This is a genomic window from Brachybacterium sp. J153, from assembly GCF_036311905.1.
Classification (GTDB): domain Bacteria; phylum Actinomycetota; class Actinomycetes; order Actinomycetales; family Dermabacteraceae; genus Brachybacterium.
The window spans coordinates 57,672-225,789 of record NZ_JAZDCH010000010.1; the positions used below are offsets into that span (position 1 = coordinate 57,672).

The following is a 168,118-nucleotide window of genomic DNA, read 5'->3' on the forward strand; positions in this document are numbered from 1 at the left end:
GCCAGGTCGGGAACTTCTCCGTCGCGGGCCACCGCAACACCTACGGCCGCCCCTTCGAGGACATCGCCCGCCTCGAGGTCGGCGACCCGATCGTGGTGGAGACGGAGGAGGCGTTCTACGTCTACGAGGTCACCGAGACCCTGGTCGTGGATCCCTCGCAGGTCGAGGTGATCGCGCCCGTCCCGGGCAGCCCCGGCGAGGATCCCACGCAGGCGATGCTCACGCTCACCGCCTGCCACCCGATGTTCTCCGCGCGGGAGCGCTACATCGTGCACGCGGAGTTCGCGTACTGGACCGATCGCGCCGACGGGATCCCCGAGGCGCTCGCCGAGGAGGCCTGATGTACGCCGCCCTGTTCCGCCTGCTGCCCGGCCCGCTGTGGCTGCGCATCGTGCTCGCCGTGCTGATCCTGTTGGGGATCGTCGCGGTTCTCTTCACCTGGGTGTTCCCGGCGCTCGCCCCGTACCTGCCGTTCAACGACGGGCTGGTCGGGGCAGCGCCCGGACGCTGACCCCCCGGCTCAGCCGGCGGTCATCAGGGGCTTCAGCCCCGCGGAGCGCTCCACCGCGTCGCGGCCGTCGCACAGCTCGAGGAAGCGCCCCAGCATCAGGTGCCCATTCTCGGTGAGCACGGACTCGGGATGGAACTGCACCCCGTGCAGGGGCAGCTCGCGATGGGCGAGGCCCATGATCATCCCGTCGGCCGTGCGGGCCGTGACCTCGAGGACCTCCGGCACCGACTCCGGCACCACCGTGAGCGAGTGGTAGCGGGTCGCGGTCATCGGGGAGGGGGCGCCCGCGAAGACGCTGCGGCCCTCGTGGGTGAGCTCGCTCGTGCGGCCGTGCATCAGCTGCGGCGCATGGTCGACGGTGCCGCCGAAGAACTGGCCGAGCGCCTGATGGCCGAGGCACACCCCGAGCATCGGTACGGCCCCCTCGGCGCAGGCGCCGATCACGTCGAGGGCGCGCCCCGCGGTGCTGGGCGTGCCCGGGCCGGGGGAGACGAGCACCCCGTCGAAGCCCGTGAGGTCCACGGCGCCGTCCGGCCCCTCGGGCACCTCGTCGTTGCGGACCACCACGGTCTCGGCCCCCATCTGCTGCAGGTAGCCGACGATCGTGTAGACGAAGCTGTCGTAGTTGTCGATGACCAGCACGCGTGCGGCGCGCGCACCCTCAGCCGCCATTGCCGGCTCCGTTCCCGTTGCCGTTCCCGTTCCCGTTCCCGTTCCCGTTCCCGTTGCCGTTCCCGGCCGACGGCTCGGTGGTCGGATCCGCCGTGGGCGTCTCCGTCTCCGTCTCCGTCGGCGTCGGGGTCTCGGTCGGCGTCTCCGTCGGCGTGGGCGTCGGCTCCGGACCGGAGGAGACCACGATGACGATCGTCCCCTCCCGGTCGATCTCCTCGTTCGCGCCCGGATCGGTGCGGATCACCTGGCCCTCGGCGACCGAGTCCGAGGCCTCCTCGGTCCGCGAGGTGCCGAAGCCCTGCTCCTCGAGCAGCGCCTTCGCGTCCTCGTAGCTGCGGCCGGTCACGTTCGGGACGGTCGCCGGCCCGGGGGCCTCCGCGATCACGAGCGACACGGTCGAGCCGACGGGGGCCTTGCCGCCCGAGGGCGGGGTCTGCGAGACGACGGTGCCGGCCGTCGCCTCGGCATCGACACGGGTGGTGGAGTCCACCTCGAAGCCGCTGCTCTCGATCATGGTGGTGGCGGCGTCGAGCGTCAGCCCGCTCACGTCGGGCACGGTGAACTCCCCGGTCGCCACGGTCACCTCGATGGTGTCGCCACGCTGAGCGGTGGAGCCGGCCTGCGGGGAGCTGCGGGTGATCTGCCCGGCCTCCCGCTCGGCGTCGTCCTCCTCGCCGGCGACGGTGAGGGTCAGGCCGAGCGGCTCGAGCTCCGCCGTCGCCTGTTCCTCGGTCATGCCGGAGAGGTCGGGGACCTCGACCGCCTCGGGACCCGCGGAGATGTTCACGGTCACCGTCGAGCCGACCTCGACCTCCTGGCCGGCGGGCGGGTCGGTGTCGATGACCAGGCCCTCCTCGACGTCCTCGGACTCGGTCGGGGCGAACTCGGCCTCGAGGCCCAGGTCCGTGAGCTCACTGCGCGCCTCGTCCTCGGTGGAGCCGGCCACGTCGGGCACGGCCACCATCTCGGGACCCGCGGGCTCGCGGGGCATCAGGAACCAGGCGGCGGCGCCGATCACGGCGAGGGCCGCGACGATCAGCAGCGCGATCAGCCACCAGGGGCGGCGCCGGTGCTCGTCCTCGGCGACGGCCGTGCCCTGCCCCGTCGGCGGACCCTGCCGCAGCGGGGCGTGCTGGCCCGTGGACCAACTGGTCGCCCCGTGCACGCCGGTCATCGCCGCGGCCGGGATCGCCTCGGTCGCATCGTCGACCGGACTGAGCACGGTCGTCGTCTCGCCGTCCGCGCCCGTCGGCACCGCACCGCCCACCAGGGCGGGGGCGCGACCGGCGACGACCGCGGCGATGTCGCGGGAGAAGGCCACGGCGCTCGGGTAGCGCTGCTCGCGGTCCTTGGCCAGGCCCGTGAGGATCACCGCGTCCATCGCGGGAGTGATCGCCGGGTTCAGGGCCGACGGCGGCTGCGGCTGCTCGCGCACGTGCTGGTAGGCGATCGAGACGGGGGTGTCGCCGGTGAACGGCGGCCGCCCGGTCATCATCTCGAACATGACGCACGCGGCGGAGTAGATGTCGGAGCGGGCGTCGACCAGCTGGCCGCGCGCCTGCTCGGGGGAGAGGTACTGGGCGGTGCCCATGACGGCCTGGGTCGCGGTCATCGCGCTCGTGGCGTCGGCGATCGCACGGGCGATGCCGAAGTCCATGACCTTCACCTGACCGGAGTCGGTGATCATCACGTTGCCGGGCTTGATGTCGCGGTGCACGATCCCGGCGCGGTGCGAGTACTCGAGCGCGCTGAGCAGCGCGGCCATGATCTCCCCGGCCCGGTGCGCGTCCATCGGCTGCTCGGGGGAGATGTGCTCGCGCAGGGTCGTGCCGTGCACGTACTCCATGACGATGTACGGGATCGAGACCTCGGCCCCCGTCACGGTGGTCTGCTTCTCCTCGCCCGTGTCGTACACGGCGACGATCGAGGGATGGTTCAGCGAGGCGGCGCTGTGCGCCTCCCGCCGGAACCGCTCCTGGAAGCTCTCATCGCGCGCCAGGTCGGAGCGCAGCACCTTCACGGCGACCGTGCGGTGCAGTCGCGTGTCCTCCGCGAGGAACACCTCGGCCATGCCACCGGTCCCCAGGATCCTCCCCAGGGTGTAGCGGCCGCCCAGGACCACTTTCTCTTCGCTCACAGAACACCTGACCTCGTGCCGTGGTCCTCCACGGCTGATCCGACCATCGTAGATGCTGACAGCTGTCCGCTCGTCCCCTGTCCGACGCCGTCGAGGGCCCCGGACCCGGCCGCGCCGAGCTCCCCGAGGGGCAGCAGCCCGAGCCCCGCGGCGACCGCCCCGAGGATCACCACCACCAGCAGCACCAGCAGGACCAGCCCCGGCACGGAGAACGGGCCGAGCCGGCGACCGGTCGAGGTGCCGCGGGCGGTCCGCCCCGAGGCGGCGGTGTCCACCGTGTCGAAGGAGCCCGCCGTGAACGCCCGGTCCGCGCCGCGCAGCGCCGGATCCGCCGCGGGGCGGGGCTCCGACGGGACGGGGGAGGGGGACGCGGCGGAGCGGGCGGACGACACAGGGCCCGCCGGACGCGCGCGCGGGGCGCCGCCCGCGGAGCTCGCCGAGAGCCCCGAGGGGGCCGACCGGGCCGAGGGACCGGAGCGGTGCCGGATCCCGCGGCCGCGACCCGACATCGGCAGCGGCATCGCCGCGGTGCGCGTCGGCCCGCCGGAGGCGCCGCCGGATCCCTCGCCGTCCCGGCGCTGCAGGGCGTTCTCCCCGGTCCAGTCGTGGTCCTCGACCCGGGTGACGGGGATCGCGCCGGTCGTGAAGCGGGGCTCGACGCCGCGCTGGATCGCCTCGAGGATCCGGGCGACCGCGGCCGCGGAGCGGGGCCGGTTCGCGGGCGCCTTCGCGAGCGACATCATCACGAGCTTGCGCAGATCGGCGCCGACCGTGTCCGGAAGCTCCTTCGGCTGCTGCTTGACCTGCGCCATCGCGATCTCCACCTGGCTCGAGCCGGTGAAGGGACGGTGGCCGACCAGCATCTCGTAGGCCACGATCCCCAGCGCGTAGATGTCCGAGAGCGAGGTGGCCTGCTTGCCCATGGCCTGCTCGGGGGAGAGGTACTGGGCGGTGCCCATCACCAGCCCGGTCTTCGTCAGGCGGGCCTGGTCCTTGCTGCGGGCGATGCCGAAGTCGGTGATCTTCACGGCCCAGTCGCGCGTCTCGTCCACGAGCACGTTCTCGGGCTTCACGTCGCGGTGCACGACGCCCTTGGAGTGCGCGGCGTCCAGCGCCCGGGCGAGGTCGATCAGCACCGAGACGACCCGCTTCTCGGGCAGGCCCCCGGTGTTCTCCTCGATGATGTCCGAGAGCGGCCGGCCGGGGCAGAGCTCCATGACGATGTAGGCGCGACCGTCGAGCTCGCCGTAGTCGTAGAGCGCCGCGATCGCGTCGTGCGAGAGCGCGGCGGTGTGCCGGGCCTCGGCGCGGAAGCGCTTGAGGAAGCCCTCGTCGCCCGCGTACTCCTCGCGCAGCACCTTCACCGCGACCTCGCGGTCGAGCTCGCGGTCGAGGCCCTTCCACACCTGGCCCATGCCGCCGGTCGCGATCAGCGAGGTCAGCTCGTAGCGTCCCTCGAGCACCAGCCCCGGTTCGGTCCTCATCCTCGGATCACCGCCTCCATCACGTCCTGGGCGATCGGCGCCGCCGTGCGCGAGCCGTAACCGCCCTCCTCGACCACGACGGCCACCGCCACCTGGCGGCCGTCGACCTTCGCAAAGCCCACGAACCACGAGTGCGGATCGCGGCCCTCGCCCCACTGGGCGGTGCCCGTCTTGCCGCCCACCTCGACGCCCTCGATCGCGGCGGCCGTGCCGGTGCCGTCCTCGACCACGCCCACCATCATCTGGCGCATCTGCGCGGCGTTCGCGGCGGTCAGCGGCTGGCCCAGCTCCTGCGGAGTCAGCTCGGAGACCGTGGCGAGGTCGGCCGTGCGCACCGACTGCACCAGCTGCGGCTGCATGACCACGCCGTCGTTCGCGACGCCCGCGGCGACCATCGCCATCTGCAGCGGGGTCACCCGGGTCTCGAATTGGCCGATCGAGGTGGTGGCGAGCTGGGCGTCGTCGAGGTCCTCGCCGAGGGTCGACGGGGTCACCGCGAGCGGGATCTCGAGCCGCTGCCCGAAGCCGAACTCCTCGGCCGTGGACCGCAGCTGCTCCTCGCCGATCGCGATGCCGAGCTGCGCGAAGGACGTGTTGCACGACTGGCGCAGCGCCTCGGCGAGGCTCGAGGCGTCGCCGGGCCCGCACGGGTCCTGCCGGCCGCCGGAGAAGTTGTTCATCACCGAGGACGAGTTCGGGAGCGTGAACGTGCCGGGTCCCGGGATCTCCGTCTCCGCCGTGTAGTCCCCGGTCTCGAGCGCCGCCGCCGCGACGACGAGCTTGAAGGCGGAGCCCGGCGGGTAGAGGTCCCCGGCGATCGCGCGGTTGGTCAGAGGCCGGTCCGGGTCGTCGTTGAGCGCCGCCCAGGCCTCCTGCACCGAACCGCCGTCGTGAGAGGCCAGCTCGTTGGGGTCGAAGCTCGGGGAGGAGACGAGGGCGAGGACCGCACCGGTGGCCGGGTCGATCGCCGCGACCGCGCCGCGGCGGCCGTCCAGGGCGTCCCACGCGGCCTGCTGCGCACCGGCGTCGAGGGTCAGCTCGACGGTCGCGCCCTGGCCGTCGCGGCCCGAGAGGATGTCCGCGATGCGGTGGTAGAACAGCGAGTCGGCGGAGCCGGTCAGGGTGTCGTTGAGGCTGCGCTCGAGCCCCGTGTAGCCGTAGACCACCGAGTAATAGCCCGTGACCGGGGCGTACATGGCGCCCGGGTCGTAGGTGCGCAGGTAGCGGTACGAGTCGTCGGACTCGACGGAGGTCGCGATCGCGGTGCCGTCGACGACGATCGGCCCGCGATGGCGGCCGAACTCGCTGTACTGGGTGCGGCGGTTGTTCGCGTTGTCGTTCAGGCGGTCCTGGGCGATCACCTGGAAATAGGTCGTCGACGTGAACAGGAGCATGAACAGCACGCTCACGACGAGCCACACGTGGCGGAGGGGCTTGTTCATGCGCTCGCCCCCGCCTCGCGCCGCACGGGCGGCGCGGCGCCCGGCACCTGGCGGGCGGCGGGCCGACGGGCCGCGTCCGAGAGCCGCACCAGGATCCCCGCGATGATCCAGTTGCACACCAGCGAACTGCCGCCCGCGGCGAGGAAGGGCAGGGTCAGACCGGTCAGCGGGATCACCCGGGTGAGCCCGCCGACGACCACGAAGACCTGCAGCGCGAGGACGAAGCCGAGCCCTCCGGCGAGCAGGGTGCCGAAGCCGTCGGAGATGCCGACGGCGGCGCGCAGCGCCCGCTGCACGAGCAGCAGGTACAGCAGCAGCAGGGCGAAGGAGCCCACCATGCCCATCTCCTCCGCGAAGGAGGTGAAGACGAAGTCGGACTCCGCATGGGGGACCACGTCGGGCCTCCCCTCCCCGAGCCCGGTGCCGAACAGGCCGCCGTTGGCCAGGCCGAACAGGCCCTGGCCGATCTGCTCGCAGCTGGAGAAGTTCTCCCGCGAGAGCGGGTCGAGCCAGCAGGTGATGCGGGTCTGCACGTGCGACATCTGGGTCGCGGCGAAGACCGCGGGCGGGAGGAACATGACCGCGCCGATCACGAGCCAGCTGAGCCGGTCCGTGGCGACGTAGAGCATCGCCACGAACAGGCCGAAGAACATCAGCGAGGTGCCGAGGTCGGTCTGGAGCACGAGCACCGCCATGGCGAAGCCCCAGGCCACGAGGATCGGTCCGAAGTCCGACCAGCGGGGGAGCTGGATGCCGAGCACCTTCGGGCCCGCGAGGGCGAGGGTGTCGCGGCGGGAGACCAGGTAGCCGGCGAAGAAGATCGCGAAGGCGATCTTCGCGAGCTCGGCCGGCTGGAAGCTGTAGCCGGCGATGTTGATCCAGATCTTCGAGCCGTTGCGGGAGTCGCCGATCACGGGGGCCAGCGGCAGCAGCAGCAGGACCGCGCCGACGACGGCGCTGATCCAGGTGTACCGGCGCAGCGGGCGGTGGTCGCGCAGCAGCACGAGGACGCCGATGCACAGGGCCACGCCGATGATCGCCCAGAGCATCTGCCGGTCGGCGCTCGCCGAGGTGCGGATCCCGTAGATCTCGTTGGCCGCGTGGACGCTCTCGATCACGGTGATGCCCAGCAGGTTCAGCAGCACCACGATCGGCAGGATCACCGGATCCGCGTAGGGGGCCCGCCACATGACCGCGGCCTGGAGCAGCACGATCAGCACGCCCGTGCCGATCGCCACGGCCGGGAGCTGCTCGGGCAGCTGCTCGTAGCGACCCAGCGCCACGAGGGAGTAGGCGCCCAGACCGATCGCCGCCGCGAGCACCAGGAGCAGCGCCTGGGTGAGGCGACGCGGGTGCGCGGTGTACGAGACGATCGTGGCCACTACGACGTCCCGCCGTCGGAGGCCCCGCCCGCATCGCTCGCGCCGCCGCCGTCGGACGGCTGCGGGACCGGCAGTGGGGCGTCGGCCGCGGCGGCCGCCTCGAGCCGCTCGACGATGCGGTCGGCGTCCTCCCGATCGCCGGCGGAGATGGTGGCCTCGACCTGCTCCCGCGTGATCTGGGGCAGGTCCTCGAGGGCGATGTCGGTGACCTCGAGCGGCTCGGACAGCGAGATCGGCCCGAGGTCCTGGGCGATCCCCTGGTAGATCACCACATGGGTGCCGTTGGTGCCCACGTAGAACTGCCGCTGGCTCCAGGCGTAGCCGGCCGCGAGCGCCCCGCCGATCAGGGCGAGGAGCAGGATCACCGCGGCGAGGGCCGGCCAGGGGCTGCGCCGCGGCGGCTCCTCCTCGCTGAAGTCCTCGTCCTCGTAGGGGATCTCCGGGGACTCGCGGGTGAGGGCCGCGGCCTTCGCGGCGGGGCCGGAGGCGCTCGTCGGGGCGTGGCGGTTGCGCGCCGCCGAACCCACGATCTGCGGGGTCGTCGACGGGGCCTCGGCCCCGCGGGGCAGCTCGTCCAGGTCGACGACGTCCGCGATGATGCAGGTGATGTTGTCCGGTCCGCCGCCCTTGAGGGCCAGCTGCACGAGCTCGTCGGCGCACTCGCCCGGATCGTCGATCGCTTTGAGGGTCGCGTCGATGGTGTCGAGGGAGACGAGGCCCGAGAGCCCGTCCGAGCAGAGCATCCAGCGGTCCCCGGCATGGGCGGGGCGCAGGGAGAGGTCCAGCTCCGGCTCCGCGTCGACGTCGCCGAGCACGCGCATGAGCACCGAGCGCTGCGGATGGCGCTCCGCCTCGTCCTCGGTGAGGCGGCCCTCGTCGAGCAGGCGCTGGACGAAGGTGTGGTCCTTGGTGACCTGCACCGTCTCCTCGTCCCGCAGCAGATAGGCGCGGGAGTCGCCGATATGGGCCAGGGCGAACTTGCCCTCGGCCCGCAGCAGGGCGGTGATGGTGGTGCCGAGGCCGCGCAGCTGCGGCTCGTCCCGGGCGCGGCGCAGGATCTCCTGGTTCGCGTCGAGCACCGTCTCCTCGAGGGAGGCGACGATGTCGGAGGCGGGGGTTTCGGAGTCGAGGCGGGCGAGGCGGCCGATCGCGACCGAGGAGGCGACGTCGCCGCCGGCGTGACCCCCCATGCCGTCGGCCACCACCAGCAGGTGGCTGCCGGCGTACCCGGAGTCCTGGTTGTTGGAGCGGACGAGGCCCACGTCGGAGCGGGCGGCGTAGCGCAGGGCGATGCTCATCGCGGTCCTCGTCTCAGCTCGATCTCGGTCCGGCCGATCCGCACCTGGGCACCCGGGCGGAAGGGGACGGCGCCCTCTATGCGCCGGCCCGAGACCAGGGTGCCGTTGGTGGACCCGAGGTCCTCGACCATCCACTCGCCCTCCCGCTGGAACACGCGGGCGTGCCGGTTGGAGGCGTAGTCGTCGTCGAGCACGAGGGTGCACTCGGGGGCGCGGCCGATGAGGATCGGGGTCGAGCCCAGGGTCAGGGAGGTGCCGCGCAGCGGGCCGGCCGTGACCACCATGGCCGCCTGCGTCACCTCGGGATCGGTGCGCGCGGTGCCGTCGGCGCCGGTGCGGGCGGTCGGATCCGCGGGCAGGGAGCTCGCGGGGCGCTGGTCGCGGCGCGGGTCCTTGCTCGACCGGGTCACGACGGTGGTGCCGAAGAGGTCGCTGCGCAGCACCAGCACGACCGCCACGACGAACAGCCACAGCGCGAGGACCAGGCCCAGGCGCAGGGCGATCAGGGTCAGCTCGCTCATCGGCCGCTCACCACTGGGCCTGACCGGCCGCGGGGAGCAGCACGGTCAGCCGGGTGCGCCCGATCTTCAGCAGCGACCGGTCGTGGAGGGTGACGGGCGTGCGGATCCGCTCGCCGTCGACGAAGGTGCCGTTGGTCGAGCCGAGGTCCGTCGCCACGAGGGCGCCGTCGACGTCGGCGCGCAGCTCGAGGTGGTGCCGGGACACGCCGGTGTCCTCGAGGATGATGTCCGCGTCGCCGCCGCGCCCGATCACGGTGACCGGCCCGGTGAGCAGGTACTGCTGGCCGTCGATCTCGATGATCGGGTTGCCTCCCGCGGCGGACTGCGCGGCGCCGGTCGCGGGCGCGACGGAGCCCCGCTCGGTGCGGGACTCGGTCTCGAAGCGGCCCGCGCGGACCTCGTCATCGCGCTGGAGGTCCACGGAGACCGCGCCCACGAACATGTAGCGCTGCTTGTCGGCGTGCTCCATGACCACCCGCTGCAGCTCGTCGAGCAGGGTGTCCTGCCACGAGTCGAAGCGGTCGTAGTCCTGGGAGTGGAGGTAGACCGTGTAGACGTTGGGGGCGAGGGTCCGGGTGCGGTCGAGCACCTGGATCTGGTCGTCGCACTCGCGCTTGAGCCCCTGCGCGAGGTCGAGCGGCTTCAGCTGGCCGCCGCCGCGCGAGAACACGCTCGTCACGCCGCGGTCGAGGCCGCGCTCGATCCGATCCAAGATCCCCACGGTGGTCCTTCGCTGTCCAGTCGGTCGCCCCAGGAGGAGGGGCCGGTCGCCCTCCTGATCGTAGCGCGCGACCTGGTCACCGGACCGCCCTCGGCGCGGCGAGGCGGCGAGGGATTCGTGCAGGAGGCGTGAAAGAGGGGCCCGTCGCGCGCGACGGGCCCCTCGCTCGTGTCGTGGGCGTGCTCGGCGGGGCCGCTCAGTAGATGAGCACCCGTCGGCCCTCGCGGAACCACGAGACCGACCACAGCAGGTCCGAGGCGGCGGTCGAGATCCGGCAGCAGCCGTGCGAGGCGGGGTAGGGCGGGATCGCGGAGGAGCCGTGCACGGCCCAGCCGCGGTCGTAGTACCCGGGGCGGTAGAGGTCCCCGAGCGGGCCGCTCTGCCAGCCCTTCGAGTAGAGGCGGAACATCGAGAAGTCGCCCTTCGGGGTGGTCGCCGTCTTCCAGCGCCCGCCGGAGTAGTAGCGCTCCCCGCTGCCGGTCGAGGTGTTGAGGATGTAGCCGAGACGCCCCTGGGTGGTCAGGATCATCACCTGCCGGGAGAGGTTCACCTCGAAGCCGATGCCGCTGGTGATCCGGCGGGAGGGCTGCACCCCGTTGTTCAGCGCCGCCCAGGTCTTCGGCCCGACCACGCCGTCCTTCGAGAGCCCGGCGGACTTCTGCAGCGCCCAGACGGCCTGCTGGGTGAGATGTCCGAAAGAGCCGTCGGCCGTGCCGCACCAGTAGCGCAGTGCCCACAGCTTCTTCTGCAGCGTTGTCACCTCGGCGCCCTTGGATCCCTTGCGCAGGGTGCTCGCGGCGCTCGCGGGTCCGATGCCGGCGAGGAGCCCCGCGCCGAGCGTCCCCACGCCCAGCAGCAGGGTCCGACGGCCCGGCGTGAGCCGCTGCGGGTCCTCGGGCGCGGTCGGTCTCTCGGTAACATGGATGGTCATGACGGTCCCCCCTCTGGGATCGGCTGTGCGGCCGCCGACGGTGGCGGTGGACTCAGTATCGAGAGTCAAGAAAGAGTAAACAAGAAGGAAAAGGTGCTGGCCGGACGTGCGGATATGAGGGTTCTGTGACGGCGCAGGTCGGGCGCTGGTTTCTCGGCGGTAGGTTTTCTGGACGGATGTCGGGGCGTTCGCCGGGACCCGCACGGGCCCCGTTGCAGCGCCGTGCCATAGTGGCCCCGTGACGCCGCAGACCGCCCCGCCGCCCGATCCGACGCCGCTCGAGGTCGGGGTCGACTTCGCCCACGCGCTCGGGGTCGCGGACGCGAGAGGGGTGCTCCACATCCAGGGCGATGCGACGCGCGCCTGGCCGCTCGCGAGCGTCTCCAAGCCGATCGCCGCACTCGCCGTCCTCGTGGCGGTGGAACGGGGCCTGCTCGAGCTCGACGAGCCCGCGGGCCCCGCGGGGTCGACCGTGCGCCACCTCCTCGCCCACACCGCGGGCTATCCCTTCACGGGGGAGGAGCTGCTCGGCGCGCCCGGGGAGCGGCGCAACTACTCCAACACCGGCTTCGAGGTGCTCGCCGCCCACCTCGAGGACGCCACCGGCTACGACATGCCCGAGTGGGTCGAGCAGACCGTCGTGGCCGGGCTCGACCTCGTCGACCTCGACCCCACCGGCTCCCCGGCCGCGGGCTACCACGGCAGCGTGCGGGACCTGCTCGCCGTCGGCCGCGAGCTGCTCGCGCCCACCCTGATCTCCCCGGCGCTGTGGCGCGAGGCCACGAGCGTGCAGTTCCCGGGGCTCGGCGGGATCCTGCCCGGCTACGGGCGGCAGCGCGCGAACGACTGGGGCCTCGGCCTCGAGATCCGCGATCACAAGGACCCGCACTGGACCGGCTCCGCCTCCTCGCCGCGCACCGTCGGCCACTTCGGCCAGTCCGGCTCCTTCCTCTGGGCTGATCCGGAGGCGGGCCTGACCGCCTGCTTCCTGGGTGAGCGGCCCTTCGGCCCCGACCACGTGCGCGCCTGGCCCCCGCTGACCGACGCGATCCTCGCGCGCTTCGGGGCCCGGTCGTGAGTGCCCACGAGGAGCTCGGCGCGCTCGGCGCGCTCGATGACTTCGGTTTCGAGGCCGCGGCGATCGTGCTCGGCCCCGAGGGGGTGCGCGAGGCGCGAGGCGACCTCGAGCGGGTGCGGCCCTGGCGCTCGGTGACCAAGACCGTGACCGGCTTCGCCTGCGCGCTCGCCCTGCAGAAGGGCCTGATGAGCCTCGACGACGAGGTGGGGCCTCCCGGTTCGACCCTCCGTCATCTCCTCGCGCACGCCTCCGGGTACTTCTACGAGTCCGAGTCGACGCTGCAGGCGCCCGGGCTGCGCCGGCACTACTCCAACTTCGGGATCGACGAGGCCGGGCGGCATCTCGAGCGCGCGACCGGCCGCGACCTCGAGGACTGGGTGCGGGACGAGCTCGCCGAGCCGCTCGGCATGACCCGCCTCGAGTGGGAGGGGTCCGCCTCCGTCGGCGCCGCGGGGCCGCTCGCGGATCTCGCCCTGCTCGCCGCCGAGCTGCTCCGCCCCACCCTGCTCGAGCCTCGCTGGGACGCCGAGCTGACCACCCCCTCGTTCCCCGAGCTGGTGGGGATCATGCCCGGCTTCGGCAAGCAGAGCCCCAACCCCTTCGGGCTCGGGATCGAGGTGCGCGGGCACAAGAGCCCGCACTGGACCGGGTCGGGCAACAGCCCGGGGACCTTCGGCCACTTCGGGATGCGCGGCACCGCCTTCTGGGTGGACCGCGAGGCCGACCTGGCGCTCGTGGTCGGGACCTCCCACGACTTCTGCGACGCCCATCGCGAGGTCATGCCGCGCCTGGCCGACGCGGTGCTCGCCGCGCACTCCTGAGGGGAGACGCGGCCGGCGGCCCGTGGACCGGCCGATCAGACGTTGTGGACCAAGGGGCCGGCCGGTTCCCGCCACCCGGCGAGCACCTCGAGCATGCGCACCAGGCGCACGCTCTCGGCGACGTCGTGGACTCGCAGGATCCGCGCGCCCCGCGCGATCACCCAGGCGGCCGCCGCGAGCGAGCCCTCGAGCCGTTCCTCCTTGGGCAGCCCGAGCGTCTCGCCGATCACGTCCTTGCGGGACAGCGCCGCGAGCACGGGCAGGCCCATGCCCGTGTACTCGCGCCACTCGCGCAGGATTTCGAGGGTCTGCAGGGTGTTCTTGTTGAGATCCGGGCCGGGGTCGAGCAGGATCCGTTCCCGCGGCACGCCCGCCTCGAGGGCGCGCTCGAGCCGGGCGGCGAGGAAGTCCCGCACCTCCTCGACGACATCGTCGTACTGCGGATGCGGATAGGGCTGACGCGGCGCGGCGAGGGAGTGGGTGATCACGAGCGAGGCGCCGGTCCGCGCGACGACCTCGCACATCCGCGGATCGGAGAGCCCGGTGGTGTCGTTTATGAGGTCGGCACCGACGGCGATGGCCTCGCGGGCGACCTCGGCATGGAAGGTGTCGACCGAGAGCAGCACGTCGGCCGGGAGCTCGGCGCGGAGCGCCGCGACCACGGGGACCACCCGCTCGATCTCCTCGGCGACGGGCAGGGCCTCCCCGGGCGCGAACTTCACACCGCCCACGTCCACCAGGTCGGCGCCCGCGGCCGCGGCGGTCCGGCCCGCCTCCACCGCCTTCTCGAGCGCGAAGGTGCGGCCCTCGTCGAAGAAGGAGTCGGTGGTGCGGTTGACGATCCCCATGACCAGGACGCGGCGCGAGGTGTCCGGCAGCGGGCGGGGCCGCGGCGGGGCATGCTGCACGTGCGGGGTGTGCTGGGACGGGGCCGAGTAGCTCTCGGCGACCCCCAGGATCGCCCCTTCGGGCGCGGCTACAGTGTCCGGAGCGGGAGGAGCGGCCGTCTCGGAGCCGTCGTCGTACGCATTCGTCATGGCCTGTTCCTCCGCTGTTCACGCGGGCGTCCGTCGTCTTTGAGCGGCACCCGACCTGCACTACGTTAAGAGCGGACACGACGTTTCACAATCCGGCTGTGGTGTCCGTGAGCACGCCGGGACCTGGACCCTTTGGAGGACTCTCGCAATGAAGATCGTCGTCGCCGGTGGAGATGGATTCTGCGGCTGGCCCACTGCCCTGTACCTGTCGGAGAAGGGGCACGACGTCACGATCGTCGACAACCTGGTCCGCCGCGAGATCGACGTGGAGCTCGGGTCCAACTCGATGACCCCGATCCTCTCCCTCGAGGAGCGGGTCGCGGCGTGGAAGGAGGTCTCCGGCAAGGACATCGCCGTCCGCATCGCCGACCTGACCGACTACGAGGCCGTCGCCTCGATCTTCCGCGACCTGCAGCCCGAGTCGTTCGTGCACTTCGCCGAGCACCGCTCCGCCCCGTACTCGATGATCGACCGCGAGCACGCGATCGAGAACCACCGCAACAACGTCGAGGGCACCCTCAACGTCCTGTGGGCGATCAAGGACTTCGCGCCCGACTGCCACCTCGTCAAGCTCGGCACCATGGGCGAGTACGGCCAGCCGAACATCGACATCGAGGAGGGCTGGATCGAGATCGAGCACAAGGGCCGCAAGGACCGGCTGCCGTTCCCGAAGGCGCCCGGCTCCTTCTACCACCTCACCAAGGTGCACGACAGCGACAACATCATGTTCGCCTGCCGCATCTGGGGCATCCGCGCGACCGACCTCAACCAGGGCGTCGTCTACGGCCTCGAGACCGACGAGACCCGCCGCGACCCGCGCCTCGTCAACCGCTTCGACTACGACGCGGTGTTCGGCACGGCCCTGAACCGCTTCATCATCCAGGCCGCGATCGGCCACGACCTCACCGTCTACGGCAACGGCTCGCAGACCCGCGGCTACCTGGACATCCAGGACACCGTGCGCTGCATCGAGATCGCGTGCGAGAACCCTGCCGACCGCGGCGAGTTCCGCGTCTACAACCAGTTCACCGAGCAGTTCTCCGTCAAGGAGCTCGCCGAGAAGGTGCAGAAGGTCGCTCGCGGCATGGGCCTCGAGGCGAACATCGCCAACACCGAGAACCCCCGCGTGGAGAAGTACGACCACTACTACAACGCGGTCAACACCAACCTCCTGGACCTGGGCCTGCAGCCGCACCTGCTGACCGACGAGCACCTCGCCGAGGTCCTCGAGATCGCGAAGGCCAACACCGATCGCGTCAAGCGCGAGCTGGTCATGCCCACCGTCACCTGGAAGTGAGCCGGATTCCGTGAAGATCGCGATCGTCACGGAGACCTTCCTGCCCTCCGTCGACGGCGTGGTGACGCGTCTGCGCCACGCCGTCGAGCGGTTCACCGACCTCGGGCACGAGGTCATGGTGATCGCCCCCGATCTCGGGGTGACCGAGCATCACGGGGCACGGGTGGTGGGCATCCGCCCGGTGACGCTGCCGTTCTACAAGCATCGGCGCTTCACCCTCCCGAGCCCCACCGTGGACGGCATCATCCGCGGCTTCCACCCGGACGTCGTCCATGCCGCCCAGCCGCTGCTGCTGGCCTCCTCGGGGGCCTTCGCCGCGCGGCGCCAGCGGATCCCGCTGGTGGCCAGCTACCACACCCACATCCCCCGCTACCTGGACCTCTACCGGGCCTACCGCTGGGGCAAGCCCGCGGTGTGGTGGCAGATCAAGCGCAACCACGCGATGGCCGAGGTCAACATCGCCACCTCGGAGACGATGAAGGCGGAACTCGCCGAGCACGGCCTGCAGAACCTCCATGTGGTGCGGCGCGGCGTGGACACGCAGACCTTCCATCCCCGCTTCGCGAGCGAGAAGATGCGCGCGCGGCTCAGCGGCGGGCACCCCGAGAAGAAGCTGCTGGTGTTCGTCGGCCGCCTCGCCGCGGAGAAGGAGATCCACCGGCTGCGGCCGATGATGGACCGCCGGGACGACGTGGCCCTCGCGATCGTCGGCGACGGTCCGTTCCGCGGTGAGCTCGAGGAGATGTTCCGCGGCACCGCGACCACCTTCCCGGGCTTCATGGGCGGGGAGACGCTCGCGAGCGCCTTCGCGAGCGCCGACGCGTTCGTGTTCCCGTCGGTCACCGAGACCCTCGGCCTCGTGATCCTCGAGGGCATGGCCTCCGGCCTGCCGGTCGTCGCCGCCCGCTCGGGCCCGACGATGGAGCAGGTCACCGACGGGGTGGACGGGCTCCTTTTCGACCACGACGACGAGCCGAGCCTCGATGCGGCCCTCGACCGGCTCGGCGACGAGTCGCTGCGGGCGTCGATCCGCCAGGCCGCCCGCGCCGAGGCGGAGAAGTTCTCCTGGGAGAACGCCTCCGACGACCTGCTGCGCTACTACGAGATGGCGATCGAGCAGCACGCCCGGAGGTCGCATGTCTGAGCCCGCCCGCCTGGAGCCGGTGACCTTCGCCGGCCACGGAATCCGCCTCGAGCCCCTGGAGGCGCGGCACGTGCCCGGGCTCCGCGAGGTCGTGGCCGACGGGGACATCCACCGTCTGCCCTTCGCCCCGCACGTGCCGGCGCCGGAGGCGGTCGAGGGCTCCGTCCGCGGTCTCCTGGCCGATGTCGAGGCTGGCACCCGTCTCGCCTGGGCCGTCGTGCGCGAGGCCGACGGGGTGCACGGGGCCGACGAGCGCGTGGTGGGCCTGACCACCTTCATGAACCTGGCGCTCGCCGACCGGGGCCTCGAGATCGGGAACACCTACCTGGCCCGCTCCGTGCACCGCACCGGCGTGAACACGGCGATGAAGCGCCTGCTGCTCGGTCACGCCTTCGACACCCTCGACCTGCTCCGCGTCGAGTTGCGCGTCCACCACCTGAACCTCGCCTCGCGCCGCGCCGTCGAGGCCCTGGGTGCGCAACAGGACGGGATCCTGCGCGCCCACCGCGTCCTGCCTGACGGGTCGATCCGCCACACCGTCGTGTACTCGATCCTGTCGCTCGAGTGGCCCGGGATCCGGGCGATGCTCGACGCCCGCCTCGCCGCGCCGCGCCCGCCGCGCCTCCGCCCCTCGCCACCCTTCCCCCGGTGACCGCACGGTAGCGGCGCCTGTGGCGGAGACGCTGAGGGGGAGGGGTCAGCCCGCCGCGGAGGTCCGCCACAGCAGGCGGAACCACAGCTCGGAGCCGTCCTCGAGCGTGTGCACGTCGCACTCGCCCGCATCGGTGCGGTCGAGCCTCTGCGCGGTGGTGCGGCGGTCGGCGGCCTGCAGGTGGTCGTACTCGTCCTGGAGCCGGAGCACCTCGAGCGGGGAGTCCTCGGTGCCGGCGCCGGAGGCCGCGATCTCGCGGAGGGAGACGGCGCTCAGCGTCCGCTCGCGGCGGGCCGATGCCTCGTCGCCGAGGGCTTGATGCGCGCGCGCCAGCAGGCCGTGCCCCTGCGGCGAGAGCAGCAGCCCGGGCATCCGGGCGGTGATCGTGTCGACGACGGCCTGCGGGGTCGGCCCCGCGCCGAGCAGAGCACGCAGGGAGAGGTGCGGGTCGAAGGTCGGGTCGGCGAGGATCGCGGCGCGCAGCGGCCGCCGGGTCTCGGGGGTCGGGTCCAGGAGGAACGCCTCCACGATGTCGGGGAACTCCACGGTGCCTCTTTTCGGGTCGGTCTCGGGCGGACGGTGCGGGGTGGACAGATCAGCTGACGCGGGTCTCGGGGACGCCGGCCTTCCTCTGCAGGCGGTTCATATCCTCGAGCGTCATGCTCTTCGCGACGACGTCCTCCTGCTCTCGCGCGTCGAACTCGACGGGCTGGGCCTCGTAGGCCTCGGGGTCCTCCCGCCACCCGATGTACTCGCCGGGCCGACCGTTCTCGCGCCAGTCCTCGATCTCCTCGCGCGTGACGCCGTGCTCCTCCTCGATGCTCTCGTACTCCTCCGCCTTCGAGTCGACGAACGGAAGCCAGTCCCATCGCCCGGGCTCGGTCTGGTCCACGAAATCCCATTGCGCGGCATGGCGCACCTCATGGACGGGGACGAGCAGCATATGGGCGTTCGACAGCGACTGCTCGGAGTCGCTCAGCGCGATCACCCGCTCGTCCGGTCGCCACTCCCCGGCTGCCTGCAGGTCGGATTCGAAGACCAGCTCCACCGGCTCGAGGCCGTACTTCTCCATCTCCTCGTCGTACATGGCCTGGAGGACCTTCTTCTTCTCGTCCTCCTCCATCGTGTGCCACGCCGTCTGGACCTTGGAATCCAGGCGCTCGTCGCCGGCGACGCCGTCTCCGGGCTCGCCCTTGGCGACGACCATCTCGTCGTCGCCCTCCGAGCGCCCCTGGCCGCCGGGCGTCCCACCGCCTCCGCCGTCGGAGGCCGAGTCCTGCTCGTCGGCCTCGGTCTCGGCGGTGTCCGCGGCAGCGTCCAGGCGCGCGAGGGCTTGCTGCCACTGCGGGGACACCTCGGCGCTCCATCGGTCGCGGAACCGCTCCGCATCGGTGCCGCGCCAGATCTCCTCGCTCGAGAGGACGCGCGCCTCGAGCACGCCCCGCCGCTCCTCGAGCAGCCGCTGCGCGTCCCGCATCCGCTGCGCGTGCTCGCGCACCTCCTCCGGGGTCATCCCCAGGAACTCCATGCTCTTCCCCCTGCTCATCTCTGATCACACGTGCTCATCGACGGTCCCCCGACCGCCGGCATCCGATGTCGGCAGGCTATCAACCCGATCTTTGACCGGGGACAGCGCGCCATCGCCCACGACAGCGGCGCCGAGGCTGAGCCAGAGCCGATGCGGGGCGGCGGTCGTGGTCGAGGGGCTGATCAGGAGGGGTCGACGCCGGCCCGCTCCTGAAACTCTCGCAGCTCGTCGAGGTCCAGGCCCCGGGAGTACCCGTCGCCGACGGCGCGCGAGCCGGGCGAGCTCAGCCCTCGACGCGGATCCCCAGGTGGCTCGCGAAGGCGGGCGCGAGGGCCGCGACCTGCTCCGCGTCGAGGGTCGCCCCGGCCAGGGCCTCGAGGTTCGCGATGCCGCCGACCTCGAGGCCGCGCAGGTCCACGTCCTGCAGCCGCGCCCCGGCGAGCAACAGGCTGTCCACCCGGCAGTCGCGCAGCAGCACCCGGCTCGCCGTGGCCCCGGAGAGATCCAGCTCCTCGAGCGTGCAGTCCTCGAGCACCACGTCCTCGAGGGTGCTGCCGCGCAGGTTGAGCCAGCCGATCCGGCTGCCGACGATGCGGGTCGAGCGGATCTCCGCGTCGTAGAGGTCCAGGGCGCCGAGGCGCGATTCGAGCAGCTCCACCTCTCGCCAGGTGGAGCGGGAGGCGTCCAGCACCGGGGCGTCCCAGCGCTCGAGGCGGGTCTCGAGGATCCGGGCGTGCTGCAACCGCGCCGACGCCGCGGCCACGCCGACGAGCTCGCACTCGGTGAGGGTCGCCCCCTCGAGGTCGCGGCCGGAGAGATCGACGTCGTGCAGCGACAGGGCCTCGTGGAGCTGATGGGCGTCGAGGTCCTCGGCCGCGGCAGGCTCGAGATCGTGCAGGCGCAGCGGCGTGATCGCGGGCGGGCGGGTGGCGGTGCGGCGGGCCATGGCGTCCTGTGTGTCTGGGGGAGGGGCTGGGGCCGGGTCTGCGGGGATCCTACGGGGCGGGGGTGACGGTTCCCGATGGCCCCGCGTCCCCGCTAAGCCCCGCAGACTTGGGGGAATAGGGCTCGAATAACCCCAAGTCTGTGGGGGTTAGAGGTTGTCGACGAGATTCTCTCGGGATTCTCCGTCGTGGCACGAGGGATGCTTCCTCCCCAGTCCATGGTTCTCCACATTGTCTGGCCGCTCTGGTCGATGAACTGGCCTTATGGTACAGGGAGGGGTGCGTATCCGGCCTACTGCCCGCGGTGGCCCGGAGGCGCTCCGAGGGGGCGGACGACGTTATCCACAGTTCGAAAAAGGTCTCGATTTCTCGACTCGCAGCGCGTAGGTTCTAGGTATGAGTCGGATCGCGCAGATGATCGAGGGAGCGATGGGGGAGGCCCATCGCCCGCTCCTCGACGCCCTGCGCGCTGACGGCCCCGTCGGCCTCTCGATCCTCCTCGCCGACGTGCGCGAGCTGCTCGTCGAGTGCGCGACCGATCCCGCGGGGATGCTCGACGCCGCGCAGCGGGATCGGGGCGACTTCTCGGCGCTGCTCGGCGTGATCCACGAGTCGCTCAGCGCGCTCGAGGCCCTCGAGGCCCGAGCCGTCGTCGGTCTCGGGGACGCGATCTCCCGCGACCGTCGGGCGGAGGCGCGGGCGAAGGCCGCCCAGGAGGCAGCCGAGGTCCCGCCCGAGCAGGAGATCGAGGCGAGGGCGGACCGCCTCACCGCGAGGGAGCTGTCGATGATCACCCGGCGCTCGCCCGCCGCGGCCCGCGGCAGCCTGGCCACCTGCCGGCGGCTGGTGCGGGACATGCCGCACCTGCTCCGCGCCCTCGCCACCGGGCACGCCGCCCCGTCGGTCGTCCACGGTGCGGCGCGCTCCACCGCCCCGCTCACCTCCGCGCAGAGGCGCGAGGTCGACGAGCAGCTCGGCATCCGGATCGTCGAGCTCGACGGGGCGGGATGCACCCGCTGGGGCCGTGCCGTCGACGAGGCGGTGCAGCTGGCCGATCCGGGCGGGGAGGCCCGCCGCCACCAGCACGCTCGCACCCGGAGGCACGTCACGGTGCGGCCCGGGGACCACGGCATGGCCACCGTCTCCGCGCATCTGCCGGCGGTGGACGCAGCCCTCATCGGCAAGCGCCTCTCGCTGGAGGCGGAGCGTCTGCGGGCGCACGGCGACCGGCGCGGCCACCAGCAGATCCAGGCCGACGTCTTCGCGGACACGCTCCTGGGTCGCAGCGAGGAGATGGACCCGACCGTCCTCGACCTGGGCGTGATCATCACGGACCGGACCCTGTTCTCGCCCCGCGGCGGGGACGCCGCCCACCTCGAGGGATTCGGCGTCGTCCCGCCCGAGGCGATCCGAGAGGCGATGGTCGGGCCGCTCAGCGACCTCGCCCGGGGGCTCGACAGGTCGCTTGGCGACGACGCCGCCGAGGCGAGACTCCAGCTCCGCCGCCTCTACACGCATCCCACCAGCGGCGAGCTGGTCGGCGTCGAGTCGCGCGCCCGCGCCTTCCCGCGCGGTCTCGCCCGGTTCATCCGCTGGCGCGACCTGACCTGCCGCGGCCCGTTCTGCGACGCGCCGATCCGCCAGATCGACCACATCGACCCGGCCTCCGCGGGCGGGCCGACGACTCTCGAGAACGGACAGGGCCTGTGCGCCTGGTGCAACGACAAGGAGGGGCAGACCCTCGCCGTCGAGCAGGTCGCCGGCCTCGACGGCCACCGCATCCGCTGGACGAGCCTCGGCGGCACCACACGAGTCACCGCAGCGGAGCGGCTCACGCGCTCGGCGGGACCGAGGCCGAGACGGCCGCAACGGGCGAGACGGCCGAGACGGGTCTCGCGCCGGGCCGGGGATCAGGGGAGGTCGAAGGTCCGCCAGTCCGTACCGTCGAAGGCCAGGACGCCCTCGGAGACGGTCAGGCAGTAGAGCACGTCCCCGCTCGAGGACCAGACCATGCTCTGCACGCCCTCGGGGGCATCGAATCGAGACTCGGTCCCCGTCAGACGGTTCCAGATCAGCAGCTCGCTCCCGGGATCCATCACGGCGATGCGCGGTCCCGGCCCGGTGGCGAGGAGCATGAAGAAGGCCGAGGGGGGAACCGGCCCCGGCATCAGCACGCCGTCGGTCTCGACCGCCAGCAGCGCCGGAGGGTCGTCCGTGACGGCGATCAGCGCCCCGTCCGGCGTGTACCCCAGGGAGAAGACCTTTCCCGGGATTCTCGTCAGCTCGTCCTGGCGCCCGCCTGTCTCCGGGTCCCACAGCTCCGGCGGGTTGTCCGTCGTGTCCGCGCCGAGCCGGGAGAGTCCGCCGGTCGCGAGGACCGAGCCGTCGGGGGAGTAGCTCACCGCCTGGTTGCTCTCCACCCGGGGGCGCAGCAGATGCCCGTCGCCGCAGGACTCCGGGTCCATGTCCCACAGGCGCACCGTTCCGTCCGTCCCTGCCGAGGCGAGCTGACCGCCGTCCGGGCGGACGGCGAGAGACATGAGGTAGGCGGTGCGATCCTCCGGCAACTCGTGCCCGAGGAGCGTCCGCTCGAGCCGACCCTCCAGATCGACCAGCACGATCCGGCGGCCCTCGCCGATCGCGAGACGGGAGCCGTCCGGATGCCAGGCGATGACCCCTCGGGCCGGCGTGGAGATGCGGCGGATGACCTCCCCGGTCGCCGTATCCCAGAGGATGACGCCGGCATCCTCGGCGAGGTCGAGGGCGACGCGGTCGAATGACTCGGCGGCGGCGAGCATCGTGCCGTCGGGGGAGAGGGCGAGGGTATCCCCGAGGAAGCGGCGATGCTCCTCGGCGGGCGGGGGATGGCCGGTGTATCCCTTCGGCTCCGTCCTGAGCTCCTCGTCGGAGATCTCCTCCTCGGGTCCGCGGCAGGTGCCGGGCGGCTCCGACCCGAGGAGCGGTCGGGCGGCGGTGCACCCTCCGAGCGCGAGCACGCCGGGCAGAGCGGCCGCGCCGGCCAGCCAGCGACGTCGCGCGATGTGCGGCATGGACATCTCCTCCGTGGCGGGCGGGGCCGCGCCGATCGACATGACCCCGATGCTACGAGCGGCCGACGACGCGGGCCATGGGGAGCTCTCCCCAGGGGGGGCGCCAGGCAGGTCAGCCCCGCGCTGCCGCCTGCGCGGCCGCCGGCAGCACCGCGCCGATCCGGTCAAGGATCCGCTCGTCGTGCGCGGTCGAGACGAACCAGGCCTCGAACGCCGACGGCGGCAGATACACCCCGCCCTCCAGCATCGCGTGGAAGAAGCGGGTGAAGGCGGCGGTGTCCTGCGCCTTCGCGTCCTCATAGGTGCGCACCGGTTCGTCCCGGAAGAACACCGAGAAGAGCGTCCCCGCCGTCTGTATCACGTGCGGCACCCCGGCGGCGGTGAAGGCCTCGGCGACCATCTGCTGCAGCGCGAGGGAGGCTCGGCCCAGCGTCCGGTACGCCTCCTCGTCGAGGCCCGCGAAGGTCGCGAGACCCGCCGCGGTCGCGAGCGGGTTCCCGGAGAGCGTGCCCGCCTGGTACACCGGCCCCGCCGGGGCGAGCAGGTCCATCAGGTCCGCGCGTCCGCCGAAGGCGCCGACCGGCAGGCCCCCGCCGATCACCTTCCCGAAGGTCAGGAGATCCGGCGCCCAGCCGTCGCCGTCGATCCCAAAGTAGCCCTCGCGGCTCGCCCGGAAGCCGGTGAGCACCTCGTCGCTGATCAGCAGCGCCCCCGCGGCGTGCGCGGTCTCGGCGAGGAAGCGGTTGAAGCCGATCCCGTCCTCGTCCAGAGGCGGCACCACGCCCATGTTCGCAGGCGCCGCCTCCGTGATGACCGCTGCGATCTCCCCGCCCCGCCCGGCGAACAGGGCCTGCACCGCCGCGCGGTCCCCGTAGGGCAGCACCACGGTGTCGCGCGCGGTCGCGGCGGTGACGCCGGCCGAGCCGGGCATCGCGAAGGTCGCGACCCCGCTGCCCGCCTCGGCGAGCAGGGCGTCGACGTGCCCGTGATAGCAGCCCGCGAACTTCACCACCACGTCGCGGTCGGTCGCGGCGCGGGCCACCCGCAGCGCGCTCATCGTCGCCTCGGTGCCGGAGTTGACCAGGCGCAGCCGCTCCACCGGCGCGATCCGGGCCACCACCTCCTCCGCGAGCGAGACCTCGCCCGGCTGCGGGGCGCCGAAGGACAGGCCGCGTCCGGCCGCCTCGCGCACCGCCTCGACGACCCCCTCGTGGGCGTGGCCGAGGATCATCGGCCCCCACGAGCCGACGAGGTCCACGTACTCGGTGCCGTCGGCGTCGGTGAGCAGGGCGCCCTTCGCGCTGGTCAGGAACGGGGGCGTGCCGCCCACCGAGCCGAAGGCGCGCACGGGCGAGTTCACGCCCGAGGGGATCACGCGGCGGGCACGGGCGAACAGCTCCTCGGAGAGGGCGGTGGTCATGAGGGATCTCCCGGGGTCGTGGAGGGTCGGATCAGGGTCAGGTCGCCGCGACGAGCCGGGCTCAGTGGAACTCGCGCAGGTGCGGGGGCAGGCCGTCCGCGAACCAGCCCGCGACCTCGCTCGCGTAGTAGGTGAGCACGGTCGAGGCGCCCGCGCGGCGGAAGGCCAAGAGCGACTCGAGGACGGTCCGGTCGCGGTCCACCCAGCCGTTCGCGCTCGCGGCCTCGATCATCGCGTACTCGCCGGAGACCTGGTAGGCGCCCACCGGCACGGGCGAGGCGGCGGCGACGTCCCGCAGCACGTCGAGATAGGGCAGACCGGGCTTGACCATCACCAGGTCCGCGCCCTCGGCGACGTCGAGCTCCAGCTCGCGCAGCGCCTCGCGGCCGTTCGCGGGGTCCTGCTGATAGGTACGGCGGTCACCGGTGAGGGAGGAGTCCACCGCCTCTCGGAAGGGGCCGTAGAAGGCGGAGGCGTACTTCGCGGTGTAGGCGTAGAGCGCCACGTCGAGATGCCCGGCGGCGTCGAGGGCGTCGCGCACGGCGGCGATCTGGCCGTCCATCATCCCGGAGGGGCCCAGCAGGTGCGCGCCGGCCTCCGCCTGGGCCAGGGCCATCGCGCGGTACCGCTCGAGGGTCGCGTCGTTGTCGACCCGCCCGTCGTCGTCGAGCACCCCGCAGTGGCCGTGGTCGGTGAACTCGTCGAGGCACAGGTCCGCCATGATCACGGTCGAGTCGCCGAGCTCGGCCCGCAGCCGGGAAAGGCCCACGTTGAGGATCCCCTCGGGGTCGGTCGCGCCCGAGCCCACGGCGTCCTTCCGTGCGGGCACGCCGAAGAGCATCAGCCCGCCGACGCCGCGCTCGACCGCCTCGACGCCGGCGCGCACGAGCGAGTCCAGCGAGTGCTGCTGCACGCCGGGCATGGAGGAGATCGCGACCGGCTCGGTCGCGCCCTCGCGCACGAACATCGGCAGCACCAGGTCGGCGGGGCGCAGCGTGGTCTCCCGCACGAGGGAGCGCATTGCCGCGCTGGTGCGGAGCCGACGGGGTCGGTCCACGGGCAGCGGGCCGGGGGCGACGAGGTGGGTCATCGGGTCTCCTTCGAACGAGGGTGGGTGGGGTGGTCGGGGCGCGGGGAGACGGCCTCGCGGACCGCGAGGACGAGCGCCTCGTCGGACGGGGTGCGGGCCTGCCGCGCGGGGACGAGGCCCGACGCGCGCACGGCCTCGGTGGTCGGGTCCCCGATGGTGACCACCGCGGTCGTGGGGTGCACGCCGATCCCGGCGGCGCGCCGGGCGATCATCGGACTGGTCAGCACGATCGCCGCGTAGCGGCCCACGGGCAGGCCCCGGGCGACCGACGGGGGCGGGTCGACGTGCTCGGGCCGGTAGGCCTCGACCTCCACCACCGTGTAGCCGGCCTCGCGCAGGCCGTCCGGGACCGTGCGGGAGGCGGCGGCGGAGGCCGGGAACAGCACCCGGTCGCCGGGGGCCGCCGGCGGCATCGTGGCGGCGAGGGCCGCGCCGGAGCCGTCGGCCACGGAGGTGGGGGGGATCCCCGCGGACCGGAGCGCCGCGGCGGTCCCTTCGCCGACGGCGACGACGGCAGTCCCGGACTCGACCCGGATGCCCGCCAGGCGCTCGGCGGCGGTGCGGGAGGTGACCACCAGATGGGTGAACCCGCCCGCGGCCAGCTGGACCAGGGCGGCCCGCAGCTGCTCGCCGTCGCTGGGGACGAGGCGGGTCAACGGCGCGTGCTCGACCGCGAACCCCTCCGCCTCGAGCAGGGCGGCGAGACGTTCGCCCCGTCCGGCGGGCCGCGTGACCAGCACGGGTCGCGCGGTCGGGGCCGGCGCGGCCGGCGAGGCGGGCGTCCCGGGAGAGCGCATCAGGCGCGGGCCTCCGCGAGGATCTCGCCCGCGCCGCGCGAGAGCAGGTCCGCGGCGAGCTTCTCGCCGAGCGCCACCGGGACCGAGCCCGGCCCGGAGAGCGCATCGGCGGCGAGGTCCACGTCGATCCGGGCCTCGCCCTCGACGACCCGCGACCCGTCGGGACGGATCGCGAGGGCGCGCAGGCGCAGGACCTGCACGGCGGCGTCGATCGCGCCGGAGGTCTCGGCCTCGGCCGGAGCGGTACCGGCGGGCACGGGCTCGAGCTCGGCGAACGCGGCGACCGGGGCGGAGCAGCCCGCCTCGAGCGCCCGCAGCAGGGACCGCTCGGCCGTGACCGCGGCGCGGGTGGCCGGGTCGTCGATCGCCGTGAGCCGCGCGGCGAACCAGGGCGCCTGCGCGAGCGCGGCGGTGGTCGCCTCCACGGCGAGGGCGCCCTGGGCGGGCGCGGGCAGCATGACCTCGACGGGCAGGAGCTCGCTGATCGCGGCCTCGCGGCCCACCCGGAGCAGGCCCGCGGCGGCGAGCACGACGGCGTCGAGGTCCGCGTCCTCGCCGAGGGCCCGGTTCAGGCGCGTCTCGACGTTGCCGCGGATCCCCACGACCTGGAGATCGGGGCGGGCCCGCAGCAGCTGCGCACCGCGACGCGGCGACCCCGTGCCCACGCGCGCCCCGGCCGGGAGCTGCGCGAGGGCGAGCCCGTCGCGGGCGCACAGCGCATCGCGAGGATCCTCCCGCACCGGGGTGCAGGCCAGCGTGATCTCGTCCAGCGGGGCGGTGGGGAGGTCCTTCCAGGAATGGACGACCACGTCGACCGCACCGTCCAGCAGCGCCTGACGCACTGCGGTGACGAACACGCCGGTCCCGCCGATCTGCGCGAGCGGGCTGGTGCGGTCCCGGTCGCCCTGGGTGCTCACGTGCACCAGCTCGACCTCGCGCCCGGTGCCGGCCGTGAGCGCCGCGCCGACGTGCCCGGACTGGGTCAGCGCCAGTTCGGAGGCACGGGTGCCGATCCGCAGCGGGGCGGCGGTCATGAGAGCGATCCGGCGCCCGCCGTGCCGACGCCCGCGGCGGCGGCGTCTGCGGCGGCGAGACGCTCCGCCCGCGCCCGCTCGACGTCCGCCGCGGAGTCCACCGCGCTCGTGGTGGGCCGGCACATCCGTCCTGCGCAGCAGTTCGCCCCGCACACGTCCGGGGTGCCCCCGAAGTCGGTGACCACCCGGCGCGGGAAGGACGCGTCCAGCCGCTCCTGGACGAGATCCGCGAGGGCGGCGATGAAGCGGGGATCCTCGCCGGAGGTCGCGACGCGCCGGAAGGCCAGTCCCTTCTCCGCGGCGGTCTCCTTCGCCTCCGTGTCCAGGTCCCACACGACCTCGACATGGTCGGTGACGAAGCCGATGGGGACGACGACGACGGCGTCCGCGGCGTCCTCCTCGGCGAGCTGCGCGATGACGTCGTTCACGTCCGGCTCGAGCCACGGGATGTGCGGTGCCCCGGAGCGGGACTGGTAGACGAGCTGCCAGTCCGGGAGCTCGGGAGCGTCGTCGTGCAGCTGGTCCATCACCCACCGGCAGGCGGCGAGGTGCTGCTCGACGTACCAGCCGCCGGAGCCCTCGACCCGCGTCTCCTCCGGACCGGAGGCCTCGGCCATCGAGGTCGGCACGGAGTGGGTGGAGAACAGCACCGCGATCCGCTCGCTGTCGTGCCCCTCGGCGGCGAGGCTCGCCAGGGCGGCGCCGAGGCCGTCGACCACCGGGGCGAGGAAGCCGGGATGGTTGAAGTAGACGCGGACCTTGTCGATGGTGACCTCGCCGGCCAGACCGGTCTCCTCGAGCACCATGCCGAAGTCCTCCCGGTACTGCCGGCACGAGGAGTACGAGGAGTACGCGCTGGTGACGAGGCCGAGAGCATGGCGGTGGCCGTCGGCGTGCAGGGCGCGCACGGCCTCGGCGTTGTAGGGCGCCCAGTTGCGGTTGCCGAAGTAGATCGGCAGGTCCACGCCGCGGCGCGCCAGCTCCGCCTCGAGCGCGGCGATCATCGCCTCGTTCTGCGCGGTGATCGGGCTGCGTCCGCCGAGCGCGCGGTAGTGGCCCGCGACCTCCTCCAGACGCTCGTCAGGGATCCCGCGTCCGCGCGTGACGTTGCGCAGGAAGGGGATGACGTCCTCCTGCCCGTCGGGGCCGCCGAAGGAGGAGAACAGGATCGCGTCGAAGGGGCGGGCCTCGCCGCGTCGCGCATGGGTGGGGGAGTCGGGGGCCGCGGCGCGGGGCGCGGGCATCGGCGCGGTGGTGTCGGTCATGGTGATGTCCTCGTGGAGGGGGTCGGGCTCAGTGGTCGGTCTCGGGCGGGCGGGATCAGATCAGCAGCGCGGCGACGTCCTCGAGGGCGTCGAGGCGGCGGCCGGTGTGGAAGGGGAGCTCCTCGCGCACGTGCAGACGCGCATCGGAGTAGCGCAGGTGGCGCATCATGTCCACCAGATCATGCAGGTCGTCGGCCTCGAAGGACAGCAGCCACTCGTAGTCGCCGAGCGCGAAGGCCGCGACCGTGTTGGCGTTGACCTGCGGGAAGTCGCGGCCGAGGAGGCCGTGCTCGCGCAGCATGCGGTTGCGCTCGTCCTGCTCGAGCAGGTACCAGTCGTAGGAGCGCACGAAGGGGTAGACCGTGATCCACTGCTTCCGCTCGAAGCCCGGGACCATGAACGAGGGGACGTGGCCGCGGGAGAACTCCGCCATCCGGTGCACGCCCGCGGCCGCCCACTCGCGGTGCAGCCAGGAGCCGACCAGGGAGCGCTCGAGCTCGCGCAGCGCGGCCTGCAGGGTCTCGGGACGGTCCGCGGCGAGCCACAGCATCAGGTCGTCCTCGGCGCGGAAGCCGGAGACGTCGTACCAGCCGAGGATCTCGAGCGAGCCGTCCTCCGCGCTCGCCTCCATGAGGGACACGGTCTCGGCGAGGGCCGCGGTCGCCTCGGCGGCGCTGATCTCGCCCTCGTCGCCGAGACCCGCGAGGCGGCGGAACACGGTGTAGCTCGTGTACCGGGTGGTCTGCGCGATCTGCTCGGGATCCGCGGCGTCCGACGCCGCCGTGGCGGTGTCGGGTGCGGCGGGGGCGGTGGGCTGGGTCTCGGTCATGCGGGGGTCCCTTCTGCGGTGGGGTGCGAGCCATGGTGGTGCTCGGCGCGGACGATCGCGTCGATGCCGGTGCCGGCCCGCCAGGAGCCGGTCAGGTGCAGGGTCGGCTCCTCGGCGAGGAGCGCCGTGAGGTGGTCGAGGGCGGCGCGGTGGCCGGGCAGGGCCTGGCTCATGGCGCGGTCCCAGTCGATCACGACCGCGCCGAGGAGCTGCTCCCGGGTGAGCTCCGTCCCGAGGATGCGGGAGGCGTCGGCGAGGGCGAGCCCCTCGATCCCCTCGCGCTCGGGCAACGGCTCGCCGGGCCGCCCGTAGGAGAGCCGCACCAGGTGCGGGGAGGCGGCGTCCGGGAAGGCGGCGCGCACCTGCTCGCCGACGTGTTCCCACTTGGCGCTCGCGTGGGTCAGCGCCTTCGCGCGGATCCCCGGGGTGCCGGGGGCGACGAGCGCCCCGGTGCCCGAGGGGAAGGCGTCCAGCGCCTCCGCGTCGAGCGCGAGCGCGACGAGCCGCACGGCGGCCGACGGGGCCTGCGGGATCGCGGCGGCGATCTCCGGCGCCGCCTCGGCGAGGAGGGCGCGGGTCATGTCCGGCGGGCCGGCGAGCACCAGCTCCGACGCCTCGAGGGTCTCTCCGCTCGCGGTGCGCGCCCACCAGGTGTCCCCGGTGCGGCCGGCCTCGACGACCTCGACCCCCGTGCGCAGCAGGCCGCCGCGGGCGAGGAGGTCCGCGCGCAGCGCCGCGGGGAGGGCCGCCATGGTCGGGGCGAGGGAGCGCACCCGGGTGCCCGCGCTCGCCGTGCCGGCGCCGCGGATCTCCCGCACCGCCCGGACGAGGGAGCCGTGGCGCGCGAGGCCGGCGACGAGGGCGGGGGAGGCGGCCGCGAGCTCGAGGGTCGCGGGATCCGCGGAGTGCACCCCGCCGACGATCGGGGCGACCAGCCGCTCGAGCACCCGTCGGCCGAGCCGCCGGGAGACGGTCTCGGCGACCGTCGCCCCGGGACGCGCCCCGATCCGTGCCGGCAGCAGCGGCTCGAGCGCCGCGCGCAGGGCGCCGGCCGTGCCGAGGACCGCGCGGACGTCGGCGGCGAGGGGCCGGCCGGGGATGCCGAGCAGGCCTCCACCGGGCGCCCGGTGCACGCCCGCCGCGGAGACCAGCCGCGAGCCGAGTCCCTCGCGCGGGGAGACGGCTGCGCCGTCGATCCCGAGCTCGGCGAGCAGCGCGTCGACCGCCCCGCGGCCGATCGAGAACGCCTCGGCGCCCGCGTTCAGGGCGAGCGGACCGAGATGCGTCTCCGCGATCGCGCCGCCGACCACGGGGGCCGCCTCGAGCAGCACCACGCGTCGGCCGGCGCGGGCATGCTCGCGCGCGGCGAGCAGGCCTGCGAGCCCGCCGCCGACCACGAGGACCGAGGAGCTCATGCCCGCGCGCCGCCCTGGGCGTGGAGGAAGGCGACGAGGTCGGTGAGGACCTGGGGATCCGTCTCCGGCGGGACGCCGTGGCCGAGGTTCACCACGTGGCCGGGGGCCGCGGCGCCCGCGGCGAGCACCGCGCGGGCCTCGGCGAAGCGGGCCTCCTCGGCGGTGAACAGCACTGCCGGATCGATGTTGCCCTGCAGCGGGGTGCCCGCGGGGAGGAGCTCGAGCGCCCGGTCCAGGGGCAGCCGGTGGTCGACGCCCATCACGGTCGCTCCCGCGGCGTGCATCTCGGGCAGCAGGTGCGCGGCGCCGACGCCGAAGTGGATCCGCGGCACCGGCAGGTCGGCGACGTGCGCGAGCGCCGCGGCCGAGTGCTGCTGCACGTGCTCGAGGTACTGCGCGGCGCCGAGGGAGCCGACCCAGGAGTCGAAGAGCTGCACCGCGGAGGCGCCCGCGAGCACCTGGGCACGCAGGAAGCGGCCCGAGAGCTCGGCGACCCAGGCCGCGAGGCGCGCCCACAGCTCGGGGCGGTCGCGCATCAGGGCGCGGGTGCGCAGGTGGTCGCGGCTGGGCCCGCCCTCGACCAGGTAGCTGGCGACGGTGAAGGGGGCGCCGGCGAAGCCGATCAGCGGCGTGGTGCCGAGCTCGGCGACGGTGCGGCGCACCGCCTCGCGGATCGGCTCGAGGCCCGCCTCGTAGTCGTCCCCGAGGACGGGCAGGGCGTCGATGTCCGCCTCGGTGCGCAGCGGGTGCTCGACCACGGGCCCCACCCCGGACCGGATCTCCACGCCGAGGCCGGCCACGCGCACGGGCACGACGATGTCCGAGAAGAAGATCCCGGCGTCGACGCGGTGGCGGCGCACCGGCTGCACCGTGATCTCGGCGGCCATGTCGGGGCGCAGGCAGGAGTCGAGCATCGTCGTGCCCTCGCGCAGCGCCCGGTACTCGGGCAGCGAGCGGCCGGCCTGTCGCATGAACCACACGCTCGGCGCCGCCGCGGGATCCCGGTCACCTCGCAGCTCCCGCAGGAGAGAGGCGTCGGCCACACCGCCGCGAGCCTGCGGGCGGAGCGCCGGATGCTCGGCGGGGAGGGTCGAGGGGCCGTCCGACGGGGTCCCCGCCGGGGCCGGTCCCGGCTGCGCCGGGGCGCCCGCGAGGCTCTCGCCTGCACCGATCCGGGGATCTGACGACTGTCGCGATCGATCTGACGGGTTGTCCGCAAAAGTGCGCTCTGACGTGCTGTTCTGTTCCATGGCGCCCCCATTGTGCACACTCCCGCCGCCCGAGGCTCCCAGGTCGGGAGGGGCCTCGTCGGGCGGGCCTACACTGGCGATCATGCTCGCCGCTCTCCGCGCCACCCACGAGCACCTCGACCTCGACATGCTCGACGCCCTCACCCGGGACGCCGACTCCCTGCCGGCCGTGCTCGAGGAGCTCGCCCTCGAGCGCACCCGTCACGACGGCGGGGCGCCGCTGCTCGCCGGGCAGGTCGTGGTGAGCACCTGCAACCGCCTCGAGGTGTACCTCGACACCGAGCGCTTCCATGAGGGGATCGAGCTCGTCATCGACGCGGTCACCCGCACCAGCGGCCTCGACCGCGAGGTGGTCTCGCTGTGCTTCGACGCCGCGATGGACGCCCCCGTCCCCCAGCACCTCTACGAGATGACCTCGGGGCTGCGCTCCCTCGTCGTCGGCGAGGCGGAGATCGCCGGGCAGGTGCGCCAGGCCTATGAGGTCGCGCGCCGCGGCGGACGCACCACCTCGATGCTCCACGACCTCTTCCAGCACGGCTTCCGCTGCGCCAAGCAGGTCGCGACCCAGGCCCCCGTCGGCGCCGCCGGCCGCTCCGGGGCGGCCGTCGCCCTCGACCGCGCCGCCGCGGCCCTCGGCGGGCTCGAGGGACGCAGCGCCCTGATCGTCGGCACGGGCGCCTACGCCCGCCTGGGTCTCGCCGAGCTCACCCGCCGCGGCGCCCGCGACCTGCGCGTCTTCTCCCCGTCGGGCCGCGCCCTCGGCTTCGCCCAGCGCCACGGCGCCCGGGCCGTCGAGGCCGGGGAGCTGGACGAGGCGCTCGCCGCCGCTGACCTCGTGCTGGCCTGCTCCGGGCGCGGCACCTCCCTCTTCCCCGAGCAGTTCCTCGGCGCGGGTGCGAGCGCGGGCGGTGTCGTCGTGCTCGACCTCGCCCTGCACTCCGACCTGCACCCGCTGGTGCGGCACCTCAAGGGCGTGACCGTGATCGGGCTCGCCGACCTCGCGACCGAGGCGGACCGGGCCGACGACCCCGCCCTCGCCACCGCCCGCGCCATCGTCGCCGAGAACGTCGAGGCCTTCCGGGTGCAGCAGGAGGTGCGGCGCATCGACCCCGCGATGGCCGCGCTGCGCCGCGAGGTCGCCGAGGCCGCGGACCTCGAGGTGGACCGGCTGCGCCGCGAGGTCTCTCCCGAGACGGCCGACCAGCTCGACCGATCCGTGCGCCGGATCCTCGCGAAGGTCATGCACCAGCCGGCCGAACGCGCCCGGCACCTCGCCGAGACCGGTTTCGCCGACGACTACGTCGAGGCCTTCCACACCATCTTCGGCATCGACATCTCCGCCGGTCGGGAGGTGGCCCACGGCTCTGAGCAGGGCGGCGAGGGTGCCGTCCCCGCCGGATGGATGCGCGTGGACCGCACCGTGCCGCCCGCCGCGCTGTCCGGGGCGCTGCTCGCCCGCCTCTCCGGCCGCGCCGATGGCGGCGGGGTCAGCGGCGGCGCCTGAACCAGGTGCGCGGGCCGCGTCGCGCGGGCTCGCTCGCAGGCTCGTCTGCAGGTTCCGGCTCCGGATCGGAGTCCGGCTCGGCCTCCAGCTCCTCGGCCGGTTCCGGGGCGTCGACGGTGAGCCCCTCCTCGTCCACCCAGGTGTCGCTCCAGCCGACGTCGGACTCGTCGCGCGGCCGGAAGGCGCGCCGCGGACCGAGCGCCTCGGCGACGTCCTCGAGCTCGATCTCCGCGGGGGCGCGCACCTCCTCGCCCCGATGCGGGACGGGGCAGGTCCAGAAATAGGGGCAGCCGGGGCAGCCGGCGGTCTCCTCGTCGGGCGCGGCCTCCCGCTGCATCTGGACGCCGTCCATCTGCTGCAGCAGCCGCAGACGGGCCTCGTAGGGGTTGACCTCCATCAGCGTTCTCCCTCCGCCGCGCTCAGTCGTGCACGATCCGCGTGCCGAGCGCGGAGAGCACCGCCGTGGCGAGCTCCTCGGCCCCGGTCGAGCCCGCGACGGCGTGGACCACGAGGCCGCGGGCCTCGGCCGTCGCGGCCACCGCGTCGTCGGCCGCGACGACCCGGATGTCGCGATGGATGCCCAGGTGACCGGCGAGATCTGCGAGCAGGGTGCTGCGCAGCACGAGCGCGCCATAGGCGGGGCGCCGCAGATCCCGCACCAGCTGGGGGTCGAGGCCGACGGTGCGCACCCGCACGGCGAGCACGAGGGTGACGCGCGCCCCGGCCGCCTCGAGGGCGGGTCGCAGGGCGGGCGGGGTCGCGGTGGATCCCACGAGCAGGAGACGCTCCCCGGCGGTGGGGGAGAGGGCCGCAGCAAAGCCCGGGTCGGTCTCTTCCCGGTCGAGCACCCGGGCCTCCGGCACCCCGGCCGCGGCGAGCGCGGCGTCGGTCGCGGCGTCGGTGACGGCCACGGCGGTGCCCGCGGGGACGATCAGGTCCCCGCCCTCGCCGAGCACCTCGGCGGCACGGGGGCTCGTGACCACGAGGCGGTCGACCTCCCCGGCCGCGAGGGCGGCGAGGGCCGCGCGCAGGTCGCCGTCCCGCTGGGCGCGCAGCTCCACGAAGGGGGAGTGGTCGGTGGGGAGGCCCCGGGACCGCAGCGCGGCGAGCAGGTCGTCGGCGGCCCCGGCGGCGTCCGGCACCAGGACGGGGAGCGGGGCGACGGTCATGGGATCCTCCGGGAGCGGGGCGATGGCACCTGCTCATTCTGCCCGACACGGGCTGTGCGGTCGCCGCCCCGTAGGATCGGGAATCGCCTTCCAGTTCCCGATCCGTCACCGATCCGATCCCGACCGCCGAGGAGACCCGATGAGCACGCCCCAGGAGCGCCTCCACGAGGCCACCCGCCGCCTTCTCGAGCTGCTCAGGGCCGACGAGGCCACCACCGCGGAGACCCTCGCCGTGCGCGAGGAGCTCGCCCGGGCCACGGCCGACCTCGGCCACCTGCAGGACGCGTGGTACCAGGTCGACGAGCTGCGCAAGGACGCCCTGCGCACCCACGGCCCTGAGCATCCGGCGGCGGCCTCGGCGCGGGCGCTGCAGGCCGAGATCGAGGAGCGGGCACGGGCGGCGGGCGGCGGGGCCTGAGCCCTCACCAGCGGAAGCCGGCCTCCTCGAGGCGCGCCGCGACCGCGTCCTGCATCGAGGCGGCGTAGGTGCCGGTGAGGTGATCGCGGTCCAGGGAGACCCGCACGTTGCCGATCACCGGCGAGCAGACGCCCTCCGGACAGATCAGATCGTTGACGTCGAGCGGGGCGACCCCCTCCGGATGCTCCGCGAGCAGCGCCGCATCGGGCCGTTCGCGGGAGAGCGGCTCCGGCAGCGGGGAGGCGCACGAGGGGTCTTCGGCGCCCTTCTCCTCCGTGCAGGGCACCGGCTCGACCGCGAGGCGCGGCTGATCCCGCAGCGCGATCACCTCGATGCCGGCGGCGGTGAGGTCCCTCAGCGTGGTCTCCATCCCGGGCGTGACCGTCTCTTCGAGCTCCGCGGAGAGGAACGTGGAGTGGACCAGGACGGCGTCGGGCGAGACCCGCTCGATGTACTCGCGGGCCTGGGCGCTCCACGCATCGCAGTCGGGGGAGACCTCCGCGTCGGGGGCGTAGACGCATCCCCCCTTCCACAGCGTGATCAGGGTCCAGCCGTGCTCCCGGGCGAGCGGGATGAGGGCTCCGGTGAACTGCTCGATGCGGGAGTTGCCGACGCTGATCACGACCTTCCCGTCCGGGTCGCCCTCGACGATGCCGCACGAGGTCCGCTTCGGCTCCGCGTCAGGCCGGGGCTCCAGGTCACCGGAGCAGAGCGTGCCGCTCACCACCCAGTCGCCGGGGACCGTGGCCGCCGACGGCAGCGGCGCGGCATCGGGGTCCGCGTCGGGATGGACGGTGAAGCCCGGGTCCAGCACGCGGGCGCCGGGGTTGTCGGCGACCGCACGGGCCTCCGCCTCGCGCTGCTCGCCGAGCAGGTGCTCGCGCGCGCCGAGCATCGGGGCGAGCGCGAGGACGAGGCAGCTCGCGACCACGAGACCGCCGCGCCAGGCCCGGGCCCCCGCCCAGGGCCAGCGCCGGATCGGGGTGTCGACGAGTCGGGTGAGCAGCCCGGCGAGCACGAGCGAGGCGAGGATCAGAACCAGCCCGTCGAGCACTCCCGCGCGGGCCTTTCCCGCATGGGCCAGGTACAGGGTGAGCAGCGGCCAGTGCACGAGGTAGAGGCCGTAGGAGACATCGCCCAGGCGCGCCGCCGGACGGCTCGAGAGCAGCCGGTCCACGCCCAGTCGGCTCCCCGTCGCTCCCGCCCACAGCACGAGCGCCGCCGCGGTGAGGGGCCAGGCGGCGATCCAGCCGGGGAACGCGCCCTGCACGTCCACGAGCAGGCCGCAGGAGAGCAGCCCCAGGATCCCCGCCCAGCCGGCCGCGACGCGCACGGGGGAGACGCGGGGCCGGGCCCGTCGGCCGCGGGAGCGCTCGCGCCGCTCCTCGAGGGCGGGCAGCGCGAGCCCCAGCAGCGAGCCGGCCGCGAACTCCCACAGCCGCGCGGCGGTGTCGAAGTAGGCGATCTCCTGCTGAGTGGCGGTCGAGACCACCGACCAGGCGAAGGAGGCGACCAGCACGAGGGTGAAGACCACGGCGAGGACGGGGCGCACGGACCAGCGCCGCCAGCGAGCCACGAGCACCGCCGCGCCGATCAGCAGCGGCCACAGCAGGAACACCTGCCCCTGGATGGACAGAGACCAGAAGTGCTGGAAGGGCGAGGCGCCGACCTCCTCCGCCGCGTAGTAGTCCACGCCGCGCCGGATCAGCACCCAGTTCTGCACGTGCAGCACCGAGCCGATCGCGTCGGTGATCGCGGTCATCCAGCGCTCCGCGGGCAGCAGCAGGTACACCCCGGCGAGGGTCGCGAGCGCCACCACCGTCGTGGGCGGCAGCAGCCGTTTGAAGGTCCGCGCCCAGTAGGCGAGCGGGGCCGTCGGCCGCCCCGCCCCGACCCGGCGCATGAACGTGCCCACCAGCAGGAAGGAGGAGAGGAAGAGGAAGACGTCCACGCCGCCGGAGACCCGGTCGAACCACACGTGGTAGAGGACCACGAGGCCGATCGCGACGCCGCGGAGCCCGTGCAGCTCGGGCCGGAAGCGGCCCGCGTGCGAGGCGGGGTGAGCACCGACGCCGGCGGCTTCGGCGGGGGCGGGGGCGCGGGACGGGGAGGACATCGTGGGAGTGCGGGTCCGTTCAGCCGCGGAGGAAGGAGGCGCAGGCCTGCTGCAGCAGCAGCGGATCCGCGGTCGCGCACATCTCGCGGGCCGAATGCATCGACAGCAGGGTGATGCCCACGTCGATCGTGGTCATCCCCAGGCGCGTCGCGGTGATCGGGCCGATGGTCGAGCCGCAGGGCATGGCGTTGTTCGAGACGAAGCTCTGATGGGGCACGCCCGCCCGCTCGCACGCCGCGACGAAGGCGGCGATGCCGACGGCGTCCGTCGCGTAGCGCTGGTTGGCGTTGATCTTCAGCATCGGTCCCTCGCCGAGGCGGGGCCGGGTGACGGGGTCGTGCCGCTCGGGGTAGTTGGGGTGCGCGGCGTGCCCCGCATCCGCCGAGAGCACGAGCGAGGAGGCGAGGACCTGGCGGCGGCTCGCCTCGTCCCCGCCGAGCGCGGCGTGGACCCGCACCAGCACGTCCTCGAGGAAGGGCCCGGCCGCGCCCGAGCGGGTCGCGGAGCCCACCTCCTCGTGGTCGTTGGCGACCAGCAGCGCGAGCGGCGCGGGACCCGCGGCGGTCTCCGCGCGGTCCCCGGCGGCGACCGCGATCAGCGCCTCCACCTCGGCGTGCACCGAGCTGAGGTTGTCCAGCCGCCCGGAGGCGAGGAACTCGTCGGAGGCACCGAAGAGCGCGGGCGCCTGGGAGTCGGCGGTGACCACGTCGAAGCCCACGATCTCGTCCCGTGCGACCCCGGCGCGCTCGGCCAGGACCTCGAGCACGTCGCCGGGGGCGAAGCCGAGCAGCGGCTGCATGTGCCGCTGCGGATCCAGGGTGAGGCCGTCCTTGGTGACGCCGCGGTCCAGGTGCACCGCGAGCTGGGGGACGCGCAGCAGGCCCGGGGTCTCCACGAGCACGGTGCGGCCGTCGGCGAGGGCGAGGTGGCCGGCGAGGCGCAGCTCGCGGTCGAGCCACGAGTTCAGCAGCGGCCCCCCGTAGATCTCGACGCCCACCTGGGCGAGACCCTCGCCGCCGAGGCGCGGGTTCGGCTTCAGCTTGAGGGCCGGGGAATCGGTGTGGGAGCCGACGATCCGCAGCGGCGTCGCGGCGTCCGTGCCCTCCGGGGCGGACCAGGCGATGAGGGATCCGTCGCGGAGCACGTAGCGGTCCCCGGAGACGTCCTCGCGCTCCCAGCGGCGGGTCTCGACCAGCTCCGTGAAGCCCGCGGCCTCAAGCCGGCGCGCCGCCTCGCGGGCCGCATGGAAGCTCGAGGGGGAGGCGGTGACGAACGCCCCGAGGTCCAGGGCGACGGTGCGGGCACGGGGGGAGGGCGCGGCGGCCGAGAAGGGGCTCATCCGGTCATTGAACCATCGGACATGCGGCACGGGAGCAGACGGAGCAGCCGCGCGTCGCCCTCCTGGGCGATGACCTCCGCGGCGCCCGTCTCGGAGATCTCGTCGAGCCCGGTGTAGGTCGCGGAGCGGCCCAGCAGCTCCTGCGGGCCGAAGTCCAGTGCGTACTCGACGTCCAGCTCCTCGACCGCGTCGCACACCTCCGGGTTTCGCTGTGCCTCGTCGAGCTCGGCGTTGAGCAGGTGCACCTGGGGCTCCGCCTGGAAGCCCATGAAGGTGTTCAGCACCTGCCGGTCCGAGACCGCGTAGGCGAGGGAGGACCCGTTCCAGGCGTTGGTGGCGATCACGGCGTCCTCGGGCACCAGCTCGGGGAGGCGGCGCAGCAGCGTCAGCTCGTCCTCGGTGAGGAGCTGGTCGCCGTGCCAGTCCTGCTTCAGATACCACATGTTCACTGCGGCGGCGCGGGAGACCAGCGAGAAGGTCAGCACCATGGCGACGCTCGCGACGACGGCGACGGCGCCGATCAGCGGTCGGCGCGGGGAGCGGAGGTCGCGCAGGGCCGGGACGCGCGCGGCGACGACGCGCACGATCACGTCGAGCCCCACGGCCAGCACCGGCACCGCGATCACCGGGAGGATCGCGCTGGCCCGATAGTTGTCGCTGTACCAGACGCCCGTGAGCAGGTAGCGGAGGTCCCCCTCCGGGGTCGCGCGGGTCGCGATCCCGAACAGCGCAGCGACGGCGTAGGGGGCGAGCATCCAGCGGGAGCGGGCGCTGAGAGCGACCGCGAGGAGGCATCCGGCGACGACGATGCCGAGCGGCACGAAGGTCGGTGTCGCGTTCGGGGAGAGCGAGCCGACCTGCCCGATCGCCTCGACGAGGGAGGCGTTGGGCGTCCAGACGGCCGAGCTCTGCGGGGGCCGCACCAGGATGGAACCGACCACGCCGAGCACCGCGGTGGCCCCGCCGAGCAGGGCGAGCACCACGGCCGCGCGCCAGGACGACTCCCCGCGGCGCGCCCGCACGGTCGCGGCGACGGCTCCCGCGAGCAGGATCGGCACGCCGAGGGCGAGGCCCACGAACACCCCCTGGCCGTGCGCGGCGGCCGCGGCCCCGCAGCCCGCGACCAGCACCACGGAGAGCGGGAGCGGGCGCAGCCGCTCCGGTCCCGCGGGGGTGAGCCCGGCGAGCTGGGCGACGCCGAGCACCACCAGGGGCATCATGCCGATCGAGAGCAGGTACGGCAGCAGGATCCCCCAGGACATGAGGGAGAGGGGGAAGGCGGCGGTGACGCCCGCTAGGGCTCCCGCGGCGAACAGCCCCGTCGGCCCCACGGGCGTGCAGGCGCGCACCAGCGCCACCAGTCCCAGCGGCCACAGCACGCAGCCCACCAGGAGCATCAGCACGTTCGAGGCGAGGATGATCTCCTGCCCGGAGAGCTGGACCACGAGGCTCGTCGCCTGATGCCACAGCGCCGGGTAGTAGGACCCCTGCCCGGGCAGGGCCGTCATCCCGCCCACCGTGAAGGCGGAGGCGTCGTGCATCCGCAGGATGTGGCGGACGGCGTTGAGGTGGAAGACGTTGTCGTAGGTCTGGCTGAGCGCGTCGATCGAGCCCATCATGCGCAGCGACCGCGCGAGCAGCACGGTGATCCCGAGCGCGAGCCCACCGCCGACGGCGAGGCCGGTCAGCAGTCGGCGGGACGTCTCCGCGGGCTCCGCGCCGGCGGGCGCCACGGCCGGGCGGCGGCGGCCGAGGAGCCACAGCACCGCCCCCAGGACCAGGCCCAGCACGAGGGCCGACAGCGGGGTCCACGGCACGGAGAGGATCCGTCCGAGCTCCGCGGCGAGGGTGATCAGGAACAGCGAGAGCGGGGCGAGGAGCGCCGCGGCGGTGAGGGGCCGCAGGCGCAGGGCGAGCACGCCCGGCAGACCCGGCAGCACGAGCACCGCGAGGGCGGCCGGGACCGTCACGGCCACGGCGAAAGCGTCCACGCCGGGCACCCCTTTCTCCTCGGGGCCGCCTCTCGGCCCGGAACCGTCCGATCGTAGCGGCCCGGCGACGGCTCAGAACCCGGCTGCGGTGAGCCTCTCGGTGGCGGCGGGGGCGAGCGTCTCCTCGACGAACAGCCGGGTGAGGTGGTCGTCGTCCATGTAGACGTAGACGTCGCCGAGCACGGGCGAGCATCGTCCGTCGGGACAGATCTGGTCGCTGAGGTCCAGCAGGGTCACACTCGCGTCCGGCCCGGTGAGCGCCGCGAGCGGGGCGGCGGGGTTCTCGGCGGCGAACTTCGCGGAGGCTTCCGCGCCGCAGGCGGCGTCGGCGTCCGCCGGGGTGCCGCCGTCGTCGACCACGGACTCCGCGCACTGGAACTGGTCGGCGGACCAGCGGGGCGTGTCCCGGGTGACGATCACGTCGAGGCCGCGGTCGAGCAGGGCCTGCACGGCGGTGTCCGCGCCGGTGGGCAGCAGCTCCTCGCCGGAGTCCGCGGAGGTGAGCGTCATGGTGGCGAGCACCGTGTCCACGTCGACGGAGTCCAGGTAGGACAGCACCCACTCGTCGTAGCCCGCGCAGTAGGCGTCCCGTTCCGCCCCGGCGAGGAACGGGCAGCCGTCCATCGACAGGTTCACGATCTGGGCGTCCCGCTCCTCGGCGAGCGGGATCAGCGCGGGGATGTACTGGCGGGAGTGGGAGCTGCCCACCACCACGATGGTTTCGGCGGGCTCGGAGCCGGCGGGCAGCAGCTGCTCGCAGTGGACGTTGCGGAAGACGACCGACGGCGCCCATGCGCCGCTGCAGGACTCGGGCAGGGAGGGCCACTGCCCGCCCAGTTGCCAGCCGGCGGGGCGCAGCACGGCGGGGGCCTCGGTCGCGACCTCGTCCGTGGGCAGCTCCTGTCCCTGGGCCGCGGGGACCGGCTCGGGCTGGCGGTTCAGCCAGGTCCACCAGCCGCCGCTCGCGCCGAGCACGAGGGCGAGGCTCAGCGCGATCGCGGTCAGCGCTCGCCAGGGCCTCGCCTCGAGCCAGCGGGAGCGGCGCACGGGGGCGTCGATCGCCCGGGTCAGAATCCAGGCGAGCACCACCGAGCCCGCGAGGACCGCGGCGCCGTCGAGCAGGCCCGCCCGCTCCTGGCCGCTGTGGTGCAGCCACACCACCAGGATCGGCCAGTGCACGAGGTAGAGGGCGTAGGAGATGTCGCCCACGAAGGCCGCGGGCCGGGTCGACAGCAGCGCGTCCACGCCCCAGCGCCGCCCCGAGTGGCCCGCGACCACCACGGCGCCCGCCGCCGCGAGCGGCACCATCGCGATCCAGCCCGGGAACTGCGAGGACACGTCCAGCACGATGCCCGTGGCGAGCAGCAGGGCGATGCCCGCCCAGCCGGTCAGGGCGCGCAGGGCTCCGAGTCGCGGGGCCCGCTCCTCCTCGGGGCGCCGCGCCCCGGTCCAGCGGTCCAGGGCGGGCAGGGCCAGGGCCAGCATCGAGCCGGCCGCGAACTCCCACAGCCGGGCCGCGGTGTCGAAGTAGGCGACCTGCTGCTGCGACTGGGTCGAGAGTACCGACCAGGTGAGGGACGCCGCCCCGATCAGGGCCATGATCGCGAGCAGCGGTCGACGGATCGGCCGACCCCGCCGGGCCCGGCGGACGACGAGGGCGAACAGCAGCGGCCACACGACGAAGGCCTGCCCCTGCACGCTGAGGGACCAGAAGTGCTGCAGCGGGGAGGCGGCTCCCGCATCGCGCGCCTGGTAGTCGACCTGCAGCAGCACCAGCAGCGCGTTCTGCAGGTAGACCGCGGAGGCGACGGCCTGCTGCATCACCGTCGGCCACAGCGAGGCGGGCAGGAAGGCGGCCGTCGCCGCGAGGGCGAGCAGGATCGTCACCGCCGCGGGCGGCAGCAGCCGCTTGAAGGTGTGCAGCCAGTAGCGGGGGATCGCGAGGGGGCGCCCGCTCTCGAGGCGCCGCACGAAGGTGCCGGTGAGGAAGAAGGCGGAGAGGAAGAGGAAGACGTCCACACCGCCCGACACCCGGCCGAGCCAGATGTGGTAGACGGCCACCAGGCCGAGCGCCACGGCGCGCAGGCCGTGCAGCTCGGCGCGGAAGGCGGGGCGGTCCCGGCGCTGGGGGCCCGCGGGGACGGTGACGGCCGACGGGTCGGAGGGGATCGTCCCCGCGGCGTCCTCAGCGGGGGCGGGCGCCGCCTGATCCCGCTGCGGCCGCCACGTGCCCGCCACGGAGCCCGCGGTGGACCAGGCGTCCTCCGCCTCCCGCTCGGCGTAGGACTCGAGCGGTCCCTGGAGCCAGTCGTCGAGGGTCGAGGTCTGCGAGGGCAGGGCGGCGGCGAGCCAGGGCGTGGGATCCGCGATCGGTCCCGCGGGAGGTGCCTCGCCCGCGGGGGCGGGTTCGGGGGCGGGGTCGACGGGGGCCGACACCGGCTCGCCGTCCTGGGTCCAGTCCTCGAGCGAGTCTGCCGGAGCCGCGGCGCGGCGCGCGGCCTCCTGCTCCTCGGCGATGGCGCGGGCGAGGGCCACCTGGCGGGCGGTCTCCTCCTCGCTCAGCGCGCGCACCCGACGACCACCCCGGCGCGGCGCCGGGGGATCAGCGGGCGAGGTGATCGCGATCGCCTCCTCCCACGGGGCGAGGGGCCGAGGGCGTCGACATCGGAGGGACTCCTGGGATCGGGTCGAGCGGACCCCGCGATCCTACGGCGCGTCAGGGCCCGGGACCATCGGGTGCTCAGCGCCGCGCACGACCCCGGCGCCCCAGCTCGAGCACCAGGCCGACCACCAGCAGCACGGCGCAGATCCCGAGGCCGACGGGCTGGAGCAGCGCGACGATGCGGTTCACGAACAGCGCGAGGTCCGACGGCACCGCCGACCACGGCCCGCTCGAGGGTGCCAGCAGGAAGCGCTGGAAGAGCGTCTGCAGGGCCCCGATCAGGGGGAACAGCGCGATCAGGACGATGGCGGTCCAGCGCAGCAGGGACTCGGCACGTCCGGCCAGGAGCACGGCACCGAGGCCCACGAGCCCGGCGACCAGGGACCACACGGCGAGCATCGCCTGCACCGCGGCGAAGGTGTCCAGGCCCGCCCCCGACAGGACATCGATCGCGAACTCCAGGGTCAGCTGGATCAGGGCCGAGAGCACGACCACCACGAGCAGGGCACCCACGAGGGCGGGGACCCGCAGCGGAAGGCGGGCTCCCCGCGAGGCCGGACGAGACGCGGTCGCCGCGATGAGCAGGCACACCCCGGCGAGGACGAGGGTGATCAGGCCGGTGACCGCGCTCGTGGCGAGGTTCAGCCACCCGAGGACGGCGACGTCGCCCCGCGGGGAGGTGCCCAGGGCGAGCACGATCCGGGCGAGCGTCGAGAGCAGTGCGACCAGCTCGCGCCCGACGAGGAGGCCGAGCGCGACGAGCGGCAGCATCGCCACCCGGTCCGGGCCGAGGCGCCCGTGCCGCAGCATCTGCGCGACTTCGAGGGCGACGATCACCCCGGCGACGGTGCCGACGACGATGATCGGCGCGACGACGAGTCCGCCCGCCGCCTCGGAGACCCAGAGCGCGGGGACCTGGAGGAGCAGGAGCAGCGGAGCGTGGAGCAGCGCGGCGATCGCGGTGATGATCGCCCAGAGGCGCAGGCGCGCGCCCGGGGACGGGACGGGGGAGGGGGTCTCGGACATGGGTGCTCCTGCGGTCGCGACCGGTGCGGAGGAGGCAGGAGCTCCCCGTGCCGGCCCCCACCGGATGCTCCGCCCGCATCCTCCCACGGCGCCGCCCGCTGCCCCCGGTCATGGGAGCATGTGCCGGTGACCTCCGCCGACAGCAGCCCTGAGCCCGCCGCTCGCCCCGCCGCCCCCTCCGGCCCCCTTCTGGAGCCTTCCGCGCATCCCGGACGGGAGAGCACCGGCTTCGCGGTCACCGCCCGCCACGGCGAGAAGGCCCGCGCCGGGGTGATCACCACCCCGCACGGAGAGATCGCGACCCCCGCCTTCGTGCCGGTCGGCACCAAGGCCACGGTCAAGGCGGTGCTGCCCGAGTCGATGGCGGACCTCGGCGCCCAGGCGCTGCTCGCCAATGCCTACCACCTCTACCTCCAGCCCGGCCACGACCTCGTGGACGAGGCGGGCGGGCTCGGCGCCTTCATGAACTGGCCCGGCCCCACCTACACCGACTCCGGCGGCTTCCAGGTGATGAGCCTCGGCGCCGGCTTCCGCAAGGTGCTCTCCTCCGAGTTCTCCGGCGGGGAGAAGGCCCGTACCGCCTCCGGCGAGGACGACGCGGTCGCCGAGGGGAAGGAGCGCCTCGCCCACGTCGACGACGACGGGGTCACCTTCCGCTCCTTCATCAACGGCGACGAGCACCGCTTCACCCCCGAGGTCTCGATGCAGATCCAGCACGGCCTCGGCGCGGACATCATGTTCGCCTTCGACGAGCTCACCACCCTGATGAACTCCCGCGGCTACCAGGAGCGGGCGCTCGAGCGCACCCGGCTGTGGGCGCTGCGCTGCCTGGCCGAGCACGCCCGGCTCACGGCCGAGCGCACCCACCGCCCCTATCAGCAGCTGTGGGGCGTCATCCAGGGCGCCCAGTACGAGGACCTCCGCCGGCAGGCCGCCCGGGATCTCGGGGCGATGGACGTGGAGGGCTGGTCCTTCGACGGCTTCGGGATCGGCGGGGCGCTCGAGAAGGAGAACCTCGGCACGATCGTGGGCTGGGTGACCGACGAGCTGCCCGAGGACCGGCCCCGCCACCTGCTCGGCATCAGCGAGGTGGACGACCTGTTCACCGCGATCGCCGCGGGCGCGGACACCTTCGACTGCGTCTCGCCCTCGCGCGTGGCCCGCAACAGCGCCGTCTACACCCGCACCGGCCGCGTGAACCTCACCGGCGCCCGCTACCGGCGGCAGTTCTCCCCGATCGACGAGACGTGCGACTGCTACACCTGCACCCACTACACCGCGGCCTACGTCCACCACCTGTTCCGGGCCAAGGAGATGCTCTCCTCGACCCTGTGCACGATCCACAATGAGCGCTTCGTGGTGCGCCTGGTCGACGAGATCCGGGCCGCGCTCGGCACCGGCGACTTCGACGCGCTGCGCGAGGAGCGCACCGGCGCCTACTACGGCTCGCCGCGGTGACCCGGCGGTGAGCGAGGACGCCGCGGGGGATGACCGGGCAGGGACGAGGCGTGGTGACGGCCTCGACCCGGTCCTGGCGCTCGGCGTGGCGGTCGTGCTCGCGGCGTTCGCCGGGGTGGCCGCGCTGCTCGCCGGGCACCTGCTGCTGGGCTGGCTGCGCCTGCTCGCGGGAGTCCTCGCGGGCGGCGCGCTCGGCGCCGCGATCCTCGCCCTGCCGGGCGCCCGCCCCGGGCCCCGGGCCCGTCGGGTGATGGCCCTCGGCCTCGCGCTGGTGCTCGCCGCGGCGCTGACCCTCCCGGCCGTGCGCGCCGCCCGCCCCGACGACCTCGCGGAGCGGGCGAGCACGCGGATCGCGCCGCTCGCGGAGGGGGACGCGGTCGCCTCGGTCCCCGTCGCCGGCTCCCCGGTGCTGGTGCGCCGGGCCGACGGCTCCGCGCAGCTGCTCACCCCCGGTGCGGGCGCGGTTCAGCTCGAGACGGTCCCGGGGGACGTGCTCGCGCTCTCCGCCGACGGGACCCGCCTGGTGCAGGTCAGCGCGGGGGTCACCCGGGTGACGGAGATCGACCCCGCCTCCGACGGTCTCCTGCAGCGCTGGTCCGAGGTCGCCGGCGAGCCGCTCGCGCTCGCGGGGGACGTGCTCGTGGTGCGGGCCTGTGCGGAGGGAGTCTGCCGGATCAGCGGCGTCGACCTCGAGGCCCCCACCGAGCCGCTGTGGACCGTGACCGGTGGCGCGGCGGACGCTGCGGACGGGGCGGGCGGTGAGGCGTCGCGCGGCCCGGACCCCGTCGGGGTCAGCGTGCCCGCCCGGCCGGACGCCCCCGCCGGACTCCTCGACGCCGTGACCGCCACGGGTGTGCTCGGCGACGTGCCGCTGCACGCCGATCCGGTGCAGGGCTGGGTCCAGCTCGACCCCGCGACCGGCTTCCCCGTCGGCCAGGTGCTCGCCACCCCGGACCAGGACTGCCGGATCGCCGCGACCACCCCGGCGCCCGCCCCCGCCTCGCTGGAGGAGGACGCGCCGGTCGTGCTGACCGCCTGCTCCGCGGAGGACGGAGCGCTCACGGTCACCGCCTTCCGCCATGGCTCCGTGCTGTGGACCTCGGACCCCTCCCCGGCGGGCGACTGGGAGGTGCGGCTCGAGGACGGCCGGGTGCTCGCGACCGGCACCGAGGCGGGCACCGACGTGGCCGGCGAGATCGTCGCCTCCGCGGAGCGGGCCGCCTGGACCGCGCCCGGCGGCGAGGCGGCGGGAGAGATCCTCACCCCCGTCGCCCGGATCGGCCTCGACGGCTCCCGCATGGTGCTCGCCAACGACGCCTCGCAGCTCGTCGCCCACGACCTCGCGACCGGGGAGAACACCTGGACCGCCCCGCTCCTGGGGGATCCGCGCGCCCTGCGCGGCGGCCTCGGCGCCGGGAGCGTCGTCGTCCTCGAGCGACTGCCCCGCGAGCGGGCCCTCGACCCGCGCCCCCTGCAGCGCCTGCGCGTGCTCGACGCCGCGAGCGGCCAGGAGCTGCTCTCCCTGCGCACCGCCGCGGAGATCACTGACGTGCAGCCCGTGGGCGGCGGCCGGGCCATGGTGACGACCGACGGGAGCACCCTCCTGCTCGGCGGCTGAGGATGCTCCCGTCGGGGGCTGCGGTGCCGGCGGCACCGCGGGGGTGGGTTCTCAGGCGGTCTGCGCGGCCGCGCGGCGGATCATCATCAGGCCCACCACGAGCGCGACGACCACCAGCAGCCAGTGCAGCAGCTGCAGGATCAGGACGACCACGGAGCCGGCGACGGACTCGGTCACGGCGTTCTGCGCGAACACCAGGATCAGGTACGCGAACCAGGAGAGCACCAGGGTCCCCGCGATCACGAAGGCGCCGATCCGGGCCCGGCCGGAGGACTGCACCCCCACCATGATCGAGAGCACCAGGACGGCGAGGGTGACCAGGACGACCACGCCCAGGAGCAGGAACAGCAGGATCACCCCGATGCCCGCGACCGCCATGGTGCCGTCATAGCCCAGGCCCGCACCCGAGGAGAATCCGACAGCGAAGCCGAGGATGACGGCGCCGACGACGACCAGCGTGCGCAGCACGAGCAGCGTGATCACCGAGATGTTCAGCCACTTGCGCAGGCCCGGGCTCGCGCCGGAGGTCGCGGCGGGAGCGGTCCCCGGGTAGCCACCGGGAGCGGACGCGGAGCCCGCGTAGCCGCCCATCGGCGCGGCCGACTGCTGCGGCGCGGGCGGGGGCGAGGCCTGGCCCCAGGCGGGAGCCGGGCTCGCCGCCGGTGCGGAGGGCTGCCCCCAGGCCGGAGCCGGGCTCGCCTGCGGGGCGGGTGCCGGCTGCCCCCAGGCCGGCGCCTGCTGGGCTTGCTGGCCCGGCTGGTCCTGCTCGTGCGGCTGTCCCGATCCCTGCGGCGGGGGCGGCGGAGCGCCCCACTGCTGCTGTCCATCCCCTGCTCCGTACCCCTGCGACATGCTGCTCCCTCGAGACCGCGCCGATCGGGAGTGACCGGCGTCGGCCCCCAGGCTATCGGTCCCGAGGGAGCGGGCCTCAGCCGCGGCGGGGGGCGAGGTGGAAGGAGAAGGTCTCCTCCCGCGGCGAGAGCACGTACTGCGGCAGCGGGATCGGGCCGCACGCCGCGGAGCCGACGCCCTGCAGCGCCGCCGACAGCGTCACCCAGGTGCGGCCGTCGGCGCTCAGCGCGCCGTCGTGGTCCGTCGCATCGAGCTCGGCCGTGGACCACGGGCGGACCGCGAGTCCCAGGCCCTGCGGGGCGCGCAGCTCGAGACCGCCGTCCGCGCCGGTCAGCGCGGCCCGGACCACGCCCGCCCGGTTGCCGTTCTCCTGCGGGAAGACGTACGGCACCTGCAGGTCCGCGACGCTCGAGCGGTACGTGCCGAAAGTGGTGCCGCCGCCGGTGTCCGGATAGGACTCGTGCGGGCCGTAGCCGTCGTACTCGACCTCGCCCGGCGCGCCGGAGAGCGCGAGAGTCCAGCCGATCCGCGGCATCGGCAGGTCCTCGCGCCAGGTCGACGAGGGGGTGATCGTCACCGTGACCTCGACGGCGTCGGCATCCCCGCGCCAGCGCTCGAGGACGTCGGCGCCGATCGCGCTGCCGTCGAGGCCGAGGCGGGTGCGGATCACCAGCTCCTCGCCGTCGGCGGCGATGTCGACCAGCCGCCGACGCGCCACGTCCAGCCCGATCCGCTTCCAGCGCGCCTCGAGCGGGTAGCGGGTGCGGGCACGCTCGTTGTCGACCGGGGCCCGGTAGAGGTCCGCGTAGGAGTGCTCGACCGCGAGGTCCCCGAGGGCGACGAGGCGCCCCAGGTCGTCGAAGCGGGCGGGGCCCAGCGACCACGAGCCGTCCTCCGCCGGCACAGGGGCGACGGCCGGTGCGGGGGCCGGGGCGGACTCGGCGGCGAGTCGCTCGGCGTCCACGTGGTCCGCGGCGACGATGAGATGTCCGGCGGGCAGCGGGCCCTCCGGCTCCCGCTGCAGGACGCGCACCACGACGGCGGCCGACGCCTCGCCGGGCAGGGCCACGTCCGCCTCCGCGCCCGGGGCGATCGCGGGCAGCTCGAGCGGGGTCCAGCTGCGCTGGCCGTCGCGTGAGACCTCGGCCCGCAGGTGGGCGAGGTCGCGGAAGGCGTAGCGGTTGCGGATCCGCACCCGGTCCGGCGCGACCGAGAGGCCGACGGGGGAGTAGTGGTGCTTCGCGTCGAGCAGCGCGGGCGAGGGGGTGCGGTCGGGGAGCACGAGGCCGTCGGCCACGAAGTTGCCGTCGTGCAGGCGCTCGCCGAAGTCGCCGCCGTAGCCGTAGATCTCGTTCCCGTCGGCGTCGGTGGTGACGAGGCCGTGGTCGATCCACTCCCAGATGAAGCCGCCATGCAGCGCGGGATAGCGCTCAGTGAGCTCCATGTACTCCTTCAGCGAGCCCGCGCCGTTGCCCATGGCGTGCGCGAACTCGATCCACAGGAAGGGCTTCTTGAGCGCTGGCGGATCCGTGAAGTGGCCGTCGGGGACGTCGAGCGCGAAGCCGCGCAGCATGTCGGTGAGCTTCTGCTGGTACTCCTCGCTCAGCGCGCGGCGACCGATCTGCTCGGACTCGTCGACGGTCGAGTACATGAGCGAGAAGACGTCGACGTACTCGGCGGCGTAGTCCTGCTCGTAGATCACCGGGCGGGTCGGATCGGTCTCGCGCACCGCGGCCACCATCGCCTCGGTGACCGGACCGGAGGCCGCCTCGTTGCCGATCGACCACAGGACGATCGAGGCGTGGTTGCGGTCGCGGCGGACGAAGCGGCGGCTGCGCTCCTCGAGCGACTCCCGGAACAGCGGATTGCGGGCAGGACCCTCCGCGGCGCCCGAGCCGTCCTCCCCCCACGTCGAGTCGGCGTGGAAGCCGTGGGTCTCGAAGTCGCCCTCGCAGATCACGTACAGGCCCAGCTCGTCGCACACGTCGAGGAAGCGCTGGTGCGGCGGGTAGTGGGAGGTGCGTACGGCGTTCAGGTTGTGCTGCTTCATGAGCTGCACGTCGAGGTCCTGGTTCGCGAGGTGCTGGGTGCGGCCGACGACCGGGTCCGCCTCGTGGCGGTTCACGCCGCGGAAGACGATCCGCTCGCCGTTGACCCGGAAGATGTCGCCGTCGATCTCGACGCGGCGGAAGCCGAGGCGGAGGGTGACGGTCTCCGCGCCGTCGGCGGTGGTGACGGTCGCGTCGTAGAGCGTCGGCGTCTCGGCGCTCCACGGGTCGACGGCACCGACGGCGATCGCCGTGCCGTCGGCCGCGGCCTCGAGGCCGAGCGCGGGCACCCGGATCGTCGCGGGGACCAGCTCGCCGTCGGCCCCGTAGGCGGACGCGGTGAGGAGGCCCTCCCCGATCGCGGGGTCGAAGTCCGCGTGGGTGACGAGGTCGTGGATCCCGCCGGCGGGGCGCAGCAGCAGGTCGACGCTGCGGAAGATCCCCGAGGCCCACCACATGTCCTGGTCCTCGACATAGGTGTTGACCGACCACTGCACGACCCGTACGTCGAGGCGGTGGCCGCCCTCGGGGGCAGGCGCGGCGAGCGCGTCCGTGACGTCGAACTCCTGGGTGAGGCGGGAGCCGGCGGTCACGCCGATCTCCGCGCCGTCGATCCAGACCTTGGCCGCGGAGTCCACGCCCTGGAAGCGCAGCAGGATCCGGGCACCGGCGGCGAGCTGCTCCGCCCACTCGGCGGGGACGGGGAGCGTGCGCGAGTAGTGGCCGGTCGGGTTCTCGTCCGGCACGTGCGGCACGTCGCGCGGGATGGGGTAGATGACGTTGGTGTACTGCGGGGCGCCGTAGCCCTGCAGCTGCCACAGTCCCGGCACCTCGACCGGGGCGGGCTCGCCGAGGCCCGTGCCGTCGGCCCGCTGGCCGTAGCGGAAGTCCCAGGTGCCGTCGAGGGAGAGCACGGGCGCGTCGGTGCTCAGGTGGGCGCGTCCGGCCAGGCGGTTGCGACCGGCCGGCAGCTCCTCCCACCAGCGGTCGGTGCGGTCTGAGGTCGGGAGGGATGTGCTCATCGGTGAGTCTCCTGGCAGGCGCGAGGCGTGAACGTTCACGGATGAGTGTATCGGGGGATGGGGCGGCGCGCACCGGACCTGGCCGACGGTCCCGGTCCCGCGCCTCTCCTCAGGTCCCGCCGCTTCCGTCCCGCTCCGGTCCCGCGTCGCCCGGTCCCGCGCCGCCGAGTGCTGCATCTGGACCGCTTCGCCCCAGCCGCGCCGGTCTCGCGCTGCCGAGTGCTGCATTTGGACCGCCTCGGGGCCGTGGGGACGGTCCTAAGGCAGCACTCGGCGTGAGTGCGCGGCGGGGCCTGGCCACTTGGCGAGGGCCTGGGCGTGAGGCGAGGGCCTGAGCACGGGGCGGGGCGTGGCCACGAGGCCGGCCGGCACCTCGCCGCGGCGCCGTGCCACGACGCGCCGCCGCGCCTGGCTAGACTCGCTCCTCGTGACCACGACCGAGCCGAACCGGTGGACCGACCGCCGCAGCGACGCCGTGTCCGCGCGCAAGGAGGCCTACGAGCAGCTGCGTCGGGCCAGCACCTGGCGCTTGCTCGCCGCGACCAAGGCACCCGCCGTCCTCGCGATCCTGCAGGCCACCTTCCCCGCGGGCGACCGGCGCCTGCCGCGCAGCGAGCTCATCGCCCGCGTCGGCGCGCATCTCGCGCTGCTGCACGACGAGGACGAGCACCGGGCCGACGGCGCCGGCATCGAGGAGGACTCCGACCTCGGGGAGGGCCGCGCCGGGCGCAGCGCCGCCGAGTACGTCGACGGCTGGGTCCGCGAGGGCTACCTGACCCGTCGCGACGACCCGCAGCGCACCGAGACCACCTTCGAGCCGTCCCCGGCCACGATCGACGCGATCCAGTTCATCGCGTCCCTCGAGGAGCATCGGCCCACCACCACCGAGTCGCGCCTGCAGCTCGTCGTGCAGCAGTTCGAGCGGCTCGCCGAGGAGACCGAGACCGACCGGGATGTGCGCCTGGCCGACCTGCAGCGCCGCCGCGAGAGCATCGAGCGGGAGATTCGCGACCTCGCCGAGGGCGAGCTGATGCTGCCCAGCCCCGAGGCCTCCGTCGACCGCCTGCGGGACATCCTGCAGATCGCGGCCGAGCTCTCGGGGGACTTCCTCCAGTACCGCGAGGACCTGCGCGGCGTCGACCTGCACCTGCGCGAGCAGATCCTCTCCCCGGAGTCCTCGCGCGGCGAGATCCTCGAGCAGCTCCTCGCGGGCGACGACCTGCTGGGGCAGTCCACCGTGGGCCGCACCTTCACCGCGTTCTTCCGGATGCTCAACGACCCGGTGCAGACCCGCACCACCCAGGACCTCGTCGACCGGCTCCTCGAGCGTGACTTCGCCCGCTCCCTCGGCCGGGCCGAGCGGGAGAGGCTCGCGAACGTCTTCAGCGACCTCTACGAGCCGGCGCAGGAGGTGCTCGACGTCAAGACCGAGCTCTACCGCTCGCTGGCCCGCTTCGTGCGCTCCCAGGATTTCCGCCAGCACCGCGTGTTGCTCGAGGCGCTCCAGGAGGCGCAGGGCGTGGCCCTCGCGCAGAAGGACGAGGTGTCCACGCGGGCGCCCTTCGGCCTCGAGCTCGACCTCTCGCGGGTGCGGCTGTCCTCCGTCGCCCAGCACCGGCTCAAGGACCCCACCGATCCCGGCGCGCCCGCCGAGGCAGAGGTGCACGATGCGACCTCGCTCAGCGTCGAGGTGCTCGCCGACCTGGTCCGCACCAACGACATCGACCTCGTCGGCCTCACCTCCCATGTCAACGACGTCCGCGGCCGCGCGGGCCAGGCGTCGATCGGCGAGGTGCTGCGGGAGCGGCCGGCCGAGCAGGGCCTCGCGAGCGTGATCGGACTGATGTTCCTGGCCACCTCCCACGCCCAGGAGCGCGAGGGGTCCACCGAGATCGTCACCTGGCGCGAGCTGGACGGACGCGACTACGCGGCGCGGATCCCCGCCTACTACTTCTTGGACGACCTGCCCGTGGAGTGAGCGGGCGGGGTCGAGATCGACTCAGCCTCAGCCTCAGCCGCGGCCTCAGCCTCAGCCGCGGCCTCAGCCTCGGCCGTGGTCTCGAGTTCCGCGAGCGCGGGTGCGGCGTCGGCGCGCAGCTGCTCGAGATCCGCGCCGTAGCGGCTCATCCGGCATCCCAGCCCGTTGGGCTTCAGCTCGATGCCCTCCCGCTCCCAGTGGGGGAGCGCCCGGGCCAGCAGCGGATGGTCGCCGTAGCTGTTCGTCACCCTCCACCACGGCACCGAGGAGCCCCAGGTACCCATGATCCGGCCCACGAGCCGCGGCCCCACGCCGACGATCGCGCCCACCTCGCCGTAGGCGACCACGCGCCCGACGGGGATCGCCTCGACCACGCGCAGCACGCGCTCGACGGTGAGGTCGTCCATGCGGGTGCGCGGCCCGGGGGAGTGCGCGCGGGGAGCAGGGTCGGCGGGCATGCCGGTCAGTGTGGCACGGGCGCGCACGCGACGAGAGGCGCCGACGGCAGGTCGTCCCTGACCCCGGCGCCCCTCGTCGTCAGGTCGCTCCGCCGCGGTCAGCGACGGGGCTGCTCGCCGTCCTCCGGCGGGACGATGCCGTCCTCGGTCCCATCCGGGCCCTTGGGGGCGCGGAACTCGGGGTCGGCCGACGCGCGGTCGCGGGACGTGTGATCGCGGTCCGCGTAGCCCTCCTCCGCCTGGCGGACCTCCACGGGTTCGGCACCGTACTGGCCGTCGCCATAGGGCGAGGGACGCGTGCCCTCGTGTGCCGGCCGCATGTCCTGCCCCTCGGTCGACTCGAGGCGGTCGAACGCCGAGGTCCCGCCGTCCTGCTCCTCCGGGGGCATGCCGCGGTGCCGGGGGGCGGGGCGGTCCGTCTGCCCCTCCTCGCCGACGGCCGACGTGCCCGCCGCGGCGGGCGTCCCGGCACCGTGGTGCTCGGGGCCGTCGGGGCTCCCGACGTGCTCCTCGCGGGAGTCGGTGCGCTGCTCGTCGCGGACTCGGTCCTGGGCGTGCAGATCGCCCTGCGTGTCGCGAACGACATCGGGGTTGTCGGCCGCGGAGCCGACCCACGGGCCGTCGTCCCGGCGATCGACGGGGCGGTCCCCGGTCACGCCGTCGCGCGTCACGCCGTCGTCCTGTCGTGCATCGGGGCGACCGTCACGACGGTCTGCGGAGTCTGCGGCAGCGGCACCCCCGACGGCGCCCGCCCCGGCGGCCGATCCGGCGCCGTGACGCTGACGGTCGGCACGGTCGGCACGGTCGGCACGGTCGGCATGGTCGGTGCCGTCGTCGCCGCGTCCGAGGTCGTCCCGGCGTCCGAGGTCCTCGTCGCGGGCAGGAACCTCCTCGCGCGGATCGCCGCGGTGGCCTCCGGCGGGGTGCTCCTCGGCGTGCTGATCACCGCGGTGCGCGGCCTCTCGGTCGGCGCGGTCCTCGGACCGCTCCTCGTGCGTCGCCGCGGCGGCACCGCCTGCGATCGCGGCCCCGGCGCCCGCTCCGGCCGCGGTGCCCGCTCCGGAGGTGCCGGCGGTGCCGCGCTGCTCGGGATCGGGAGTACCGGGATCGGGAGTGTCGGGGTCGAGCCGGTCGGCCTCGGCGAGCCGCTCCTGCACCGAGGAGCGGTCCTTCTCCACGGCGGCGCGCTGCTCCTCGGCCTCGGCGCGGCGGCGCTCCGCCGCGATCTGCTCCTGCTCGGCCTCCTTGACCTTGCGCTCGGCCTCCAGACGGGCGCGATCGGCCTCGAGCTCGGTCTCGCGGGCGGCGAGATCACGATCCTGAACGGCCTTCTCCTGTGCTCGCGCCTCGTCGCGCAGCTCGGCGGCGCGTTGGCGGTCCGCCGCCTGCTGGGCCTCGCGCCGCTTCCGGGCACCGAGCAGGCCGAGCACGACGGCCAGGACGATCACGAGGATCACCACCACGACCAGGACGATGATGAGAAGAATGGGAATGTCGGACATGGTCGCTCCTTGCCGTCGGTCCCCGGCCCATCCGGGTCGGGGAGGCATCATGGGATGCCCCTGCATTCCACCAAACACCGTCGCCGTGGTCACGGCTTTCGGGGAAATCGACCGGGGGCGAGCCTCGGCGGGGCGGTGCGCGCCGGTAGGGTAGGGAGCCGTGACGAGCACCGGAATCCGCCCCGACAGCGATGCGCAGGACCAGCTGCAGCAGGTCGATGCCGCCCCCACCGCCCCCGGCTCGACCCTGGTCGACGAGTCGCGCCGCGTCCTGGTGCACCTCCTGCAGGGCCCCTATCTCGACGGACGCCGCGACCCCACCCGCTACGCGCAGCTGCTGCGCGACCGGGCCGCGCTCGAGCGTCGCCTCGAGGACCTCTTCCTCGAGCTCGTCGTCGACGACGACGCCCAGGTCGCCTTCGTGCGGCAGAGCGAGGACGATCCCGACGCCCCGAAGCTGCTGCGCCGCCTGACGGGCCTGAACCGGCTGGACTCGGTGCTGCTGCTGGTGCTGCGTCAGATGCTGCTGACCCAGTCCTCCCGCGGTCAGCGCACCGTCGTCTCCGAGGCAGAGCTGCAGCAGGCGCTCGCCGCCTACCGCCGCACCACCTCGACCGACGAGGCCGGTTTCGCCAAGGAGGTGCGGGCCGCGATCGCGAAGCTGCAGCGCGCGGGGCTGCTCGACGAGCAGGGCGACGACTACGAGGTCTCCCCGGTGCTGCGCCTGATGATCGGGCCCGACACGGCGCGCGAGTTCATCGAGCTGTACCGCCAGGCAGGCGTCGGCGGCCTCGAGGACCCGGCGGATGCCGACGCGGCCGACGAGGACGGCGCGCAGGACTGACGCGCCGTCGCTGCTGCCGTCGTGCCCCGGTGCCACCCGCCGCGGCGCGCCGTCGCCGACGTGATCCGCGCCGCATCGGCGCCCAGCAATTGAGCAACGTCGTTCGCGCGTAATAAGGTCAGGCTTGCCTCACCCCCGCTCCCGGGGGTCCGTCGACAAGGACAGCCATGACCCCGTCCCTCTCGCGCCGCTCCGTGGTGCTCACCGCTCTCGCCCTGCCCGCGCTCGCCGCCTGCAGCCCCGACGGCGGCTCCACGACCGGCTCCGCTGCGTCCGATGCAGGGTCCGATGCGGGCTCCGCCGCGAGCGGATCCTTCCCCGTGACGGTCGAGCACCTCTACGGGACCACCGAGATCGCCGCGGCGCCGACCCGCATCGCGACCGTCTCCTGGGTCAACGGCGACACCGTCCTGGCGCTGGGCGTCGTCCCCGTCGGCCTGCCGCTGGTCGAGTGGGGCGGCAACGCCAACTCCTCCACCGACTGGAACGACGCGAAGCTCGAGGAGCTCGGCGCCGCCTGGGGCGGCGAGAACGCTCCCACCACGTACTCCGAGGCCGACGGCGTCAACACCGACGAGATCGCCGCGCTCACCCCCGACCTCATCGTCGCCGCCTACTCGGGCCTCACCGAGGAGGAGTACGCGACCCTCTCCAAGATCGCCCCCACCATCGGCCCCCTCGCGGCGAACTACACCGCCTCCTGGGAGGACGTCCTCACCGCCGTCGGCGCCGCGACCGGCCGCAGCGAGGAGGCCAGCGCGCTCGTCGACCAGCTCACCGCTGATCTCGCGGCCGTCGGCGAGGAGAACCCGGAGGTCGCCGACTCGACCTTCATCGCCGGCAACCTCTCGCTGTCCGACCACCTGATCTCGATCTACTCGGGCGACGACACCCGCCCCCGCTTCTTCACGGCGCTGGGCATGACCCAGGCCGAGGTGGTCACCGAGAACACCGCCGACGAGAGCACCTTCTACTTCGAGTGGTCCGCCGAGCGCGCCGACGAGCTCGTCTCCGACGTCTTCTACACCTGGGCCGCCGCCGGCGACACCGTCGAGACCTTCCAGCAGGACTCGCTCTTCTCCACCATCCCCGCGGTCGCCTCCGGCGCGCTGGTGCTCACAGCCGACGACCACCAGACCCTGTCGGTCTCCGCGGCGAGCGCCCTGAGCATCCCGTGGGCGCTCGAGAACGTCGTCCCCTCGGTGGTCGAGGCCGCGAAGACCGCGCGGGCCTGAGCCTGTGCCCTCCCGCGCCACCGCACTCGCGATCGCCGGCTGCCTCGTGCTGCTGGCGATCGCGTGCGCGCTGTCGCTCCTGGTCGGGGCGCGGTCCATGCCGCCGGGCGCTGCCTGGCAGGCCCTCGTCGCCTTCGACGCGGACAGCGCCGACCACGCCGTGGTGCTCTCGCGCCTCCAGCGCACCCTCACCGGCCTCGCGGTCGGCGTCGCCCTGGCCCTCGCCGGGGCCGCCCTGCAGGGCATGACCCGCAACCCCCTCGCCGATCCCGGGATCCTGGGCCTGAACGCGGGGGCCGCCGCGGTGGTCGCCCTCAGCGTCTACGTGCTGTCGATCTCCCGGGTCGCCGAGTTCATGGTCGCCGGCTTCGTCGGGGCCGCGCTCGCCGCCGTCGTGGTCTACGCGATCGCTGCCGCGAGCCGCAGCGGGGCGACCCCCGTGACCCTCGCGATCGCGGGCGCCGCGGTCACCGCGGGCCTCGGCTCGGTGGTCCACGGCCTCGTGCTCCTGGACCAGGGGGCGCTGGACCGCATGCGCATCTGGCAGGTCGGCACGCTCGGTGCGCGGGACCTCGGGGACCTCGCTGCCGTCGCCCCGGCCCTGGTGCTCGGCGCGGCGATCGTGCTGCTCGGCGCCCGCGCCCTCAACGCCCTCGCGCTCGGGGACGACGCCGCGACCGGCCTCGGCGTCCATGTCGGCAGGGTGCGCGTGCTGCTCGGCATCGGGATCGTGCTGCTGGTCGGGGCGGCCGTCTCGCTCGCCGGCCCGATCGGTTTCCTCGGCCTCGTCGTCCCGCACGCGGTCCGTCTCGTGGTCGGTTCCGACCACCGCCGGCTGCTGCCGCTCAGCGCGGTCGCGGGGCCGACGGTGCTGCTGCTCGCCGATGTCGTCGGTCGCGTCATCGCCCCGCCCGCGGAGGTGCAGGTGGGCGTGATGACCGCGCTGCTGGGCGTGCCCGTCTTCCTGGTCCTGATCCGCACCCGGAAGCGGGTCTCGCTGTGACCGCCGCCGCCTCCGCCGCGCGGCCCCGGCGCCGCGCCCTGCTGCTGGGCGCGGGACTGTTCGCCGCCGTGCTCGCCCTGATCGTGGCCCGCGTGCTGCTGGGCACCCCCTTCGTCTACGCCGATCTCGCGGTGCGGGTGCTGCTCGGGGAGGACGTGCCCGGAGTGTCCTTCATCGTGCTCGACGACCGGCTCCCGGCCGCGCTGCTCGGCGTGCTCGCGGGCGCCTCCTTCGGGCTCTCCGGCACCGTCTTCCAGACCCTGCTGCGCAATCCGCTCGCGAGCCCCGACGTGATCGGGGTGAGCCTCGGCTCCTCCGCCGCCGCGGTGTTCGCCCTCGCCGTCCTCGACGCGCAGGGCCTGACCCTCTTCTGGTGGACCCTGCTCGGCGGGCTCGCCACCGCGCTGCTGGTGCTGTGGGTCGCACGCGCCCACCGGGCCGGCGGCGCGGGCGCCGGCGGGGCCGGGGCCGTCGACGACCGCTTCGTGCTCGTCGGCATCGGCGTGGCCGCCGCGCTCACCGCGCTCATCCAGTACCTGCTCAGCCGCCTGCCGACGCAGCGAGCGGGAGATGCGATGCACTGGCTCGTCGGCTCGCTCTCCGGGGCCACCTGGCCGCGCCTCGCGGTGCTCGCCGGGGCCCTCTGCGTGCTCGTGCCGCTGCTCGCCCTGCTGCTCGGCCGACTGCGGATCCTGCAGCTCGGCGACGACACCGCCACGAGCCTCGGCCTGCCGGTCCCCGCGACCCGCGTCGCCCTGGTCGTCGTCGGCGTGCTGCTCTCCGCCCTGCCGGTCGCGGTCGCCGGACCCCTCGCCTTCGTCGCGTTCCTCTCCGGGCCGATCGCCCGGATGCTCGCGGGGAGGCCCAGCGTGCCGCTCGCGGCGCTCGTCGGGGCGGTGCTCGTGCTCGCGGCCGACGTCGCCGGGCAGAACCTCGTCGGCCGTATCGACCTCGCGGCCGGCGTCATCACGGGAGCGCTCGGAGCGCCGTTCCTGCTCTGGATGCTCGTGCGCTCCGCCGCCGGATCGGGAAGGTGATCCCATGGCCCAGCTGACCGCCCGCTCCCTCCACCTCGCCTACGACCGCCGCGTCATCGTCGAGGACCTCGACCTCACCCTGCCCGAGGGGCGGGTGACGATGATCGTCGGCGCCAACGGGTCGGGGAAGTCGACCCTGCTGCGCGGGCTCTCGCGCCTGCTGCCGCCCCGCGGCGGACAGGTGCTGCTCGACGGCGCCGACATCCACGCCCTCCGCGGCAAGGACCTCGCCCGGCGGCTGGGCCTGCTGCCCCAGTCGCCGATCGCCCCCGACGGTGTGACCGTTCGCGAGCTCGTCACCCGCGGCCGCTACCCCCACCAGGGGCTGTTCCCGCAGTGGACGACGGAGGACGAGCAGGCCGTCGCCGAGGCCCTCGAGGTGACCCGCACCGCCGAGCTCTCCGGACGGCTGCTCGACGAGCTCTCCGGCGGCCAGCGCCAGCGCGTGTGGATCGCCATGGCCCTCGCCCAGCGCACCGACGTGCTCCTGCTCGACGAGCCGACCACCTTCCTCGACGTGACCCATCAGCTCGAGGTGCTCGACGTGGTCCGGGAACTGAACCGGACGCGCGGCACGACCGTGGGCATCGTCCTGCACGACCTCAACCTCGCCGCGCGCTACGCCGACCACCTGGTCGCCGTCGCGGGCGGCGCGATCCACTCCCAGGGCAGCCCGCGCGCGGTGATCACCGCGCCGATGGTGCGCGAAGTCTTCGCGCTCGACGCCCTGATCACGCCCGACCCCGTCACGGGCACCCCGATGGTGCTGCCGCTCGCCCGCGGCGCTGTCACCGCCCTCGACTCCGACCCCGAGGAGCGCACCATGACTACCACCGCCACCGCCACGCAGGACCGCGCCGACCAGGACGCCCCCGGTGCCGACGCCGCCCCGGAGGGCGGGGAGGAGCAGGGCGCGGAGGAGCAGAGCGGGCTGCTGCCCGCGATCGAGGCGAGTCCGCAGCTGGCCTTCCCGCTCACCGTCGGCGCCCGCCGCATGGTGGGCCGGAATCTCGTGCGGCTCACCCTCACCGGCCCGCACCTGCGCCACTTCGGGGTGAACGGGCCGCTGCTCGACCTGCGCGTGAAGCTGATCATCCCGGGGCCTGCGGCGCGCTCGGACCTCTTCGCGGCGCTGCGCCCCGAGGCGCTCGCCGATCCCGACCGCTTCGACGGCTGGTACCGCGACTGGTTGCAGGTCGACCCGGCCGAGCGCGGATGGATGCGCACCTACTCGATCCGCGAACTGCGCGGTGCGGGGCATCCGGGCAACCTCGGCCCCGATCCCGAGCTCGACCTCGACATGGTGCTGCACCTCGAGCAGCCCGAGGTCCCGGGCCGCGGGGTGGCGGCGCGCTGGGCCGCGTCCGCGCAGGTGGGCGACGAGATCACCCTGCTCGGCCCGAACCGCCACCTGCTCGGCCCGGACTACCCGGGCATCGAGTTCCGTCCCGGCACCGCGCGGCGCCTGCTGCTCGCCGGGGACGAGACGGCGCTCCCCGCGATCTGCGCGATCCTCGAGTCGCTGCCGGAGAGCTTCACCGGTCACGCGCTGATCGAGGTCCCGCACGAGGACGACGCGCAGCGGGTGCTCACCCGCTCGGGCGTCGAGATCTCGTGGCTCGCCCGGGGCGACGCCCCGCACGGCACGCTGCTGGACCCCGCGGTGCGGACCCTCCTCGAGGAGCGGCCGGAGCTGTGTCAGGACTGCTCGGTGGGCCCGGCCCGGGCCGGGGAGGCCTTCGAGGAGGTCGACCCCGACGCGGTGATCCTCTGGGAGACCACCGAGGGTGTGGGCCCGTTCTACGCCTGGCTCGCCGGGGAGGCGAAGGTTATCACCACGTTGCGGCGTCACCTCGTCAAGGAGCTCGGGGTGGACCGGAAGCAGGTCTCCTTCATGGGCTACTGGCGCGTGGGGCGTGCCGAAGGCTGATCGGGAACCACGCCCGACCCCCGAAGGCCGCCCACCCCACCCCACCCCCGAAGCCCACCGGTTACCGACGGGTCATGTGCAGTGGTGTTCCTGGAGGGGAACGGAGATGCACATGACTTCTCGGTCACCATGTGTGGCGCGCTCCGGCGGGAGCTCGCGTGCTCATAGGGCGGGGGCGGGCTCCAGCAGGGCGTCCATCGCCGCGCGCAGGGTGACCTCGAGCGGGGTGTGATCCTCACCGAGCAGAGTGCGGGCGTCGCGGTCGTCCATCAGCCACGGGCTTGTGAACTGGTAGGTCGCCTCCGCGAGGCGCCGGGTGTCGGCGCTGAGGAGGCCGAGGACTACGTCGGCTCGATCACGCACGACGAGGCATATCTCGTGCACATGGCTCGCGCGCAGGCGCGCGACCTCGGCCTCGCGCCGGGTCGAGCGGGCTGAAGGCCGCGCAGCGACTACCCTTGCCCGGGTGGAGACCGACGCGACGACCCTCGACCTGCCCGGTGTGACCGCCCCCGACGCCGGGGCCGCCGAGGTGCAGACCGACCCCGCCCACCCGCATCCCGGGCAGTGGCGGCTCACCCACGTGCAGGTCTCCAACTGGGGCACCTTCCACGGCACCCACGACCTCGTGATCTCCCCCAAGGGCTTCTTCCTCACCGGCGGCCCCGGCACCGGCAAGTCCACGTTGCTGGACGCGATCAGCGCGCTGCTCACCCCTCCGCGCACGCTGCAGTTCAACGCCGCCGCCTCCGACGCCGGCCCCGCTCGGTCGAAGTACCGCCGCACCGTGGCGAGCTATGTGCGCGGGGCCTGGGCGATGCACTACGACCAGGCCACCGGCGAGTTCAGTCAGGAGGTGCTGCGCGATAGCACGACCCTCAGCGTCGTCACCCTGCGTTACTCGGACGGGAAGGGCGGCACCGTCCAGCTCTCCCGCCTGCTGCTCCTCCACGCCGGACACAGCGCCGACAGCGACGTGAAGAGCCTCTACGTCGTCGCCCGCACCCCGCTGGATGTCGCCGACCTGCGCCAGTTCGTCTCCACCCAGATCGAGGGCAAGGCGCTCGAGGCCGCCCACCCCGGCACCCAGACCTTCCGCCAGTTCCGCGAGTACCGCGCCGCCTTCTCGCAGCTGCTCGGCATCCCCGACGAGAAGGCGCTCGGTCTGCTGCACAAGATCCAGTCCGCCAAGGAGCTCGGCGACGTCAACGCCCTGCTGCGCGACTACATGCTCGACGCGCCGCGCACCTTCGACCTCGCCGACCAGGCCCTCGCCAACTTCCAGAACCTCTCCGAGGTGCACGAGGCGCTGGTCACCGCGCGGGAGCAGCGTGACCTGCTGCGCGGCCTGCGTGCCTCCCACGAGGACTGGACCGCCATGCGCGAGCGCGGCGGGGAGCTCGTGGACCGCCGCGGGGACATCGACGTCTTCGCCGCCCACCACCTGGTGCGCCTGCTCGGGGAGGAGTCCGGGCGCCTCCAGCTCGAGCGCGACTCCCTCGGCGCCCAGCAGCGCCGGCTGACCCAGGACGTCGCCGAGGCCCGCGGCGACCTCGCCCAGCTCAAGGAGCAGCGCAAGCGCGCCGGCGGCGGCGAGATCGACGACTGGAAGCAGCAGATCGCCGGCCTCGAGGTCGAGCGGGAGCGACGCCGCGAGCGGGCCACCGAGTTCGCGGCGCAGCTCGCCACCGTCGAGCTGCGCACCCCCGCGGGAGAGGACATGTTCCTCGCCCTGCAGCGCGAGGTCGCCGCCCTGCGCGAGCAGCTCGACCAGGAGGAGAAGGGGGCCGACACGGCCCGCTGGGAGGCCGAGGCGCAGGTCCGCGAGCTGAGCACCGCCCTCGCCCGGACCAAGGAGGAGCTCGCCTCCCTCACCACGCGCGCCTCGAACCTCCACTCCGAGGACATCGCCCTGCGCGACCACATCGCCGCCGAGGTCGGGATCGCCCCGACCGAGCTGCCCTTCGCCGCCGAGCTGCTGCAGGTGCGCAGCGGCGAGGAGGAGTGGACCGCCGCCGCCGAGCAGGCGCTGCGGGGCCTCGCGCGTTCGATCCTCGTGCCCGACCGGGTCTACCGCGAGGTCGCCGCGGTCATCGACCGCACCAAGCTGCGCCGCCGCATCTCCTACAACCGGGTCAACACCGACCTGCGCCGGCCCGCCCGCAGCCTCGATCCGCGCACCCTCGCCGCGAAGCTCGACGTGAAGGACGGCGAGTTCCACACCTGGCTCACCGGGGAGATCGCCGCGCGGATGGACTACACCTGCGCGGACACGCTCGAGGAGTTCACCCGCCTGAACCGGGCCGTGCTCCGCTCGGGCCAGATCAAGCACTCCGCCTCCCGGCACGAGAAGAACGCCGACCGCCAGATCAACGACCGCTCCCAATGGGTGCTCGGCTTCGACAACCGCGCGAAGCGGGCGGTCTTCGAGCAGGAGCGCACCCGCGCCGAACAGGCCCTCTTCGAGGCGCAGGCCCGCCGCAAGGACGTCGAGGCCGAGCGCGAGCGGCGCCGGGAACGGCTCTTCGCCCTCCAGGCCATCGCGGCCGTCACCTGGGACGACATCGACGCCGCCTCCGTCGCCCGGCGTGTCGCGAACCTGCGCGACATGGTCCGAGCGGCCGAGGACGGCTCCGCCGCGCTGACCGAGCTGGCCCGCCAGATCGAGGAGGTCGAGCGCTCGATCGCCGAGAGCGACGAGGAACTGCTCGAGGTGGTGCGCTCGGCCGGCAAGCTCGGCGAGCAGGCCGATCGGGCCGCGGAGCGCCTCGCCGCCGCTCGCGAGCGGATCGCCGAGTCGAGCCTCGCCCCGGAGGTCGAGGAAGAACTCGCCGGACGCTTCGCCGCGATCGCGCCCACGCTCCTCATCTCGAACATCGACCAGGTCACCAAGGACGCCTCGGCGACCCTCGACGCCGAGCTGATGGCCCTGACCCGGCGCACCTCCCGGGCGGAGGAGGACATCCGCACCGCCATGCGCGAGTTCTCCCGCCGCTGGCCCGCGCAGGCCGGGGACACCGCACCGGGCCTCGAGTCCGCGGGGGACTATCTCGAGATCCTGCGCGGCATCGAGCAGGAGAAGCTGCCCGAGGTCGAGGACCGCTTCTTCGAGTTCTTCACCGGCAACACCCTCGGGGACGTGCAGGCCCTCGCGACCGCCATCGCGCGCGAGCCCGCCGAGATCCGCAAGCGCCTGCAGCGGATCAACGCGCTGCTCGCCCAGGTCGAGTTCCACGCCGGCCGCTACCTGCAGCTGTCGATGCGACCGGTGCACCTGGCGGCGCTCGACGAGTTCCGCAGCGCCCTCGAGGGCGCCGTCGCGGACACGGCGCTGAACGACATCAGCCGGGACCGCGAGCTGGCCGAGGAGCGCTTCGAGTCGCTGCGCCACCTGATGGACATGATCGGCGCGGCCCGGACCCGCGACGACCAGGTCTCCCGGGTGATCCTCGACGTGCGCCGTCACGTCCACTTCCACGCCGAGGAGGTCGACGCGGCGGGCACGGTGGTCCATGCCCACGAGTCCGGCGGCCCGCTCTCCGGCGGCCAGAACGAGCGCCTGACCACCTTCTGCCTCGCTGCGGCGCTGCGCTACCAGCTCGCCGGCACCGGCCAGGAGGTCCCGCGCTACGCCCCGATCATCATCGACGAGGCCTTCTCCAAGGGCGCGGGCAAGTTCATCACCGCCGCGATGGAGTCCTTCCGCCACTTCGGCTTCCAGGTGATCCTCGCCAACCCCGGCAAGAACCCGCAGGCCCTCGCCCCCTTCATCGGCGGCGTGGGCGTGGTCTCGATCCGGCAGGACCGCTACTCGCAGGTCGCCCCCGTGGAGTTCGTGCCCGTCGACGCATGAGTCGGGCGGGGAGCGCCATGGGGAGTTCTCCCCATCGGCACTCCCCGGCCCCTCCCGCTACCCTGGACGCCGATCGTCCTGCGGGGCGGTGACCAGCAGGAAGCACGTCCCCGCCGGGGACGTCGGGCGAGAGGTGGACGAGGATGTCAGCCCTGCGCGCCGCGAGCCAGGACACCGTCCCCACCCAGGACGAGACCCACGAGCGCATCCGCGACCTGCTCGGGGCCGTCACCACCGCCCTGCTCGAGGAGCAGCCGGAACTGATCGCCTTCGAGGACCGCCGCCCCCAGCGGGACCGCTCCTCGGGGGAGTCCTGGCACGGGGTGGGGACCCTCTGCCACGTCAGCCCCCTCCTCGCCTCCCACGGCGCCCCGCGGCCCGCGGACTCGCACACCGAGGACCTGGTCGAGGTGGTCCACTCCGTCGCGAGCCTGCGCGGGATGCGCCGGCACCGCGATCTGGACGGCGCGGCGAGCCGCGGCGCGAGCTGGATCGACGAGGCCGGCGATCGGCTGGACCTGGTGGTCGGGGTGCGCGTCGCCGTGCGCGCCATCAGCGCCCCGTTCCTGCCCGGCTCGCTCTCGCCGGTCACGACGAGCCCGCCCTCGCCGATCAGCCCGCTGACCCCTCCGCCGCGGCCGCTGCGCTGATCCGCGCGAGCGCGGAGAGCGGGATCGGCAGCCAGTCGGGACGGTTCCGCGCCTCGTAGAGCGCTTCGTAGACGGCCTTGTCGGCCTCGAGCGCGGCGAGCAGAACGCGGAATGACGGTGCGGACAGGTCCGTCCCCGACTGCTGCGAGTAGCCCGCGAGGAAGGCCTCCCTCGCCCGCAGCGCCCAGGCCTCGGCCGACGCCGCCTGGGCGCTCTCCCCAGGGGCGCTCTCCGCATAGGCGCCCTCCCCATCGGCGCCCTCCGCGCGGGCGTCGCGGGCCACGGTGCCCGCGGCGTAGTCGAGGCTGCGCAGCATCCCCGCCACGTCCCGCAGGGGGCTGTCCGGGCGGGAGCGCTCGACGAGCGGTCGCAGCGGCTCGCCCTCGAAGTCCAGCAGCACCCAGCCCCGCTCGGGAACCAGCAGCACCTGCCCCAGGTGCAGGTCGCCGTGGATCCGCTGCAGCGCGGGCCACGGCTGCTCGGCCGCGGAGTCGAGCAGCGCCCCGATCGCGGCGGCGTGCTCCGCAACCTGCGGCAGCTCGGCGGCGACCGTCCGCAGGCGCTCCCGCAGGGTGCGGACCAGCTCAACGGTCAGGGCGGGATCCGCGGGCGCCGACGGATCCGCCGGGGCGGTGCCGAGGGTGCGCGCGAGATCCGCGTGCACCTCCGCGACCGTCGCGCCGAGCGCCCCGATGGCGTCGGTGATGTCCTCGCCCGCCGCGGCCCAGCGCAGCGCGGCCCGCCAGGCGTCCTCGACCCCGGGCAGGAACTCCTGGGCGAGGAGGGCATCGGCCACCAGGTCCCCGCAGCGCAGCCGGGCCGAGCCCCGCAGGGCGGGCACGCGGGTGCTGCCGGCCCGGGCGAGCGCCTCCTGCAGCACGATGTCCGGGTTCTCCCCGTGCTGCAGGAGCCGGAACAGCTTGAGGATCAGCGGGGGAGCGCCTTCGGTCTCGACGATCATCGAGGTGTTCGACTGCTCGCCGGCGAGCAGCCTCGAGGTCATCGCGCGCCCGAAGGGCAGCGGGGCGTCCGGATCGGGACGGCGCACCGTGAGCGCGAGGGAGTCGCCGAGCGCGCCGTCGCCGGAGAGCAGGGTGGCCACGAGAGCGGCGCGGCCGTCCACGTCCCGCAGGGCGTCGTCGAAGCGCAACGGCCCACCCGGGACGGCGAGCACCGCGATCTCGGCACCCTCCTCCGCGGGGGCCGACGCGGCGGGTCGGAGCACCAGCGGCACCTGGTAGAGGGCGGTGACCGCGGCCGCACCCGGAGCACCGTCGGCGTCCGGGTCCGCCCCGGTGGCCCCGTCGGACGCGTCCACCCCGGCAGCCGTGTCGGCGGGCGTCGTCGGCCCCACCACGACCACCGTGAGCAGCACCGCATGGTCCGGGGCGACGCGGAGCGGCGCCCAGCCGCGCACCGCGACCGTCGGCGTCGTCGCACCCTTGTGCGCATACCAGCGTTGCCTCGGCATCCAGGCGGCGAGCTGCGCGGCGAGCTCCTCGAGCAGCTCGTCGAGGGGCGGCAGCGCCGTCGCGTCGAGGAACGGGAGAACCTCCCCGGGGGCGTCGACGACCTCGTCGAGGGGGCTGATGGGCGCGGAGGAGCTCGGCTCGGCCATGGTCCCACTCTAGGGCGCGGAGGCCGTCCCCGCAGGCGTCCGGGGCGGGCTTGCTACCCTGGCCGGGTGCTCGAGCCGACGCCGCGACCGGTCCCGTGCCGCCCCTGGCGTCGGGCGACGCGGCGCGGCGCCTGCCTCGGCGCCGCCCTCGTGCTCGTCCTCTCCGCCCCGCTCTCCGCCTCGGCACTCGGCGAGGACGGCCCCTTCGAGTTCCCGGCCGCGACCAGCACCGTGCAGATCGTCCCCGGGGCCGTCACCCGCATCCCGCTGGTCGCCCTGATCGAGGACGCGGCGGAGCCCGAGGTCGACATGACCTCCGCCCGGCTCTCCATCCCCCAGGACCTCACCGAGGCGGAGCGGGCCCTCATGACCGTCGGCGAGGGCGGCCGCAGCCTCGCCGTGGACGGCGAGGGCACCTGGACCCTGCTCGAGCAGTCCCTGGTCTTCACCCCGCTCGCCGGGGTCGACGGGCCGAGCACCCCCGTCGGCCTGACCGTCGCGGGCTTCCACGACACCCGCTCCCTGCCGCTCGTGCTGACCCCGGAGATGCTCCCGCTCGAGCAGGTCGCGATGCACGGCTCCGCGGGCGTCCCCGTGAGCCTCGACCTCACCGAGCCCGTCCCCGAGGGCGGCTCCCGGCGCCTCGAGCTCGCGGGGCTGCCCGAGGGCTCGGCCGCGGTCGCCGACGGCAGCCGGGTGATCGTCCCCGACCAGGGCACCTGGCAGCTCTCGGCCGACGGCACCGTACTCACCCACACGCCGACGGGCACGCCGCTGGGCCGGCAGGTCGACCCGGTGCGCGTGGTCGACGAGGACTCCGAGGGCGCGGTGGTCCGCTCGTCCGACGTGACCCTCACCGTCCCGATCATCTCCGACCTCGACTGGTCCGCCCCGTACGGCGAGGACATCCAGTTCGTGGTGGGGGAGGGGCAGCAGTTCGTGGATCCCGCGACCCTGCGGCTCGTGCCGCTGCCGGGCGAGGCCGCGACGCGCGCCTCGGCCGACGGGCTGCGCGTGGAGGTGCCCGGGCAGGGCACCTGGACCCTCGACCGGGACACGGCCACGGTGCGCTTCCGCCCCGAGAGCGCCGACGTGGTCGAGACCGCCCCCATGGGCATCACCGGGAGCGACGGGGCCGGAGCCGTGGCCGACACCGCCCTGCTCTACACCGCCTATCCCGTCATGCTCCACCGCAGCCTCGCCCAGGTGCCCGGTGTCGATCTGCAGTTCGACCTGCGGGCCGGGGTGCGGGACATCCTCTCGGACTCGCTCCGCTTCGATCCCGCCCAGGTTCCCGACGGGGCGGAGCTCTCCGCCGACGGGCTGACCCTCGTGGTCCCCGGCGAGGGCAGCTGGCGGATCGACCTCGACAGCCGGGTGGTGGTGATGACCCCGGAGGAGGGTTTCCTCGGGGTCGCGAGCCCCGTCGGCCTCACCGCGCAGAGCGCCTACGCCGACAACTCCACCACCGCGACGCTGACCGCGACGGTGGCCCAGGAGGTCCCGACCCTCCGCGATGACGAGCAGCGCACCGCGCCCGGCGTCCCGGTCACCCTCGATGTGCTCGGCAACGACACCGCGGGCAGCGGCTCGGCCCCGCTCGAGAGCTCGACCCTGCGGATCGGCTCGCTCTCGGCGACCAACCTCTCCGAGCTCGAGAACCATCGCGGGATGCGCCTGGTGGTGCCCGATGAGGGCGTGTACACGGTCGACGAGAACGGGGCGATCACCTTCACCCCCGAGGAGGGCTTCACCGGGCGCACCAGCCCGGTGACCTACTTCGTGGAGGACAGCGCCGGGGTCCCGGCCTCGGCGAGTTTCGTGGTCGAGGTCGATCCGGAGATCGGCACCGGAGCGGAGTCCCCCGAGGTCACCGGGATCAACAGCCTCCTGGTGGGGCTCATGCCCAGCTCCCCGGCGACCTCGGTGGTGTTCGGGACGATCGTGATGCTCCTGCTGTACGGCGGGGGAGCGGCCCTGTGGATCGGCTCGCGGCTCGAGTCCGATCGCCGCGCCTGGGAGGACTGAGAGTCCTCCGGTGCCGCCGCCCGCTCAGCCCGCCGCGCAGCCCTCCGGAGCCGCGGCCGGTTCGGCGAGGGCCGCGCTCGCCGCCGCCTCCTCGGTGAGGTTCGAGATGCCCTCGCCGAGCAGCAGGTCCACCGCGGTGCCCTCGCGGTCGTCGAGGCGCAGCTCCGCCTCGCCCACCTGCGCCTGCACGGACAGGGCCGCGAGATAGCCCTCCGGGCCGTACACGATGGTCGCGCGCGCCCCGGCCTTCGAGGTGTTCCCGGTCTCGGCGACCGTGTAGCCGCGGGCGGTGAGATCCTCGGCGATACGCCCCGCGAAGCCGCTGCGGGAGGTGCCGTTCAGCACCGTGACCTGGACGTCCGCGGGTTCCAGGGGGAGTGCCCCGGGCTCCGGGCAGGTGACCTCGCCGGCCCCCGTGCCGAAGGTCTTCTCGGCGATCACCCCGGGTTCCGCGGGCGGGGTGCGCAGTTCCTGCAGGGCGTAGGCGCCCACGGCGACGAGCGCGAGGGCTACCGCGGAGAAGAACACCAGCTGCGTCAGGCGCAGGCGGCGGATGCGCCGCACCCGCTGGTCGCGGCGGCGCACATCGTCGGAGGAGCGCCCGTAGGGGTGGGCGTCGTGGTGCGAGCTGGGCATGTCAGTCCAGGGGGCGGTAGCGCACGCCGAAGGCGTCCAGGCGCGGCAGGTGCGCGCGCAGGCGCTCCTCGAACTCGGCATAGCTCTGGCGCGGCGAGCCCCAGGCCCGCTCGGCGAGGGCGCACATGCGCGGGAACGCCATGTACTGCACGTGCTCCGCATCGGGCATGTACTCGGTCCACAGCTGGCCCTGGAGGCCGATCAGCAGGCCCTCCTGGTCCTCGGTGAGCTTCTTCGGGGAGAACTCCGCGGTGTAGACGTCCTTCACCGTGGTGTGCCCGCCGATGGCGAGCGGCTCGTCGGCGGGGTCGCCCTGGTAGTGGTCGAAATAGGTGTGCTCGTTGTTCGCGATGATGGTGCGGAAGCCGCGGGAGGTCGCGGTGGCGAGGCCGTTGCCGTGGCGCCAGTTCATGATCACGGTGTCGTCCGGGAGGTGGCTCTCGAGCACCTCGTCCCAGGCGATGACCTTTTTGCCGTGCTCGGCGAGCACGTCGGCGGCGAACTGGGTGTAGCGGCCCTGGATCTCGGAGACGCGGGTGAGGCCCCACTCGTTCATCCGGGCGCGGGCGGCGGAGGAGCGCTCCCACTCGGTGCGCGGGCACTCGTCCCCGCCGATGTGCACGTAGGGGGCCGGGAAGATCTCGGCGACCTGGGTGAGCACGTCGCGCACGAAGTCGAAGGCGGTGTCGGAGACGCCGAGCACGTGGTCGGAGATGCCCCACACCTCGCGCACGCCGAGCCGCTGCTCGGGGAAGTTGCCGAGCTCGGGGTAGGCGGCGATCGCCGCCTGCATGTGGCCCGGGAGGTCCACCTCGGGGACGATCATGATCCCGCGGCGGCGCGCGTATTCGACGAGGCCGCGCATCTCGTCCTGGGAGTAGGAGCCGCCGTGCGAGGTCTCGTCGAACTCCCACGACTCCTCGTCGCCACTCATGTGCCCCTTCAGGGTGCGGCTGCGCCAGGCCCCGACCTCGGTCAGACGCGGGTAGCCGCGGATCTCGAGCCGCCAGCCCTGGTCGTCGGTGAGGTGCAGATGGAGGATGTTCAAGCGGTGCAGCGCCATGACGTCCAGCAGCGTCTCGATCTCGCCGACGGGCAGGAAGTGCCGGGACACGTCGAGGTGCATGCCGCGCCAGGCGTACTGCGGGTGGTCGTGGATCGTCACGCAGGGGATCGAGGTGCCGGCGCCGGTGAGGATCTGGGCGAAGGTGTTGCGGCCGTCGGCGAGGGCGGCCTCGCTGCCCGCCGCCAGGTTCGCCCCGGAGGGGGAGATAGTCAGCGAGTACTCGGTGCGCGGCAGGTCCTCGTTCAGACCCACCGACAGCTCGCCCCAGGGATCGGACGTCTCCCAGACCCCCTCGGACCAGAGGACGGACTGGGGGAGCGGGACGAGGGCGATCGGATCCGGCATGGAGCACTCCTGGACTGCGGCGTCGGCGGTGTATCCGGGGCGGAGACGACGAACGGGCCCACCCCGAGGATCGTGTCCCAGTCTGCCACGATGCCCGTGCCCGCGGAGCCGCGTGCCGGAGGCTGCGGAGCCGCGTGCGCGCACGAGGCGGCCCGTCCGATGCCTCCCGCGACCGGCCCGGCTCACCGGGCTCGGCCCGGTTGCGCGGAGAGCCACTCCCCGGGCGACTGCGGACAGCAGGAGGCCCGGTCGGCGCTGGGCCGACCGGGCCTCCTCACGGGTCCTGCTCCTTCCCGGTGACGCTCACGCGTCGAGCAGGTCGCCGTGGACCGGGTGCTGCGACCCGGAGTCCTCCGCGGGGATCAGCGGTAGGTCACGAACACGTGCGGCGAGTTCCAGATCGAACGCTCCATGACCCGCTGGCGCGAGTTCGAGGCGTCGATGATCTTGCCGTTGCCCGCGTAGATCCCGATGTGCCCGTAGTTGCCCGCGGTGAAGGCGACGAGGTCGCCGGGCTTCGCCTCGGACTGCGAGATGATCCGCCCGCCGAAGGTGTAGCCCTTCGCGGTCTTGCGGGAGACGTCCACCCCGGCGCTGTTGTAGGCGTAGTGGACCAGTCCTGAGCAGTCGAAGCCGCGCGAGGGGGAGTTGCCGCCCCAGGTGTAGCCGACGCCGATCTGCGAGCGGGCGGCGGCGACGATCGCCGCGCCGTCGAAGGAGCTCGACGAGGAGCCGGAGCTCGAGGAGCCCGAGCTCGAGGAGGGCGCCGGGTCGCGATCGGAGTCGCGGCTCGCGGTCTCGGTGATGCGCTGGCCCGAGCTGAGGGCGTTCCAGGTCTTCGGACCCACCACGCCGTCCACACCGATCCCCGCCGAGGCCTGCAGGTTCCGCACGGCCTTGAGGGTGGCCGGGCCGAACTTGCCGTCGACGGAGATCGACGCGCCGGAGGAGTTCAGCTGCTGCTGCAGGGTGCGCACGGCGTCGCCGCGCGAGCCGCTGCGCAGCTTCGGCTGCGAGGAGGAGGAGCCGGAGGCGCCGGTGGCGGGGGCGCTCGTGCTCCCGCCGGCGAGGGCGCTCCAGGTCTTCGGGCCCACGACGCCGTCCACGCCGATGCCGGCGGCGCTCTGCTGGCTCTTCACGGCCCGCAGGGTCGCGGGACCGAACTTGCCGTCGACCGAGATCGACTCGCCGCGATCGCGCAGGCGCTGCTGGAGGTCCTCGACGGCATCGCCGCGGGAGCCGAGGCGGAGCTTGACGTTCGCGTAGGGCGAGGCGGCGGGGGCGGTCGCGGCGGCCGGAGCCGAGCCCGCGGCCGGAGCGGCGATCGGGGCGGCAGGGGCGGGGGCCTGCGCGGTGGCGGCCTCCGCACCGGCGAGCACGGCAGTCGCGGAGACGGCGCCGAGGGCGGCGACACCTCCGACTCCCTTGCCGACCGGGGCCACCAGCCCGCGGTAGTCGATGACGGCCCGGCCGGGTGCCCGGTGGGTGCGTCGTGGGGCGGTCCGGAACATGGAGCGTGCCTCTCTTCGTCGCCGCGCAGAAGTCGCCCGAGATCGGGCGGGGGAGCTGCGCCCGTCACCGAGGGGAAGTGGAGGAAGCGTCCGGACCGGTGACGGGAAGGCGGCGGCACGGCGGGTGCCCCACAACTGGCGGCACCGCCGCTCACTGTATGTGGAGGGAATGTGCGGGTGACCAGGGACTTGGGACGCATGATGGGTGCCCTTTGTCAAGATTTTGCACAAAGGGGTGACAAGACGTTGTGTCGCTCTCGCATTTCGGGCATCGGCGTGGTAACTACAGCCGTGTAATTCGTGGGGGTGCACGCCAGGGTGCGCGCCGGTGCGGTGGGCGATTTCTCCGCCATGTCCCGTGCGCGCCGACGGGTACATGGGGGTGGATGACGAGAAGGGCCGTGGTGCGTCACATGACGCTCCACGGCCCTTCGTCTCTCCGGTCGGGGTGACAGGATTTGAACCTGCGACCTCCTCGTCCCGAACGAGGCGCGCTACCAAGCTGCGCCACACCCCGGAAATCCTGCGGTACAACAGCGGGCCGCGTGAGCGGCTCACCGAGGAGAAACCTTAGCAGTCGCCCGGGATGCTCACGCGCCCGTCCCGGGCTTCGGCGACCGCAACGTGAGCAAGGTCGCCTCCGGCGGCGTGAACAGGCGGTAGTTCGAGTACGGGCTCGCCCCGAGCCCCGCGCTGACGTTGAGCGGCACGCCCCGCCAGGAGGAGAGGCCGCGCGCCTGGGACCGGGGCAGATCGCAGTTGGTCACGAGGGCCCCGATGCCGGGCAGACGCAGCTGCCCGCCGTGGGTGTGCCCGGCCAGGATCAGGTCCGCGCCGTCGGCCGTGAAGGCGTCGAGCACCCTCCGGTACGGGGCGTGGGCCACGCCGAGGCGCAGCACGTTCCCGTGCGACGGCAGCGGGCGATCCGGCCGCTCCGGGGCGGGCATCTCGTCCCGCTCCAGGTGGGGGTCGTCGACGCCGACGAGCCGCACCTCGAGCGCGCCGAGCTCGATCGATGCGCGACGGTTCGTGAGGTCCTCCCAGCCGCGGGCGGAGAGCGCCGCGGCGAGCTCCTCCGTCGGCAGATCGCGGTCGGTGCGCTCGGTCATCCCCTCGGGACGGGGATCGGGCAGGAAGTAGCGCAGCGGGTTCTTCGGCCCGGGCGCGAACATGTCGTTCGAGCCCATGACGAAGGCCCCCGGGCGCTCGAGCAGGGGGGCGAGCGCCTCGGCGAGCACCGGCACCGCGGCGGCGGAGGCGATGTTGTCGCCGGTGTCGATCACCAGGTGCGGACGCAGGCTCCCCAGGTGGCGCAGGAAGGCGATCTTGCGCTCCTGGTCCGGGACCAGATGGACGTCGCTCAGATGCAGGACCCGCAGCGTGCGGGCGCCCGGCGGGAGGATCCGCAGCTCCGCCTCGCGCAGGGTGAAGCGGTGGATCTCGACGTGCCGCGCCCAGACGTGCGCCGCGGCGCCGACGCCCAGCCCGACGGCCCCGGCGGCGGCCAGGGCGGTGGGGACTGCGCGCATCTCAGCCGCGCCCGGAGGACTGGCGGATGACGACCGTCTGCCCCTCGGGAAGCGAGGTGCCGGGAGCCGGATCGGTGCCGATCACGTACCACTGGCCCACGGAGTCCGAGGGCTCGCGCTGCACCTCGACGGTGTAGCCGGCCGCCTCGAGCGCGGACTGCGCCTCGGAGAGCACCATCCCCGAGACGTCCGGGACCACGCCGGGCTGCACGCTCTGGGAGGCCTGCGTGTTCGTCATGGCGGGCTGGGCGGGGAGGGCCTCGCTGGGCAGGCCCTCGTGGGCCCGGATCATGTACTCCTGCCAGGTGGGCAGGGAGACGGTGTTGCCCCAGACGCTGCCGCGGCGGAGCATCTGGCCGTCGACCGCGAAGCCCTGGGGGCGGATGTTCGCCTGCGGATGGCCGAACCACACGGCGGTGGACATCTGACGGGTGAAGCCGACGTACCAGGTGTGGAACTGCGAGCCCGAGGTGCCGGTCTTGCCGCCCGCCGGGTGGCCGGGGATGGTCTTGCCGCGGCCGGTGGCGCGGGGATCCTCGAGGTCCTGCTGCAGGGTCCAGGCCATCGCGTCGGCCACGTCCTTGTCGACCGCCTGGTGGCAGGCCGCGCCGGTGATCGGCATGGCCTCGCCGGTCCGGTCGACGACCTCGGTGATGGCCTGCGGCTTGCAGTAGGTGCCGTCCGCGGCGAACACGGCATAGGCCGCCGCCATGTCGAGCGCCGAGATGCGCAGCTCGCCGAGGACGACCACGGAGGGTGCCAGCTCGGTGCTGTACATCTCCTCGATCGGCATGTCCCAGGTGGTCGGGTCATAGGGGTTGTAGGTCGCCGGGACCACGCCGATGTCCCGGGCGCCCTCGGCGATGTCGCACAGATCGAGCTGGCGGGCCATGTTCGCGTAGCTCGTGTTCACGGAGAACTTGGTCGCGTTCAGGACGGTCTCCATCGGGGCGAGCCGCACCGACACCGCGTTGTCCGGGTTGTAGCCCTCGCGCTCGCGCCAGGCACCCCCGCTCAGGCACTGGGCGGGGAAGGTCGTCATCGGCTCCCGGGCCGTGCCCACGCGGTCCATCAGCCCGTGGCCGGTCTTGAGCCACTCCAGCAGCACGAAGGGCTTGAAGGTCGAGCCGACCGGGAAGCCGCTGCTGCCGCCGAGATCCTGCGGCACGTTGTAGTTGATCGCCGTCTCGCCCGGTCCGACCTCCTGATAGGGGTTGAACACGCGGTTCTCGGCCATCGTGAGGATCTTGCCGGAGCCCGGCTCGACGGTGACGATCGAGTGGCCGAAGCCGCTCTCGGAGTCGCCGGGCACGCGGCGCTGCAGGATCTCCTCGGCCGCAGCCTGCTTGGCCGGGTCCAGGGTGGTCCGGATCGTGAGCCCGCCGCCGTAGAGCAGCTTGCGGCGCTCCTCGTAGGTCGGTGCGAACTCGGGATCGTTAAGCAGCGTGCGGGTCACGTAGTCGCAGAAGAAGCCGGAGCCCTTCGCGTCCGCGCAGCCGGCGCGCACGTTCTTGATGGTGAGCATCTCCTCGACCGGCTGGGCGGTGTACTGGTCGTACTCCGCCTGGGTGATGTAGCCCTCGCGGAGCATGTCCCCGAGCACCTCGTTGCGCCGCTTCTCGCCCGCCTCGGGGTGACCGACGGGGTCGTACTGGTTCGGACCGTTGGTGATGCCCGCGAGCAGCGCCGCCTCGCCGGGGTTGAGATCCTTCGCGCTCTTGGAGAAGTAGTGCTGGGCGCCGGTCTCGACGCCGTACTGCGAGGGGCCGAACTGCGCCACGTTGAGATAGGCGTTGAGGATCTCGTCCTTGGACCACTGCTTCTCGAGGGAGATCGCCAGCTTCGCCTCGCGCAGCTTGCGGCCGTAGGTCTGCTCGGTGGCCGCCGCCTGGTCCTCCTGGTCGCCGCGCTGCACGGCATCCATCAGCAGAGCGTTCTTGACGTACTGCTGGGTGAGGGTCGAGCCGCCCTGGGTGGCGCCGCCGGCCGCGTTGGACAGGAGGGCGCGCACGGTGCCCTTGGGGTCGATGCCGCCGTGCTCGTAGAAGCGGCGGTCCTCGACCGCGACCACCGCGTGCTGCATGTACGGCGAGATCTCCTCGAGGGGGACCATGATGCGGTTCTCGGTGTAGAAGGTGGCCAGCAGCGAGCCGTCCGCCGCCTCGATGCGGCTCGCCTCGTTCAGCGGCTCGACCTCGAGCTCCGTGGGGTAGGACTCGAAGAGGTCCACGCCGTCCTCCGCGACCGCCGAGGTGGCGGAGACCGCTGGCAGGAAGAAGCCGGCCAGGAGCACCCCGCCGAGGATGGACACGGCGATCACGCCCAGGAGCAGGTACAGCGTCTGCAGGAGGGCGACGGGCAGGGAGCGCCCGGGGGCGGAGCTGGACGGAGTGCGGGCCATGGTCCCACCCTACGGCGGCACGCCGCGACGGGCCATGAGGCGGGCCGGGAGCGCGGCGATCTTCACGAAACCTCACCGTCCGCGGGCCGCTGCGGGTCGTGACGGGAGGTGGTCCGCAGGATTCCCGTGGGCAGGTCCCGGGCGGTGCGCCGGGAGGTGCAGCCCGGCGCGCCGAGGGACAGGTTTCTGTACAGGTGACGATCTGATTTGTCCTGTGGCGAAGGTCTCCTTACAGTGGCCGTGTGAACGGATCAACGACGATCCGAGGAAGGGGATGACGATGACGATCGAGGCGATCTCGAGCGCGAGCGCCGCGGACTCGAGCTGGGCGACGCGGGGAGCCTGCGCGAGCATGGACCCCGACGGATTCTTCGTGCAGGGCGCGGAGCAGCATGCCGTCAAGGCCGCGTGCGGCGCCTGCCCCGTGCAGCGGGAGTGCCTGGCCGATGCCCTGAACAACCGCGTGGACTTCGGGGTGTGGGGCGGGATGACCGAGCGCGAGCGGCGGCGCCTGCTGCGCCGCCATCCCGAGGTCACCGACTGGAGCCGGGTGCTGCACCAGGTCTCCCAGCACGCCGTCGGCGGCTGAGCGGCGGGAGAGCGGGCACGTGCGCCGCGGATCCCGAGAGGGATCGGGGGCTGACCTGCCCGGAGCGGCCCCGCGCCGGTAGGCTCTCCCCATGAGCACCTTGACCCGCTGGGAGTACCTGACCGTCCCGTTGCTGATCCATGCGACCAAGCAGATCCTCGACAACTACGGCGGGGAGGGATGGGAGCTGGTGCAGGTCGTCCCCGGCCCGAACCCCGAGTCGCTCGTCGCCTACCTCAAGCGCCCGCTCGTCGCGGCGTCCGAGGGCTGAGCAGATGGCGGCCACCGAGCAATCCGTGCCCGCCGGTTCCCGGATCCGGGCGCGCCTGGCCCAGCTGAACCTGCCCCTGCCGGAGGTCGCGGCCCCCGTCGCGGCCTACGTCCCCGCGATCGTCACCGGCTCGCTCGTCCAGACCTCCGGCCAGCTGCCCTTCGTCAAAGGTGCCCTGCCGCTGACCGGAAAGGTCGGCGCCGAGGTGACTCCCGAGGCCGCCGCGCGCCTCGCCGCGGCCTGCTGTCTCAACGCCCTCGCCGCGATCGAGGCGGAGATCGACGATCTCGACCGCATCGTGCGGATCGTCAAGGTCACCGGCTACGTCGCCTCGGATCCCGCCTTCACCGGGCAGCCGGCCGTGATCAACGGGGCCAGCGAGCTGCTGGGCCAGGTCTTCGGCGAGGTCGGGCGCCATGCGCGCGCGGCCGTCGGCGTCGCGGTGCTGCCGCTCGATGCCCCGGTCGAGCTCGACCTGCTGGTCGAGATCGCCCTCGCCGACTGAGGACCCGATGACCGAGGAGCCGCTGGACCGCGACCCGGAGGCGCCGGGGGTGGAACTGCTCGAGCTGCGGGCGGACAACCCCGGCCCGATGACCCTCAGCGGCACCAACAGCTATGTGCTGCGCGACGGGGACGAGATCTGGGTGGTCGACCCCGGCCCCCGGGATCCCGGGCATCTCGCCGGACTGCTGCGTCTCTGCGGGACGGACACCCGCCCCCGCGGCGTGCTCGTCACCCATCGGCATCTCGACCACACCGCGGGCGCCGCGACCCTCGCCCGCCAGCTCGCCGCCCGCAGCGGTCTCGAGGTGCCGCTGTGGGCCGCCGACCAGCAGGCGGTCCCCGGATCCCGCCCCGTGCCCGCGACCCTCGAGGGCGAGAACGGTGTGGCCGGTCATGTCATCCACCTGCCCGGACACACCTCCGACTCGGTGGGGGTGCTCGCCGACGGCGGCCGACTGCTGACGGGCGACACGCTCCTGGGCGGCTCCTCGACGGTCATCCTGCTCGAGGACGGGGGCTCCGTCGCCGATCACCTGCAGTCCCTCGCGATCCTGCGGGCCATGGCGCAGGACGGCCGCATCGGCTCCCTCCACCCGGGACACGGCGAGCCCGTGCTCGACCCGCTCACCGCACTCGAGGTGATCGAAGCGGCCATCACCCACCGGCTCGAGCGGCTCGACCAGGTGCGCCGCGCCCGCGAGGCCGGGGCCCTGACCCTCGACCGGCTGCTGCGCGCCGTCTACGGGCCGGAGCTGCCCGAGGGGCTCCGCGACGCCGCGCTGCAGAACCTCCGCGCGAGCCTCGCCCACCTCTCCGAACAGGACTGAGAACGCCGAACGCGCCGCCACCCCGAGGGGAGACGGCGCGCTCGGCGGCCAGGAGTGCTGGAGAGAGCGGGTCAGCGGGCGCGGCGGCGCAGACGCTCGACGTCCACAATGAGCACCGCGCGGGCCTCGAGCCGGATCCAGCCGCGCGAGGCGAAGTCCGCGAGGGCCTTGTTGACGGTCTCGCGGGAGGCGCCGACCAGCTGGGCCAGCTCCTCCTGGGTGAGACCGTGGGCGACCATCACGCCGTCGTCGGTCTGGCGACCGAAGCGCTGGGCGAGGTCGAGGACGTTCTTGGCGACGCGGCCGGGGACGTCCGCGAAGACCAAGTCCGCGAGGGACTCGTTGGTCTTGCGCAGGCGACGGGCGAGCGAGGCCAGCAGGTGGCGGCCCACCTCGGGACGCTGCGCGAGGACCCGGTAGAGGTCCTGCTGCGAGAGCGAGTACAGGGTGGACTCGGCGACGACGGTGGCGGTCGCGTTGCGCGGTGCCGGATCGAAGAGCGACAGCTCGCCGAGGGTCTCGCCCGGGCCGAGCACGGCCAGCAGGTTCTCGCGGCCGTCGCCCGAGGCGTGCCCGACCTTGACCTTGCCCGAGCCGATGATGAAGAGCCGGTCACCGGGATCGCCCTCGCGGAAGATGATGGCGCTGCGGTGGTAGTCCTCCTGCTTCATCGACGCCAGCACGGCCTGCTTGCCGTCCTCGTCGAGCGCAGCGAACAGCGGCGACGACCGTACGATGTTCTCGTCCACGGAACCTCCTGATGGTGGGGTCCCGGTGCGCCGGGACCGTGCTGTGCTACCCATTGTGAACCATGCGACCACCAGCGGTGGGCGCTGTCACACGTTGTGGGAACACTATCGCGACTGCGGCGCGGAGGCTCGTCACCCGTCGATCGAGGAGCCCATCGGATGAGCGCGCAGCCAGCGGACCCGGCCGGGGAAGCGCCCGTCGGGCCGCCCGCTGACCCCGCCGCCGTGGACGCCCTGCTGAGCGCCGCGCACCCCGACGCGCGCACCGAGCTCGACCACCGTGATGCCTTCGAACTGCTGGTCGCGACGATGCTCTCGGCACAGACGACCGACGTGCGGGTCAACGCCGTCACCCCTGAGCTGTTCTCCCGCTGGCCCGACGCCGCCGCCCTCGCCGGTGCCGACGAGGCGGAGCTGACCGCGATCCTCGCGCCGCTGGGGATGGGCCCCACCCGGGCGCGGCGCGCCGTCGGCCTCGCCCGCGGCCTGCTCGACCGGCACGGCGGCGAGGTGCCCGATGACCAGGCCGCCCTCGAGGCCCTGCCCGGGGTGGGCCGCAAGACCGCGCACGTGGTGCGGGGCACCTGGTTCGGGCACTCGCTGCTCGCCGTCGACACCCATGTGGGTCGGCTCGCGCGGCGGCTCGGCTGGACCGCGAGCACCGACCCGCGAGCGGTCGAAGAAGACGTGATCGCCGCAGTCGGCGGGGAGCCGATCAATCTCACGGCGCTCTCGCTGCGGTTGATCCTCCACGGCCGACGGGTCTGCCTCGCCCGCGCGCCCCGCTGCAGCCGGTGCGTCCTCGCGGAGATCTGCCCGAGCGCTCCCGGGGTGGCCGCATGAGCGCCGGGACTCCGCTGCCGGAGGCGGCCCGCTTCCTGGCGCCGCTCGCGGACGGGGCCCGGCGCGGCGAGGTCCTCGTGCCCCGGGAGGAGGATCCGCGGGCGCCGCGTCCCGGCGCGGGCGGCCCGCGGCGCAGCGCGGTGCTGCTCCTGATCGCCGGCACGGGCCTCGAGGACGCCGCGCTCGTCCTCGAGGAGCGCGGTCATGCTTTGCGTTCCCAGCCTGGCCAGTTCTCGCTCCCCGGCGGCGGCATCGACGCCGACGATCCCAGTCCTGTCCACGCCGCGCTGCGGGAGGCGCACGAGGAGACGGGCCTGCACCCGGCCGATGTGGAGGTCCTGGGCGCCTTCGCCCCCATCCCCATGCCGTGGCGCGATCAGCGGGTCACTCCGGTACTGGGCTGGGCACCGCGGCGGCCGAGGCTCGGCGTGCAGGACCCCGTCGAGGTCGAGCGGGTGGTCTGGGCGCCGCTGCGCGGTCCGGGCTCGCTCACCGATCCCGACCGCCGCTTCCGGGGCGCCCTCGGCGACCGCGCCGTCGGCCCCGTCTTCGACCTGCCCGACGGTGTCTTCGTGTGGGGCTTCACGGCGATGATCCTGGATCGGGTGCTCACCGGGCTCGGCCTCGAGGGAACCCCGCCGGGGGCGCCGACGGTCCAGATCCCGCCCGCCTTCCGGCGCTGAGGAACGGTGCGGCCCCGACCTCGTCGTGGGCCCCCTCACCCGGGTGCCCGCGGCGGTGCCCGCGGCACTGCACAGCCCGGGTCGCTCCGGTAGACTCGACCCTTGCCGGACCGTCTCCGGTGCCCTGGGGTGCAGGCGAGTCCGGTTCGGTCCGTCGCGCGCCCGGGTGACCACCCCCGACACACAGCAGCAGACAAGGAATGGGATCCACGTGCCACGCGGCAAGGTGAAGTTCTACGACGCCGAGAAGGGCTTCGGCTTCATCCTCGATGACGAGGACGGGCAGAGCGTGTACGTGCACGCCACGAACCTCCCCGAGGACGTCACGGCCCTCCGCCCGGGTGCCCGCGTCGAGTTCGACATGGTCGACGGTCGTCGTGGCCCGCAGGTGCTCTCCCTCCAGCTCCTCGAGCCCGCCCCCTCCGTGAGCCGGGCGCGCCGCCCCAAGCCCGACGAGATGGCCGGGATGGTCGAGGACCTGATCCGTCTGCTCGACGACGCCTCCAACGGGCTGCGTCAGGGCCGCTACCCCGACCGCGGGCACTCGCAGAAGATCGCCACCGTGCTGCGCGCCGTCGCCGACAACTTCGAGGCCTGAACCGGATGACCCAGCCCACCACCGCCCCCCGTCGGACCCGCGCCGCGCGCCCCAAGCTGGACGCGATCGCGGCCGAGGCCGTCGAGCTCGCCCGCGAGGCGCTGCTCGAGGTCACCGAGCCAGGCCAGGTCGGCGAGCACCTCCGCGTCGAGGCGAGCGGGGAGCGGCTGGCCACCCATGTCTTCGAGTGCACCATGCCCGGCTACCGCGGCTGGTCGTGGATCGTCGTGGTCACGCGGGCGTCCCGGGCGAAGGTCGCGACCGTCGCCGAGACCGCGCTGCTGCCGGGGGAGGACGCGATCCTCGCCCCCGACTGGGAGCCGTGGTCCGAGCGGCTCAAGCCCGAGGACGTCGGCGCCGACGACCTGCTCCCGTTCCGCGAGCAGGACGTGCGACTCGAGCAGGGCTTCGAGTCCACCGGGGACGAGGACGAGGACCGCGTGGCGCGGTGGGAGCTGGGGCTCGGGAGGGCGCGCGTGCTCTCCCCGGAGGGCCGCTCCGAGGCCGCCGAGCGCTGGGCCGAGGGCGAGTTCGGTCCGCGGCAGACCTCGAGCCGGGGCCGTCGTGGCACCGTCGCGGCCTCCTGCGCCAGCTGCGGCTTCCTCATGAAGCTCTCCGGCTCGCTGCGCACCGAGTTCGGCGTGTGCACCAACGAGTGGTCCCCGGCCGACGGTCGCGTGGTCCATCTCGACTACGGCTGCGGCGCCCACTCGGAGACCGGCCAGGAAGAGCCCGACCGCGAGATCCAGCTCCACGGCGGGGTGATCGACGAGCTCGAGGTCGATCTCGAGCCGCGCGGCGCCGACGAGCAGGCCGCCGAGGCTCCGGGCGCCGACGAGCAGGCCGCCGAGATCCCCGGCACCGACGAGCAGGCCACCGAGATTCCCGAGGCGGACTCGCCCGAGGACTGAGCTCCTCGTCCTTCGGGCCGAGGCTCAGACGAGGGAGATCGCGATCCGGGCGAGCAGCGCCTCGATCGCGAGCAGCGGGGGGACGTTCCCGGCGATGCGTGCCCGGGCCTCCTGCACCGCCTCGAGCAGGGTGAGGGTGACCCGGCCGTCCCCGCGGGAGGCGACCCGCTCGATCTCGGGGGCGACCTCGATGTTCACGAGCTCCCCGCCGGCACCGAGCTGCCGGCCGAGCACGTCCCGCAGCACCGAGTGCACGTCGAGCAGATAGCGATCCAGCACGTCCCGCACGAGGCGGGTCTGGCGGCGCTTGGCATCGTCCTCGAGCTGCTTGACCTGGGAGCGCAGCGCCGGCGGGACCTTGCCGTCGTCGATCCCTGCCGAGCGCAGGAAGCGCTCGCGCTCCTCGGCGGCGACCGTGTCGGCGTGCTCCTTGGCCTCGGCCGTCGCCCGGTCCACGAGCCCCTGCGCGGCGAGCACCGCCTCTCCGGCCCCGCGCAGGGCCAGCAGGGTCCGGGCCGCCTCCTCCCTGGCGGCGAGGGAGCCCTCCTGGGTGGCGTAGCGCAGGGCCAGGCCGATGTGGCCCTGGGCGGCGCGGGCCGCGCGCAGGGCGAGTGCGGGATCGACCCCGTCGCGACGCTCGAGCAGCTCCGCGACCACGGCCGAGTCCGGCACCGAGAGCGTCACCAGGCGGCAGCGGGAGCGGATGGTGGCGGCGAGGTCCTCCGCCGAGGGGGCGCAGAGCATCCACACGGTCGACGGGGGCGGCTCCTCGATCGACTTCAGCAGCACGTTGAAGGTGCCGGCGCTCATGCGGTCGGCGTCCTCGATGACCAGCACCCGGTGCCGTCCCGTCGCGGGAGCGCGCTGCGCCGTCATCACCAGCGCGCGCACCTCCTCCTTCGCGATGGACAGCTTGTCCGTGGCGACCACGGTGACGTCGGGGTGGGTGCCCGCGAGCACCGTGCGGCAGGCCCGGCACTCGCCGCAGCCGGTTCCCTGCTCGCACTGGAGCGTCGCGGCGAAGGCCCGCGCGGCCGTGGAGCGGCCCGAGCCGGGCGGTCCCGTGATCAGCCAGGCCTGGGCGAGGGAGCCCTCGGGGGAGGCGGCGCGGCGGAACTGCGCGACCGCGGCGTCCTGCCCGACCACGTCGGCCCAGACGCGCGGCAGCGGCCCGTCCGCGACCCCGGGGGGCGCGACGGTCCCGGTGCCGGTCAGGGGGCTCACGCCTCGTCCCGGTGGCGGGCGGGCGGGGCCGGCTCGAAGGTGGGGTCGAACAGGGCGAGCACCTCACCGACCGAGGCGAGCACCTGGGCGTGCACCTCCTCGCGGGGCAGGGTCCCGTCGATCACCGCGAAGCGCTCCGGGTCCGCGGCGGCGAGGTCGAGGAACTCCTGACGGACCGCGGCATGGAACTCGCGGCCGGCCTGCTCGAGACGGTCCTTCCCCGCGGGGTCCCGTCGGTCATCGAGCGCCTCCGTGGGCACGTCCAGCAGGATCGTGCGGTGGGGGAGCAGCCCGTCGGCCGCCCACAAGGAGAGCGAGCCGATCTCCTCGGGATCCAGCGCCCGGCCCGCTCCCTGGTACGCGATCGAGGAGTCGAGATAGCGGTCGGCGAGCACGAGCCCGCCGCGCGCGAGATGGGGGCGCACGACGGTCGTGATGTGGTGGGCGCGATCGGCCGCGTACAGCAGCGCCTCGGCCCGCGCCTCCACGTGCTCGCCGTGCAGCAGCAGGTCGCGGATCTGCGCGCCGAGCGCGGTCCCGCCGGGCTCGCGCGTGGTCAGCACGAGGTCCTCGGCGACCTGGCGCTCGGTGACGAGGTGCTCGCGCAGCAGCGCGATCTGCGTCGACTTGCCGGCGCCGTCCCCGCCCTCGAAGGACAGGAAGGCGCCGCGTCGGGGCGGATGTGGCGCGGGGATGCGCAGGCCGCGGGTCACGTCGATCTGCGTGGTCATGCGCCGGCCTCCCCGGGGTAGACCACGCCCAGCTCGGCCCGCACCGCGTCCATCGTCTCCATCACCGAGACGGTATCGGCCCAGCTCATCAGCGGCGACTCGAGCTCGCCGGCGCGGATCCGGCGGGCCGCCTCCGCGATCTCGTACGCCATGCCGTCGCCCGGGGCGCCCGGGTGCTCGACGCGCGCCGAGCGGCCGTCGAGCAGCGTCACGGTGAGGGTGCCGGGGGCGAAGAACGCCCCGGACAGCTGCGCGGAGCCGGCGGTCCCGGAGACCACGGCGGCGGTGGGGGTGCGGGCGCGCAGGGTCGTGCCGAGGCGGGCGAAGCCGCCGCGGGCGCCGCGGGCGAGCAGGGCGACGGTCCCGTCGACCCCCGTCGGCGTCCGTTCGCCGCGCACGGCGAGCTCCCCGAGATCGCCGAGCACCATCTGCGCGAAGGAGATCGGGTACACGCCGAGGTCCAGGAGTGCCCCGCCGCCCAGCTCGGGGTCGTTCATGCGATGGGCGGGATCGGTGGGCATCGCCTGGCCGTGGTCGGCCGCGACCTCGACGATCTCGCCGAGGATCCCACTGTCCAGCACCTGGCGGAGCACGTCGTACTGCGGCAGGAAACGCGCCCACATCGCCTCCATCGCGAAGACCCCGCGGTCCCGGGCGAGGTCCAGCAGGTCCCGCGCCTGCGGGGCGTTGAGGGTGAAGGCCTTCTCCACCAGCACCGGCACCCCGGCCTCGAGCACCGGGCGGGTCAGCTCGTGGTGCTGCGCGTGCGGGGAGGCGACGTAGACGGCGTCGATCCCGCCCGCCGCGAGCATCTCCCCGACGCTGTCGTAGGAGCTCTCCACGCCGTGCTCGGCGGCGAAGGCCGCGGCCCGCTCGGCGGAGCGGGAGACGACGGAGACGACGCGGGAGGCGGTCGCCCGATGCGCGGTCTCGGTGAACTGGGTGCCGATGTGGCCCGGGGAGATCACGCCCCAGCGCAGGCCCGGCGCCGCCGCCGGATCGGGGACGGTGGATGCGGGCAGGACCAGGTCGGGAAGGGTCCCGCCCTCGCGGTTGTCATCGGCGCTCATGGGGTCCAATCTACCGAGCGTCCCCGACACCCGGGGGTGTCGAGGGCGCTCGGTGGACGACGGACCCCGGAGGAGGGGGATCAGCCCTTCACGGCGCCGGAGGTCATGCCGCGCACCAGGAAGCGCTGCAGGGAGAAGAACACGATCATCGGGATCACCATGGAGAGGAAGGCGCCCGCGGTGAGCAGCTCCGCTCCCTGGCCCTGGGTGCCGAGCATCTGCTGCAGGTCGACGATCACGGTGCGGTTCTCGCCGCCGCCGATGAACAGCCGCGCGATGAGCAGGTCGTTCCACACCCACAGGAACTGCAGCGTCGCGAAGGCCGCGATCGCCGGGGAGGACATCGGCGCGACCAGCTTCCAGAAGGTCTGGAAGTGGCTCGCCCCGTCGATCTTCGCGCTCTCCACGACGGAGCCCGGGAGGGTCGCCATGTAATTGCGCAGGGTGTACACGGCCAGGGGCATGCCGAAGCCGGTGTGCAGCAGCCACACCGCCACGAACTGGCCGTTGATGCCCAGCCCGCGCGGCCCGAGCAGGTCCAGCATCGGCTGGAAGGCCACCTGGATCGGGACCACCATCAGGGCGACGATGACGATGAACAGCACGTCCTTGCCGCGGAACTCCATGAAGGTGAAGGCATAGGCCGCGAAGGCCGCGAACATGATCGGCAGCACCGTGGCCGGCACCGCGACCACCACGGAGTTGATGAGCGTGGTGCCCATCGAACCGTTCCCGAGCAGCTCCGCGTAGTTGTCGAAGGTCCAACCGCCCGTGGTGAGCGAGGTCCACCAGCCCGTCGTCGCCGCCGCCTCGCGAGTGCGCAGGCTCGTCACCAGCAGACCCAGGGTCGGGATGGTCCACAGGATCACCAGCAGGGGCATGACGATCATCGCGAGCGGTGACCGCTTGCGCCCGTCCTTCATCGTGCCGCTCATCGTCCCGCCTCCTGTGCTCGGAAGGCACGGACCTGATAGATCAGGATCGGCAGCACCAGGATCAGCAGCACCACCACGACCGCCGAGGCCTGCCCGGCCTGCTGGTCCGTGAACAGCTTGCGGAAGAACAGGTTGGCGATCACGTCGGTGTCGTACAGGCCGTTGGTGGTCACGTAGATGACGTCGAAGACCTTCAGCACCAGGATCAGCACCGTGATGAACACGGCCATGAGCGTCACCCGCACCTGCGGGAAGATGATCTGCCAGAAGATCCGGATCTCGCTCGCGCCGTCCATCCGGCCCGCCTCGATTGTGTCCTCCGGGACGGCCTTGATGGCCGAGCTCAGCAGCACCATCGCGAAGCCCGTCTGCAGCCAGATCAGGATCACCATCAGCACCAGCGAGTTCAGGCGAGCAGTCTCGATCTGGTACCAGGGCTGGGGATCTCCGCCGAGGCCGACGACGATCGCGTTGAGCAGGCCGGTCTGGGCGGTGCTCGGATCGCTGTAGGCGTAGACCAGGCCCCAGATGGTCGCGGCGCCGACGAAGCTGATCGCCATCGGCAGGAAGATCAGCGACTTGGTGACCTGCTCGCCCGCGGGGGAGAGCTTGTCGGCCAGCACCGCGACGCCGAGCCCGAAGGCGACCGTCACGATCGGCACCACGAGGATCCACAGCAGGTTGTTCAGCAGCGCCGACCAGAAGGCTCCGCTCGAGAAGATCGCCTGGTAGTTCGCGAAGCCGTTCCACTGCGTGGAGTCGTCGTTCGCGAAGGAGTACACGATGGTCTGCACCGTCGGGTACAGCAGCATCAGCGTGATCAGCGCGAAGCCCGGCAGCAGGAAGGCATAGGGGATCACGCCCTCGGCGAAGCGGGACGGCAGCCCCTCGACGCACATGTTGAGGAAGCGGAAGAAGAGCATCGAGCCGCCGATGCCGACGATCAGACCGAGCAACCCGATGAGGATCGAGGAGTTCGCGAACCACTGCGGGTAGTAGGCGAAGGCGAGGAAGATGTTGCACGCCAGCCAGGCGGTGAGCACCATGCCGACGGCGCCGACGACGAGGCGCAGGGGGCGGGCGGGGGATCCGCCGCGCTCCCGTCCGACGGGCTCCGCCGGAGCCGGTGCGGTGACGGCCGCGGTGCTCACGCCGGCCACCCCGCCTCGATCTCGTCGCACACCTGCTGGGCGGTCTTCGACCCGCGCAGCCACTCGACCATCCCGGTCCAGAAGGAGCCGCCGCCGACGGCTGCGGGCATCACATCGGAGCCGTCGTAGCGGAACACCTGGGCGGTCGCGGCGATCTCCGCGACCCGGCGCGTGGTCTCGTCGGCGTACTGCGAAGCGTCGAAGGTGGTGTGCGGGCTGAGCCAGCCCCCGGCCTGGGCCCACGGGCCGCCGAACTCGGGGGAGGTGAGGAAGCGCATCAGCGCGACCGAGTCGTCGTCCAGGGAGAACAGGGCCGCGAGGTCGCCGCCGCCGAGGATCGGCTGGCCCTCGAAGCCGCCCTCCCAGGGCGGCATCGCGAACACGCCCACCTGGTTGTCCATGTCCGAGAGCACCGCCTCGGGGAAGAAGCCGGTGACGAAGTTGCCCTGCCGCACGAGCATCGCGCGCGCCGGGTCCTCGAACAGCGGCAGCGGTGCCTCCGAGAAGGGGGTGTTGAGGATGGTCTCCCGCCCGCCGAGCACGTTGCCCTCACCGAGCAGCAGCTCGCCGAGCAGGTCGAAGACCTCGACCACCTCGGGGGCGTTGAAGGGGATGCGGTGGTAGATCCAGTCGTCGTAGATGTCCGGGCCGTGGACGCGGAGCATGAACTCCTCGATCCAGTCCGTGCCCACCCAGCCGGTCGCCTGCTCGGCGCCCCAGGCGTCGGACCAGGGGGCGATGCCGGAGGCCTTGATGTCGTCGGCGATGTCGTACAGCTCCTGCATCGTCGCGGGTTCCTCCGACCAGCCGCCCGCCTGGTAGGCCGGCTTCGGGTACCAGATCAGCGACTTGCAGGCCATGCGCATCGGCGCCCCGTAGACCCGGCCCTGCAGGCGGGCGGAGTCCAGGAAGCCCGGCACGAGCGTGCCCTCGAGGGCGTCGTAGTCGAGGTAGACGTCGATCGGCACCACGGCCCCGGCGGCCGCCTGGTCGAACAGCCCGCCGGGCTGGGGGAACAGGGCGATGTCCGGGGCGTCGCCCGCCCCGACCCGCTGCCGGATGGTGTTGGTGAAGTCGCTGTCCGGGGTGTACTGGACGGTGATGCCGCTCGAGGAGGTGAACTCCTCGAGGGAGGCTTCGAAGGCCTCCTGTTCCTGGCCGCCGAAGGCGCCGAGGACGGTGACGGTGCCGTCACCGGGGACGTCCCCGTCGGTGTAGCGGTCGACGGTGCCGAGGGCTCCGCCCCCGCTGTCGGGATTCTGCAGGCAGCCGGCCAGGCCGACGGTCGCGGCGGTCGCCGCGGCTCCGGCCAGGGCGGCGCGCCGGGTCAGGGATCGAGCCATGATCACTCCTTCGTGACGCAGGGGGACTGCTCCGTCGCCTCCGACCGTCGCCGCAGGTCGACCGATGGGTCACACCCTAGTCCCGCGGCCGCGCACCCGGCGGGCACCGCGGCCGGGTCGTGACGGTCGTGCGCGTTCCTGCCCGTCGTGCACCCTCCGTGCGCAGCGACGTGCAGGACGGGGCCCGGACCCGAGGGCCCGGACCCCGTCCGGTGGTGCTGAGGGCGATGTGCGGGAACGCCCGGCCCGCTCAGCTCTTGGTGGTCGTCGACTTCTTCCGCGTCGTCGTGGTGCGGCGCGCGGCGGGCTTCTTCGCGGGGCCCTTCGCGCGCTTCTCGGCGAGCTTCTCGATCGCGACCTGCTCGGTGATCTCCTCGACCTTCTCGCTGGCCCGCAGCGACACGTTCGTGGTGCCGTCGGTGATGTACGGGCCGAAGCGGCCGTCCTTGATGACGATCGGCTTCTCGGAGGTGGGATCCGTGCCGAGCTCCTTGAGCGGCGGCTTCGCGGCGGCGCGGCCGCGGGTCTTCGGCTGCGCGTAGATCTTCTCCGCCTCCTCGAGGGTGACCGTGAAGATCTGCTCCTCGGTCTCGAGCGAGCGGGAGTCGGAGCCCTTCTTCAGGTACGGGCCGTAGCGGCCGTTCTGAGCGGTGATCTCGGTGCCGTCGGCGGCGGTGCCGACCACGCGCGGAAGGCTGATCAGCTTCAGGGCGTCCTCGAGGGTGACGGTGGACAGGTCCATCGACTTCAGCAGCGAGCCGGTGCGGGGCTTGGGCTGCTTGGACTTGGGGACCTTCTTGCCGTCGACCTCGCCGGGCTCGGGCAGGACCTCGGTGACGTACGGGCCGTAGCGGCCGTCCTTGGCGATGATCTCGTGGCCGGTGGCCGGGTCGGTGCCGAGCACGCGGCCGTCGTCCTTGGCACGCTCGAGCATCTCGCGAGCCTTCTCGACGGTGAGCTCGTCGGGCGCGATGTCGTCGGAGACGTTCGCGCGGCGCGGCTCGGCGCCCTCGACCACGTTCCCCTCGGCGTCGCGGGGCAGCTCCTCGACGTAGGCACCGTAGCGGCCCACGCGCAGAGTGATGCCCTCGCCGATCTCGATGCTGTTGATCGCCCGGGCATCGATCTCGCCGAGATCGTCGACCATCGGCTTCAGGCCGATCGGGGTCTCCTCTCCGTCGGAGAGATAGAAGTCCTTCAGGTAGCGGGAGCGATTGAGATCGCCGCGCGCCATGCGGTCGAGCTGCTGCTCCATCTGCGCGGTGAAGTCGTAGTCGACGTAGGTCTCGAAGTGCTCCTCGAGCAGGCGCACCACCGCGAAGGCCGTCCAGGAGGGGACCAGGGCGGTGCCGCGGCGCAGCACGTAGCCGCGGTCCTGAACGGTCGCGACGGTCGAGGCGTAGGTCGAGGGGCGGCCGATGCCGCGCTCCTCGAGGGCCCGCACCAGCGATGCCTCGGTGTAGCGGGGCGGCGGGGTGGTGGTGTGCCCGTCGGGGGTCAGCTCGCGGGTGACCAGCTGCTGGCCCTCCTGCATCTGCGGCAGACGCTTGTCGCCGCCCTCGTCCTCCTGGCCGTAGCGGGAGGCGTCACGGCCCTCCTCGTAGGCGGCGAGGAAGCCGCGGAAGGTGATCACGGTGCCCGCGGCGCGGAAGGTCGCGGTGCGGCCCTCCTGCGCGAGGGTCAGCTCGACGGTCGAGGTGGTGCCCTTCGCGTCGGCCATCTGCGAGGCGACGGTGCGCTTCCAGATCAGCTCGTAGAGCCGGAACTCGTCGCCGGAGAGCTGCCCGGCGACCTCGGCCGGGGTGCGGAAGCGGTCGCCCGCAGGGCGGATCGCCTCGTGCGCCTCCTGCGCGGACTGCGAACGGTTCTGGTAGAGCCGGGGCTTGTCGGGCACGTACTGGGCGCCGTACAGCTCGGCGGCCTGCCCGCGGGAGGCGGAGATCGCCTCGCGCGAGAGGGTCACCGAGTCGGTACGCATGTAGGTGATGTAGCCGTTCTCGTACAGCGCCTGCGCGACCCGCATCGCCTGGCGCGCGCCGAGGCGCAGCTTGCGGCTGGCCTCCTGCTGCAGCGAGGAGGTGGTGAAGGGAGCGGCGGGCCGACGGGTGTAGGGCTTGGACTCGAGGGCCGTGACCTCCGCGGGGGCGCCGGACAGCGCCGTGACCAGGGCGCCGGCCGACTCCTCGGTGAGCACCGTCGCGGACTTCGAGCGGGGCTTCAGCTCGCCCGTGTCCGCGAAGTCGCTGCCGGTCGCGACGCGGGAACCGTCGACGGTGGCGATCTTCGCGGCGAACTGCTCGCCGCCCTCGGCCTGCGGGCCGAACACGCCGGTCACGTCCCAGTAGTCGGAGGCCACGAAGGCCATCCGCTCCCGCTCCCGCTCGACCACGAGGCGGGTCGCGACGGACTGCACGCGTCCCGCGGAGAGCGAGGGCTTGATCTTGCGCCACAGCACCGGGGACAGCTCGAAGCCGACCAGGCGGTCGATGATGCGGCGGGTCTCCTGCGCATCGACCAGGTGGGAGTCGATCTCGCGGGTGTTCTCGAGCGCGCCGAGGATGGCGTCCTTGGTGATCTCGTGGAACACCATCCGCTTGACCGGCAGGCCCTTCTTGGGCTTGAGCGTCTCGAGCAGGTGCCAGGCGATCGCCTCCCCCTCGCGGTCCTCATCGGTGGCGAGGTAGAGGGTGTCGGCGTCCTTGAGGGCCTTCTTGAGGTCCGCGACGGTCTTCTTCTTGTCGGGGCTGACGATGTAGTACGGGTCGAAGTCGCCCGCGACGTCGACGCCGAACTTCCCGTACGGCCCCTTCTTCATCTCGGCGGGGAGATCGCGGGGCACGGGGATGTCGCGGATGTGGCCCACCGAGGCGAGGACCGTGTAATCCTCCCCGAGGTAGCGGCCGATCGTCCGGGCCTTCGCCGGGGACTCGACGATCACGAGATGCCGTCCGCCAGTCACGGTGCGCAGTCCTTCCCCGCCGCGATGTCGCGGCGCATGAACCCGGGCAGCGTGCCCAGGTCAGAGAGTATTCGGGGCGCTGAGGGCGCTCACCGAGAGTTCACGGTACACGGTCGCCCGCTCAGGCCCGGTGTGAGATCGGCGTGCGCAGCAGCAGCACGAGCGCCATCCAGATCGCCGTGCCCCCGGCGATCAGCAGGGCCGTCGCGGTGAAGGCGGTGGACTGCTGGGCGGCGTCCTGGAGGTCGAGGGGCAGACCGAGGGAGCCGAGGTCCAGGGCGCCGAGGGCGAGCCCCGCGAGGCCGAGGCCGCCGAGCAGCACGCCGATCAGCATGTCGATGGCTCGGGTGCGCTGCAGGGCGGAGGAGGTCGCGGCGCGGCGTCGCCCGCGCCCGGGGGCGGCGGGGCGGCGGGCGAGGCGCCGACGGGCGAGCAGCCCGTCCACGGCCAGCGCGAGGAAGGTCCAGGCGGCCACGACCACGATCGCCCCGACGACGTCGGAGGGACGGTGCCACCCCTCGACGAGGGTGCCGATCCCTGCGGCGGCGGTCCAGGCGGCGCCGAGCGGTGCGAGGACCACCCGGGCCCCGCCGCTCGCGAGGACCACGGCCACGAGGGCGGTCGCAGCGAGAGTGGTGTGCCCCGAGGGGAAGGAGTTCGGGGTGATCTCGATGCCGGGGCCGAGGGCCTCGCGCGTGATCACCAGGTGCTTCAGCACCTGGGTGGTGACGTTCGCGCCGAGCACGACGAGGCCGATCGGCAGCAGCAGGTCGCCGCGTCGGCGCAGCAGCACCAGCACGGCCGCGATCGCGAGCAGGGCGATGACGGCCGGGGCGCTCACGGAAAGGATCGCGATCTGCGCATACTCGGCGAGGCGGCCCTCGTGGGCCTGCGCCCCGGAGAGGATCAGCTGGTCCATCCGCTGCCCGCTCGCGGTGCCGACGGCGGCCCGGGCCAGCACCCAGACCGCCGCCGCGGAGGCGAGCGCCATGAGCAGCGAGAGCACGGCCCGCACGGGCGGGGCGAGGCGCGGCGGGGCCTGCTCGGCGGAGCCGGCGTCGACGGGGCTCGTCGGGGAGGTGGGGCTCGTGGTCACAGGGTCACCATCCGGGAGATCAGGAGGTCGCGGACGAGAGGGAGGATCCGGGAGCGCTCGGCGTCGGCGTCGGAGTCGGTCAGGGCGCACACCGCCCCGAGGACCTGACCGAGCGTGAGCGTGCCGTCGAGGGCCCCGACGGTCCCGGCGAGGATCTGGTCGGCCGGGACCACGCGCCCGAGGCCCGCACCCTGCACCAGCTCGATCAGCAGCGGATCCCACGCGCCGGGCGTGAGGTGGCGCCGCTCGACCACGTCGGCGGCCCGGACCGGACGGCTCGCCAGGAGGGCGTCGTCGTCGAGGTCCTCGAGCTCGCTCAGCATCCGCAGGCCCGCGGCGAGGTGCTCGCCGAGGGTGCCGCTGCCGCTGCCCACCTGGTGCTCGGTGCGCAGGACGCCCGGGCGCCGGGGCTCGTCGGAGGTGGGGCCTGCGGCGGGGGCGGACCCGATGCCCGCGGCGGTCCCCGGATCCCCGGGACGGCGCAGCAGGAGGTAACCGAAGCCGATCGCAGCGGTGTCGCGGGAGGCGAAGTCCTCGAGCCAGTCGCCGACGAGCGCGGTCCAGGCCGGGTCCCGGTCGGTGATCCCGCCGTCGCGTGCCCAGGTCTCCGCGTACTGCGCCGGGTCCTCCTGCTCGCGCTGGATCACCCAGGCGTCCACCCCGTCGGTCCGGGCGGGCTCGAGCCAGGAGCAGGGATGGGTGTCCCAGTCGGCATCGGCGGGGATCTCCCAGTTGCCGAGCAGCACGGCACGGCCGCCGGGGGAGAGATGCGCGGGCAGCGCGGCGAGCAGCTCGGCGAGCAGGGTGTCGCCCGCCCGGCCGCCGTCGCGGTAGGTCCACCCGCCCGTGCTGCCGGCGGTGCGGTTCTCCGGCACCGGCTCCTGCCGGGGCGTGATCACGAAGGGAGGATTGGAGACGATGAGGTCGAAGCGCTCGCCGGCGACGGGCTCGAGCAGCGAGCCGTGGCGCAGGTCGAGCTCGATCTGGTTGAGGGCGGCGTTGAAGGCCGCCATGGCGAGCGCGCGGTCGGACAGGTCGGTGGCGACCACGTGCTCGGCGTGCCGGGAGGCGTGGAGCGCTTGGATGCCGCCGCCGCAGCCGAGGTCCAGGACCCGGGAGACGCGCTCGCGCGGGGTGATCCGGGCGAGAGTGAGCGAGGCGCCGCCCACCCCGAGCACGTGCTCGGGCCCGAGGGGACGCCCGGTCGCGAGCTCGGACGGGTCCGAGGCGATCCACCAGGAGATCTCGCCGAGGTCGTCCTGGGCGGCGTAGGGGGCGAGGTCGATGAGGGCGCGCAGCGGCGGAGGCGCGGATCCGGGGCCGCCCGGGTCGAGGTCGGCGATCCCCAGGATCCCGAGCTCCTCCGCGCCAGAGGCGCCGAGCGAGGGCAGGGCCGCGTCGACCTCCGCGCGGGTCGCCGTACTGCCCAAGGTCAGCAGGGAGAAGAGCAGCGCCGCCGGGTCCGACGAGCCGGCCAGCGCCCGACGCGCGGGCAGCGGGTTCTCGCGGCGCAGCGCCGCCACGGCGACCTCGCCGAGCAGCTCCTCGGTCCGGGCCACGGTGTAGTCGGCGGCGCGGAGGTCGGCGCGCAGGGCGCTGATCAGCGCGGGCTGGACCTGGGGGACGTCGGTGGGCATGGCTACGATTGTGCCCCAGCCGTGAGGGGAGCTCGCGGTGACGATGTGGGGACCGCGCGCAGGGAATGAGGAGTCGATGAGGGCAGGCAGAGCGGCCGACCTCCTCACCGATCTCACGGGACCCCTGACCCGCCGCAGCTGCCTCACGCACGTGGAGGTCCGTCCGGAGCGGGAGGGCCGCCGGGGCGCCTTCCCGAGCTGGACCGATCCGCGCCTGCTCGCGCACCTCGCCGAGCGAGGGATCACGGCGCCCTGGATCCACCAGGAGGAGGCCGCGGAGCTGGCGCACGGGGGACAGGACGTGGTGCTCGCGACGGCGACCGCCTCGGGCAAGTCCCTCGCCTACCTGCTGCCGGTGCTCACGGCGGTGGGGGCGCGCGAGCTGGACGTGACGGCGCGCCGTGCGACCGCCCTGTACCTCTCGCCCACCAAGGCCCTCGCCGCCGATCAGCTGACGAACATCACCGCGCTCGCCGACGGTGCGGGGCTGCGCGATGCGCGCGTCGCGGTGTACGACGGGGACACCCCGACGGAGCAGCGGCGTTGGGTGCGGCGCCACGCCACCGTGGTGCTCACCAATCCCGACATGCTGCACTTCGGGATCCTCCCCGGGCACGAGCAGTGGGCGAGCTTCTTCCGGGCCCTGCGCTACCTGGTGATCGACGAGTGCCACACCTATCGGGGCGTGTTCGGCAGCCACGTGGCGATGGTGATGCGGCGGCTGCGGCGGATCGCGGAGCACTACCGCGCCGAGCCCACGTTCGTGCTCGCCTCCGCGACGACCGCGAACCCGGAGCTGTCCGCCTCGCGCCTGATCGGCCGGGAGGTGCAGGCGGTCACCGAGGACGGGTCCCCGCGCGCGGGGCTCACGATCGGGCTGTGGGAGCCCGGGACCCGCGCCCGGGTGGACGGACGCGGCCCCGGCGCGACGGCGGACGGCGCGGAGCTGCTCGACGCCGAGCTCGAGCAGTCGGGGGAGCACGCCGACGGCCGCGACGGCGGACGCGAGGCGCCCCTGCGCCGCTCGGCGACCAGCGAGGCGGCCGCCCTGCTCGCGGATCTCGTCGAGCGCGACGTGCAGACCCTCGTCTTCGCTCGCTCCCGCCGCGGCGCGGAGCTCGTCGCCTCGGGCTCGCGGCGGCTGCTGGACCAGAAGGCGGAGCACACGCTCGCGCCGGCGCTCGCCGACCGTGCCCGTCGCATCGCGGCCTATCGCGGCGGGTACCTGGCGCGCGAGCGCCGCGCTCTCGAGGACTCCCTGCGCTCGGGCGAGCTGCGGGCTCTCGCCTCGACCAACGCCCTCGAGCTGGGGATCGACATCGCGGGCCTCGATGCGGTGGTGGTCGCGGGATGGCCGGGGACCCGGGCCTCCCTGTGGCAGCAGTTCGGCCGCGCCGGTCGGCGGCAGGACGGGGACGGGGGAGCCCTCGCCCTGTTCGTCGCGCGGGAGGACCCGCTGGACACCTATGTCGTCCACCATCCCGAGACCGTGTTCCAGGCCCCCGTGGAGGCGGCGGTCTTCGACCCCGCGAACCCCTATGTGATGACCCCGCACCTGTGCGCGGCGGCCAGCGAGCTGGCGATCCGAGACGGCGAGGAGGACATCTTCGGGCCGACGGCGCGGGAGCTGCTGGACACCCTCGCCGGCCGCGGGGTGCTGCGGCGCCGTCCGCACGGCTGGTACTGGACGATGACGGAGTCGGCGCACGACCTGACCGACCTGCGGGGAAGCGGCGGGGAGCCGGTGCGGATCGTGGAGGAGGCGAGCGGTGCGCTGCTGGGCACGGTCGACGCGGCGAGCGCCCACAGCCAGGTCCATGACGGGGCGGTCTACCTCCACCAGGGCACCAGCTTCGTGGTGAATCACCTCGACGTCGAGCGGGCCGTGGCCTTCGTGCACCGGGAGGATCCGCTGCACTCGACGCATCCGCAGTCGACCTCGACCATCCGTATCCGGCAGATCGACCGGGAGGTGCCGTGGGCGGGCGGGGTGCAGCTCTGCTTCGGCACCGTGGACGTCACCGACCAGGTCACGGGGTACCAGGTGCGGGACGTGTACACGCAGGTCGTGCTCGGCCAGCACCCGCTGGACCTGCCGCCGCGCACGCTCACCACGAAGGCGGTGTGGTGGGTGGTGCCGCGGTCCACGACGGACGCCGCCGAGATCCCCGGCGAGGAGCTGCCCGGGGCGCTGCACGCCGCCGAGCATGCGGCGATCTCGATGCTGCCGCTGCTGGCCACGTGCGACCGCTGGGACATCGGCGGGGTCTCCACGGCGCAGCACGAGGACACCGGCGAGCCGACGATCTTCGTGTACGACGGCGCGCCCGGCGGCGCGGGCTTCGCCGAACGCGGGGCCGACGACGCTGCGGCCTGGTTGCGGGCGACCGCGGAGATGATCGGCGAGTGCGGCTGCGAGTCGGGCTGCCCGGCCTGCGTGGTCTCGCCCAAGTGCGGCAATGGCAACGAGCCGCTCTCGAAGGCGCAGGCCGAGGTGCTGCTCGGGCTGCTGCATCCCTGAGGCGTCGCGGACCGTCCGGGGCGCCGGGCGTCCCGCCGTCACGGACGGGTCACCGTCTGCTGATCGCGGGGGTCGGGACCGGCCCGGGCCCGCGCGGTCCGCTCGGGCAGCGGTGCGGCGGTGACCTCGACAGTCACCAGCACATCCCACTCGCGCAGCTCGCAGGCGGTGAGGCGGGCGTCGTTGCGGGAGGCGACCTCGGCGGCGACGCCGCAGGGGTCGCCGTGGGCGACGGCGAGGGCGTCGGCCCCGGCGAGGGCGGCGAGGTCCGCAGCGGTCGCGGCACGGGCCTGGGCGAGGGTCCCGCCGCCCAGCAGCGACAGCCCCGCGATCAGCAGTGTGCTCGCCCCGGTCCAGGCCAGCACCCCGGCGGCCCCGGTGCTCATGGTCCGGCCCCCTCGATCAGGTGCGGCTCGCGGCGGGCCTCGGCGTCGGCGCTGATCTCCCAGGCGGCGCCCGCGAGCGGACCGGAGCCGGCGCGCAGGGTGCGGCGCACCTCGACCCGTACCCAGGCGCCCTCGCCGCTGATCGACACGACCGCGCCGGGCCCGCCGATGCGCTCGGCGGTCGCGATCGCGGCGGCGGGGTCCTCGCCGCGGGCGAGCTCGCGGACGGCGCCCCGGGCCGCGCTCTCGAGTCGCACCTGGGCGCCGAGGCCGAGGCCGACGAGCAGCAGCACGAGCACCATCATCACCACCACCGGGAGCACGATCGCGGTCTCGGCGGTGGCGGAGCCCCGGTCGTCCCGCAGCGGGGACGACCGGGGACGCCGAGGCATCACGACCCCTTGGACAGGGCCGAGGTGATGATGCCGAAGAGGATCTCGCGGACCTCTCCGGAGGCCAGCAGGGCGACCAGCACCGCGGCGAAACCGCAGGCCGCGAGCACTGTGATGGCGTACTCGGCGGTCGAGGCGCCGGTCTCGTCGCGCAGCGCGCGGGAGAGGCCCCGGCGCATCCGTGTGAGGGTGAGGGACATGTCGTGCTCCTTCGGGTCGTGGACGGGCGAGGCCGTCCGGGACCGGTCGACGGGAGTCGACCGGATGGGGCGGTGCGAGCCGCCCCCGCCGGGAGTCCCCGGCGGGTCCAGGAGGGTCCGGAGGACCGGTGGGGAGGACGCGGAGGGAGGGCGCGCTCATGGCGTCGCCCCGGCCGCCCCGAGCTGGAGGGTGCCGCCCAGCAGGGAAATGACGGTGGGGATGATGCCGAGCGCGACGAAGGCGGGGAGGAGCGCTATGCCGGTGGGCAGAACCAGGCGCACCGCGAGCTGGGCGGCACGCACCTCGGCGTCCCGTGCCTTCCCGCGGCGGGCGTCGAGTGCGGCCGAGCGCAGCACTCGGGCGAGGTCCGCCCCGGAGGTCTCGGCGAGCACCGCGGAGCGGCCCAGCGCCGCGAACCGCTCGGGCAGGTCGGCGACGGCGAGGGTGGCCGGGACGCCACCGCGCAGGGCCGTGCCGAGGCGGGCGAGACCGCGGGCGTCCGGGCCGTCGGGCAGCGACTCCGCCACGGCGGTGACGGCGTGGGCGAGGGGAGAGCCCGCCTCGAGCACCCCGGCGATCAGCTCGAGCGCCACCGAGGGATCGACCTCGTCGTCCGTCGGCGGATCGGCGCGGTCCAGCAGGCGGCGCATCCACCACCAGCCGAGGCCCGTGAGGGCGAGGCCGGTCGCGCCGAGGAGGTTCCCGGCGGGGGAGGCCAGCAGCAGCCGCAGCGGGTCCCCGCCGAGCAGCATGCCCAGGCCGAGTCCGGCGAGCGGCAGCACCAGCAGGATCCGGGCGGTCGAGCGGGGCCCGGCGAACGCGGAGCGGCGGGCGAGGGCCGCGTCGTGGAGGTCCCGCTGCGCATCGGCGAGACCCTGCAGCATCCCGGCGGTCGGGGCACCGGTCCGCTCGCACACCGCGAGCGCGGCGCCGAGGCTGCCGATCCGCGCGCTCCGGGCCAGCGCCCCGGTGGCGGCCCGCCGGGGATCCGCCCCCGCCGCCCCGGCCCGCGCGACCTCGGCGAGGTCGCCCGCCGGGAGGGTGCGGGCGAGTGCGGCCCAGGCCTGGCGGAGCCCTGCCCCGGAGGCGATCACGGTCGCCAGCTGCTCGATCATCCGCGCCGTCTCGAGGGGGCCGGAGGCGGAACGGCGGATCCGGGTCCGCGGTCCGGGCTCTCCGGTCCTGTCCCGTGCGGGGGCCGGCGCCCAGAGGACGACGAGTCCGAGGACGAGGGGCAGGAGCAGCAGCGCTGTGCTCGGCACCTCGAGTCGGGGCAGCCCCAGCGGGAGGAGGGCGTCGAGGTTCATGCCGCTCGCCGCCCCGGGGTCGAGATCGTCAGGGACCGCTCGGAGCGCGCGGCCGGCGGCTCCGCGGGGTTTTCGCGCCGCGGGGCCTCGGCGGCGGGGCGCAGCCGTTCGGCGAGGTGCCCGGCGGCCGGGCCTTCGAGGAGGCGTCCGTCGACGGGGCGCAGCGCGGTGCTCGCGCGGAGCAGGCCGTCCTCGCCGCGGTCCAGGACCGCGATCTCCTCGAGCACGCGGCGGCCGTGGTGCCGTCCGAGCTGGATGACGACCTCCAGGGCGCTCGCGACCTGGACCGCGAGGGCTCCGCGGTCGAGCCCGCCGAGGGCGCCGAGGGCCTCGAGCCGGGCGGGCACGTCCGCGGCGGTGTTCGCGTGGACCGTGCCGCAGCCGCCTTCATGCCCCGTGTTGAGCGCCTGCAGCAGCTCGCGGATCTCGGCGCCGCGGCACTCGCCGAGCACCAGCCGGTCAGGGCGCATGCGCAGGCTCTGCCGCACGAGCGTGGTGAGGTCCACGGCACCGGCACCCTCGGAGTTGGCGTGCCGGGACTGCAGGTGCACGACGTGCGGATGGTCCACCGCGAGCTCGAGGACATCCTCGACGACGACGATCCGTTCGGTCTCCGGGACCGAGGCGAGCATCGCCGCCAGCAGGGTCGACTTCCCGGTGCCCGTCCCGCCGGTGACCAGGAAGGGGACCCGGGCGGCCACGACCGCGCGCAGCACCTCCGCCGTCTCGGGGCCGAAGGCGCCGCGGGCCTGCAGCGCCGCGAGGTCCAGATGCTCCCTCGCCGGCAGACGCAGGGACAGGATCGCCCCGCCCGGGGAGAGCGGAGGCAGCACGGCATGGAAGCGGATGCCGCTCGGGAGGTGGGCGTCCGCCCAGGGCATGGCGTCGTCGAGACGTCGCCCGCCGCTGGTCGCCAGGCGCACGGCGAGGTCGCGCGCCTCCTCGGGCGACAGACGGACCCCGCTGCGGTGCAGGCCCGTGCCGTCGTCGGCCCAGACCGTGCCGTCGTCGTTGACCAGCAGGTCGGTGACGCCCGGGGCGATCAGCGCCTGGAGCGGCCCGAGCCCGTCGACGTGGTCCCGCACCCGAGCGGTCAGCTCGAGGGTCGCGGCCGCGCCCAGCACCCGGCCCTGCTCCCGGAGCAGGCCCGCGATCCGGGTGACGTCCACGGGCCCCGGCCGGCGCACGAGATCCGCGCGGACCCGGTGCAGCAGCTCCCCGAGACCGGCGGGATCCGCACCGGCGCCCGCGGCAGGGAGCGGGGTCGCCGCAGTGCTCATCGCCGTGCCTCCTCACGCAGCCGCGACACCAGCTCGCGGGCGGTGCGGTCGGCGCCGCCCCGTCGCACATCGAGGAGCGGAACGTCCCCCCGCGGCCCGTCGCGGAAAGTTCCGAGGAGGGGCAGGCCGAGGTCCGCGACGACCTCGCGGGCGCTCGGACCACGGTCCCGACGCACGACCGCACCGACCCGGCCCGCGGCCGGGGCCCAGTCCCGCAGCCGCCGTTCCGCAGCCCGGACCGCGCCCTCCCGCCCCGGCACCACCAGCACGAGGTGGTCCAGGAGATCCAGGGCGGGCCGGACCAGCGACGGGGCGAGGTCCACGACGACGGTCCCCGCGAGCGGGGCGAGGGAGGAGAGCGCCCGGCGCAGGGCCTCCGCGCCGGGACCCCCGTCCTCCCCGGCCACGAGCAGACGGACGTCGTCCACGAGCGGCAGTCCCGTGCGCAGGGCCTCGCCGTCATCCGGTCCCAGCCGTGTCGCCTCCTGCCAGGTGATGCCTCTGATCGGGGGAGCCTCGACGAGCAGGTCCAGACCGCCGCCGAGCGGATCCGCATCGATCAGCACCACCGGGCCGTCGGCACGTGCCGCGGCGGCCAGCCGCGCGGCGAGGCTCGAGGCCCCCGCACCGCCGCAGCCCCCGGCGACCCCGAGGAGGAGGGCGGAGCCGCGGGGCCGGGAGAGCTCGGCGAGATGGGCGAGCAGCGACTCCGAGTCCCGCGGGAGCCGCAGCACGGCCCGCGCCTGTCCCGCGAGGGCGACCCTCCAGACCTCCGGCGCGATCTCCTCGTCCCCGGTGAGGACGAGCAGCGGCGGGGCATCCCGCGCGAGCGGGGATCCGAGGGTGACGCCGGCCTCCGTGACCACCGCGCAGGCGGCGCCCACACCGGCGGCGCCCTCGCTCGCGGCGTCGGCGTCGACGAGCGCCAACCCCACGGCGGCGGTATGGTCCGCCAGCTGCTCGCGGAGACCCTCCGAGCGGCCTCTCCAGAGAACCGCGGAACCTCGCGTCGGCGGGCCGGCGACCCGCGGGAGCGGGCGCTCCGGGAATCGGGAGCGGCGGCGGCGCGAGGTGCCGTCCCCGAGGGGATCGGGCTCGGTCGGCACAGGGCGCAGATCCGTGGCGTCGGCGAGAGAAGTGCTGGTCATGCTGCCATCGTGGCGACACGAACGCGACCTGCGCGCCCCCGACGGGCCCACGGTGGATAAACCGCACCTGGGGAGGAACGGTCAGATACTCACCCCCGTTGCACACCCCGGAACCCGGGTGTACTGTGATCTGGACAACGACGAATACCGGCATCGGAACCCACGTTCGACTGGTCCCCGCAATGGACCGGCTGTGAGGCGTCGACAGCGCCACCGCAGCCACACCCCGTGAACGCCTGATCCCGATGCAGATGGCTCGTCAGGAGCGGCGTCACGATGATCGTGACGCCGCTCCTTCATGTCCGGGCCCTTGCAGGGGGCGGGCGTGCCCCCCCCTGCACCATTCGGCACAAGGGACGGTGTGTTCGAGGGCGTGTCCCCCCCCCCCCCCCCCCCCCCCCTCCGCCATGTCCGGGCCCGTGCAGGGAGCGGATGCGCCCCCTGCCTCCCCCCGGCTCTTCTCAGATCTCCAGGTCCACCACGACCGGCGCGTGGTCCGAGGCGCCCTTGCCCTTGCGCTCCTCGCGGTCGATGAAGGTGCCCGTCACGGCCTGCTGCACGGCGGGGGAGCCGAGCACGAAGTCGATGCGCATGCCTTCCTTCTTCGGGAAGCGCAGCGCCTGGTAGTCCCAGTAGGTGTAGACGCCGGGGCCGGGATGCTCGGGCCGGACCACATCGGCGAAGCCCTCGTCCACGACGGCTCGGAAAGCGGCCCGCTCCGGTTCGGTGACATGGGTCTTGCCCTCGAAGAAGCCCATGTCCCACACGTCGTCGTCCTGCGGGGCGACGTTGAAGTCGCCGACCAGCACGGCCCGCGCCGCGGGGTCCGCCGCGAGCTCGCGGGCGCCCTCCGCGCGCAGCGCCTCCAGCCAGCGCAGCTTGTAGCCGTAGTGGGGGTGGTCCAGCTCGCGCCCGTTGGGGACGTACAACGACCAGATCCGCAGGTCAGCGCCCTTCGGGCCGACGGTGCCGCCGAGCGCACGCGCCTCCACGACACCGGTTCCGTCCTCCGGCCAGGTGGGCACGGCCGGCAGCTCGGTCTGCACGTCCCGCAGGCCGACGCGCGAGATCAGCGCGACGCCGTTCCATTGGTTCAGGCCGTGGGCGGCGACCTCGTAGCCGGCCGCCTCGAGCGCGGCGAGGTCGAGCTGGGCGGGCTTGGCCTTGATCTCCTGCAGGGCCAGGACGTCCACCTGGTGGCGGTCCAGGAAGGCGAGGACGCGGTCCATCCGGGCCCGCAGGGAGTTGATGTTCCAGGTCGCGATGCGCATGGTGTCGATCCTACGGGGGAGCGCAGTCGCCAGCGGGAGGAGCCGAGCGCTCGTAGACTCTCCCTCATGGCGCGCGCTCTCGTCACCGGATCCACCTCAGGCCTCGGCCTCGAGTTCGCCTGGCAGCTCGCGGGCACCGGGCACCACCTCGTGCTGGTCGCCCGGGACGAGAGCAGGCTGCGCACGATCGCCGAGCAGATCCGGGACGTGCATCCCGTGCAGGTCGAGGTGATCGCCGCGGACCTCGCCGACCGCGAGGATCTCGACCGCGTCGCGATCCGGCTCACCGATCCCGTGGAGCGCATCGACCTGCTCGTCAACAACGCCGGGTACGGACTGAGGGGCGGCTTCCTCGAGATCGGCGTCGAGGACCACGAGCGGCAGATGGACACCCTCATGCGCGCGGTGCTGGTGCTCTCCCATGCCGCCGCCCGGAGCATGGTCCAGCGGCGCAAGGGCGCGATCATCAACGTCAGCTCGCTCGCCGGCTACACCGCCGCCGGACCCTACGCGGCCTCGAAGGGCTGGGTCACGGTGTTCACCGAGTCCCTCGCCATGGAGCTCAAGGGCACGGGCGTGACCGCGACCGCGCTCCTGCCCGGTTTCGTGCAGACCGAGCTGCACGAGGGCGCCTCCCGCCGCCGGGACGGACTGCCCCGCGTCACCTGGCTGCGGGCCCCGTTCGTCGTCGAGCACGCCCTCAAGGACGCCGCGAAGGGCGTGGTGCTGTCCATCCCGTCGGTCGGCTATCGCACTGCCGGCGAGGTTTCCCGCGTCGCTCCCCGTTCGGTGATGCGGGCGCTGTCCTCCCCGTCCTGGTACGCCCGGATCACGGCGCGGGCCGTGGACCGCTCCCGCAAGCGGGCCTCCCGCCGGAACCTTCATGCGCACTGGCAGCGCGACGAGGACTGATCCTGCCCGGGTGCCCCGGATGCGTCCCGGGTCGGGAGGGGCCGGTCCATTACGCTGACCGCATGTCCGAGACCAGCGCCTCCGCCTCCGCCCGTTCGACCGTCGATCCCGCTCTCGCCGCCGACCGCGAGCGCCTGCGCGAGCTGATCCGCGACCTCGCCGTCGTGCGCGGGAAGGTCACGCTCTCCTCGGGCGTCGAGGCGGACCACTACGTCGACCTGCGGCGCATCACCCTCCACCACGAGGCCTCGCCGCTCGTCGGCCGGGTCATGCTGGACCTGCTGCGACGCGAGGGCCTGGTGCCCGGTGTCGAGGCCGTCGGCGGGCTGACCCTCGGCGCGGATCCGGTCGCGACCTCGATCCTGCACGCCTCCGCCGCCGACGCGGACTCGCCCGCGCTCGACGCCTTCGTGGTGCGCAAGGCGCAGAAGTCCCACGGCCTGCAGCGCCGCATCGAGGGACCCGAGGTCTCCGGCCGACGGGTGGTCGCTGTCGAGGACACCTCCACCACCGGCGGCAGCGTGCTGACCGCGTGCGAGGCGCTCACGGAGGCGGGGGCGGAGATCGCGGCGGTCGCCGTGATCGTGCACCGCGCCGACGCCTCCCGCGAGGCCGTCGAGCAGGCCGGCTATCGCTACCTCGCCGCGTACGACATCTCCGAGCTCGAGATCTGAGCCGCCCGCACGGGCGGGGCGGAGCGGCGAGCCGGTCCCGCCATCGCGATCAGACCTCGTCGACCGCGAAGGTGTCGCAGGCCTGGACGGTGCCCTCGGAGTAGCCGACGGTGAACCAGTGCTGGCGCTGCTCGGAGGAGCCGTGGGTCCAGGACTCGGGGTTGACCTGGCCGCCGGCGACGTCGCCCTGGATGTGGTCGTCGCCCACGGCGCTCGCGGCGGACAGCGCCGAAGCGATGTCCTCGTCGGTGAGCGGGGCGAGCATCGGCTGGCCCTGGTCGTCGGTCGTGGCCGACGCGTGGTGGGCCCACACCCCCGCGTAGCAATCGGCCTGCAGCTCGAGCCGCACGGCGTCGGACTGCGGGCCGGTGCCGCTGCGGTCCGCGGACTGCATCGCCCCGGAGAGGTACTGGACGTGGTGCCCGTACTCATGGGCGACCACGTACATCTTCGCGAGCTGTCCGCCGTCGGCCCCGAACCGGGACGAGAGGGAGTCGAAGAAGTCGACGTCCACGTAGATCGTGGAGTCGGCGGGGCAGTAGAACGGGCCGACGTCGGCCGTCGCCGCGCCGCACCCCGTCTGCACCGACTGCGAGAAGACGATGCCCTGCGGCTCCACGAACTCCCAGCCCGCCTCGGGCGCGAGCTGCGCCCACAGCGAGTCGCCGGACTCGATCGTGGCCTGGACCAGGCACTCGTCGTCGGCGTTCGCATCCGCGCCGCTGGTGCACTGCTCGAGCACCCCGCCCTGGCCGCTCTGCCCCTGGGAGGTGCCGCCGCCCGCGACGAGGTCCATCACCTGGCCGGGGGAGAGGATCCCGGTCATCATCAGCACGAGCAGCACCACGAGGATCACGCAGCCGCCGGCGCCGCCGATCTTCAGCCCGCCGCCGCCGGGCCGGAAGCCGCCGCCGGTGCCGCCCCCGCCGGAGCGCGCCACGTTGTCCGATCGGATCTCGGCGTTGGGATTGAAGCTCATGCGCACAGGGTAAGCCCAGGAACTCCTGCGACAGGGCGGAACGATCCAGGTGATCCGGGGGTGCCGTGAGGCGGTCGCGGGGACGATCCGTGAACATGCTGGGGAGCTTCCCCCGCGGTGAGGAATCGCCGGGGCGCGGATCCCTAGGATGGAGGGGCCGGTCCCCGGCGCCCCGACCCCGCCGACCGACCCCCGGGAGAACACCGTGAACATCGTCGACTGGGCGATCTCGACCATGGACGCCCTCGGACCGATCGGCGTCTTCCTGCTGATCTTCCTCGAGAACGTCTTCCCGCCGATCCCCTCCGAGGTGATCCTGCCGCTCGCGGGCGTGGCCTCCGCCGGGCCGAGCCAGTCGTACTGGCTGATGCTGCTGGCCTCGATCGCCGGCTCCGTCGCCGGTGCCTGGCTGCTCTACGGGATCGGGCGCCTGCTGGGCCCCGAGCGGCTGCGGGTGATCTTCATCCGCCTCCCGCTCGTGCACGTCGAGGACTACGACAAGACCGTCGCCTTTATGGACCGCCACGGCTACAAGGCCATCTTCTTCGGCCGCTTCGTGCCCGGCATCCGCTCCCTGATCTCGATCCCCGCGGGCCTGTACGCGATGCCGCTGGGCAAGTTCACGCTGCTGACCGCGCTGGGCAGCGGGATCTGGAACACGATCTTCATGACCATCGGGTATTTCATGGGCTCGAACTGGACCGTGATCGAGCCCTACACCGACGTCTTCTCGAACGTCGTCTACGTGCTCATCGTGCTGGTCGCGGCCTGGTTCGGGATCAGGCTCCTGCTGCGCGAGCGGAAGCGCCGCGCGCTGGGTCTGCCCGATCCCGACGCCGACGAGCTCGCCGAGCTCGAGGAGGAGAAGGCCGAAGGGCGATGACGGAGGCGTCCCCCGCGACGGAGGAGCCGCGCGAGGTCGGCGTCGGACCCCATCCCGAGCCCTGGCCCGAGGACCCGCGGCTGGACCCCGAGCTGCTCGAGAACGGCGATCGCCGCAATGTCGAGGACCGCTTCCGCTACTGGCGGCGCGACGCGATCGTCGCCGAGCTCGACACCCGCCGCCACGACCTCCACGTCGCGATCGAGAACCTCGAGCACGACGCGAACATCGGCTCCGTGGTGCGCACCGCCAACGCCTTCGCCGTCGGCGCCTTCCACATCGTCGGCCGACGCCGCTGGAACCGGCGCGGCGCCATGGTCACCGACCGCTACCAGCACGAGATCCACCACGCCGACGCCGACGGACTCATCGCCTGGGCGCGCGCGGAGGGGCGGCCGCTGGTCGCGATCGACCTCGTGCCCGGCGCGCTGCCGCTCGAGCGCACCCGACTGCCGCGGAACGCGGTGCTCGTGGTCGGCCAGGAGGGACCGGGCGTGAGCCCCGAGATCCTCGCCGCCGCCGACCTCGTCGTGGGCATCACCCAGTTCGGGTCGACCCGCTCGATCAACGTCGCCGCCGCGGCCGCGATCGCGATGCACGCCTGGATCCTGCAGCACGCCGACATCCCCGAGGGGCCGCTGCGCTGAGCCTGCCGGAGAGGACGCCGGCGCAGCACGACGGGCGACTGTCCATGCGGGACCTCGGCCCGGGAAGGGTCAGGCGCGCTGTGGAACAATGAGCCCGATCGGACGACCCGCGCCCCCTGGCGCCCGGAGGTCGTCACGGACTCCCATCGACGAAGGAGAACCCCCATGGCAGTCGCCACCCCGGATCAGTACGCAGAGATGATCGACCGCGCCAAGGCGGGCAAGTTCGCCTACCCGGCCGTGAACGTCTCGAGCTCCCAGACCGCCACCGCCGCGCTGCAGGGCTTCGCCGAGGCGAACTCCGACGGCATCATCCAGGTGTCCTTCGGCGGCGCCGAGTACCTCTCCGGCTCGACCATCAAGGACCGCGTCGCCGGCTCCATCGCGCTCGCCGAGTACGTGCACGCGGTCGCCAAGAACTACCCGATCAACGTCGCGCTGCACACCGACCACTGCGCCAAGGAGGTCCTGCCCACCTGGGTCGAGCCCCTCATCGAGTGGGACCTCGAGAACCGCGTGAACAAGGGCCTGGACCCGCTGTTCCAGTCGCACATGTGGGACGGCTCGGCCGTGCCGGTCGACGAGAACCTCGAGATCGCCGAGAAGCTGCTCGCCAAGACCACCGCCGCCAAGAAGATCCTCGAGATCGAGGTCGGCGTCGTGGGCGGCGAGGAGGACGGCGTCTCCGCGGACGTCGACGAGTCCAAGCTCTTCTCCACCCCGGAGGACGGCCTGAAGACCGCCGCCGCCCTGGGCCTCGGCGAGAACGGCCGCTACCTGACCGCGCTCACCTTCGGCAACGTGCACGGCGTGTACAAGCCGGGCAACGTGAAGCTCACCCCTTCGATCCTGCTGGACATCCAGAAGGCCGTGGGCGAGAAGTACGGCAAGGAGATGCCCTTCGACCTGGTGATGCACGGCGGCTCCGGCTCGACCCTCGAGGAGATCCGGACCGCGGTCGACAACGGCGTCATCAAGATGAACATCGACACCGACACCCAGTACGCCTTCACCCGCCCCGTCGTCTCGCACATGTTCGAGAACTACGACGGCGTGCTGAAAATCGACGGCGAGGTCGGCAACAAGAAGGCCTACGACCCCCGCGCCTGGGGCAAGAAGGCCGAGGCCGGCATGGCCGCCCGCATCGTCGAGGCCTGCGAGAACCTCCGCTCGGCGGGTACTCACGCCTGATCGACGAGCTGTGAGCCCGCAGTCGTCGGCGAGGTACGAGTCGGCGGCGCAGGGCGAACGGCAGGAGATCAGGCAGTCGGACACGCCTGATCGACGAGCTGTGAGCCCGCAGTCGTCGGCGAGGTACGAGTCGGCGGCGCAGGGCGAACGGCAGGAGATCAGGCAGTCGGACACGCCTGATCGACGAGCTGTGAGCTGAGCTCAGATCAGCGAGGCCCCCGGAGCGTTGCTCCGGGGGCCTCGTTGTATCCGTCGGCCGTGCTCACCAGCGGCGGCGCGGCCCCTGGGCGCGGCCCATGACGCGCCGCAGAGCGGGCAGCACGTCCGCGAGGAAGACCCCGGCGATGACGATGCCGATGAGCATGAACAGCATCGAGGCGCCGCCGTTGCCGATCGGGTAGGGCAGCGACAGGAAGCCGAGCAGCATCGCGACCCCGGTCAGCACGCACCAGAACACCTTCGAGCGCTTGCCTGCCGCGGTGTACGCGTCGGGGCGGAAGCGCAGGGCGTTCACGAAGGCCCACACCTCGACGGCGAGCAGGGCGAGGGCGAGCACGGCGAGGATCCACATCTGGATGAGGGCGATCATCGCCTCAGGATACGGTCGCGTGCTGAAGGTCCTTCGAGGACGGACCGCCTCGGGTCCGGGTGGGGAGGGACGCCTCAGCGGGTGCGATCCGGGTCCGAGCGGTCGGTGATCAGCAGCTCGAGCGCCTCGGTGGTGGCGGGCGGCTCGAGCGCCCGCATCTCCCGGGTGAGGGGGCGCGGCCCGATCGCCTCGCCGTCGGCCGCGACCACCAGGCTGGGCAGGAACCTCTTGGCCTCGACGGCGCTCAGCCCGGTCGATTGCAGCAGGTCGATCGCGAGGGAGCGCAGCTGGATGGTGAGGGTCACGCCCTCGAAGTGCCCGGCCCGCCCGGGCCGGGTTCCCTCGTCGTTCTGAAGCAGCATCTCGGGGGTGAGATAGGAGCAGAACAGCCGAAGCCGACGCCGCGCCTCGGTGAAGTCGACCTCGTCGCGCTGCACGGCCTCCCGCAGGGCACCGACCGCGTCCCGCGCGGCGAGCAGCGCGTCGGCGAGCCGCGAGTGGGCATCGCCGTGGACCGCCTCGAGGAACTCGACCTCGCGGCGGGCGATGACGCGCATATTCCGCATCGCCCGGTCCGAGCCGATCAGGAGGTGCTGCAGCCGCTCGACCTGGTGGGCGTGCCGCACGCCGGTCGGGGAGAAGGTCGCCATCTCGTTGGCGACGTCGTTGGCGAGGGTCCACTCGTCGGTGTACTTCTGGGAGCTGGAGCGCAGGCTCACGAGGGCCGCCCGCGCGACGCCGTGATCGCCGCTGCGGGCGGCGAGGGCGAGGGCCACGAGCGTGTCGTCGAGCTCGCCGAAGAACGAGCAGGCGGCGCGGGCCTGCAGGCGCAGCGGGTTCCCCGACAGCAGCAGGTGCACGACGATCGCGACGGTCACGCCGGTCAGGGCGTCGAGCACCCGCCCGCCCGGGGTCATCCCCGGGGTGACCGGCATGATCATCACCAGCAGCGACTGGATCGCGGTCTGGAAGCCGAACAGCGAGGACTTGTCGATGAAACGGGCCAGCAGCCCGGCGACCAGCACCACCACGAAGATCTGCCAGGTGCCGGAGCCGAGCAGGGAGCGGGCCAGCTCGCCGAGGAGCACGCCGAGCATGACGCCCGACGCCAGCTCGACGACCTTGCGCATCTTCTTCTCGATGCCGAAGCCGATGATGATGAAGGCGACGATCGAGGAGAAGAAGGGATGCTCGTGGTTCCACAGGAATCCCGAGACGAGATAGGCGAGGGACGCGGCGAGGGCGGCGCGGGCGACGGTCAGGGCGTCGGACCGCCCGCGGGAGAACCCGGTGGTGAACCAGCCGGTGATCGCACCGCGGGCCCGCTCGGGCCAGGGCGCGGGGGAGGAGAGGGGGCTCATGGGCGGACCGGATCCTCTCGCCGCAGGCGCAGCAGCTCGGTGAGCTCGAAGGTGTCGCCATCACGCGCACCGCGTCCGACGACGAGCGGGGCCGGGGAGGGCTCCGGGTCCGCGCCGCGCAGCCGGGCCAGCAGCCCGCCCTCGACCCGCATCACGTAGTAGTTGCCCGCAGCGTCCACGGCGAGGGACCGGTCCTGCTTGAGATACCAGCCCTGCAGCGAGGTGCGCAGCGTGCCGCTCCCTGTGAACGGCCGGGCCCGCAGGGGGATCGGGTCGATCCCGGCGGCGGCGTACCCGGCGACGGCCTCCCGGATGAGGGCGGTGGCCCGCTCGTGCTCGTCCTGGCGGGCGGCGCGCAGGGCCTGCTCCTTGGCCTCGACCACCTCGCGGCGGTGCCGGATCCACTCGGCCTGATCGTCCTGCGCGCTCATGGCGTCCATTGTTCCAGGTGGGCGGGCGCACCGTCCGGGAGACGGCGTGGGAGGTGCGTGAAGGTGCCGCGCAGGTGGGCCCGGGCTTGCGGGCGCGGGCTCAGAGCTTCGCGGTCGCGGGGCGCTCGCCGTGGTCGCGGGCCACGACGATCGGCTCCTGGGCGGCGTCCACCCAGGTCACGCGATCCTCGCCGGATGAGTCGGCGACCGCGACCCCCACGCTCAGCGGGGCGTCGAGCGGCACCGCGCGGCGCACCACGGCGAGGGCGATCGGTCCCAGATCGGCGTGCAGCGCGGAGGAGGTGACGGTGCCGACTGCTTTCCCGTCGGCCCCGCCGAGGCGCACCTCGCCGCCCACCCCGACCGGGAGGTCCTGCGAGCCGTCGAGGTGCAGCATGACCAGCCGGCGCGGCGGCTGGCCGAGGTTGAGCACCTTCGCGACCGTCTCCTGGCCGCGGTAGCAGCCCTTCGCCGTGTGCACCGCGGTGCGCAGCAGGTCGAGCTCGTGCGGGATGGTGCGCTCGTCGATCTCGCGGGCGGCGCGGGCCCGATGGTCCGCGATCCGCAGTGCCTCCCAGGAGGACATGCCGGCCAGCTGCTCCCCGGCCCAGGGGAGGCCACGGAGGGCCGCCGCGTCGAGCACGGTGAGGACGGCGCCGACGGGATCCTCCGGATCCGGCCCGTAGGCCACGCCGCCGGGGGCGACCTGCGGCCAGGGCTCGGCCCAGACGGCCACCGGATCGGGCAGGCCGAGACCGGGGAGCACCTCGGCCGCGGGTGCGAGAGCGCCGAGGACCCGCAGGTCGTCGCGGTCGATCAGCTCGACGCGGGCGGCGAAGCGCATCATCTCGAGGTAGCGCCGCAGGCCGGCCCGCGCTCCCGCGTCGAGTATCAGCAGCAGCGCCTCCTCCTCGAGGACCACCGAGGAGGCGAGATGCTCGACGCGACCCTGCGGAGAGAGCACGGCGAGGCTCGCCGAGGAGCCGACGGGGGTGCCGGCGAGGACCTGGCTGGTGATGGTGGTCATCCAGGTGCGGGCGTCGGTGCCGCGCACCTCGAGCAGCTCGAGCTGGCCGAGGTCGACGACCGCGCGCCGGTCCAGGAGCCGACGCTGCTCGCGCAGCGGGGCGCCATAGTGCACGGGCACCGCGGCGTCGGGGCCCTCGCCGAGCACCGCCCCGGTGACGAACAGCGGACGATGGGCGCCGACGGGCTCAGGCACGATGCAGCTCCAGGGAGACGAAGGGGGCGAGATCCGGGTGGGGATCCGCGGCGGTGACGGGCAGGCGCCGCTCCCACAGCCACATCATCCGGCCGGCGATGTAGCCGAACATGCGGGTGTCGGTGACCAGCGGACGACCGTCGGCCGCGCTCTCACCCAGGGCGAGCTGGACGCGCGGTCCGCGGACCTCGCCGCGCCAGGTCTCGGAGTGCTCCTGCCCGGTCTCCCCGTCCCGGCGCGTGACCTGCGCGGTCAGGGCGTGAGAGAGGAAGGCGGCGGGGTCGCCGGGGCGGGCGGCGCGCGCCGCGGCGAGGTCCTGCCCCGGCAGCGGTTCGCCGACGGTCCACACGCCGTCCTCGCGCAGCAGCAGACGGCGCGAGGCCTCGGCGGCGACGGGCTGCGCGGCGGCGAAGGCGCTCGTGGGAGGCAGGGGGGCGGAGTCGTCCAGCTCGTGGATCACCGAGCGCCAGGCGAGGGTGCCGTCCGGGCGGGCGGTGGTGGTGAGGGTCTGCTCGATCCGTCGGTCGGGGGCGTCGGCGTCCCCCGCACGATGGACCGCGCCCGAGCCCGACCATGATCCGACCAGCCAGGCCAGGGGGTAGAGCGACGGGGGGAGGCTGGGGTCCAGCTCGATCGGCATGGTGCCGCTCAGCGGGAGAAGAGACGGAGCAGCACCAGGATCGTGAAGGCGAGGGTGCCGAGGCCCACGAGGACCACGAGCGCGATGAAGAACAGGCTGAGCACGGACATGCCCGCGAGTCTACCGGGGAACCGAGGCCCCGCGGCCTCAGGAGACGAGGACCACCGCGAGGTGCGCGAGCACGCCCACGGTCGCCACGGGCACCGCCGCCACGGCGATCGAGGGCACGGGCTCCCGGGCCACGAGCGAGGAGCCGACGAGCAGGTGGGCGCTCGAGGAGCCGACGGCGCTGACCAGGCCGAGCACGATGGCCATGGGCAGCGACACCGCCGCCAGGGAGACCGCGATCGCGGCGGTCAACGCGGCGCCGGCCGCCCCCGAGAGCAGGAACCGCAGCGTCGAGGGGAGCATCGTGGCGTTCAGCAGCAGGGTCGCCGCGAGGCCCGTCGCCACCGCCGTCACCACGCCGGTGGGCCCGCCGGTCTCGGCCTGCTGCTGGGCGAGGACCCACGTCGCCGCGAGTCCGGAGACGAACGCCCCGGCCACCGTGCCGGTCAGCGAGGCGGTCAGGTCGCGGCGGTCGCGCCGCAGCATCTGGTGGAGGAAGGCGGCGAGCACGCCGAGGGCGGAGACCATGAGCACTCCGCCGACGGGATCGACCCTCTCGCCCCCGAAGGCCGTGACGAGGGAGGCGGCGAGGCCCACGAGGATGATCACCGTGCGGGTCCCGGCGCGGGAGGGGAGCTCGAGCAGTTCCGACCAGGACAGCCCGATCAGCACTCCCAGCAGCGCCGCGGTCCCCGCCATGAGCAGCGGCGAGATCGGACCGGTCAGCGAGACCAGCGCCACCAGCAGGGCGAGCGCGGCACCGAGAGGGGCTCGCTCGGGAGCGGACATGAGGCCTCCCTCGCGGTCGAATCCGATGGTCAGTCCCGTGCCGCGGGCGGGTCCGGGCGGGCGCTACAGTGGCAGTCTACGAGCGACCGCCGTGAGCGGTGCGCACCCTCCCCGCATCCTCGTCCGGAAGGTCCCCATGATCACGTCGTCCGTCCTCGCCCCCGCGGTGCGAACGACGGTCGAGGATCTGCTCTCGCGGACCACCGCGCACGACGGCGTCGCCCCGCTCGACGAGGCCGCGCGCCTCTCCCTCGCCGGGGACTCCGCCCAGCACCTGCTGCTGACCGCCGACGGGACGGATCCGGTGGACGGCGCGGACCGCGCCAGGGCCCTGATCGGATACGCGAACCTGCTGCCCGACGGCACCGTGCAGGGGATGGTCGACCCCGCGCACCGCCGTGCGGGGCACGGCACGGCGCTGCTGCGCGCCGCGCTCGCCGCACGGCCCGACGCCGGGGTGTGGGCGCACGGCGCCCTCGACGGTGCCCTCGCCCTCCTCACCGGGGAGGGTCTGGTCGAGACCCGATGCCTGCTGACCCTGCACCGCCCCCTCGGCGAGGCCGCGCCGCTGCCCGCGCCGCGCCCCTCGGACCTGCCCGGTCTGCAGCTCGGGCCCTTCGACGCCGAGCGCGACGCGGAGGAGTGGGTGCGGGTGAACGCCGCCGCCTTCGCCGCGCATCCCGAGCAGGGTGCGATGACCCTCGAGGACCTCCGGCTCCGCCTCGCCGAGCCGTGGTTCGACGCCGAGGACCTGCTGGTCGCCCGCCAGGACGGCCGGATGGTCGGCTTCGTCTGGGTGAAGCGCGAGGATCGCTCCGCGGGGGCCGACGCCGAGATCTACGTCGTCGGCACCGACCCGTCGGTCCAGGGCCACGGGGTCGCCGGGCACCTGCTGGGCGCCTCGCTCGCGCGCCTCGCCGCGACGGGGGCCGGCGGGGTCGAGCTCTACGTGGAGGCGGACAACACCGCTGCCCTCTCCCTCTACGAGCGCTGGGGCTTCACGGTCGCGGGCCGGGACGTGCAGTTGCGCGCCCGGGCCGAAGCGCCGGGATCCGCGGGGACGGGCGGGGCCTGATCATGCGCGTCGCCCCCGGCATGCCGCAGCCCGTCCTCGCCGCCGGCGCCCTCACCTGGCGCGAGGGCGCCGACGGTCTCGAGGTGATGCTCGTGCACCGTCCCCGCTATGACGACTGGTCCGTGCCCAAGGGCAAGCTGGACCCGGGGGAGACCTTCCCCGCCGCCGCCGTGCGCGAGGTGGCCGAGGAGACGGGCTTCCGGGTGCGCCTGCACCGCCCGTTGCCCGCCTCGGTCTACCTGCTGCCGGACGGCCGCACCAAGATCGTCCAGTTCTGGATCGGGACCGTCCGCGCGCAGATCGCCCCGGGGCCGAAGAACCCCGCCGAGATCGACGAGGTGCGCTGGACCTCCCTCGACGAGGCGGAGCGGCTGGTCACGCGGCAGGGGGACCAGGTCGCCCTCGCGGCGCTGCGGCGCTTCCTCGACGCCGACGAGCTGGACACGGTGCCGATCATCATCCAGCGGCACGGCGCGGCGGTCTCCCGGGCGAAGTGGCGCAAGGGCGAGGCCAGCAGGCCCCTCAACAGCAAGGGGAAGAAGCAGGCGAAGGCGCTGCCGACCCTGATCGATGCCTTCGACCCGGCGAGCGTGCTGAGCAGCCCGTGGGAGCGCTGCCTGGCGACCGTGACCCCGCTCGCCTCGCTCGAGGGTCTGCGCGTGCGCACCAAGGATCAGCTCACCGAGGACGGGAACCGGCGCCAGCCCGCCCGCACGGCCGCGGTGATCCATCGCGTGCTGCAGGAGGCGCGCGGCACCGTCGTGTGCACGCACCGCCCGGTGCTGCCGACGGTGATCGAGGTGATCCGCGAGGTCGCGGATCCGGGGGCCGCGCTCGAACTGCCGCGCGAGGACCCGTTCCTCGCCGCGGGAGAGGCGCTGCTGCTGCACACCACGAGCTCTGGCAGAGTGGTCGCGATCGAACGACACCTGCCGAACATCGGCGGATGACCCATGACGGGTGAAGGGGGAACGACATGAACGCATCGGACAACTGGTCGGGTGGAGGCCAGGGCGGCTACGGCGGGCAGGACCCGTACGCCGGCGGGCACGACCCGTACGCCGCGGGGCAGTCCTCGGCATCGGGTGGGGGCCCGTACGCCGGGGGCCGGGACCCTTACGCCGTCGGCAGCGATCCGTACGGACCGTCCACGGATCCGTACGCGACGAACCCCGACCCGCTCGCGGCCCCCGTCGGCTTCGCGCCCGAATTCGGGCAGGGCCCCGCATACGTCGCGCACCCGGGACCGTATGCGCCGTCGCCGCCGAGCTCCGGGACGGCGATCGCCGGCTTCGTGGTCGGCCTCGTCGGGTACCTGATGTGCGCCGGCGTCCTGTCGCCGGTGGGTCTGTTCCTCTCGATCCTGGGGATGAAGGACACCTCGCCCCAGGCCATGCCCCCCAAGAGCGGCCGGGGCCTCGCGATCGCGGGTCTGGTGATCAACATCCTCGGCCTGTTGACCCTGGTCGGCCTCGTGCTCTACTTCGTGTTCATCGTCGGGCTCGTCGCCGTCTCCGAGTCGGCCTGAGGGCCGCCGCGCCGACTCCGGTCCGAGGACCCGTTACTGCTTCGTAACCAGAAGTGTGACCCATCCCTATTTCTCGCTGACCTGTGGGTTCATGTGTCCGGAGGGGCTGTTCACCTGCTGTTCACATGGGAAGGGTCGTGCGGACACCTGCGCTCCTTAGCGTCCCTGACGTCAGACTTCAGACGCCATTCCCGGGCCGCCCCGGCCCCGAAAGGACTCGCAGTGAACGTTCGTAAGAACAAGCTCGTCTCCCTCGCCGCCCTCGGCCTCGTCGGCGGACTCGCCCTCACCGCGTGCGGCGGCGGCTCGGAGACCACCGATGGCGGCTCCGGTTCCTCCGATAACGGCGGCGGCGCGGCGGCTGCCGGCGGCTACGCCGAGCTGACCGGCAACCTCGCCGGCTCGGGCGCCTCCTCGCAGCAGAACGCCCAGACCGCGTGGACGGAGACCTTCATGGGCCTCGCCGGCGCCGAGGGCTCCGACCTCACCATCACCTACGACCCCACCGGGTCCGGCACCGGGCGTGAGCAGTTCCTCGCGGGCCAGGTCCAGTTCGCGGGCACCGACGCCGCCCTCGACGAGGAGGAGCTCGCTGCCTCCGCCGAGGTGTGCAACGGTGAGCAGGCCTTCGACCTGCCCGTCTACATCTCCCCGATCGCGGTCGTCTTCAACATCGAGGGCGTCGACTCCCTCAACCTGAGCCCCGCGGTCATCGGTGAGATCTTCGCCGGCACCATCACCAACTGGAACGACCCGAAGATCGCCGAGCTCAACGAGGGTGTCACCCTCCCCGACCTCGCCGTCGTCCCGGTCCACCGCTCCGACGACTCGGGCACCACCGAGAACTTCACCGAGTACCTCTCGGCGAACGCCCCCGAGGCGTGGACCCACGGCCCGATCGAGACCTGGCCGATCGACGGTGGCCAGTCCGGTGACGGCACCTCCGGCATGATCTCCACCGTCGAGGGCGGCAACGGCACCATCGGCTACGCCGACGCCTCGCAGGCCGGCAACCTCGGCACCGCCGCCATCCAGGTCGGCGAGGAGTTCGTGGAGTACTCGCCCGAGGCCGCCGCGAAGGCCGTCGACGTCTCCCCGCGCGCCGAGGGCCGTGCGGAGAACGACATCGTCGTGGAGCTCGACCGCACCACCACCGAGGCCGGCGTCTACCCGATCGTCCTCGTCTCCTACCTGGCGCTGTGCGGCTCCTACGCCGACTCCGCCCAGGGCGAGGCCGTGAAGGCCTACGCGTCCTACATCGTCTCCGAGGAGGGTCAGCAGACCGGCCTCGAGAACGCGGGCTCGGCTCCCCTCTCCGAGGAGCTCCGCACCGAGGCGCAGGCCGCCATCGACGCGATCGCCGTCGGCTGATCACCTGCGTCGAGCGCACATCGTCGTGCCGCCGGGTCAGCTTTCTTGGCCCGGCGGCATCGGCGTGTCCCCCTCCCCGTCCCCGCACGTTCTGAGGAAGGCCCCACGTGAGCAGCACTGACGCCGCCCCGGAGACTCCGCAGGCGCCCGCCGCTTCCTCCTCCATGAAGCGCAGCGGTCGTCGCCTCGGTGACTCCGTCTTCTCCATCCTGAGCATCGGCTCGGGTGTCCTCATCTTCGTCACCCTCGCCCTGGTCGCCATCTTCCTCACGAGCGAGTCGATGCCGGCGATCCGCCGGAGCAAGGAGCTCGGCTTCCTCTTCGGCTCGGAGGATCGATCCTTCGAGCTGCTCGCGGGCGTCGGCCCCTTCGTGTACGGCACGATCCTCGCGGCGCTCATCGCGCTCGTGGTCGCGATCCCGATCTCGCTCGGCATCGCCCTGTTCATCTCGCACTACGCGCCGCGGCGCATGGCGGCGGGCCTCGGCTACGCGATCGACCTGCTGGCCGCGGTCCCTTCCGTGGTCTACGGCCTGTGGGGCGGTCTCTGGCTCGTGCCCCGCCTCGAGCCGCTGTACGTCTTCCTCAACTCCACCCTCGTGTGGCCCTCGTGGGTGCCCCTCGTGCCCGCGGGCGAGGCGATCATCCCGCTGTTCGCCGGGGACCCCACCGCCCCCATGCGCAACCTGGCCTCGGCCTCCGTGGTCCTCGCGGTGATGATCCTGCCGATCATCACCGCGATGTCCCGTGAGGTCTTCCTGCAGGTGCCGCGGCTCCAGGAGGAGGCGGCGCTCGCCCTCGGCGCGACCCGTTTCGAGGTCGTCAAGACGGTCGTGCTGCCCTTCGGGCGCTCGGGCGTCGTGGCCGCGTCGATGCTCGGCCTCGGCCGCGCGCTCGGCGAGACCATGGCCGTGCTGATGATCCTCGCGCCCGGAGCGACGTACTCCTGGCACATCCTGGTCGTCGGCCAGCACAACACGATCGCCTCCAACATCGCGGGCAAGCAGGCCGAGGCCTCCGGTCCGGACATGTCCTACCTGATCTACACGGGTCTGGTGCTGTTCGTGCTGACCTTCCTGATCAACGCCCTCGCCCGCTGGATCGTCTCCCGCACGACTGTGAAGGCATGACGCCATGAGCACTGCAACCACCACTGCGAAGACCCCGATCTCGGGGGCGCGCGCCTCCGAGCGCCACCTCCCCGCCTGGCACCTGCTGCTCACCGGCGCGATCGCGATCGTCGTGTCCGTCGTGCTGCTGTCCGTCTTCGAGGCGCTCGGCCTCGTCAACGTCATCCTGCTGGGCTACGTCCTGCACCTGGTGATCACCTACATCTACTCGCGCGTGCGCGAGGGGCGTCGGTGGGCCGCGGACCGCGTGATGACCCTCCTGGTGATCGGCGCCTTCGCGATCGCCCTGTTCCCGCTGGTCTCGCTGCTGTGGCAGGTGATCATCGAGGGCGGCTCGCGCCTGCTCAAGGCGGCGCCGACCCCCCTCGCCTTCTGGACCAGCGACATGTCCGGGGTCATCGGCGGCGCGGATGCGGGCGGCGTGGTCCATGCGACCGTCGGCACCCTGCTGATCACCCTCTGGGCCTCCCTGATCTCGATCCCGGTGGGCCTGTTCACCGCGATCTTCCTCGTCGAGTACGCGAGCACCGGGTGGAAGAGGACCCTCGCCAAGGGCGTCACCTTCCTGGTCGACGTGATGACCGGCATCCCCTCGATCGTGGCCGGTCTCTTCGGCCTCGCGCTGTTCATCGCCTTCATGCCGGACCAGAGCGTGCGCATGGGCATCATGGGCTCGGTCGCCCTGTCGCTGCTGATGATCCCCACCGTGGTCCGCTCGAGCGAGGAGATGCTGCGTCTGGTCCCGCTGGACCTGCGCGAGGCGGCCTACGCCCTGGGCGTGCCGAAGTGGCTGACCATCGTGCGGGTCGTGCTGCGCACCTCGATCGCGGGCCTCGCCACGGGCGTGACCCTCGCGATCGCCCGTGTCATCGGCGAGACGGCCCCGTTGCTGCTCACGGTCGGCATGGTCACCTCCGTCAACTGGAACATGTTCGACGGCCGCATGGCCACGCTGCCGACCTTCATCAACCAGCAGTACCGTGCCGGCAGGGCCAACTGCATGAGCGAGACGGTGTCCAACCCGGTCTCCGGGGCGGAGTACGCCTGCTCGGTCTCGACCAACATCGATCGCGCCTGGGCCGCGGCCCTCACGCTGATCGTGATCGTCATGGTCCTGAACCTGGTCGCCCGCCTCATCAGCCACTACTTCTCCCCGAAGCTCAGCCGCTGAGCTGACGACCCCCGCGAAAGGACTTCCGATGGCAGCCCCCCAGCCCATCACCGTCGAGGACCTCAACATCTACTACGGCGACTTCCTCGCCGTGGAGGACGTCAACGTCCAGATCCTGCCCCGCTCGGTCACCGCGCTCATCGGCCCCTCGGGCTGCGGCAAGTCGACCTTCCTGCGGACCCTGAACCGGATGCACGAGGTCATCCCCGGCGCGTACGCGAAGGGCACCGTGCAGATCGACGGCCAGGACATCTACGCCCAGGGCGTGGACCCGGTGAACGTGCGCCGCCGCGTCGGCATGGTGTTCCAGAAGGCCAACCCCTTCCCGACCATGTCGATCCGCGACAACGTGCTCGCCGGCGTCAAGCTCAACAACCGCCGCATCTCCAAGTCCGCGGCCGACGAGCTGGTCGAGAGCTCGCTCAAGGGCGCGAACCTGTGGAACGAGGTCAAGGACCGTCTGGACAAGCCCGGCATGGGCCTCTCCGGTGGTCAGCAGCAGCGTCTCTGCATCGCCCGCACCATCGCGGTCAAGCCCGAGGTCGTCCTGATGGACGAGCCCTGCTCGGCGCTCGACCCCATCTCCACGCTCGCGATCGAGGATCTGATCCACGAGCTCAAGGAGGAGTACACGATCGTGATCGTGACGCACAACATGCAGCAGGCGTCGCGCGTCTCGGACCGCACCGGCTTCTTCAACATCGCCGGCACCGGCAAGCCCGGTCATCTCATCGAGATGGACGATACCGAGAAGATGTTCACCAACCCCTCGAACAAGCAGACCGAGGACTACATCTCCGGTCGCTTCGGCTGATCGACGTGCTTGCGAGGGACGAGCCGGGAGGAGATCAGGTGTCCGGCAGGGCCTGATCGACGTCCTGGCGAGGTCGGACTCCCCGGAGCGCCGGGTCACGGGCAACGAGCCCGGGCCCGGCGCTCCGTCGTCTCTGCCCCATGCCCGGCCGGTGGTCGCACGGACCCGTCATCCCACGGTCTGACCTCGCAGACGCGGAACCGCTCCGCGGGCTGACGCGCGGGGGAGGGGCCGCGACGGATCGTGGAGCCATGAACGTCTCACCCCCCGCTCTCCACCCCGTCGGCGACCCCCTGGCCGCCGCCCACCCCACCCCGATCCTCGCGGTGCGCGGCCTGGTCCGCACCTACGGCCGCGATTCGGCCTCGACCCGCGCCCTCGACGGCGTCGATCTCGACGTCGCCCGGGCCGACTCCCTCGCCGTGATGGGCCCCTCCGGCTGCGGCAAGACCACCCTGCTGCACGTCCTCGCCGGCATCCTCGCCCCGACCACCGGCACCGTGCACCTGGATGGCCAGGACCTCGCGGGGTTCGGCGACTCCCGGCGCACGCTGCTGCGCCGCAGCCGGTTCGGCTTCGTCTTCCAGGACGGGCAGCTGCTCCCGGAGCTCACCGCGCTGGAGAACGTCATCCTGCCGCGCATGCTCGGCGGAACCTCGCGTCGCGCCGCGACCGCGGAGGCGCGCGCCTGGCTGGACCGCCTGGGTCTGGCCGGGATGCACGACCGTCGGCCCACCCAGCTCTCCGGCGGTCAGGCCCAGCGCGTCGCCGTCGCCCGAGCGCTCGCCGGCCGACCCGCGGTGGTCTTCGCCGACGAGCCGACGGGTGCCCTGGACCAGGACACCGGTCGGTCCGTGCTGGGCACCCTCGTCGACTCCTGCACGGAGACCGGGGCGAGCCTGGTGATGGTCACGCACGACGCCCAGGTCGCCGCGGCCTGCCGCCGCACGGTCGCGATGCGCGACGGCCGCATCGCCCGGGAGTTCGTGCGGCCGGAGGCCGCGATCGACGGTGCGGCCCGATGAGCGCCCTGCTCGCCTCCGCCCCGCTGCTGCTGCGCCGCCGCGGCGCGCTCGCGGACTTTCTGCCCGTCATCGCCTTCGCCGCCGCCACCGGGATCACCCTGACCGTGCTCGGCGGGGCGGCCGCCTTCGTCGGCCGGCTCCCCGACGGGGGCGAGGTGGTCCACACCGGCGAGGCCTCCGTCATCCCCTTCCTGGTCACCTGCGCGATGGTCGCCTCCGTGCTGCTGATCCCGAGCGCCGTCGGCCTCGGCGGCTCCGCGGCACGGCTCTCGCTCGCCCGGCGCGAGCAGGACCTCGCCGCGATCCGCCTCGTGGGCGGCACCGCCACGCAGGTGGGCGCCGTCGCGGTCCTCGACGTCGCCGCGCAGGCTCTGCTCGGCGGGCTGCTCGGCGTGGTGCTGCACCTGGTCGCGACGCCGCCGCTGACCGCTCTCGACTTCGGGATCACTCCCTTCACCACCGCGGATCTGCTCATGCCCTGGTGGGCCTACCCGCTGCTCGTGATCGGGATGGTGCTCCTCGCGGCGGGCTCCGCGACCGTGTCCCTCATCGGGGTGGTGCTCAGTCCCCTCGGTGTCGCGAGGAACTCCCGCACGGTGCGGATGTCGGTGGTGCGCCTGGCGATCTGGGCGATGCTGGTCGTCGGCTTCCTGGTCTTCGCGCAGATCGGCTCGATGGTGCTGGGCCCGATCGCCGGCGAGGCGGTGGTCATCGCGGTGATGGTCGCGTTCATCGGCGCCGTGGTCGCGGGGGTCAACCTCGTGGGTCCCTATCTGGTGTGGCTCGTGGCGCTGCTGGTGGCGCGCCTCGCGCCGACTCCCTCGCTGCTGGTCGGGGCGCGGCGGCTCGCCGCGGACCCGAAGGCCGGGTGGCGGGCCGTCTCCGGGATCACCTTCGCGCTGGTGATCGCGGGCTTCCTCACCGTGATCTCGCTGATGACCCGCGGCGACGGGTTCCGTGGCGCGGAGGATCTGATGATGGCGACGGCCATGTCCACCGGCGGACTGCTGACGCTCGGGATCGCGGCCGTGCTCGCCGCGGTGAGCACCGGCGTCACCCAGACCGCCCGGGTCATCGATCAGGCCCCGCTGCTGCGCTCCCAGCACGTCGCCGGGGCACAGGTGGGACAGCTGCACCGGTCGCGGATCGCGGAGATTGTGCTCCCGGTACTGCTCAGCTCCGTCCTCGCCACCTTCACCGCGCTGCTGGTGGTGATGGCGGTGCTGGGGGGCGCCCCGCAGGATCCGCTGGTCGCGCTCCAGTACATCGTGAGCGTCCTCGGGGCGTACGCGCTGGTGATCGCGGCGGTGCTGGTCGGCTCCCCGCTGGTGCGCCGGTTCGCGCTGCGGGGCGCCTGATCGGTGGCGGGGCGTGGCGGGGGCCGGGGTGCCTGTCGGTTACTGGCGCGTAGCGTCGGGCTACGGACATATGACCGTAGTGGAACGCTACGCGTCAGTAACTGACCACGACTCCGATCACCCGCCTGCTGTCCCGCGGGGCGGACCGCGGCCGTTAGGGTGGATGCATGACGGAACTGCGGAATGTGGCCCCGACCGAGGTGCCCGAGGGCGCCCACCTGATCGACGTGCGTGAGCAGTCCGAGTGGGATGCGGGCCATGCGCCGGCCGCTCGCCACCTCGCCGCCAGCAGCCTGCTGGAGAAGCTCGACGAGCTCCCGGAGGACGGCGACCTCTACATCGTCTGCCGCAGCGGCGGTCGCAGCTTCCAGGTGTCGCAGTGGCTGAACGCCAACGGCTACGACGCGATCAACGTCGCCGGCGGCATGGACCAGTGGTTCGAGTCCGGTCTGCCGATGGTCTCGGACGGCGAGGCCGAACCCTTCGTGCTCTGAGCCGGACCCCTTCGGAGTCCCGCCCCGGCAGCTCCTGCCTCGACGGGCCGGCTCACAGCGGCAGCAGGTCCTTCACCAGCGCGTAGCCGACGAAGGCGACCACGTCGATGAGGGCGTGAGCCACGATCAGCGCTCCGGTGCGCCGGGTGCGTCGGAACCACTCGCCGAACACCAGCCCCATGGCCAGGTTCGCGAGGCCCGGGCCGACCCCCTGATAGGTGTGGTACGCGCCGCGCACGATCGCGGAGGCGATCACGGCACGTCGACCGCTCCAGCCGAGCCGTTCGAGCCGCTGGATCAGATAGCCCACCACGATCACCTCCTCGAGCAGCGCGTTCTTCACGGCGTGCAGGATGAGCACGGGCACCGTCCACCAGTGCTCGCCGAGCGCTGCGGGCACCACCTCGACGGTGAGGCCCACGGCGCGGCCCAGCAGGTAGACGGCTAGCCCGGGCGCGCCGATGGCCGCGGCGAGGGCGAGACCCTGCCAGAGGTCTCGGCCCAGGCGGCGACGCTCGAGGCCGAGGTCCCCGAGGGCCTGGGCGATGCTGCCGGCGGTGACGGCGAGGAGCAGGATCACGAGGGCCACCGGCACCAGGGTGAAGGTGATCGAGAGCAGCTGGCGGAGCAGATCCATCCATGGATCGGTGTCCTGAGAAGTGTTCAGCGAGGTGGACTGGCCGGCGAGCGGACCCGCGGCGAGGGCCTGGGCGAGGGCGATCAGCGAGTAGACCGCGCTGCGACCGAGCGACAGGCCCAGCACCACCAGCACCTCGGCCCGCAGCCAGGCGCGGCTCGGGGTGAACGGCTGCATCAGCGTCCTCTCCTCGACATGCGACATGCTCTCACCACGCGCGGGGCCGGGCGGCACGCTCGGCGCCCGTGCCAGACTCGGCCCCATGACCGACCCCGCTCTCGCCCCGTCTTCCCCCGCCGCCGACGCCGCTGGCGCCGCGCGCCGTCCGACCGTCCTCGTCACCGGGGCGACGCGGGGCATCGGCCGCGCGGTCCTCGAGGAGCTCGCCGCGGATCACCACCTGATCGTGGGAGGTCGCGATGCCGAGGCGGTCGCCGCCGTGGTCGCCGAGCTGCCCTCGGCCCAGCCCTTCGTCGCCGAGCTCACCGACGCCGAGCAGATCGCTGCGGCGGTGGATGCCCTCCGCCTGCCCCACGGGCTCGACGGGCTGGTCCACTCCGCCGGGGTGCTGGTCAGCGGGAGGCTCGAGGATCTCGAGCCCGCCGCCTGGGAGCGCTCCTTCGCGATCAACGTGACCGCCGTCGCCGCGCTCACCAGGCTGCTGCTGCCCGCTCTGCGCACCGCGCGCGGCACCGTCGTGACGATCAACTCCGGCAACGGGTTCACCGCCAAGGCCGGCGGCGGTGCCTATGCCGCCTCGAAGTTCGCGCTGCGCGCCCTCACCGATGCGCTGCGCGAGGAGGAGCGGGCCGCCGGGGTGCGCGTCACCTCGGTCCATCCGGGGCGCGTCGCGACCGACATGCAGCGCGAGCTGCGGAACTTCGAGCAGGGCGAGTACCGCGAGCAGGACTACGTCGCCCCCTCGACGGTCGCCGCGACCGTCGGCCTCGCCCTCCGCATGGGTGACGAGGCGAGCCTCGACGTGCTCAGCGTCCGTCCTCGCTGAGCCCACGGCGACCGCACAGAGCCTCCGTCGACGCCGCCCGGCGACCGCCCGGAGCGCCCCCGGGCGCCGCCCGTCAACCGACCGTCAACCGACTGGTCAGCTCACTTCATCAGTCGCTTGACCGCCTGCATGATCTCGTCCATCTTGCGCTCGAGCTCCTCGGAGTCGCCGGAGCGGGCGGCATCGTGCACGCAGTGATGGATGTGGTCGTCGACCAGACCCGTTGCGACCGACTGCAGGGCCTTGGTGACCGCGGAGATCTGCGTGAGCACGTCGATGCAGTACGCGTCCTCCTCGACCATCCGGTGCACCCCGCGGACCTGCCCCTCGATGAGCTTGAGGCGTCGGAGGTACGGCGACTTGGTCTCCCGGTAGCCGGGATCGCCCTGTGTGCCGTGATCTCCGTGCACGCCGTGGTCTCCGTGCCCGGGGTGCCCGCCGTGCTCGGCGGCAGCGGCGCCCGTCGTCGTCATGTCCTCGGACATGGCGCTCAGGCCTTCCCGTCCTCGAGGCGCTCCACGAGCCGTGCGGCGTAGCCGGTGTAGGTCGCGGGGGAGAGGGCCAGCAGCCGGTCCCGCTCCGCCTCCGGCAGGCCGAGGCCCTCGATGAAGGCGCGCATGCCCGCGCCGTCCACGCGCTGGCCACGGGTGAGGTCCTTGAGCCGCTCGTAGGGGTTGTCCAGGCCCGGCACGCCCTGCACGCCGAGGGTGCGCATCACCGACTGCACCGCCTCGCCGAGCACCTCCCAGTTCGCCTCGAGATCCGCGGCCATCGCCTCCGGATCCACGTCGAGACCGGCGAGGCCCTTGCGCAGGTTCGAGATCGCGAGCAGCGAGTGGCCGAAGGCCATGCCCACGTTGCGCTGGCTCGAGGAGTCGGTGAGGTCCCGCTGCAGGCGGGTGGTGACGAGGGTCTGCGCGAGCACGTCCAGGAGCGCCCCGGAGATCTCGAGGTTCGCCTCCGCGTTCTCGAAGCGGATGGGGTTGACCTTGTGCGGCATGGTCGAGGACCCGGTGCCGCCCTGTGCGGAGAGCCGCTGGCGGAAGTAGCCCAGCGAGATGTAGGTCCACACGTCGGTCGCGAGGTTGTGCATGATCCGCCCGGCGCGGGCGACGTCCGCGTAGACCTCGGCCTGCCAGTCGTGCGACTCGATCTGCGTGGTCAGCGGGTTCCAGGTCAGGCCGAGGTGCTCGACGAAGGTGCGCGCGACCTCCTCCCAGTCCGCGGTCGGGACGGCGACGGAGTGCGCGGCGTAGGTGCCGGTCGCGCCGTTGATCTTGCCGAGGGTCTGGTTCGCGGGGATGCGCCGGGCCTGGCGGCCCAGTCGGTGCGCGAAGACCGCGATCTCCTTGCCGAGGGTGGTCGGGGTCGCGGGCTGGCCATGGGTGCGGGAGAGCATCGGCACCTCGGCGGTGTCCCGGGCGAGGGCCTCGAGATCGTCGATCAGCGCCTGGAAGGCGGGCAGCCACACGTCGTGCACGGCGCCGCGGATCATCAGCGCGTAGGAGAGGTTGTTGACGTCCTCGCTGGTGCAGTAGATGTGCACGACCTCGGAGAGCGGCTCGAGGCTCGTCCCCGCGAGGCGGCGCTTGATGTAGTACTCGATCGCCTTGACGTCGTGGACGGTCTCCCGCTCGATCTCGGCGTGCTCGGCGATGCCCTCGGCCCCGAAGTCCTCCGGGATCGCGCGCAGCAGGGCGCGCTCCTCGTCGGTCAGGGTGCGCAGGCCCGGGATCACGCCGCCGTCGAGCAGGTGGATCATCCACTCGGTCTCGACCACGAGGCGGCAGCGGTTCAGCGCCGCCTCGGAGAGATGGTCGACCAGCGGCGCGGCCTGGGCGCGGTAGCGACCGTCGAGCGGGGTCAGGGCGATCGGGGGAGTGATGTCCGCGAAGGAGTGAGCCATGACGGCCATTCTCCCAGAACCCTGCGCGGCCGCGGGGGCGGGGCCGACGGGCGGGCGCGGTGGAGGCTCAGGCGCGCTCGCGGTCGCGCTCGCCGAGGCCCGTGACGCCCTCGACGATCGCCGAGAGGACCCCGATGATCACGCCTGCCAGGAGCGCCCACCAGAAGGAGTGGAACTGCAGGGTGAGGCCCATCAGGCCCGACACCCAGCTGGCCAGCAGCAGCATGAGCGTGTTGATCACCAGCTGGAACAACCCCAGCGTGAGGCAGGTGATGGGGAGGGCGAGGAGGGAGAGCAGCGGCTTCACGAGGGTGTTGATCACCGCGAGGATCAGCGCGATCGCGGCGATGGTGAGGACCTGCGTGAGCAGGGGCGCGCTGTCGTCGCCCAGATGCATGCCGGGCAGGATCAGCGCGGTGACCCAGAGGGCGAGGCCGGTGACGATGATGTGTCCGAGGAATCGCATGCCCCCATTGTCCCCGTCCGGTACTGGGAGCGCATGGGGGAGATCCCCCGGGGAGAGCGGGGGAGAGGCGGGGTGCCCGGCCGTCGCCCCGGCCGGCGGACGCGTGAGGGACGAGACCCCCGTCGCGTCCTACCCTGGGGGCATGCCCGACCCCTCCGCCCGCCCCGACCGGCCCGAGGAGCGCATCCGCCTGCGCCCCGCCCTCGAGGCCCTGCCGGCCTACGTCGCCGGGAAACCCGCCGCCGATGACGGGATCCACCGCTTCAAGGTCTCCTCGAACGAGTCGCACCTGCCGCCGGTGCCCGAGGTGCTCGAGGCGGCGACCGCGGCGATGACGGGCGCGAACCGCTATCCGGACGCGGCCGCGCAGGAGCTGCGCGCCGCTCTCGGCGAGCGGCACGGCGTGGACCCGACGCAGATCGCGGTGTCCACGGGTTCGGTCGCGGTCTCGGGCGACCTGGTCCGCGCGCTCGTCGGCGAGGGGGACGAGGTCGTCTTCGCGTGGCGCTCCTTCGAGGCGTACCCGATCCTGGTCGGTTCCCATGGCGGCACGCCGGTGCCGGTCCCGCTCACGCCCACCGGGGAGCATGACCTGCCCGCCATGGCCGCGGCGATCACCGAGCGCACCCGCCTCGTGCTGCTGTGCACCCCGAACAATCCCTCAGGCCCTTCGCTGTCCACCGAGCAGGTCGAGGACTTCCTCGCCCGCGTCCCCGAGGACGTCGTCGTCGCGATCGACGAGGCCTACCGCGAGTTCCACGACCCCGCGACCGTGCTCGGCACCGCCGGGATCTTCCGCCGTCACGGCAACGTGGTGCTGCTGCGCACCTTCTCGAAGCTCCAGGGCCTGGCCGGTCTGCGCATCGGCTATGCCGTCGCCCATCCGCGGCTCGCCCGGGCGCTCGGCCAGGTCACCGTGCCCTTCGGCGCCGGAGCCCCCGCCCAGGCCGCGGCGCTCGCCTCGCTCGCGCCGGAGGCGGCCGAGGAGCTGGGGCGCCGCGCGGAGAAGATCCGCTCCGAGCGCTCGCGGGTGATGGCCGGACTGCGCGAGCAGGGCTGGGAGGTACCCGTCAGCCAGGGCAACTTCGTGTACTTCCCGCTCGGGGAGCGCTCGGGGGAGTTCGCCGAGTTCGCGGAGGCGCGCGGCCTCGTGCTGCGCGCCTACGGCACCGACGGGGTGCGCGCCACGATCGCCGAGCCCGAGGCGAACGATCGCCTGCTCGCCATCGCGCAGGAGTGGCGCGCCGGCTGAGCCGGGTTCCCCCGGTCACCGCAGCGACCGGGGGGCTCCACCGGACGTGCTCAGCGTGCGATCTCGTCGGCCTCCCCGGTCATCCCGATCTTCTCGGCGACGTAGTCGATGTCCTTGTCGCCGCGTCCGGAGAGGTTCACCAGCAGCGCCGCCTCGCGGGGGAGGGCCGGGGCGATCCGGATCGCGTGGGCGAGGGCGTGCGCGGACTCGAGCGCCGGGATGATCCCCTCGGTGCGGCTCAGCCGCTGGAAGGCGTCGAGCACTGCGGCGTCGCCCTCGCGCACGTACTCGACACGGCCCAGCTCGTGCAGGTGCACGTGCTGCGGGCCGACGCCGGGGTAGTCGAGGCCCGAGGCGATGGAGTGCACCTCGCCGGGCTGTCCGTCGGCGTCCTGCAGCACGCGGGTGTCCATGCCGTGCAGGGTGCCGGGCGTGCCGAAGGTCATCGTCGCGGCGTGGGCGCCGGGCTCGTCGCCGGTCCCGCCGGGTTCGACGCCGATGAGCCGCACGTCCTCGTCCTCGAGATAGGCGGTGAAGGCGCCCATCGCGTTGGAGCCGCCGCCGACCGAGGCGATCACGGCATCGGGCAGCCGACCCAGGTCCTCGAGGAGCTGGGCGCGGCTCTCCCTGCCCACGACCGACTGGAAGTCGCGGACCATGTCCGGGAAGGGCGCGGGGCCCACGACGGAGCCGATCGCGAAGAGGTACTGCTCGGGGTCCGCCGCGTACACGCCGAAGGCGGAGTCCACGGCCTCCTTGAGGGTCCGCTGACCGACCTCGACCGAGACCGCCTTCGCTCCCAGCAGTCGCATCCGCACCACGTTGGGGCGCTGCTTGGCGACGTCGACCGCGCCCATGTGGATCTCGCACCCGAGGCCCACGAGCGCGGCGGCGGTCGCGAGGGCGACGCCGTGCTGGCCGGCGCCGGTCTCGGCGATCAGGGTGCGCTTGCCCATCCGCTTCGCGAGCAGCGCCTCCCCGATCGTGTGGTTGATCTTGTGGGCGCCGGTGTGGTTGAGGTCCTCCCGCTTGAGCAGGATGCGGGCGCCGCCGAGGCTGTCGGAGAGGCGGTCCGCCGCGGAGATCGGGGAGGGGCGGCCGACGTAGTCGCGCAGCAGCCGGGAGTACTCGGCGAAGAACGCCTCGTCATGGCGGGCCTCTTCGTAGGCGGCGGCGACCTCGGCCATCGGGCCGACGAGCGGCGGCGGCAGGATCGCTCCGCCGTGCGCGCCGAAGCGGCCGCCGGTGTTCCCCGCGAACTGCGGGGAGCGGGTGAGGCCGCTCGCCTCGGCGAGGGTGCGCGGGGTGCGGGATGCGGTGGTGACGGGGGTGGGGGTCGACATGGGGTCCTCCGGGGTTCGGGCCCGACCCGGGCTGCTCCGTTGCAGGGTTGCTGTAATGCTGAGAAGCCGCCCGGTGTGGGGCGGCTTCCTGTCAGCGCACGCGACAGTGGGGGACCGCCCTCAGGCGGTCCACCAGCTCGTCGTCGAGGTGCGCATGGAGCGCACTGTAGACGAGGTCCGGGGCGGGCACGTCTGCCGTCCATGCGCCGACGCGGATACCCTGGGGGAGGTCGGGACCCCTCCGCTGCGGGACGGGCGCCCGAGGCGTCCGGTCCGACTGTCGCCTCCCCGTCCCGGCCCCCGGAAGGACCCGATGACCCCGCCCGCCGCCCCCCAGGCCACCCCCGTGCTCGGCGGCCCCCGCGCGCGCATCGTCTGGATCGCCGCCCTCGCCGCCTATGCGGTCGCGGTGCTGCAGCGCACCACGATGGGGGTCGCGGGTCTCGAGGCCACCGAGCGCTTCGGCGCCTCCGCCACGATCGTCTCCACCTTCGTGGTGCTGCAGCTGGCGGTCTACGCCATGTTCCAGATCCCCGCGGGCGTGCTGCTGGACCGCTACGGCTCCCGCGTCACCCTGGTGGCCGGGGCGCTGCTGATGGCGGCGGGGCAGCTGCTGATGTCGGTGACCGATGAGGTGGGCGTGGCGATGATCGCGCGGATCGTCCTCGGGGCGGGCGACGCCCTCACCTTCTCGAGCGCGATCCGGCTGGTCCCCGCCTGGTTCCCGGCGTCCCGCGTGCCGCTGCTGACCCAGCTGACCGGCATCCTCGGCCAGGTCGGGCAGATCGCTTCCGCGGTGCCCTTCGTGGCAGTGCTGACGGTGCACGGCTGGGGCGCGGCCTTCTCGGCGTCGGCGAGCCTCAGCGCGATCTCGGCGGTCATGATCCTGTTTCTGGTGCGGGCCGCGCCGCCCGGGATGCCGCGCCCGCGGGTGCGGCAGGACCTCCGTCGGATCCCGCTCGTGCTCGCTCGGATCGTGCGACACCCCTCGACCCAGCTGGGCTTCTTCACCCACTACACCGCCGGGTTCACCGGGATCGCCTTCTCGATGATGTGGGGCTACCCGTACCTGACCGCGGGGGAGGGGCTCAGCCGTCCCGCGGCCTCGGCGGTGATGACCGTGCTGGTCGTGGTCGCGGTGATCGCCGGACCGCTCATCGGCGCGCTCACCCAGCGGCACCCGCTGCGCCGCTCCACCCTCGTGCTGCTCATCGTCGCGGCGATCGTGGTGCCGCTGCTCGCCCTCGTGCTGTGGCCCGGGCCCGCCCCGATGTGGCTGCTGATCGTGCTCGTCGCCGGCTTCTCGATCGGCGGTCCCGCGAGCAGCGTCGGCTTCGACTTCCCGCGCACCGACCTGGCCCGCCATCGCCTCGGCACCGCGACCGGCGTGGTGATCATGGGCGGGTTCATCGGCGGCCTGCTCGCGATCCTGCTGATCGGCGTGGTGCTCGATCTGATGCGGCCCGACGGCGACTACGACCTGCACGCCTTCCGCGTGGCCTTCGCCGTGCAGCTGCCGCTGCTGGCGATCGGCGTGCTGGGCATGCTGGTCTCCCGACGGACCCTGCGCCGCCGGATGGCCGCCCAGGGCCGCGAGGTGCCCCCGTGGCGCGACGTCTGGCGCTCCGGCCGCTGGCGCCGCCTCTGAGGATCGTGCCGGACGGGGCTTGCCGCCCTCTCCGTCGGTGACGTAGCGTTTCCCCCGTAGATAATTTCAAGGAGGAAATATGTCGTTTACCCTCGGCATCGTCGGCATCGGCCAGTTCGGCTCCCACTTCGCGGAGCTCTTCGCCGCCCACCCCGAGATCGACGGGATCTATGCCGTCGACTCCGTCCCCGAGCGCATCGACGCCGTCGAGGCGCGGGGCGTGCGCTTCGCCGGTCGCTTCGGGACCCTCGAGGACCTGCTCGCCTCCGACGTCGACGCGGTCGCGATCTTCACCCAGCGGTGGACCCACGGCCAGCACGCCCTGGCCGCCCTCCGCGCCGGCAAGCACGTCTACTCGGCCGTGCCGATGGCCATCGAGGAGGACGAGATCCGCCAGATCACCGAGGAGGTGCAGCGCACGGGCCTCGTCTACATGATGGGCGAGACCAGCCAGTACAACGCCGCCGTCGTCCTCGCGCGGCGCATCCACCGCAGCGGTGCCTTCGGCGAGGTGTTCTACGCCGAGGGCGACTACGTCCACGACATGGACCTCGGCTTCTACGACGCCTACAAGTACTCCGGCGGCGACGCCTGGAAGTCCACCGCCTCCTACCCGCCCCTGCTCTACCCGACCCACTCGATCGGCGGCATCCTCGGCGTGCTCGGCGAGCGCCACGCCACCTCCGTCTCGGCGCTGGGCCGCCCGGACACCCGCGGCGACGGCGTCTTCGACAAGGACGTGTCGATGTTCGCCAACGACGTCTCCAACGCCTTCGCCCTCTTCGGCATGGACAACGGCGGTGCTTTCCGCACCAACGAGCTGCGTCGCGTCGGCTATCCCTCCCACAAGCGCGAGAGCCGTTTCCGCTTCTTCGGCGAGGCCTCCAGCTTCGAGGAGACCATCGACGTCACCTACTGGCACGACAAGGAGCGGGTGCTCGACGTGACCGAGCAGATCCGCACCGGCGCGACCATGAGCCTGGACGACCCGCGCCTGGCCGACGTCTCGCCCGCCCTGCGCGACGCCTTCGTCGCCGGGGCCGCTCCCGTCCACCACCAGGCGCGGCTGCCGAAGGAGTTCCAGGGCCTGCCCAACGGTCACGAGGGCGCCCACCACTTCCTGGTCGACGACTTCGCGCGCGCCGTCGTCGACGGGGCCCAGCCGATGGTCAACGCCTGGCAGGCCGCCCGCTACACCCTCCCCGGGGTCATCGCCCACCAGTCGATGAACCGCGACGGCGAGCGACTGCCCATCCAGGACCTCGGCGACTGCCCGCTGCCCGTCCAGGACCTCGATGCGGACCAGGAGCCGCTCGACCTCGAGGCGCTCTGGTCCGCCCAGGAGGCCGCGGAGCAGGCCGCACAGCAGGGGTGAGCCAGGGGCCGCGAAGTCGGCGGTGCGGAGAGGCCGACGGTGCCGGACTGGTTCATGGACGCCGTCGACGCGGGACTCGCCGCCGTCGTGCTGTTCGCCGAGAACACCCCCGACCCGGCGACCGCGGCCCGCTTCGCCCGCGCCCTCCACGACCGTCGCGAGGACCTTCTCCTCGCGATCGACGAGGAGGGCGGCGACGTCACCCGGCTCCAGGCCCGGACCGGGTCGAGCGTGCCGAGCGCCTGGGCGCTCGGCGAGATCGACGACCCCGAGCTGACCCGTCGTCTCGGCCGGGCCCTCGGGGATCTGCTGGCCGCCTGCGACCTGGACCTCGACCTGGCCCCGGTGCTCGACGTCTCCACCGACCCCGCGAACCCGGTCATCGGCACCCGCGCCTTCGGAGCGGAGCCTGACCTCGTCGCGGCCCACGCTCGGGCCTTTGCGACGGGACTGATCGATGCCGGGATCGGCACCTGCGCCAAGCACTTCCCGGGCCATGGGGCCACCTCGGTCGACTCGCACACCGCGCTGCCCCGGATCGACCTGACCGCCGCGGAGCTCGCCCGCGACCATCTCGCGCCCTGGCGCATCGCTCCGTGGCTCGACGCGGTGATGACCGCGCACGTGCTGGTGCCCGCGCTGGGCGCGGGGCCCGCGTCGATCTCGCCCTGGTCGCGGCCGCTGCTCGAGGAAGCCGTGGGCGGGGTCTTCCGCGGACTGGTGATCACCGACGCCCTGAACATGGCCGCGGTCGCCGCGGATCCCGGCCCGGAGGAGGCCGCGGTGCGCGCCCTCGAGGCCGGGGCGGACCTGCTGTGCCTCGGCTCGCCGCGCGGCGGCGACGCCGAGGGGATGCTGCGCCGCGCGCACGACGCGATCCGCTCCGCCCGGGAGGCCAGCCGCCTGGACGCCGAGGAGCTGCGACGACGGGCCGCCAGCACCCGCGAGCGGATCCGCAGCCTGCGCACACGGCGCCGCTTCGTGCCCGCGCCCCCGCTCGAGGCGGCGCTGGACCGGCTCGACCGTCTCGGAGCGGAGGCCGCGGCCCGCGCGGTCCGCTCCCGGCACGGGCACGCCCGCCTCGACCTCGGGCCGGTCACGGTGATGGACCTGCGCCACGGCGCCCACCGGGCCGCGAGCTCCCGGCCGCCGCAGCTGGTCACGGCGCTGCGCGAGCGGGGGATCCGCGCGGACGTGCCGGACTGGCCCGCCCGGCTCCTCGATCCCATCCTCCCCGCGGATCCCGCGCTCCCCGCGCTCCCCGCAGACCCCGCGCTCGCGGTGCCGGGTCAGGTGCTGGCGCTGACCCGGCTGCCCCGCGCCGACGCCGAGGAGGCGCGGGCGCTCGCCGCTCTGCTCGCGGCACGGCCCGCCACGATCGTGGTCCACACCGGGGTGCCCGCGGCCGCCCCGGACCATCGCCTTCTGGTCCTCGCCCACGGCGGCGGTCTGCCGCTGATGCGTGCGGCCGTGGACCTGCTGCTGCGCGGCGCGGAGGAGGGGCGGATCGCACCCTCCGTGACACCTACGGCACCGTAGGTTACGCTCCCGTCGTGAACGTTTTCGCGACGACGATCCCTCCCGTCCCCGAGCAGGAGCCGATGCTCCAGCTCCTCGCCCCGGACGGGACCCGCACCCCGCACGAGCAGCTCGACGCCGTGCTCGAGGAGGCGGGACTCGCCGCCCCCGAGGCCCTGCGCGGCTACTACCGCGACATGGTGATGATCCGGGCCGCGGACCTCGAGGCGACCTCCCTGCAGCGCCAGGGACAGCTGGGCCTGTGGGCGAGCGCGCTCGGCCAGGAGGCCGCACAGATCGGCGCCGGCCACGCCGCCAGGACCCAGGACTACCTCGTGCCCACCTATCGCGAGCACGGCGTGGCCTGGGCGCGGGGCATCGAGCCGTGGCGGCTGCTCGAGCTCTTCCGCGGCGTCAGCCACGGCGGCTGGGACCCGCACGAACTGCGCACCCACCCGTACATGATCGTGCTCGGCTCCCAGGCCCCGCATGCCGTCGGCTACGCCATGGGACTGCAGCGCGACGGCCTCGTCGGCACCGGTGACCGCACCGCGGACACCGCGGTGCTCGCACTCTTCGGCGACGGCGCCTCGAGCGAGGGCGAGGTCTCGGAGTCCTTCACCTTCGCCGCCTCGGTGCAGGCGCCGGTCGTCTTCTACACGCAGAACAACCAGTGGGCGATCTCCGTGCCCACCGCGGTGCAGTCCCGCGTCCCGCTCGCGCAGCGCTCGCGCGGCTGGGGCATCCCCTCGGCCCGGGTGGACGGCAACGACGTCCTCGCCGTCCTCGCGACGGTGCGCAGCGCGCTGGACACGGCCCGTGCGGGGCAGGGGCCGGTCTTCCTCGAGGCCGTCACCTACCGCATGGCGGCGCACACCACGAGCGATGACGCCTCCCGCTACCGGCCCGCCGCCGAGGAGGAGGAGTGGGCGGCGAAGGACCCGATCCTGCGCCTGCGCCGGCACCTCGAGCAGCTCGGCGAGATCGACGAGGCCTTCGTGACGCGCTGCGACGAGGAGGCCCACGACCTCGCCATGCGGCTGCACCACCACATCCACTCCATGGAGGACCCGGACCCGATCGGCATGTTCGACGGCGCCTACGCGGAGCCCCATCCGATCGTCGAGGCCGAGAAGCAGCAGTACCTCGAGTACATCTCGCAGTTCGAGGACGAGGAGCCCACCCGATGACGACCAGCACCCTCCCGATCGCGAAGGCGATCACCGCGGGACTCCGCGACGCGATGCGCGCCGACGACTCCGTGCTCCTGATGGGCGAGGACATCGGCGTGCTCGGCGGCGTCTTCCGCGTCACCGACGGGCTGCACGCCGAGTTCGGCGCCCAGCGCGTCGTGGACACCCCGCTCGCCGAGGCCGGCATCGTCGGCACCGCCGTCGGCCTCGCCGTGCGCGGGTACCGGCCGGTGGTGGAGATCCAGTTCGACGGATTCGTCTACCCCGCCTTCAACCAGATCACCACCCAGGTCGCGAAGATGCACAACCGCACCGGAGGCCACCTCCACGTGCCGATGGTCATCCGCATCCCCCACGGCGGCGGGATCGGCGCGGTCGAGCACCACTCCGAGAGCCCCGAGGCGTACTTCGCGCACACCGCCGGTCTGCGCATCCTCGCCCCGGCGACCGCCCAGGACGCCTACTGGATGACCCGCCAGGCGATCGAGTGCGAGGACCCGGTGATCCTGCTCGAGCCCAAGCGCCGCTACTGGATCAAGGGCGACGTCGACACCGATGCCCGCCCCGCCGTCGGCCCCTGGCAGGCGCAGGTGGTGCGCACCGGCACCGACGCGACCGTCCTCGCCTGGGGCCCGAGCATGCCGCTCGTGCTCGAGGCCGCCCAGGCCGCGGCCGAGGACGGTGTCGAGCTCGAGGTGATCGACGCCCGCTCCCTCGCCCCCGTCGACTACCCGACCCTGTTCGCCTCGGTGCGCCGCACCGGGAGGATGCTCATCGTCCACGAGGCGCCCGTGCTCGGCGGACTCGGCGGCGAGATCGCGGCCCGCGTGAGCGAGGAGTGCTTCTACCACCTCGAGGCGCCCGTGCTGCGGGTGGGCGGTTACCACCTGCCCTATCCGCCGGCGCGCATGGAGCACGCCTACCTGCCCGACCTCGACCGCGTGCTCGACGGCGTGGACCGTCTGCTGCAGCACTGAGCGCGTCGCCGCGTGAAAGGATCCCCGTCATGACCCCTGCCCAGAGCTCCTCCGCGATCGTGCAGATCCTCCTCACCGACCCGGGAGAGGGCCTCACCGAGGCCGAGATCCTCGAGATCAAGGTGCAGGTGGGCGACACCGTCGCCATCAACGACCCGGTGATCGAGGTGGAGACCGCCAAGAGCGCGGTCGAGCTGCCCAGCCATGTCGCCGGCACCGTCGTCCGGGTGCTGGTCGCCGTGGGCGACGAGGTGCCCGTCGGCGCCCCGCTGCTGGAGATCGACACCGCGGGCGGGCCCGCCCCGTCGGCCGAGCCGCCGTCGGCCCAGCAGGATCAGACCGCGGAATCGGCACCGGAGCCGGAGTCAGAGACGGCGCAGGAGCCGGGAGCCGGATCCGAGCCCGCGGACGAGGAGCCGCGCACCCTGGTCGGTTACGGCGCCTCCGCCGCGCCCCAGCGGCGCCGCCGCAAGCGGACCTACGCGGACGCCGACGAGGCGCAGCAGGTCCCCATCGACCGGATCCTCGCCAAGCCGCCCGTCCGCAAGCTGGCACGCGACCTCGGCGTCGCGCTCGCCGACGTCTTCGCGACCGGGCCCGACGGCACCGTCACCCGGGAGGACGTGCTCGCGGCCCAGCAGCGGGCCATCGCGGGAGCCTCCGGGGCGGGTGAGCTGCCCGGCCGGAGCGGCGGCGCGGGCTCGACCGCCTACTTCCCCGAGGAGTCGCCGCAGGCCCCCGAGGGGCTCGGCGGCGCGATGAAGTCCACCCGCCACCAGCCGTTCGCCGGTGTCACGGCCGACGAGCGCACCACCCGGGTGCCGATCCGCTCGGTCCGCAAGCGCACCGCCGAGGCGATGGTCGCCTCCGCCTTCACCGCCCCGCACGTCACCGTGTTCAACGAGATCGACATGACGCGGACGGTGCGCATCATCGAGGATCTCCGCTCCTCCCGCGAGTGGAAGGACGTCAAGATCAGCCCGCTCGCGGTGATCGCGAAGGCGCTGCTCGTCGCCATCCGCCGCAACCCCGAGGTCAACGCCTCCTGGGACGAGGCCGCGCAGGAGATCGTCTACAAGCACTACGTGAACCTGGGGATCGCCGCGGCGACCCCGCGCGGGCTCATCGTGCCGAACCTCAAGGACGCGCACCTGATGACGCTGCGCGAGCTCGCCGAGGGGATCGACGAGCTGGCCCGCACCGCCCGCGGCGGCCGCACCTCGCTGTCCGACACCCGCGACGGCACGATCACGATCACCAACTTCGGCGTCTTCGGCATCGACTCGGGCACCCCGATCCTCAACCCGGGGGAGTCCGTGATCCTCGGCGTCGGCGCGATCAAGGACAAGCCCTGGGCGGTCGAGGGGCGGATCGAGATCCGCAAGGTCGCCCAGCTCGCGCTGAGCTTCGACCACCGCCTGATCGACGGGGCGCTCGGCGCCGAGCTGCTGCGGGACATCTCCGCGGTGCTCGAGGACCCGGCGCTGGGACTGGTCTGGGGATGAGCGGCCCACGGCGGGAGGGCGGCGTCACGGCGGGCCTCGGTACCCTGTCCCGGTGACCTCGAGCCCCGTCCCTCCGCCGCGCACCCCGCGCCGACATGATCCGCGGATGCAGACCGTGGAGATGGCGGCCCTCACGGCGGGGGAGCTCGCCCCGGAGACGACCTTGGGCTCGGGGCCCCTCGCGCCTCCGCTGTCCCCGCTGCGCACCGCCCTGCTGGTGGCCGTGGGCGGCGGGGTAGGCGCCGGGTTGCGCTTCGCGCTGACCGTCCTCGCCCCGACCGTCGCCACCCCCACCCTGGTGGAGCTGCCCTGGGCGACCCTGTGGGTCAACGTGATCGGCTGCCTCGGTCTCGGCGCCCTCACCGGTGTGCTCGAGGTCCGTCCCGGACGCCCCTGGATGCTGCCGTTGCTCGGCACCGGCCTGTGCGGGGGGTTCACCACGATGTCCTCCGTGGTGCTCGAGGGGTCGGCGATGATCGGCGCGGACTTCCCGCTCATCGCCTTCGTCTACGCCCTGCTCACCGTGGTGCTGTGCCTCGGCTTCGTGGTGCTCGGCCTCGTGGGGGGCCGCCGTCTCGCGCAGCCTTCCGCCCTGCGCGGCCTCCGGCGTCGCGGGTCGACCTTGCAGATCCAGGACGAGGAGGGCGGGGCATGAGCGCCGGCGTCTTCCTGCTCGCCCTGCTGCTGGTCTCCGTCGGCGGGGCCGCCGGATCGCTCGCCCGCTGGGGGATCCGGGTGGGCGGCGCGCGTCTGCAGGCCCGTCGGGGCACGACCCCGCGCTCGACCCACTGGGCGACCTTCGCCGCGAACGTCGTGGCCTGCCTGCTGCTGGGGCTGATCGTCGCCCGCCTGGGATCTGCGACCGGCTCGCTCGAGCTGCTGTACCTGCTGCTCGCGGCCGGGTTCTGCGGTGGGCTCTCGACGCTGTCCACCGCGGCGCTGGACGTGGTCGAGCTGGCGCGCCGGGGTGCGATCGCGATCTCCGTCGCCTACCTGCTGCTGTCCGTCGGATCGGGCATGCTCGCCCTCTGGGTGGGCCTGGTGATCGGCCAGTGACCGCTCCCGGCCTCGCACGACCGGCCCCGCGGATCCTGGTCCTGCTGGTCGTCGCGCTGCTCGCGCTGGCTCTGGTCGCGGTGCTCGCGGCCGACGCCGCCGCCGGCGGTAACCTCGTCCTCCGCGACGCCGGGGCGATCGCCCGCCACGGCGCGCCCGTCGCCGCCCTGATCGCGGATCTCGCGAGCGCCCTCGGCCTCGGCGGCGCGGTGGTCGCCGGCTGGCTGCTGCGCGACGGGGAGGACCGGATCCGGGCGCTCACCGCCGCGGCGATCGCCGCTGGCGTCGCCACCCTCGGCCGGGCCGCGGCGCTCGTGCTGTCCTATGCGGTCGCGACCGGGCAGCCGGTCGGCTCGCCCCGCTTCGGCTCGGATCTGGGCGTCTATCTCGGCACCGAGCTCGGCATCTGGCTCGTGACCGCACTCGTGCTCACCGCCGCCGCGACCACCCTGGCCCTCACCGGCACCTCCCGTGGCGTCGCCCGGATGCTCGCGGCGGGTCTGCTGCTGGCGACCTTCGCGACCGCGATGACGGGGCACGCCGCGGGGGACGCGAACCACGAGGCCGCGACCTCGACCATGCTCGCCCATCTGCTCGCCGTCGGCCTCTGGCTCGGCGGGCTCGGCGCGCTGCAGCTGCTGCCGGCGCGCTCGCGGGACGACGCCGCGGTGGTGCGCGGCTACTCGCACCTGGCCCTGATCAGCTGGATCATGCTCGCGCTGAGCGGGGTCTGGGCCCTCGCGGTGCGCATGAACGGGCCCGGCGACCTGCTCACGAGCGCCTATGTGCAGCTCGGCGCACTCAAGATGCTGCTGCTCCTGCTGCTCGGCGGGCTCGGCTGGCTGCAGCGGCGCGCCCTCGCCACCGGGTTCGACGCGGGGGAGGAGGGCCGCGCGGCGGTCGCGTCCTATCGGCGCCTGGCCCTGCTCGAGCTGGCCCTCATGGGCCTCGCCGTCGCGCTCGCCGCCGCCATGAGCTCCTCCCCGCCGCCGGCCGATGCCGGGGTGCCGCCCGAGGGCACGGCGGGTCTGCTCACCGGATACCCGCTGCCGCCGGCGCCGACCCTGTTCGGGGTGCTGACCGCCTGGCGGCCCGATCCCTTCGGGATGATGGTCGCCTGTGCCCTGCTGCTGTGGTGGTGGTGGCCGGGGAGTGCGGCACGGCCGCGCGCGGCGACGCGCCGCCTCCTGGTCGGTGCGGCGCTGCTGGTGCTGCTCACCAGCGGGCCGCTGAACGTCTACGGCAAGGTCCTGGTCTCCGCGCACGTGCTGCAGCACGTGCTGCTGCTCGGCACCGGCGTGCTGCTCGGCACGGTCCCGGCCCTCACGGGACCGCCCGGGGCGCTGCGCCGGACGCTCGGCCGACGCCCGCTGCTCGGAGCTCTCGCGGCCGCCGCCCCGGTGGCCCTGCTCGCCGCCGCCTACGCGAGCCCGTTCCTGCGCCTCGCGCTCGACGGGCATGCCGCCCACCTCGTGCTGCAGCTGCTGGCCGCATGCGGCGGCGTGCTCCTCGCTCTCTGCGTGCGGGCGACAGCGCCGGGGCGTGCCCGGTTGCTGGTCGCCGCGGCACCCGTCCTGCTGCTGCTCGCGGCGGGGGTGACACTGCTGCTCACCGACCACCTGATGGCCGCGAGCTGGTTCGGGGCGACGGGGCGGACCTGGTTCGCCGACGCCCTCGCCGATCAGCGACGCGCGGGGATCGGGGTGCTGCTCACGACGGGCCTCGGCGCCGTCGCGGCGGTGCTCCTGGCGCGCCGCAACCCGCGACGCGCCGACTGAGCCGCAGCCCGGCGGAGGACTCCGCTGAGTTCGACGGTCGCCTCAGGCACCGGGCCCGACGGACGCCTCAGGCGCGGGCGTCGGCCTCGAACAGGGCGCGGACGGTCCGCAGGCGCGCGAGCAGCGTCGCGCCGTCGGCCGCGGGCACCAGATCGTCCCCGGCATCCCGCGCGCTGCGCGCCGCCTGGCGGGGACGCACCGACCGGGCGCCGACGAGATCGCCGAGCCGCTCCCGCAGACCGCCCTCGCCCTCGGTGGGCGCGGTCGGCACCGCGGACTCGGAGCCCGCGCGCAGGCGGCGGAACTCGGCCAGGGCGGTCCGGGCGGAGGGGGGCGCGGCGTCGCCGTCGAGGGTGGCCTTCAGCAGGTACGCGGCGAGATCCGCCTGCTGCACGAGGATCGGCAGCGCCGGTCCGGACACCCGCTGCTGACCGAGCAGGACGAGATCGTCACGGCCGCGCGGGAAGGCGCCGAGGAAGAGATCCGGGTCGCCCTGCCTGGTCCGGGGCACGACCTCCGCGGGCAGATGGTCGGCGCCGGTCTCGTAGCCGGTCGCGAGGACCACCAGGTCGGCTGCGAACGTGCGGTGGCCGGCCTTGCCGCGGGGGGCGTCGTGGGTGAGGGTGCCGTCCTCCAGGAACCCGGTCACCTCGCCGACCACGGTGATCCGACCCTCCCGGACACGGTCCAGCACGTCGTCGGAGATGATCACCTGGTCCTCGAGCAGGGGTGCCTCGGGCGCGGGCATGCCGACGTCCTGCGGGCGGCCGACCGTGCGGGCGATGACGGTCTCGGCGATGCGGTCGTTGAGCCCGCCGAGCCGCGAGGGCTCGCGCGTGAGGGCCACGTCCCCGGGGCGGCCGGCGATCCGCCGCGGCACCACCCAGTGGCCGGTGCGCATCGACCAGCGCACCTCGAGGGCGCGGCGGGCGGCGTCCACGGCGATGTCGGCGGCGGACTGCCCGGAGCCGACCACGAGCACGCGGCGGCCTTCGAGGCCGTCGGCCCCGGTCCAGTCCTTCGCGTGCATGACCTGCACGGACCGCGGGGCGTCGGCGGCCCATTCGGGGCGGTGGGGCCGCTCGGAGATGCCGTGGGCGGAGACCACGGCGCGGTAGATCATGATCTCGCCGGTCGACAGCTCGACCTCCCACACCCCGTCCTCGAAGGGACGGGCGCGGCGCACCGCGACCCCGGGCCGGAAGTGCTCGGTGAGGTCGTGGCGGGCGGCGTAGGCGCGGAGGTACTTGCCCATCTGCTCGGGACGCAGGAACTCGGGGTAGGAGACCGGGCGCAACAGGTCCTCGTACTGGGTGGTGCGGCGGGAGGAGATCATCTCCATCGCGGTCCACACCGGGGTGTCCTTGCGGTCGGGGTCCCAGATCCCGCCGACGTGCTTCGCGCGGTCCACCAGGTCGAAGGGCACCTCGAGGGCCTGCAGCGCCGCGGAGACGGCCAGCCCCGCCGGGCCGGCGCCGATGACCAGCACCTTCTCGCGGGTGGGGATCGGGTGGGACAGCTCGGGCATCGGGTGAGGCCTTCCGGGACGGGTGGCGCGGGGGTCGCGGCGGGCGGACGGCGCCATCCTAGTCGCCCCTCCGCCGCCTCAGGTGACGACCGTGAGGACCGCCGAGACGCCCAGGGTGATGATGATGGTGCTGGTGACGTGCGCGAGGATGACGTGCCCGCGCACCAGCGAGCGCGCGGCGGCGGTGCGCGGCCCGAGGTCCGAGGGACCGGCCGAGGTCTGCACCAGCACCGCCCCGTACACGTAGTCGGCGAGCACCCGCTCGGGGACCGGGGTGCCCGCGAGGGAGAAGGCCTCGCCGTGGGCGTCCTCCGCCGCGTACTCGAGCGCGAAGGTCACCACCGCGGCGATCCAGGCGCTGGCCAGAGCCCCGATGGTGAGCAGCAGCAGCGCGGTCAGGGAGAGGCGCTCGGGCTGGGTCGCGAGGAGGACGGCGGCGAGGGCGGCGACCAGCAGCAGCTGCAGCACCTCCGACCAGGCGCCCGCGCGGCCCACCAGCCAGCGGTACTCGGGAACACCCCGACGCACCCGGGTGAGCCGGGCCGTCGCGAGCAGCTCGCGGCGCGGCCTGCCGCGGAGTGCGGCATAGGTGAGGACGGCGAAGAGCAGGGAGTAGACCGAGGTGGTGACGATGATGACCACGAGCAGCGGGGCGAGCCGCTCGTCGGGCGGCAGGTCCGGATCCAGCAGGTCAAGGAGCGGGAGGGCGGCGAGGCCGCCCGCGAGCACCGCGCCGAGGAAGGACAGCAGCATCCGCAGGTTCTCGGAGCGCAGCCGGCGGCGGGTCCGACGGCGGGCGCGCCGCCGACGGGCGGGACGGGGCGACGCGGCCGGGGAGTCGGGCCCGGTCATCCGTCGGCCCCGGCCGCGGCGCCGGCTGCGGCCCCCGCCGCGAGCTCGCGGGCGAGCAGCAGCGCCCCGGGCACCGCATCGGCCACGGTCGCGACCGAGCGGCCCTCGGCGCGCAGGCCGGTGAGGACCTCCTCGCGGATCGGACCCGGGGTGGCGAGCACCGAGCCGGCGAGGACCACCGGCAGCTCGACCTCGGGGTCCAGGGCCCGGACGGTGTCCCGCACGTGCCGGGCGGCGGTGTCGAGGATCTCGCGGGCCGCGGGGTCCTCGGGCACCGAGCCGGGGACGGCGGCGAAGCGGCCCAGCGCGGCGGGCGCCCCCGCCGGGAGCAGCTCGTCGAGGGCACGGATCAGGTCCTGCCGCGGATCGCCCGTGGGGGAGGGCGGCAGCAGCCCGTCGCGCAGATCGAGGTCCAGCAGGTCGCCGACCCGCTCGGTGAGCAGGGTGCGGCGACCGCGGCCGTCGAGGTCCGCGGCGACGGCCTGCAGGGTGCGGCGGCCGAGCCACACCGCGGAGCCGATGTCGCCCAGCAGCCAGCCCATGCCGTCGCGCCGGGCGATCGCCGCGCGGTCCCGGAAGCGGACGGCGACGGCCCCGGTCCCGGCGAGCACGAGCAGGCCGTCGTCGCCGACGCCGCCGGAGAGGAAGGCGGTGTGCAGGTCGTCGGTGACCAGCAGACGCTCCGCGGGGATGCCGAGGTCGGCCAGCCGCTCGCTCACGGCACGGTGCACCTCCGCCGCGCGCGCCGGGCCGGCGCCGGAGATGCCCAGGGCGACCCCGGCGATCCGCAGGTCCTCCCCGAGCTGCCGCCGGCCCTCGTCGAGGACCGCGCGCACCGTCTCCTGGAGGTGGTCCAGGGCCGCGGGGCCCGAGGAGCGCAGGTTCCCCCCGGGACCGGTCGCCTCGGCGACCACGCCGCCGCCGAGCGGGGCCAGCGCGAGCCGTGCGTGGGTGGCCCCGACGTCGCCCGCGATCACCGCGATCCGCGCCCCCTGGGTCGTCTCGTCCATCGTCCATCCCTCCCTCGGATTCAGGGACCCATCGTAGGCGCGGCGCCCGCAGGTGCTCCGTCCCCGGGCCCCGCCCGGGAGGCCCACCGGTAGCCTGACGGGGCCGCCCCACCCCTGGAGGACCGATGCCCGAGCAGCCCGCCGCCCCGGACGCCCGCGCCCCCGCGGCGGAGGCCGAGGACGAGGACGTGGTTCGCCTCGACTCGCCGACCGAGGAGCGCCTCGCGGCGAGCGAGGACCTCGACGCCCGCGACGCCGAGGGCATCCTCGGGGTGATCCTCGGCGAGGACGCGCGCGTCGCCGCGGCGGTCCAGGCGCAGTCGCGCCCCCTCGCCGAACTGGTCGAGATCGGCGTCGCGGCGATCTCCGCCGGATCGACCGTGCACTACGTGGGTGCCGGCACCTCGGGGCGCCTGGGGGTGCTCGACGCGGTCGAGCTCGCGCCCACCTTCGATGCGGACCCGTCCATGGTCACCGCCCACCTCGCGGGCGGGCCGGGGGCCTTCCTCGAGGCGGTCGAGGGCGCCGAGGACGATGCGGAGGCGGGGGCCGACCTGGTGCGCACCGAGTGCCGCCCGGGGGACGTGGTGATCGGGCTCGCCGCTAGCGGCCGCACCCCCTTCGTGGGCGGGGCCCTGCGCGCGGCCCGCGCCGCCGGGATGCCGACCGCGCTGATCTCCGCGAACCCCGGGGCGCCCCTCGCGGCAGCAGCCGACGTGGCGGTGCTGCTCGACGTCGGCCCCGAGGTGATCACCGGCTCGACCCGGATGAAGGCCGGCACCGCGCAGAAGCTCGCCCTGAACGCCCTGTCGACCGCGATGATGGTGCGCCTCGGCGCGACCTACGGGAACCTCATGGTGCAGGTCCGGGCCACGAACGCGAAGCTCGTCGGCCGCACCGTGCGCCTGCTCGTGCAGGCCACCGGAGCCGAGCCCGCGGCGGCCGAGGAGATGCTGCGGGCGGCCGACGGGGAGCTGCGGACGGCGCTCGTCGCGCTCCTGGCCGGGGCGGACGTCCCCGCCGCCCGGGACGCCCTCGCCCGCTTCCCCCGCGATCCCCGTCGGACCGGGGACCCCGGCGGGATCCGCACCGCCGTCGCCGCGCTCACCGCGCCGTAAATCGCTCGACCCTGCCGCCGCGCACCCCGTACCCTGGCGGCATGTGGATCTGATCAGCCCCCGACCGTCGACGCCGACCCCTCCCGGAGCTGATCCATGCGTGCCCACCCCTCGTCCTCCCCGAACGCCCCCGCGACCCGCGCCGCTGCGGTGCCTCGTGACGCGTCCGCGCCCGACCGGTCGCTGCACCTGCGCGGCGACGGGCTGTCCTTCGCCTTCCCCGACCGTCCCGTGCTCACGGACGTGAGCCTCGTGGTGCCCGCCGGCACGCCCACCGGTCTGCTCGGCGAGAACGGCAGCGGGAAGTCGACGCTGCTGCGTCTGCTCGCGGGAGAGCTGGTCCCGGATCGCGGCGAGCTGCGCGTCCCCGGGCCCGTCGGACTGCTCCGCCAGGACCTCCCCTTCCCCGCCTCCACGACCGTCCACGAGCTGGTCGAGGACGCGCTCGCCCGCTCCCGCCGTCTCGAGCGGGAGCTGATCGCCGCGGGGGAGGCGCTCGCTGCGACCGGCACGGCCGAGAGCGGAGCGGACGCCTCCGCCGCGGCGCGCGAGTACGACCGGCTGCTCCTCGAGGCGACCCTCGCCGACGTCTGGGACGCCGACCATCGGGCCGACGCCGTGCTCGCCGGCCTGGGCCTCGAGGCGCTGCCTGCCGAGCGCCCCCTCGGCGCCCTCAGCGGCGGCCAGCGCGAGCGCCTCGCCCTCGCCCACCTGCTCATCGCCCGCCCCACCACCTGGCTGCTCGACGAGCCCACGAACCATCTCGACGACGAGGCCGCCGCCTTCCTCACCGCCGCGATCGCCGCCCATCCCGGGCCGGTGCTGCTCGCGAGCCACGACCGGGCCTTCCTCGACGAGGCGACCGCCGCGCAGCTCGACCTCGACCCCGCCGAGAGCCCGCTCACCCGGCCCGACGGCGGCCTCACCGCCTACACCGGCGGGTTCAGCGACTACCTGCTCGCCCGCTTCGACGCCCGCGACCGGTGGGAGCACCGCTACCGCGACGAGCAGGAGGAGCTGCGCCGGCTGCGGGAGGTCGCGCGCGACGCCCACACCCTCGGCCGGGAATCGCAGGTGCGCGCCGAGGTGCGGATGGCCCGCAAGTACTTCGCCGACCGCAACGCCGTGCGGGTGTCCCGCCATGTGCGCGACGCCGAGCAGCGTCTCGCCCGGCTCGAGGCGGAGCAGGTGCGCAAGCCGCCCGCGGAGCTGCATCTCACCCACCTGCCCGCGGCCGTCGGCCGGGCCCGCGGCGGCGAGCTCGTGGCGGCGCACGCGGTCGAGGTCGCCGGCCGCCTCGGCCCGACCGACCTGCGCCTCGGCGCGGGGGAGCGGCTCCTGGTCACCGGACCCAACGGCAGCGGGAAGTCGACCCTGCTCGACCTCGTGGTGGGAGATCTCGCCCCGACCTCCGGCACGCTCTCGCGCCCCCGGGGTCTCCGGATCGGCCACCTCGCCCAGGACGACGAACCGGTCCCCGGCCGGAGCGTCGGCGAGCACCTGCGGCGGGCCGCGCGACTGGAGGATCCGGACGCCGTGCCCGAGCTGTTCGGGCTGGTCCACCCCCGCGACCTCCCCCGACCGCTCACCGCCCTCTCCCGCGGCCAGCTACGCCGCGTCCTGCTCGCCGCGGTGCTCCTGGACCCGCCCGAGCTGCTCGTCCTGGACGAGCCGACGAACCATCTCGCCCTGGTCACGGCGACCCGGCTGGAGAGCGCGCTCGAGGACTGGGACGGGACGGTGCTGATCGCCTCCCACGACCGCTGGCTGCGCCGCCGCTGGCAGGGCGAGGTGCTCGAGCTCGGCACCTGAAGGGAGGGACACAGATGTTCACAGTCCTCGACCGGGGAGGGGCCCCGGGTGAGGCTGTGGCCATCGATCACGACCCCAGGAGCACGCCATGAGCGACACCCCCGCGCAGCCCCAGAAGTTCGAGACCCTCGCCATCCACGCCGGCCAGACCCCCGACGGCGACACCGGCTCGCGGGCTCTGCCGATCCACCAGACCACCAGCTTCGTCTTCCCGAGCGCGCAGTCGGCCGCGGACCGCTTCGCGCTCGCCGAGGCCGCCCCGATCTACACCCGCATCACCAACCCCACGCAGGCCGTGGTCGAGAACCGGATCGCGGCCCTCGAGGGCGGCGCCGCGGGTCTGCTGCTCGCCTCCGGGCAGAGCGCGATCTCGCTCGCGATCCTCAACCTTGCGGGGGCGGGCGACTCGGTGGTCGTCTCCCCGAGCCTCTACGGCGGCTCCTTCAACCTCTTCAAGCACACCCTCCGCCGTCTCGGCATCTCCCCGCAGTGGGTCGAGGACCCCACCGATCCGGAGTCCTGGCGCGCCGCCGCGGACGAGACCACCCGCGCCTTCTTCGTCGAGTCCATCCCGAACCCGCAGCAGGACATCCCCGACCTGCGGGCCGTCGCGGACGTCGCCCACGAGGTCGGCGTCCCGCTGATCGTCGACAACACCGTCGCCACGCCCTATCTGCTGCGCCCCCTCGAGCACGGAGCCGACGTGGTGGTCCACTCCGCGACGAAGTTCCTCGGCGGCCACGGCACCTCCATCGCGGGCGTCATCGTCGACGGCGACAGCTTCGACTTCTCCGCCGACCCGGCGCGGTTCCCGCAGTTCAACGAGCCGGACGAGTCGTACAACGGCCTGGTCTTCGCGGGCCTGCCCGCCGCCTTCGTGACCCGCGTCCGCACCAACCTGCTGCGCGACCTGGGCCCCGCCGTCTCGCCCTTCAACGCCTTCCTCATCGGGCAGGGCCTCGAGACCCTGCCGCTGCGCATGGACCGCCACCTGGAGAACGCCCGCGCCGTCGCCGAGTTCCTCGAGGCCGACGACCGGGTCGGGACCGTCACCTGGGCCTCCCTGCCGTCGTCCCCGCACCACCGGACCGCGGAGCGCTACCTCCCGCGCGGCGCGGGCAGCGTCCTCGGCTTCGAGCTGCCCGGCGGGATCGAGGCCGGTCGTCGCTTCGTCGACGCCCTCACCCTGCACTCCCACGTCGCCAACATCGGCGACGTGCGCAGCCTCGTGATCCACCCCGCCTCCACTACCCACTCGCAGCTGAGCGAGGAGGAGCAGCGCGCCGCGGGCGTCGCCCCCGGCTTCGTGCGCCTCTCCGTCGGCCTCGAGCACATCGACGACATCCTCGCCGACCTCGAGCGGGGTCTCGCCGCAGCCGCCTGAGCGGAGACCGCCGCCGGGTTCGTCGCGGGCGGGGAGCGTGGATACGCTGGGGGCATCATGAGCACCGAGCCCGCGCCCCTGCCCCCGTCGCCGCTGGACACCTGGCCGCCGAGCTGGTCGCCCGCCGCGGTCGTCTTCGACTGCGACGGTCTGCTCGTGGACACCGAGGGCCAGTGGGTCCAGGTGCAGGACGCGTACCTCGCCCGGCACGGCACGGCCCTCGACCCGACGGTGCGCCGCGCCCTCACCGGCCGCGCCGCCGAGGTGGTCGTCCTGACCATCGCCGAGGCCGTCGGCCGCGCCCCTGAAGAGGTGGTGCGGGACCTGCTCGCCGAGCACCGCCGGCACCTCGAGGACGAGCTCACTCCCTTGCCCGGGGCGCTGGACACCGTGCGCGCGGCGGCGGACCGGGTGCCCGTGGCCATCGCCTCCAACTCGCCCCGCGAGATGCTGGACCGGAAGCTCGCCGGCCTCGGCCTCACGGACCTCGTCGACGCGAGCATCGCGATCGAGGACGTCGCCGCGCCCAAGCCAGCCCCGGACATGTACCTCGCCGCGGCCCGCGCCCTCGGCGCCGAGCCCGCCGACTGCCTCGGGCTCGAGGACTCCGAGACCGGCGCGCAGGCCGCCGTCGCGGCCGGGCTGCAGCTGATCGCGGTGCCCTCGATCCCCGGCCAGGAGCCGCTCGCGCCCCGCCGGCTCGACTCGCTCGCCGATCCCGCGCTCGCCGCCTGGATATCCACCTGGGAAGTGCGCCGATGACCGTCCCCGCCCGCTTCGCCGCCGTCTTCGGCGACTGGACCCCGCGCGCCGTGGTCTTCGACTGCGACGGCCTGCTGCTGGACACCGAGTCGGTGTGGCAGCGCGCCCAGGACACGGTCGTCGCCGAGATCGGCGCGGTCCTCACCCCCGAGGACGACGCCCGGCTGCACGGCTCGACCATCGAGGTCGCCGGAGAGATCCTCGCCGCCCGCGCCGGCCGCGAGGAGGCGCAGGTGCTCGCGGCGCTCCACCGCGAGTTCGACCGCGAGCTCGCCGGCGGGATCCGGCTCATGCCCGGGGCCGTCGAGACGCTCGCCCGCGCGAGCGCGAAGGTCCCGCTCGGCTGCGCGTCCAACTCCTGGCTCGAGGCGCTCGAGCACAAGCTCACCGCGGGCGGGCTGCGCGAGCACTTCACGGTGCTCGAGGCCTCGGACACCGTCGAGCGCGCCAAGCCCGCCCCCGACATGTACGCCGCCGCGGCCGCCGCCCTGGGCGTCGACCCCGCCGAGGCCCTCGCCCTCGAGGACTCCGGCACCGGGGCGCAGGCCGCCCGCGCCGCGGGGCTGCGGCTCATCGGGGTGCCCACGCCCGGCGCCCCGGCCCCGGTCGCCGAGCTGACCCTCACCGCCCTCACCGACCCGGATCTGGCCGCCTGGATCGACACCTGGTGACATGCCGCCGCCCGGGCGACCTGCCCGGGCACGGATGTCCACCCATGTCACCTCAGTTGGCCACCGCGAGCCGGTGCGGTGTTCACTGGACCCCATGACCACTCCGACCGACCCCTCCGCGCCCCTCGCGGCCCGCGCCCACGGCTCCGCCCTCACCGGCCGCGGCTGGCTGAACACCGGCGGCGCGGAGCTCTCCCTGGAGTCGCTGCGCGGCAAGATCGTGCTGCTGGACTTCTGGACGTTCTGCTGTGTGAACTGCCTGCACGTGCTCGACGAGCTGCGTCCCCTGGAGGAGAAGTGGGCGGACGAGCTCGTCGTCGTCGGCGTGCACTCCCCGAAGTTCGAGTTCGAGAAGGACCCCGAGGCACTCGCCGCGAACATTGAGCGCTACGAGGTGACCCACCCCGTCCTCGACGATCCCGAGCTGACCACCTGGTCCGAATACGGCGCCCGCGCCTGGCCGACCCTGATGGTGCTGGACACGCAGGGCCGCATCGCCGGGAACCTCTCCGGCGAGGGGCACGCCGCGAACCTCGATGCGCTCGTGGGCCGGCTCGTCGCCGAGGCCGAGGCCGACGGCACCTTGCGCCGCGGGCCCGCCCCGACCGTGCTCACCGAGCGGGTCCCGCAGACTCTCCGCTTCCCCTCGAAGCTCGTCACCCTCCCCGACGGCCGCCTCGTGGTCTCCGACGCGGGGCAGCACCGGCTCGTCGTCTTCCAGGCCGACGGGGCCACCGTCGACGAGGTCATCGGCGTGGGCACCCGCGGCCACGCCGACGGCGAGGCGGCCGAGGCCGCGTTCGCCGAGCCGAACGGCGTCCTCGCCCTGCCGCTCGAGGTCGCCGCCGAGGTCGGCTACGACCTGCTCGTCGCCGACACCGCCAATCACCTCCTGCGCGGGGTGAAGGTGGGGCAGGACCGCCTGCTGCGCTCCCGCACCGCGACCGAGGTCACCACCGTCGCCGGCACCGGCGCGCAGTGGATGCAGGGCGAGGCCCTGCCCCGCGGCGAGGGCGACGCCCGCTCCTTCTCCCTCTCCACCCCGTGGGACCTCACCTGGTCCCGCGTGCTGAACCGCGTCGTCATCGCGATGGCCGGGATCCACCAGCTGTGGACCTACGACCCGGTCACCGGCGCGCTGCTCGTGCTCGCGGGCACCACGCAGGAGGGCCTCGTCGACGGCCCCGCCGTGACCTCCTGGTGGGCGCAGCCCTCGGGCCTCGACGAGCTGCCCGACGGCCGCATCGTCATCGCCGACTCGGAGACCTCCGCGGTGCGCGTCCTGGACCCGCAGACCATGCGGGTGGCGACCCTCGTGGGGCAGGGCCTGTTCGACTTCGGCCATGTCGACGGCCCCGCCGACGTCGCCCGGCTGCAGCATCCCCTCGCGGTGACCGCGCTCCCGGACGGACGCATCGCCGTCGCCGACACCTACAACGGCGCGATCCGGCTGATCGACGAGGGCGACGGCTCGGGCCCCGCCACCGTCGTCACCGTCGCGACCGACCTCGACGAACCGTCGGCCGCGATCGTCGGTCCGCCCGTGGACGGGATCGGCCAGCTGATCGTCGTCGAGTCCGGAGCGCACCGCGTCACCTGGGTGCCCGTCGCTCCGGCCGCCGAGCGGATCATCGACGAGGGCGCCCAGCGCTCCGAGCGTCCCGCGACCGAGGTGGGCCCCGGCCCGCTCACGGTGCGGGTGCTGTTCACCCCGCCCGAGGGGCACAAGCTCGACGACTCGCTCGGCCCGTCCACGCAGGTCACCATCTCGACCACGCCCGCCTCGATGCTCACCGCGGGCGGGGGAGTCGACACCGCGCTCGAGCGCACCCTCGAGCTCGATCCCGCCTACACCGAGGGAGTGCTGCACGTCAGCGCGCGCGCCGCCTCGTGCGACGCCGATCCGGCGGTGGAGTTCCCGGCCTGCCACATGCACCAGCAGGACTGGGGGGTGCCGATCCGCATCGTGGAGGGCGCCCCCACCACCCTGGACCTGTCCCTGCTGGCCTGAGACCCGGTCCCGCGACCGCCCTGCCCGCGCCCCACCGTCGGAAGACTGCTCCGTGGATCTGATCACGCAATTCCCCCTGGGCGACGACCTCGCCGTCACCCTCCTCGTCCTCGCGGCCCTCTCGATCGCCGCGCTCGTGCTGGGGGCCGTGGTCCCCGCCCGGCTCCGCGGCGCGGAGGAGGCCGACGAGATCGACGGGGAGCTGGGCCGACGGATCGGCCAGCAGCTCTCGGCGGCCGGTTGGCTGCTGCTCTGGGTGGGCGTGCCCGCCCTCGGCCTGCTGTGGCTGGTCCCCGGGACGACCGATGACCGGCTGCTGCGCTCCGCGATGCTGCTCGCGGGCCTGCTGCTCGGCCCGCTGGCCGCGTGGCGGGGCCTCGCGCTGCAGCTCGCGGCGCTGGTGCTGCCCGAGGAGCGGCGCACCGGGCTGATCACCCGCCTCGGCGCGCTGTCCGTCGCCGGGGCGCTCGCGCTCGCGGTGCTCCCGGTGACGCTGATCCTGTGGTTCCTGCAGGAGGGCGGCTCCTCGGCGCTGATGTCCCTCGCGGCGGGCGCGGCGCTCTCCGCGCTCGCGATCCGCGTGACCCTCGCCCCGACGGAGGCCGCGGCCGCCGCCTCCGCGCTGCTGGTCGGCGTGGACGAGAACGACCAGCCCGCGGACGACGCCGAGAACCTCGGCGGGCCCCTGCTGCGCACCGCGGGGATGCTCCGCCGCGGCGCCGGGCTGAGCGCCGACCTCGTCGCCCTGACCACGGCCGGCGCCGCCCTCGGGGTGATGCTCGGCGTGCCGGTGCTCGCCGCCGAGGGGATCCTCGTGGTGCTGCTCGCCCTGGGCACCGCGCTGCTGGCGACCGGCGCCGTGGCCCTGCTGCCGCTGCGCGCCGACGAGATCGGCCAGGAGGCCGACGCGATCCGGCTGCGCGGTCTGATCCCGGCCGGGCTGGTGCTGGTGGGCCTCGTGGTCGCCGCCGCGCTGTGGCTGCCCTCGGCCTATCAGGACCTGCGCTTCGCCCACGTCGGCATGGACACCTTCACCGATCCCGCGATCGCCGGCTCCGAGCCGGTGGCTCGCGACTCTCTCGAGGAGCAGATCCTGCCCGCGGTCGAGGACATGAGCCAGTGGGTCTCCGCGACGGACGACGGCCGGGACGCCGGCGCTCTCCTCGACGTCCTCACCCTGTACACGATCTCCCCGAGCGCGGTCACCGCTGCGGCGCTGGGTCTCGGCGCGATCGTCGCGCTCGCCGCGGTGCTGCTGCTGGGCGGGAACGCCCAGCGCAACGGCGGGACCGTGCTGCGGGCCGCGCGCACCAGCCGCACCGGCGGCGCGCTCGGCCTCGCCGCGGGCCTCGGTTCGACGGCGCTCGCCGCCGCGGGCGTCCTGGCCGCCGCGGTGATCGTCGCCGGCGTGATCAGCGTGCTGAGCGGCGGCGTGCCGGGCCTCGCCCTCGCGCTCCTGGCCCAGTCCGGGCTCGCCGCCCTCGCGGTCCTCGCCTGCTTCTCCGCCTCCCTGTTCGCCCCGGCGCTCGGGGATCGTCCGGAGTCTCCGCGCACCCTGCGCGAGGCCGCCGCCGCGGCCCCCGTCGGCCCCCACGGCGCCCTCCTCGTCGCCGCCGCGATGATCGGGGTGACCGCCGTCGGCCCCGTGGTGACCGCGCTGCAGGTCGCCGCCCGTGGTGCCACCGTGTGGGAGGACCGCGCGCTGCACGCCCTCACCCCGCTCTCGCTGACGCTCCTCGGCGGTGTCGGGGTCGGCGTCATCGGGGTGCTGCTCGTGACGGCGTCGCTGCTGGACGCGGCCCGACGCCTCGGCGCCGACGCGGTGGTCATCACCCGCGCCGCGATCCTCGAGGACCGCGACCGGGCGGACCTGCCCGATCTCGCCGAGACCCTGCGCCGCGCGACGCTCACGCCCGTGGTCGTGCTCGTGCTGCTGCCGGTCGTGGCCGCCTTCGGGCTCGGCCCTGCCGCCCTGCCGGGCGTCGTGGTAGGCGGGGTGCTGACGGCCGCGGCGCTCGGCCTGTGGTCCCTCGGAGCCGCTGGCACCCTCGAGGGCGCCGAGTCCGTGATCGCGCGCGGCCGCTACGGCGGACGCGCCTCCTGGGGGCACTCCGGGGCGCTCACCGGCACGGTGCTGACGGGGATCCTGCGCGCGGTGCTGGGCTCCGTCGCCGCGCCCGCGCTGCTGGTCACCTCCGCCGTCTCCGCGCTGCTGGTGAGCGGTGTGGTCGCGCTCTCGACCGACGGCACCGATCCCTACCTGCGGCTCGGCATCGCCGTGATCGCGCTGCTGATCATGCTGGTGTGCTGGGTCGTCTCCGCGACCGCCCCCGAGGTGGACCTCGAGGACGGCCAGGAGCAGGTGGCCCGCCCGCTGTTCGCCCGCCCCGCCGAGGAGACCGAGGCCCCGCTCGAGGCGATGGACTGGGAGGACGAGGACGCCGAGATCGAGCAGGTCGCCGACCCCGTCCGGACCGCGCCGAAGAAGCTCAAGCGCCGGCAGCGCCGCGCGCAGGAGGCGGCCGCGCGGAAGAAGGCGGAGTCCGAGGAAGACTCCGAAGAGGACTCAGGCACCACCGACGAGGACTGAGCTCCGCCCTCACGAGCCGAGGCCCCCTGCGCGCGATATGCGCTGCAGGGGGCCTCGGAACGTTTCGGGGGCGGGGGAGCGCGGGCTCAGGCGGCCGCGCCGAGGGAGCGGAGCACGAACTCCTGCAGGGCGCCCGGCGGGATACGGCGGGCGCTCGAGCCGACCAGCAGCGAGTTGATGATGCGCACGGTCGCGTCGACGTCGAGGTCGTCGGCGAAGTCCCCGCTCGTGATGCCGTCGCGCACGATCCGGCGCAGCACGTCCTCGATCATCACCACGTGCTCGCGCATGCGCTGCGCGGTCTCGGGACTCAGCTGGGTCTTCCCGGTGGTGTGCGGCATGTGGAAGGACACCGACAGGTCGAGCTGGGTGCGCACGTAGGCGAGGACCGCATCGCGCGGGGAGGCGGTGTCGCTCACGCCCGCGCGGAGCTGCTCGATGTAGTCGGCGGTCTCATGCACCGCGTACTCGACCAGCAGCGTCTCCCGGTCGGGGAAGTGGTTGTACATCGCCGTGCGGCCGACGCCGGCGGCTCCGGCGATCTTCGAGAAGGTGACCGACTCGAAGTCCTGGGTCTCGAGCAGCTCCTCCAACGCGGCGAAGATCTTCTCGCGCGTGCGCTCGCGATGCTCCTCGAGGGACCCTCCGATGATCTTGGGCATGCCGCATTCTTGCACCGAGGGGAGCAGGTGTCAGCATGGATCTGACAGACCTGAGGCGCGCGCCACGTCCCCTGCCCCCCCGCCGGGCCTGTCTGCGCCGGGCCTGCCCCCGCCCCGCCGCCTGCCCTGCCCCGCACTCTCCGCCTGCCCTGCCCTGCCCTGCCCCGCCTCGTCCGCTCCGCATGCCCCGCCCGCCCGACTCAAACTCCGCGCGTGGCGTGACCTCAGGCCTCCACAGGGGTTGAGGTCACGCCTGGCACGGAGTTTCAGCAGCGGGGCGGCGGGAGACAGGCCTCGCGGCCCAGAAAGGGAGCGGGCGCGGCCCAGACGCTCGGCCGCAGACGGGAACGGCCCGGCGATCCGTGGGGATCGGCCGGGCCGGTTCTGGAGCGGGTGACGGGAATCGAACCCGCGCTGTCAGCTTGGGAAGCTGAAGTTCTACCATTGAACTACACCCGCGAAAGGTGGTCCCACCTGCGAGGAGATCCATCTCGAAGGGCTCCGGTCCAGGAGGACGCGAGTCAGCATACCCTCCCGTCGGCCTGCTCCGCGAACCGGGGCCCGGGGGTGGGACGTCCTGTCCGCTCCCGGGGACGGCGGATAGGCTGGGTGCCGTGCTGCTGAGCGACCGAGACATCCGTGCCGAGATCGAGGCCGGGCGCGTGCGCCTGGATCCCTTCGAGGAGGAGATGGTCCAACCCGCGTCCGTCGACGTGCGGATCGACCGCTTCTTCCGCCTGTTCGACAACCACAAGCACGCGATGATCGATCCCGCCGTGGAACAGGCCGATCTGACGCGCGAGGTCGCCGTCGCGCCGGACGACGCGTACATGCTCCATCCGGGCGAGTTCGTGCTCGCCTCGACCTATGAACAGATCTGCCTGCCCGATGACATCGCGGCGCGCCTCGAGGGCAAGAGCTCCCTGGGTCGCCTGGGCCTGCTCACCCATTCGACGGCGGGGTTCATCGATCCCGGGTTCCGCGGCCACATCACCCTCGAGCTGTCCAACATGGCCACGCTCCCGGTCGCCCTCTGGCCCGGGATGAAGATCGGCCAGCTGTGCTTCTTCCGCCTCTCGAGCCCGGCCGAGCGCCCCTACGGCAGCGAGGGCAACCTCAATCGCTACCTGGGTCAGCGGGGGCCGACCCCCTCGCGCTCGGCCCAGAACTTCCATCGCACCCGGATCCCCGTGGAGGACGGACAGTGACCCCCGCCGACGCCGCCCCGACCCTCGTCGATCAGCGCACCCGGCATCGCCTGCAGCTTCCCCGCGACACCGCTCCGCAGGACGTCCTGCTGATGGTGCGCAACGTGCGCCCCGGCGCCGAGGTCGACGACGAGGGGGCGATCGATCTGGGGGAGGGAGCCCGCCTCGTGCCCGACCGCTCACCGCGCGGGGCCGGCCGCTGGACCCTGGACACGCCGCGGGTGCGCGAGGAGGCCGACGGGGAGCAGCTCGTCGACTCCCATGGTTACGGCCGCGCCTTCCCGGAGGGCCTTCCCTTCGGTCCCGAGCGCCGTGCCCTCGACCTCGCTTGGTCCCTTGGGCGCCGGCTCTACGGCGCCGTCGTGACCGACGGCGGCACCCGCCTCGAGCCCCATCCCTTCTCGGTCCGCGACCTCACCGTGGTGAGCACGCACGCCCTCGCCCCCGAGTCCTTCGCCCAGCTGCTGGCGCCGCTCGAGCCCGAGGCCGAGCTGGACCGCGCGCCGGAGGACTCCCTCCGAGCGGGCTACAGCCTGACCGTGCCGCTCGACGCGGGGGATCATCTGGAGATCCGCGTCGGCCGCGGCGGTCGGCACAGCGCCCTCGCTGCGGTCAGCTGGCAGGCGCAGACCGTCGACTACGAGCTGGTGCACCTCCCGGCCAACGACGAGGAGGACGCCCTCGAGGCCCCGGATGCCGAGACCGCGGAGCGGTGGTCTGCCGCGTACCGGCGGATCGGGCTGATCGCCGGGCTGCTCGTGGAGACCGTCGGCGGGTACGTTTTGGATCTCGAGGGCTTCCTGGTGGACCCGGCGGATCTCGCCTGAGCCCGCCGGATCTCGCCTGAGCCCGCCAGTTCCCGCCTGATCCCGGCCCGCTCGGGCGCGGCGCCGCTCAGGCCCGCGCGGCGGGCCGTCCGGCGGCTCCCAGACGGATCGGCAGGAAGGCCACGAGCCCGATCGCGATCACCAGCACGATGCCGAGGATGCCGGTGCGGGTGTCCTGGAAGACGGCGACCGTGATCGCGAAGGCGGCGGTGCCGAGGAAGCCGAGCGCCCGGCCGGTGGTCGCGTAGAGGCCGAAGTTCTCGGTCTCGCGGCCCGGCAGGGAGAGGCGGGTGAGCAGGTTCCGCGAGGCGGACTGCACGGGGCCGACGAAGAGGCAGATCGCCAGGCCCGCGGCCCAGAACACGACGGTCGCGGAGAAGGCCAGCACCACCAGCCCCAGCACGATGATGCCCAGGCAACCGGCGATGATCACCGGCCGCGGCCCCACCCGGTCGTCGAGGCGTCCGCCGAGGAACACCCCGACGCCGGCGACCAGGTTCGCGGCGATGCCGAAGATGATCACCTCGGTCGTGGAGAACCCGTAGGCGTTCGCGGCGAGGACGCCCGCGATCGAGAAGACGGCGCCGAGCCCGTCGCGGTAGATCGCGGAGGCCACCAGGTACTGCAGCATCACCGGCTCCTCCTTCACGGCCCGGATCACACGGCGGATGATGCTCGCGTAGCCCTGCCAGGGGGTCCATCGCTGCTCGGGGGCGGTGGCGGTGTGCCGCGGCGCCCAGATCATCAGCGGCAGGGTGCCGATCAGGATCCAGGCGGCGACGAAGATCGGGATGGCCCGCAGGTTCCAGCCGTCCTCGGCCGGGAGGCCGAGCACCCCGGTGCCCGGCATCACGAAGAGCACCAGCACCAGGACGAGGCACACGATCGAGCCCCAGTAGCCGACCGCCCAGGCGGTCCCCGAGACCCGGCCGCGGTTCTCCGGCGTCGAGATCTCGGGCAGCACCGAGTTCACGAACACCCCGGCGAGCTCGCTGAACACCACGGCGAGGGCGATCAGCACCGCGCCCAGGACCAGGTAGTCGCGGTCCAGCGCGACCAGCGGCATGAGCGCGACGACCGCGACGGTGCCGAGCGTGGTGATGCGCAGCAGAGCGTTGCGGGCGCCGCCGCGGTCGGCGAGATTGCCGAGCAGCGGGGCGAGCAGGGCGATCGCGATCGCCCCGATCGACTGCCAGGTCGTCAGCACCTGCGAGCCGTGGTCCTGGGCGGCCTTCCGGGCCGCGTCGCCGACGACGCCCTCGGCGGCGACGCCGCTCGCGACATAGGTGGCGAAGACGAAGGTGAGGATCACGGAGCTGAAGGCGGACATGCCGCCGTCCCAGGCCGAGAAGGAGGCGACGGCGCGGCGCAGCTCGCGGGGGGAGAAGCGGGCGGAGAGCGGGGTCCCGGGGTCGGCCGGGGCCGAGGAGGTGGCCATGGGGTCACTGTACGGAGCGCCGGGGGTGAAGAGTCCAGAGGAGTCCAGTGGAGTCCAGGCGAGTCCAGTGGAGCCCGGAGGAGTTCAGGTGGACACAGATTCGGTGGGGGTCGGTCCCGTAGAATGGTCGAGGCCCCCTTCCCCACGCCCGCCGGACGGAGACCGCATGCTGTCGATGCTCCTCGCCCACCTGGCGGCGGCTCTTCTCGGGCCGTGGTTGGTGCGGACGATGGGACGCAATGCGTTCTACCCCTTGGCCCTGGTGCCGGCGGGCTCCGCGATCTGGCTCGCGACGATCGACCCGCGCGCCCTCGCCGCGGCACCCGTCGAGGTCTCCGTCCCGTGGATCCCTGCTTTCGGGGTCGACCTCGCCCTCCGCCTGGACCCGCTGAGCTGGGTGATGGCGCTGATCGCCACCGGGATCGGCGCGATCGTGCTGCTGTACTGCGCGCGCTACTTCTCGGACACCGAGCCGGGGCTGGGCCGCTTCGCGGGCGTGCTCACCGCCTTCGCCGGTGCGATGCTGGGGCTGGTCCTCGCCGACGACGCGATGGTGCTGTTCACCTTCTGGGAGCTCACCACCGTCTTCTCCTACCTGCTGATCGGTCACTACCAGGACAAGCAGGCCTCCCGCCGCGCCGCGATGAACGCGCTGGTCTCGACCACCGCGGGCGGCCTGTCGATGCTCGTGGGCCTGCTGATGATGGCGAGCTCGGCCGGCTCGATGCGGCTCTCCGACATCGTGGCGGACCCGATGTGGGCGCAGGCGGATCCCTTCCTGATCACGGCCATGCTGCTCGTGCTGGTCGGGGCGCTGAGCAAGTCCGCGATCGTCCCCACCCACTTCTGGCTCCCCGGGGCGATGGCGGCGCCGACCCCCGTCTCCGCCTACCTGCACGCCGCCGCGATGGTGAAGGCGGGCGTCTACCTGATCCTGCGCTCGGCCCCCGCGCTCTCGCATCTCGAGGCGATCAGCATCCTCCTAGCCGTGCTCGGCGCCGCGACGATGCTGCTCGGCGGCTGGCGCGCCCTCCGCCAGACCGACATCAAGCTGCTGCTCGCCTACGGCACCGTCTCCCAGCTCGGCTTCCTCACCGCGATCTCCGGGCTCGCGACCGAGGACGCCGTCCTCGCCGGGATCTCGATGCTCCTCGCCCACGCGGTGTTCAAGGCGCCGCTGTTCATGGTCGTCGGCATCATCGACAAGAAGTTCGGCACCCGCGACCTGCGTGTGCTGCAGGACGTCGGCCGGGTCGCCCCCGTCGTCGCGCTCATCGGCACGGTCTCGGCGGCGTCGATGGCGGCGATCCCCCCGCTGTTCGGCTTCGTCGCCAAGGAAGCGCTCTACTCGGCGCTCTGGTACGGGGAGACGTGGCATCGCATCCTGCTGATCGCCCTGGTCGCCGGGTCGGTCCTCACCGTCGCCTACTCGTGGCGCTTCGTGAAGGGCGCCTTCGGCCCCGCACCCGGCGCGCCGCCGCTGCCGCGCCCCACGATCCCCGTGCTCTTCTGGGCACCGCCCGCCGCGGTGGCCGTGCTGTCCATCGCGCTGGTGGCCGTGCTCGGGCCGCTCGAGGAGGTCCTCCGGGGCGTTTCCGCGGGGCTGCCGCCGAGCGAGGAGGGCATCCACCTGGTGGTCCTACCGCATCTCGGGGTGCCGCTGCTGGCCTCCGCGGTGACCCTCGGGACCGGTGCGCTGCTGGCCTCGCGGATGCGCTGGCTGAACACGCTGCAGAAGCGCGTCTCGCCGCAGCGCTGGGCCCGTGAGGAGCTGCAGGACTGGCTCGACGCGGAGCGCCTGTTCCGCAAGCTGATGCGCGCGACCGATCTGCTCGCGATCGCGGTCACGCCGCTGTTCCAGCGCGGCTCCCTGCCCTACACCCTGGGCACGATGCTGCTGGTGCTGATCGCCCTGGTCGGCCCGGTGGCGCTGGTCGGCGCCCCGGTCCCGGACAACCTGGTGCTGATGCAGCACCCGATCGAGCTGCTCGTGCTGCCGGTGGTGGCGCTCGCCGCGATCGGCGCCGCCCGCTCCCGTCGGCGGCTGCGCGCGGTCTTCCTCATCTCCGTGACCGGCTACGGCATCGCCCTGCTCTTCCTCGTCGCGGGCGCGCCCGATGTCGCGACCACGCAGGTGCTCGTGGAGACCGCGATGACGGTCGTGCTGGTGCTCGTGCTGCGGCGCCTGCCGCTGCACTTCTCGCGGAGGCCGCTGCGGATCGGCGCCTGGGGACGCTGGGGGATCGCGATCTCGACCGCCGTGGTGCTGTGCGGCGCCGTGCTCTACGCGGCCGACGCGCGGTCCACCGACCCGCTCGGCCCCTCGCTGATCGAGCCCGCCTACGAGATCGGCGGCGGCCACAACGTCGTCAACGTCGCGCTGGTCGACGCACGCGTCTGGGACACCATGGGCGAGATCTCGGTGCTGCTGGTGGTCGCCACCGGCGTCGCCTCGCTCATCTTCGTCACCCGCCGCGAACAGGGCATCTCGCGGGTCCGCGACCTCTCGGAACGTCCCTCGATCTGGCGCCGCCGCGCCGATCCGGCGCTGCCGCAGAACGCGCTCGACTTCGACGCGCGCCCCGACGAGGTCGCGGGCGGCAACCGCTGGCGCACCTGGCTCTCGGCCGGGCTGACGCTCGCGCCCGAGCGGCGCATGGTGATCCTCGAGGTGGTCACCCGCATCGCCTTCCCGATGACCATGATGTTCTCGCTGTACCTGCTCATGGCGGGGCACAACCATCCCGGCGGCGGCTTCGCGGGCGGCCTGGTGGCCGGGCTCGCCCTCGCCCTGCGCTACATCGCCGGCGGCCGCTACGAGCTGTCCGAGGCGATGCCGGTGCAGGCCGGCTTCGTGCTCGGCACCGGCATGGCGATCGCGGTCGCGGCCGGGGTGCTGCCGCTGCTCTTCGGGGGGACGATCTTCGCGACCGCGACCCCGGTGGTGGACGTGCCCCTGCTGGGCGAGCTGCACTTCCCGAGCGCGCTCCTGTTCGACCTGGGCGTCTACCTCGTGGTGGTGGGCGTGATGCTCGACTTCCTGCGCTCGCTCGGCGCCCAGATCGACCAGCACCAGGAGGCCGATCTCGATGCCCGTTAGCCTGCTGCTCCTGCTCACCGCGGGGATCCTCATCGCCTGCGGCGTGTACCTCGTGCTCGAGCGCACCCTGTCCCGGGTGATCCTCGGCTTCGTGCTGCTGGGCAACGGCGTGAACGTCCTGTTCATCGTCGCCGCCGGGCCGCAGGGCCTGCCGCCCTTCGAGGGCACGGGGGATCCCGCGGAGATGACCGATCCGCTGCCCTTCGCGATGGTGCTCACGGCGATCGTGATCGCGCTGGGCATCACCGCCTTCGGCGTCGCCCTGTCCTATCGGGCCTGGCAGCTGTTCGGCCACGACGAGGTCCCCGACGACGTCGAGGACCGCAGGGTGTTGCGCCGCCGTCGTCGTCGGGCGGAGGACGTCGAGGACCTGCCCTGGTCGCAGGCGCTCTCCGAGGAGACCCGCCGGGGCGCTCTGATGCATTCCCAGGGCTTCGGGCCTGACGACTCCGACGCCCTCGGATCCGACCTCAGCAGCGCCGAGGACGTCCCCCAGGACCACACCGAGGCCGACGAGGGAGAGTCGAGCTCGCTGCGGGCCCAGCTGCGCCGCCGCCGGGAGCGGCGGCACGGAGCGGCCGACGCCCCCGGCACCGCCCGCGCCTCCGACACCCCGCCCGCCCCCGACGCCCCCGAGGAGGAGTCCTGAGCATGGAGCTCCTCCTGGCCCTGCCCGTGATGCTGCCGCTCGGCGGCGCCGCGGTGACCCTGCTGCTGCGCCACCACGTGCGGGTGCAGCTGTGGCTGACGATCCTCACCCTCGCCGCGATCCTCGCTGTCGCCCTCGTCGTCGGCTATCACGTCTCCGAGGTGGGCGGGGTGATGGTGCTGCAGATCGGCAACTGGACCCCGCAGCTGGGCATCGTGCTGGTCGCCGACCGGCTCACCGCGATGATGCTCGTGGTCTCGAGCTTGGTCACCCTCGCGGTGCTGGTCTACTCGAGCGCGCAGGCGGTCTCCGAGTCCTCGGAGCGGACCCCGGTCGCCATCTACCACCCCACCTACCTCACGCTCGTGGCCGGGGTGTCGATGGCCTTCCTCGCGGGCGATCTGTTCAACCTCTACGTCGGCTTCGAGGTGCTGCTGGCCTCGAGCTACGTGCTGCTGACCCTCGGCGGCTCGGCGAGCCGGATCCGCGCGGCGACCACCTACGTGATCGTCTCCCTGCTCAGCTCGGTGATCTTCCTGGCCGCCATCGCGGCGGTGTACACCGCGGTGGGCACCGTGAACCTGGCCGAGCTCGCGGTGCGGCTGGACGGTCTGGAGTCCGGCACCCGGATGATCCTCGAGCTGATGCTGCTGGTGGCCTTCGCGATCAAGGCCGCGATCTTCCCGCTGAGCGCCTGGCTGCCGGACTCGTACCCGACGGCCCCCGCCCCGGTCACGGCGGTCTTCGCGGGCCTGCTCACCAAGGTCGGCATCTACGCGATCCTGCGCCTGGAGACGCTGCTCTTCCCCGCCTCGCAGATCTCGAACCTGCTGCTCGCCGCGGCGGGGCTGAGCCTGTTCATCGGGATCCTGGGCGCGGTCGCGCAGACCGACCTCAAGCGCGTCCTCTCCTTCACCCTCGTCTCGCACATGGGGTACATGCTGTTCGGCCTGGGCATGGTCACCCAGACCGGCATGGCGGCGACGATCTACTACGTCGCCCACCACATCACCGTGCAGTCCACGCTCTTCCTCGCCGCGGGCCTGATCGAGCACCGCGGCGGGACCACGAACCTCATCAAGCTGGGCGGTCTGGCGAAGCTCGCCCCGGTGATCGCGGTGCTCTTCTTCATCCCGGCGATGAACCTCGCGGGCATTCCGCCCTTCTCGGGCTTCATCGGGAAGGTCGGGTTGATCGAGGCCGGCATCTCCTTCGACACCGCCGCGGGATGGATGCTCATCGCCGTCAGCGTGATCACGAGCCTGCTGACCCTCTACGCGATCGCGAAGATCTGGAACCGCGCCTTCTGGCAGGAGCCTGATCAGGAGATCGTCGAGCGCGACGTGCCGATCCCGCGCGTGATGCTCGGCGCCACCGGCGCGATGATCGGCTTCTCCCTGCTGCTGACCGTGCTGGCCGGGCCGATCATGGACTACGCCGACGAGGCGGCGCACGCGGTGCTGCAGCGCTCCCCGTACGTCTCGGCGGTGCTCGGCGACGAGGCGGCGGGAGATCTGGTCTACCGGATCGACGATCAGGGGCAGCGGGTGGAGGAACGATGAGCCGCCGGGTGGACGAGCTGCGCCGCTCCTGGTTGTGGATCCTGGCGGCGGTCCTGCTGTGGTGCCTCCTCTGGGGCGCCGTCGACCTGCGCACGGTGCTCGGCGGGGCTCTCGCCGCGATCCTCGTCTTCTGGCTGTTCCCGATGCCGCCGATGGGCCATGAGCTGACCGTCCGCCCGCTCGCGGCGGTCACCTTCCTGGCGCGCTTCCTCGTGGACCTGTGCGTCTCCGCGGTGCAGGTGGGCTGGTATGCGATCCGCCCGGCGCCGGCGCCGCCCGGCTCGGTGATCGCCGTGCAGCTCGCCTCCCGCTCCGACTTCTTCCTGACCATGACCGGCATCGTGTGCACCCTCGTGCCGGGCTCGGTGGTGGTCGAGGCGCAGCGGGCCACCGGCATGCTGTTCCTGCACACGATCGGCCCGGGCACGGCGGAGGAGGTCGAGGCGGCACGCGCCGACGTTCTCGCCCAGGAGGAGCGCCTGCTGCGGGCCTTCGCGCGTCGGGAGCTGCTCGAGGAGGCGGGTCTGCGATGAGTCCCTTCGAGATCGTGCTGCTGGTGTGCGGGGTGGTGCTCGCCCTGTCCTCGCTCGTGGTCGTCTACCGCATGATCGTGGGGCCGACGATTCTCGACCGCGCCGTGTCCACGGACACCTTCGTGGTGCTGCTGGTGCTCGCCATCGCCCTGTACACCGCCCAGGCGCGGGCGCCCTGGGCGGGCCCGGCGATGCTGACGCTGACGGGGCTGGCCTTCATCGGCACGGTGACCTTCGCCCGCTTCGTGGCCCGCGAGGACACGTTGCAGGGGCGGCATCTGCAGCCCGAGGAGCCGGACACCGTCACCGCCGAGCACGAGGTGATCCATGACGTCAGCGGGGACGGCGACCCCGGTCCGTCCTCGTCTCGCGCGGGAGCCGCGGGGCCCGGCGCGGCCTCCGGCGCCTCGTCCGCGAACACCGTCCCGACCGACCTCGACGTCGAGCCGAGCGGCTTCGGCGGCGATGGCGCGGACCGCGGGTTCGAGGTGTTCGGGTCCGAGGACGACGAGGACGACGAGCAGGACGATCGCGCCCGCCGCGCCGATGACCCGATGGGGGCCGACGGGTCCGCGGAGGACGCGCACGGCGCGCAGGACGAGGACTTCGGGGCGGGCGACGGCTCCTTCGGGGCCCCGGACGAGGGAGGCCGAGGATGAGCGTCGCCGAGATCGTGGCATCGATCCTGATCGGACTCGGGGTGCTGCTCGCGGTGCTCGCCGCGGTCGGGCTGAACCGCTTCCAGGGGGTGCTGATGCGCCTCCACGCCGCGTCGAAGCCGCAGACCCTGGGACTGATCCTGGTGTTCTCCGGCGTCGCGATCGCGACCGGCTCCTGGACCCTCGCGGCGCTCTTCCTCGCCGTCCTCCTGGCGCAGATGCTGACCGTCCCGGTCGCGAGCGTGATGGTGGGCCGCGCAGCCTTCCGGCGCGGCTTCGTGCGCGGCGGCGACTATGCGATCGACGAGCTCACCCCGCGGCTGGCCGCGGCAGGCGACGACGATGACGACGAGGACGGCTTCGTCGACGAGTCAGGGGACGACCACGAGGGCCTGGCGGGGGAGGGCGCCGAGCGGTTCCCGGAGAACGTCGTGGTCGGCGAGCACGAGGATGCGCTCATCGACCCCAACTGGGAGGAGCCGGAGGCCGGCGCCGAGGAGGTCGAGGACGAGGAGATCCTCGACATCGACCTCGACGACGAGACCGAGCGCGAGGCCGAGCAGGTCGCGGAGCGCGACGAGCGGCACTGAGCCGGATCCCGTCGGGAGCCCCGACGGGTCCGGCGGGCCGCGGCGCCCGCCGGAAGACCCGGCCCCCCCGTCGGCCGCTCTCAGAACAGCCCGACGGACTCCCCGGACTCGGTGACCCCCATGCGCAGGGCGGCCGGCTCCTGGGGCAGTCCCGGCATGGTCATGATCGCGCCGGTGAGGGCGACGACGAAGCCCGCACCGATCTTGGGCACCAGGTCCCGCACGTGCAGCACGTGCCCGGTGGGGGCGCCGAGCAGCGTCGGATCGTCCGAGAAGGAGTACTGCGTCTTCGCGACGCAGACGGGTAGTGTGTCCCAGCCGTTTCGCTGCAGCATCCGCAGCTGGGCGGGGGCGCGCTCGGTGAGCACCACGTCGTCGGCCCCGTACACCTCACGGGCGAGGGTCCGCAGGGACTCCTCGATCCCGCCCGCTGGGGCGTAGAGCGGGTGGTACCCCTCGCCCTCCCCGGCCTCGATCGCGGCGAGCACCTGCTCGGCGACGGCCCGGCCGCCCTCGCCGCCGTCGGCCCACACCTCCGAGAGGGCCGCGCGGAAGCCCTGCTCCCGAGCCCAGTCGAGGACGGCGGCGAGCTCGGCCTCGGAGTCCGTGGGGAAGCGGTTCAGGGCGATCACCGGTTCGAGCCCGAACTTGCGCAGGTTCTGCACGTGGCGGGCGAGGTTCGCGGTGCCGGCGAGGGCGGCGTCGAGGTCCTCGGTGCCGAGGTCGGCCTTGGCCACCCCGCCGTGCATCTTCAGGGCGCGCACGGTCGCGACGACCACGGCGGCGTCGGGATGGAGTCCGCCGAGGCGGGACTTGATGTCGAGGAACTTCTCCGCGCCGAGATCGGAGCCGAAGCCGGCCTCGGTCACGGTGATGTCCGCGAGGGAGAGCGCGAGGCGGGTCGCGGCGAGGGAGTTGCAGCCGTGGGCGATGTTCGCGAAGGGCCCGCCGTGCACGAGGGCGGGCGTGCCGCCGAGGGTCTGGACCAGATTCGGCAGCAGGGCGTCCTTGAGCAGCATGGTGATCGCGCCGCCCACCTGGAGATCGGCGACGGTCACCGGGGTGCGGTCGCGACGGTAGCCGACGACGATGGCGTCGATGCGGCGCTGCAGGTCCGCGAGATCGGTCGCGAGGCACAGGATCGCCATGATCTCGGAGGCGACGACGATGTCGAAACCGTCCTCGCGGGGGACGCCCTGCCCGGGCCCGCCGAGCCCGATGACGACCTGGCGCAGGGCGCGGTCGTTCACGTCGACGACGCGCTTCCACTGGATGCGGCGCGGGTCGAGGTCGAGCTCGTTGCCCTGCTGGAGGTGGTTGTCGATCAGGGCGGCGAGGGTGTTGTTCGCGATCTGGATGGCATGGAAGTCGCCGGTGAAGTGGAGGTTGATGTCCTCCATCGGCACCACCTGGGCGTGGCCGCCCCCGGTCGCGCCGCCCTTGATGCCCATGATCGGGCCGAGCGCGGGCTCTCGCAGGGCGACCATCGTGCGATGGCCCATCAGCGAGAAGGCGTCGGCGAGGCCGACGGTGGTGGTGGACTTGCCCTCGCCCGCGGGGGTGGGCGACATGGCGGAGACCAGCACGAGGCGGCCGGTGCGGCCCGTCGGCTCCATCGCGCGGACGTCCACCTTGGCCTTCGTGCTCCCGTAGGGGATCAGGGCCTCCTCGGGGATTCCGGCGCGCTCGGCGATCTCATGGATCGGCAGCAGGGTCGCCGCCTGGGCGATCTCGAGGTCCGGATTCTGGGCTGACATCGTCGTCCTCCAGGGGATGGTCGGGTCCGGGGGTCGCCCGGGCTGATCCCCCTCAGCCTAGGAGGCGCGGCCGCGCGCTGTGAGCGTCTTCCGTAAGACCCGCGAGGTCCCGCATA

The 168,118-nt window shown here is 73.5% G+C and carries 146 protein-coding genes and 2 tRNA genes (1 of these 148 running past the window's edge); 71 read left to right on the plus strand and 77 right to left on the minus strand.

Going from position 1 to position 168,118, the window contains the following annotated elements:
* Together V1258_RS05805 and V1258_RS05810 are read left to right on the plus strand one after the other, a co-directional pair.
* Positions 1 to 341 carry the end of a class E sortase gene (locus tag V1258_RS05805; protein WP_329746360.1) on the plus strand. It extends 394 nt beyond the left edge of the window, so only the last 341 of its 735 coding nucleotides appear in the window; the start codon falls outside the window, past its left edge; its stop codon occupies positions 339 to 341.
* On the plus strand, positions 341 to 511 hold the full coding sequence (locus V1258_RS05810) for a hypothetical protein (RefSeq protein ID WP_329746361.1): 171 nt from the start codon (positions 341 to 343) through the stop codon (positions 509 to 511). Before V1258_RS05805 ends, V1258_RS05810 begins: the two co-directional genes overlap by 1 nt.
* A gap of 9 nt (positions 512 to 520) precedes the next feature.
* On the opposite strand, the gene V1258_RS05815 is transcribed toward V1258_RS05810, so the two are convergent.
* The 9 genes from V1258_RS05815 to V1258_RS05855 all read right to left on the minus strand — a co-directional run bounded on the left by V1258_RS05815 (position 521) and on the right by V1258_RS05855 (position 11,099).
* Positions 521 to 1,183: an anthranilate synthase component II gene (locus V1258_RS05815; protein ID WP_329746362.1), complete on the minus strand. Its 663-nt coding sequence runs from the start codon at positions 1,181 to 1,183 to the stop codon at positions 521 to 523.
* Positions 1,173 to 3,320 (minus strand): Stk1 family PASTA domain-containing Ser/Thr kinase, encoded by a 2,148-nt coding sequence (gene pknB, locus V1258_RS05820; protein ID WP_329746363.1) that lies wholly within the window; start codon positions 3,318 to 3,320, stop codon positions 1,173 to 1,175. Before pknB ends, V1258_RS05815 begins: the two co-directional genes overlap by 11 nt.
* Positions 3,317 to 4,804, minus strand: coding sequence for a serine/threonine-protein kinase (locus tag V1258_RS05825; protein WP_329748776.1), 1,488 nt, complete (start codon positions 4,802 to 4,804; stop codon positions 3,317 to 3,319). The genes pknB and V1258_RS05825 overlap by 4 nt, the downstream gene beginning before the upstream one ends.
* Entirely contained in the window at positions 4,801 to 6,246 is a 1,446-nt protein-coding gene (locus V1258_RS05830) for a peptidoglycan D,D-transpeptidase FtsI family protein (protein ID WP_329748777.1), read from the minus strand. The genes V1258_RS05825 and V1258_RS05830 overlap by 4 nt, the downstream gene beginning before the upstream one ends.
* Entirely contained in the window at positions 6,243 to 7,628 is a 1,386-nt protein-coding gene (locus V1258_RS05835) for an FtsW/RodA/SpoVE family cell cycle protein (RefSeq protein WP_329748778.1), read from the minus strand. Before V1258_RS05835 ends, V1258_RS05830 begins: the two co-directional genes overlap by 4 nt.
* Positions 7,628 to 8,926 carry a PP2C family protein-serine/threonine phosphatase gene (locus V1258_RS05840; RefSeq protein ID WP_329746367.1) on the minus strand — a complete coding sequence of 433 codons (1,299 nt, stop codon included), beginning with the start codon at positions 8,924 to 8,926 and terminating at the stop codon, positions 7,628 to 7,630. The genes V1258_RS05835 and V1258_RS05840 overlap by 1 nt, the downstream gene beginning before the upstream one ends.
* Positions 8,923 to 9,447 (minus strand): FHA domain-containing protein FhaB/FipA, encoded by a 525-nt coding sequence (locus V1258_RS05845; RefSeq protein ID WP_329748779.1) that lies wholly within the window; start codon positions 9,445 to 9,447, stop codon positions 8,923 to 8,925. The genes V1258_RS05840 and V1258_RS05845 overlap by 4 nt, the downstream gene beginning before the upstream one ends.
* A gap of 7 nt (positions 9,448 to 9,454) precedes the next feature.
* Positions 9,455 to 10,168 carry a DUF3662 and FHA domain-containing protein gene (locus V1258_RS05850; protein ID WP_329746369.1) on the minus strand — a complete coding sequence of 238 codons (714 nt, stop codon included), beginning with the start codon at positions 10,166 to 10,168 and terminating at the stop codon, positions 9,455 to 9,457.
* Between the two features lie 196 nt (positions 10,169 to 10,364).
* The gene (locus V1258_RS05855) at positions 10,365 to 11,099 is read right to left on the minus strand and encodes a L,D-transpeptidase family protein (RefSeq protein ID WP_329748780.1); all 735 of its coding nucleotides are present in this window, start codon (positions 11,097 to 11,099) and stop codon (positions 10,365 to 10,367) included.
* Positions 11,100 to 11,337: 238 nt separating this feature from the next.
* Between V1258_RS05855 and V1258_RS05860 the strand changes: the two genes are divergently transcribed.
* Entirely contained in the window at positions 11,338 to 12,177 is an 840-nt protein-coding gene (locus V1258_RS05860; protein WP_329746371.1) for a serine hydrolase domain-containing protein, read from the plus strand.
* On the plus strand, positions 12,174 to 12,998 hold the full coding sequence (locus tag V1258_RS05865) for a serine hydrolase domain-containing protein (RefSeq protein WP_329746372.1): 825 nt from the start codon (positions 12,174 to 12,176) through the stop codon (positions 12,996 to 12,998). The genes V1258_RS05860 and V1258_RS05865 overlap by 4 nt, the downstream gene beginning before the upstream one ends.
* Positions 12,999 to 13,033: 35 nt before the next feature.
* Here V1258_RS05865 and folP read toward each other — a convergent pair whose 3' ends face one another.
* Positions 13,034 to 14,035: a dihydropteroate synthase gene (folP, locus tag V1258_RS05870; protein WP_329748781.1), complete on the minus strand. Its 1,002-nt coding sequence runs from the start codon at positions 14,033 to 14,035 to the stop codon at positions 13,034 to 13,036.
* A 148-nt stretch (positions 14,036 to 14,183) separates the two neighbouring features.
* On the opposite strand from folP, the gene V1258_RS05875 reads away from it, so the two are divergent.
* The 3 genes from V1258_RS05875 to V1258_RS05885 are packed head-to-tail and all read left to right on the plus strand — an operon-like array spanning position 14,184 to position 17,128.
* Positions 14,184 to 15,332 carry an NAD-dependent epimerase/dehydratase family protein gene (locus tag V1258_RS05875; protein ID WP_329748782.1) on the plus strand — a complete coding sequence of 383 codons (1,149 nt, stop codon included), beginning with the start codon at positions 14,184 to 14,186 and terminating at the stop codon, positions 15,330 to 15,332.
* Between the two features lie 10 nt (positions 15,333 to 15,342).
* Entirely contained in the window at positions 15,343 to 16,476 is a 1,134-nt protein-coding gene (locus V1258_RS05880; protein ID WP_329748783.1) for a glycosyltransferase family 4 protein, read from the plus strand.
* A complete protein-coding gene (locus V1258_RS05885; RefSeq protein ID WP_329748784.1) occupies positions 16,469 to 17,128 on the plus strand; it encodes a GNAT family N-acetyltransferase in 660 nt (219 codons plus the stop codon). Before V1258_RS05880 ends, V1258_RS05885 begins: the two co-directional genes overlap by 8 nt.
* 45 nt (positions 17,129 to 17,173) lie before the next feature.
* Here V1258_RS05885 and V1258_RS05890 read toward each other — a convergent pair whose 3' ends face one another.
* The 3 genes from V1258_RS05890 to V1258_RS05900 all read right to left on the minus strand — a co-directional run bounded on the left by V1258_RS05890 (position 17,174) and on the right by V1258_RS05900 (position 19,602).
* Positions 17,174 to 17,674 (minus strand): hypothetical protein, encoded by a 501-nt coding sequence (locus V1258_RS05890; RefSeq protein WP_329748785.1) that lies wholly within the window; start codon positions 17,672 to 17,674, stop codon positions 17,174 to 17,176.
* Positions 17,675 to 17,723: 49 nt separating this feature from the next.
* Positions 17,724 to 18,674 carry a WXG100 family type VII secretion target gene (locus V1258_RS05895; protein ID WP_329748786.1) on the minus strand — a complete coding sequence of 317 codons (951 nt, stop codon included), beginning with the start codon at positions 18,672 to 18,674 and terminating at the stop codon, positions 17,724 to 17,726.
* Positions 18,675 to 18,939: 265 nt separating this feature from the next.
* Positions 18,940 to 19,602, minus strand: coding sequence for a pentapeptide repeat-containing protein (locus V1258_RS05900; protein ID WP_329748787.1), 663 nt, complete (start codon positions 19,600 to 19,602; stop codon positions 18,940 to 18,942).
* 394 nt (positions 19,603 to 19,996) lie between these two features.
* Between V1258_RS05900 and V1258_RS05905 the strand changes: the two genes are divergently transcribed.
* The gene (locus V1258_RS05905; protein WP_329748788.1) at positions 19,997 to 21,583 is read left to right on the plus strand and encodes an HNH endonuclease; all 1,587 of its coding nucleotides are present in this window, start codon (positions 19,997 to 19,999) and stop codon (positions 21,581 to 21,583) included.
* Here V1258_RS05905 and V1258_RS05910 read toward each other — a convergent pair.
* The 9 genes from V1258_RS05910 to hemE form a co-directional block, all read right to left on the minus strand.
* Entirely contained in the window at positions 21,511 to 22,692 is a 1,182-nt protein-coding gene (locus V1258_RS05910; RefSeq protein ID WP_329748789.1) for a WD40 repeat domain-containing protein, read from the minus strand. The two genes, V1258_RS05905 and V1258_RS05910, sit on opposite strands and share 73 nt — an antisense overlap.
* Before the next feature lie 70 nt (positions 22,693 to 22,762).
* The gene (gene hemL / locus V1258_RS05915) at positions 22,763 to 24,070 is read right to left on the minus strand and encodes a glutamate-1-semialdehyde 2,1-aminomutase (protein ID WP_329748790.1); all 1,308 of its coding nucleotides are present in this window, start codon (positions 24,068 to 24,070) and stop codon (positions 22,763 to 22,765) included.
* A 61-nt stretch (positions 24,071 to 24,131) separates the two neighbouring features.
* A complete protein-coding gene (gene hemB, locus V1258_RS05920) occupies positions 24,132 to 25,160 on the minus strand; it encodes a porphobilinogen synthase (protein ID WP_329748791.1) in 1,029 nt (342 codons plus the stop codon).
* Positions 25,157 to 25,957 (minus strand): uroporphyrinogen-III synthase, encoded by an 801-nt coding sequence (locus tag V1258_RS05925; protein ID WP_329748792.1) that lies wholly within the window; start codon positions 25,955 to 25,957, stop codon positions 25,157 to 25,159. Before V1258_RS05925 ends, hemB begins: the two co-directional genes overlap by 4 nt.
* Complete coding sequence (hemC, locus tag V1258_RS05930) at positions 25,957 to 26,991, minus strand: hydroxymethylbilane synthase (protein WP_329748793.1); 1,035 nt, start codon at positions 26,989 to 26,991, stop codon at positions 25,957 to 25,959. The genes V1258_RS05925 and hemC overlap by 1 nt, the downstream gene beginning before the upstream one ends.
* A complete protein-coding gene (locus tag V1258_RS05935) occupies positions 26,988 to 28,256 on the minus strand; it encodes a ferrochelatase (protein WP_329748794.1) in 1,269 nt (422 codons plus the stop codon). Before V1258_RS05935 ends, hemC begins: the two co-directional genes overlap by 4 nt.
* A gap of 55 nt (positions 28,257 to 28,311) precedes the next feature.
* Positions 28,312 to 29,085, minus strand: a complete 774-nt coding sequence (gene hemQ / locus V1258_RS05940; protein WP_329748795.1) for a hydrogen peroxide-dependent heme synthase — start codon at positions 29,083 to 29,085, stop codon at positions 28,312 to 28,314.
* Positions 29,082 to 30,500 (minus strand): protoporphyrinogen/coproporphyrinogen oxidase, encoded by a 1,419-nt coding sequence (locus V1258_RS05945; protein ID WP_329748796.1) that lies wholly within the window; start codon positions 30,498 to 30,500, stop codon positions 29,082 to 29,084. The genes hemQ and V1258_RS05945 overlap by 4 nt, the downstream gene beginning before the upstream one ends.
* Positions 30,497 to 31,543, minus strand: a complete 1,047-nt coding sequence (gene hemE / locus V1258_RS05950; protein ID WP_329748797.1) for a uroporphyrinogen decarboxylase — start codon at positions 31,541 to 31,543, stop codon at positions 30,497 to 30,499. The genes V1258_RS05945 and hemE overlap by 4 nt, the downstream gene beginning before the upstream one ends.
* Before the next feature lie 289 nt (positions 31,544 to 31,832).
* Here hemE and V1258_RS05955 point away from each other — a divergent pair, with 289 nt between their 5' ends.
* On the plus strand, positions 31,833 to 33,254 hold the full coding sequence (locus V1258_RS05955; RefSeq protein ID WP_329748798.1) for a glutamyl-tRNA reductase: 1,422 nt from the start codon (positions 31,833 to 31,835) through the stop codon (positions 33,252 to 33,254).
* Here the strand turns inward: V1258_RS05955 and V1258_RS05960 are convergent.
* Both V1258_RS05960 and V1258_RS05965 read right to left on the minus strand, forming a co-directional pair.
* The gene (locus tag V1258_RS05960) at positions 33,238 to 33,651 is read right to left on the minus strand and encodes a hypothetical protein (protein ID WP_329748799.1); all 414 of its coding nucleotides are present in this window, start codon (positions 33,649 to 33,651) and stop codon (positions 33,238 to 33,240) included. The genes V1258_RS05955 and V1258_RS05960 overlap by 17 nt on opposite strands.
* Positions 33,652 to 33,673: 22 nt before the next feature.
* Entirely contained in the window at positions 33,674 to 34,423 is a 750-nt protein-coding gene (locus V1258_RS05965) for a uroporphyrinogen-III synthase (protein ID WP_329748800.1), read from the minus strand.
* Between the two features lie 139 nt (positions 34,424 to 34,562).
* Here V1258_RS05965 and V1258_RS05970 point away from each other — a divergent pair, with 139 nt between their 5' ends.
* Complete coding sequence (locus V1258_RS05970; RefSeq protein WP_329748801.1) at positions 34,563 to 34,841, plus strand: hypothetical protein; 279 nt, start codon at positions 34,563 to 34,565, stop codon at positions 34,839 to 34,841.
* Positions 34,842 to 34,845: 4 nt separating this feature from the next.
* Here the strand turns inward: V1258_RS05970 and V1258_RS05975 are convergent, their stop codons facing one another.
* From V1258_RS05975 to V1258_RS05995, 5 genes are all read right to left on the minus strand, one after another.
* Positions 34,846 to 36,957: an acyltransferase family protein gene (locus V1258_RS05975; protein WP_329748802.1), complete on the minus strand. Its 2,112-nt coding sequence runs from the start codon at positions 36,955 to 36,957 to the stop codon at positions 34,846 to 34,848.
* 19 nt (positions 36,958 to 36,976) lie between these two features.
* Positions 36,977 to 38,296, minus strand: a complete 1,320-nt coding sequence (locus tag V1258_RS05980) for a M18 family aminopeptidase (protein WP_329748803.1) — start codon at positions 38,294 to 38,296, stop codon at positions 36,977 to 36,979.
* Entirely contained in the window at positions 38,293 to 40,287 is a 1,995-nt protein-coding gene (locus V1258_RS05985) for a DUF6541 family protein (protein WP_329748804.1), read from the minus strand. The genes V1258_RS05980 and V1258_RS05985 overlap by 4 nt, the downstream gene beginning before the upstream one ends.
* Positions 40,288 to 40,359: 72 nt before the next feature.
* A complete protein-coding gene (locus V1258_RS05990) occupies positions 40,360 to 42,858 on the minus strand; it encodes an acyltransferase family protein (protein ID WP_329748805.1) in 2,499 nt (832 codons plus the stop codon).
* Between the two features lie 169 nt (positions 42,859 to 43,027).
* On the minus strand, positions 43,028 to 43,975 hold the full coding sequence (locus V1258_RS05995; RefSeq protein ID WP_329748806.1) for a hypothetical protein: 948 nt from the start codon (positions 43,973 to 43,975) through the stop codon (positions 43,028 to 43,030).
* A 120-nt stretch (positions 43,976 to 44,095) separates the two neighbouring features.
* Here V1258_RS05995 and tgt point away from each other — a divergent pair, with 120 nt between their 5' ends.
* Together tgt and V1258_RS06005 are read left to right on the plus strand one after the other, a co-directional pair.
* On the plus strand, positions 44,096 to 45,433 hold the full coding sequence (gene tgt / locus V1258_RS06000) for a tRNA guanosine(34) transglycosylase Tgt (protein ID WP_442878582.1): 1,338 nt from the start codon (positions 44,096 to 44,098) through the stop codon (positions 45,431 to 45,433).
* A 7-nt stretch (positions 45,434 to 45,440) separates the two neighbouring features.
* Positions 45,441 to 47,051, plus strand: coding sequence for a hypothetical protein (locus V1258_RS06005; RefSeq protein WP_329748807.1), 1,611 nt, complete (start codon positions 45,441 to 45,443; stop codon positions 47,049 to 47,051).
* 51 nt (positions 47,052 to 47,102) lie between these two features.
* Here the strand turns inward: V1258_RS06005 and V1258_RS06010 are convergent, their stop codons facing one another.
* Both V1258_RS06010 and V1258_RS06015 read right to left on the minus strand, forming a co-directional pair.
* Positions 47,103 to 47,903 carry a hypothetical protein gene (locus tag V1258_RS06010; protein WP_329748808.1) on the minus strand — a complete coding sequence of 267 codons (801 nt, stop codon included), beginning with the start codon at positions 47,901 to 47,903 and terminating at the stop codon, positions 47,103 to 47,105.
* Between the two features lie 76 nt (positions 47,904 to 47,979).
* On the minus strand, positions 47,980 to 50,973 hold the full coding sequence (locus V1258_RS06015) for a glycoside hydrolase family 2 TIM barrel-domain containing protein (protein WP_329748809.1): 2,994 nt from the start codon (positions 50,971 to 50,973) through the stop codon (positions 47,980 to 47,982).
* 427 nt (positions 50,974 to 51,400) lie between these two features.
* On the opposite strand from V1258_RS06015, the gene V1258_RS06020 reads away from it, so the two are divergent.
* Positions 51,401 to 52,951 (plus strand): DUF3375 domain-containing protein, encoded by a 1,551-nt coding sequence (locus V1258_RS06020; RefSeq protein ID WP_329748810.1) that lies wholly within the window; start codon positions 51,401 to 51,403, stop codon positions 52,949 to 52,951.
* Here the strand turns inward: V1258_RS06020 and V1258_RS06025 are convergent.
* Together V1258_RS06025 and V1258_RS06030 are read right to left on the minus strand one after the other, a co-directional pair.
* Positions 52,921 to 53,409, minus strand: coding sequence for an MGMT family protein (locus V1258_RS06025; protein ID WP_329748811.1), 489 nt, complete (start codon positions 53,407 to 53,409; stop codon positions 52,921 to 52,923). The genes V1258_RS06020 and V1258_RS06025 overlap by 31 nt on opposite strands.
* Positions 53,410 to 53,507: 98 nt before the next feature.
* Positions 53,508 to 54,911, minus strand: coding sequence for a hypothetical protein (locus tag V1258_RS06030; RefSeq protein ID WP_329748812.1), 1,404 nt, complete (start codon positions 54,909 to 54,911; stop codon positions 53,508 to 53,510).
* 160 nt (positions 54,912 to 55,071) lie between these two features.
* On the opposite strand from V1258_RS06030, the gene V1258_RS06035 reads away from it, so the two are divergent.
* The 5 genes from V1258_RS06035 to V1258_RS06055 all read left to right on the plus strand — a co-directional run bounded on the left by V1258_RS06035 (position 55,072) and on the right by V1258_RS06055 (position 60,960).
* Positions 55,072 to 55,755: a DUF4194 domain-containing protein gene (locus V1258_RS06035; protein ID WP_329748813.1), complete on the plus strand. Its 684-nt coding sequence runs from the start codon at positions 55,072 to 55,074 to the stop codon at positions 55,753 to 55,755.
* A gap of 167 nt (positions 55,756 to 55,922) precedes the next feature.
* The gene (locus V1258_RS06040; protein WP_329748814.1) at positions 55,923 to 56,990 is read left to right on the plus strand and encodes an ABC transporter substrate-binding protein; all 1,068 of its coding nucleotides are present in this window, start codon (positions 55,923 to 55,925) and stop codon (positions 56,988 to 56,990) included.
* Positions 56,991 to 56,994: 4 nt separating this feature from the next.
* Complete coding sequence (locus tag V1258_RS06045) at positions 56,995 to 57,993, plus strand: FecCD family ABC transporter permease (RefSeq protein WP_329748815.1); 999 nt, start codon at positions 56,995 to 56,997, stop codon at positions 57,991 to 57,993.
* Positions 57,990 to 59,030, plus strand: coding sequence for a FecCD family ABC transporter permease (locus tag V1258_RS06050; protein WP_329748816.1), 1,041 nt, complete (start codon positions 57,990 to 57,992; stop codon positions 59,028 to 59,030). Before V1258_RS06045 ends, V1258_RS06050 begins: the two co-directional genes overlap by 4 nt.
* Positions 59,031 to 59,034: 4 nt before the next feature.
* Complete coding sequence (locus V1258_RS06055; RefSeq protein ID WP_329748817.1) at positions 59,035 to 60,960, plus strand: SIP domain-containing protein; 1,926 nt, start codon at positions 59,035 to 59,037, stop codon at positions 60,958 to 60,960.
* 162 nt (positions 60,961 to 61,122) lie between these two features.
* Here V1258_RS06055 and V1258_RS06060 read toward each other — a convergent pair whose 3' ends face one another.
* Positions 61,123 to 61,323, minus strand: a complete 201-nt coding sequence (locus V1258_RS06060; RefSeq protein WP_329748818.1) for a hypothetical protein — start codon at positions 61,321 to 61,323, stop codon at positions 61,123 to 61,125.
* Between the two features lie 103 nt (positions 61,324 to 61,426).
* Between V1258_RS06060 and V1258_RS06065 the strand changes: the two genes are divergently transcribed.
* Positions 61,427 to 64,813, plus strand: coding sequence for an ATP-binding protein (locus tag V1258_RS06065; RefSeq protein WP_329748819.1), 3,387 nt, complete (start codon positions 61,427 to 61,429; stop codon positions 64,811 to 64,813).
* Between the two features lie 143 nt (positions 64,814 to 64,956).
* Positions 64,957 to 65,463 (plus strand): hypothetical protein, encoded by a 507-nt coding sequence (locus tag V1258_RS06070; RefSeq protein WP_329748820.1) that lies wholly within the window; start codon positions 64,957 to 64,959, stop codon positions 65,461 to 65,463.
* Here the strand turns inward: V1258_RS06070 and V1258_RS06075 are convergent.
* On the minus strand, positions 65,426 to 67,081 hold the full coding sequence (locus V1258_RS06075) for a maltokinase N-terminal cap-like domain-containing protein (RefSeq protein ID WP_329748821.1): 1,656 nt from the start codon (positions 67,079 to 67,081) through the stop codon (positions 65,426 to 65,428). The genes V1258_RS06070 and V1258_RS06075 overlap by 38 nt on opposite strands.
* Before the next feature lie 66 nt (positions 67,082 to 67,147).
* Here V1258_RS06075 and V1258_RS06080 point away from each other — a divergent pair, with 66 nt between their 5' ends.
* Positions 67,148 to 69,109, plus strand: a complete 1,962-nt coding sequence (locus tag V1258_RS06080; RefSeq protein WP_329748822.1) for an Ig-like domain-containing protein — start codon at positions 67,148 to 67,150, stop codon at positions 69,107 to 69,109.
* Between the two features lie 24 nt (positions 69,110 to 69,133).
* On the opposite strand, the gene V1258_RS06085 is transcribed toward V1258_RS06080, so the two are convergent.
* The 6 genes from V1258_RS06085 to V1258_RS06110 all read right to left on the minus strand — a co-directional run bounded on the left by V1258_RS06085 (position 69,134) and on the right by V1258_RS06110 (position 76,597).
* Entirely contained in the window at positions 69,134 to 69,745 is a 612-nt protein-coding gene (locus V1258_RS06085; protein ID WP_329748823.1) for a LytR C-terminal domain-containing protein, read from the minus strand.
* 1 nt (position 69,746) lies between these two features.
* Positions 69,747 to 71,156, minus strand: a complete 1,410-nt coding sequence (locus tag V1258_RS06090) for a beta-N-acetylhexosaminidase (RefSeq protein WP_329748824.1) — start codon at positions 71,154 to 71,156, stop codon at positions 69,747 to 69,749.
* 362 nt (positions 71,157 to 71,518) lie between these two features.
* Positions 71,519 to 72,667, minus strand: coding sequence for a C40 family peptidase (locus V1258_RS06095; protein WP_329748825.1), 1,149 nt, complete (start codon positions 72,665 to 72,667; stop codon positions 71,519 to 71,521).
* Between the two features lie 443 nt (positions 72,668 to 73,110).
* A tRNA-Pro gene (locus V1258_RS06100) sits at positions 73,111 to 73,184 on the minus strand.
* A 73-nt stretch (positions 73,185 to 73,257) separates the two neighbouring features.
* The gene (locus V1258_RS06105) at positions 73,258 to 74,196 is read right to left on the minus strand and encodes a metallophosphoesterase (RefSeq protein WP_329748826.1); all 939 of its coding nucleotides are present in this window, start codon (positions 74,194 to 74,196) and stop codon (positions 73,258 to 73,260) included.
* Position 74,197: 1 nt separating this feature from the next.
* Positions 74,198 to 76,597, minus strand: a complete 2,400-nt coding sequence (locus tag V1258_RS06110) for a penicillin-binding protein (protein WP_329748827.1) — start codon at positions 76,595 to 76,597, stop codon at positions 74,198 to 74,200.
* Positions 76,598 to 76,871: 274 nt separating this feature from the next.
* Here V1258_RS06110 and V1258_RS06115 point away from each other — a divergent pair, with 274 nt between their 5' ends.
* From V1258_RS06115 to V1258_RS06130, 4 genes are all read left to right on the plus strand, one after another.
* The gene (locus V1258_RS06115; RefSeq protein ID WP_442878143.1) at positions 76,872 to 77,186 is read left to right on the plus strand and encodes a WhiB family transcriptional regulator; all 315 of its coding nucleotides are present in this window, start codon (positions 76,872 to 76,874) and stop codon (positions 77,184 to 77,186) included.
* 91 nt (positions 77,187 to 77,277) lie between these two features.
* The gene (locus tag V1258_RS06120) at positions 77,278 to 77,457 is read left to right on the plus strand and encodes a DUF4177 domain-containing protein (RefSeq protein WP_442878583.1); all 180 of its coding nucleotides are present in this window, start codon (positions 77,278 to 77,280) and stop codon (positions 77,455 to 77,457) included.
* A gap of 4 nt (positions 77,458 to 77,461) precedes the next feature.
* The gene (locus tag V1258_RS06125; RefSeq protein WP_329748828.1) at positions 77,462 to 77,962 is read left to right on the plus strand and encodes a RidA family protein; all 501 of its coding nucleotides are present in this window, start codon (positions 77,462 to 77,464) and stop codon (positions 77,960 to 77,962) included.
* Positions 77,963 to 77,969: 7 nt separating this feature from the next.
* Positions 77,970 to 78,791, plus strand: a complete 822-nt coding sequence (locus tag V1258_RS06130; protein ID WP_329746420.1) for an MBL fold metallo-hydrolase — start codon at positions 77,970 to 77,972, stop codon at positions 78,789 to 78,791.
* A 71-nt stretch (positions 78,792 to 78,862) separates the two neighbouring features.
* Here the strand turns inward: V1258_RS06130 and V1258_RS06135 are convergent, their stop codons facing one another.
* On the minus strand, positions 78,863 to 79,540 hold the full coding sequence (locus V1258_RS06135) for a Crp/Fnr family transcriptional regulator (RefSeq protein WP_015776602.1): 678 nt from the start codon (positions 79,538 to 79,540) through the stop codon (positions 78,863 to 78,865).
* Positions 79,541 to 79,699: 159 nt separating this feature from the next.
* On the opposite strand from V1258_RS06135, the gene V1258_RS06140 reads away from it, so the two are divergent.
* The 4 genes from V1258_RS06140 to V1258_RS06155 all read left to right on the plus strand — a co-directional run bounded on the left by V1258_RS06140 (position 79,700) and on the right by V1258_RS06155 (position 82,575).
* On the plus strand, positions 79,700 to 80,383 hold the full coding sequence (locus V1258_RS06140) for an endonuclease III domain-containing protein (protein ID WP_329748829.1): 684 nt from the start codon (positions 79,700 to 79,702) through the stop codon (positions 80,381 to 80,383).
* Positions 80,380 to 81,066, plus strand: coding sequence for an NUDIX hydrolase (locus tag V1258_RS06145; protein ID WP_329748830.1), 687 nt, complete (start codon positions 80,380 to 80,382; stop codon positions 81,064 to 81,066). Before V1258_RS06140 ends, V1258_RS06145 begins: the two co-directional genes overlap by 4 nt.
* Before the next feature lie 211 nt (positions 81,067 to 81,277).
* Positions 81,278 to 81,664, plus strand: a complete 387-nt coding sequence (locus V1258_RS06150; RefSeq protein ID WP_329746423.1) for a cold-shock protein — start codon at positions 81,278 to 81,280, stop codon at positions 81,662 to 81,664.
* A 5-nt stretch (positions 81,665 to 81,669) separates the two neighbouring features.
* Positions 81,670 to 82,575, plus strand: coding sequence for a DUF3027 domain-containing protein (locus V1258_RS06155; protein ID WP_329748831.1), 906 nt, complete (start codon positions 81,670 to 81,672; stop codon positions 82,573 to 82,575).
* A 24-nt stretch (positions 82,576 to 82,599) separates the two neighbouring features.
* On the opposite strand, the gene V1258_RS06160 is transcribed toward V1258_RS06155, so the two are convergent.
* The 9 genes from V1258_RS06160 to V1258_RS06200 form a co-directional block, all read right to left on the minus strand.
* Complete coding sequence (locus V1258_RS06160; RefSeq protein ID WP_329748903.1) at positions 82,600 to 83,790, minus strand: DNA polymerase III subunit delta'; 1,191 nt, start codon at positions 83,788 to 83,790, stop codon at positions 82,600 to 82,602.
* A gap of 5 nt (positions 83,791 to 83,795) precedes the next feature.
* A complete protein-coding gene (gene tmk, locus V1258_RS06165; protein ID WP_329748832.1) occupies positions 83,796 to 84,530 on the minus strand; it encodes a dTMP kinase in 735 nt (244 codons plus the stop codon).
* A complete protein-coding gene (locus tag V1258_RS06170; RefSeq protein ID WP_329748833.1) occupies positions 84,527 to 85,600 on the minus strand; it encodes a Gfo/Idh/MocA family protein in 1,074 nt (357 codons plus the stop codon). Before V1258_RS06170 ends, tmk begins: the two co-directional genes overlap by 4 nt.
* Before the next feature lie 80 nt (positions 85,601 to 85,680).
* Positions 85,681 to 86,535 (minus strand): carbohydrate ABC transporter permease, encoded by an 855-nt coding sequence (locus V1258_RS06175; protein ID WP_329746427.1) that lies wholly within the window; start codon positions 86,533 to 86,535, stop codon positions 85,681 to 85,683.
* Positions 86,532 to 87,686: a carbohydrate ABC transporter permease gene (locus V1258_RS06180; RefSeq protein WP_329748834.1), complete on the minus strand. Its 1,155-nt coding sequence runs from the start codon at positions 87,684 to 87,686 to the stop codon at positions 86,532 to 86,534. Before V1258_RS06180 ends, V1258_RS06175 begins: the two co-directional genes overlap by 4 nt.
* Positions 87,683 to 89,029 carry an ABC transporter substrate-binding protein gene (locus tag V1258_RS06185; RefSeq protein ID WP_329748835.1) on the minus strand — a complete coding sequence of 449 codons (1,347 nt, stop codon included), beginning with the start codon at positions 89,027 to 89,029 and terminating at the stop codon, positions 87,683 to 87,685. The genes V1258_RS06180 and V1258_RS06185 overlap by 4 nt, the downstream gene beginning before the upstream one ends.
* Before the next feature lie 250 nt (positions 89,030 to 89,279).
* A complete protein-coding gene (topA, locus tag V1258_RS06190; protein WP_329748836.1) occupies positions 89,280 to 91,988 on the minus strand; it encodes a type I DNA topoisomerase in 2,709 nt (902 codons plus the stop codon).
* A gap of 121 nt (positions 91,989 to 92,109) precedes the next feature.
* The gene (locus tag V1258_RS06195) at positions 92,110 to 93,084 is read right to left on the minus strand and encodes a phosphatase PAP2 family protein (protein ID WP_329748837.1); all 975 of its coding nucleotides are present in this window, start codon (positions 93,082 to 93,084) and stop codon (positions 92,110 to 92,112) included.
* On the minus strand, positions 93,081 to 94,721 hold the full coding sequence (locus V1258_RS06200) for a DUF7059 domain-containing protein (protein ID WP_329748838.1): 1,641 nt from the start codon (positions 94,719 to 94,721) through the stop codon (positions 93,081 to 93,083). The genes V1258_RS06195 and V1258_RS06200 overlap by 4 nt, the downstream gene beginning before the upstream one ends.
* A 76-nt stretch (positions 94,722 to 94,797) precedes the next feature.
* On the opposite strand from V1258_RS06200, the gene V1258_RS06205 reads away from it, so the two are divergent.
* Positions 94,798 to 97,242: a DEAD/DEAH box helicase gene (locus V1258_RS06205; RefSeq protein WP_329748839.1), complete on the plus strand. Its 2,445-nt coding sequence runs from the start codon at positions 94,798 to 94,800 to the stop codon at positions 97,240 to 97,242.
* 38 nt (positions 97,243 to 97,280) lie between these two features.
* On the opposite strand, the gene V1258_RS06210 is transcribed toward V1258_RS06205, so the two are convergent.
* From V1258_RS06210 to V1258_RS06240, 7 genes are all read right to left on the minus strand, one after another.
* The gene (locus V1258_RS06210) at positions 97,281 to 97,628 is read right to left on the minus strand and encodes an Rv3654c family TadE-like protein (RefSeq protein WP_329748840.1); all 348 of its coding nucleotides are present in this window, start codon (positions 97,626 to 97,628) and stop codon (positions 97,281 to 97,283) included.
* Entirely contained in the window at positions 97,625 to 98,020 is a 396-nt protein-coding gene (locus tag V1258_RS06215; protein WP_329748841.1) for a TadE family type IV pilus minor pilin, read from the minus strand. The genes V1258_RS06210 and V1258_RS06215 overlap by 4 nt, the downstream gene beginning before the upstream one ends.
* Positions 98,020 to 98,220: a DUF4244 domain-containing protein gene (locus V1258_RS06220; RefSeq protein ID WP_329746436.1), complete on the minus strand. Its 201-nt coding sequence runs from the start codon at positions 98,218 to 98,220 to the stop codon at positions 98,020 to 98,022. Before V1258_RS06220 ends, V1258_RS06215 begins: the two co-directional genes overlap by 1 nt.
* 156 nt (positions 98,221 to 98,376) lie before the next feature.
* Entirely contained in the window at positions 98,377 to 99,528 is a 1,152-nt protein-coding gene (locus V1258_RS06225) for a type II secretion system F family protein (RefSeq protein WP_329748842.1), read from the minus strand.
* A complete protein-coding gene (locus V1258_RS06230; RefSeq protein ID WP_329748843.1) occupies positions 99,525 to 100,808 on the minus strand; it encodes a TadA family conjugal transfer-associated ATPase in 1,284 nt (427 codons plus the stop codon). The genes V1258_RS06225 and V1258_RS06230 overlap by 4 nt, the downstream gene beginning before the upstream one ends.
* The gene (locus V1258_RS06235; protein WP_329748844.1) at positions 100,805 to 101,956 is read right to left on the minus strand and encodes a hypothetical protein; all 1,152 of its coding nucleotides are present in this window, start codon (positions 101,954 to 101,956) and stop codon (positions 100,805 to 100,807) included. The genes V1258_RS06230 and V1258_RS06235 overlap by 4 nt, the downstream gene beginning before the upstream one ends.
* A 461-nt stretch (positions 101,957 to 102,417) precedes the next feature.
* A complete protein-coding gene (locus V1258_RS06240; protein WP_329748845.1) occupies positions 102,418 to 103,227 on the minus strand; it encodes an exodeoxyribonuclease III in 810 nt (269 codons plus the stop codon).
* A 66-nt stretch (positions 103,228 to 103,293) separates the two neighbouring features.
* Between V1258_RS06240 and V1258_RS06245 the strand changes: the two genes are divergently transcribed.
* Positions 103,294 to 104,139 (plus strand): SDR family NAD(P)-dependent oxidoreductase, encoded by an 846-nt coding sequence (locus tag V1258_RS06245; RefSeq protein WP_329748846.1) that lies wholly within the window; start codon positions 103,294 to 103,296, stop codon positions 104,137 to 104,139.
* 62 nt (positions 104,140 to 104,201) lie between these two features.
* Positions 104,202 to 104,813 carry an orotate phosphoribosyltransferase gene (locus tag V1258_RS06250; protein ID WP_329748847.1) on the plus strand — a complete coding sequence of 204 codons (612 nt, stop codon included), beginning with the start codon at positions 104,202 to 104,204 and terminating at the stop codon, positions 104,811 to 104,813.
* A 49-nt stretch (positions 104,814 to 104,862) separates the two neighbouring features.
* Here the strand turns inward: V1258_RS06250 and ypfJ are convergent, their stop codons facing one another.
* Entirely contained in the window at positions 104,863 to 105,792 is a 930-nt protein-coding gene (ypfJ, locus tag V1258_RS06255; RefSeq protein ID WP_329748848.1) for a KPN_02809 family neutral zinc metallopeptidase, read from the minus strand.
* 148 nt (positions 105,793 to 105,940) lie between these two features.
* On the opposite strand from ypfJ, the gene V1258_RS06260 reads away from it, so the two are divergent.
* From V1258_RS06260 to fbaA, 3 genes are all read left to right on the plus strand, one after another.
* Complete coding sequence (locus V1258_RS06260) at positions 105,941 to 106,675, plus strand: DedA family protein (protein ID WP_329748849.1); 735 nt, start codon at positions 105,941 to 105,943, stop codon at positions 106,673 to 106,675.
* Positions 106,672 to 107,322 (plus strand): TrmH family RNA methyltransferase, encoded by a 651-nt coding sequence (locus tag V1258_RS06265; RefSeq protein ID WP_329748850.1) that lies wholly within the window; start codon positions 106,672 to 106,674, stop codon positions 107,320 to 107,322. The genes V1258_RS06260 and V1258_RS06265 overlap by 4 nt, the downstream gene beginning before the upstream one ends.
* Before the next feature lie 165 nt (positions 107,323 to 107,487).
* A complete protein-coding gene (gene fbaA, locus V1258_RS06270; protein WP_329746446.1) occupies positions 107,488 to 108,513 on the plus strand; it encodes a class II fructose-bisphosphate aldolase in 1,026 nt (341 codons plus the stop codon).
* A 262-nt stretch (positions 108,514 to 108,775) separates the two neighbouring features.
* On the opposite strand, the gene V1258_RS06275 is transcribed toward fbaA, so the two are convergent.
* The 6 genes from V1258_RS06275 to V1258_RS06300 form a co-directional block, all read right to left on the minus strand.
* Complete coding sequence (locus V1258_RS06275; RefSeq protein ID WP_329748851.1) at positions 108,776 to 109,102, minus strand: DUF2516 family protein; 327 nt, start codon at positions 109,100 to 109,102, stop codon at positions 108,776 to 108,778.
* Positions 109,103 to 109,176: 74 nt separating this feature from the next.
* Positions 109,177 to 110,463, minus strand: coding sequence for an FUSC family protein (locus V1258_RS06280; RefSeq protein WP_329748852.1), 1,287 nt, complete (start codon positions 110,461 to 110,463; stop codon positions 109,177 to 109,179).
* Complete coding sequence (locus tag V1258_RS06285) at positions 110,460 to 110,894, minus strand: hypothetical protein (RefSeq protein ID WP_329748853.1); 435 nt, start codon at positions 110,892 to 110,894, stop codon at positions 110,460 to 110,462. The genes V1258_RS06280 and V1258_RS06285 overlap by 4 nt, the downstream gene beginning before the upstream one ends.
* Before the next feature lie 100 nt (positions 110,895 to 110,994).
* The gene (gene ygfZ / locus V1258_RS06290) at positions 110,995 to 112,116 is read right to left on the minus strand and encodes a CAF17-like 4Fe-4S cluster assembly/insertion protein YgfZ (protein ID WP_329748854.1); all 1,122 of its coding nucleotides are present in this window, start codon (positions 112,114 to 112,116) and stop codon (positions 110,995 to 110,997) included.
* Positions 112,109 to 112,756, minus strand: a complete 648-nt coding sequence (locus V1258_RS06295; protein WP_329748855.1) for a heme-binding beta-barrel domain-containing protein — start codon at positions 112,754 to 112,756, stop codon at positions 112,109 to 112,111. The genes ygfZ and V1258_RS06295 overlap by 8 nt, the downstream gene beginning before the upstream one ends.
* A gap of 147 nt (positions 112,757 to 112,903) precedes the next feature.
* A complete protein-coding gene (locus V1258_RS06300) occupies positions 112,904 to 113,653 on the minus strand; it encodes a hypothetical protein (protein ID WP_329746452.1) in 750 nt (249 codons plus the stop codon).
* Positions 113,654 to 113,789: 136 nt separating this feature from the next.
* On the opposite strand from V1258_RS06300, the gene mshD reads away from it, so the two are divergent.
* The 10 genes from mshD to V1258_RS06350 all read left to right on the plus strand — a co-directional run bounded on the left by mshD (position 113,790) and on the right by V1258_RS06350 (position 123,619).
* Positions 113,790 to 114,728: a mycothiol synthase gene (gene mshD / locus V1258_RS06305; RefSeq protein WP_329748856.1), complete on the plus strand. Its 939-nt coding sequence runs from the start codon at positions 113,790 to 113,792 to the stop codon at positions 114,726 to 114,728.
* Between the two features lie 2 nt (positions 114,729 to 114,730).
* A complete protein-coding gene (locus tag V1258_RS06310; protein WP_329748857.1) occupies positions 114,731 to 115,678 on the plus strand; it encodes an NUDIX hydrolase in 948 nt (315 codons plus the stop codon).
* Between the two features lie 26 nt (positions 115,679 to 115,704).
* A complete protein-coding gene (locus V1258_RS06315) occupies positions 115,705 to 116,256 on the plus strand; it encodes a DUF4190 domain-containing protein (RefSeq protein WP_329748858.1) in 552 nt (183 codons plus the stop codon).
* Between the two features lie 222 nt (positions 116,257 to 116,478).
* Entirely contained in the window at positions 116,479 to 117,627 is a 1,149-nt protein-coding gene (gene pstS / locus V1258_RS06320; protein ID WP_329748859.1) for a phosphate ABC transporter substrate-binding protein PstS, read from the plus strand.
* A gap of 107 nt (positions 117,628 to 117,734) precedes the next feature.
* Positions 117,735 to 118,757 (plus strand): phosphate ABC transporter permease subunit PstC, encoded by a 1,023-nt coding sequence (gene pstC, locus V1258_RS06325; RefSeq protein WP_329748860.1) that lies wholly within the window; start codon positions 117,735 to 117,737, stop codon positions 118,755 to 118,757.
* A gap of 4 nt (positions 118,758 to 118,761) precedes the next feature.
* Positions 118,762 to 119,928 carry a phosphate ABC transporter permease PstA gene (gene pstA / locus V1258_RS06330; RefSeq protein ID WP_329748861.1) on the plus strand — a complete coding sequence of 389 codons (1,167 nt, stop codon included), beginning with the start codon at positions 118,762 to 118,764 and terminating at the stop codon, positions 119,926 to 119,928.
* Positions 119,929 to 119,956: 28 nt separating this feature from the next.
* Positions 119,957 to 120,742 (plus strand): phosphate ABC transporter ATP-binding protein PstB, encoded by a 786-nt coding sequence (pstB, locus tag V1258_RS06335; RefSeq protein WP_329746459.1) that lies wholly within the window; start codon positions 119,957 to 119,959, stop codon positions 120,740 to 120,742.
* A gap of 251 nt (positions 120,743 to 120,993) precedes the next feature.
* A complete protein-coding gene (locus tag V1258_RS06340; protein WP_329748862.1) occupies positions 120,994 to 121,767 on the plus strand; it encodes an ABC transporter ATP-binding protein in 774 nt (257 codons plus the stop codon).
* A complete protein-coding gene (locus V1258_RS06345) occupies positions 121,764 to 123,125 on the plus strand; it encodes an FtsX-like permease family protein (protein ID WP_329748863.1) in 1,362 nt (453 codons plus the stop codon). The genes V1258_RS06340 and V1258_RS06345 overlap by 4 nt, the downstream gene beginning before the upstream one ends.
* 167 nt (positions 123,126 to 123,292) lie before the next feature.
* Positions 123,293 to 123,619 (plus strand): rhodanese-like domain-containing protein, encoded by a 327-nt coding sequence (locus tag V1258_RS06350; RefSeq protein ID WP_329748864.1) that lies wholly within the window; start codon positions 123,293 to 123,295, stop codon positions 123,617 to 123,619.
* Between the two features lie 52 nt (positions 123,620 to 123,671).
* On the opposite strand, the gene V1258_RS06355 is transcribed toward V1258_RS06350, so the two are convergent.
* On the minus strand, positions 123,672 to 124,460 hold the full coding sequence (locus V1258_RS06355; protein ID WP_329748865.1) for a CPBP family intramembrane glutamic endopeptidase: 789 nt from the start codon (positions 124,458 to 124,460) through the stop codon (positions 123,672 to 123,674).
* A gap of 58 nt (positions 124,461 to 124,518) precedes the next feature.
* Here V1258_RS06355 and V1258_RS06360 point away from each other — a divergent pair, with 58 nt between their 5' ends.
* A complete protein-coding gene (locus tag V1258_RS06360; RefSeq protein ID WP_329748866.1) occupies positions 124,519 to 125,262 on the plus strand; it encodes an SDR family oxidoreductase in 744 nt (247 codons plus the stop codon).
* A 101-nt stretch (positions 125,263 to 125,363) separates the two neighbouring features.
* On the opposite strand, the gene V1258_RS06365 is transcribed toward V1258_RS06360, so the two are convergent.
* From V1258_RS06365 to V1258_RS06375, 3 genes are all read right to left on the minus strand, one after another.
* Positions 125,364 to 125,747, minus strand: coding sequence for a metal-sensitive transcriptional regulator (locus V1258_RS06365; protein ID WP_329748867.1), 384 nt, complete (start codon positions 125,745 to 125,747; stop codon positions 125,364 to 125,366).
* 5 nt (positions 125,748 to 125,752) lie between these two features.
* A complete protein-coding gene (gene purB / locus V1258_RS06370; RefSeq protein WP_329748868.1) occupies positions 125,753 to 127,168 on the minus strand; it encodes an adenylosuccinate lyase in 1,416 nt (471 codons plus the stop codon).
* A gap of 67 nt (positions 127,169 to 127,235) precedes the next feature.
* Positions 127,236 to 127,634 carry a phage holin family protein gene (locus V1258_RS06375; protein ID WP_329748869.1) on the minus strand — a complete coding sequence of 133 codons (399 nt, stop codon included), beginning with the start codon at positions 127,632 to 127,634 and terminating at the stop codon, positions 127,236 to 127,238.
* 142 nt (positions 127,635 to 127,776) lie between these two features.
* Between V1258_RS06375 and V1258_RS06380 the strand changes: the two genes are divergently transcribed.
* Positions 127,777 to 128,886: a histidinol-phosphate transaminase gene (locus V1258_RS06380; RefSeq protein ID WP_329748870.1), complete on the plus strand. Its 1,110-nt coding sequence runs from the start codon at positions 127,777 to 127,779 to the stop codon at positions 128,884 to 128,886.
* 50 nt (positions 128,887 to 128,936) lie between these two features.
* On the opposite strand, the gene trpB is transcribed toward V1258_RS06380, so the two are convergent.
* Positions 128,937 to 130,229 (minus strand): tryptophan synthase subunit beta, encoded by a 1,293-nt coding sequence (gene trpB / locus V1258_RS06385; RefSeq protein ID WP_329748871.1) that lies wholly within the window; start codon positions 130,227 to 130,229, stop codon positions 128,937 to 128,939.
* A gap of 313 nt (positions 130,230 to 130,542) precedes the next feature.
* On the opposite strand from trpB, the gene V1258_RS06390 reads away from it, so the two are divergent.
* The 9 genes from V1258_RS06390 (at position 130,543) to V1258_RS06430 (ending at position 141,279) form a co-directional block, all read left to right on the plus strand.
* Positions 130,543 to 131,877, plus strand: coding sequence for an MFS transporter (locus V1258_RS06390; RefSeq protein WP_329748872.1), 1,335 nt, complete (start codon positions 130,543 to 130,545; stop codon positions 131,875 to 131,877).
* Between the two features lie 79 nt (positions 131,878 to 131,956).
* Positions 131,957 to 133,252: a Gfo/Idh/MocA family protein gene (locus V1258_RS06395; RefSeq protein ID WP_329748873.1), complete on the plus strand. Its 1,296-nt coding sequence runs from the start codon at positions 131,957 to 131,959 to the stop codon at positions 133,250 to 133,252.
* Between the two features lie 54 nt (positions 133,253 to 133,306).
* Positions 133,307 to 134,791: a glycoside hydrolase family 3 N-terminal domain-containing protein gene (locus tag V1258_RS06400; protein WP_329748874.1), complete on the plus strand. Its 1,485-nt coding sequence runs from the start codon at positions 133,307 to 133,309 to the stop codon at positions 134,789 to 134,791.
* Between the two features lie 62 nt (positions 134,792 to 134,853).
* Positions 134,854 to 135,960, plus strand: coding sequence for a thiamine pyrophosphate-dependent enzyme (locus V1258_RS06405; RefSeq protein ID WP_329748904.1), 1,107 nt, complete (start codon positions 134,854 to 134,856; stop codon positions 135,958 to 135,960).
* Entirely contained in the window at positions 135,957 to 136,940 is a 984-nt protein-coding gene (locus V1258_RS06410) for an alpha-ketoacid dehydrogenase subunit beta (protein WP_329748875.1), read from the plus strand. The genes V1258_RS06405 and V1258_RS06410 overlap by 4 nt, the downstream gene beginning before the upstream one ends.
* A 29-nt stretch (positions 136,941 to 136,969) precedes the next feature.
* Positions 136,970 to 138,445, plus strand: a complete 1,476-nt coding sequence (locus tag V1258_RS06415; protein ID WP_329748876.1) for a dihydrolipoamide acetyltransferase family protein — start codon at positions 136,970 to 136,972, stop codon at positions 138,443 to 138,445.
* A gap of 52 nt (positions 138,446 to 138,497) precedes the next feature.
* Positions 138,498 to 139,100 carry a fluoride efflux transporter FluC gene (locus V1258_RS06420; RefSeq protein ID WP_329748877.1) on the plus strand — a complete coding sequence of 201 codons (603 nt, stop codon included), beginning with the start codon at positions 138,498 to 138,500 and terminating at the stop codon, positions 139,098 to 139,100.
* Complete coding sequence (locus tag V1258_RS06425; protein ID WP_329748878.1) at positions 139,097 to 139,501, plus strand: fluoride efflux transporter FluC; 405 nt, start codon at positions 139,097 to 139,099, stop codon at positions 139,499 to 139,501. The genes V1258_RS06420 and V1258_RS06425 overlap by 4 nt, the downstream gene beginning before the upstream one ends.
* Entirely contained in the window at positions 139,498 to 141,279 is a 1,782-nt protein-coding gene (locus tag V1258_RS06430; protein WP_329748879.1) for a CopD family protein, read from the plus strand. Before V1258_RS06425 ends, V1258_RS06430 begins: the two co-directional genes overlap by 4 nt.
* Positions 141,280 to 141,346: 67 nt before the next feature.
* Here V1258_RS06430 and V1258_RS06435 read toward each other — a convergent pair whose 3' ends face one another.
* The 3 genes from V1258_RS06435 to V1258_RS06445 all read right to left on the minus strand — a co-directional run bounded on the left by V1258_RS06435 (position 141,347) and on the right by V1258_RS06445 (position 144,669).
* Positions 141,347 to 142,807 carry a flavin-containing monooxygenase gene (locus V1258_RS06435; RefSeq protein ID WP_329748880.1) on the minus strand — a complete coding sequence of 487 codons (1,461 nt, stop codon included), beginning with the start codon at positions 142,805 to 142,807 and terminating at the stop codon, positions 141,347 to 141,349.
* 78 nt (positions 142,808 to 142,885) lie between these two features.
* Positions 142,886 to 143,659 (minus strand): DUF1345 domain-containing protein, encoded by a 774-nt coding sequence (locus V1258_RS06440; protein WP_329748881.1) that lies wholly within the window; start codon positions 143,657 to 143,659, stop codon positions 142,886 to 142,888.
* Complete coding sequence (locus V1258_RS06445) at positions 143,656 to 144,669, minus strand: N-acetylglucosamine kinase (protein WP_329748882.1); 1,014 nt, start codon at positions 144,667 to 144,669, stop codon at positions 143,656 to 143,658. The genes V1258_RS06440 and V1258_RS06445 overlap by 4 nt, the downstream gene beginning before the upstream one ends.
* A 125-nt stretch (positions 144,670 to 144,794) precedes the next feature.
* Here V1258_RS06445 and V1258_RS06450 point away from each other — a divergent pair, with 125 nt between their 5' ends.
* The 7 genes from V1258_RS06450 (at position 144,795) to V1258_RS06480 (ending at position 155,017) form a co-directional block, all read left to right on the plus strand.
* On the plus strand, positions 144,795 to 145,787 hold the full coding sequence (locus V1258_RS06450) for an N-acetylmuramic acid 6-phosphate etherase (RefSeq protein ID WP_329748883.1): 993 nt from the start codon (positions 144,795 to 144,797) through the stop codon (positions 145,785 to 145,787).
* Between the two features lie 96 nt (positions 145,788 to 145,883).
* Positions 145,884 to 147,599 carry an ABC-F family ATP-binding cassette domain-containing protein gene (locus V1258_RS06455; protein ID WP_329748884.1) on the plus strand — a complete coding sequence of 572 codons (1,716 nt, stop codon included), beginning with the start codon at positions 145,884 to 145,886 and terminating at the stop codon, positions 147,597 to 147,599.
* Positions 147,600 to 147,687: 88 nt separating this feature from the next.
* Positions 147,688 to 148,983, plus strand: a complete 1,296-nt coding sequence (locus V1258_RS06460) for an O-acetylhomoserine aminocarboxypropyltransferase/cysteine synthase family protein (protein WP_329748885.1) — start codon at positions 147,688 to 147,690, stop codon at positions 148,981 to 148,983.
* 57 nt (positions 148,984 to 149,040) lie between these two features.
* Positions 149,041 to 149,745, plus strand: a complete 705-nt coding sequence (locus V1258_RS06465) for an HAD family hydrolase (protein WP_329748886.1) — start codon at positions 149,041 to 149,043, stop codon at positions 149,743 to 149,745.
* Positions 149,742 to 150,416 carry an HAD family hydrolase gene (locus V1258_RS06470; RefSeq protein WP_329748887.1) on the plus strand — a complete coding sequence of 225 codons (675 nt, stop codon included), beginning with the start codon at positions 149,742 to 149,744 and terminating at the stop codon, positions 150,414 to 150,416. Before V1258_RS06465 ends, V1258_RS06470 begins: the two co-directional genes overlap by 4 nt.
* Positions 150,417 to 150,510: 94 nt before the next feature.
* Positions 150,511 to 152,427 carry a thioredoxin-like domain-containing protein gene (locus tag V1258_RS06475; RefSeq protein WP_329748888.1) on the plus strand — a complete coding sequence of 639 codons (1,917 nt, stop codon included), beginning with the start codon at positions 150,511 to 150,513 and terminating at the stop codon, positions 152,425 to 152,427.
* Between the two features lie 52 nt (positions 152,428 to 152,479).
* Positions 152,480 to 155,017, plus strand: coding sequence for a pyrophosphatase (locus tag V1258_RS06480; protein ID WP_329748889.1), 2,538 nt, complete (start codon positions 152,480 to 152,482; stop codon positions 155,015 to 155,017).
* Positions 155,018 to 155,103: 86 nt separating this feature from the next.
* On the opposite strand, the gene V1258_RS06485 is transcribed toward V1258_RS06480, so the two are convergent.
* Both V1258_RS06485 and V1258_RS06490 read right to left on the minus strand, forming a co-directional pair.
* A complete protein-coding gene (locus V1258_RS06485) occupies positions 155,104 to 155,679 on the minus strand; it encodes a TetR/AcrR family transcriptional regulator (RefSeq protein ID WP_329748890.1) in 576 nt (191 codons plus the stop codon).
* Between the two features lie 385 nt (positions 155,680 to 156,064).
* Positions 156,065 to 156,138 (minus strand) — tRNA-Gly (locus V1258_RS06490).
* 155 nt (positions 156,139 to 156,293) lie between these two features.
* Between V1258_RS06490 and dcd the strand changes: the two genes are divergently transcribed.
* Together dcd and V1258_RS06500 are read left to right on the plus strand one after the other, a co-directional pair.
* On the plus strand, positions 156,294 to 156,887 hold the full coding sequence (gene dcd, locus V1258_RS06495) for a dCTP deaminase (RefSeq protein WP_329747331.1): 594 nt from the start codon (positions 156,294 to 156,296) through the stop codon (positions 156,885 to 156,887).
* Positions 156,884 to 157,714 (plus strand): hypothetical protein, encoded by an 831-nt coding sequence (locus V1258_RS06500; protein ID WP_329748891.1) that lies wholly within the window; start codon positions 156,884 to 156,886, stop codon positions 157,712 to 157,714. Before dcd ends, V1258_RS06500 begins: the two co-directional genes overlap by 4 nt.
* A 67-nt stretch (positions 157,715 to 157,781) precedes the next feature.
* On the opposite strand, the gene V1258_RS06505 is transcribed toward V1258_RS06500, so the two are convergent.
* Complete coding sequence (locus tag V1258_RS06505; RefSeq protein ID WP_329748892.1) at positions 157,782 to 159,152, minus strand: MFS transporter; 1,371 nt, start codon at positions 159,150 to 159,152, stop codon at positions 157,782 to 157,784.
* Positions 159,153 to 159,318: 166 nt separating this feature from the next.
* On the opposite strand from V1258_RS06505, the gene V1258_RS06510 reads away from it, so the two are divergent.
* From V1258_RS06510 to mnhG, 6 genes are read left to right on the plus strand one after another with little or no spacing between them, the layout of a single operon-like run.
* The gene (locus V1258_RS06510) at positions 159,319 to 162,252 is read left to right on the plus strand and encodes a Na+/H+ antiporter subunit A (RefSeq protein ID WP_329748893.1); all 2,934 of its coding nucleotides are present in this window, start codon (positions 159,319 to 159,321) and stop codon (positions 162,250 to 162,252) included.
* Complete coding sequence (locus V1258_RS06515) at positions 162,242 to 162,901, plus strand: Na(+)/H(+) antiporter subunit C (protein WP_329748894.1); 660 nt, start codon at positions 162,242 to 162,244, stop codon at positions 162,899 to 162,901. The genes V1258_RS06510 and V1258_RS06515 overlap by 11 nt, the downstream gene beginning before the upstream one ends.
* A gap of 2 nt (positions 162,902 to 162,903) precedes the next feature.
* Positions 162,904 to 164,463, plus strand: a complete 1,560-nt coding sequence (locus tag V1258_RS06520) for a Na+/H+ antiporter subunit D (RefSeq protein WP_329748895.1) — start codon at positions 162,904 to 162,906, stop codon at positions 164,461 to 164,463.
* Entirely contained in the window at positions 164,460 to 164,996 is a 537-nt protein-coding gene (locus V1258_RS06525; RefSeq protein ID WP_329748896.1) for a Na+/H+ antiporter subunit E, read from the plus strand. The genes V1258_RS06520 and V1258_RS06525 overlap by 4 nt, the downstream gene beginning before the upstream one ends.
* On the plus strand, positions 164,993 to 165,655 hold the full coding sequence (locus V1258_RS06530; RefSeq protein ID WP_329748897.1) for a monovalent cation/H+ antiporter complex subunit F: 663 nt from the start codon (positions 164,993 to 164,995) through the stop codon (positions 165,653 to 165,655). Before V1258_RS06525 ends, V1258_RS06530 begins: the two co-directional genes overlap by 4 nt.
* On the plus strand, positions 165,652 to 166,245 hold the full coding sequence (gene mnhG / locus V1258_RS06535) for a monovalent cation/H(+) antiporter subunit G (protein WP_329748898.1): 594 nt from the start codon (positions 165,652 to 165,654) through the stop codon (positions 166,243 to 166,245). The genes V1258_RS06530 and mnhG overlap by 4 nt, the downstream gene beginning before the upstream one ends.
* A gap of 80 nt (positions 166,246 to 166,325) precedes the next feature.
* On the opposite strand, the gene V1258_RS06540 is transcribed toward mnhG, so the two are convergent.
* On the minus strand, positions 166,326 to 168,002 hold the full coding sequence (locus V1258_RS06540; RefSeq protein ID WP_329748899.1) for a formate--tetrahydrofolate ligase: 1,677 nt from the start codon (positions 168,000 to 168,002) through the stop codon (positions 166,326 to 166,328).
* Positions 168,003 to 168,118 lie beyond the last annotated feature (116 nt).

Bases quoted from the DNA above. Each gene is read 5' to 3' on its own strand.
- V1258_RS05810 (WP_329746361.1), top strand. From the start codon at position 341: ATGTACGCCGCCCTGTTCCGCCTGCTGCCCGGCCCGCTGTGGCTGCGC.
- V1258_RS05815 (WP_329746362.1), bottom strand. From the start codon at position 1,183: ATGGCGGCTGAGGGTGCGCGCGCCGCACGCGTGCTGGTCATCGACAAC.
- V1258_RS05825 (WP_329748776.1), bottom strand. From the start codon at position 4,804: ATGAGGACCGAACCGGGGCTGGTGCTCGAGGGACGCTACGAGCTGACC.
- V1258_RS05830 (WP_329748777.1), bottom strand. From the start codon at position 6,246: ATGAACAAGCCCCTCCGCCACGTGTGGCTCGTCGTGAGCGTGCTGTTC.
- V1258_RS05840 (WP_329746367.1), bottom strand. From the start codon at position 8,926: ATGAGCATCGCCCTGCGCTACGCCGCCCGCTCCGACGTGGGCCTCGTC.
- V1258_RS05845 (WP_329748779.1), bottom strand. From the start codon at position 9,447: ATGAGCGAGCTGACCCTGATCGCCCTGCGCCTGGGCCTGGTCCTCGCG.
- V1258_RS05855 (WP_329748780.1), bottom strand. From the start codon at position 11,099: ATGACCATCCATGTTACCGAGAGACCGACCGCGCCCGAGGACCCGCAG.
- folP (WP_329748781.1), bottom strand. From the start codon at position 14,035: ATGACGAATGCGTACGACGACGGCTCCGAGACGGCCGCTCCTCCCGCT.
- V1258_RS05875 (WP_329748782.1), top strand. From the start codon at position 14,184: ATGAAGATCGTCGTCGCCGGTGGAGATGGATTCTGCGGCTGGCCCACT.
- V1258_RS05885 (WP_329748784.1), top strand. From the start codon at position 16,469: ATGTCTGAGCCCGCCCGCCTGGAGCCGGTGACCTTCGCCGGCCACGGA.
- V1258_RS05895 (WP_329748786.1), bottom strand. From the start codon at position 18,674: ATGAGCAGGGGGAAGAGCATGGAGTTCCTGGGGATGACCCCGGAGGAG.
- V1258_RS05900 (WP_329748787.1), bottom strand. From the start codon at position 19,602: ATGGCCCGCCGCACCGCCACCCGCCCGCCCGCGATCACGCCGCTGCGC.
- V1258_RS05905 (WP_329748788.1), top strand. From the start codon at position 19,997: ATGAGTCGGATCGCGCAGATGATCGAGGGAGCGATGGGGGAGGCCCAT.
- V1258_RS05910 (WP_329748789.1), bottom strand. From the start codon at position 22,692: ATGTCGATCGGCGCGGCCCCGCCCGCCACGGAGGAGATGTCCATGCCG.
- hemL (WP_329748790.1), bottom strand. From the start codon at position 24,070: ATGACCACCGCCCTCTCCGAGGAGCTGTTCGCCCGTGCCCGCCGCGTG.
- hemB (WP_329748791.1), bottom strand. From the start codon at position 25,160: ATGACCCACCTCGTCGCCCCCGGCCCGCTGCCCGTGGACCGACCCCGT.
- V1258_RS05925 (WP_329748792.1), bottom strand. From the start codon at position 25,957: ATGCGCTCTCCCGGGACGCCCGCCTCGCCGGCCGCGCCGGCCCCGACC.
- hemC (WP_329748793.1), bottom strand. From the start codon at position 26,991: ATGACCGCCGCCCCGCTGCGGATCGGCACCCGTGCCTCCGAACTGGCG.
- V1258_RS05935 (WP_329748794.1), bottom strand. From the start codon at position 28,256: ATGACCGACACCACCGCGCCGATGCCCGCGCCCCGCGCCGCGGCCCCC.
- hemQ (WP_329748795.1), bottom strand. From the start codon at position 29,085: ATGACCGAGACCCAGCCCACCGCCCCCGCCGCACCCGACACCGCCACG.
- V1258_RS05945 (WP_329748796.1), bottom strand. From the start codon at position 30,500: ATGAGCTCCTCGGTCCTCGTGGTCGGCGGCGGGCTCGCAGGCCTGCTC.
- V1258_RS05955 (WP_329748798.1), top strand. From the start codon at position 31,833: ATGCTCGCCGCTCTCCGCGCCACCCACGAGCACCTCGACCTCGACATG.
- V1258_RS05960 (WP_329748799.1), bottom strand. From the start codon at position 33,651: ATGGAGGTCAACCCCTACGAGGCCCGTCTGCGGCTGCTGCAGCAGATG.
- V1258_RS05965 (WP_329748800.1), bottom strand. From the start codon at position 34,423: ATGACCGTCGCCCCGCTCCCCGTCCTGGTGCCGGACGCCGCCGGGGCC.
- V1258_RS05970 (WP_329748801.1), top strand. From the start codon at position 34,563: ATGAGCACGCCCCAGGAGCGCCTCCACGAGGCCACCCGCCGCCTTCTC.
- V1258_RS05975 (WP_329748802.1), bottom strand. From the start codon at position 36,957: ATGTCCTCCCCGTCCCGCGCCCCCGCCCCCGCCGAAGCCGCCGGCGTC.
- V1258_RS05980 (WP_329748803.1), bottom strand. From the start codon at position 38,296: ATGAGCCCCTTCTCGGCCGCCGCGCCCTCCCCCCGTGCCCGCACCGTC.
- V1258_RS05995 (WP_329748806.1), bottom strand. From the start codon at position 43,975: ATGTCCGAGACCCCCTCCCCCGTCCCGTCCCCGGGCGCGCGCCTGCGC.
- V1258_RS06010 (WP_329748808.1), bottom strand. From the start codon at position 47,903: ATGTCGCAGGGGTACGGAGCAGGGGATGGACAGCAGCAGTGGGGCGCT.
- V1258_RS06015 (WP_329748809.1), bottom strand. From the start codon at position 50,973: ATGAGCACATCCCTCCCGACCTCAGACCGCACCGACCGCTGGTGGGAG.
- V1258_RS06025 (WP_329748811.1), bottom strand. From the start codon at position 53,409: ATGCCCGCCGACCCTGCTCCCCGCGCGCACTCCCCCGGGCCGCGCACC.
- V1258_RS06030 (WP_329748812.1), bottom strand. From the start codon at position 54,911: ATGTCCGACATTCCCATTCTTCTCATCATCGTCCTGGTCGTGGTGGTG.
- V1258_RS06040 (WP_329748814.1), top strand. From the start codon at position 55,923: ATGACCCCGTCCCTCTCGCGCCGCTCCGTGGTGCTCACCGCTCTCGCC.
- V1258_RS06055 (WP_329748817.1), top strand. From the start codon at position 59,035: ATGGCCCAGCTGACCGCCCGCTCCCTCCACCTCGCCTACGACCGCCGC.
- V1258_RS06070 (WP_329748820.1), top strand. From the start codon at position 64,957: ATGTCAGCCCTGCGCGCCGCGAGCCAGGACACCGTCCCCACCCAGGAC.
- V1258_RS06075 (WP_329748821.1), bottom strand. From the start codon at position 67,081: ATGGCCGAGCCGAGCTCCTCCGCGCCCATCAGCCCCCTCGACGAGGTC.
- V1258_RS06085 (WP_329748823.1), bottom strand. From the start codon at position 69,745: ATGCCCAGCTCGCACCACGACGCCCACCCCTACGGGCGCTCCTCCGAC.
- V1258_RS06090 (WP_329748824.1), bottom strand. From the start codon at position 71,156: ATGCCGGATCCGATCGCCCTCGTCCCGCTCCCCCAGTCCGTCCTCTGG.
- V1258_RS06095 (WP_329748825.1), bottom strand. From the start codon at position 72,667: ATGTTCCGGACCGCCCCACGACGCACCCACCGGGCACCCGGCCGGGCC.
- V1258_RS06105 (WP_329748826.1), bottom strand. From the start codon at position 74,196: ATGCGCGCAGTCCCCACCGCCCTGGCCGCCGCCGGGGCCGTCGGGCTG.
- V1258_RS06110 (WP_329748827.1), bottom strand. From the start codon at position 76,597: ATGGCCCGCACTCCGTCCAGCTCCGCCCCCGGGCGCTCCCTGCCCGTC.
- V1258_RS06115 (WP_442878143.1), top strand. From the start codon at position 76,872: ATGACGATGACGATCGAGGCGATCTCGAGCGCGAGCGCCGCGGACTCG.
- V1258_RS06120 (WP_442878583.1), top strand. From the start codon at position 77,278: ATGAGCACCTTGACCCGCTGGGAGTACCTGACCGTCCCGTTGCTGATC.
- V1258_RS06125 (WP_329748828.1), top strand. From the start codon at position 77,462: ATGGCGGCCACCGAGCAATCCGTGCCCGCCGGTTCCCGGATCCGGGCG.
- V1258_RS06130 (WP_329746420.1), top strand. From the start codon at position 77,970: ATGACCGAGGAGCCGCTGGACCGCGACCCGGAGGCGCCGGGGGTGGAA.
- V1258_RS06140 (WP_329748829.1), top strand. From the start codon at position 79,700: ATGAGCGCGCAGCCAGCGGACCCGGCCGGGGAAGCGCCCGTCGGGCCG.
- V1258_RS06145 (WP_329748830.1), top strand. From the start codon at position 80,380: ATGAGCGCCGGGACTCCGCTGCCGGAGGCGGCCCGCTTCCTGGCGCCG.
- V1258_RS06155 (WP_329748831.1), top strand. From the start codon at position 81,670: ATGACCCAGCCCACCACCGCCCCCCGTCGGACCCGCGCCGCGCGCCCC.
- tmk (WP_329748832.1), bottom strand. From the start codon at position 84,530: ATGACCACGCAGATCGACGTGACCCGCGGCCTGCGCATCCCCGCGCCA.
- V1258_RS06170 (WP_329748833.1), bottom strand. From the start codon at position 85,600: ATGAGCGCCGATGACAACCGCGAGGGCGGGACCCTTCCCGACCTGGTC.
- V1258_RS06175 (WP_329746427.1), bottom strand. From the start codon at position 86,535: ATGAGCGGCACGATGAAGGACGGGCGCAAGCGGTCACCGCTCGCGATG.
- V1258_RS06185 (WP_329748835.1), bottom strand. From the start codon at position 89,029: ATGGCTCGATCCCTGACCCGGCGCGCCGCCCTGGCCGGAGCCGCGGCG.
- V1258_RS06200 (WP_329748838.1), bottom strand. From the start codon at position 94,721: ATGCCCACCGACGTCCCCCAGGTCCAGCCCGCGCTGATCAGCGCCCTG.
- V1258_RS06205 (WP_329748839.1), top strand. From the start codon at position 94,798: ATGAGGGCAGGCAGAGCGGCCGACCTCCTCACCGATCTCACGGGACCC.
- V1258_RS06210 (WP_329748840.1), bottom strand. From the start codon at position 97,628: ATGAGCACCGGGGCCGCCGGGGTGCTGGCCTGGACCGGGGCGAGCACA.
- V1258_RS06215 (WP_329748841.1), bottom strand. From the start codon at position 98,020: ATGCCTCGGCGTCCCCGGTCGTCCCCGCTGCGGGACGACCGGGGCTCC.
- V1258_RS06220 (WP_329746436.1), bottom strand. From the start codon at position 98,220: ATGTCCCTCACCCTCACACGGATGCGCCGGGGCCTCTCCCGCGCGCTG.
- V1258_RS06225 (WP_329748842.1), bottom strand. From the start codon at position 99,528: ATGAACCTCGACGCCCTCCTCCCGCTGGGGCTGCCCCGACTCGAGGTG.
- V1258_RS06230 (WP_329748843.1), bottom strand. From the start codon at position 100,808: ATGAGCACTGCGGCGACCCCGCTCCCTGCCGCGGGCGCCGGTGCGGAT.
- V1258_RS06235 (WP_329748844.1), bottom strand. From the start codon at position 101,956: ATGACCAGCACTTCTCTCGCCGACGCCACGGATCTGCGCCCTGTGCCG.
- V1258_RS06240 (WP_329748845.1), bottom strand. From the start codon at position 103,227: ATGCGCATCGCGACCTGGAACATCAACTCCCTGCGGGCCCGGATGGAC.
- V1258_RS06245 (WP_329748846.1), top strand. From the start codon at position 103,294: ATGGCGCGCGCTCTCGTCACCGGATCCACCTCAGGCCTCGGCCTCGAG.
- V1258_RS06250 (WP_329748847.1), top strand. From the start codon at position 104,202: ATGTCCGAGACCAGCGCCTCCGCCTCCGCCCGTTCGACCGTCGATCCC.
- ypfJ (WP_329748848.1), bottom strand. From the start codon at position 105,792: ATGAGCTTCAATCCCAACGCCGAGATCCGATCGGACAACGTGGCGCGC.
- V1258_RS06260 (WP_329748849.1), top strand. From the start codon at position 105,941: ATGGAGGGGCCGGTCCCCGGCGCCCCGACCCCGCCGACCGACCCCCGG.
- V1258_RS06265 (WP_329748850.1), top strand. From the start codon at position 106,672: ATGACGGAGGCGTCCCCCGCGACGGAGGAGCCGCGCGAGGTCGGCGTC.
- fbaA (WP_329746446.1), top strand. From the start codon at position 107,488: ATGGCAGTCGCCACCCCGGATCAGTACGCAGAGATGATCGACCGCGCC.
- V1258_RS06275 (WP_329748851.1), bottom strand. From the start codon at position 109,102: ATGATCGCCCTCATCCAGATGTGGATCCTCGCCGTGCTCGCCCTCGCC.
- V1258_RS06280 (WP_329748852.1), bottom strand. From the start codon at position 110,463: ATGAGCCCCCTCTCCTCCCCCGCGCCCTGGCCCGAGCGGGCCCGCGGT.
- V1258_RS06285 (WP_329748853.1), bottom strand. From the start codon at position 110,894: ATGAGCGCGCAGGACGATCAGGCCGAGTGGATCCGGCACCGCCGCGAG.
- V1258_RS06295 (WP_329748855.1), bottom strand. From the start codon at position 112,756: ATGCCGATCGAGCTGGACCCCAGCCTCCCCCCGTCGCTCTACCCCCTG.
- V1258_RS06300 (WP_329746452.1), bottom strand. From the start codon at position 113,653: ATGTCCGCTCCCGAGCGAGCCCCTCTCGGTGCCGCGCTCGCCCTGCTG.
- mshD (WP_329748856.1), top strand. From the start codon at position 113,790: ATGATCACGTCGTCCGTCCTCGCCCCCGCGGTGCGAACGACGGTCGAG.
- V1258_RS06310 (WP_329748857.1), top strand. From the start codon at position 114,731: ATGCGCGTCGCCCCCGGCATGCCGCAGCCCGTCCTCGCCGCCGGCGCC.
- V1258_RS06315 (WP_329748858.1), top strand. From the start codon at position 115,705: ATGAACGCATCGGACAACTGGTCGGGTGGAGGCCAGGGCGGCTACGGC.
- pstA (WP_329748861.1), top strand. From the start codon at position 118,762: ATGAGCACTGCAACCACCACTGCGAAGACCCCGATCTCGGGGGCGCGC.
- pstB (WP_329746459.1), top strand. From the start codon at position 119,957: ATGGCAGCCCCCCAGCCCATCACCGTCGAGGACCTCAACATCTACTAC.
- V1258_RS06340 (WP_329748862.1), top strand. From the start codon at position 120,994: ATGAACGTCTCACCCCCCGCTCTCCACCCCGTCGGCGACCCCCTGGCC.
- V1258_RS06345 (WP_329748863.1), top strand. From the start codon at position 121,764: ATGAGCGCCCTGCTCGCCTCCGCCCCGCTGCTGCTGCGCCGCCGCGGC.
- V1258_RS06350 (WP_329748864.1), top strand. From the start codon at position 123,293: ATGACGGAACTGCGGAATGTGGCCCCGACCGAGGTGCCCGAGGGCGCC.
- V1258_RS06355 (WP_329748865.1), bottom strand. From the start codon at position 124,460: ATGTCGCATGTCGAGGAGAGGACGCTGATGCAGCCGTTCACCCCGAGC.
- V1258_RS06360 (WP_329748866.1), top strand. From the start codon at position 124,519: ATGACCGACCCCGCTCTCGCCCCGTCTTCCCCCGCCGCCGACGCCGCT.
- V1258_RS06365 (WP_329748867.1), bottom strand. From the start codon at position 125,747: ATGTCCGAGGACATGACGACGACGGGCGCCGCTGCCGCCGAGCACGGC.
- purB (WP_329748868.1), bottom strand. From the start codon at position 127,168: ATGGCTCACTCCTTCGCGGACATCACTCCCCCGATCGCCCTGACCCCG.
- V1258_RS06375 (WP_329748869.1), bottom strand. From the start codon at position 127,634: ATGCGATTCCTCGGACACATCATCGTCACCGGCCTCGCCCTCTGGGTC.
- V1258_RS06380 (WP_329748870.1), top strand. From the start codon at position 127,777: ATGCCCGACCCCTCCGCCCGCCCCGACCGGCCCGAGGAGCGCATCCGC.
- trpB (WP_329748871.1), bottom strand. From the start codon at position 130,229: ATGTCGACCCCCACCCCCGTCACCACCGCATCCCGCACCCCGCGCACC.
- V1258_RS06390 (WP_329748872.1), top strand. From the start codon at position 130,543: ATGACCCCGCCCGCCGCCCCCCAGGCCACCCCCGTGCTCGGCGGCCCC.
- V1258_RS06395 (WP_329748873.1), top strand. From the start codon at position 131,957: ATGTCGTTTACCCTCGGCATCGTCGGCATCGGCCAGTTCGGCTCCCAC.
- V1258_RS06400 (WP_329748874.1), top strand. From the start codon at position 133,307: ATGGACGCCGTCGACGCGGGACTCGCCGCCGTCGTGCTGTTCGCCGAG.
- V1258_RS06405 (WP_329748904.1), top strand. From the start codon at position 134,854: ATGCTCCAGCTCCTCGCCCCGGACGGGACCCGCACCCCGCACGAGCAG.
- V1258_RS06410 (WP_329748875.1), top strand. From the start codon at position 135,957: ATGACGACCAGCACCCTCCCGATCGCGAAGGCGATCACCGCGGGACTC.
- V1258_RS06415 (WP_329748876.1), top strand. From the start codon at position 136,970: ATGACCCCTGCCCAGAGCTCCTCCGCGATCGTGCAGATCCTCCTCACC.
- V1258_RS06425 (WP_329748878.1), top strand. From the start codon at position 139,097: ATGAGCGCCGGCGTCTTCCTGCTCGCCCTGCTGCTGGTCTCCGTCGGC.
- V1258_RS06435 (WP_329748880.1), bottom strand. From the start codon at position 142,807: ATGCCCGAGCTGTCCCACCCGATCCCCACCCGCGAGAAGGTGCTGGTC.
- V1258_RS06440 (WP_329748881.1), bottom strand. From the start codon at position 143,659: ATGACCGGGCCCGACTCCCCGGCCGCGTCGCCCCGTCCCGCCCGTCGG.
- V1258_RS06445 (WP_329748882.1), bottom strand. From the start codon at position 144,669: ATGGACGAGACGACCCAGGGGGCGCGGATCGCGGTGATCGCGGGCGAC.
- V1258_RS06450 (WP_329748883.1), top strand. From the start codon at position 144,795: ATGCCCGAGCAGCCCGCCGCCCCGGACGCCCGCGCCCCCGCGGCGGAG.
- V1258_RS06455 (WP_329748884.1), top strand. From the start codon at position 145,884: ATGCGTGCCCACCCCTCGTCCTCCCCGAACGCCCCCGCGACCCGCGCC.
- V1258_RS06460 (WP_329748885.1), top strand. From the start codon at position 147,688: ATGAGCGACACCCCCGCGCAGCCCCAGAAGTTCGAGACCCTCGCCATC.
- V1258_RS06465 (WP_329748886.1), top strand. From the start codon at position 149,041: ATGAGCACCGAGCCCGCGCCCCTGCCCCCGTCGCCGCTGGACACCTGG.
- V1258_RS06470 (WP_329748887.1), top strand. From the start codon at position 149,742: ATGACCGTCCCCGCCCGCTTCGCCGCCGTCTTCGGCGACTGGACCCCG.
- V1258_RS06475 (WP_329748888.1), top strand. From the start codon at position 150,511: ATGACCACTCCGACCGACCCCTCCGCGCCCCTCGCGGCCCGCGCCCAC.
- V1258_RS06485 (WP_329748890.1), bottom strand. From the start codon at position 155,679: ATGCCCAAGATCATCGGAGGGTCCCTCGAGGAGCATCGCGAGCGCACG.
- V1258_RS06505 (WP_329748892.1), bottom strand. From the start codon at position 159,152: ATGGCCACCTCCTCGGCCCCGGCCGACCCCGGGACCCCGCTCTCCGCC.
- V1258_RS06510 (WP_329748893.1), top strand. From the start codon at position 159,319: ATGCTGTCGATGCTCCTCGCCCACCTGGCGGCGGCTCTTCTCGGGCCG.
- V1258_RS06515 (WP_329748894.1), top strand. From the start codon at position 162,242: ATGCCCGTTAGCCTGCTGCTCCTGCTCACCGCGGGGATCCTCATCGCC.
- V1258_RS06520 (WP_329748895.1), top strand. From the start codon at position 162,904: ATGGAGCTCCTCCTGGCCCTGCCCGTGATGCTGCCGCTCGGCGGCGCC.
- V1258_RS06525 (WP_329748896.1), top strand. From the start codon at position 164,460: ATGAGCCGCCGGGTGGACGAGCTGCGCCGCTCCTGGTTGTGGATCCTG.
- V1258_RS06530 (WP_329748897.1), top strand. From the start codon at position 164,993: ATGAGTCCCTTCGAGATCGTGCTGCTGGTGTGCGGGGTGGTGCTCGCC.
- mnhG (WP_329748898.1), top strand. From the start codon at position 165,652: ATGAGCGTCGCCGAGATCGTGGCATCGATCCTGATCGGACTCGGGGTG.
- V1258_RS06540 (WP_329748899.1), bottom strand. From the start codon at position 168,002: ATGTCAGCCCAGAATCCGGACCTCGAGATCGCCCAGGCGGCGACCCTG.